The organism is Agromyces sp. NPDC056389, from assembly GCF_042262385.1.
In the GTDB taxonomy this organism is placed as follows: Bacteria; Actinomycetota; Actinomycetes; order Actinomycetales; family Microbacteriaceae; genus Agromyces.
This window is the reverse complement of sequence record NZ_JBHJPN010000001.1, coordinates 225,032-449,104: the sequence shown is the minus strand read 5'-3', so window position 1 is coordinate 449,104 and position 224,073 is coordinate 225,032. Positions and strand designations below refer to the sequence as shown.

The following is a 224,073-nucleotide window of genomic DNA, read 5'->3' as shown; positions in this document are numbered from 1 at the left end:
GAACTTCCAGAACCTGCGTGACGCGGGCGACCCCGTCGAACTCGCGGCCCGCTACGCCGAGCAGGGTGCCGACGAACTCACCTTCCTCGACGTCACCGCCACGGTCGACGACCGCTCCACCACGTACGACATGGTGCAGCGAGTCGCCGAGCAGGTGTTCATCCCGCTGACGGTGGGCGGCGGCATCCGCTCGGCCGACGATGTCGCGCGACTGCAGGGCCACGGCGCCGACAAGGTCGGCGTCAACAGCGCCGCCATCGCCCGACCGGCGCTCATCGGCGAGATCGCCGACCGGTTCGGCGCGCAGGTGCTCGTGCTCTCGCTCGACGTCAAGCGCTCCGACCGCACGCCGTCGGGCTTCGTCGTGACGACCCACGGCGGTCGCACCGAGACCGAGCTCGACGCGCTCGAATGGGCACGCCGCGGCATCGAACTCGGCGCCGGCGAGCTGCTCGTCAACTCGATCGACGCCGACGGCACGAAGGCGGGCTTCGACCTCGAGCTCACGGCGCTCATGCACGAGCTCTCGACCGTGCCCGTCATCGCCTCGGGCGGCGCCGGCGCGGTCGCCGACTTCCCGCCCGCGATCGCTGCAGGGGCCGACGCGGTGCTCGCCGCCTCCGTGTTCCACAACGGCGAGCTGACCATCGGCGAGGTGAAGGCCGCGCTCGCGGCCGACGGGAGGATCGTGCGATGACCACCGAGTCCACCGTCGACGAGGCACTCGAGCGCGCGGTCTTCAACGCCGACGGGCTGCTGCCCGCCGTCATCCAGCAGTGGGACACCGGCGAGATGCTGATGCTCGGCTGGATGGACCGCGAGGCACTGCGGCGCACCCTGACCGAGGGGCGCGTGACGTTCTGGTCGCGTTCCCGCCAGGAGTACTGGCGCAAGGGCGACACTTCGGGCCACGCTCAGTACGTGCGCTCTGCTGCGCTCGACTGCGACGCCGACACCCTGCTCGTGCGCGTCGAGCAGATCGGCGCCGCCTGCCACACGGGCACCCGCACCTGCTTCGACGGCGATCCGATCGGCGCGACCCCCGGATTCCCGCCCGCCGACTGACGACTGACGACGAGGAGCACACGTTGGCCGACGCCACGACCACCTTCGAGGAGTTCACCGCCCTGCTCTCGGGGCGCCGGGTCGTGCCCGTCGTGCGCGAGCTCTTCGCCGACGGCGAGACCCCGGTGGGCATCTACCGCAAGCTCGCCGGCGGCCGGCCCGGCACGTTCCTGCTGGAGTCGGCCGAGCAGGGCGGCATCTGGTCGCGCTACTCGTTCGTCGGCGTCTCGTCGTACGGCGTGCTCACCGAGGCATCCGATCGCGTCGAATGGCAGGACTACGGCCTGAGCGCCGAGCGCGCCCTCGGCGACGCGGCCGGACTCGCGCCGCTCGCCGCACTCGAGGCCCTCTTCGAACGCTGGCGCACCGAAGACGTGCCCGGCGCCCCGCCCCTCACCGGCGGTCTCGTCGGCTTCATCGGCTGGGAGGCGATCCGTCAGATCGAGCATCTGCCGAACCGGCCGCCGTCGGAGTTCCCGATGCCGGGCCAGGCGTTCGCGTTCGTCTCCGAGCTCGTCGTGATCGACCACCGCACGGGCACCGTGCAGCTCATCGCCTCGGTGCTGAACGACCGGGACGAAGCCCCCGAGCAGCTCTGGAGGGGCGCGCAGGTGCGCCTCGACGGCATGCAGCAGGGTCTCGGCCAGCCGACCGAGGCGTGGCTCGCCGAGATCGACCTGGCGCGCGCCGCCGACCCCGTGCACCGCACCGAGAAGGCCGACTTCCTCGCGGCGGTCGACCGGTCGAAGGAGTACATCCGCGAGGGAGACATCTTCCAGGTCGTCATCTCGCAGCGCTTCGAGCAGGAGGCGACTGCGCATCCGATCGACGTGTACCGGGTGCTCCGCAGCCTCAACCCGAGCCCGTACATGTACCTCCTGCACCTCGAGGACACTTCGGGGGAGCCGTACTGGATCGTCGGCTCCTCGCCCGAGGCGCTCGTGAAGGTGCAGCAGGGCCGCGTGTTCACGCATCCGATCGCCGGTTCGAAGCCGCGCGGCGCGACGCCCGAGGCCGACGCCGATCTCGAGGCCGAGCTCATCGCCGACCCGAAGGAGCAGGCCGAGCACCTCATGCTCGTCGACCTCGCCCGCAACGACCTCGCGAAGGTCTGCACCGCCGGTACCGTCGAGGTGACCGAGTTCATGCGGGTCGAACGGTTCAGCCACATCATGCACCTCGTCTCGTCGGTCGAGGGCGACCTCGTCGGCGATGCGAACGCCATCGACGTGTTCCGGGCGACGTTCCCGGCGGGCACCCTGTCGGGCGCGCCGAAGCCGCGTGCACTCGAGATCATCGACGAGCTCGAGCCCGCCCAGCGCGGCCTCTACGGCGGCGTCGTCGGCTACTTCGGATTCGGCGGCGACGCCGACCTCGCGATCGCGATCCGCACCGCGACGATCTCGGGCGGCGTCGCCCGGGTGCAGGCGGGCGGCGGCCTCGTCGCCGACTCCGACCCCGAGTCCGAGTTCCAGGAGTCCCGCAACAAGGCGGCAGCTCCCCTGCGCGCCGTCGCGGTCGCGAACGCCATGCGCCGGGTGGAGTCGTGAACCCGGCCCGCATGAAGCTGCCCGCGATCGTCGCCACGGTCGTGGGAGCCGGTCTCGTGCTGCTCTCGTGGAGCCAGACCTGGTTCGACCTGCTCATCGAGGCGAGCACGACCGGCGGCACGGGCGAGCCCATCGCCGTCGCCGGCAGCATCGCCTCCCCGGCCCTCGCGGCGCTCGGCCTCGCGGGCCTCGCGCTCGTGGCCGCGCTCGCGATCGCCGGGCCCGGCATCCGGTTCGTGCTCGGCGTGCTCGAGGTGCTCCTCGGCGGCTGCGTGCTGCTCGCAGCGAGCCTGTCGCTCGCCGACCCGGTCGCCTCGGTCTCGCCGGCAGTGACGGATGCCACGGGCGTCGCCGGCGCCGCACCGACCGCCGAGCTCGTGGCATCCGTCACCGCGACGGTCTGGCCGGTGCTCGCGATCGCGGGCGGCGCGCTGCTCGTGCTGGCGGGGATCGCGGTGCTCGTGACGGGCGGCCGCTGGCCCGCCTCCTCGCGCCGGTACAGCGATTCCCGCATGGCCGCAGACGGCACGGCCGGCGCGGCCGCCGAACGCCCCGCCTCCGATCGCGCCATCGACGACTGGGACGGGCTCAGCCGAGGTGACGACCCGACCGACGACGAACCCGATGCCGACGACGCCGACGACGCCGACGACGCCGACGCGCGTGACGACGAGAACCCCAGTGACGCGAACCGCTAGACTGGCCGACGAAAACCCCAGCACGAAGGAGCATCATGAGCATTGAGACCGCAGATCCCGGCCACGGACACTCGCCCGCGGCATGGACCGCCGTCACGATCATGCTCATCGCATTCGTGATCGGCACGGTCGCCTTCTTCTTCGAGGCGGCGTGGCTGGTCTGGGCGTCGGCAGGTCTCCTCGTCGTCGGCCTGATCGTCGGCTGGGTGCTCGCGCGCGCCGGCTACGGTGTCGGCGGCTCGAAGGTCGCCGAAAAGGCGCACTAGTGCTCGCCGAGCTGACGGCGAACGCTGTCGCCGACGCTCTGGCGCGCCGCGAGAGCGCGCCGTTCGCGGCCGTCGAGGCTGCGGCGCTCGCGCGCCCCGCGGCACTCGACGCGCTCGAGGCGCTGTGCCCGGCGGCTCACGTCAAGGTCATCGCCGAGATCAAGCGCTCGAGCCCTTCGCGGGGCTCGCTCGCGACGATCAGCGACCCGGCCGCCCTCGCTCGCCAGTACGAGCTCGGCGGGGCGAGCGCCATCAGCGTGCTCACCGAGGGCCGCAAGTTCGGCGGTTCGCTCGCCGACCTCGAGACCGTGCGTGCCGCCGTGTCGCTGCCGGTGCTGCGAAAGGACTTCATCGCGACGCCGTACCAGGTGCTCGAAGCCCGTGCGGCCGGCGCCGATCTCGTGCTCCTCATCGTGGCGGCGCTCGACGATCCGACGCTCCGCGAGCTCCACGACCTCATCGTCGACCTCGGCATGACGCCGCTCATCGAGACGCACTCGGCCGACGAGCTCGAGCGCGCAGCGGCACTCGGCGCGCGCCTCATCGGCGTGAACGCGCGCGACCTCTCGACGTTCGAACTCGATCGTGACCTCTTCGGGCGTCTCGCGCCGCGATTCCCCGACGGCGCGATCCGCGTCGCGGAGTCCGCAGTGCTGTCCGCTGCGGATGTCGCGCACTACCGCTCATCGGGCGCCGACGTCGTCCTCGTCGGCGAGGCGCTCGTCACGGGCGGCGACCCGATTGCCAACCTCTCAGCTTTCCTGGCGGTGTGACATGGCGCTCAGAGCGCAGACCGGTCCCTACTTCGGCGACTTCGGCGGGCGCTTCGTGCCCGAGTCCCTCGTCGCCGCCCTCGACGAGCTCGGCGAGGCCTACGATCTCGCCAAGCTCGACCCGGCCTTCGGCGAAGAGCTCGCCGAACTCGGCCGCAGCTACACGGGCCGCCCGTCGATCATCACCGAGGTGCCGCGCTTCGCCGCCCACGCCGGCGGTGCCAGGGTCATCCTGAAGCGTGAAGACCTGAACCACACGGGCTCGCACAAGATCAACAACGTGCTCGGCCAGGCCCTGCTCACGAAGCGCATCGGCAAGACCCGCGTGATCGCCGAGACCGGCGCCGGCCAGCACGGCGTCGCGACGGCGACGGCTGCCGCGCTCTTCGGGCTCGACTGCGTCATCTACATGGGCGAGGTCGACACCGAGCGCCAGGCCCTGAACGTCGCGCGCATGCGGCTGCTCGGCGCCGAGGTCATCGCGGTGAAGGCGGGTTCGCGCACCCTGAAGGACGCGATCAACGACGCCATGCGCGACTGGGTCACGAACGTCGAGACCACCAACTACATCTTCGGCACCGTCGCGGGCCCGCACCCGTTCCCCGAGATGGTCCGCGACTTCCAGAAGATCATCGGCGAAGAGGCCCGCCAGCAGGTCATCGACCTCACGGGCGGGTTGCCGACCGCGGTCGCGGCCTGCGTCGGCGGCGGCTCGAACGCGATCGGCATCTTCCACGCCTTCCTCGACGACGAGGACGTCGCCCTCTACGGCTTCGAGGCCGGCGGCGACGGGGTCGAGACCGAACGTCACGCCGCGACCATCACGAAGGGGCGCCCCGGCGTGCTCCACGGAGCGCGCAGCTACCTGCTGCAAGACGAAGACGGCCAGACCATCGAGTCGCACTCGATCTCGGCCGGGCTCGACTACCCGGGCGTCGGCCCCGAGCACTCGTGGCTCTCGGCCATCGGCCGCGCGAACTACCGCCCGGTGACCGACGATGCGGCGATGCAGGCCCTGCGCCTCCTCACCCGCACCGAGGGCATCATCCCGGCGATCGAGTCGGCCCACGCTCTCGCGGGCGCGCTCGAGCTCGGCCGCGAGCTCGGCCCCGAGGCGACGATCCTCGTGAACCTCTCGGGTCGCGGCGACAAGGACATGGACACGGCCGCTCGCTACTTCGAGCTCTACGACCAGGAGAACGCCGAATGAACACGGTCGGTTCCGTCATCCGCCGTCGGAACGACGAGGCCGCCGGCGCACTCATCGGCTACCTGCCCGTCGGCTTCCCGACGTTCGACGAGAGCGTCGATGCCGCTGTGGCGATGGTCGAGAACGGCGTCGACATCCTCGAGCTCGGCCTGCCGTACTCCGATCCCGTCATGGACGGCCCGGTGATCCAGGCCGCCACGCAGCAGGCCCTCGCGAACGGCTTCCGCCTGTCCGACGGCTTCGAGGCCGTGCGGCGCATCACCGAGCGGGTGGATGCCCCGGTGCTGATCATGACCTACTGGAACCCCGTCGTGCAGTACGGCGTCGATCGCTTCGCCGACGACCTGGCGGCGGCCGGGGGAGCCGGGCTCATCACGCCCGACCTCATCCCCGACGAGGGGGCCGCGTGGATCGCGGCATCCGAGCGCACCGGTCTCGATCGTGTCTTCCTCGCAGCGCCCACCTCGACGGATGCCCGCATCCGGCAGGTCGTCGAGGCGAGTCGCGGCTTCGTCTACGCCGTGTCGACGATGGGCATCACGGGCGCCCGCAGCGATGTCGACCGGGCGGCTCGCACGCTCGTCGATCGCCTGACCGCCGCAGAGGCGCCGGCGAGCTGCGTCGGCGTCGGCATCTCAACGGCCGCCCAGGTCGCCGAGGTGCTCGAGTACGCGCAGGGCGCGATCGTCGGCTCGGCACTGGTGAACGCACTCGCAACGGGCGGCGTCGCCGCGGTCGGCGAGCTCTCCGCGGAACTCGCGCGCGGCACTCGCCCCTGAGTGAAGTACGCTCAATGAGGCCGTCAGCGGCCGAAGAAACCGAGGAAAGGCAGCAGCCGGCGTGATCGCACCGTTCAGCATTCCGAGCCCCGACCCCGCTTGGCGCACCCTCGAGATCCCGGTGCCGTGGGGCACGTTGTCGATCCAGATGTACGCGCTCTGCATCCTCGCCGGCATCATCCTCGCCGTCATCATCACCTCGCGCCGCCTGACCAAGCGCGGAGCCGAGCCCGGCATCGTGCTCGACATCGCCTTGTGGGCCGTGCCGCTCGGCATCATCGGCGCACGCATCTACCACGTCCTCACGCACCCCGACGACTACTTCTACGCCGGTGCGAACATCTGGAACCCCTTCCAGCCCGGGTCCGTCTGGGCGATCTGGGAGGGCGGCAACGCCATCTACGGCGCGCTCATCGGTGGTGCCGTCGGCGTGATCATCGGCTGCCGCTTCACGGGCATCCGCTTCTGGTCGTTCGCCGATGCGCTCGCGCCCGGACTCCTCGTCGCGCAGGCCATCGGCCGCCTCGGCAACTGGTTCAACCACGAGCTCTTCGGTTCGCCCACCGACCTGCCATGGGGCCTCGAGATCTCCTCCGACAACGCGGCCTTCCCGGCCGGCCTCGCCGACGGCACGCTGTTCCACCCGACGTTCCTCTACGAACTCGTCTGGAACCTCCTGGGAGCCGCGGCCATCATCCTGCTCGAGCGCCGGTTCAACATGCGCTGGGGCAAGGCTTTCGGCGTCTACCTGATCTGGTACGGCGCGGGCCGGGCGTTCTTCGAATCGATCCGCCTCGACCCGAGCGAGATGTTCTTCGGCATCCGCGTGAACGTCTGGGCGTCGCTCGCGGCCGTCGTGCTCGGCATCGTGCTGATCCTCGTGCAGCGCCGCCGGCACACCGGCGACGAGCCGAGCCCGTACGTGCCGGGGCGTGAATGGAGCGCGCCCGATGCTGAGGTAGACTCCGAAGACATCGAGTCCGACTCCGACTCTCTCGACGATGGCGTCGAGGGTGAGAGCGAAACGGGCGTGACGGCGGCCACAAGCCCAAGCCGATCCACCTCAGCGTAAAACGCCCCCGTAGAACGCTTCTCCGCAGCGACGCCGCACCACGCGTCGCGACATCTCCCTTGATGGGCCGACGACGTCCCCCGCTGCACACTTAGTTGATGAGGACGGTTCACGTGTCGCTCACCCCACCCTTCTCGAGGTTCGGTACCGTTCCGGCTGCCCAGGGCATGTACGACCCTGCCGCCGAGAAGGACGCCTGCGGCCTCGCGATGGTCGCCACCCTCCGTGGCACCGCCGGACACGACATCATCACCGCGGCGCTCGACGCGCTCCGCAACCTCGAGCACCGCGGCGCGGTCGGCTCCGACGCCGGCACCGGTGACGGCGCGGGCATCGTCACCCAGGTGCCCGACGCCTTCCTCCGCGCGGTGACCACCTTCGGTCTTCCAGCGGCAGGCGCCTACGCGGTCGGCAACGCGTTCCTCCCCGTCGACCCCACCGCGCGCAGCAGGGTCAAGCAGGCACTGGTCGGGCTCGCGGCATCCGAGGGTCTGTCGGTCATCGGATGGCGCGAAGTGCCCGTCCGTCCCGACGAACTCGGTTCGCTCGCGCGGGCGGCGATGCCGGTCGTGCAGCAGCTCTTCGTGCAGGCCGTCGCCACCTCGTCGACTGGTGCGACCGTGTCGGGCATCGAGCTCGACCGGCTGACGTTCCGGCTGCGCAAGCGCGCCGAGCGCGAGCTCGAGCTCTACTTCGCCTCGCTGTCCTGCCGCACCATCGTCTACAAGGGCATGGTCACGACGCTGCAGCTCGAGCCGTTCTACCCCGACCTCTCCGACGAGCGGTTCGCGTCGAAGCTCGCGCTCGTGCACTCGCGGTACTCGACCAACACCTTCCCGTCGTGGCCCCTCGCCCAGCCGTTCCGCATGATCGCGCACAACGGCGAGATCAACACGATCCAGGGAAACCGCAACTGGATGCGGGCGCGCCAGTCGCAGCTCGAGTCCGAGGTGCTCGGCGATCTCGCGCCCCTTCGGCCGATCGTCACGCCCGGTGCCAGTGACTCCGCTTCGTTCGACGAGGTCGTCGAGCTGCTCACGCTCGCGGGCCGCAGCCTTCCGCACGCCGTCATGATGATGGTGCCCGAGGCCTGGGAGAACCAGACCGAGATCGCACCCGAGCGCCGCGCGTTCTACGAGTACCACTCGATGCTCATGGAGCCGTGGGACGGCCCTGCGGCGATCGTCTTCACCGACGGTTCGCTCGTGGGGGCGACGCTCGACCGCAACGGGCTGCGCCCCGGACGCTACGTCGTGACCGACGACGGCCTCGTCGTGCTCGCGAGCGAGATCGGCGTGCTCGACATCGAGCAGAGCCGCATCGTGCGCAAGGGACGGCTGCAGCCGGGCCGCATGTTCCTCGTCGACACCGAGGCCGGGCGCCTCATCGAGGACGACGAGATCAAGGCCGAGCTCGCAGCAGCCGAACCGTGGGGCGACTGGCTCGAGCAGGGTCGCATCCAGCTCGCCGATCTGCCCGAGCGCGAGCACATCGTGCACCCGCCGGCATCCGTGAACCGCCGCCAGCGCACCTTCGGCTACACCGAGGAAGAGGTGAAGATCCTGCTCGCGCCGATGGCGCGCACCGGGCAGGAGCCGCTCGGCGCCATGGGCTCCGACACCCCGATCGCGGTGCTGTCGAAGCGCCCGCGCCTGCTCTTCGACTACTTCACGCAGCAGTTCGCGCAGGTCACGAACCCGCCGCTCGACTCGATCCGCGAAGCGGTCGTGACCTCGCTCGGCACCTCGCTCGGGCCCGAGCGCAACCTCCTCGACGCCGGACCCGAGCACGCCCGCCAGGTCGCGCTCACGTTCCCGGTGATCGACAACGACGAGCTTGCGAAGATCGTGCACATCGACCCGACGCCGGGCGCCCGCACGACCGTCACCATCCGCGGCCTCTACCGCTTCGACGAGGGCCCCGAGGCGCTGCGCAACCGCCTCACCGCCATCTGCGGTGAGGTCGACGAGGCGATCGCGGCCGGTGCGGCGTTCGTCGTGCTGAGCGACCGCGACTCCAACAAGGACCTCGCGCCGATCCCATCGCTCCTCATGCTCTCCGCCGTGCACCACCACCTCATCCGCTCCGAGAACCGCATGAAGGTCGGGCTCGTGGTCGAGGCCGGCGATGTGCGCGAGGTGCACCAGGTCGCGCTGCTCATCGGCTACGGGGCATCCGCTGTGAACCCATACCTGGCGATGGAGACATGCGAAGACCTCGTGCGTTCCGGCGTCATCACGGGCGTCACGCCCGAAGACGCGGTGCACAACGTCATCAAGGCGCTCGGCAAGGGCGTGCTGAAGATCATGTCGAAGATGGGCATCTCGACGATCTCGTCGTACGCGGGGGCGCAGGCCTTCGAGGCGATCGGGCTCGACCAGGGTTTCATCGACGAGTTCTTCACCGGCACCACCTCGAAGCTCGGCGGCGTCGGCATCGACACGATCGCCTCGGAGAACCTCGACCGGCACACGCAGGCCTACCCGCAGGATGTCGCAGTGCGCGCCCACGAGCGCCTGTCGACCGGCGGCGAGTACCAGTGGCGCCGCGACGGCTCGCCCCACCTCTTCAACCCCGAGACGGTGTTCCGCCTGCAGCACGCGACGCGCAACCGCCGGTACGACGTGTTCCGCGAGTACACCTCGCTCGTCGACTCGCAGGCCGAAGACCTCATGACGCTCCGCGGCATGTTCGCCCTGCGCACGGGAACCCGACCCGCGGTGCCGATCGACGAGGTCGAGTCCGTCGAGTCGATCGTCAAGCGCTTCTCGACCGGGGCGATGAGCTACGGCTCGATCTCGAAGGAGGCGCACGAGTCGCTCGCGATCGCGATGAACCGGCTCGGTGCGAAGTCCAACACCGGTGAGGGCGGCGAAGACCTCGACCGCCTGCTCGACCCCGAGCGGCGCAGCGCGATCAAGCAGGTCGCATCGGGGCGCTTCGGCGTCACGAGCATGTACCTGACCCATGCCGAAGACATCCAGATCAAGCTCGCCCAGGGCGCGAAGCCCGGTGAGGGCGGCCAGCTGCCGCCGACGAAGGTGTACCCGTGGGTCGCGCGCACGCGGCACGCGACCGCCGGCGTCGGCCTCATCTCGCCGCCCCCGCACCACGACATCTACTCGATCGAAGACCTGAAGCAGCTCATCTTCGACCTGAAGCGCGCGAACCCCAAGGCCCGCGTGCACGTGAAGCTCGTGAGCCAGTCGGGCATCGGCGCCGTCGCCGCCGGCACGGCGAAGGCCCTCGCCGATGTCATCCTCGTCTCCGGTCACGACGGCGGCACCGGTGCGAGCCCCCTCAACTCGCTGAAGCACGCGGGCACCCCGTGGGAGCTCGGCCTTGCAGAGACCCAGCAGACGCTCATGCTGAACGGCATGCGCGACCGCGTGGTCGTGCAGGTCGACGGACAGCTGAAGACCGGCCGCGACGTCGTGATCGGTGCGCTGCTCGGTGCGGAGGAGTTCGGCTTCGCCACGGCGCCCCTCGTCGTGCAGGGCTGCGTCATGATGCGGGTCTGCCACCTCGACACCTGCCCGGTCGGCGTCGCGACGCAGAACCCTGAGCTGCGCAAGCGCTTCACCGGCAAGCCCGAGTTCGTCGTCAACTTCTTCGAATTCATCGCGCAGGAGGTGCGGGAGTACCTCGCCGAGCTCGGCTACCGCTCGATCGACGAGATCGTCGGCCGTCGCGAGCTGCTCGACGTCGATCGCGCCCTCGACCACTGGAAGGCCTCCGGCCTCGACCTCACCCCGATGCTCGTCGGACCCGACTTCTCCGAGTCGGAGGCACGTCGGAACGTGCGCGGTCAGGACCACGAGCTCGAGGAGCACTTCGACAACGAGCTCATCCGCCGCAGCCGTCTCGTCCTCGAGCAGGGCGGCAGCATCGAGATCGCGTTGCCGATCCGCAACACGGAGCGAGCCGTCGGCACCATGCTCGGCCACGAGGTCACCGTGCGGCGCGGCGAGCACGGCCTGCCGAGCGGATCGATCGACATCACGCTCACGGGCTCGGCCGGACAATCCCTCGGCGCGTTCCTCCCCGCGGGCATCACGCTCCGCCTCGAGGGCGACTCGAACGACTACGTCGGCAAGGGTCTCTCGGGCGGGCAGATCGTGGTGCGCCCGTCGCGCGACAGCGGCTTCGTCGCCGAGCGCAATGTGATCGCGGGCAACGTCATCGGCTACGGGGCCACCCAGGGCAGCATGTTCATCCGCGGCATCGTCGGCGAGCGCTTCCTGGTTCGGAACTCCGGTGCCACCGCTGTCGTCGAGGGCGTGGGCGACCACGCGCTCGAGTACATGACCGGTGGTCTCGCGCTCATCCTCGGCGAGACCGGCCGAAACCTCGGCGCAGGCATGTCGGGCGGCACCGCCTACGTGCTCGGCCTCCGCGAAGAACGCGTGAACCGCGAATCGCTGGCGACCGGCGAGCTCGAGCTCCACCCGCTCGGCAGTGCAGATCGAGAGATCGTGCGCGACCTGCTCGAACAGCATGTCGCGAACACCGACTCCGCGGTCGCCGCATCGCTCCTCGCCGCCGGCGACGACGCGTTCGACCGCTTCACCAAGGTGCTGCCGCGCGACTACGCCGCAGTGCTCCGAACCCGCCAGAGCGCGGTCGACGAGGGGCTCGACCCCGACGGCGACGTGGTCTGGACTCGCATCCTGGAGGTTACGAATGGCTGACCAGATCGAGACGATGGACTCGGCTGCGCCCATGAACACTCCGGAGGTTACGAATGGCTGACCCGAAGGGCTTTCTGAAGGTCACCGAGCGCGAGTTGCCCAAGCGGCGGCCCGTTCCGGTGCGGATCATGGACTTCAAGGAGGTCTACGAGCAGGGCGACCCCGCGCAGCTCCGCCGTCAGGCCGGTCGGTGCATGGACTGCGGCGTCCCGTTCTGTCATCAGGGCTGCCCGCTCGGCAACCTGATCCCCGAGTGGAACGACCTGATGTACCGCGGCGAAGGCCGTGCGGCATCCGAGCGGCTCCACGCGACGAACAACTTCCCCGAGTTCACGGGGCGGCTCTGCCCGGCGCCGTGCGAGTCGGCGTGCGTGCTCGGCATCAACCAGCCGGCCGTGACGATCAAGCAGGTCGAGGTCTCGATCATCGACGAGGCGTTCGGCAACGGCTGGGTCCAGCCGCAGCCTCCCGGTCGCCTCACCGGCAAGACCGTCGCCGTCGTCGGCTCCGGCCCGGCCGGCCTCGCCGCCGCCCAGCAACTCACGCGCGCCGGTCACACGGTCGCCGTCTTCGAACGCGACGACCGCATCGGCGGCCTGCTCCGATACGGCATCCCCGACTTCAAGATGGAGAAGAAGCACCTCGACCTGCGGCTCGCCCAGATGACCGCCGAGGGCACCCGGTTCCGTGCCGGCGTGAACATCGGCGTCGACATCACGTGGGCGCAGCTCCGCGAGCGCTACGACGCCGTCGTGGTGTCGACCGGCGCGATCGTGCCCCGCGATCTGCCCATCCCCGGGCGCGACCTGCCCGGGGTGCACTTCGCCATGGACTACCTCGTGCAGTCGAACCGCCACCTCGCCGGCGACCAGGTCTTCGACCAGATCACGGCCGAGGGCAAGCACGTCGTCGTGCTCGGCGGCGGCGACACGGGCGCCGACTGCATCGGCACGGCGCACCGCCAGGGCGCGCTGTCGGTCACGAACCTCGCGATCGGCAAGGAGCCGAGCGCGAGCCGGCCCGAGCACCAGCCGTGGCCGATGCACCCGACGCTGTTCGAGGTGCAGAGCGCGCACGAAGAGGGCGGCAACCGCCAGTTCCTCGCCTCGACGGTCGAGTTCCTCGCGAACGACGCCGGTGAGGTGCGCGCGATCCGCGTCGCCGAGACCGAGTACCTCGACGGGCGTCGTGTGCCGAAGGCCGGCACCGAACGCGAAATCCCAGCCGACCTCGTACTCCTCGCGCTCGGGTTCACCGGGCCCGAGACCGCCGCGCTCGACGAGCAGCTGGCGCTGCCCGTGACCGACCGCGGCAACCTCGCTCGCGAGGCCGACTATGCGACCGCGCAGCCGGGCGTCTTCGTGGCCGGCGATGCCGGTCGCGGGCAGTCGCTCATCGTCTGGGCGATCGCCGAAGGGCGTGCTGCGGCATCCGCCGTCGACCGCTACCTTGAAGGCGAGACCCTGCTGCCGTCGCCGATCGCCTCGACGGCGCACGCCTTCTCCATCTGACCATGGCGCGCCGCATGGCGCGCTTCGACCAACACCCGGCGCTTTGCGCGGAACATGGGAGCACAAAATAATGAGACGAGCGAAGATCGTCGCCACCCTCGGGCCGGCGACATCGAGCTATGAGCAGATCCGGGCGATTCTCGATGCGGGCGTCGACGTCGCGCGGATGAACCTCAGCCACGGCAGCTACGACGTGCACGAGGGCGTCTACCAGAACGTGCGGAAGGCGGCGAGCGACTCGGGTCGTGCCGTCGCAGTGCTCGTCGACCTCCAGGGGCCGAAGATCCGCCTCGGCAAGTTCGCCGACGGGCCGCACGAGCTCGCCGAGGGCGACATCTTCAAGATCACCACCGAAGACGTCGTGGGCACGAAGGAACTCGTCGGCACGACGTTCAAGGGGCTTCCCCAAGACGTCAAGCCCGGCGACTTCCTGCTGATCGACGACGGCAAGGTGCGCGTCGAGGTCGTCGAGACCGACGGCGTCGTCGTCACCACCAAGGTCATCGTGGCCGGCCCGGTGTCGAACAACAAGGGCATCAACCTGCCCGGCGTCGCCGTCAACGTGCCCGCGCTCTCCGACAAGGACGAGGCCGACCTCCGCTGGGGCCTCGAGCTCGGCGCCGACCTCATCGCGCTGTCGTTCGTGCGGAACGCCTCCGACATCACGCGCGTGCACGAGATCATGGACGAGGTGGGCCGCCGCGTGCCCGTCGTCGCGAAGATCGAGAAGCCGCAGGCCGTCGACGCCCTCGAGGAGATCACCGAGGCGTTCGACGCCATCATGGTCGCCCGCGGCGACCTCGGCGTCGAGCTTCCGCTCGAGGCCGTGCCGATCGTGCAGAAGCGCGCGGTCGAGATCGCCCGTCGTCTCGCGAAGCCCGTCATCGTGGCGACGCAGATGCTCGAGTCGATGATCCACAGCCCGGTGCCGACGCGCGCCGAGACCTCGGATGTCGCGAACGCCGTGCTCGACGGAGCCGACGCCGTCATGCTCTCGGGCGAGACGAGCGTGGGGGAGTACCCCGTCATCACGGTGCAGACCATGGCGCGCATCGTCGAGTCGACCGAACAGCACGGGCTCGACCGCATCGCGCCGCTCGGCACGAAGCCCCGCACCCAGTCGGGCGCGATCACGGCCGCCGCAGTCGAGGTCGCCGACTTCGTCGAGGCCAAGTACCTCTGCGTCTTCACCGAGTCGGGCGAGACCGTGCGCCGCATGACGCGCCTTCGCTCGAAGATCCCCATCCTCGCGTTCACGCCCGACCCCGCGATCCGTCGCCGTCTGGCACTCAACTGGGGCGTCGAGTCGTTCGTCGTCTCCCGGGTGACCCACACCGACCAGATGGTCGGCCAGGTCGACGAGGCGCTCGCGAAGACCGGCAAGGCCGTCAACGGCGAGAAGGTCGTCATCATCTCGGGTTCCCCTCCCGGAATCCCCGGCACCACGAACGACGTGCGCGTGCACGTCGTCGGCGAGGTGCTCTAAGCCGCACACGAGAGGAGTCGGTCCGCGAGGGCCGGCTCCTTTCGCATGCCGGCGGCGACGAGCAGCGGATGTCGCAGCCGCCGCCGCTGGCACGGCGAACGCCTCGGGGTTCGAGATGACAGACTCGGATCATGGTCGAGTTCGAGTGCCGCACCCGTCTGCCGCTGACGGTGCAGCAGTCGTTCGACCGTTCCCGGAGCATCGACCTGCATGTCGCATCGATGGCGGATTCGCGGGAGCGCGCCGTCGCCGGCGTCACGAGCGGCCTCATCGGCTCCGGCGAGGAGGTCACGTGGCGTGCGCGCCATTTCGGCGTGCCGATCCGCATGACGAGCAGGATCAGTGGGTTCGATCCACCGTCGTCGTTCGTCGACGAACAGGTTCGCGGTCCGTTTCGCTCGTTCCGGCACGAGCACGAGTTCGTCGAGGACGTTGCGGGTGGCACGCTCATGATCGACCGCGTGCGGTTCGTCGCGCCGTTCGGCCCGCTCGGACGCGCCGCGGAGCTCGTGCTCGGCCCCTACCTGCGGCGACTCATCGAGCACCGCAACCTCGTCCTCGCCGCCGTCGATTCCCCGCCGTTCACGAAATGAGGTCGATCATGCCGATTCCCACCCTGCCCGCCAGCGGGTCGCCCGCCCTCGACTGGGCCGCACGATCGATGCCGCTGCTCGCCTCGACCATGGAGGCCCACGCAGGGGACTTCGCCGGGCGCCACGTCGGCATCTGCTTGCACATCGAGCCGAAGACGGGGGTGCTCGTGCACTGGCTGCTGACGGTCGGAGCGAAGGTCACCATCACCGGCAATCTCGGCACGACCGATCAGGCGACGGTCGACACGCTGCGGGCACTCGGCGCGACGGTCGTCGGCGGACACGACGACGATGCGGCGCAGCATGCGCGAAACCTCGATGCGCTCGCTGCCGCCGAGCCCGATGTGCTCCTCGACAACGGAGCCGAGACGATCGAGCGGTTCCTGCGCGGCGGCCCCCGCAGCGCCGCCTTCCTCGGGGCGACCGAGGAGACCACGACGGGCGGACGACGCCTCCGCGAACTCGACGTCGCTGCCGACTTCCCGATCATCGTCATCAACGACAGCCCGCTGAAGCTGCTGATCGAGAACGAGTTCGGCGTCGGGCAGAGCATCGTGCAGGGGTTCATGAACGCCACCAACGCGATGCTGCCCGGAACCCGGGCGACCGTCATCGGCTACGGCCCGTGCGGCAAGGGCGTCGCAGAGACGCTCGCCCGCCTCGGAGCCCGGGTGGGCGTCGCGGACACCGATCCGTATCGCGCGCTCGAGGCGATCATGCACGGGCACCGCGTCGCCCCGGTCGAGGCGCTGCTGCCGGAGACGCAGCTCGTGTTCCTCGCGACCGGACATCCGGGCGTGATCTCGGGCGAGCAGCTCGACCTCCTCGGCGACGGAGTCATGCTCGTCGGCGTCGGCCACGAGGCGGACGAGATCGACCTCCCGGCGCTGCGGGCGCGCGCCGTCCGCACCACGTCGCTCTCGGTCCCGTCGGGAGACGCCGATGCCCGGATCGTCTACGAGCTGGAGGACGGGCGCGAGGTCGTGGTGCTGCACGGCACCAAGATGATCAATCTCGTCGCAGCCGGTGGCAACCCGATCCAGGCCATGGACCTCGGCCTCTCGCTGCAGGCGGCGAGCCTCGCCGCGATCGCCCGTGGCGGGGTCGAGTTCGCCGGGCCGCACGGTGTGCCAGCCGACATCGACCGCGAACTCGCGACCGCGCTCGTCGGACTCTGGAGCTAGTGCCCGCGCCCGATTCGGAACGTGGTGCCGGTGGTGGGGGTCGAACCCACACGCCCTTTCGGGCAAAGCATTTTGAGTGCTCCGCGTCTGCCATTCCGCCACACCGGCCAAAGGCCTCGCTCAGAATACCGTAGGCTTTCCCCCGTGACAGACACCGAACCAACTCAGTCGGCACCGCGCCGCGTGGTCGTGGCGGAAGATGAGTCGCTCATCCGCCTCGATATCGTCGAGATCCTGCGCGACAACGGCTTCGAGGTCGTCGGAGAGGCCGGTGACGGCGAAACGGCAGTGGCCCTCGCCACCGAGCTGCGGCCCGACCTCGTCATCATGGACGTCAAGATGCCCCAGCTCGACGGCATCTCCGCAGCCGAGCGCCTCTCGAAGGGCCACATCGCCCCGGTCGTGCTCCTCACGGCGTTCAGCCAGAAGGAGCTCGTGGAGCGCGCCAGCGAAGCCGGCGCTCTGGCCTACGTCGTGAAGCCGTTCACGCCCAACGACCTCCTGCCCGCGATCGAGATCGCGCTGGCCCGCTACGCGCAGATCATCGCGCTCGAGGCCGAGGTCGGCGACCTCGTCGAGCGCTTCGAGACCCGCAAGCTCGTCGATCGGGCCAAGGGCCTGCTCAACGAGAAGATGGGACTCTCGGAGCCCGAGGCGTTCCGCTGGATCCAGAAGGCCTCGATGGACCGACGCCTGACGATGAAAGACGTCTCGCAGGCCATCATCGAGCAGCTCGCGGCCAAGAAGTAGCACCACAGGTTTCCAATACAGCGGATGCCGCGGCGACACGTGTCGACGCGGCATCCGCTGTTCTCGTCTCGCCTCAGGACGCGGGGCGGTCCTTGATGAGGTTGGTGATGCGGATCGTGGAGCACCGGCGGCCCTGATCGTCGGTGACGGCGATCTCGTGCGTCGTGAGAGTGCGCCCGAGATGGATCGGCGTGCAGACCCCGGTGACCCATCCGCTCGTCGCCGAACGCGTGTGCGTCGCGTTGATCTCGATGCCGACGGCGAGCCGGCCGGTGCCGGCCCAGAGGTTCGCGGCCATGGAGCCGAGCGATTCGCCGAGCACCACGTAGGCGCCGCCGTGCAGGAGCATCGCCGGCTGCGTGTTGCCCTCGACCGGCATTCTCGCGACGGATCGATCGACCGAGAACTCGAGGAACTCGATGCCCATCTTCTCGGCCAGTGCACCCGTTCCGCGGGTGTGGAGATAGTCGATCGGATCGCTCGTCTGGGTCATGCTCGCCTTCGAGATGGGCCGTCGGGCAGTGTCGTCGGCCGCTTGTAGTCTTGGGGGGTGTCGGACGCAGAAAAGCCTACCCTCCTCGTCGTCGACGGCCATTCGTTGGCCTTCCGGGCCTTCTACGCCCTCCCAGTCGACAGCTTCACCACCCGCGACGGTCAGCACACGAACGCCATCCACGGCTTCCTGTCGATGCTGCTCCTGCTGCTGCAGAACGAGAAGCCGACGCATATCGCCGTCGCCTTCGACATCTCGCGCGCATCGTTCCGCACGCGGGAGTACCCCGAGTACAAGGGCACGCGCGGCGAGACGCCGGTCGAGTTCAAGGGGCAGGTGCCGCTGCTGCAGGACGCACTGAAGGCCATGGGCGTGCGCACCCTCGAGAAAGAGGACTACGAGGCCGACGACATCCTCGCGACGCTCGCGGCCCGCGGTCGCGAAGAGGGGTATCGCGTGCTCCTCGTCTCGGGCGACCGCGACACCATCCAGCTCGTCAACGACGACGTCACGCTGCTCTACCCGAACACGCAGGGCGTCTCGCAGCTGAAGCGCTACGACACCGACGCGGTCGTCGAGCGCTACGGCATCCGCCCCGAGCAGTACCCCGACGTCGCCGCACTCGTCGGCGAGTCCAGCGACAACCTCATCGGAATCACGAAGGTCGGCGAGAAGACCGCCGTCAAGTGGCTCGGCCTCTACGGTTCGCTCGACGGCATCCTCGAGCACGCCGACGAGATCAAGGGCGTCGTCGGGCAGAACCTGCGCGACGAGAAAGAGAACGCGATCCGCAACCGCCGCCTCAACCGGCTCGTCACCGACGTCGAACTCGACGTCGCGATCGACGAGCTCGAGGCGAAGCCGATCGACATCGAGGCGGTGCAGCCGCTCTTCGAGCGGCTCGAGTTCCGCACGCTGTTCGAGCGGATGAAGAAGATCGTCGCCGGCAACGGCAACGGCAACGGCAACGGCGCGGCCGTGACATCCGGTGCGCCGGCGACCCCGGCCGCAGACGCGCCCGCCGCCCCCGCTGCTCCGAGCCCGCGCCGACTCCTCGACGAAGAGCTCGCCGCCTGGATCGAACGCGCCGTCATCGCCGAACCCGCGGGTCTCGGCCTCAGCCTCGAGGTGCTCGACGGCGCCGTGATCGGCGCCGGCATCGCGACGGCCAGCGAGTCCGTGCACCTCCCGTGGCAACAGGGGCGCACCGACTACGCGCCGTTCGAAGCGTGGCTCGCGAGCGATGCGCCGAAGATCATGACCGACGCGAAACCCCAGCTGAAGGCGCTCATGCGCTCGGGCCTCGCCTTCGACGGGCTCGTCGTCGACACGCTCGTCGCCGGATGGCTCGTGCGGCCGATCCTCGCCGAGAAGACGCTCGCCGACCTCGTCGAGCGCTACCTCGGCGAGACCGTTCCGCAGGGCGACCCCGCGCAGCTCATGCCCGAAGAGGGCACCGACGCCGGCGCCCCCGAGTACGCGTGGTACTCGCTGCGGCTCGCGCCGGTCGTGCTGCGCGCCCTGCCCGAGAGTTCGCGGCAGTTGCTCGCCGACGTCGAGATGCCACTCGTGGCGGTGCTCGCGGCGATGGAGGTGCGCGGCGTCACCGTCGATCACGACGAACTCTCCTCGCTCTCGGCCGAACTCGGTGCCCGTGCGGCAGGTCTCGCAGAGGCCGCCTTCGCCGAGATCGGGCGCGAGGTCAACCTGGGTTCCCCCAAACAGCTCCAAGAGGTCCTCTTCGACCAGCTCGGCATGCCGAAGACGCGGGCGACGAAGACCGGGTACACGACCGACGCGAGCGCGCTGGCCGACCTGCAGGAGTCGAACCCGCACCCGTTCCTCGGCTACCTGCTCGAGCACCGCGACGCGACGAAGCTGCGCCAGATCGTCGAGTCGCTCGACAAGTCGATCGCCGCCGACGGGCGCATCCACACGAGCTACGGCCAGATCGGCGCGGCCACCGGCCGCATGTCGTCGAACGACCCGAACCTGCAGAACATCCCGATCCGCACCGAAGACGGCCGCCGCATCCGCAAGGCCTTCCGCCACGGCGCCGAGTACACCGAGCTGCTCACGGCCGACTACTCGCAGATCGAGATGCGCATCATGGCGCACCTGTCGGGAGACCCTGGACTCATCGAGGCGTTCAACGCCGGTGAAGACCTGCACCGCTTCGTCGGCGCACGCGTCTTCTCGGTCGACCCCGCCGACGTCACGCCCGTGATGCGCACGAAGGTCAAGGCGATGTCGTACGGTCTCGCCTACGGGCTCAGCGCCTTCGGCCTCTCGAAGCAGCTCCGCATCGACCGCGCAGAGGCGACGCAGCTCATGAAGGAGTACTTCGAGCGGTTCGGCGCCGTGCGCGACTACCTGCGCATGGTCGTCGAGCAGGCGAAGATCGACGGCTACACCGAGACGATCTTCGGTCGCCGTCGTCCGTTCCCCGACCTCAACAGCCCGAACCGCGTGCTCCGCGAGAACGCCGAGCGGGCTGCGCTGAACTCGCCGATCCAGGGTTCGGCGGCCGACATCATCAAGATCGCGATGTCCCGCATCGAGAACGACGTGACGGCGCAGGGCATGGCCAGCCGCATGCTGCTCACGGTGCACGACGAGCTCATCTTCGAGGTCGCCGACGGCGAGTCCGAGGCGCTCGAGACGCTCGTGCGCGACCGCATGGCGAGTGCTGCCGAGCTGCTCGTGCCGCTCGACGTGCAGATCGGCCGCGGGGCGAACTGGGAGGACGCGGCGCACTGATCACGGGCACCCCCGTGAGGTGCGGGACGTCGGTCGGCTGCCATAGGCTCGCACCATGGCATCGAGTGAGCGCACCCCGACCGACGTCGATCGCATCGCAGAGGGGTGGGTCGACACTCTCGTCGAATTGAACCCCGGCGTCGGCACCTACATCGGTCGCACGACCTTCGACGAGCGGCTCGCCGACTACTCTCCCGAGGGCCACGAGCGCGGGGTCGCCGCCACGCGCGAGGCGCTCGCCGCGCTTCGTGCGGCGACGCCGGCCGACGGCATCGACCGCATCACCGTCGCCGACCTCGGCAGCGAACTCGAACTGGAGCTCGAACGGCACGATGCCGGTCTCCACCTGCGCGACCTCAACGTGATCGCGAGCCCGGCCCAGGACATCCGCGAGGTCTTCGACCTCATGCCCACCGATGCTCCTGAAGAGTGGGAGCGCATCGCGACCCGTCTCGGGGCCGTTCCCGGTGCGATCGACGGCTACATCGAGACCCTGCGCGAGGGCATCGCCCGAGGCGTCGTGCCCGCGGCGCGACAGGTGCGCGAAGTCGCGGCGCAGGCACGTCGCATCGCGAAGCCCGACGGGTTCTTCGGCACGTTCGCCGGCTCGGCGAAGGCGGGTGACGCCGAGCTGCCCGCGTCGATCACGAGCAGCCTCGGCACCGGTGCCGCGGAGGCCGCCTCCTCGTACGGCCGCCTCGCCGAGTTCCTCGAGACCGAGCTGCACCCGGTGGCGGGCGAGCACGACGGCGTCGGGCGCGAGATCTACGCGCTGCAGTCGCGCCACTTCCTCGGCGCGGTCATCGACCTCGACGAGACCTACGAGTGGGGCATCGAAGAGCTCGCACGCATGGTCGCCGAGCAGGAGTCCATCGCGAACGAGATCCTGCCCGGGGCATCCGTTCACGAGGCGATCGCGTTCCTCGACGGCGATCCGTCGCGCAAGCTCCACGGCACCGACGCGCTGCAGCGCTGGATGCAGGAGACGAGCGACCGGGCCGTCGCCGAGCTCGCGGGTACGCAGTTCGACATCCCGGCCGAGATCCGCACGCTCGAGTGCATGATCGCACCGACGCAAGAGGGCGGCATCTACTACACCGGTCCGAGCGACGACTTCTCGCGACCGGGCCGCATGTGGTGGTCGGTGCCCGAGGGCGTCACCGAGTTCGACACGTGGCGCGAACTCACGACCGTGTACCACGAGGGTGTTCCCGGCCACCACCTGCAGATCGGCCAGGCCGTCGTGAATCGCGGCCAGCTGAACACCTGGCGGCGACAGCTCGCCGGCACCTCCGGCCACGCCGAGGGCTGGGCGCTCTACGCCGAGCGACTCATGCAGGGTCTCGGCTACCTCGACGACCCGGCCGACCGGCTCGGCATGCTCGACGGCCAGCGCATGCGGGCCGCCCGCGTCGTGCTCGACATCGGGGTGCACCTCGGCAAGCAGCGGCCCGACGGGCAGGGCGCATGGACGGGCGACTACGCGTTCGAGTTCCTCGGGCAGAACGTCAACATGAACGAGGGCTTCGTGCGCTTCGAGGTGAACCGCTACCTCGGCTGGCCGGGCCAGGCGCCGTCGTACAAGGTCGGCCAGCGCATCTGGGAGCAGCTGCGCGACGAGGTCGCCCGCCGCGAGGGGGAGTCCTTCGACATCAGGGAGTTCCACCGCAACGCGCTCGCGCTCGGCGGCGTCGGCCTCGACACCCTGCGCTCCGCGCTGCTCGGTTGATCGCGTCGGTGTCGAGGCGGCACCGACCCGGGGGGTCGGCATGACGCGGGTGGTGATCGCCGGGGCCTCGGGCTTCATCGGCGGATACCTCGTCGCGAGGTATCGCGCTGCCGGCCTCGAGGTCCGCACGATCGGTCGGGGTGCATCGGCCGACGCCTCGTGGGAGGACCAGGCGGCGGTCGCCGCCCTCGTCGACGGATGCGACGTGCTCGTGAACCTCGCTGGCCGAAGCGTGAACTGCAGGTACACCCCGGGCAACCGCGCCGAGATCGTGCGGTCGCGGGTGGAGACGACCGCGGCGCTGCGTTCGGCCGTAGAGTCCGCCGCGTCGCCGCCGCGCGTCTGGTTCAACTCCTCGACGGCGACGATCTACCGACATGCCGAGGATCGCCCGATGACCGAGCGCGACGGCGAGCTCGGGAGCGGATTCTCCGTCGACGTCGCACGCGCCTGGGAGGGGGAGTTCTTCTCCGGGCACCTGCCGGCGACGCGTCGGGTCGCGCTCCGCATCGCGATCGTGCTCGGCGACGGCAGCGTGATGCGCCCGCTCGTCAGACTCGCGCGCCTCGGCCTGGGCGGCCCGCAACGCGACGGTCGCTGGCCTGCGACGCGCGCACGGCGGGCCGCGGGCACGCACCACGAGTTCCGCGCGAGTCGCGGGCGGCAGCGCTTCAGCTGGGTGCACATCGCCGATGTCGCCGGCATCATCGACTTCCTCGCCGGCCGGCCCGATCTCGACGGAGTCGTCAACGTCAGCGCCCCGAATCCCACCGACAACCGCACGCTGATGCGCACGATCCGACAGCTGGTCGGCGCGCCGTTCGGGGTTCCGGCATGGCGGTGGGTGCTCGAGCCCGCCTCCGCGGTCATCCGCACCGAGACCGAATTGGTCCTGAAGAGCCGGTGGGTCGTGCCCGAGCGACTGCTCGACGCGGGCTACGAGTTCGAGTACCCCGACCTCGAGCCGGCGCTTCGCAGCATCCTGAAGCCCGAATCCGTGCGTACCGAGGCCGTCAGCACGCCGACTCCGGGGGAGTGACCCTGCCGTTTGCCAACGAGGGAGCGATTCCGTTAGGATTGAGCGTCACTCGTGTGACATCCCTGTCCGCATGCCCATCGCGGAATCAACATATCGCTCTCCCTCGCGATGGGCTCGATTTTGTCCTTTACGGAGCATTCACTACATGACAACCGCAACGACCAAGGCACCCAAGCAGGTCGCGATCAACGACATCGGATCTGCTGACGATTTCCTCGCCGCGGTCGAGAAGACTTTGAAGTTCTTCAACGACGGCGACCTCATCGAGGGTACCGTCGTGAAGATCGACCGCGACGAGGTTCTCCTCGACGTCGGCTACAAGACCGAGGGTGTCATCCCCTCGCGTGAGCTTTCCATCAAGCACGATGTCGACCCCAGCGAGGTCGTCGGCGTCGGCGACACCGTCGAGGCGCTCGTCCTTCAGAAGGAAGACAAAGAAGGCCGTCTCATCCTGTCGAAGAAGCGCGCTCAGTACGAGCGCGCATGGGGCGACGTGGAGAAGATCAAGGAAGCCGATGGCGTCGTGACCGGTTCGGTCATCGAGGTCGTCAAGGGCGGCCTGATCGTCGACATCGGCCTCCGTGGCTTCCTCCCGGCGTCGCTCATCGAGCTCCGCCGCGTGCGCGACCTCACGCCGTACCTCGGCCAGGAGATCGAGGCGAAGATCCTCGAGCTCGACAAGAACCGCAACAACGTCGTGCTCTCGCGCCGCGCGCTCCTCGAGCAGACGCAGTCCGAGTCGCGTTCGACGTTCCTCGCGAACCTCCACCCGGGACAGATCCGCAAGGGTGTCATCTCGTCGATCGTCAACTTCGGTGCGTTCGTCGACCTCGGTGGCGTCGACGGTCTCGTCCACGTCTCGGAGCTCTCGTGGAAGCACATCGAGCACGCCAGCGAGGTCGTCGAGGTCGGTCAGGAAGTCACCGTCGAGGTGCTCTCCGTCGAGCTCGACCGCGAGCGCGTCTCGCTGTCGCTCAAGGCGACGCAGGAGGACCCGTGGCAGGTCTTCGCCCGTACCCACGCGATCGGTCAGGTCGCCCCGGGTAAGGTCACGAAGCTCGTTCCGTTCGGTGCGTTCGTTCGCGTCGCAGACGGCATCGAGGGCCTCGTCCACATCTCCGAGCTGTCGGGCAAGCACGTCGAGCTCGCAGAGCAGGTCGTGTCTGTCGGCGAAGAGGTCTTCGTCAAGGTCATCGACATCGACCTCGAGCGTCGCCGCATCTCGCTCTCGCTGAAGCAGGCGAACGAGGGCGTCGACCCCGAGGGCACCGAGTTCGACCCGGCGCTCTACGGCATGCTCACCGAGTACGACGAGCAGGGCAACTACAAGTACCCCGAGGGCTTCGACCCCGAGACCAACGAGTGGCGCGAGGGCTTCGAGGCCCAGCGCGAGAAGTGGGAGCAGGACTACGCTGCAGCCCAGGCTCGCTGGGAGGCTCACAAGAAGCAGGTCGCCGCGGCGAACGCTGCTGCTGTGGCCGACGACTCGTTCGCCTCGGCTGGTGCTTCGTACTCGAGCGACTCGGCCGGCGCGGGCACCCTCGCCGACGACGCGTCGCTCGCGGCGCTGCGCGAGAAGCTCTCGAGCAACAACTAGTTCGCTCCCGCGACACAAGCGGACGCGAAACGGAAGGCCGGTCCCCTCGGGGGCCGGCCTTCCGGCATTTCATGGCGCGGTCGACGGATGTCGCGCGCTCCGCGCCCGGCGGCGGCGCACGGCGATGACCACGAGCGCTGCGATCAGCACGACGCCGAGCACGACGAGCACGGGTGCGAGGATCGCTGCGAAGGCGAGCGCGAACGCACCGGCATCCTCGGCGGCGCTCGCGATGGGAGCACCGACACCGGCGGTGGCGGCATTGACAACGGGCCGCGCCATCGCCTTGGCGAGATGCACGAGCAGGGCGAGCCCCACACCGATCGCGATCGGCACCCACTGCTGCGAGGTGAAGAAGGCCTCGGGGTCGGTGACGGCCACGGTCGTCGCGCTCACCCCCGACCCGAAGGCCAGGCCCCCGGCTGTGGGCCGCACGACCGTCTGCACGATGTCGTTCATCGAGTCGAGGCCCGGCACCTTGTCGGCGACGAACTCGACGATGAGCAGCACGACGAGGATGAGGAGCACCCACTCGTTCGACAGCCACGCCCACTGCGGCGGCAACTCGATGAGGCCGGTGAACCGGTCGAGTGCGCCGATCACCACCAGGGGGATCCAGGCGTTCAAGCCGGCCGCGAGCGCGAGTCCGGTTCCCGTCAGCAGTTCGAGCATCTTCGCCTCCTGAGCCGTCGCGTCGAGTGTCGCACGGTTAGAGTGAGAGCGTGTATCTGATCGGTCTCACGGGCGGCATCGCCTCAGGCAAGTCCACGGTCGCGCGTCGACTCTACGAACACGGCGCCGTGCACATCGACGCCGACCAGCTCGCACGGCGCGTCGTTGAGCCCGGGACGCCCGCACTCGCGGCGATCGTCGAGGAGTTCGGTGCCGACGTGCTGCACCGCGACGGAACGCTCGACCGCGCGAAGCTCGGTGAGCGGGTGTTCGGCGATGCGGAGCAGCTCGCGAAGCTCAACGCGATCGTGCACCCCGCGGTGCGCGAGCTCTCGGGCCGCCTGATCGCGAAGGCCGAGGCAGAAGACCCCGATGCCGTCGTCGTCTACGACGTTCCACTGCTCGTCGAGGCATCCGTCGACCACCCGTTCGACCTGATCGTCGTGACGAACGCGCCCCGACGCGCCCAGGTCGAGCGCCTCGTCGAGCACCGCGGACTCGACCGCGGCCAGGCAGAGGCCCGCGTCGATGCCCAGGTCGACAACACGGCTCGCCTCGCGATCGCCGACGTCGTGATCGACACGGATGGCTCGCTGGCGCACACCATGAGCCAGACCGACGACCTCTGGCACCGCATCGTCGAAGAGCGTCGCGCTCGCGCCTGACCACGACCCCGCGGGCTGACAGCGCGCTCACAGGGGGAGTGTCGGGGGGCGCTCCTAGACTGGGAAGCATGCAGGCCACACGTTCAGTTCGGCCGTTCGAGGTCATCAGCGAATACACGCCGAGCGGCGATCAGCCGGCGGCGATCGCCGAGCTCGCGGCACGCATCAACGCCGGTGAGACCGATGTCGTGCTGCTCGGCGCGACCGGCACCGGCAAGTCCGCGACGACCGCCTGGCTCATCGAGCAGGTGCAGCGACCGACACTCGTGCTCGCGCACAACAAGACGCTCGCAGCGCAGCTCGCCAACGAGTTCCGCGAACTCCTGCCGAACAACGCCGTCGAGTACTTCGTCTCGTACTACGACTACTACCAGCCCGAGGCGTACGTTCCGCAGACCGACACCTTCATCGAGAAAGACAGCTCGATCAACGCCGAGGTCGAGCGGCTGCGCCACTCGACGACGAACTCGCTGCTGAGCCGGCGCGACGTCGTGGTCGTGTCGTCGGTGTCGTGCATCTACGGCCTCGGCACGCCCGAAGAGTACCTCGGCGCGATGATGCCGCTGCAGGTCGGGCAGAAGGTCGATCGCGACTGGCTCATCCGCAAGTTCGTCTCGATGCAGTACCAGCGCAACGACGTCGACTTCTCGCGCGGCAACTTCCGCGTGCGCGGCGACACGATCGAGATCATCCCGATCTACGAAGAGCTCGCGATCCGCATCGAGATGTTCGGCGACGAGATCGAAGCGCTCTACAGCCTGCATCCGCTGACCGGCCAGGTCGTCGCGAAGCTCGACTCCGTCCCGGTGTTCCCGGGCTCGCACTACGTCGCGAGCACCGAGGTGATGCAGCGCGCGATCGGCACCATCCGCATCGAACTCGAAGAGCGACTCGCCGAGCTCGAGCGCGAGGGCAAGCTGCTCGAGGCGCAGCGACTGCGCATGCGCACCACGTTCGACCTCGAGATGATGGAGCAGATCGGCTTCTGCTCGGGCATCGAGAACTACTCCCGGCACATCGACGGCCGTCAGGCCGGTGAGGCGCCCCACTGCCTCCTCGACTACTTCGCCGACGACTTCCTCGTCGTCATCGACGAGTCCCACGTCACGGTGCCGCAGATCGGTGCGATGTACGAGGGCGACTCGTCGCGAAAGCGCACCCTCGTCGAGCACGGGTTCCGCCTTCCGAGCGCACTCGACAACCGGCCGCTCAAGTGGGACGAGTTCAAGGCGCGCGTGGGGCAGACGGTCTACCTCTCGGCGACGCCCGGGCGCTACGAGATGGGCATCGCCGACGGCGTCGTGCAGCAGATCATCCGCCCGACGGGTCTCGTCGATCCGCAGATCGTGGTGAAGCCCTCGAAGGGCCAGATCGACGACCTGCTCGAAGAGATCCGCACCCGCGCCGGCCGCGACGAGCGAGTGCTCGTGACGACGCTCACGAAGAAGATGGCCGAAGAGCTCACCGACTTCCTCACCGAGGCGGGGGTGCGGGTGCGCTACCTCCACTCCGACGTCGACACGCTGCGCCGCGTCGAGCTGCTCACCGAACTCCGAGCCGGTGTCTACGACGTGCTCGTGGGCATCAACCTCCTGCGAGAGGGGCTCGACCTGCCCGAGGTCTCGCTCGTCGCGATCCTCGACGCCGACAAAGAGGGCTTCCTCCGCTCGTCGACCTCGCTCATCCAGACCATCGGTCGCGCCGCTCGCAACGTCTCGGGCGAGGTGCACATGTACGCCGACGTGCTCACCGACTCGATGAAGTCGGCCATCGACGAGACGACGCGTCGACGCGACATGCAGCTCGAGTACAACAAGGTCAACGGCATCGATCCTCAGCCGCTCCGCAAGCGCATCGCCGACATCACCGATGTGCTCGCGAGAGAAGAGGCCGATACTGCGGCGCTCCTCGCCGGTCGCGACGCGAAGAAGAAGACCTCGGTTCCGAACCTCCGGCGAGAGGGCATCGCGGCGGCGGGCGCCAACGATCTCGAAGACATCATCCGCGACCTCAACGACCAGATGCTGGTCGCGGCGGGGGAGTTGAAGTTCGAGCTGGCGGCACGCCTGCGCGACGAGGTCTCCGACCTCAAGCGCGAGCTCCGCCAGATGGAGAAGGCCGGACACCTGGGGTGATCGTCGCGCGATTCGAACGTATGTTCGCTCAGAGCACGCGCGCTCGAGGCATCCGTGTCGGTGGTGCTCTCTAAACTCGAAGGGTGCCAGTTTCACGTCTCGATGCCCATTCGCACCTGAGTGTCCGCGGTGCTCGCGTGCACAACCTGCAGAACGTCGACGTCGAGATCCCGCGCGACGCGATGGTGGTCTTCACGGGGCTCTCGGGTTCCGGCAAGTCGTCGCTCGCGTTCGACACGATCTTCGCAGAGGGGCAGCGGCGGTACGTCGAATCGCTCTCGGCTTATGCGCGCCAGTTCCTCGGGCAGGTCGACCGCCCCGACGTCGACTTCATCGAGGGCCTCAGCCCCGCGGTCTCCATCGACCAGAAGTCGACCAACCGCAACCCGCGTTCGACCGTCGGCACGATCACCGAGATCTACGACTACATGCGCCTGCTCTGGGCTCGCATCGGTGTGCCGCACTGCCCGGTGTGCGGTGAGCGCATCCAGCGGCAGACGGTGCAGCAGATCGCCGACCAGCTCATGGAGCTGCCCGAGGGCATCCGCTATCAGGTCGTCAGCCCCGTGGTGTCGAAGAAGAAGGGCGAGTTCGTCGACCTCTTCCGCGATCTCGCCGCGCAGGGCTACTCGCGCGCCGTCGTCGACGGCGACGTGATCCGCCTCGACGACCCGCCGAAGCTCAAGAAGCAGATCAAGCACGACATCTCGGTCGTCATCGATCGTCTCGTCGCCGGGCCCGAGCTCCTCGGCCGGCTCACCGACTCCCTCGAGACGGCCCTGCGCCTGACCGACGGGCTCGTGCAGGTCAACTACGTCGACGAGACCGGCCCCGCCGCCTGGGCCACCTTCTCCGAGAAGCTCTCGTGCCCGAACCAGCACCCCATCCAGCTGACTGAGATCGAGCCGCGCACGTTCTCGTTCAACGCGCCCTTCGGCGCGTGTCCCGAATGCTCCGGCCTCGGCACCCGCATGTCCGTCGACGACGCGCTCCTGCTCGGCGACCAGAGCCTCAGCATCGCCGACGGCGTCATCCTGCCGTGGACCTCGCAGGGCAAGAGCCTCTACAACTACTACGAGAAGCTGCTGGGCGGGCTCGCCCGCGACCTCGACTTCTCGCTCGACACCCCGTGGGAGGAGCTCGACGAAGTCGCCCGCCAGGCGGTGCTCCGCGGCGACAACTTCGAGGTCAAGGTCAAGTGGCGCAACCGCTACGGCCGCGAGATGAGCTACACCTCCGGCTTCGAGGGCGTCGTGCCGTACATCGAGCGCCAGTACCTGCAGGCCGAGACCGACGTGCAGCGCGCCCGGTGGTCCGAGTACCTCCGCGAGGTGCCGTGCCCGGTCTGCGACGGCAAGCGCCTGAAGCCCGAAGTGCTCTCCGTGCTCATCCACGACCACAGCATCGCCGACGTCGGACTGCTCAGCCTCACCGATGCGCGTTCGTTCATGGACCGGCTCGCGCTGACCGACCGCGAGCAGGCGATCGCCGCGCAGGTGCTGCGCGAGATCAAGCTGCGACTCGACTTCCTCATCCGCGTCGGGCTCAGCTACCTCGACCTCTCGCGTGCGGCGGCCACCCTCTCGGGTGGTGAGGCGCAGCGCATCCGACTTGCGACGCAGATCGGCTCGGGCCTGACCGGCGTGCTCTACGTGCTCGACGAGCCGAGCATCGGCCTGCACCAGCGCGACAACCGTCGGCTCATCGACACACTCATCGCGCTCCGCGACCTCGGCAACACGCTGATCGTCGTCGAGCACGATGAAGACACGATCCGCACCGCCGACTGGATCGTCGACATCGGACCGGGTGCCGGCGTCAACGGTGGCACGGTCGTGCACTCGGGCAGCTACGCCGACCTCGTGAAGAACACGCGCTCCCTCACGGGCGACTACCTCTCGGGTCGCAAAGAGATCCCGATCCCCGAGCAGCGTCGAGCGATCGACGGCGAGCGCACGATCATGGTGCAGGGCGCCGAGGCGAACAACCTGCGCGGCGTCGACGTCGAGTTCCCGCTCGGCGTGCTGACCGCCGTCACCGGGGTGAGCGGCTCGGGCAAGTCGTCGCTCGTCAACGACATCCTCTACCGGGTGCTCGCCAACCGCTTGAACGGGGCCCGCAAGGTGCCCGGCAAGCACCGCAGGGTGACGGGCCTCGACCAGCTCGACAAGGTCGTGCACGTCGACCAGGCGCCGATCGGCCGCACGCCGCGGTCGAACCCGGCAACGTACACCGGCGTCTTCGACCGCATCCGCACGCTGTTCTCCGAGACGACCGAGGCGAAGGCGCGCGGCTACCTGCCGGGTCGATTCAGCTTCAACGTCAAGGGCGGGCGCTGCGAGGCGTGCTCGGGCGACGGCACCATCAAGATCGAGATGAACTTCCTGCCCGACGTGTACGTCGCGTGCGAGGTCTGCGGCGGCCAGCGCTACAACCGCGAGACCCTGCAGGTGCACTACAAGGGCAAGAACATCGCCGAGGTGCTCGAGATGCCGATCAGCGAGGCGGCCGAGTTCTTCGAACCGATCTCCGCGATCCACCGCTACCTCAAGACCCTCGTCGACGTCGGACTCGGCTACGTGCAGCTCGGCCAGAGCGCCACGACGCTCTCGGGCGGCGAGGCGCAGCGCGTGAAGCTCGCGACCGAGCTGCAACGTCGCTCCAACGGCCGCAGCGTCTACGTGCTCGACGAGCCCACCACTGGGCTCCACTTCGAAGACGTGCAGAAGCTCCTCAAGGTACTCGGCAAGCTCGTCGACAAGGGCAACACCGTGATCGTGATCGAGCACAGCCTCGACGTCATCAAGTCGGCCGACTGGATCATCGATCTGGGCCCCGAGGGCGGCTCTGGCGGTGGCCAGATCGTGGCCACCGGCACTCCCGAACAGGTCGCCGCGGTGACCGACAGTCACACCGGGTACTTCCTGCGCGAGATCCTCGACGCGGCGTCGGTGCGAGCCGCGGTCGCCAGCTGAGGCGATGAGCACCGCACCGTCGAACAGGGACACCGTCCCGTACCGTCCGAAGAAGGGCGAGATCCCGACCCAACCCGGGGTGTACCGGTTCCGCGACGCCGATCGACGGGTGCTCTACGTCGGCAAGGCGAAGAACCTCCGGGCCCGCCTCTCGAACTACTTCGCACCGCTCCGCACCCTGCACGAGCGCACCCGCCGCATGGTCACGACGGCAGCATCGGTCGAGTGGACGGTCGTCGCCAACGAGGTCGAGGCGCTGCAGCTCGAGTTCACGTGGATCAACGAGTTCGATCCACCGTTCAACGTGCAGTTCAAGGACGACAAGTCGTACCCGTACCTCGCGGTCACGCTGGCCGATGAGGCGCCGCGAGCCGTCGTCACCCGCAACCGCAACATCCGCGGCGCCAAGTACTTCGGGCCCTACCCCAAGGTGTGGGCGGTCAACGAGACGCTCGAGATCCTGCTCAAGCTCTTCCCGATCCGCACCTGCAAGGACTCCGACTACCGCCGGGCGATGGCCAGTGGCAAGCCGTGCTTCGCCGGACAGATCGGCCGCTGTTTCGGGCCGTGCTCGGGTCTCGTGACGATCGAGGAGCACCGCGAGAGCGTCGACCGCTTCGTCTCGTTCATGCAGAACCAAGACCGCCGCATCCTCGGCGAGCTCACCCAGCGCATGCGATCGGCCGCGGCCGTGCAGGACTACGAGTCCGCCGCACGTCTTCGCGACCGACTGCAGGCCGCCACCTCGTTCTTCGAGAAGAGTGCCGTCGTGCTCGGCGAGAAGGTCGACATCGACGTGTTCGGCATCGACCACGACGAACTCGCCGCCGCGGTGCAGCTCTTCATCGTGCGCGGCGGGCGCATTCGCGGCGTGCGCTCGTGGACGGTCGACAAGGAGCTCGACGTGCCGCTCGGCGAACTCGTCGACTCGGTCGTGCAGAACGCCTACGGCGACGGGGGAGTCCCCGCGGCCGAGGTCGTGGTGCCCGAGCTTCCCGACGACGCCGAGGCGCTCGAGACCTGGCTGGGCACGATCGCGGGTCGCAAGGTGCGACTACGGGCGGCGCAGCGCGGCGACAAGGCGGCACTCCTCGCGACCGCGACGCAGAACGCCAAGCAGACGCTGATGCTCTACAAGACGCGGCGCAGCGCCGACTTCACGACGCGGTCGCGGGCCCTCGAAGACATCCAAGAGGCGCTCGGCATGGCCGATGCACCGCTCCGCATCGAGTGCTACGACGTCTCCCACCTCAGCGGAACGAACATCGTCGCCTCGATGGTGGTCTTCGAAGACGGTCTGCCCCGCAAAGACGAGTACCGACGGTTCACCATCCCGCATTCGACCGACGACACCGATTCGCTCCACCAGGTGCTCACTCGTCGCCTCGCCTACCTGAAGACCCCAGACTCGATCGGCTCGCCGATCGAACCGAGCGTCGCCGACGGCGCGGACGTGCCTGAGGGCGAAACGGATGCCGCGGCAACCGAACGCCGCAAGAAGTTCGCCTATCGTCCGAACCTGCTGATCGTCGACGGCGGCCAGCCGCAGGTGGCGGCCGCGGCGCGCGCGCTCGAGGAATCGGGCGTCGAGGGCATCTACCTCTGCGGCATCGCGAAACGGCTCGAGGAGATCTGGACGCCCGACGGCGACTATCCCGTGATCCTGCCGCGCAACAGCGACGCGCTCTTCCTCTTCCAACGGGTGCGCGACGAGGCGCATCGCTTCGCGATCACCCACCAGCGGCAGCGTCGCAAGCGCGACATGGGCAGTGTCCTCTCCGAGATTCCCGGGCTCGGACCGTCGCGTGTGAAGGAGCTGCTGCGGCACTTCGGGTCGGTGAAACAGCTGCGCGCGGCATCCGAGACCGACATCGCCGAGGTGAAGGGCATCGGCCCATCGCTCGCGGCGACCGTGCACCGCACGCTGCACGCCGATGGCGCCCCCGCACCCAGATAGGCTTGGGTGTCGACACGCGGAAGGGGGCCTCGACACGATGACCGCAGATTCCGAGCAGCAGGAGATGCTGATCGTCACCGGCATGTCCGGTGCAGGACGCTCGACGGTCGGCAACGCGCTCGAAGACCTCGGCTGGTACGTCGTCGACAACCTCCCCCCGCAAATGCTGCGCCCTCTGGTCGAGCTCGTCGAGCGGGCCGGCACGTCCCTCCCGCGCATCGCGGCGATCGTCGACATCCGCGGCCGTGACTTCTTCTCCGAGCTCCGCGAGATCATCCAGGCGCTGCGTACCGGTGTCAGCGTGCGCGTCGTCTTCCTCGATGCCACCGACGCCGTGCTCGTGCGCCGATTCGAGTCGGTCCGCCGCCCGCACCCGCTGCAGGGCAACGGAACGCTGCTCGACGGCATCGGCGCGGAGCGCGCCCGGCTGGCGGAGCTCCGCGAGGCGAGCGACATCGTCGTCGACACCTCCGACCTGAACATCCACCAGCTCGCGACCCTCATCACCGAGACCTTCGCCGAGGTCGGCCACGCCGGCCTTCGCGTCACCATGCAGAGCTTCGGGTTCAAGTACGGCGTGCCCTCCGACGCCGACCTCGTGGCCGACGCGCGCTTCCTTCCGAATCCGTTCTGGATCCCCGAGCTCCGCCACCTCACGGGCGACGATGCCGTCGTCTCGGAGTACGTGCTGAGCCAGCCGGGCGCCATGGAGTTCGTCGAGGCGTACGTGAAGGCGCTCGAGCCCGTACTCGCCGGCTACCAGCGCGAGAACAAGCGGCACGCGACGATCGCGATCGGATGCACCGGCGGCAAGCACCGCTCGGTCGCCCTGGTGCGCGAGCTGGCGAAGCGCATCGCGGCGCTGCCCGGCGTCGCCGTGAGCGTGAAAGATCGGGACCTCGGCCGCGAGTGATCGCCGGCCGTGCAACACATGAGAGATGGGACGACAAGTGGCACTGACCGCTGACGTGAAAGAAGAACTGGCGCGCGTCGAAGTGTCGAAGACCGGGGTCAGGGTCGCTGAGCTCGCATCGATCCTCCGGTTCGCCGGAGGCCTGCACATCATCTCCAACCGCATCGCGATCGAGGCGGAGCTCGACTCCCCGACGCTCGTGCGTCGGGTGACGCGCGACCTCGGCGAGATCTACGGGGTGCGTCCCGATGTCTCGGTGATCTCGCCGACCGGCATGCGGCGCTCGAACCAGTACCTCGTGCGCGTGCTCGAGGGCGGCGAGACGCTCGCCCGTCAGACCGGCCTGCTCGACGCACGCCGGCGCCCGGTGCGCGGCCTGCCGAACAAGCTCACGACGGGCTCGCGCGACGAGGTCGCGGCCATCTGGCGAGGCGCGTTCCTCGCGAAAGGCAGCCTGACCGACCCCGGTCGTTCGGCTGCGCTCGAGGTCACCTGCCCCGGCAACGAGACCGCCATGGCGCTCGTCGGCGCCGCGGGTCGCCTCGGCATCTCGGCGAAGGCGCGCGAGGTGCGCGGCGTCCACCGCGTCGTCATCCGCGACGGCGAGGCGATCAGCGCGATGCTCGCGGTCATGGGCGCCACCGAGACGGTGCGCAACTGGGAAGAGCTGCGTCAGCGCCGCGAGGTGCGCGCAACGGCCAACCGCCTCGTCAACTTCGACGACGCGAACCTGCGACGTTCCGCACAGGCCGCCGTCGCGGCATGCGCCCGAGTCGAGCGCGCGATGGAGCTCCTCGGAGAGGGAATCCCCGACCATCTGAAGTACGCGGGCGAGCTGCGACTCGCTCACCGCGAGGCGAGTCTCGACGAGCTCGGCCACTATGCCGACCCGCCCATGACGAAGGACGCGGTCGCAGGACGCATCCGTCGTCTGCTCGCGATGGCCGACAAGAAGGCCGCCGACCTCGGCGTGCCGGGCACCGAGGCGAGCCTTCCCGCTGATCTCGACGAGGTCTGAGCGGATGCTCCGGCGGCCGTGCCGCCCGGAGCATGCACCATCGCCGAGCAGATCATCGGGGCATCCGTCATACGGTGTCAAGCCCGCAGCCGGTCAGGGGTGCCGATGCGGCGACGGGCATAGACTCGAGGAGCAGCCGCGGAATCCCGGGGATACGCCCGGAGGACCCGGCGCATCTGACAAGGAGAAGCAATGGCCGACTACACCCTCCCCGATCTGCCCTACGACTACTCGGCGCTCGAGCCGGCGATCAGCGGCACGATCATGGAGCTGCACCACTCGAAGCACCACCAGGCGTACGTGACGGGCGCCAACACCGCGCTCGCCCAGCTCGCAGAGGCTCGGGACTCGGGCAATCTCGCGAACGTCAACAAGCTCGAGAAGGACCTCGCCTTCAATCTCGGCGGCCACGTCAACCACTCGATCTTCTGGACCAACCTCTCGCCCGAGGGCGGCGACAAGCCGACCGGCGACCTCGCCGCTGCGATCGACGACCAGTTCGGGTCGTTCGACAAGTTCCAGGCGCACTTCACCGCGACGGCGCTCGGCGTGCAGGGCTCGGGCTGGGCGGTGCTCGCGTGGGATTCCCTCGGAGAACGCCTGATCATCGTGCAGTTCTTCGACCAGCAGGGCAACCTCCCCGCCGGCATCGTGCCGCTCCTGATGCTCGATGTCTGGGAGCACGCGTACTACCTCGACTACAAGAACGTGCGCGCCGATTACGTCAAGGCGTTCTGGAGCATCGCGAACTGGGAGAACGTCCAGAAGCGCTTCACGACCGCTGGTGAGAAGACCTCAGGGCTGCTGCTACTGTCGTAAAAAGGATGGTGTCCCCGGGCCCGTCCGGGGACACCGCCGTCCGACCAGTTCACCCAGTGAAAGTGCGCGTTCGCGCCATCGTCAATCAGGAGACATCTGTGTCTGTAAAGATCGGCATCAACGGCTTCGGCCGTATCGGCCGCAACTACCTCCGTGCCGCCCTCGCTCAGGGCGCCGACCTCGAGATCGTCGCCGTGAACGACCTCACCGACAACAAGACGCTCGCACACCTCCTGAAGTACGACTCCATCACGGGTCGCCTGGACGCGACGGTCGACTACGACGAGAACAACATCATCGTCGACGGCAAGGCCATCAAGGCGTTCTCCGAGCGCGACCCCGCGAACCTGCCCTGGGGCGAGCTCGGCGTGGACATCGTCATCGAGTCGACCGGTTTCTTCACCAAGGCCGCCGACGCGCGCAAGCACATCGATGCCGGTGCGAAGAAGGTCCTGATCTCGGCTCCCGCGACCGATGAAGATGCGACGTTCGTCATGGGCGTCAACGAGCACGAGTACGACCCCGAGCGACACAACATCATCTCGAACGCGTCGTGCACGACCAACTGCCTGGCCCCCCTCGCGAAGGTCTTCAACGACGCCTTCGGCATCGAGCGCGGCCTCATGACGACGGTGCACGCGTACACCGCCGACCAGAACCTCCAGGACGGTCCCCACAAGGACCTCCGTCGTGCGCGTGCCGCCGCGATCAACATCGTTCCGACGTCGACGGGTGCCGCGAAGGCGATCGGCCTCGTGCTGCCCGAGCTCGTCGGGAAGCTCGACGGCTTCGCGCTGCGCGTTCCGGTTCCCACCGGCTCGATCACCGACCTGACCGTCACCTCGTCGCGCCCCGTGACCGTCGACGAGGTCAAGGCCGCCTACAAGGCCGCCGCAGAGGGCCCCATGAAGGGCATCCTCAAGTACACCGAAGACGAGATCGTCTCGAGCGACATCGTCTCCGACCCGCACTCGTCGATCTTCGACGCCGGCCTGCTCCGGGTCCTCGGCGACCAGGTCAAGCTCTCGAGCTGGTACGACAACGAGTGGGGCTACTCCAACCGTCTCGTCGACCTGACCGAGTACGTCGCCGAACGTCTCTGAATCGAGCTCCTGTGACCCTGCGAACGATCGACTCCCTCGGTCCGCTCGCCGGCAAGCGCGTCGTCGTCCGTTGTGATCTGAACGTCCCCCTCCGGGACGGGGTCATCACGGACGACGGCCGCGTGCGGGCATCGGTCCCCACCCTGGCGGCACTCGTCGCCCAGGGCGCCCGCGTGATCGTGGTCTCCCACCTCGGTCGACCCGACGGCGCACCCGACCCCCAGTACAGCCTCGGTCCCGTCGCCGCCCGCCTCGGCGAGCTGCTCGACGCGCCGGTCGCCTTCGCGGCCGACACCGTCGGCCCCGATGCCGCGGCCAAGGTCGCGGCTCTCGCCGACGGCGAGGTGCTCGTGCTCGAGAACCTGCGGTTCAACCCGGGGGAGACCTCGAAGAACGAGGCCGAGCGCACCGCCTTCGCCGGCGAGCTCGCGGCGTTCGCCGACGCGGTCGTCTCCGACGGCTTCGGCGTCGTGCACCGCAAGCAGGCGAGCGTCTACGAACTCGAAGCGCTCCGTCCGAGCGCAGCGGGCCTGCTCATCGCGGCAGAGCTCGATGTGCTCGACCGTCTCACGGAGAACCCAGAGCGCCCCTACACGGTCGTGCTCGGCGGCTCGAAGGTCTCCGACAAGCTCGGCGTCATCGCGCACCTGCTGCCGCGGGTCGATGCGCTGCTCATCGGCGGCGGCATGCTGTTCACCTTCCTCGCCGCCCAGGGGCACAAGGTCGGGTCGAGCCTCCTCGAGGCCGACCAGATCGACACCGTGAAGGGTTACCTCGCAGAGGCGGCCGAGCGCGGCGTCGACATCGTGCTGCCGACGGACGTGGTCGTGGCCGCCTCGTTCTCGGGTGACGCCGAGCACGTCGTCGCGCCCGCCGATGCGATCGAGCAGACGCCGTTCGGCGCTTCCGGCCTCGGACTCGACATCGGTCCCGACACCGCCGCCGAGTTCGCGAACCGCATCCGCGGCTCGAAGACGGTGTTCTGGAACGGCCCGATGGGCGTGTTCGAGCTCGCACCGTTCGCGGCGGGAACCCGCGTGGTCGCGGCGGCGCTGACCCAGGTCGACGGCCTCAGCGTCGTGGGCGGCGGCGACTCAGCCGCCGCTGTACGTCAACTCGGCTTCGATGACGCTCAGTTCGGTCACATCTCGACCGGCGGAGGCGCGAGCCTCGAGTTCCTCGAAGGTAAGAAACTTCCCGGACTGGAGGTCCTCGGATGGCAGTGAAGCGCACCCCGTTCATCGCAGGCAACTGGAAGATGAACCTCGATCACCTGCAGTCGATCGCGTTCGTGCAGAAGCTCGCATGGGCCCTCGCCGATGCGAAGCACGACTTCGCCGACGCGGAGGTCGCGGTCTTCCCGCCGTTCACCGACCTGCGTTCGGTGCAGACGCTCGTGGCGGCCGACTCCCTGCCGATCGGCTACGGAGCGCAGGACCTCTCGGCGCACGACTCCGGCGCATACACCGGTGAGATCTCCGGAGCGTTCCTCAAGCAGCTCGACTGCCGTTACGTGATCATCGGCCACTCCGAGCGGCGCACGCTGCACGCGGAGTCCGACGCCGAGGTCAATGCCAAGGTCAAGGCCGCGCACCGTCACGGCCTCGTGCCGGTCGTCTGCGTCGGCGAGACCGCGGAAGACCTCGAGGCCCACGGACCGAGCGCCGTGCCGGTCGCACAGCTGCGCGCAGCCCTCGACGGCGTCGACGGCTCGAAGGGCCTCGTCGTCGCGTACGAGCCCGTCTGGGCGATCGGCTCCGGACAGGCGGCAACACCTGCTCAGGCCGAGCAGGTCGCTGCGGCTCTGCGGGCACTCCTCGTCGAACTCGTCGGCGAAGAGGTCGCCCAGTCGACCCGCGTGCTCTACGGCGGTTCGGTGAAGGCAGCGAACATCGCCTCCTTCCTGCGCGAGCCGAACGTCGACGGGGCCCTCGTCGGCGGCGCGAGCCTCGACATCCCCGAGTTCGCGAGCATCGTGCGGTTCAAGAAGCACGTCGGAGCCTGAATTCCCGTACCCGGGAGCGCGTGCGCTCCCGGGTACGGCCATGCTTCCGGCTATACTCGATTGTCGGCATCGACCCATCTGTCGTGCCCGGAAAGGTACACCCCGTGGAGATTCTCCAGGTCGTCCTGCAGGTGCTGCTCGGTCTCACCAGCCTGCTGCTGACGCTGCTCATCCTGCTGCACAAGGGGCGTGGCGGCGGCCTCTCCGACATGTTCGGCGGCGGTGTCACCTCCAGCCTCGGCGCATCCGGTGTCGCCGAGCGCAACCTGAACCGCATCACGGTCATCCTCGGACTCGTCTGGGTGACCTGCATCGTCGTGCTGGGCCTCATCACCAAGTTCGACTCCGGAATCTGACGGGAACATCATGGCATCAGGAAACAGCGCCATTCGCGGGTCGCGCGTCGGAGCGGGCCCCATGGGCGAACAGGATCGCGGCTTCCACGCCGATCGTGTCGCCATCAGCTACTGGGACGCCCACGGCAACGAGACCGTGCGCTACTTCTCGGCGACCCTCCCCGAAGAGGAGATCCCCGAGACCATCGACAGCCCGTCGACCGGTCTGCCGGCCGGCCGCGACCGCGAGAACCCGCCGTCGGTCTCGAAGCTCGAGCCGTACAAGACGCACCTCGCGTACGTGAAGGAACGCCGGACCGACGAAGAGGCCGCGGCCCTGCTCGACGACGCACTCACGCAGCTTCGCACCCGTCGCGGTCAGGCCCCGAAGGCCTGATCCGAGACGACGACGAGAAGGGGGCGGCCTGCTGGCCGCCCCCTTCTGCGTACGTGAACGTTCTGCGTACGTGAATGTCGCGTCGGCGACTCAGTAGTCGCGTGCGATCAGCGACTCGGGCACTTCGGATGCCGCGTCGGCGTCGACGAAGAACACCGTGCGCCGGCGACCCTTGATGCCCGCGACGGGAACCTCGTCGCGGCTGGCGCCCGCCAGGGCGAGACCGAGTGCCGATGCCTTGTCGGCACCCGCGAGCACCATCCACACGCGCTGCGACGCGTTGATGACCGGCCGAGTGAGGCTGAGCCGCTCGGGCGGAGGCTTCGGCGAGTTGCGCACGGCGATGACCGTGCGATCGGTCACCTGGATGCCGGAGCGATGCGGGAAGAGCGAGGCGACGTGCCCGTCGGGGCCGACGCCGAGGAAGGTGATGTCGAAGATCGGATGGGGCAGTCCGTCGACGCCATGTGCTGAGAGTTCTGCCGCATAGACCTCTGCCGCGGTGTCGAGGTCGAGCCCCGAATCGGAGGCGGGGAACGGGTGCAGGTTCTCGGCCGGCAGCTCGAGGTCGCCGAGGAAGGCGACGCGAGCCTGCTCGTCGTTGCGCTCGGAGTCGCCTGCCGGCAGCCAGCGCTCGTCGCCCCACCAGAAGTGCACGCGCGACCAGTCGATCGAGGTGTGCGCGGGCGATGAACCGACCGACTGCAGCACCGTGCCGCCCATCGAGCCGCCGGTGAGCACGATGTGCGCCACCGCCTGCGTGTCGAGGATGTCGAGGAGCTTCGTGATGAAGCGCGCGGCGACCGAACCCGCCAGCGAGGCCTTGTCGGGGTGCACGAGCACGCGTCGTTCGTTGGTCATGCGTTGCCTCCTTCGCCGTGGGGGTCGAGGAGCTCGAGTCCACGGGTGATGACCTCACCGTACAGCTCGTCGGGATCGAGGCGGCGGAGTTCGTCGGCGAGACAGTCGCGGAGATTTCGACGCGGCAGGGCGAGGTCGTGCCTTGGCTGGCCCGGCTGGCGGAGGGTCGCGATGCCCGGGACGTCGCGGATCAACTCGATCGCTCCGCCGTCGCGCTCGAGGCTCACGCCGTGGATTCCGTGGTAGCCGGCCTCGGGCCCGGCGAGTTCGTACTCGGTCGGTGCGTTGAGCTGCAGCCGCAGCCATGCCGCGAGGAGCGTGGTCGAGGGCGAGTCCACCGCGCCGCTCACGTGCACCCGCGTCACGGGCTCGTACGGCGGCTGGTCGAGCACCGCGGCGAGCTGTGCGCGCCAGAGGGTGAGCCGCGTCCATGCGAAGTCGGCGTCGCCCGGCGTGTAGTTGCCGGCGAGTGCGCGCAGCGCCGCCTGCGGGTCGGGCTGCGCCGAGGCATCCGTGATTCTGCGGTGCGCGATGCGCCCGAGCGGGGAGCGCCCAGGAACCGCGGGCGCTGCGCCGGGCCACCACGTGACGACCGGAGCGTCGGGGAGGAGGAGCGCCATGATGAGGCTCTCCTCATCGCGCGCGGCATCGCCGCAGGCGCGGAGCACGATGACCTCGCTCGCACCGGCGTCTCCGCCGACGCGGATCTCGGCGTCGAGCCGGGGCGGTACCGACGACGTCTCGGTGCCGGGCTCGGTCGAGACGACGATGACGCGCATCGGGTGCTCGCGGGAGGCGTCGTTCGCGGCTTCGATCGCCTCCTCCTCGACACCGGGCGAAGTGGCGATCACGAGGGTGAGCACGCGGCCGAGGGCGACGACGCCGCCCTCTTCGCGGATCTTCACGAGGGTCTTCGAGACCTGACTGGTCGTCGTGTCGGGCAGATCGACGATCATGGGCGTCTCCAGCTTCGTCCGTCGCGTTCGAGGAGCTCGTCGGCGGAGGTCGGTCCCCAGGTGCCGGGGCGGTACTGCTCGGGCTGGCCCTGCGTCGCCCAGAACTCCTCGATCGGGTCGAGGATCTTCCAGGAGAGCTCGACCTCCTCCTGGCGGGGGAACAGCGGCGGATCTCCGAGCAGCACGTCGAGGATCAGGCGCTCGTACGCCTCGGGGCTCGCCTCGGTGAAGGCGTGGCCGTAGCCGAAGTCCATCGTGACGTCGCGCACCTGCATGCCGGCGCCCGGCACCTTCGAGCCGAAGCGGATCGTGACGCCCTCATCGGGCTGCACCCGGATCACGAGGGCGTTCTGACCGAGCTGCGAGGTCTGGCTGTCGGCGAACACCTGCTGCGGTGCGCGCTTGAACACGACCGCGATCTCGGTGACGCGTCGGCCCAGGCGCTTGCCCGCCCGGAGGTAGAACGGCACGCCCGCCCAGCGGCGAGTGCCGATGGTGAGCTTCATCGCGGCGTAGGTCTCGGTCGTCGACTCGGGGTTCATGCCGTCTTCGTCGAGGAATCCGATGACCTTCTCGCCGCCCTGCCAACCGCCCGAGTACTGGCCGCGGGCGGTGCCGGTCGCGAGGTCCTCGGGCAGCCGCACGGCCGCGAGGATCTTCTCCTTCTCGGCGCGCAGGTCACCGGCCTCGAACGAGATCGGCTCCTCCATCGCCGTGAGGGCGAGGAGCTGCAGGAGGTGGTTCTGGATGACGTCGCGCGCGGCGCCGATGCCGTCGTAGTACCCGGCACGGCCGCCGACGCCGATGTCCTCGGCCATCGTGATCTGCACGTGGTCGACGTAGTTCGCGTTCCAGATGGGCTCGTAGAGCTGGTTGGCGAATCGGAGCGCCAGGATGTTCTGGACGGTCTCCTTGCCGAGGTAGTGGTCGATGCGGAACACCGAGTCGGGCGGGAAGACCGAGGCCACCACGTCGTTCAGCTCTCGCGCCGTCTTCAGATCGCTGCCGAACGGCTTCTCGATGACGACGCGACGCCACTGGTTATCGTGCTGCTCGGTGAGCCCCGACCGCTTCAACTGCTCGGTGACGAGTGGGAAGGATTTCGGCGGGATCGACAGGTAGAAGGCGTGGTTGCCCATCGTGCCGCGTTCACGGTCGAGGCTGTCGACGACCTCCCGGAGCCGGTCGAAGGCGGCGTCGTCGTCGAAGTCACCGGGAACGAAGCGGATGCCGCGAGCCAGCTGCTTCCAGACGTCCTCGCGGAACTCGGTGCGCGCGTACTCCTTGACCGAGTCGTGCACGACCTTCTCGAAGTCCTGATCGGCCCATTCGCGTCGCGCGAAGCCGACGAGCGCGAAGCCCGGGGGCAGGAGCCCCCGGTTCGCGAGATCGTAGACCGCCGGCATCAGCTTCTTGCGGGACAGGTCTCCCGTGACGCCGAAGATGATGAGGCTCGACGGACCCGCGATACGGTTGAGCCGGTAGTCCTTGGGAGAACGGAGCGGGTTGTGCTTCGCGGTGATCTCGGCCGGTTGCATCGTGTCTCCGGGTTCTCAGGCGACGACGTCGAACAGCGTCGCCGCGTCGGCCGAGGGGTCGGTGAGGGTGAGCGTCAGCACCGGTCGACCGTGTTCGGCGAGCACGCTCGCGTCACCGGAGGCCTGCGCGGCGATCAGCTGGCCGAAGCTGAACGGGCGATCGGGGATCGCGAGGTCTTCGGCCGGGGTCTGCGTGATCTGGAGGAACGCGCCGACCGCAGGACCTCCCTTGTGGAACTGGCCGGTCGAGTGGAGGAACCGCGGGCCCCAGCCGAACGTGACGGGCCGGCCGGCGCGGGCGGCGAGCAGGACGCGGAGCCGCTCGAGCTCGGGGTGGGCGACGCGATCGACATAGGCCTGGATCGAGAGGTAGCCGTCGGCGGGCAGCTCTTCGAGCAGCACGTCGATGGCGGAGGCGAGGTCGCTCGAAGCGCCGATGACCTCGGGAGTGCCGCGCACCTCGATGCCGCGCTCGACGAAGGCGGCGGGCGTGGGCTCGGGGCGGGCGTCGAGGAGGCCTCGCGCGGCGATCTTCGCGGACTCCACGTCGGGCTGGTCGAACGGGTTGATGCCGAGGATCCGACCGGCGACGGCGGTGGCGTACTCCCAGACGAGCAGCTGCGCGCCGAGCGTGCCCGAGACACGGATCTCTCCGGAATCGTCGCGGCCGAAGATCTCGTCGCCTGCGTCGTCGACGATGCGCACGATCTGCAGGTCGGAGAGGTTCTCGGTCAGCTCTGGTGCGTCGACGTCGAGCACGACGGGGAGGAGCCCGGTGCCGTTCTTGCCGGTCGACTCCGCGATGAGCTGCTCGGCCCAGTCGGGGAGCCCGACGATGTGGGTGCCGTCGGCGATGATGCCGAGCTTGTCGCGGAGGGGAACCGTCGCCGCGATCGCAGCCCCGAGCACGAGCCCCGGGTTCTCGGGGCTGTCGATGGCGAGCGAGAGCTCGATCGTCTCGGCCTCGTCGAGCACCTCGGAGATGTCGACACCGGCGAGGCCGGAGGGCACGAGGCCGAAGGCGGTGAGCGCCGAGTAGCGGCCGCCCACGTCGGGGTCGGCGTTGAACACGCGGTAGCCGGCGGCTCGCGCCGACTCGTCGAGCGGCGAGCCGGGGTCGGTCACGACGATGATGCGCGACGTGGGGTCGATGCCGGCATCGCGGAACGCCTGCTCGTAGACGCGGCGCTGGCTGTCGGTCTCGACCGTCGAACCCGACTTCGATGAGACGACCAGGGCCGAGGTCGAGAGCCGGTCGGCAAGCGCGGCGCGCACCTGTCCGGGCTCGGTCGAGTCGAGCACCGTGAGGTCGACCTTCGTCGTGCGCGTGATGACCTCGGGCGCGAGCGACGAACCGCCCATGCCCGCCAGCACGATGTGATCGACGCCGGCGGCCTCGAGCTCCTCGCGGAGCGCCTCGATCTCGGGGACGAGCGGGCGGGAGATCGCGACGGCCTCGGTCCAGCCGAGGCGCTTCGCAGCCTCGGCCTCTGCGTCGGCTCCCCAGAGCGAGGAGTCCTGAGCGGTGATGCCGCTCGCGACGAGGTCGGCCACGAGTGCGGGCACCGTGTTGCGCACGGCCTCGGCCGCGGGTCCGCTCACGGAGATGCGGAAGCTCATCGTGCCGCCTCCAGTGCGCCGCGGACGGTGTCGAGCAGTTCGTTCCAGGAGACGATGAACTTGTCGACGCCCTCGTTCTCGAGCAGCAGGGTCACGTCGTCGTAGTCGACGCCGACGCGTGCGAGCGCGTCGAGCACCTCGCCGGCTTGCGCGTAGGCGCCGGTGACGGTGTCGCCCGTGATGACACCGTGGTCGAACGTGGCCTCGAGCGTCTTCTCGGGCATCGTGTTCACGACGCCGGGCGCGACGAGCTCGGTCACGTAGAGGGTGTCGGGCAGCGCGGGATCCTTCACGCCGGTCGACGCCCAGAGCGGCCGCTGGCGGTTCGCACCCGACGCGAGGAGCGCTGCGGCACGCTCGCCGCCGAACTCCTGCTCGAAGAGCTCGTAGGCGAGGCGCGCGTTCGCGAGTCCGGCCTTGCTCTTCAGCGCGAGCGCCTCGTCGGTGCCGATCGCCTCGAGGCGCTTGTCGATCTCGGTGTCGACGCGCGAGACGAAGAACGAGGCGACGGAGTGGATGGTCGACAGGTCGATGCCGGCGGCCTTCGCCTGCTCGAGGCCGGCGAGGTAGGCCGCGATGACCTGGCGGTAGCGGTCGAGGCTGAAGATCAGGGTCACGTTGACGCTGATGCCGGCGCCGATCGCCGCGGTGATGGCGTCGAGGCCCTCGACGGTCGCGGGGATCTTGATCATGGCGTTCGGGCGGTCGACCTTGGCCCAGAGTGACTTGGCCTCGGCGATCGTGCCGGCGGTGTCGCGGGCGAGACCGGGGGAGACCTCGATCGAGACGCGGCCGTCGAAGCCGTTGGAACGGTCGTACACGGGGCGGAAGACGTCGGCGGCGTCGCGCACGTCGTCGGTCGTGATCTCGAAGACCGCGGTGTCGACGTCGGCGCCCGCGGCGGCGAGCTCGTGCACCTGCTCGGCGTACCGCTCGCCCTTGGCGAGGGCGCCGGCGAAGATCGTCGGGTTCGTGGTCACGCCGACGACGTCGCGCTCGGCGATGAGTCGGGCGAGGTCGCCGGAGGCGATGCGTTCACGCGAGAGGTCGTCGAGCCAGATGCTGACGCCCGCCTCGGAGAGTGCTGCAGTGGGGGAGCTGGTCATGGGAGTATCTCCTCTTCTGGCGCGCGTCAGGCCGACGCGAGCGATTCCTTCGCGGCGGCGACGACGGCCTCGGCCGTGATGCCGAACTCGCGGAACAGGGTCTTGTAGTCGGCGGACGCGCCGAAGTGCTCGATCGACACCGAGCGGCCGCGCGAACCGAGGTAGCGGTGCCATGAGAGCGCGAGTCCGGCCTCGACCGAGACACGGGCGGTGACGCCCGCGGGCAGCACCTGCTCGCGGTACTCGACGGGCTGCTCCTCGAACCACTCGAGCGACGGGGCCGAGACCACGCGAGCGCCGATGCCCTCTGCTGCGAGCGTCTCGCGGGCTGCGAGTGCGAGCTGCACCTCCGAGCCGGTGGCGATGAGGATCACGTCGGGCGTGCCCGACGCGGCCTCGGCGAGCACGTAGGCGCCCTTCGCCACGTGCGACGCGGCAGCGAGGGTGTCGCCGGATGCCTCGGCGTCGCCGCGCTCGAACACGGGGATGTTCTGCCGGGTGAGGGCGATGCCCGCCGGGGCATCCGTGCGCTTCAGGATCTCGAGCCAGGCGTGCGCCACCTCGTTGGCGTCGGCGGGACGCACGACCGTGAGACCCGGAATCGCGCGGAGCGTGGCCAGTTGCTCGATGGGCTGGTGGGTCGGACCGTCTTCGCCGAGGGCCACGGAGTCGTGGGTCCAGACGAAGATCGACGGCACCTGCATGAGGGCGGCGAGACGCACGGCGGGCCGCATGTAGTCGCTGAAGATGAGGAAGGTGCCGCCGAAGGCGCGGGTCTTGCCGTGCAGCACGATGCCGTTGACGATGGCGCCCATGGCGTGCTCGCGGATGCCGAAGTGCAGCACGCGGCCGTAGGGGTTGCCCGAGAACTCGTGCGTCGACCACTCGGTCGGGATGAACGAGGCCGCGCCGTTGATCGTGGTCAGGTTCGACTCCGCGAGGTCGGCCGAGCCGCCCCACAGTTCGGGCAGCACGCCCGCGAGGGCGTTGATGACCTTGCCGGACGCCGCACGGGTCGAGAGCTCGGTGCCTCCCTCGAAGACGGGCAGCACGGATTCGACGTCGGCGGGGAGCTCGCCGGCCTCGAGCCGGTCGAGGAGCGCCTTGCGGTCGGGGTTCGCCGCGGCCCACGCATCGAAGGAGACCTGCCACTCCGCGTGCTCGGCCGCGCCGCGCTCGACGGCGCCTCGCGTGTGGGCCAGCACCTCTTCGGCGACGACGAAGCTCAGCTCGGGGTCGAAGCCGAGCACCTCCTTCGTCGCGGCGAGCTCTGCCGCTCCGAGCGCCGACCCGTGGATCTTGCCGGAGTTCTGCTTGCCGGGCGACGGCCAGCCGATGATCGTCTTCAGGATGATGATCGAGGGCTTCGATGACTCGCCCTTGGCGGCCTCGATCGCGGCGTGCAGCTCGGCGACGTCTTCGACGTACTGGCCGGTCTTCTTCCAGTCGACCGTCTGCACGTGCCATCCGTATGACTCGTAGCGCTTCGCGACGTCTTCGGTGAAGGCGATGTTGGTGTCGTCCTCGATGGAGATCTGGTTGGAGTCGTAGATCACCACGAGGTTGCCGAGCTGCTGGTGGCCGGCGAGCGACGACGCCTCGCTCGTGATGCCCTCCTGCAGGTCGCCGTCACCCGCGACGACGTAGACGAAGTGGTCGAACGGGCTCGTGCCCGCCGCGGCGTCGGGGTCGAAGAGGCCGCGCTCGAAGCGGGAGGCGTAGGCGAAGCCGACGGCCGAGGCCAGGCCCTGGCCGAGCGGGCCGGTCGTGATCTCGACGCCCGCGGTGTGGCCGTACTCGGGGTGACCGGGCGTCTTCGAACCCCAGGTGCGCAGCGACTCGAGGTCGGAGAGCTCGAGTCCGTCGCCGGCGAGGAAGAGCTGCACGTACTGCGTCAGCGAGGAGTGGCCGGCGGAGAGGATGAAGCGGTCGCGGCCGAGCCATGCGTGGTCGGACGGATCGCGGCGCATGACCTTCTGGAACAGGAGATAGGCGGCGGGCGCGAGGCTCATCGCGGTGCCGGGATGCCCGTTTCCGACCTTCTCGACGGCGTCTGCCGCGAGTACGCGGGCCGTGTCGACCGCCTGGTCGTCGAGAGATTCCCACTGCAGATTTGCCACGATTGTGCTGTTCCTTCCGGTCGCTGGACGGTGACGGGAAACCGATGGCCCCGAGCACCGCTGGAATCGCTTCGGCGCGAGTTGCCCGGCGGACGACCCTTGGTCGTTTGCACCGGACGGCAATTCGAAACCGCGCCGTCGGGCGCGCTCTGCCAAGTATATGGACTCCTCACGTTTCATGACGGTGACGCGAAGCTCACCCGGCACCCGCTCCGCAGTGAGGCCGGAAGGGCGCGGGAGGGCGCCGACCGCACGGGCGACACACGATGTCATAGAATCGAGAGCGAGCGTGGCCGTACTTTGCGTGCTCGCGCGCCGGAAGAGGAACGATGCAGGCAGCCGTAGAGACCCGAGACGCCCGACCGGCGATGACCGCACGGCGCAAGCTCGCCGCCTACCTGGCCCTCACGAAGCCGCGCGTGATCGAGCTGCTGCTCGTCGTGACGGCTCCGACGATGATCCTCGCCCAGCAGGGCCTGCCGAGCCTCTGGCTCCTCATTGCGACGCTCATCGGCGGGGCGATGAGCGCAGGCTCGGCCGGGGCGTTCAACTGCTACATCGACCGCGACATCGACCGGGTCATGAAGCGCACGCAGGGGCGCCCGCTCGTAACCGGCGAGCTGAGCGATCGCGAGGCGCTCGTCTTCGCGTACGGACTCGGCATCGCCTCGATCGTCTGGCTCGGGGTCTTCACGAACTGGCTCGCCGCGGCGCTCTCGCTCGGCGCGATCCTGCTCTACGTCGTCTTCTACAGCCTGATCCTGAAGCGCCGCACGGCCCAGAACATCGTCTGGGGCGGCGTCGCGGGCTGCATGCCCGTGCTGATCGGCTGGGCCGCGGTCACCGGCGACCTCAGCTGGCCGCCGGTCATCCTCTTCCTCATCATCTTCCTCTGGACGCCGCCGCACTACTGGCCGCTCTCCATGAAGTACAAGGACGACTACGCGGCCGCCGGCGTTCCGATGCTCGCCGTCGTGCGCGGCCGCGCCCAGGTGGGGCTCCAGGTCATCCTCTACGCATGGGCGACCGTGGCGTGCTCGCTGCTGCTCATCCCGATCGCTGACATGGGGCTCGTCTACTCGACGGTCGCGGTCGTCACCGGTGTCTGGTTCATCTACGAGACCCACCGTCTGTACAACCTCGCGATCCGCCACCAGCAGGTCTCGCCGATGCGGGTCTTCCACGGCTCGATCGCGTACCTGTCACTGCTCTTCCTCGCGGTCGGCGTCGACCCGCTGCTGCCGTTCTGAACTGGGGCTCAGATCACCTCGGTCGGCGGGCCGTCGATCACGATGTCGTCGCCGTGAGCGGCGTAGAACGCCGACTGACGCGACATGATCTCGCGCATGCTCGCGGGTGACGGGTTGCCGTAGACCGTGCCGACGAAGTTCAACCCGCGCTGGATCGCCCAGATCTCGTCATGCCGCTCGGGTGGGAGGATCTCGGCGGGTGAGCCCACAGCCACCCAGGCGATCGGCACCATCGCGCCGGCGTCGAGCACCGTGTTCACCTGCACGACGCCATTGATGCGCACCTCCGCGCCCCGTCCGAGGACCGCGCCCGGGAAGATCGAGGCGCCCGTGGCGATGAAGACCTCGTCGTCGATCGTCGCGCCGTTGACGTGAGCGTGCGGACCGATGAGCACGTGATCGCCGATCGTGATCGGATGATCGGCGCGACCGCGCACGAGGGCGTGCTCCATCACGACGCACTCGGCGCCCACCCGGATCGAACCGTCCTCCGCGCTGAGCACGGCTCCGTGCAGGACGCGAGTTCCCGCGCCGACGGAGACATCGCCCGACAGCACGGCGGTGGGCGCGATCGTCGCCGTGGGGTGCACGACGGGCCGCCGGCCGCGATGCTCGATCAACATGGGAACCTCCGGGAACCCGATCGTAGCGTTTCGGTTCTCACGCGGCGTCTCGATGCGGATGCCGCAGGTGACGTCCGCTTCAGCGAGCGGATGCCTCGACGGGCGACGCCTCGGACGGGGCATCCGCGGTAACCGGGCGCTTCAGCCGCATGATGACGAGCGTCATCGCGGCCGCGGTGAGTGCGGCGAGCACCATGTGCACGCCGACCGCGAGTGCCGGCAGGCCGTTGCGCGCCTGGTACAGGCCGACGCCGACCTGCACGAGCTCGATGGCGAGCAGTGCGAGCGACCAGCGGAGCGTCGGCAGCTTCAGCCGCCAGGCGGTGACGACGAGCACGAGCGTCAGTGCGAGCAGCGCGTAGCCCGGCCAGGCGTGCACGTGCTCGAGGATCTCGGAGTCGAAGCCGGTGCGTCCGGCCTCTGCGTCACCCGAGTGCGGGCCCGAGCCGGTGGTCAGCACCCCGAAGACGATGGAGATGAGCAGCACCGCGCTCGTGACGTGGGTGAGGGTCGCATACCACGCGGGAACAGCGGACTCGCGCGGGCCTGCGGGGGAGTCCATGCGCGCGAGGAACGCCGCGGAGATGCAGACGAGCGCGAGCGACGAGACGTAGTGGAAGCCGACGATGAACGGGTTCAGTCCGGTCCACACGGTGATGCCGCCGACGATGGCCTGCGCGACGATGCCGATTCCGACGAGGAACGAGAGCACGAACAGGTCGCGGCGCTCGCGTCGGATGCGCCAGACGAGCAGGAACACGATGAGCGCGATGATCCCGACGACGCCGGTCATCATGCGGTTGCCGAACTCGATGAGCGAGTGGTAGGTCAGCTCGTCGGTCGGCACGAGCGACTCGGCCGTGCACGTGGGCCAGGTCGGGCAGCCGAGTCCGGAGCCCGTCAGGCGAACCGCGCCGCCCGTCGCGATGATCGTGACCTGGGCGATGAACGATGCCCAGGCGAAGGTGCGGAGAGTGCGGGTCACGCTGGTTCGTTCCTGATCCGGATCGCGCTGTGACGGCACTGGGAGTCCTGCCCGGCACCTGCCGCGACCCTATAGACTTGAGGGGTTGGTAGGCCCGCCGACCGCGCGAGATCGCGCGCCACGGGCCGCATACCATCTTAGGTTGGCACTAGCGCCACCGGGCACATCATCACCCACTCAACGAGCGCCTCGACTCACGAGGGGAATGAGCCGGCCTGATAGCCGGTTGCACGGGAGGAGAAGAGGGAGAGCATGACGGACGTACTGATCGACCGACCGGAACTCGAAGGGCTCGGCACCTACGAGTTCGGCTGGGCCGACTCCGACGCCGCGGGGGCTTCTGCCCGACGCGGCATCTCGCCGGAGGTGGTCGCCGACATCTCAGGGCTGAAGCAGGAGCCCGAATGGATGCTCCAGCGCCGCCAGCGCGCCTTGCAGCTCTTCGAGCGCAAGCCGATGCCCACCTGGGGCGCCGACCTGTCGGAGATCGACTTCGACAACATCAAGTACTTCGTGCGCTCGACCGAGAAGCAGGCCCAGACCTGGGAAGACCTGCCCGAGGACATCAAGAACACCTACGAGCGGCTCGGCATCCCCGAGGCCGAGCGCCAGCGCCTCGTCGCGGGCGTGGCGGCCCAGTACGAATCCGAGGTGGTCTACCACCAGATCAACGAAGAGCTCGAGCGCCAGGGCGTCATCTTCATGGACACCGACACCGCGCTGAAGGAGCACCCCGAGTTCTTCGAGGAGTACTTCGGCACTGTCATCCCCGCCGGCGACAACAAGTTCGCCGCGCTCAACACGGCCGTGTGGTCGGGCGGTTCGTTCGTCTACGTGCCGAAGGGCGTGCACGTCGAGATCCCGCTGCAGGCCTACTTCCGCATCAACACCGAGAACATGGGCCAGTTCGAGCGCACGCTGATCATCGCCGACGAAGGTAGCTACGTGCACTACATCGAGGGCTGCACGGCGCCGATCTACAAGAGCGACTCGCTGCACTCGGCCGTCGTCGAGATCATCGTGAAGAAAGACGCACGCGTCCGCTACACGACGATCCAGAACTGGTCGAACAACGTCTACAACCTCGTCACCAAGCGCGCCACGGCCGCCGAAGGCGCCACCATGGAGTGGGTCGACGGCAACATCGGCTCGAAGGTCACGATGAAGTACCCGTCGATCTTCCTCATGGGCGAGCACGCCAAGGGCGAGACGCTCTCGGTCGCCTTCGCTGGCCCCGGCCAGCACCAGGACGCGGGCGCGAAGATGATCCACATGGCGCCGTACACGCAGTCGTCGATCGTCTCGAAGTCGATCGCCCGCGGAGGCGGCCGCGCCGGCTATCGCGGCGAAGTGCGCATCGACGCGAACGCCCACCACTCGGCGAACAGCGTCGTCTGCGACGCACTGCTCGTCGACACGATCTCCCGCTCCGACACCTACCCGGCGATCGACATCCGCGTCGACGACGTGAAGCTCGGGCACGAGGCCACGGTCTCGAAGGTCAGCGAAGAGCAGCTCTTCTACCTGATGAGTCGTGGCATCGACGAGACCGAGGCCATGTCGATGATCGTGCGCGGCTTCATCGAGCCGATCGCGCGCGAGCTCCCCATGGAATACGCGATGGAACTCAACAAGCTCATCGAAATGGGCATGGAAGGATCGGTGGGCTAGTAGTGACCGCCCAGATGACCAGCACAGCCATGCCCACCGCGGAGCAGCACGGCCTCGTCGCGCACTCCGACGGCGCCTTCGTGCCCGTGCAGACCCGTTCCGAACGCTTCCGCTCGGTGAACGTCGACGAGTTCGCACCCGTCAACGGCCGCGAGCACGAGTGGAAGTTCTCCCCGGTCGCGGCCTTCGCCGACCTGATCAGCGGCGAGCTCGACGGCTCGCGACTCCCGATCGAGACCACGGATGCCTCGGGCATCGCGTTCTCGTACATCCCGCGCGACGACGCCCGCATCGGCTCGGCCGGCACGCCCGAAGAGCGCGCGAGCGCCAACGCGTGGTCGACGTTCGACGAGGCCCTCCTCGTCTCCGTCACCGGCGAAGACGAGAAGATCGCGTTCGTGACCCGCACCGGGCTCGGCGACGCGCCGCGCGCCGCGCACACCGTCATCGAGGCCGCACCCAACAGCCGCGGCTTCGTCGTGCTCGGCGGCGCGGGCACTGCCCGCCTCAGCGAGAACGTCGAGATCCTCGTCGGCGCCGGGGCATCCCTCACCGTCGTCTCGCTGCAGGAGTGGGACGACGAGGCCGTGCACCTCTCGAGCCAGTTCGCCCGCCTCGGCCGCGACTCGTTCCTGAAGCACATCGTGGTCTCGCTCGGCGGCAAGGTCGTCCGGGTGAACCCCTCGACCCACCTCGCCGAGCAGGGCTCCGACATCGAGGCCCTCGGCCTGTACTTCGCCGATGCCGGTCAGCACCTCGAGCAACAGGTCTTCGTGCACCACGACGCGCCGCACACCAAGAGCCGCGTGACCTACAAGGGCGCGCTGCAGGGCGCCGGGGCGCGCACCGTCTGGATCGGCGACGTGCTCATCGGCAACGCAGCGGTCGGCACCGACAGCTACGAGCAGAACCGCAACCTCGTGCTCACCGAGGGAACCCGTGCCGACTCCGTGCCGAACCTCGAGATCGAGACCGGCGACATCGAAGGCGCCGGGCACGCGAGTGCCACGGGCCGTTTCGACGACGAGCAGCTGTTCTACCTCATGGCACGCGGCATCCGCGAAGACGAGGCGCGTCGCCTCGTCGTGCGCGGCTTCCTCACCGACATCGTGCAGAAGATCGGCTCGGCCGACCTCGAAGCCCGCCTCACGGCGGCGATCGAGGCTGAACTGGAAGGTCGCTGACGTGACATCCGTGCGTGTGTGCGCCATCGACGACCTCGCCGTCAACGAAGCGTCGCGCTTCGTGCTCGAGGGCGTTCCCATCGCCGTCGTGAGAGATGCGGCTGGTGACGTCTTCGCCATTGGAGACACCTGCACGCATGGCGACATCTCGCTCGCCGAGGGGTTCGTGGAAGACGACACCCTCGAGTGCTGGGCGCACGGCTCCATGTTCTCCCTCAAGACGGGCAAGCCGCTCACGCTGCCCGCGTACGAGCCCGTCCCGGTCTACCAGGTCGAGCTCAAGGACGGCGACGTCCACATCGATCCCGCGGTCACCCTGACCGTCTGACACACCTTCTCCGGCCCGGAACGGCCGGCAACCGAAAGAGACCACTACGAACATGTCCGTTCTCGAGATCAAGAACCTCCACGTCAACGTCGAGACCGAGCAGGGCACGCGCGAGATCCTGCGCGGCGTCGACCTCGTCATCAACGAGGGCGAGATCCACGCGATCATGGGCCCCAACGGCTCGGGCAAGTCGACGCTCGCCTACACGATCGCCGGCCACCCCAAGTACCAGGTCGTCGAGGGCGAGATCCTCCTCGACGGTGAGAACGTGCTCGAGATGTCGGTCGACGAGCGCGCACGCGCGGGCCTCTTCCTCGCGATGCAGTACCCCGTCGAGATCCCCGGCGTGACCGTCACCAACTTCCTCCGCACCGCCAAGACGGCGATCGACGGCGAGGCGCCCTCGATCCGCGGCTGGATCAAGGACGTCCGCGAGTCGATGGGCAACCTCAAGATGGACTCGGCGTTCGCCGAGCGCAACGTCAACGAAGGCTTCTCGGGCGGCGAGAAGAAGCGCAACGAGATCCTCCAGCTCGAGCTGCTGAAGCCGAAGTTCGCCGTGCTCGACGAGACCGACTCCGGTCTCGACGTCGACGCACTGAAGATCGTCTCCGAGGGCGTCAACCGCGCCCACTCGAACACCGGCCTCGGTGTGCTGCTCATCACGCACTACACGCGCATCCTCCGCTACATCAAGCCCGACTTCGTGCACGTCTTCGTCGCGGGCAAGATCGCCGAGCAGGGCGGCGCCGAGCTCGCCGACCGTCTCGAAGAAGAGGGCTACGACCGCTACCAGGTCGCGGAATCCGCGGCCGAAGCGGTGCCGGCCGAATAGGCCGAGAGTAGGATCGCACCATGGTCACCTCCCTCGCACCAGAGCGCTACGACCAGGTCGAAGAAGCGCTGAAAGACGTCATGGACCCCGAGCTCGGGGTCAACATCGTCGACCTCGGCCTCATCTACGACCTCGGCTGGGACGACGAGAACGACGCGCTCGTCATCCACATGACGCTCACGAGCGCCGGATGCCCCCTCACCGATGTCATCGAGGAGCAGACCGCAGAGGCACTCGACGGCACGGTCGACGCGTTCCGCATCAACTGGGTGTGGATGCCGCCGTGGGGCCCCGAGCGCATCACCGACGACGGCCGCGACATGATGCGGGCGCTCGGCTTCGCGATCTGAGTCGTGTTGCCGAGCCGCCGCTCGGCGACATCGGATGCCCCGTGCAGCACGCTGCACGGGGCATCCGCCGTCTCAGGCGAGGCCGCGACGTTCGAGGAGTGCCGCGATGTCGGGTTCGCGCCCGAGCAGGCGTCGGATCGACTCCCGCGGATCGCGTGAACCGCCCGGAGCGAGGATCTCCGCGCGGTATCGATCGCCGTTCGCGCGGGTGGCGCCGCCGTTCGCCTCGAACCACGCCATGATGTCGGCGCCCGGCACCTCGCTCCAGATGTACGAGTAGTACCCGGCGTCGTACCCGCCCGCGAAGACGTGAGCGAAGTAGGTGCTCGAGTAGCGCGGCGGCACGAGCGGGTCGTCGAGTCCGGCCACGGCGAGTGCCCGGTGCTCGAAGTCCGCGACGTCGGTGACGGCCTCGGCTTCGGCGGGGGAGAGACGGTGCCATGCCTGGTCGAGCACTGCCGCTGCGAGGTACTCGGTGGTCGAGAAGCCCTCGTTGAACGTGCGCGAGGCCAGCAGGCGGTCGACGAGCTGTTGCGGCATCCGCTCGCCCGTCGCGTGATGCACGGCGTACTCGCCGAGCACCTCGGGTCGCAGCACCCAGAGCTCGTTGACCTGGCTCGGCAGCTCGACGAAGTCGCGGTAGACGTTCGTGCCCGACATCGACGGGTGCACGACATCGGAGAGCAGGCCGTGCAGCGCGTGGCCGAACTCATGGAAGAGCGTCTCGGTCTCGTCGAGCGTGAGCAGGGTCGGCTCGCCCGCCGCGGGGCGGGCGACGTTCATGTTGTTCACGACGACCGGGAGCGTGCCCTCGAGCGTCGACTGCTCGACGAGCGAGCTCATCCACGCGCCGCCGCGCTTCGAGTCCCGGGTGTAGAGGTCGAGCAGGTACAGGCCGACGGGCGTGCCGTTCTCCTCGAACACCTCGAACACGCGCGTCTCGGGGTGGTATCCGACGAGGTCGGTGCGTTCGGTGAACGTGAGCCCGTAGAGCAGCTGCGCCGCACGGAAGACGCCCCGCGTCAGGACACGATCGAACTCCAGGTACGGTCGCATCTCGTCGAGGTCGACCGCGTAGCGCTCTCGCCGCACCGCCTCGCTGAGGAACGCCCAGTCGGATGCCCCGACCGGTCGTCGCTCGCTCGATGCCGCCTGCTCTGCGAGGGCGAGCGCCTCGCGCCGGGCGTTCGCCGTGGCGGCGGGCGCGAGCCGGTCGAGCAGCTCGGCGACAGCCTCGGGCGTGCCCGCCGTCTCATCGACCGTGACGGCGGCGGCGTGACTGTCGAACCCGAGGAGTGCCGCTCGCTCGGCGCGGAGGCGCACGAGCTCGAGGAGGGTCGAACGGGTGTCATGGGCACCGCCGCGGCATCCGCGTGCGCGTGATGCGGCGAGCAGGCGATCGCGCACGGCATCGCGCTCGAGCGATGCGAGCGTCGGCTGACCGGTCGGCAGCACGAGCGTGATGAGCCAGCCGTCGAGACCGCGTGCGATCGCGGCCTCTCGCGCGGCCGAACGCCGTCCGTCGTCGAGACCAGCGAGGTCGTCGGTGTCGGTGAGGTGCAGCGCGAGATCGTTCGCGTCGGCGAGCAGGTGCTGCTGGAACGCCGTCGTGAGCTCGGAGATGCGGGTGTTCAGTGCCGTGAGGGCACTGCGCTGCGTCTCGTCGAGCGCGGCGCCGGCGAGCGTCGCGGTGCGGTGGTATTTGTCGAGCAACTCGACCGACTCCGCATCGAGGTCGAGCTCTGTGCGCGCGGCCTGAAGCTCGGAGAGTCGTGCGTAGAGCCGCGGATCGAGCCTGATCGCGTCGCGATGGGTCGAGAGCAGCGGTGCGAACTCGACCTCCACGGCGTCGATCGCGGCATCGCTGTCGGCCGAGCTCGCGTTCTCGAACACGGGGAGTACGCGGCGGAGCAACTCTCCCGAGCGTTCGAGGGCGACGACCGTGTTCTCGAACGTCGGCGCTGCGGCATCCGTGGCGATCACCTCGACCGCCTGCCGCTGCTCGCGCATCCCCGCCGTGATCGCCTCGGGGTAGTGCTCAGGGCGGATGAGGGCGAAGAGCGGAAGCCGGTAGGGCAGCGGGCTCGGCTCGAGGAACGGATTGGAGTGCTCGGTCATCCATCCACCGTAGTTCGCTGTCACACGGACAGGCATGAGCCTAGGCTCGGAACATGAGCACCGATCGCCCCGAACAGGTCCTCCGCGACACGTACACGCACGGCCACCATGCGAGCGTGCTGCGCACGCACTCCTGGCGCACGGTGGAGAACTCGGCCGCCTATCTCGTACCGCATCTGCGCGAAGGGTTCCGCGTCCTCGATGTGGGCAGCGGCCCCGGCACCATCACGATCGACCTGGCCCGCCGAGTGCGGCCCGGAACGGTCGTCGGCATCGACGCCTCGGCCGACGTCGTGGCCGCGGCAGCCGGGCTGGCCGAGAGCGAGGGCGTGGCGAACGTCGAATTCGCCGTGGGCGACGCGTACGCACTCGATTTCGACGACGACATGTTCGACGTCGTGCACGCCCACCAGGTGCTGCAGCACCTCGCTCGACCGGTCGACGCACTGCGCGAGTTCCACCGTGTCACGAAGCCGGGCGGAGTCGTCGCCGCGCGCGACGTCGACTACGGCGGCGTGATCTGGAACCCCGCCTCGCCCGGCCTCGCCCGGTGGCTCGAGCTCTATCGAGGCGTGCACGAGTGGAACGGCGGTGAGGCCGATGCCGGGCGCCACCTGAAGAGCTGGGCGCGTGAAGCCGGGTTCACCGAGATCGCCGCGACCGGTGCCGTGTGGGTCTTCTCCACCGCGCTCGAACGCGAGTGGTGGGGCGGCGCCTGGGCCGAGCGCGCCACCGAGTCGCAGTTCGCCGCGCACGCGATCGAGTCCGGGCACTCGAACCCCGACGAGCTCCGTCACATCTCCGATGCCTGGCGGGCGTGGGCGGCCGACGAAGACGGCTGGCTGCTCATGCCGCACGGCGAGATCATCGCGCGGGCCTAGCGTGCGCTCCGGGCGCGTGCGCTCGGCGAAGCTGCCGCTACCAGTCCTCGTCGGCGTCGTGCGCGTCGACGATCGTGTCGCGCACGACGGTACCGTCGTCGAGCTCGGCGATCGGCCGACCCTCGAGCCATGTGAGGGTCCAGTGGCGGTCGGCACCGTCGCCGGCGAACCCCGACTCGGCGGCGGCGATCCGCTCGCGCAGACCCGTCGGCACGGAGGCCGGCGGCACCGTGCCGAACGCCCAGCGGGTGCCGAGGCGCATCAGGCGTCCATCTCGTACGTGACCCAGCTGGTGCGCTTCGCGATCTGGTCGTACACCTGCTGCGCCGGCGCGTTGTCGGCCGCAGTGATCCAGCTGACGCCGCCGTGGCCGATCTCGGCCGCACGCGCATGCACGAACTCGATGAGCGCTCGCCCGATGCCCGACCCGCGCGCGCTCTCGTCGACGTAGAGGTCGTCGAGGTACATGCCGCGAGTCGCCGTCAGCGAGTTCGGCACGGCCCGGTAGTGGGCGAGCCCCACGGGGCGCCCTTCGTCGTCGACGGCGAGTGCGGCCTGCAGCGGCTCGGCCTCGTCACGGATCCAGTTCCAGACGATGAGCGCCTTGGCGTCGTCGAGTTCGGTCTCGTAGAAGCGGCAGTACGCCTCGAACAGCGGCAGCCATCCGAAGAAGTCGTCGTCACCGGCCGATCGGATCTCGTAGTTCATGGTTCCCCCTATTCCGACGGCGCCTCGAAGACGACGTCGCGGACTTCGAACGACTCGGCTTCGACGAAACCGAGCTCGGCGATGCGCCCCACCGCACGCAGATCTGATGCGACCGATTCCAGCAGCGCGATCGTCGCGGCAGGCGCTGCGATCACGGCACTCGCGACCGGCGTCTTCTGCGACGCCTTCGCATCGGTCTTGGCCCGTCGGATGCCGGTCAGCGCGAGACCCGCGAGCTCGAGGAGCTCGACGCCGGCGTCGCCACGGGCGGCGAGCTCGTCGACGTTCGGCCACGATGCCACGTGCACCGAACCGTCGTGCGACCAGCGCCACGCCTCTTCGGTCGCGAATGGGATGACGGGTGCGAAGAGTCGGAGCAGCACGTCGAGCGCGGTCTTCAGCGCCGCCACGGCCGAGGCCTGCTCCGGGCTCGGCTCGCCGTAGGCGCGCTCCTTCACGAGCTCGAGGTAGTCGTCGCAGAACGTCCAGAAGAACGTCTCGGCGAGCTCCAGCGCGCGCGCGTGGTCGTAGGCCTCGAGCGAACGGGTGGCGCGCTCGACGACTCCGGCGAGCTCGGCGAGCATGCTGCGGTCGACCGGCACGGTCACCGGGGCATCCGCTCGGCCGTCGAAGCCGAGGATGAACTTCGCCGCGTTCAGCACCTTGATGGCGAGGCGGCGGCCGATCTTGACCTGCGTCGGGTTCTGCGGGTCGAAGGCCGCGTCGGTGCCGAGGCGCGAGGATGCCGCCCAGTAGCGCACCGCGTCGGAGCCGTGCTGGTCGAGGAGGCCGGCGGGCGTTACGACGTTGCCCTTCGACTTGGACATCTTCTTGCGGTCGGGGTCGACGATGAATCCCGAGATCGAGGCGTTCGCCCACGGTGCGACTCCGTGCTCGAGCTCGGCGCGGAGGGTCGTCGAGAAGAGCCAGGTGCGGATGATGTCCTGACCCTGCGGGCGCAGCGAGTACGGGAAGACGAGGTCGAAGAGTTCGGGGTCGCGCTCCCAGCCGCCCGCGAGCTGCGGGGTCAGCGACGAGGTCGCCCAGGTGTCCATGACATCGTGCTCGCCGATGAAGCCGCCGGCTTCACCGCGCTGCGACTCCTCGAAGCCGGGTGCGGCCGCGGAGGACGGGTCGACCGGCAGCATCTCGCGCGTCGCGACGATCGGCTCGTCGAACTTCGGGTCACCGGCCGCGTCGAGCGGGTACCAGACGGGGATCGGCACGCCGAAGAAGCGCTGGCGCGAGACGAGCCAGTCGCCCGAGAGCCCGCCGACCCAGTTCTCGTAGCGGACGCGCATGAAGTCGGGGTGCCAGTCGATCTCACGGCCGTGCCAGAGCAGTCGCTCGCGCAGAGCCTCGTCGCGAGCGCCGTTGCGGATGTACCACTGGCGCGTCGAGACGATCTCGAGCGGCTTGTCGCCCTTCTCGAAGAACTTGACCGGGTGCGTGATCGACTTCGGGTCGGCGAGCAGGTCGCCCGAGTCGCGGAGCTGCTGCACCACGGCCTGCTTCGCCGAGAAGGTGGTCTTGCCGGCCAGCTCGGCGAACGCGGCCTTGCCGGCCTCGGAGGTGATGACGTCGGGGGCCTCTGCGATGACGCGGCCGTCGAAGCCGATGATCGCGCGGTTCGGCAGGTCGAGCTCGCGCCACCACACGACGTCGGTGATGTCGCCGAAGGTGCAGATCATGGCGATGCCCGTGCCCTTGTCCTTCTGAGCGAGGTGGTGGGCGACGACGGGCACCTCGACGCCGAACACGGGCGACGTGACGGTCGTGCCGAAGAGCGGCTGGTAGCGCTCGTCGTCGGGGTGCGCGACGAGGGCGACGCACGCGGGGATGAGTTCGGGCCGACTCGTCTCGATCTCGATGATGCCGCCGTCGGGGCGGTGGAACGAGACGCGGTGGTAGTGGCCCGGCTGCTCGCGGTCCTCGAGCTCGGCCTGCGCGACCGCGGTGCGGAAGGTGACATCCCAGAGGGTCGGCGCGAGCGCCTGGTAGGCCTCGCCGCGCTCGACGTTGCGCACGAAGGCGAGCTGCGAGGCGAAGAGCGACTCGTCGCCGATCGTGCGGTAGGTCTGGGTCCAGTCGACCGAGAGACCGAGCTGGCGCCAGAGCGCCTCGAACTGCTGCTCGTCTTCGACGGTCAGCCGCTCGCACAGCTCGATGAAGTTGCGGCGGCTGATCGGCACCTGGTCGGCCGCCTTCGTCGACTTGCCGTCGCCGCCCTCGAACGGCGGCACGAAGCCCTCGATGTAGGCGAGGGTCGGGTCGCAGCGCACGCCGTAGTAGTTCTGCACCCGGCGTTCGGTGGGCAGGCCGTTGTCGTCCCAGCCCATCGGGTAGAAGACGCTCTTGCCGCGCATGCGCTGGAATCGAGCGACGACGTCGGTGTGCGTGTACGAGAAGACGTGGCCGATGTGCAGCGAGCCGGAGGCGGTCGGCGGCGGGGTGTCGATCGAGTAGATGCACTCGCGCGTCGCCGACTTCCGGTCGAACCGATAGGTGCCCTCGCGCTCCCAGGCGCCTCCCCAAACCGATTCGAGGCCTTCGAGAGCGGGCTTGTCGGGAATGCGCGCGGTGTCGGTCATGATGCTCCGGTTCGATATCGGCGGCACCGTGTCGGTGGTGAGGTGCCTGAATGTGCGACGATCCAGCCTACCGGAGGCGAGCACGAACGCCGCGGCACCCGCCCTTCGAGGGTGGCGGATGCCGCGGCGTGCTGCCGATCAGACGGTCGCGGGCTCGGGCGCGGCGTCGTCGATCTCGCCGACTTCGGGCGCCTTCCGCATGCGAGCGGCGGCGTACGCCGCGACGAGCGTCAGCACCGAGAGCAGGGCGAGCACGATGCCCGGGTGCCACCAGGCGTAGCCGGTGGCCTCGCCGATCGCCACGGTGACGAGCGGCACGAAACCGGAGACGGTCGCGGCGATCGCGTACGACACCGAGAGCGCCGAGTACCGGAAGTGATCGGGGAACAGGTCGTTCATGAGGCCGCCGAGCGCCGCCCACGACATCGTGGGCAGGATGCCGCCGATGATCATGGTTCCGACGAGGATCGGGAAGGTCGCGAACTGCAGCAGGAAGTACATCGGGAACGTGATGAGGAGCGTGCCGAGCGCACCCCACGCCACGACCTGCGCCGAGCCGATGCGGCTCGCCCACGCGCCGAAGAGCGGGATGGTGATGAGCTGCAGGAGGCCGCCGATCGTGGTCGCGACGAGCAGGTCCTGGAAGCTGAATCCGAGCTGCACCGCCCCGTAGTTGATCGTGTACGTGTTCATGAGCGAGTAGGAGCCGATACCGAGGAGGGCGGCGCCGATCGCGACGACGATCGCGACGGGGCGACGAGCGAACATCGTGACGAAGGGCACTCGGTCGCGGCGGCCCTCGGCGACGACCTCGCGGAACACCGGAGTCTCGTCGATCGACCAGCGCAGGTAGAGCGAGACCAGCAGGAGCGGGAACGCGAGGAGGAACGGGATGCGCCAGCCCCACGCCACGATCTCCTCGGCCGGGAGCACGAGCGTCATGATGATGAACAGCACGGCCGAGAGGATCGAGCCGACGGGGGAGCCGAGCTGGGGGATCGCGGCGTAGAAGGCGCGCTTCACCGATCCGGAGTGCTCGGTCGCGAGGAGGATCGATCCGCCCCACTCGCCGCCGAGCGAGAGGCCCTGGATGACGCGCAGCAGCACGAGCAGGATGGCCCCGATCCATCCGGCCTGCGCATACGTGGGCAGGAGGCCGATGAGACCCGTCGCGACGCCCATGACCGCGACCGTCCAGAGGAGGGTCGCGCGTCGGCCGAGCCGGTCGCCCATGTGGCCGAAGACCACGGCGCCGATCGGCCGGACGATGAACGCGAGCGCGATCGTCGAGAACGAGGCGAGCGTCGCGCCGAACTCGCCGAGCGGTTCGAAGAACAGCGGTCCGGTGAAGAAGGCCGTGAAGTACGCGAACACGTAGAAGTCGAACGACTCGAGCGAGGTGCCGATCATCGACGCCCAGGCCACGCGGCGGGCGGGGCTGGCGGTGGGGGCCGGTTCGACGGCGGGAGTGGTGGTGGTCACAGTCATTCCTTGGGAGAGCGCCGGATGGAAGCGGCGGCGGGTGAGGCGGTCGCGAAGACCGCACACATCCTGACACCGCCGGGATGCTGCGACAAGCAAGTTGTTCGTATTTCACTAGAACAATAGACTTTGAACATGCTGATCCGCCTCGATCCGACCCTCGACGCACCGCTCTTCGAGCAGCTCGCCTCCGGGCTCCGGGCGTCGATCATCGACGGCCGGCTGTCGGGCGGCGAGCGCCTGCCGGCGGCCCGCGAGCTCGCCGATTCCCTCGGCGTCAACGTGCATACGGTGCTCCGCGCCTATCACCGGTTGCGCGACGAGCGCCTCATCGAGCTCCACCGCGGCCGGGGTGCGGTCGTCGCCGTGCGGATCGGCGGCCACGCCGCCCTCGCCGGTGCCGTCTACGATCTCGTCGACGAGGCGAAGGGCCACGAACTGCCCGAGGCAGCGCTCCTCGCCCTCGTGAGCGAGGCCTACCGCTCGGCGCCTCGCGCCTCGGGCGTGCTCCGTCCTATGCCGACGCGGTAGTCTTGACGGCAGCGACACCGGTCCGGCCACTGGCCGGCGCAGGGGTCGTGGAGACAATCGACATCGATCCGGCCATCACCGGGGAGTCTTCGGAAGAACCCGAACGGGCGCCCACGCGGCATCCGCTCGGCAGTAGAACCGAACGGGGCGGCCCGTCACAGCCGGCAATGAGGGGCGAGTCGGCCGTACGGAGCGACTCGCAAGCGAGGTGGTACCGCGGCGGCGCTCGATCGAGCACCGGCGTCCTCGTGAGAGCATCCGTCCCCGCAAGGAGCGAGCGTGTACCCCCGTACCCCAGACGACCACGGTGTCGCCCCCTCACCCGAGTTCCCCGCCGTCGAGCGCGACGTGCTGGCCTTCTGGAAGGCCGACGGCACGTTCCAGGCCTCGATCGACCAGCGCGAGGGCGCTCCCGAGTGGGTCTTCTACGACGGCCCGCCGTTCGCCAACGGCCTGCCGCACTACGGCCACCTGCTGACGGGCTATGCGAAGGACCTCTTCCCGCGGTTCCAGACCATGCGCGGCAAGCAGGTGCACCGCCGCTTCGGCTGGGACACCCACGGCCTCCCCGCCGAGCTCGAGGCCGAGCGCCAGCTCGGCATCACCGACAAGAGCGAGATCGAGGAGATGGGCATCGCGGCCTTCAACCAGGCCGCTCGCGACGCCGTGCTCCGCTACACCAAGGAGTGGCAGGAGTACGTCACCCGTCAGGCGCGCTGGGTCGACTTCGAGCACGACTACAAGACGCTCGACGTGACGTTCATGGAGAGCGTCATCTGGGCGTTCAAGACGCTGCACGAGAAGGGCCTCGCCTACGAGGGCTACCGCGTGCTGCCGTACTGCTGGCGGGACCAGACGCCGCTCTCGAACCACGAGCTGCGCATGGACGACGACGTCTACAAGATGCGTCAGGACCAGACCGTCACCGTCACGTTCCCGCTCGTCGGTGCCAAGGCCGAGTCGCTCGGACTCACGGCCGTGCGCGCCCTCGCGTGGACGACGACGCCGTGGACCCTGCCGACGAACTTCGCCCTCGCGGTCGGCCCCGACATCGAGTACGCCGTCGTGCCCGCCGGACCGAACGGCACGCCCGACGCGACGGTGCTGCGCGAAGAGGTCGGCTCGCCCGAGACGGGCGCTGCGGTATCCGACACCGAGGTGCTCGGCGGCGAGTACCTGCTCGCGATCGACCTCGTCGGCAACTACGCGAAGGAGCTCGGCTACGAGTCCGCCGACGACGCGCGCGCCGCCGTCTCGCGCACGGTGCGCGGCAGCGAGCTCGAGGGCGTGGCCTACGACCGGCTCTTCGACTACTACGCCGACGTCGAGGAGTACGGCCTGCAGAACGCCTGGCGCATCCTCGTCGCCGACTACGTCACGACCGAGGACGGCACCGGCATCGTGCACCAGGCCCCGGCCTACGGCGAGGAGGACCAGAAGATCTCCGAGGCCGCGGGCATCCCGGTCATCATCTCGCTCGACGAGGGCGGCCGGTTCCTGCCGGCGGTGACGGATGTCGCCGGGCTCCTGTGGAGCGACGCGAACAAGCCGCTCACCCAGCTGCTGAAGGCCGAGGGACGCCTGCTCCGCCAGGCGAGCTACGAGCACTCGTACCCGCACTGCTGGCGCTGCCGCAACCCGCTCATCTACAAGGCCGTCTCGAGCTGGTTCATCCGCGTGCCCGAGTTCCGCGACCGCATGGGCGAGCTGAACCAGGACATCAACTGGGTGCCCGACAACGTCAAGGACGGCCAGTTCGGCAAGTGGGTCGCCGGCGCCCGCGACTGGTCGATCAGCCGCAACCGCTACTGGGGCTCGCCGATCCCGGTCTGGAAGAGCGACGACCCCGAGTATCCGCGCGTCGACGTGTACGGCTCGCTCGAGGAGCTCCAGCGCGACTTCGGCCGCCTGCCGGTCAACCCCGACGGCGAACCCGACCTGCACCGCCCGTACATCGACGATCTCGTGCGCCCGAACCCCGACGACCCCACCGGTCGCTCGATGATGCGGCGCATCCCCGACATCTTCGACGTCTGGTTCGACTCGGGCTCGATGCCGTTCGCGCAGGTGCACTACCCGTTCGAGAACCAGGAGTGGTTCGACAGCCACAACCCCGCCGACTTCATCGTCGAGTACATCGGGCAGACGCGCGGCTGGTTCTACGTCATGCACGTGCTCTCGACGGCGCTGTTCGACCGGCGCGCGTTCTCGAACGTCGTGAGCCACGGCATCGTGCTCGGCAGCGACGGGCAGAAGATGTCGAAGTCGCTGCGCAACTACCCCGACGTCTCCGAGGTCTTCGAGCGCGACGGTTCCGACGCGATGCGCTGGTTCCTCATGTCGAGCTCGGTGCTGCGCGGCGGCAACCTCATCGTCACCGAGGAGGGCATCCGCGAGGGCGTGCGGCAGTTCATGCTGCCGCTGTGGAGCACGTGGTACTTCTTCTCGCTCTACGCCAACTCGGCGCGGGGCAGCGGCTACGAGGCATCCGCTCGCACCGATTCGACCGACGTGCTCGACCGGTACCTGCTCGCGAAGCTCGGCGAGCTCGTCACCGACGTCACGGCCGACTTCGAGGCGTTCGACTCCCCGCTCGCGGCGGCGAAGCTGCGCGACTTCGGCGACGTGCTGACGAACTGGTACGTGCGCCGCTCGCGCGACCGCTTCTGGGCCGGTGTCGGCGAAGACGGCTCGGGCGGCGAGGCGTTCGACACGCTGTACACGGTGCTCGAGACGCTCACGCGTCTCTCGGCGCCGCTGCTGCCGCTCGTCTCCGAGCAGATCTGGCGCGGGCTGACCGGCGGGCGCAGCGTGCACCTGGCCGACTGGCCCGACGCCGCGGTCTTCCCGGTCGACCACGAACTCGTCGCCGCGATGGACTCGGTGCGCGAGATCAGCTCCGCCGCGCTCTCGCTGCGCAAGCAGTCGGGTCGCCGGGTCCGGCTCCCGCTCGCGCGCCTCACGGTCGTGGCGACGGATGCCGCCGCGCTCGCGCCCTTCGAAGCGATCCTGCGCGACGAGCTGAACGTCAAGGCGGTCGACCTCGTGACGCTCGATGGCTCGAGCGCCGAGCGCTTCGGGGTGACGAAGCGACTGACCGTCAACGCGCGCGCCGCCGGACCGCGACTCGGCAAGACCGTGCAGCAGGCGATCCAGGCCGCCCGCTCGGGCGACTGGAGCGTCGATGGCGACCAGGTCGTCGCCGGCGGCATCGCACTCGAGGCGGGGGAGTACGACCTCGTGCTCGAAGCCGGCGGTGCGGGCGACGGATCGAGCGCGCTCGCGCTGCTCGCCGATGGCGGATTCGTGATCCTCGATACCGCGACGACCCCCGAGCTCGAGGCCGAGGGTCTCGCGCGCGACGTCGTTCGCGCCGTGCAGGAGGCGCGCAAGGCGGCGGGCCTCGAGGTCGGCGACCGCGTTCAGCTGACGCTCACGCTCGATGAGACCGGAGCAGCGGCAGCCGAGCGCCACCGCGAACTCATCGCAGGCGAGACGCTCGCGATCGAATTGACCGTGATCGCCGGAGCTCCCGGCGACGAGGCGAAGACGGTCGGCGAGTCCTCCCGACTGACCGTGGAGGTGGCGAAGGCATGACCGACGAACTCGACTTCGCGGACGCGGCGGACGCCGTCTACCGCAGCCTGCTCGAACGGGTCGGCGAGGCCGCCCCCGAACGACGGCTCGACGCCACGCGCCGGGCGGTGGAGATCCTCGGCGACCCGCATCGCGCCGCCCCGGTGATCCACATCACCGGCACGAACGGGAAGACCTCGACGAGTCGCATGATCGAGTCGATCCTGCGTGCCGGAGGCCTTCGAACGGGCCTCATGACGAGCCCGCACCTCGAGCGGTTCACCGAACGCATCCTCATCGACGGCGAGCCCGTCTCCGATGAGGCGGTCGCCCGCAACTGGGAGGAGATCGAGCCGTTCATCGCCATCGTCGACGCCGAGCTCGAAGCGGCCGGTGCACCCCGGCTGACCTTCTTCGAGGCGCTCACGGCGCTCGCGTTCGCGTGCTTCGCCGACGCCCCGGTCGACGTCGTCGTGCTCGAGGTCGGCATGGGCGGCGAGTGGGACTCGACGAACGTGGCCGACGGCCAGGTCGCCGTGTTCACGCCGATCGACCTCGACCACGAGTCGGCGCTCGGCACCACGATCGAGCGCATCGCCCGCACGAAGGCCGGCATCATCAAGCCCGAGGCCGCCGTCGTCACGGCGTTCCAGTCGCCCGAGGCGCTCACGGTGCTGCGCGACGTCACTGCCGAGCGGGGCGGCACGTTCGCCGTCGAGGGCGGCGCGTTCGCGGTGCTCGACTCCCGTGTCGCCGTCGGCGGCCAGCTCATCTCGGTGAAGGGCCTCGCGGGGGAGTACCGCGACCTCGCGCTCCCGCTCTTCGGGCGCCATCAGGCCGAGAACGCCGCCGTGGCGATCGCCGCCGTCGAGTCGTTCCTCGGGGCGGGCACGATGCGCATGGCCGACGAGGTGCTGCAGCAGGGCCTCGGCGCGGTGACCTCGCCCGGGCGCCTGCAGATGGTCGGCACCGAGCCCCCCGTGCTCGTCGACGCCGCGCACAACCCCCACGGCGCGCGCGCACTCGTCGCGGCACTCGACGAGTACTTCGACTTCGACGAGATCGTCGCGGTGGTCGGAGTGCTGCGCGACAAGGATGCGAAGGGGATCATCACGGCGCTCGACGGCGCCGTCGAGCGGTTCAACATCACGACCTCGTCGTCGGAGCGCTCGATCCCCGTCGACGAACTCGCCCTCGCCGCCGTCGGCTGGAGCAACGAGGACAAGGTGCACCAGTACGACGACTTGCTCGACGCACTCGACGACGCGCGGAAGTGGGCGACCGAGGCGCCGAAGCGCGCCGTCGTGGTCACGGGCTCGATCGTGCTCGTCGGCGAGGTCATCGCCATCGCCGCAGACCGTGAATGGGGGCGCTCGTGAGCGACTCGACGTCCATGCCCGAACCCGACGACACCGCGGCCGCGGCATCCGGGGACACCGCCGCCGACGCACCCGTCGCACCCCCGCGCTCGATCCGTCAGAGCCTCGCCGCCATCGTGCTCGGCTTCGAGGTCATCGTGGTGTTCCTCGCGGCGCTCGTCATCTGGGGGCTCTCCCAGGGCGGCGTCGAGGGCTCGTTGCCGTCGTGGGTCGCCCTCGCGGCCGGCGGCGTCATCATCCTCGCCCTGATCGCGACGATCGGGCTCCTGCGGTTCAACTGGGCGTACACGCTCGGCTGGGTCATCCAGGTGCTCATCCTCGCGTCGGGCTTCCTCAACCCTGCGATGTTCGTCGTGGGGGCGCTCTTCGGCGGCATGTGGTGGTACTGCATGGTGACCGGCGCACGTATCGACCGAGAACGAGCGGCAGCGGCCGCGCAATGGAAGGAACAGCAATGACCACCCCTATCGAAGAGACCCTCGTGCTCGTCAAGCCCGACGGCGTCGCGCGCAACCTCACGGGCGAGATCCTCCGCCGCATCGAGGCCAAGGGGTACTCGCTCGTCGACATCCGCTTCGTGCAGCCCGACCGCGAGCTGCTCGCCCGTCACTACGCCGAGCACGAGGGCAAGCCCTTCTACGAGCCGCTCATCGAGTTCATGGAGTCGGGCGCCATCGTGGCGATGCGCGTCGCCGGCAACCGCGTGATCGAGGGCTTCCGGGTGCTCGCGGGCACGACCGACCCCACGACGGCGGCTCCCGGCACGATCCGTGGCGACTTCGGTCGCGACTGGGGCCTCAAGGTGCAGCAGAACCTCGTGCACGGCTCCGACTCGGTCGAGTCGGCCGAGCGCGAGCTCGCCCTCTGGTTCTGAGGCTTCGCGCTTCGCAGCGCTGAACGGATGTCGCGGCGCCGGGTCACTCGGCGCAGCGACATCCGTGTCTCAGCTGAAGGCGTTCTGCAGGTCGAGGATGACCCGCGGGATCGCGTCCATCTGCGCCTGCGCGAGCAGCACGACCACGGCGTAGCAGATGACCGTGATGAGCGGCACCCACGAGAGCCAGCTGCCCGCGATGCGCCGGACACGTGCCGATGCCGGAATATGCCCCTCGCGGAGGTTGTACAGCGTCAGCGCCCAGAACGTGGGGATCGTGACCGCCCACGTGAGCATGCACCACGGGCACAGCACGTCGAGCACGTAGATGCTCTGGTAGATGAGCCAGCCGACGAACACGAGCGCGCCGGCGACGCCGACGTTGAAGGCCGCCCAGAACCAGCGCGAGAACGTCGCCCCGGCGAGGATCGCCACGGCGATCGTGATGACCACGGGCCAGGCCATCAGGCCGATGAACGGGTTCGGGAAGCCGAAGACCGCGCCCTGCCACGACGCCAGGTTGGTGCTGCAGCCGACCAGCACGCCCACATTGCACGAGGGGATGTGCGACGGATCGGTGAGCGAGAGCACCTTCTCGATGGAGAGCTCGAACGCCGCGAGGAGGCCGAGGCCCCCGGCGATCAGCAGGAAGACGGCGAGGCCGACGGGTCGGGAACGGGTGGGGGAGTCCGGCATGCTCGGATTATGGCATGCCGATTCCGCCCTCGGCTGCGAGAGCATGCGATAATCGAAGGAGTCGTCCGGGCCGCGCCCGGCACGACGCCAATGAGGGCTTTGAGGATGCAGCGCATCCAGTGGGCGGTGAACGCACCGCAAGACGTGGCGACACAGGCAACCTGCCGGTCGCAGTAATGAAGGATTCAGCGGCTCGGCGCAAGCGCGGAGCTGCTCCAGACGAGTACGGGACGACGGCGCGGCTGTCGGAACCGGCGTAGGAGTGCACCAGAGATGGTGGAAGGCAACGAGAAGAACACGAACGAACCCGAGGCCGGCAGCGGCTCGACCAGGCGTCGCGGCGGCCTCTTCGGAGCCCGGCGCGGTCGCGCGAAATCCGTCGAGGCGCAGGTGACGCCCGAGACCGAGGCGCCATCGACGCCGGCGGCCGAGATCCCGGCGACGGATGCCGCGGCGCAGGTCGCCCCCGAGCCGGTCGGCGCAACGAGCGCCGAGACCGCCCCGGCGACCACGCCCGCGACGCCCGACGTCGAGCCGGCCGAAGCGACGGGCGCCGAGGCATCCGTCGCGACCGCCGAGGTCGTCGTCGAAGCCGTGGTCGAGGCCGTCGAGGTCTCGCCGATCCCCGCGACGCTCACCACGACGTCGCTGATCTTCCACGCGCCGCCCGTGCTCGTGGGCTTCGACCGGCCCGAGCGCGACGAGCGCGGCGGCCGGGACGACCGCGGCGGTCGCGAGCAGGCCCGTGACGACCGCGCCGGTCGCGAGCGCGACGACGACGAGTCGTCGACGGTTCGCCGGCGCACGCGCCGTCGCAGCGGCGAAGAGGGCCGCGCGAACACCGACGAGCCCGCCAACACGGTCGTCAAGGTGCGCAAGCCTCGCGAGGTCGAGCTCATCACCGAGCCGCAGAAGGTCAAGGGCTCCACCCGGCTCGAGGCGAAGAAGCAGCGCCGGCGCGACGGCCGCGATGCGGGCCGCCGCCGCGCGGTGATCACCGAGGCCGAGTTCCTCGCCCGCCGCGAATCGGTCGACCGTTCGATGGTCGTGCGCGAGAAGGGCGGCCGCATCCAGATCGGCGTGCTCGAAGACGGCGTGCTCGTCGAGCACTACGTCGCGCGCAATCAGGACGCATCCCTCATCGGCAACGTCTATCTCGGCCGCGTGCAGAACGTGCTGCCGAGCATGGAGGCCGCCTTCGTCGACATCGGCCGCGGCCGAAACGCCGTGCTGTACTCGGGCGAGGTCGACTGGGAGGCAGCAGCCGAGAACGGTGAGAAGAACCAGCCCCGCCGCATCGAGCTCGCGCTGAAGCCGGGCGACCGGGTGCTCGTGCAGGTCACGAAGGACCCGGTGGGCCACAAGGGCGCTCGCCTCACAAGCCAGGTCTCGCTGCCCGGCCGCTACCTCGTGTATGTGCCCAATGGCTCGATGAACGGCATCAGCCGCAAGCTCCCCGACACCGAGCGCGCGCGTCTGAAGAAGATCCTCAAAGAGGTGCTGCCCGACAACCAGGGCGTCATCGTGCGCACCGCGGCCGAAGGGGCCACCGAAGAGCAGCTCACGCTCGACGTGAACCGCCTCATCGCGCAGTGGGCCGACATCTCGACCCAGCTCGAGAAGGTGCAGGCGCCCGCGCTCCTGCACTCCGAGCCCGACCTGCTCATCAAGATCGTCCGCGACGTCTTCAACGAGGACTTCCAGAGGATGGTCATCGAGGGCGACGAAGCGCGCCAGACGATCGAGCGGTACCTGCGCGCGGTCGCGCCCGACCTGCTCGAGCGCGTCGAGGCGTACACCGGTGAGCGCGACTCCTTCGACGAGTTCCGCATCAGCGAGCAGATCGAGAAGGCGCTCGACCGCAAGGTCTGGCTGCCCTCGGGCGGCTCGCTCGTCATCGACCGCACCGAGGCGATGACCGTCGTCGACGTCAACACGGGCAAGTTCGTCGGCTCGGGCGGCAACCTCGAAGAGACCGTCACGAAGAACAACCTCGAAGCAGCCGAAGAGATCGTGCGCCAGCTCCGCCTGCGCGACATCGGCGGCATCATCGTCGTCGACTTCATCGACATGGTGCTCGAGTCCAACCGCGACCTCGTGCTGCGCCGCCTCGTCGAGTGCCTCTCGCGCGACCGCACCAAGCACCAGGTCGCCGAGGTCACCTCGCTCGGCCTCGTGCAGATGACCCGCAAGAAGCTCGGCCTCGGCCTGCTCGAGTCGTTCAGCGAGCCCTGCGAGATCTGCGCCGGTCGCGGCATCATCGTGCACCACGAGCCCGTCGTGAAGCACCGCAGCGCCCAGCAGTCGCAGCCCGAGCGACGCGGACGCGGTCGCGGCGGCAACCAGCAGCAGCCTGCGCAGGCGCCCGCCGAGCCCAAGGCCCACACCGGCACCCACGCGATCACCGACGACGTGAAGAACGCACTCGCGCAGATCGCCGCGTCGACGATTCCGCACACCGAGCACAAGGCCGACGATCCGGCGACGGATGGCGCGGGGGAGCAGCCCGCGGCATCGACCGCCGACGCAGGACGTGCACCGAAGACCGACGCCGACGAGAAGCCGGCCGAGACCTCGGGCGGCCGTCGTCGCGGTCGTCACCGCCGCGTGTCACAGGATCAGGGTGCGGCGCCCGCCGCCTCAGAGCCCGTGGCCGCGCCAGCCGTTGCGCCGGTCGATGCCCCCACGGCGCCGGCCGCACCCGAGGTCGCCCCGATCCTCGACCTGCCCGTGCCGCCGGTGTCGCGCAAGCGCCCCGCACGGGTCGCCGAGACCGAGGTGCTCCTCGACTCGGTGCTCGATGCGCTTCCCGCTCCGAAGAAGGCGGGCGAGGGGCGCACGCGCAGCCGTCGCGTCTCCACCGCTGCACTCAGCACCACCGCCGGCGGTCAGCCCGTGATCACCCGGGCCGAGGGCTCGGGCGACGCAGGGGCATCCGACTCAGCCGAGTGACGACCGGGCTGCGCGCTCACGCCGTTCACGCGGTGTGACGCGCAGCCCGCTCTTGCGGAGTCGCTCGACGAGCTCCCTCGGCGAGACCGGCACGGCGCCCGCTGCCACGAGGTCGTCGTACCGTTCGACCGGCACGTCGTAGTGGTCGAGATCGAACGATCTCGGCGGCAGTCCGGTTCTCTCAGCGAACTCGCGGAGTTCGCTGATGGACTCGTCGCTGACGAGGTGAGCCCAGACGGTGCCGTGCTTCGGCCAGAGCGGCGTGTCGATGAGCACGGTCATGGGCCGATCCTACGCGTCGTGCCCGCGACGCGCCGGTGGGCGTGGTTTGACCGGCCCCCCGACATCCGGTAAACTCGACCGTTGGTGCCGCCGCTTATCACGGTGCGCCCATCCGCAGGTCTCCGGAACTCGGTCCGCCGAACTCCAGAACCGCCTGCACATCAGTTTTCTGCCAGTCACCACCCTTCTTCCCGCTGGGGCGACCGCGCAGTGACACCCCATCAGACAGTCGGGGCCTCCGGGCTCCCCAGAGATAGGTACGAGTAGTGGTTTACGCAGTAGTGCGCGCCGGCGGTCGGCAGGAGAAGGTCGAAGTCGGCACCATCGTGACGATGGACCGCATCAAGGCAGACAAGGACGGCAACGTCCAGCTCGCCGCGGTGCTCCTCGTCGACGGCGACAAGATCACCTCCGACGCCAAGGCGCTCGAGAAGGTCACGGTCACGGCCGAGGTCCTCAACGACCTCCGCGGTCCGAAGATCGTGATCCAGAAGTTCAAGAACAAGACCGGCTACAAGAAGCGCCAGGGGCACCGTCAGGACCTCACGCGCGTCAAGGTCACTGGAATCAAGTAAGGGCCCGGGAGAAGCGAAATGGCACACAAAAAGGGAGCAAGCTCCACTCGCAACGGTCGTGACTCCAACGCGCAGCGCCTCGGCGTGAAGCGCTTCGGCGGCCAGGTCGTCGGCGCAGGCGAGATCATCGTCCGCCAGCGCGGCACGCACTTCCACCCGGGCGCGGGCGTCGGTCGCGGTGGCGACGACACCCTGTTCGCGCTCGAGGCCGGTGCAGTGCAGTTCGGCAACAAGGGCGGCCGCAAGGTCGTCAACATCGTGGCGGTCGGCGAATAGTCGATCGACGTTCATCGTGAGGGCGGGCTTCGGCCCGCCCTCACGTGTTTTACTCGGTTTGGAGGATGCAGCATGGTCAGCTTCGTCGACGAGGTGACGCTGTTCCTGCGTGCCGGTCACGGCGGGAACGGCTGCGTCTCCGTCCGCCGTGAGAAGTTCAAGCCGCTCGCCGGCCCCGACGGCGGCAACGGCGGCACCGGCGGCGACATCGTGCTCATCGCCGACCCCCAGGTGACGACGCTGCTCGGCTACCACGGGCGTCCGCACCGCTCCTCCGCGAACGGTCAGCCCGGCATGGGCGACCACCGCGCCGGGGCCGTCGGCGAGACCCTCGAACTGCCCGTGCCCGTCGGCACCGTCGTGAAGAACACCGACGGCGACGAGCTCGCCGACCTCACCGAGCCCGGCTCGCGCTTCGTCGCGGCGGCCGGCGGTCTCGGAGGTCTCGGCAACGCGGCCCTCGCGACCACGAAGCGCAAGGCCCCGGGCTTCGCGCTGCTCGGCACCCTCGGCGACGAGGTCGAGATCACGCTCGAGCTCAAGTCCATCGCCGACGTCGCGCTCGTCGGCTACCCGTCGGCGGGCAAGTCGAGCCTGATCGCCGCCATGTCGGCCGCGCGACCGAAGATCGCCGACTACCCGTTCACGACGCTCCACCCGAACCTCGGGGTCGTCCAGGCGGGCGACCACCGCTTCACGGTGGCCGACGTTCCCGGCCTCATCGAGGGCGCCAGCGAGGGCAAGGGCCTCGGACTCGAGTTCCTCCGGCACGTCGAGCGGTGTTCCGCCCTGCTGCACGTGCTCGACTGCGCGACGCTCGAGCCCGGCCGCGACCCGATCTCCGACCTCGAGGTCATCCTCGCGGAGCTCGCCGCGTATCCCGTGCCCGAGGGGCAGCTCCCGCTCCTCGAGCGCCCGCAGATCATCGCGCTCAACAAGATCGACGTGCCCGAGGCGCGCGAGCTCGCCGAATTCGTGCGCCCCGATCTCGAGGCGCGCGGCTACCGCGTGTTCGAGATCTCGACGGTCAGCCACGAAGGCCTCCGCCAGCTCGGATTCGCGCTCGGCGAGCTCGTCGACACGGCTCGTGCAGAGGCCGAAGCCGCGACCCCGCCGGCGCCCGAGCGCATCGTCATGCGGCCGAAGGCCTCCAACGACCCCGGTTTCACCGTGCGCGCAGAAGGCGGCAGCTACGGCACCATGTACCGGGTGCTCGGCCAGAAGCCCGAGCGCTGGGTGCAGCAGACCGACTTCACGAACGACGAGGCCATCGGCTTCCTCGCCGACCGCCTCGCGAAGCTCGGCGTCGAAGACGCGCTCGTGCGCGCCGGCGCCGATGCCGGTTCGACCGTCGTGATCGGCAAGGGGGCGGGAGTCGTCTTCGACTGGGAGCCCACGCTCACCTCGACGGCCGAGCTCATCACGGCACCGCGCGGCACCGACGCGCGACTCGACGAGAACCGACGCGCCACGCGTGCCGAGCGACGCAGCGAGTACTACGAGCGCATGGACGCCAAGGCGGAGGCACGCGCCGAACTCGAGCGCGAGCGCACGGCGGGCATGTGGAACGAGCTCGACGAGCAGACCGACGCAGAGAGCGCTGCAGGCGCCGACGCGGCCCGCGACACGGGTGCCGGAGCCGGGAAGGACTCGAGCGGCGAGGACCGGGAATGACCCCGACCACCCGCGCAGAGATCCCTGCCGCTTCCCGCATCGTCGTCAAGGTCGGCTCCTCGTCGATCAGCGGCGAGAACTCCGAGCAGATCGGTCCGCTGGTCGATGCGCTGGCCGCCGCACACGCACGGGGCGCCGAGATCGTGCTCGTCTCCTCCGGCGCGATTGCGACGGCCATCCCGTTCCTCAGCCTCGACGGGCGACCGACCGACCTCGCGACCCAGCAGGCTGCGGCAGCGGTCGGCCAGAACGTGCTGATGTGGCGCTACCAGACGAGCCTCGACCGCTACGGCGTGCTCGCCGGGCAGGTGCTGCTCACCGCGGGAGACCTCGAGAACTCGACCCCCCGATCGAATGCGCAGCGTGCGATGGACCGGTTGCTCTCGCTCCGCATCCTTCCGATCGTCAACGAGAACGACACCGTCGCCACGCACGAGATCCGGTTCGGCGACAACGACCGGCTCGCGGCCCTCGTCGCCGAACTCATCGGTGCCGACCTGCTGGTGCTGCTCTCCGACGTCGACGCGCTGTACACGAAGCCGCCGCACCTCGACGGTGCACGTCGGATCGAGCACGTGCCCTACGGCGACGAGCTCGCCGGTGTCGAGATCGGCTCAGCCGGTCGCGCCGGGGTCGGCACCGGGGGAGCGGAGACCAAGGTCTCGGCGGCCCGCATCGCGGCCGACGCCGGCACGTCGGTGCTGATCACGGCGACGCCGCTCGTCGCCGAGGCGCTTGCGGGCCACGACATCGGCACCTGGTTCGACCCGGCGCCGTCGCGTCACACAGCGGAGCGCGACACCCTGCTCGCCTAGGCTGGGGGCATGGAGCAGCTCGACCTCGACGTCTCGGTGATCGACACCCGTCTCGCCGCCGCGAAGGACGCCTCACGGCGCCTCGCCCGCGCCTCGACCGCTGAGAAGGACGCGGCGCTCGAGCAGGTCGCCGTGCTGCTCGCCGAGCGTTCCGACGAGATCATCGAGGCGAACGCGCTCGATCTCGAAGCAGGTCGCACTGCCGGACTCGGCGCCGGGCTGCTCGATCGACTCACCCTCGACGCGCGGCGGGTCGCGGCGCTGTCCGACGCCGTGCGCGAGGTCATCGGACTCACCGACCCCGTCGGGGACACGGTCAGTGGTCGGTCGCTGCCGAACGGCGTGCGAATCGACCAGATCCGCGTGCCGCTCGGGGTCATCGGGGCGATCTACGAGGCGCGGCCCAACGTGACGATCGACATCGCCGTGCTCGCGCTGAAGAGCGGCAATACCGTCGTGCTCCGCGGCGGCACGGCCGCCGAGCAGACGAACCGGGTACTGCTCGGCGTGCTGCGCGACGCCCTCGCCGCAGCGGGCCTGCCCGCCGACGCGGTGCAGACCGTCGACGACTTCGGCCGCGCCGGTGCTCGTCACCTCATGCAGGCGCGCGACTACGTCGACGTGCTGATCCCTCGGGGCAGCGCCGGACTCATCCGCGCCGTCGTCGACGAGGCGAAGGTGCCGGTCATCGAGACCGGGGCAGGGGTCGTGCACATGTTCCTCGACGAGAGCGCTCGCGAAGACTGGGCGGTCGATCTCGTGCACAACGCGAAGACGCAGCGGCCGAGCGTCTGCAACGCGCTCGAGACGCTGCTCGTGCACGTCGACGCGGCCGAACGACTCCTGCCGCCGGTGATCGCGCGGCTCGAGGCATCCGGAGTCTCCGTGCACGGCGACGAGCGCGTTCGCGCGATCCGGCCCGAGGTGCAGCCCGTCACCGACGAGGACTGGGCCACCGAGCACATGTCGCTCGACATCTCCGTGGGCGTCGTCGACTCGATCGACGACGCGATGGCGCACATCCGCCGGTACTCGACGAAGCACACCGAGTCGATCGTGACGAACGATCTCGGCAACGCCGAACGCTTCCTCAACGAGGTCGACGCCGCCGCCGTCATGGTGAATGCATCGACCCGATTCACCGACGGGGCGGAGTTCGGCTTCGGCGCCGAGGTGGGCATCTCCACGCAGAAACTGCACGCTCGCGGGCCCATGGGCCTGCCCGAGCTCACGAGCACGAAGTGGATCGTGCGTGGTGCCGGACATGTGCGCGCCTGACCTCGCTAGACTGTCTGGAGCACGACCCGCAGGATTCGAAAGGAACGGCGAATGAGCCTTGTCACCGCAGTGCAGACCGCGACGGTGTTGACCGAGACGGTGCACGCGAGAGAGCTGCCGATGGAGTCCTGGGTCTACGGCCTCATCGCACTCGTCATCTTCGCCGCCCTCGGGTTCGTCGTCGCGTCCTATCGCGACGTGGCCAACCGCCACGCCGCCAAGGCCGCGGCGTACGCCGCACGCCACGCCGGAGACGAGCACGGCGGCCACTGAGGCGGGCGAGCACGCGATGACGGTCGCGGAGCGCCGGCCTCGTATCGGAGTGATGGGTGGAACGTTCGACCCGATTCACCACGGCCACCTGGTCGCGGCGAGCGAGGTGGCGCAGTCGCTCGACCTCGATGAGGTCGTGTTCGTGCCGACCGGGCAGCCGAGCTACAAGTCGAACGTCACGCAGGCCGAGCACCGCTACCTGATGACGGTCATCGCCACGGCGTCGAATCCGCGGTTCACGGTGAGCCGGGTCGACATCGACCGCGAGAAGCCGACGTTCACGATCGACACGCTGCGCGACATCCGCCGGGAACGCCCCGATGCCGATCTCTACTTCATCACCGGCGCCGACGCCATCGCCCAGATCCTCTCCTGGAAAGATGTGCAGGAACTCTGGGATCTCGCGCACTTCGTTGCTGTGAGTCGTCCGGGACATGTCCTGTCCGTTTCGGGTTTGCCGGAGCAAGACGTAAGCTTGCTGGAAGTTCCGGCACTTGCGATCTCGTCGACCGATTGCCGGAGCAGGGTGCGCCGGGGTTTCCCGGTGTGGTACTTGGTGCCCGATGGGGTCGTCCAGTACATCTCCAAGCACCATCTCTACCGGAGTGTCGAATGACGTCGTCGCAGGATCCGCCGCTGACGCGCCGCGAAATGCGCGAACGCGAGCGACTGCTGGAGCAGCAGGAGCCTTCGGCGACCCCGGATGCCGCTGGGCAGACGCTTCCCGTCCCCGACACCTTCCCGCCCGTTGCGCCGCAGCCACCTGTGCAGCCCGCCCCGGTGCAGTCGATGCCGGCGCCCGCTGCGCCCGTGCACTCGATGCCCGCGCAGCCCGTACCCGCGCAGTCGGTTCCTGCGCCCGCCTTGCCGGTTTCGGCGGCGAGTCCCGCATATGCGGCACCCCGCCCGGCCGGAGGCTTCGGCGAGCCCGGCGTCGCGTTCCCGGCGGCTCCGCCGATTACCACTCCGCAGCAGAGCCCCTTCGCGCCGCGTCCGGTCATTCCTGCGCCGGCACCCGCGGCGCCTGCCCCGGTTCAGTCGCCGGCCGACGCCGCGTCGTATCCGCGTGCGGCCGCTGCGCAGCCGCAGTCGGCTCCGGAGCGCGATTCGTCTGAGGCGACGACGCCAGAGCGCACACTCACCCGTCGCGAGCTTCGGGCCATGCTCGATGGCAACCAGCTCGACGAGTTCGACTTCGAAGACGACGAGATCGATGGTCCCGCTCCGCAGTCGCAGCAGCCGACTCCGGCCGCTGCGTCGTTCCCGGTGGCAGGGGGCCCGGTGCATCCGGTTCGCCCCGATGGAGACATCGCTTCACCGTCGCCCGCGGTGGGGCACTGGACCTCGCAGCTGAACGCACCGGTCGAGTCGGCCGAGCCGTTCGACCAGCTGTTGTCCCGTGGCGGTGTCAGCCACGGTGTCCCCACGACCACGAACGCGCTGATCCTGCCGACGCTGCCAGACCACGGATCGCTCGGCGGCACCCCGCTCGCGGCCAGCGGCGAGATCATCGCCACCGGGTCGATCGACCTTCCGCGTTCCTACGGCGCGACGGGCGTGCACCCGAGTCGCATCGACTCGTCCGATGTCGACCGCCTCTTCGACCAGATCGAAGAAGCCGGCACCGGCGCCGCGCCGGTCGCGGCTACGCGTGCCATCAGTACCCAGGGCGCAGCCCGCGCCATGATCGCCCCGCCGAAGAAGGAGGGCATGAACGTTCCGCTCGTGCTCGCCGTGACCGCCGGAGTGCTCGCACTCGGCGTCGTCGCCACCCTCGTCATCGGCGCCGTCGCGGGGCTGTTCTGATCCGAGACAACCACAACGCACCGGAAGTGAGCGCATGACTGCATCCGACCAGGCCCTCGAGACGCTCGCACTGGCAGCGCGTGCGGCTGATTCGAAGGGCGGCGACGACCTCGTCGCACTCGACGTGTCACGCCAGATTCCGTTCGCCGACGTGTTCCTCATCGTCACCGGCAACTCGGAGCGCAACGTCATCGCGATCGCCGATGAGATCGAAGACGTGCTCGGCCGTGCCGGCACGCCGACGAAGCGCCGCGAGGGGCACCAGATCGGGCGATGGATCCTGCTCGACTTCGGTGACCTCGTCGTGCACGTCTTCCACCAGGAGGAGCGTCTGTACTACGGTCTCGAGCGCCTCTGGGCCGACTGCCCGGCGCTTCCCGTGGCGCCGTTGCTCGCCGCGAGCAGCTGATCGGGGCGGGCTCCACCGGTCGAGGGTCCCTCGATTTCGTCTGCGGGCGGAGGCTGGTGTAAGCTCAATTCGTTGCCTCAAGCGAGGCAGAACGGGTCTGTGGCGCAGCTGGTAGCGCACCTGCATGGCATGCAGGGGGTCAGGGGTTCGAGTCCCCTCAGATCCACCAATTCCCCCGAAGAACTCAGGTTCTTCGGGGGTTTTTGCGTGCAAGCCCCGTGGGGGGGCCTCCTCAATCGCCCTGATGCACACAGCGATCCGCAACCGCGCAGGTCAGACGACGAATGCAGGATCGGTGGCCGCCTGTCGACAGGGTGGTGGCGAAGCCTCGACCTGCCGACGTGAGGCGGGTGATCGAACGCGGTCGACCCCGATGCTGCAGCCTGCGTCAGTTCGGTGCCGACCCTGATGCGAACGCCCGAGCAAGGGTGGAATATGAGCATTGCTCGGACTCAAGACTTTCACCTCCATCGTGAAGGGGACAGGCCATGGCGACGACGCAGGTTCTCGAGATCCGCATCCACGGCATTGCCAACGCGCCGCCGCAGGACATGCTGTCGACAACCGCCGACCACGTCGAGAAGAGCATCGGCGACCAGAATGGATCGTTCTGGATCCGCGCCGACGGCAAGCAGGACGACGGTACGGATGCCCCACACCGTATCGAGGCCTACTCGTGGGGGAACCAAGCCCGCAGCGGCGGCTCGGCGCTCGCCCTGATCGGCCGCGCGATCGTGCACCTGAGCTGGCTGTTCGTGCTGCCGTTCGGGCTCACGAACCTCGCGTACTGGACGCGGCGGAACATCCCCGGCGACGACCAGCGGCCGCCGAAGGAGGTGGCGGGCGAGGCGGCTCGCCCCGCTGTGGCTGGCACTGACGGCGCAACCGCAGCGCGTCCGCGCTGGAATGCCGGCATCGGCGCTGTGTGGATTCGTTGGTTCGGGCTGCTGCAGACGCTCTTCTACACGGCCGGGTTCATGTCGGTCTCGGTCGATCTCGTCGCCGTGCAGTGCTACCGCACCGGGAACCCCGAGCTCGTCTGCGCGGCGCTGCCCGAGTGGTTCGACGCATTCGTCGGCATGACACCGATCGGCCGGTCCGCGCTCTTCAGCATCCTGCCCGTGATCGTCATGCTGCTCATCTACCTGATCGGCCTGCGCGTGCGCGGCACCTTCGAACCGAACCGCCATGAGGTCGGCGTCGAGGACACGGTCCTGGCGAACTCCGACGAGCCCAAAGCCCACTCGGCTCGGACCGCCACGTCGAAGATCAGCAGGGCCGGAGCTGCGACGAAATCGTCGCCGAAGACCGCCTCTGCTGCGCCCGCCTCAGCGGTGCACACTGAACCCCCCGCGAAACCGCTCCTCGGCTCCCGCGGGTTCTGGCGCGTCGCGCGGATCGGCCCGACCTCGGAGCGCGCGCATTTCGCCGGCGCGCTTGCGCTCGTGCTCCTGCTGCTCGCCTTCGACGCCGTCGTGGAGGTGGCCCCGTTCACCGGCGTAGCGAACCCGTTCGACTGGCCGGGCTACGCGGTCGCGACGGCGCCCATCCAGGCGGCCGCCGTCTTTGTGGCGTTCGTACTCATCGCGGGTGCCTTCGTGCTGAGTGCACTCGGCGGGGTCGACCCCGAGAAGCCGCCGATCCTCGTCGTCCGCGGGCTCGCGCTCACCCTGCTCGTGGTCTCGATCCTCTCGTACGCCCTCTGGGTGTGGCTTGCGATCGGCACACCGGAGGGCTCCGCCGGAGCGGGTGACCGGGAGTACGCCAGCCTCACGATCACCCCGGGCGTCATCGCCACCGTCTGCGCGCTCATCGCTCTCTGGAGTCTCACCTGGGCGTACCCCCGTCGCCGCTTCTGGAGCGGTCTGGTGCTCATCCTGGCCTTCGGGTCGGTGCTCTACGGCGAGTTGATCGCCGTGGACGACAAGGTCGCTCACGCAGCGCTGTCCTACGTGGCCGCAGGACTGGCGGTCCTCGCACTGCTCATCGGCTACGCCTTCCATTCGAAGGCCGAGAGGCTCGAGCGACGATTCCTCGGCTGGCACGGCAATGGAGCCGCGGTCTCCATGCTCCTCTCGCTCTTCTCCTCGATGGTGATCACCAGCCTGCTCGTGATCGGAGCGCACGCGTGGCTGTCCACGTCGACGGTGTCAGCCGAGACAGACGATCGCATCTGGCGAATCCTGCCCGACGGCACCAACCAGTCGCTCGTGGCACCGGACTTCTACGAGCGCTTCTCCGTATCGCTCCTCTTCATCCTCGTCGCGCTGCTGGCGCTCGCGATCGTCGTGGCCTCGACGGCCTTTTCGAAGGTGCCCCGGCTGCTGGTGCCGACGCTGGCGTTCCCGACCGACACGCCGTCGCCTCGGCGGACAGCCGACGAGAACCGGGGCGGCATCGAGGATCTGGCGGCTGGCGATCCGTACCCCGCGATCGAGGGATCGCTGAACGACAAGGAGCGGGCCGTCGCGTCGGCACGCCGCCTCGCAGGCCTCGCGCACCGTGGCGAGCCCATCCTCTCCGCACTCGCGATCCTGACCGCCATCGCGCTCGTGCCGCTCACCGTCCCGTACTTCGCCGAGCTCGCCAAGGGCGCCGCAGAGACCGAGCAACGCATGTTCTGGATGTCCCTGACAGATGTGTCGGCATGGGCGCTCGGCTTCCTCGCGATCGCCGCCACCACCTGGGTGATCACGAACGCCGTGACGTCGACCGAGCGCCCGCTCGGTCTGGTCTGGGACATCATCTGCTTCTTCCCCCGAGCGGGACATCCGTTCACGCCGCCTTGCTACGCCGAACGCACCGTGCCGGAACTCGAGGAGCGAATCGAGGACTGGTTCGCCGGCGGCGCGCAGGGCGAGCGGGCCGTCCTCCTCTCGGCGCACTCCATGGGCGCACCGATCGCGGTCGCAGTCGCCTTCGCCGTGCTCTCCGGCGGCGCGCCGATCAGCGACGGTGGGGACGACCCGAAGAACGTCCGGGCCGAGGTGCCGACCGACCGCTTCGCCATGCTCACGTACGGTGTGCAGCTCCGGGCCTATTTCGGCCGGTTCTTCCCCGCGGTGTTCGGACCGCGGGTGATCGGCAACGAACCGACCTTCGAACCCTCCCTCGTCGCGCGGGATCCCTGGGCCGCAGAGATCCGCCGCGAGTACGGCATGTCGCGTCCCAAGCGGTGGTGGCGGCCCTGGTCGCGGGCGGATTCCGATGCCGGAACCCTCGCGGCCGCGGCCAAGCCATCGGAGACGCTCGTATCCGTGCTCTGCGGCGCCAGCGCGACGAAGCCTCATTGGCGCAACCTCTGGCGCCGAACCGACTATCTGGGTTTCCCTGCGAACCGCTACCGGCCCGGTGACGCGATCGACCGCGGCGCGAGCGAGCGCATGCCCCGCACGTACCTCTGGAGCGTGGCGCGCCACAACGGCTACCTCGGCACGCTGCAGTACGACGCGGCGCGATCGGAACTGCTCGAGGTCATCGCGCCGGTGGTCGACGTCGGTGAAGCGGCGCCGCTCGACGAAGGTACGCCGGCGCCGCTGACAGGACCGCCGATGGCGCCAGCGGCGAACCCTCCACCCGCGCCCGACGAGCGATCCGTGCGGTCCCAGCAACGCGGCAACCCGCCGCCCAGTCCGGCGGGCTTCACGTCCGGAGGATTGTGACACAAATGCAGCGGGCTACGTCGCCGTCGGGGTTCTGATGGATATTCTGGTCACGCTCACGCACCGTGGGCCGATTGGCGGGTGCGTTGACCTTCTCCTCAGCTCCTTCGGGTCGCATCGAGCACGCAGTCTCGGTGGCGGTCTTCGGCGGCTTGCGCCTGCTCCGCCCTGATGTCGATCTCATGAGTCGACCGCCTCGTGAGCGGCTCATCCTGGCGAGCCTCATCGCTGCCCGCGGCAGGACGGTCTCGATCGGCGAGTTCGTCGATCTGCTGTGGGGCGATGAGCCGCCGTCGACGGCGGTCAACCAGGTGCAACGGCATGTCGGCGAGTTGCGTCGCCTGCTGGAGCCGGAGCTACCGGCACGAACCACTGGAACGGCGGTGCTCGGCGCGGGGGAGGGATACCGTCTCGACCCCGCAGTCGTCGAGTCCGACCTCCAGAGAGTTTCCGAACTGTGGTCCGAGGCGCGGCGGTCTTCGGTCGAGCGCGCAGCGCTCGCGTACGTCGAGGCGCTCGAACTCGCCGCCGGAACGCCGTTCAGTGGGCTCGGCTGGGAAGCGCTGGCCCGACCGTCGTTCGCCGCGGTCGAACGGGACCGGATCGCACTTGCGCTCGATGCGGCCGAGTGCGCGCTCGAGTTGCGTGATCCGTCGTCACTCGCCGTCGCGATCGAGAGCGTCGCGGCCGACGCCCCCCTCGATGAACGCCTGCAGGCGAGACTGGTGACACTGCTCGCGCGCTGCGGTCGTCGAGCCGATGCGATCGCGGTCTACGACGCCGCCAGGCGACGCCTCTGGGAGGAACTCTCGATCGCGCCGGGCGCCGAGCTCCAGGCCGCGGTCGACGACGTCCTGAGCGATGACGAGCGCGCCGCGCCCGGCGCGGTAGCCCCGCAGAAGCTCCCACTCGCCCCCGCAGCGGTCGTGGAGCGGGAAGGTATCCGCGCCCTGCTCGAGGAGACAACGGCGAACGCCTTGCGAGGCGAGCCCGCCATACTCGCGATCAGCGGCATGGCCGGAATCGGCAAGACGACGCTCGCGGTGCAGTGGGCGCACTTCGTCGCCGAGCGATTCCCCGACGGCCAGCTGTTCGTCAACCTGCGCGGATACGCGCCGGCAGGCGAGGCGCTGTCGGACACGGAGGCTCTGGGTCAGTTGCTGGCAGACCTCGGCGGATCCGTTGCCGGGATCCAGGGCGGAGTCGACCCGTTGAGGGAGGCGTACCGCCGGGCGATCGGCGGACGGCGCATGATCGTGGTGATCGACAATGCCGCTGACGCCGACCAGGCGCGATCACTGCTGCCCGGCGTTCCGGGGAGCCTCGTGATCATCACGAGTCGATCGCACCTCCCGGGCCTGGTCGTTCACGACGGTGCCGTCCCTGTGCCGTTGCGCCGGCTGACCGATGAGGAGTCGAGGCGCCTCCTCATCAGGAGGCTGGGCGAGGCTCGAGTGCGATCGGATCCGGCATCCATCGATTCGATCGTCGCTTCCTGCTCCGGCCTTCCGCTCGCCCTGGCCCTGGCCGCGGCCTCCGCGGCCGGGTCTCGCGAGGCGATGCACGATGTCGCCGATGGACTGTCGGCCACGGCGTCGGCGCTCGACGTGCTCGCGCTCGACGCCGACAACGACCTGAGATCGACGTTCGAATGGTCGTATCGCGCGCTCTCGGCCGATGCCGCCCGCTTGTTCCGACTGGCATCCGTGCACCCGGGCGTCACCCACCCCCGTGCTGCACTCGCGAGCATCGCGGACTTCGATCTGGCGCGCATATCCGCGATTCTCGGCGAGCTCGTCGGCGCGAACATGTTCGTGACCGTCGCGAAGGGCGAGTTCGCGGTCCACGACCTGCTCCGTGCATACGCCCGGGAGTTGGCGGAGGGCACCGACGAACGCGCGGAGGCGCAACGACGACTCGTCGGCCACTACGTCCACATGACGCGTCGCGCGTATCTCGCCTTCGGCCGGCCTGCCGTCGTCGAAGTGGAGTCGCCGCCGCCCATCGCTGACGCGATCTCGAGTTTCGAGTCATCGGACGACGCCGTCAGGTGGTTCCTCGCAGAGCGGAAGGCCGTTCTCGAGACGTTCGGCATCGCACTCCTCCTGGGCCTCGACCGTGAAGCCGCGCTGATCGCACTCGACTGGCGGCCGATGCGGCAGGCGGTCGACGCGCCCTCGATCATGATCGAGGTGATCGCCCAGGCGACCGACGCTGCGAAGCGGTGCGGCGACGAACGTCTCGAGGTCGAGCTTCGACGAGACCTCGCCGTGAACCTCGGCATGAGCGGCTTCGAGGCGGAATCGGAGCGCCACTTCGAGCGTGTGCTCGAGACCTATCGCGCCTGGGGCGACCACGTGGGCGAATCGAACACCCTGCGCAACCTCGGACACATCCACGCGGCGGGTTCGAAACGCTTGGAGCTGACCGCTCAGTCGGTCGAGGCCGCCCGGAGATCGAAGCGATCCGACATCCTCGCGATCGCGCTCGTCACCCATGCTCACGCCGTCCTGATGTACGGCACCACCGACGAGCTCGACGTCGTCACGGCTGAAGCGGATCTGCACGTCGTCGCGTCCAAGTCCGAGTACCTGGCCCCCTATGCGGTGATGTATCGGGCGATGGTGCACGTCAGACGCGGGGAGTTCGTCGAGTGCCTCGATCTCGTCGAGACCACGCGTGGCTCGCTCGACGTGATGATCCAGGCGTACGGCGCGATGGCGACGACGATCGCCTCCGCTGGTGCGGGTCGCAGGGATCAGGCGTACGAGGCGCGGGAGCGGTTCGACCGCCTCGTGCGGGATCACGAGGACTTCATGACGAAGGAGAACGAGGGGGTGATCCTGCGCGCGTGGATCGAGGACGCCATGGGCGAGATGGAGCGTCAGCCGGCCGACTGAGTTCCATGCAATCGCATGCACTGAGCATGCACTGACCCTGCACTCGTCCTGCACGCCATCCCGGTTGTGTGTGATCCATGGGATCCACTGCACTCGCCCCCGCGCCGGACACGACCGTCGGTCTGACGGTCTTCATCGAGGGTCGACGCCGACTCTTCGGCATCGCGTACCGCATCCTCGGGAGCCCCGCCGAGGCCGAGGACGTCGTGCAGGAGGTCTGGCTGCGGTGGCAGCTGTGCGACCGGGCGAGCGTGCGCGAGCCGATGGCCTACCTCGCGACCGCCACGACGCGCGCCGCGATCAACGTTCTGCAGAGCGCGAGGGTCCGCCACGAGACATCCATCGAGCCGTTGCTCGAAAGCCCGGTGACGGCGTCGGACGACCCTGCCGCCGACGTCGAGCACGAGGAAGCACTCGAACACGCGACGTACCTGATGATGGAACGGCTCACGCCTGCCGAGCGGGCCGCCTTCGTGTTGCGCGTGGGGTTCGACTACCCGTACACGCACATCGCCGCCGTCATCGACACGACCGAGACGGCTGCACGGCAACTCGTCAGCCGTGCTCGCAAACACCTCGCGGTCGCCCGGGAGCGAGTCGTCGACCGGTCAGCCCATCAACGGCTCTTCCGCGCGTTCCGGAACGCCGCCCGCGAGGGCGACGCACGCGGGTTGGAGCTCGTGCTCGCCCAGGCGTCGGGTTGCCCCTGATGGCGATGCCGTAGCCGCCACGAGTGCGAGGTTCACAGGGCGGAAGGACTGAGGTGGTGGAACACCGTCCGGATGATCGACTCCTCGATGGTGTGGACGGCGAGACCCGGCATCGCCAGAGGATCTGCGATCGGGTCGGTCCTGCTCCCCAGGCGCATGGTCGAGACGATGCCCGGCGCCCCGATGAGCGGCACGCCGGCGAACCTCGTCGCCAACGCAGTGTGCACGTGCCCGGTGAAGACCCCGATGACGTTCTCGTTGCTGCGGATGAGCGACGCCAGGGCCTCGCCGTTGCCGAGACCGAAGCGGTCCATGACGTGATGCCCGACCGGAACGGGAGGGTGGTGCAGCGCGAGGACCGTCGGGACCGTCGAATCAGCGAGCTGCTCGCGGGCGAACTCGATCGCCTCCGGGCCGAGCTCGCCCTCGTCGCTGCGGTCGATGTGCGAATCCAGTCCGATCAGTCGTAGCCCCTGAAGGTCGACCACTCCGTTCAGCGATGCCGGCCGGCTGTGCTCCTGGAGCGATGCGAGCAGCGGGGCCGAGAGATCGTGGTTGCCCGGCACGACGAGCGTCGGCAGGGCATCGGGGAGCGCGCCGAAGAGCTCTGCGTACTCGGCCGGCTCGCCATGGTCGGCGAGGTCGCCACTGAGGACCAGCGCATCGACGCGGGGGAGTTCGTCCAGCTGGGCGAGCACGGCGTGAAAGCGGCGAAGTCGCAGTGGCGACCCGTCGAGGTGCATGTCGCTGAGGTGTGCGATGACCGTCAAAGTGGTCCTCCTCTGTTCGGCTGGCAGTAGCATCCGGATGCCACCGGCTCATGGTTCGAGTCGCCGGGCGCGGCCGGTCAAGTAGTCGCGTTCGGGGATCGAGAGGGTCCGCTGGGCAGCATCACGGTACTCCTCGATCGCCTCCGCGGTCCTGCCCGCGCGCTCGAGCAGGTGCGCGCGAACGGAGGCGATCCGTCGGCGATCCGTGATCCGCCCGAGGTCGACGAGCGCATCGATGGTTGACAACCCGGCCTCGGGACCATGCACCATCGCCTCTGCCACGGCACCGTTGAGGGTGGCGACCGGGTTCTGGGTCGTGTAGTCGAGAAGGCGGTAGAGGGCGAGGATCTGCGGCCAGTCGGTGGTCTCGGTGCTGGGAGCCTCGTCATGGAGCGCCGCGATGGCGGCCTGGATCGCGTAGGGTCCGGGCGTGCCTCTCGTCAACGACTCGTCGAGGATGTCCGTCGCCTCGGAGATCGCATCACGATCCCAGAGCGAGCGATCCTGTTCATCCAACGGGATGAGTGCGCCGCGAGCGTCGGTGCGTGCTGCGCGGCGGGCGTCGGTGAGGATCATCAACGCCAGCAGGCCGGCGGTCTCGACGTGGTCGGGCTGGACCTCGTGGACGAGCCGCCCCAGCCGTATCGCTTCGTCACTGAGCCGGATGTCGTTGGGATCGGCGCCGGAGCTGGACGTGTGCCCTTCGGTGAACATCACGTAGATGACGTCGAGGACCTGGTCGAGGCGGTCGCCGGGCCCGAGCGGCGGCGGAAAGCTCGTTCCAGCCGAACGGATGCCCGCCTTGGCTCGGCTGACCCGCTGGGCGATCGTCGATTCGGGGAGGAGGAACGCATGGGCGATCTGCGCCGTGGTGAGGCCGGCGACCGCGCGGAGCGTCAACGTCACCTGCGCTGTGCTGCTGAGAGCCGGATGGCAGCACAACCGGAGGAGCCAGATGCTCTCATCGGCGTGAACGGTCGGTGCATCGGCGAGAGGTTGCCACAGCTCGACGTACGCATGCTCCCGGTCACGCCGCTGATGGTCGCTCCGAATGTGGTCGATCATGCGTCGACGCGCGATCGTCAGCAACCAGGCGAACGCGTCGTCGGGCCTGCCGTCTCGTGGCCATTGCCGATGTGCGGCGAGCAGGGCCTCCTGCACGGCGTCCTCGCAGACGTCGAGCTGACCCGTGCCGTAGCGGCGCAGGAGCGCGGCGAGGACCTGCGGCGCGTGGGCGCGCAGCAGGTCCCCGTCGGATGCGTGCGTCAGACGTCTGCTCCGGCCGAGAACATCACGGGCCGGATCTCGAGGGCGAGACCGTCGATGCTCGCATCCGGGAGCTCGCTGGCGAGTTCGATCGCGCGCTCCTCCGACTCGACATCGAGCAGGTAGTACCCGCCCATGAACTCCTTGGTCTCCGCGAACGGTCCGTCGACGGTCTCCGGCCTGCCGTTTCGGGCGCGCACGACCTTGGTCTGGCTCGGGGCGCCGAGCGCATGCGTGCTGAGCATCTCTCCCGACTCGGTGGTCTTCGCCATGAAGGCCTCGTGGCCGGCGCCGATGTGCTGCTGCTGCTCGAGGCTCAGTGAGGCGATGACCTCGGGGTCCACGTGCATCAGGATCAGGTACTTCACGATTGGTTCTCCTTCGTCGTGTTTCGTCGCGGCACGGTGCCGCTTCCCGTGTTGGTCGGAGTCGTGTCGAGGTTCTCGACGCTAACGCCCGAATGGTTCGATGTGACGCAACCGCGCTGCGGTGACGACGGCGAGCATCGCCATGATCGCGGCGGCGATCAGCGCCGCGGTCTGAATGCCGGAGCTGAAGGCGGTCGCCGCCGCAGCATGCAATGCATCATCGCCCGACGACGACGCGAGCCCGACCGCTCGTGCGATGCTGTCCGCAGCGACGGCCTGGTCGGCCGGGCTCAGGCCCGGGACCGGCGGAAGGGCGAACCGGTATGCCGCCGTCACGATGCTCCCGATCACGGCGATGCCGAGTGCGTAGCCGAGCTGCCCGCTGGTCTCCGACGTGGACGCGGCCGATGACGCCTGTTCCACCGGCACGGACCCGATGATCAGGTTGGTACCGAGCGTCGGCAGCGGCGTGGCGCCGAAGCTCACGATGCTGAATCCGAGGACGAGTGGCCAGGGGCCGGTCGCCGGCGAGACCTGTGCCATGACGACCAGCCCGACGACGATCAGCGCCAGACCGGCGCTGATCACGAGTCCCGGGCGAATGCGCCGAGCGATCAACGGCATCAGGATGAATCCGGTGACACTCACGATCGCCGGCGGCACGGTGAGGACGCCTGCCGCGAGCACATCGACCCCGGCGACCAGTTGGAAGAACTGCGTGTTGAGCAGCATCAGGGGCCCCGTGAGCATCGTCATCGCGAACAGGCAGAAGAGCACCAGGCTGAAGCCCCGAGTCCGGAACATCGTCAGGTCGAGCAACGGTGCTCGCCGCGCGTCGCTGTCGAGCCGGCGCTGACGTCGAACGAACACCACCGCGAACACGACGCCGATCACGACCGCGAGGGACGGCACCCAGTCGACGCCGGCTCGGGCGAATTCCTTGAGGCCGTGCACGACGGGAAGGATCGACAGGAGGGAGAGCGGCACGCTCAGCCAGTCGATGCGGCGTCGCGGCAGCTGCCCCGACTCATCGCGGCCCTCCGGGACCAGGAACGGGAACATCGCGAGCACGAGCGCCATGACAGGTACGGCGAGCAGGAAGACCGACCCCCACCAGAACGAACTCAACAGGACGCCGCCGATGAGCGGCCCGATGATCATGCCGCCCATGAGGCAGGTCATGAACACGCCGAGAGCGGCCGAACGCTGCCGGTCATCTCGGAACAGCCCGGTCAGCAGTCCGTACAGCGATGGCGTGAGCGCCGCAGCACCGATGCCGGTGAGCCCACGTGCGGCGATCAGCACCTCGGGCGTCGGCGCGAACGCGGCCGCGGCGGAGGCGAGGCCGATCGTCGCAGCGCCGATCACCGCCATCCGGCGGCGTCCAAGGCGGTCGGCAAGGCTCCCGAATGCCACGAGGAATCCCGCGAGCGCGAAACCGTACGCGTCGACGATCCACAGTTGCTGGCTTGCGTCGACGTCCAGTTCCGCCGCGATGCTCGGCAACGCGAGCAGCACGACCGAGGTGTCGATGGCGACCAGCAACGCAGCGAGCGCGAGGATCGCCAGTCCCGACCACTCTCGTATTCCAGCCCGCTCGCGGACTCCCGATCGCATGGTCGTCATGGTGTTCCTCCTCTTCGCCGGCGTCTCCGACACGGTGTGGTCGGAGACGCAGCGCCATTCTCGACAGCGTCGGCGGGGATGGGATGCGCAGTGGTCGAGGCGATGGCCTCGAGCTACGCGGCGGGCCGCCGGGCCGCGAGTTCCGCAGCGTCGTGGATCGCTTCCACGAATTCTCGCGGTGCCTCCTGCGGGAGGTTGTGGCCGGCGTGCGGCACCTGTCGGTGCTCGTACCCGCCCACGAACCGAGCACCGGCGGTGGCGGCATCCCGCGCAGGGAAGTTGCCGTCGGCGAGTCCGTCGAGCGTGATCGTCGGCACGGTGATCGAGGGGAGTTGCGCCAATTGCGCCTCGAGCCGGGAGTACTCCGGTGCTCCGGGCACGTGGAAGAGGCGGTGCCGGTAGGAGTGGATCACGACGTCGACGAAGTCGGGGTTGTCGAATGCCGTGGCTGCCCGGTCGAGTTCGGCGTCGCTGAAATCCCAGTCGGGGGAGTTGCGACGCCAGATCACCTCCGCGATGCCGCGTCGGTTCTCGGTGAGTCCGGCGCGGCCGCGCTCGGTGAGGAAGTAGAAGAAGTACCAGAATCCCGCTTCGAGGTCCGGGCGAATCGGCTGCATCGAGGCGCTGATGTCCTGGATGAGATAGCCGTTGACGGACACGAGGGCTGTGACGCGCTCGGGCCGGAGTGCAGCGACGACGCAGGCGGCGCGACCGCCCCAGTCGTATCCCGCGAGGATCGCCTGCGGAATCCCGAGGGCGTCCATGAGTTCGATGACGTCCTGTCCCAGCGCGGCCTGCTGCCCGCTGCGGGGGATGGCGGTGTCGAGGAATCGGGTGTCGCCGTGCCCGCGCAGGGAGGGGACGATGACGCGGAAGCCCGCCTCGGCCAGTCTCGGTGCCACGTCGATGTAGCTGTGGATGTCGTACGGGAATCCATGCAGCAGCAGTACCGGCGGGCCGTCCTCCGGACCTGCTTCGAAGTAGGCGACATCGAGGTGCGTCGTTTCGACGTGTCGCAGCGGCTCGAGTCGACGTGTCGCGCTCATGGTGTGCTCCTTCTCATTGCACCGGGCTTCTGTGGCGTGGCGTTCCGGCGGGCTCAGACGGAACCCGTCAGAAGCTTCGACCGGACAGGGGGCGCGAGTGTGACGCTCGCGAGATGGAGATGGAGATGGAGATGGAGATGGAGATGGCGCTGATCGCTGCTGCGGGTGCGGACGTCACAGAACGGCGTGCCGCCCGGTCGTAGCGGGCAGGGCGCATCCGTCGGATGCGTCCATCCAGAGACCGACTCGATCCGGAAGGCACGATCATGAACAAGCACGTCCTCGACAGTGAGGCGCAGGCGATCGCCGACGCGACCTCGACACCTCCGTTCCTGTACCAGCTCGGCGCGGACGGCGCCAGGAAGGTCCTCGACGACCTGCAGGCCGCCCCGATCGCGAAGCCCGAGGTCGACGAGGAGTGGATCACCGTTCCTGCCGCGGTCGGCGACGTGCGAGTGCGGATCGTCAAGCCGGTCGGCTCGACCGGCCCGCTGCCGACGATCCTGTACATCCACGGCGGCGGCTGGGTCATCGGCAACGCCGCCACCCACGACCGGCTCGTGCGCGAGCTCGCGGTCGGTGTCGAAGCCGCCGTGGTGTTCGTCGAATACGACCGCTCGCCGGAGTCGAAGCATCCCGTCGCCATCGAACAGGCCTACGCCACTGCCCAATGGATCACCCGCTCGGGCGCCGAGAAGGGCCTCGATGCATCGCGTCTGGCCGTTGCCGGCGATTCCGTCGGCGGCAACATGACCGCGGTGGTCGCGCTCCTCGCGAAGGAACGAGGAGACGTGTCGTTCGTGCACCAGTCGCTCTACTACCCGGTCACCGATGCCGGGCAGGACACCGACAGCTATCGCGAGTTCGCCGACGGTCCGTACCTGACGGCGGCGGCGATGGCGTGGTTCTGGGACAGCTACCTGCCGGATGTCGCGAAGCGGAGCGAGATCACGGCCTCGCCGCTTCGTGCGACGATCGAGCAACTGACCGGGCTCCCCGAGGCCTTCCTGCTGACCGACGAGAACGATGTGCTCCGCGACGAGGGCGAAGCGTATGCGCGGCGTCTCTCGGAGGCCGGTGTGCGGACCACGAGCGTGCGCTACAACGACACCGTGCACGACTTCATGATGCTGAACCCGCTCCGCCCTTCGCCCGCCGTCACGGCAGCGGTCGAGCAGGCGGTGCACGTGCTCCGCAAGGCGCTCGGCCGCGCGTGAACTCCGAACGCATCGGGTTCGGGACGGCCCCCGAGGTGCCCTGGCACCCGGGGGCCTTCCCGGTTCGGGCCACCGGCAGCACTGACTCGAGGCGGCTCAGTCGGTGAGTGCGCGCTCGAGAGCGATCTCCTGTCGACGATGCCCGACGAGCTCGAAGCCGATCACGATGACGAAGGGCGAGCCCGCGGTGATCAGGATGCCGACGCCGAAGCTCGCCCCTGCAGCAACCGCGACGACCGCGAGCGAGAGTACGACGATGCTGCCGATGAAGAGCCCGAGGCGGAGCGCATCGTGCTGCCTGAGCAGGAGCGAATGGACGAGGAGCAGACCGACCTGCACCACGCCGACGGGAACGACGACCGTCAGCAATGCCTGAACGGTACTCACCTCGGCGGTGCCGTCGATCTCGGATGCGGCCACGTGAAGCCCTGCGCCGGTCGCAGCGAGGCCGAGGAAGATGACGTAGTGCACGTAGCCCCAGGTGAATCCGCGCTCACGGAATCGTGCCAGCATCGCGGCCGATGGCATCGTGAAGTACGCCCACCACAGACCGAATGCGAGCGCCGTGCCGCCGAAGGCGAGTGCCATGGCCTCGACGGACCATCCCTGCTGCTCGATGACGGCTGAGATCGCGAGAATGGTGCCGAGTACGATCTCGCCGAGCGTGATGATCACGAGCAACCCGTAGCGTTCGGCGATGTGGTGCGCATGCCACGGTGTGCCGCCACCCGTTCCGTGTTCCGCGATGTAGGGCCCGGCGAGTTCGAACACGATGACGCAGACCGTCAGAGCGAGCGTCGGTGCGAGCGGCATGTTCAGGACGATCAGGACGATCCAGCACAGTTGGGCACCCGAGACGCACGCAGCGTACGTGAGCGCGGTGCGTCGATGCGTCGGGTCGTGCCTCGCAGCGCGCAGCCACAACGCCACCGTCGCGAGTCGCATGATGACATACCCTGCGGCGACCACGGTGGTGTCGACGTGCGCGCCGGCATCGAGCGAGTGGAAGAGCGGCGGAATGCCGAGCGCCAGGACGAGCACGCCGATCATCTCCGCCAACGTGGCCAGCCGGAAGAAGACGTCGTCGTTGTCGTAGGCGGACGCCAACCACGAATAGTTGATCCATGCCCACCAGATCGCGAACACGGCGAAGCAGAACCCGCCGATCGCGGGACCCCAGTGCCCGACTTCCAGCAGGTGCGCGGTCTGACTGCCTGCCAGGCTGAACGAGACCACGACCGTGAGGTCGAAGAGCAACTCGAGCGGCGTTGCGGTGCGGTGCGGCTCGTCCGGATCTCGGCCGGTCATGTGCCGGAGCCCATGGAGCATCGCCTACGCGCCCTCCCACTCCGGTGCGATCAGATCCGCGTACTGCCGATTCTCGGCGATGAAGGCTGCGACGAACGGGCACCGCACCGTGATGCGAAGCCCACGTTCGCGGATGTCGTCGAGCGCATCGGCGACGAGGTCGGCGGCGATGCCCCTCCCGCGGAACTCGGGCGCCACGGTCGTCGTGAGCACGATGATCCGGCCGTCGACGACGTCGTAGCGAAAACTCGCGATCTGCCTGCCGTCGATGGTGGCGGCGTAGACCCGTTCATCGGAGCGGTGGAGCAACTGGATCTCGGACTCGGCGTCCGCCGAGGGTCGGTCGACCTCGCGAACGGTGCGGGTCGCGACCTCGTCGAGGAGGGCCACGGTGCCCTCGTCGAGAAGGCCCGCGCCGTCGGGGTACCCGGCTGAATCGGGATACTCGATCGGCCTGAAGCCGTTGCCTGCACTCATCGCGTTCTCCTTCTGTCCGAACCGCTGATCGCGACAGGATCCCGGCGGCGGGTGGGACCAGCCGTGGTCTGCTTGGCGCTACCTCCGGAGAAGCCGCCTGAAACCCAGTGCTCCCGCTCTTCTCTCACGACTCGGCCGAGCCTGTCATCAGCGAAGACCGGGTGGATGGCCGAGTTGTGACGGATCGGCCGAGGTCGTCACAACTCGATGCTCCGCTCGGTCTGAGCTGATACCGACCCGCACGCTGCGGGAACGATTCGAGAAGGGGAACAGTCATGTCAGATCAGAAGCCGACCGTCGTGCTCGTGCACGGCGCATTCGCCGAGTCCGCCAGCTGGAACGGTGTCATCGCGGCGCTCTACGCCGAGGGCGTCACCTCGGTCGCGGTCGCCAACCCGCTCCGCAGCCTCGCCGGCGACGCCGCTTACGTGCGCGACGTCGTCGCCTCGATCGACGGGCCCGTCGTGCTCGTCGGCCACTCGTACGGCGGACTCGTGATCAGCGAGGCATCCGCCGGCAACGACCAGGTCGTCGGCCTCGTCTACGCCTCGGCGTTCGTGTCGGAGCCCGGCGACAGCGCCTTCTCGCTCTCGGCGAGCGAGCCGGGATCGACCCTCGGTGACGCGCTCGACGCGCACCCGATCTCGACCGGCGGGGTCGAGTTCGTGATCCGTCGTCCGCTGTTCCGCGACCAGTTCGCCGCCGACGTCCCCGTGCAGGTCGCCGGGCTGATGGGCGCGACCCAGCGGCCGGTCACCGAGGCAGCGTTGAGGGATGCCGCCGAGGCGCCGGTTCCCGGGTGGAAGGATCGCCCGTCCTGGCACGTGTTCGGCAGTGAGGATCGGAACATCCCCGCAGCGGTGCTCCGTGCCGGTGCCGAGCGCGCCGGCTCGCGCGGCACCACCGAGATCGCAGGCGCTTCGCACGCGGTGAGCGTCTCGCAGCCCGAGGCGGTCGCCTCGACGATCCTCGACGCGGTGCGCGGCGCCGTCGAGGCCCGCGAGGCCGCGTAGCCGGACGACATCGGCGCCGACGCAACGCCGGAACGACCAGCCGCGGGCGCGCGAGACCTCGACCGGCACCTCGCGCGCCTGCGGCATCCGGAATATCATCCGAGGGTCGGGGAACTGATTTCCCGGAATCCGTCACATTCGTGCGACGTGTCCGGTCTCAGCTGGAAGGGGCGTTCTGCTCCCTCCGCCGACCGAGGGGAACACGACATGGATGGCAACCTCGACGACGCGCTTGCCGTCTACGAGAGTGTGCGTGGGCGACTCTTCGGCATCGCCTACCGCATGCTCGGCAGCGCCGGCGAGGCGGAGGACGTCGTGCAGGAGACGTGGTTGCGTTGGCAGGGCACCGACCGCTCCGTCGTCGAGGAACCGGCGGCGTTCCTCGCCACCACCACGACCCGACTCGCGATCAACGCGCTGCAGTCGGCGCGCGCCCGACGTGAGACCTACATCGGCCCGTGGCTGCCGGAGCCGGTCGACACGAGCGACGACCCCACCCTCGGGGCCGAGCGTGCCGAGGCACTCGGCTTCGCGGTGCTCGTCATGCTCGAGCGTCTGACTCCGACGGAGCGGGCCGCCTATGTGCTGCGCGAAGCCTTCGCGTACCCGTACGAGCAGATCTGCGAGATCGTGCAAGTCTCCGAAGCCGCGGCCCGGCAACTCGTCAGCCGTGCCCGTCGGCACCTCTCCGGTGAGCGCAAGCGCGAGGCGTCGAAGCAGGAGCAACGGCGCCTGCTGACTGCGTTCCTGGCAGCGGCGAAGACGGGCGACCTCGTCGAGCTGGAGCGCCTGTTCGCCGAAGACGTCGTGTCGTACTCGGACGGCGGCGGCCGAGTTCGCGCTTCGAAGTTCCCGGTCGTCGGCCGCATGCGCGTGGCGAAGTTCGTGCGCGCATTCCGCACCCATTTCTGGGACGGCGTGCAGATCACCGAGGCCGACACGAACGGCCAGCCGGCCGTGCTGCTCTCGAAGGACGGTGCGACGTTCGCGGTCCTCACCGTGATCACCGGTGCCCGGGGCATCGACCAGGTGCTCTGGATGATGAACCCCGACAAGCTCGGCGCAGTGGCATCCCGTGTCGCAGCATGACCTCGCCGCTCGTCTCCTCGTCGCATGGGAGAACTGGGACGAGGTTGCGTTGTCGAGCGTGCTGCACCGCGATGTCGCGCTGATCGTCGACAGCGGCGATGAGACCGGCGGCGAGCTGTGCGGCCGTGTTCGGGTGATCCGCGAGCTCGGCTCGCAGCTGACCCGGTTCGCGGATGTCTCGCTGCGCGCGGTGCACGTGAGCGGGCGCTCCGGTATCGCACTCCGCCGCGAGGGCGGCGAAGTGGTGGGCGTGCTGAGCCTCGACGGTGCAGCGTCGATCGACGAGCTCTGGCTCTCGACGGCACCGGCGAAGCTCGCTCATTGGAACCGTCGACGCCCCGACATCTCCTGAAGCGCGGCGACGCCTCGCGTGTCAGTCGCGCGCGTTCCTCCCGGCGCGCCCAGTCGACCGGGGCGGCTGGGCGCGCATGACCGTCGAGACGAGTCCGAGCAGTCGGGTCAGTTCCTCGCGGTCCGCCGGATCCAGCGCATCGACGAGCACCGCACGGACGACCTCGATGTGCCCGGGAAGCACGCGTTCGAGCCGGGCGGCGCCCTCCAGCGTGAGCATGACGTTGACGCTTCGCTCGTCGTCGGAGGATGACTCGCGCACCACGAGCCCGGCCTGCTCGAGCCGATCGACCTGATAGGTCAGTCCGCTGCGGCTGTGCACCAGCCGGTCGGCGAGGGCCGTCATCGTGCTCCGCCTCGAGGTGTCTTCGCCGAGGATCGCGAGGATCTGGAACTGCGTGAAGCTCAGGCCGCCGTCGGTGCGCAATTGTCGCGCAACGCCGTGCTGCACGAGGGAGCTCACCTCGAGGAGCGAGAAGTAGACGCCGAACTCGGGAGGCAGCGCAGGCGGCACGGCTGGGACGGACATACCGCGATCCTACGAAGAAAATCGTTCGAATTGGAAATAATCGGTCGAGCATCACTGTTTCGAATTCGTAGTAAGTAGTTCGAATTCGAAGGAGTATCATGACGAACACGGAAATCGAGACCACCCAGGCGCTGTGGGCGCCGACACGACTCGGCCGCATCCCGCTCGCCCACCGCCTCGCGATGGCGCCGATGACCCGAAGCCGGGCCACGGCAGACGGGCTCGTGACCGGGCTCACGCAGACCTACTACGCCCAGCGGGGGTCGCTCGCGATGCTCATCACCGAGGGGACCCAGCCGTCGGAGGACGGACAGGGTTACCTGGCGACACCCGGCATCCACAACGAGGCCCAGGCGGCGGCCTGGCGCGACGTCGCCGACGCGGTCCACGAGGCCGGATCGACGCTCGTCATCCAGCTCATGCACGTCGGCCGGGTCGCCCACCCCTCCAACACCGTGCACGGCCGGGTTCCACTCGCCCCGTCGGCGATCGCCGCCAAGGGCGACATGTTCACCGCCGCCGGACCGCAGCCCATGGCCGTTCCGCGTGAGATGAGCGGAGCCGACCTCGCGCAGACGATCGCCGATTTCCGGCACGCCGCGCGTCTCGCGGTCGACGCGGGGGCCGACGGCGTCGAGATCCATGGGGCGAACGGCTACCTCCTGCAGCAGTTCGTGAGCACCAACGCCAACCGCCGCACCGACGGGTACGGCGGAGACATTCCCGGCCGCGTCCGCTTCCCGGTCGAGGTCGCGGCCGCGGTCGCCGAGGAGATCGGCGCCGACCGGGTCGGCTATCGGATCAGCCCCGGCAGCCCGCTCGGCGACATCGTCGAGGAGGATGTCGCCGAGGTCTACGGCGCGCTCGTCGACGCGCTCGCTCCGCTCGGGCTCGCCTACCTGCACGTCGTGCACCTCGGCGATGAGGGATTGCTCCGCGACATCCGCGATCGCTGGGAGGGAGGGCTCGTGCTCAACCGTGCCGGCGCCGACATCGACCGCCGCGCGCAGGACGTGCGCGACGGACTCGCCGATGTCGTGAGCGTCGGTGCCCTCGCGCTCGCGAATCCCGACCTGCCCGCTCGCATCCGGGCCGGGGCGTCGATGAACGCGCCCGACCTGTCGGCGCTCTACGGCGGCGGTGAGCGCGGGTACACCGACTACCCGCGGCTCGCAGCCTGATCATCCACGAACCATCAACACGACACGAACCATCAACACGAAAGGAACCGCATCATGCGCGCCATCCGATACTCCGCCTTCGGAGACCCGACCGTGCTCGAAACCGTCGAGGCACCCCGCCCCATCGCCGGCCCCGGCGAGGCTCTCGTGCGAGTCGCAGGTACCACGTTCAACCAAGTCGATGCGACGATCCGTGCCGGCGCCCTGACGAAGGCCTTCCCGATCGAGCTGCCGCACACGCCCGGCATCGATCTCAGCGGCACCGTCGTCGACATCGGTGCGGGCGTGGCCGACGACCTCGTCGGCCGGAACGTCATCGCGTTCCTGGCGATGACCGCCCCTGGTGCGGCGGCCGAGTACGTCACCGTGCCGGCCGAATCGCTCGCCCCTGCTCCGGAGTCCGTTCCCCTGCCGGAGGCGGCATCGCTCGCGTCGAGCGGGCTCACCGCATGGCAGGCAGTCGAGTCGGCCGGTGTGCGCCCCGGCCAGTCGGTGCTCGTGAACGGTGCCGGCGGCGGGGTCGGCGCGTTCGTCGTGCAGCTCGCCGCACGGGCCGGTGCGACGGTGATCGCCACGGCCGGTGCGCGCAGCCGCGACGCCGTGCTCGCACACGGTGCGAGCGAGGTGATCGACTACACCGAACGCTCCGTGGTGGACACGCTGAATCGACCGGTCGACATCGTCGTGAATCTCGTGCGCACGACGCCCGAAGAGACCGCGGCGCTCGTCGCGTTCGTCGCGCCGGGCGGTGCGTTCGTCTCGACGACGACACTGGGCGTGGCGCCCGCGGGCACGGGGATCCGCACCGTGAGCGTCTTCGCACGCAGCGACGCCGCCCAGCTCGCTCGACTCTCGAACCTGGTCGATGCCGGGGAACTGCACCTCGATGTGAGCGCCCGATACCCGCTGAAGGACCTCGCCCGGGTGCACGCGCTGGCCCAGTCCGGGGCGCTGCGCGGGAAGGTGGTCCTCACGCCGACCGAGTGGTGACCGAGGGGCGGCGACGGCGAATTCACTCCCACCCGTCACAGATCGGGTGGGAGTCCGGTCAGAGTTCGTGACGGCAGCGGAATCACCGCTGCCCCGACGGAAGGCACCAGTCATGAAGATCGTCGTCATCGGAGGCACCGGCCTCATCGGCTCGAAGGTCGTCGAACACCTCCTCGAGCACGGCCACGAAGCCGTCGCCGCCTCTCCGAACTCGGGCGTGAACACCATCACCGGTGAAGGCCTCGCCGAAGTGCTCGTGGGCGCGGACGTCGTCGTCGACGTGTCGAATTCGCCGTCGTTCGCCGACGACGACGTGCTCGCGTTCTTCAGCACCTCCACCACGAACCTGCTCGCTGCCGAGCGCGAGGCCGGCGCGACCCACCACGTGGCACTCTCGATCGTCGGCGCCGAACTCCTGCCGAACAGCGGGTACCTTCGCGCCAAGGTCGCCCAGGAGAAGATCATCGAGGAGTCGGGGCAGCCGTACTCGATCGTGCGCGCGACGCAGTTCTTCGAGTTCGTCGGGCGCATCGCCGACGAGGCGACCGTCGACGGCGTGGCGCGACTCAGCACGGGCCTCATGCAGCCGATCGCCGCAGCGGATGTCTCGGCCGCCGTCGCCCGTGTCGCCGCCGGCGACCCGATCAACGGCACCCTCGAGATCGGCGGGCCCCAGCGCTTCGGCCAAGACGAGTTCGTGCGCGTCGGCATGGCCGCGAAGGGCGACCCCCGCACCGTCATCGGCGACGCGGAGGCGCCGTACTTCGGCACCAAGCTGACCGGCACCGAGCTGGTGCCCCTCAGCGACGATGCCCAGCTGTCGACGACGACGTTCTCCGACTGGCTCGCCGCACAGTCGGCGCCGGTGAAGTAGCCCGCCATGCGGATCTCGGTCATCGGCGGCACCGGCCTCATCGGCACACGACTCGTGGCGCGACTCGTCGCCGACGGCCACGATGTCGTCGTCGCCTCACGCGCGACGGGCGTCAACTCCTACACCGGCGAGGGTCTCGCGGAGGCCCTCGTCGGGGCGGAGGCGCTCATCGACGTCTCGAACTCCGACTACCTCGACGAGGCGGCGGCGAACGAGTTCTTCTACGGCTCGACGCTCAACCTGCTCACCTACGGCGCCGCAGCGGGCGTGCCTCATCACGTCGCGCTCTCGGTCGTCGGAACCGATCGACTCGCTCGCTCCGAGGGCGGCTATTTCGCCGCGAAGGCGGCGCAGGAGCGGCTCATACGACAGTCGGGCCGGCCGTACTCGATCGTGCACGCCACCCAGTTCTTCGAGTTCATCGCGAACATCGCCGATGCGGGCACGAGCGAGAACGTCGTGCGGCTCTCCCGGGCGTTGTTCCAGCCGATGGCGGCCGACGACGTCGCCGCCGCGGTGGCGGCGACCGCGAACGGGGCACCGGTGAACCGCGTCGTCGAGTTCGCCGGGCCCGAGCAGTTCCGGCTCGAAGAGCTCGTGCGCCGCCAGTTGCGCGACCGCAACGACCTGCGCGACGTGAAGGTCGACCCCCTCGCCCGGTACTTCGGCACCGACCTCGAGGAGCGCGAGCTGCTGCCCGGCCCCGACGCGACGATCATGCCGACCCGTTACGAGGAGTGGATCGCGGCCGGCGGTCGGCCGAACGTCGAGCTCGAAGGGTCGGCGAGTTGAACGCCGCCGACCGTTCCGACGCGCACCCCGCCCTCGACGGCAAGGTCGTCCTCGTCACCGGGGCGTCCTCGGGCATCGGCCGCGCGACGGCGCTCGCGTTGTCGACCGCCGGCGCGCGCGTCGCCGTCGGAGCGCGCCGCGTCGATCGGCTCGACTCGCTCGTCGACGCCGCGCCGGGTGAGGCCATCGCCCTGCAGCTCGATGTCACCGATCCGGCATCGGTGGAGCGCGCGGTCGGCGAGACCGTCGAGCGGTTCGGGCGACTCGACGCGCTCGTGAACAATGCAGGACTCATGCAGAGCGGAATGATCCTCGACGCCGATGTACGCGAGTGGCGGCGCATGGTCGACACCAACCTGCTCGGCTCGATGTACGCCGTGCACGCCGCCCTGCCGCACCTCCTCGAGGCGAAGGGCGCGGTCGTGCAGGTGTCGTCGACCGCTGCGCGTTCAGCCTCGCTCGGCAGCGGGGTCTATGCCGCCACGAAGTTCGGAATCAGCGCCTTCTCGGAGTCGCTGCGTCAGGAGGTCACCAACCGAGGCGTCCGCGTGATCGTGATTCAGCCGGGCTTCGTGGACACGGAGCTCACGAGCCACATCACGGACCCTCGGATGCAGGCCGCGGCGGCCGAGCTCTCCTCGTCGATGCGCACGCTGCATGCCGACGACATCGCCGAGGCGATCGTCTACGCGCTCGGTCAGCCCGAACACGTCTCGATCAACGAGATCCTGGTGCGTCCGACCGACCAGGTGCGCTAGCACGCTCGAGGAGTGCACGAACTCGAAGAACTCGCGGTCGACCAGGAGGACCTTCGTGTCGCGGAGCCGGGCATGCCACCGATCGACGAAGCCGACGAGCGGGCGATCGTCATCTCGGAAGTGAACGGTGTCGGCGTCGCGCACCCGGATGGCAGGCTTGCGACGGTGCTGGAGCGTTTCGAGCGCCAGAAGACGGATTCGAGTGGAAGGGCATGAGCATGCGCGACGGGGAGCAGGAGATCGAGGGGCAGCCGACGCCCGAACCCGTGGGGTCGGTGCGCATCACAGTGACGGAGGCGGATCGGCAGGCGATGCGGCGTGCGCTCGTCGATGCGGCGCTCTCTCGTCGCCTGCGCGTGATCGCCGCGGCCGTCCTGCTCATCGCCTTCGCCGTGGGCGTCTTCGGCCTGATGCAAGGCGATCCGGCCGGGCTCGTGCTGTTCGGGGTGGTGACGACGCTGGCCTTGATATCCGTCATCGTGGTGGTGCTTCTTCGGCGTGCGGCGTCGAAGGCGGTCGACCAGAGGATGCCGCTCGACTCGCGGTTCCGCATCAGCATCGACGCAGATGGCGTGGAGGTCGAGAGCGCTGGAGGAACCTCTCTGCTCCCGTGGAGCTCGCTCTCCGGTGCTGAGCATGCTGTGGACGTGATCGTGTTTCGGGGCGTCGACAGGAAGCCGGTGTTCTTCGCACCCGGTCGGACGGTCGACGACCGCGCGTTGGCGCTGATCGAGAGCGGTACTCGGCAGTCGAGCGCGCTTCGGGGCTCGGATGGATGAGCGGTGCCCGCACGCGGCCGACTCGGATACTCTACGCAGCTGGGTGCGGATGCTGCCACGCTGATCATCTGGGCCGCGAATTCGCTGCTCCTCGTGGCCGTGGTCATCGGCATGCGCCGGCTGCTCACCCCGGGACATCCGGTGGTCGCGGACGGACCGCCTGCGGGAGGGACGTCGGCAGGCAGATCGTGATCGGCTTTGCCGGTCCTGCGGAGTGGACCGTTCATCAGAGCGGTGGAGCAAGTGTTCGAGCGTCTGGGCAGAATTCTCTATACTGCGATGGCAGCGCAAACATTTGCGCCCCCGTTCCGCTTCGACCCGTTGAGATCGCATGGCAAGAAATCTGACCACCGGCGCCCCGTGGCGGGTCATCCTCGTATTCTCGGTCCCGTTGCTCATCGGCAACGTGGTGCAGCAGCTCTACCAGGTCGTCGACGCGATCGTCGTCGGCAGGCAGCTCGGCATCGACTCGCTCGCTGCCGTCGGTGCGACCGGATCCCTGCTGTTCCTGCTGTTGGGATTCGCCTGGGGTGTCACCTCGGGGTTCGCGATCCCCACGGCTCATGCGTTCGGCTCCGGCGACCTCGACGCCGTGCGCCGTTCGGTCGCAGCCGGCACGCTCCTGACCGGAGCCATGAGCGTCGTGCTCACGATCGGGGCGCCGCTCATCGCCGGGCCGGCCCTGCAGCTGCTGCAGACCCCCGAAGAGTTGCTGAGCGAGGCGACGGTGTTCGCGCAGATCAGCTTCCTCGGGGCATCCGCGGTGATGTTCTTCAACTACCTGTCCGCGGTGATCCGCGCGATCGGCGACTCGCGCACGCCGCTCGTCTTCCTGACGCTCTCGTGCCTCCTGAACATCGGCCTCGTGGTGCTCATGGTCGGCCCCCTCGACTGGGGAGTCGCCGGAGCCGCCCTCGCGACGGTCGTCTCGCAGGCCGTTTCGGTCGTGCTGTGCCTCGAATTCATCCGCCGCCGGATCCCCGTGCTGCACGTGCGCCGCGCCGACTGGCGGGTGTCGCGGTCCGAGGTCGTCGAGCACCTGCGGCTCGGCATGCCGATGGGCTTCCAGACCTCGATCATCGCGATCGGCACGCTCACCGTGCAGGTGGCCCTGAACGAGCTCGGTGCCGATGCGGTGGCGGCCTACACGACGGCATCCCGGGTGGACTCGATCGCCGTGGCGCTCCTGTCGTCGTTGGGCCTCGCGGCGTCGATGTTCGCCGCACAGAACCTCGGCGGCCACCGCCCCGACCGGATCCGGCGAGGCGTCGTGCAGGCGACGTGGATGTCGATCGGTGCGGCCATCGTCATCGGCGCCCCCCTGATCATCTTCAGCGAACAACTGGTGCGGGTGTTCGTCGGCGACGGCTCGGAGGCGGTCGTGGATGCCGCGGCGTACATGCTCGTCGTCGACGGCTTCACGTATTCGGCGCTCGGCGTGCTGTTCGTGCTTCGCGGTGTGCTGCAGGGGCTCGGGCGCACGGTCGCGCCGACCGTGACCGGGGTGGTCGAGCTCGTCATGCGGGTCGGCGCGGCGATCGTGCTCGGCTCGGCGTTCGGGTTCGTCGGGGTGGTGTGGAGCAACCCGCTCGCGTGGCTCGGCGCGATCGCGCTGCTCGTGCCCGCCTATGTCATCGAGCACCGGCGTCTCGGACGCATGCGGGTCGAACCGCTGGCCCCGACGCCGACCACGCCGATTCCGATCGTCGGACCCGTCGACGGGTCGATGAACGTCGATGCGGTCGTGACCGGGTCGATCCCCGCGCAGGAACCGAGCGAGACGGCATCGCGCCGTCGCGCTCGTGACACCGACTCCGCAGCTTCGATCTGAGCCGCGGCGCTCGGAGGGTCGGACCCGCACGTGTCAGGGGGCGACGGTCCACGCGTACGTCCCGCCGCTCTGCCCGGCGACGATGACGTCGCCGCAGTCGAGACCGTCGGATGGCTCCGCCCCGAGCCGGACGACGGCCTCGGCGAAGGCCGGAGGCACCGGATCCACAACTGCCTCGCATCCCTCGGGCTGCGCGGCACCTGCGGGGCTGTTCCATGCTGCCGCGGCGGCATCCGTGCCGGGATTCCAGATGATCCGGATGTCGCGTGCCGACTCCGGGATGCGGCTGACGATCGGCAGCCGACGAACCTCGGCATCGAGATCGGACGGTCGGTACGCGTACACCATGCGGTCATCCGCCGGGAGCGACGCGAATGCGGCATTCGCCGCGATGAGCAGTCCACCGAACGAACCCACCACGATGACGAGCCACAGGATGCCGCTCTGCACGCGGCTCAGCCGCGGCGTCGCGTCGATCATGCTGCTCGACCGGGGAGGTGCGTCCATGTGTCCATCTCACGTCACCGAGGGTGAAGAAGGGTCAGGGCCGACCCTGACCTTCTCGATGCCGGGCGGGTGACTCACGATCGGCTGCTTCCAGCGTCACCCGATGGCCGTGTGATCGGTATGCCACGAAGGTGACATTCCGGCGGCGCCGCCATCGCCGCCGTGTCGCGCTCGAGGCTCGCACGATCGGCGGGCTGCGATCAACGCGAGCGGATGATCACGGCCGGGGATCTGCGAGCTCGCCCAGGGTCCAGGCGCGCCGCACCGCATCCGTGCGGGAGCTCGCGCCGAGCTTCGCGAAGATGTGCGTGTTGTGACGCTTCACCGTCCCGATCGAGATGGAGAGCCGCTGGCCGATCATCTGGTTGGAGAGCCCGTCGCCGATCAGCTTCAGCACCTCGCGCTCCCGATGCGAGAGCACCGAGAGCACCGCTGGTGCAGGGGGAGGGCCGACCCGAAGGGTGATGCCGCCTGCGGCGCGACGAACGGCGTCCACCAGCTCGGCCGAGGTCGCCGACTTCGAGACGAAACCGCTCGCCCCAGCGGCGAGCAGGTGGCCCGCGAGCACGCGGTCACGGTGCATCGTGACGATGACGATGCGAGTGCGAGGCGATTCGGCGAGTACGCGCGTGATCGTCGACAGCACCGGCACCCCGGGCATCTCCACATCGAGCAGGAGCACGTCGGGGCCCATGGCGATGGTCGTGGCCCGCGCCCCGTCGCCGTCGGATGCCTCGCCGACGACGGTGATGCCTGCAGCGGCCCCGAGCATCGCCCGCATGCCGTCGCGGAACAGGTCGTGGTCGTCGGCGATGACGATCCGTATCTGCGTCTCGATGCTCATGCGTGGCGCGATGCGACGAAGGGGAGCGAGAGCTTCAGGCCCGTTGCGCCGGCTCGGCGGAGGAACTCGATCGAGGCGCCGAGCAGCGCGGCCCGCTCGGCGATGCCGCGGAGGCCGAGCGACGTGTCGTTGAGGTCGTCGTCGTCGTAGCCGTCACCGTCGTCGGTCACGGTGAGGTCCACCTTCGTGGGAGACCAGGCGAGGTGCACCGAGACCGCTGTCGCGTTCGCCGAGTGGGCTCGGGCGTTCCGGGTCGCCTCCATCACGATCGTGAAGAGCTCCTCGTTCGCGAGCACGGTCAGCGGGCGAGGAGTCCCGGTTTCGGAGGCGTGGACGGGAAGCGCACCGCTGCCGCCCGTCGCGTATGCGTACTCGTCGACCGCGTCGAGCAGCGGGCGGTCGCCGACGAGCGAGCGCAGGTCGAGCGCGAGGTCCTGGGTGTCGGAGAGAGCGACGCGCAGGATCCGCATGGCCGCCGTCACCGATTCATCCGCCCTCGTTGAAGCGGCGATCTCGAGACGCTGGAGTCCGGCGGCGATGCCGTGGGCGATGCGGTCGTGGAGCTCTCGGGAGATGCGCTGCCTGGTTTCGTACTGCGATTGCTGCAACCGTGCTCGGAGCACTTCGACGTACGCGATCGCTCCTGGCGGGAATCGACGCCAGATCGCGTGGTGCAGGGCGCCGGCGATGTCGAGCTCGCGGCCCGGGTGCTCGGCGCTCATACGCTCGACGATCGCTGGCAGGGCGATCGCGAACAGCACCTCCGCGGCCATCAACGGCTCGGCGGGATCCATCTCCATCGCGGCGGAGCGCCGGCCGTGCGAGCTGAGCTCGGGCTGGTCGTCGTGATACTCCACCGAGACGGCGGGGTGATCGACGTCGCCCTCGACGGCGGCGAGCGTCTCGGCGACGATCGCACGCACCTGGAACTCGAGGCCGCCGTCGACCGAGCGCTCGTTCGCGAGCGAGCTTCCCCGAGCGAGGAGTCGGCTGCGGAGCTCCTCGAGGATCTCGTCGGCGATCGACCGCACGTCGTCGGGTCGTGTCGTCTCGATCACGCGCGGCCTCCTCTGCACCTCGCCCAACGTTAACGGCATGCGACGACGTCGAACAACGAGGCGATGGGCCGCCGGTGGAAGATACGACCAAAGGGGCACCCCGACGGGTGTGCCCACCTCGCCCGTGCGGAATGCGACTTTCGGCGAATCGAACCGGGTGGCCGGTTCCTCGTAACGTCGGCGATGGGCGTGGATCGCGCCGCACGATCACGACGGCGCGTGGCTGCCGCATCGACGAGAGCAGGGGAGCGATGAAACCTCAACAGATCGGCAGGGCGATGGTCGCGATCGACCGCGCCGGGGAGTCCGGATTCACGGTCTGGGTCGAGTACTTCGCTCTGAACCGGCTTCGCCGGCGGGAGATCGAATCGGAGATCGAATGGCACGCGCCATGCCGTCTTCCCGATGCGACCCGACGTGCGTTCATCCGTTCGTTCCAACGATTCCAGCTCGGCGAAGGCGGCGACGGCGTGCACCTTCTCGCAAGCGCGGCCCGGGCCGGCGATACCGCCTACTCCGATGCACTCGCGCTGCTGGTAGAGGAGGAGCAGGAGCACTCGCGACTCTTCGCCCGCGGGCTCGAGCATCTGGACGGGCCGACGCTGTCGAGCCACTGGTCCGACACCGCGTTCACAGGGTTTCGGCGGATGCTCGGCCTGCGGACGGAGATCGCGCTGTTCCTCATCGCCGAGGCGACGGCGATGGAGTACTTCCGGGCGCTCTCGGCGTCCGCTCCCGACCCGGTGCTCCGTGGCATCGGGCGGCGGATCTGCACGGACGAGGTCGAGCACCTGCGATTCCAGGTGGACCGGCTCGGCGCAGGGTTCGTCGGTACCTCTGCGGTGGGCCGCGTGCTGCTGGGATTCGTCTGGGGCGTCATCGCGGCCGGCGCTGCGACCGTGCTCGCTCTCGACCATCGCGGCGCGCTGCTGGCGTGCGGACTCACGCCGGCGACGTACTGGGGACGGGCGATGCGGCAGTTCCGCCGCTCGGCGACCGAGGCGCTCGGGGCATCCGGAAGAGCGATCCAAGGCCCGAGCACGCGGCCGTGACGTCGATCAGAAGAGGCCGAGCAGGTCGATGCCGAACCAGCGAAGCGTCTCGTGACCGACTCCGACGAACACGTAGAGCGCGAGAACCGTGCCCAAGGCGACCTCTCGTACAGACCCGGTATCTCCGAGCACGGGCAGGGCGACGTGGCCGCTCGGCCGCCAGACGCGGCTGATGATCGGCGCCCTCCTCATGAACTTCGGCGGGCGCGGCATGATCGGCCAGAGCAGTCCGGGCAGCCCGCCCGTGGTGAGGAAGTCGCCGGCGAGATGCGCGACGAAGCCGACGACGACGGCGAGCGGGAACCAGTGGACGCTCTCGGGCGCGAGCAGCACGAGCAGCAGCCCGAACAGCGCACCGAGCGCCCACGCGGTCAGCCACGAGTTCACCATGTCGCGCGCCTTCACAGCGAAGCACATCAGTGCCGCGGAACCGACCATCATGCCGACGGAGAAGGTGCCGAGCCGGTCGGTCGTCAGCGTCAGGAGGGTCAGCGCCCATGCGCTGAGGCCGACCGCGACCGCGGCGATCAGCGAATGGGCTCCGTATCGGTGGCCGCCGGCGATCGACCCGATCGCCCCTGCGGTGAGACGTCCGAAGATCGGCACCGAGTGCGCGATGGTGGCACTGTGGTGGTCGGCGTCGGGCAGCAACGCCGCTCCGGCGCAGATGAAGGAGCCCGCGACGACGCCGACTGGGTCGAGCGGGTACGCGCCGCTCGTGAGGTACGGCATCGCCCCGGTGACGGCGATCCAGGCGGCAGCGCCGCTGGTGGCATGGTTGACGCCCAGCATTCGCGGTGGGTCGGTCCTTTCGGTGGGCGTGCATCGTCACCCGATGCGGGTACTCGACGTGCGCACACCGCTCGTCACCTCACGGCTTCGCGCCGTGCCGTTCGACCGTATCGCGCAGCGCCGACACCGGCCCCCACGAGCAACCCGGTGATGCTGGAATCAGGGTGCCGACGCCGCGCCGACGATCAGCGCCCGGAGTTCGTCGGCGAATCGCTCGACCGGACCGTCGACGACGAGGTCGGGCGCGACCGCCGTGATCGGGAGCGCGGCGACCGGCGAGGGCGCCATGCCGACCTCGGCGCGCCACCGGCCGATCTGCGCCGCCGACGCCGCGTAGACGATTCGTCCGAGCCCCACCCACGCATGCGCCGCAGAGCACATCGGGCAGTGTTCGCCGGAGGTGTACACGGTGGCGTCGGCACGTTCGGCTGCCGTCAGGTTCGTCGCCGCCCAGCGGGCGATCTCGAACTCGGGATGCCGCGTCTCGTCGCCGAGGGTCGTCTCGCGATTGCGGTCGGCGAAGCGTTCGACACCGGTCGCGTCGACGAGCACCGACCCGAACGCGCCGTCGCCGTCGGCTGCGGCCTCACGAGCGAGAGCGACGGCGCGCTCGAGGAAAGCCAGGTCGTCGTCGGTGATGCTCACGGAACGAGTCTGCCGCGCTTCGAGGCGACGCGAAACCGTGACTTCGCATTCCATGTGAAAGCACCATCGGATGCCGCGGTCGACATAGGCTCGGATCGTGGACATCCGAGACATCTCCCTCACGACCATCGACGGCGATCCGACCTCCCTCGCCGAGTACGCCGATCAGGTCGTGATGATCGTCAACGTCGCATCGAAATGCGGCCTCACGCCCCAGTACGAGAAGCTCGAGGCGCTGCAGCGCGAGTACGGCGACCGCGGGTTCACCGTGCTCGGGTTCCCGTGCAACCAGTTCGCCGGTCAGGAGCCCGGCTCGGGCGACGACATCAAGGAGTTCTGCTCGATGACCTACGGCGTGAGCTTCCCGCTCATGGAGAAGGTCAAGGTCAACGGTCGCCACCGGCATCCGCTGTACGCCGAACTCACCTCGGTCGCCGACGGCAACGGCAAGGCCGGCCGGGTGAAGTGGAACTTCGAGAAGTTCCTGGTGCAGCCCGGCGGTGCGGTGCAGCGCTTCCGCCCGACGACGCAGCCAGACGATCCGGCCGTGATCGCCGCGATCGAGGCCGGGCTCGCCGAGGCGCAAGCCGCCTGAGCCTCGTTCCGACCGGCATCAGCGCGCGCCGCGCGGCGCCTTGACCCGTCGCCGGACCCGGCCCACAATTGGGGGGTTGATCCGAATGCCTAGGGGAGCGGAGCACGAATGTCCGACGCGTACACACGTCCGACCAACGACGAGACGGCCATGACCGCGGCCATGCCGAACTTCGCGCCGGCGCCTGATGACGAGCCGTCGTCGGCACCCGCACCGAAGGATCCGGCCGAGCGACGCAAATGGAGCAGTGATCTGCGCTTCATGCTCGTCGTGCTCGCTGCCATCGTCGCGCTCTTCCTCGCGTTCGCACTCCTGATCGCGTTCAGCCCCACCGGGGCGGCGATCAGTGCACTCGCGATCATCGCGGCGCCGATCGCGACCATGGTCGCGGCGTACTACGGCATCTCGCTCGCACTCCGGCAGGTGAAGGACGCCCGCGACGCCGCCGAGGCGAGCGAGGCGCGCGCCCGTGCCGCCGAGCAGACCGCTCGCGAGTCCGACGCGTGGGCGGCCCAGATGGAATCGGGGCTGCGCGTCGCGGTCGCGAAGCTCAAGGCGGGCGCGCAGGACACCCGCGATGTCGAGCGCGCCGCGGGCACGCCCGTCGACTTCTTCTGAGCGACTTCTCGTATCGGTGCAGTGCTCTGACGCGCCGGCGTTTCCGAGGAGATCGACGATTTCGAGGACCTGACCGCGCGCGCCCGTCCTCGGATTCGTCGATCTCCTCGCGAACGGGCGCGCGAACGTGGGGCTCCGCGTCAGAGTTCGGCGAGCACCGAGACTGGTCGCTCGATGCACCGCGCCACGAAGGTGAGGAAGGCCGCAGCCTCGGCACCGTCGCAGACCCGGTGGTCGAACGAGATCGTCAGCTCCGTCACGGTGCGCACCGCGAGGGCACCCTCGACGACCCACGGCCGCTCGACGAACCGGCCGACGCCGAGCATCGCCGCCTCGGGATGATTGATGATCGCCGCCGAGCCGTCGACGCCGAGCGTGCCGTAGTTGTTGAGCGTGAAGGTGCCGCCGGTCAGCGCCGACGGCGGGAACACGCCGGTGGCCGCTTCCTCGGTGCGTGACGTGATCGCGTCGCGCAGCGCACGCAGCGACATCCGCTCGGCGCCGTGCACCACGGGCACGAGAAGTCCCCTCGGGGTCTGCGCGGCGAGGCCGAGGTTCACGGCCGAGTGGTAGACGAGCTCTTCGCGTTCCGCGTCGAAGCTCGCGTTCAGCGCGGGGTGCTTCGCGAGGCCGGCGATGACGAATCGTGCGATGAGGGCGGTGATGCCGAATCGCTCGCCCGTGGCCTCCTGCAGTTGCCGGCGGGCGGCCAGGAGGCCGGTCGCGTCGACATCCATCCAGACGGTCGCCTCGGGGATCTCCCGCCGCGATCGTGAGAAGTGGGCGGCCGCTGCTCGCGCCATGCGGTCGAGCGGCACGCGCCGGTCGCCTTCGCGGTCCGCAGCAGGCGCGGCGACGGCCTCCGGCGACGGTGTCCGCATCGACGAGGCGGGGGATGCCGCAGCCTCGGCTCCCATCGTCGGCGTCTCGTGTTCGGCGATGTACGACTCCACATCGCGTCGCATCACGAGGTGGTCGTGACCGGAGCCGAGCAGTTGGCTCGCGTCGAAGCCGTGCTCGCGGGCGAGGCGGCGCACGATCGGGGAGACGACGGGGGAGCGGCGTGCTGCGTCGAGTCGGGCCGTGCCGTTCGAGCGCGGCCCGGTCGATGCGGCAATCCCGCCGCCGGCGGTCGCACTGCTTCGCCGACCGAAGCGCGCGGGCGCCGAGGCCGCTCGCTTCGTCACGGTCGACTGCCGGGTGCCGTATCCGATCAGCACGGCGCCGGATTCCTCGGCGAGCGCGGTCTCGTTCGTGACGATGCCGGGTTCGGCGGGCTCCGCGACATCCGGAACCTGTGCGTCGACGCCGAGCGTCAGGAGCACGGTGCCGGCGTGCAGCACTTCGCCGACCTCGCCGCCGAGCGACTCGACGACACCGGCGAACGGCGTCGGCAGCTGCACGACCGACTTGGCCGATTCGAGCTCGACGACGACCTGGTCGATCGTCACCTCGTCGCCGGGTGCGACGAGCCAGGCGACGATCTCGGCTTCGGTGAGCCCTTCGCCGAGGTCGGGCAGGATGAACTCGCGGCTCATGCGTCCCACTCCCAGGTGTCGAGCGCGGCGAGCACGCGGTCGGCGGTCGGCAGGTGGTACTCCTCGAGTTTCGGCGAGGGGAACGGGATGTCGAAGCCCGCGATGCGCAGCACCGGCGCTGCCAGGTGGTGGAAGTTGCGCTCGGTCACCCGGGCTGCGACCTCGGCGCCGTAGCCGCCGAACTGCGCGGCCTCGTGGATGACGGCCGCACGCGAGGTCTTGCGCACGGACGCGCCGACGGTCGCGTCGTCGAACGGGGAGAGGCTCCGCAGGTCGACGACCTCGATCGAGAGGCCTTCGGCGGCGGCGGCCTCGGCGGCCTCGAGCGCCGTGCGCACGGTCGGCCCGTAGCCGATGAGCGTCACGTCGGTGCCCTCGCGCACGACCTCGGCGCGGTCCATCGGCGCGGTCGTGACCGGCAGGGCGAGCGGCGCCTTCGACCAGTACCGGCTCTTCGGCTCCATGAAGACGACGGGGTCGTCGCTCTCGATCGCCTCGCGCAGCATCGAGTAGGCGTCGGCGGGGTTCGACGGCATCACCACGGTGAGGCCGGGGGTCGACGCCCAGTACGACTCGGACGAGTCGGAGTGGTGCTCGACACCGCCGATCGCGCCGGCGCAGGGGATGCGCACGACCATGGGCAGCGTCACCCGCCCCTTCGTGCGGTTCCGCATCTTCGCGACGTGCGAGACCATCTGCTCGAACGCCGGATAGCTGAACGCGTCGAACTGCATCTCCACGACCGGGCGCATGCCGTACATCGCCATGCCCACCGCAGTGCCGATGATGCCGGACTCGGCGAGCGGCGAGTCCCAGATGCGCTGATCGCCGAACTCGGCCTGCAGTCCGTCGGTGACACGGAACACCCCGCCGAGCGGGCCGACGTCCTCGCCGTAGACGATCACGCGGTCGTCGGCGGCCATGGCGTCGCGGAGCGCGGCGTTCAGGGCGCCGGCCATCGTCAGCTGCGTCGGGGCGGATGCCTCGGCGGCCGGGGTGCTCGTCGCGGTCGCGGTCATCGTGCGGCTCCTGCGTGGCTCGCGAACGCACCGGCGGCGATCTCGGCCTCGAGCGCGGCGCGCTGCTCGAGGAGTGCTGCCCGCTCGCGCCCGTACACGTGGTCGAAGAGTTCGAGCGGGTCGAGCTCGGCCTCGATCGTCATGACCTCGCGCGTGCGGGCGGCGAGGGCCTCGGCGGCATCCGTGATCTCGGTGCGCACGGCTTCGGTGAGCGCGCCCTCTGAGACGAGGAACTTTTCGAGGCGTTCGATCGGGTCGCGGCGCTTCCAGTGCTCGACGTCGCGCGCGGCGCGGTAGCGGGTGGGGTCGTCGGAGTTCGTGTGCGCCTCGATGCGATAGGTCACGCCCTCGATGAGGGTCGGACCGCCGCCGCCCCGGGCTCGTTCGACGGCGGCACTGGTGACGGCGTACATCGCCGCGATGTCGTTGCCGTCGACGTGGTAGCCGGGCATGCCGTAGCCGACCGCCTTGTCGGCGAGCGTCGCCGCGCGCGTCTGCCGCTCGAGCGGCACGCTGATCGCGAACTGGTTGTTCTGCACGACGAAGACGGTCGGCGTCTGCCAGACGGCCGCGAAGTTGAAGGCCTCGTGCGCATCGCCCTCGCTCGTGGCGCCGTCGCCCAGGAAGGTCAGCGCGACGATCGGATCGTGGCGCAGGCGAGCGGCATGCGAGAGTCCGACGGCGTGCAGCGCCTGCGTCGCGAGCGGTGTGGCCTGCGCGGCGGTGCGGTGGGCGTGCTGGTCGTAGCCGTTGTGCCAGTCGCCGCGGAACGACTGGAGGATGTCGGCCGGCTCGATGCCGCGAGTGAGGAGGGCGATGCTGTCGCGGTACGTCGGGAAGAGCCAGTCCTGCGCGGTGAGGGCAGCCACGGCGCCGATCTCGCACGCCTCCTGACCGTATGCGGAGGGATAGGTGGCGAGTCGGCCCTGCTTCGTGAGCGCAGTGACCTGCACGTCGAAACGGCGGGCGACGACCATCTTGCGGTAGAGCTCGAGCAGCGTCGCGGTGGCCGGCAGGCCGAAGCCGCCGGTCGCTGCGCCCGTGACCGCGTGGCCGGCGTTGTCGAGCAACCGCAGGGGTTTTTCGCTCGGCAGGGTGCGGACGGATGCGTGCTCGACATTGAGGCTCATGACCTCATCGTCGGACACTCTCGCGGGCCGCGACGGGGGTCTCGATCAACCGTGAACGAACGGCTCGACGAACTCGAAAGCGCGGCCGTTCGTCCGCTGGAACTGCAGTCAGGTGCGCCAGATGTCCAGGGTCTGCGCCGGGGGATGCCCCTCGATCTCGGCGAGGATCAGATGCGACCGCGTCGAGACGACGCCCGGCATGTCGTGGATGTCGCGGAGGATGGCCTGGCTGAGCTGCTCGTGGTCGGGCGCGCTCACCGTGAGGATGATGTCGATGTCGCCCGAGACGGCCTGCACCTTCTCGACGAACGGCAGGGTCGCGAGCTTGGCCGCGATCTCCTCCCATGACACCTCGCCGATGCGCACCACGACGAGCGCCGAGATGTTCAGCCCGATCGCCTTGCGGTCGATGTGGGCGCCGAACCCGGTGATGACGCCGCGCTGCTGCAACTGCTGCACGCGGTTGTGGGCGGCGGTGCGGGAGATGTGCACGCGCTCGGCGAGGGTTCGCACCGAGAGTCGGCCGTCGCGGCTCAGCTCGGCGACGATGCTGCGGTCGATACTGTCGAGCGCATCGTTGCGGTGCGGTACTGACTGGGTCATCCTCGTCCTCGTTGCTCGGTTCCAGCGTACCGGCTGCGACGCTTCGCGCGTCGAAGGGATGCCCGCATCGGCGCGTGCCTGATCACCCTGGGCAGCACCGGCCAGACGGCCGCGAACGCGTCGAGCCATCCGTTCGCGACGCGCTCGACCCGTGGCGTCCAGCGGAACCCGTACGCGGCTCGGATCGGCGCCGGGAGCAGCGCCGCCGTCATGAGGCGCACGAGCGGCAGCAGCAGCCCCGCGCCGAACGGCAGTGCGGATGTTTCGGTCAGCAGGCTCCGCGCGACGGCGCGGGCCTCGTCGCCGACCTCGAGTGCGGCGAGCTGCTCGGCCCACCACGCGTCGAACTCGGCGCGTGTCTCGGGCCACCCCTCGCCGGCGGCCTGCAGCCGCGTGCCGAGCGGAGCGTACCCGCGCACGATGACGTCGGCGGTCGATGCCGGCAGCGGGCCCTCGAGACGCTCGAGCAGCTCGAGGGCGACGGCGAGCAGCGTCGAGGCGACCCACCGCTGGGCGTCGGCGTCGAACGCGTTGTAGGCGGGTCGCCCGCCCTCCGCGTCGCCGCGAACGGGCGCGTGACGCCGGTTCACCGTGCGCACGGCCTCGGCGGCGAGCTGGTCGTCGCCGAAGCCGATCGCGTAGACGTAGTCGAGCGTGCCGATCAGGCGGTCGAGGGGGCGTTCGCGGAACCCGCTGTGCTGGGCGACGCCGCGAGCGACGCGAGGGTCGGCGAGCTGCAGCAGGATCGCGGCGCCGCCGCCGAGAAGCAGCACGCCCTCGGCGCCGTGGCGCCGGAAGACCTCGAGTTCGTCGTCGTTCGTCTCTGCATGCATCACTACCAGTTGTAGCGCTAGTACCAGTTGAATCGCTCCGAGTGCGCCCACGCACCGCACGGGGCGCCGTAGCGGTCGGCGATGTACGAGAGGCCCCATTCGATCTGCGTCGCGGCGTTGGTTCGCCAGTCCGCTCCGGCGCTGGCCATCTTGCTGCCCGGCAGCGACTGCGGAATGCCGTAGGCGCCGCTCGAGGCGTTGTAGGCGTCGGCGCGCCAGCTCGACTCGCGCGTCCAGAGCTTCACGAGGCACTGGTACTCGCCCGAGCCCCAGCCGTAGCGCGCGACTGCGTCGGCCGCGTAGGCCTTGGCGCCGGCGGTGTCGACGACGACGCCGGGCGGTGGCGCGCTGCCGACGTCGACCGTGTTTCCGCTGGCCGCCTCGGCGGCGCGCTGCCGTTCCGCCTCCGCCTGCCGGAGTGCTTCGCCCGCCTGGTACTGGCGTTCGAGCGCCGCGGTGCTGTCGCGCAGGCTCGCGAGCTGCGCGTACAGCGTGTCGACCACGACCCGCTGCTCGGCGAGTTCGGCCTCGGCCGCCGCGTGCGCGGATTCGGCTTCGGCGGCGGCGTCCGCCGCGGCATCCGCCAGGCGTGATCGCTCCCGTTCGGCGACGTCGGCCTGCGCCGAGAGCGAGGCCGACTCCGCCTTCGCCGCTTCGGCCCGGTCGGCGATCCCTCCGTAGATGCTCGTGAGCTGGGCGGCGCGGGAGAGTCCCTGCAGGAGGTCGGTCGAGGCGTCGTCGGTGAGGAGCAGTCGCAACGTGACATCCGCCCCGCCCGACCTGGCGAGCATCGCACCGACCCGCCCGAGGCGCGCGGCGGAGGCCTCGGCTTCGGCCTCGGCCGCTGCCGCCCGAGAGGAGAGGGCCGCTGCCCGCTGCTCTGCCGTTGCAAGTGCCGCGGCCGCTGCGGCGGACACCCCGGCCGCGGCCACCGCGGCGTCGCCCAGTGCCGCGGCGGTCGTTTCGAGCGAGGCGACGAGCCCGCGGATGCGCGACGCCTCGGCTTCGCGGGTCGCGACGTCCTGCTTGGCCGCGGCGACCTCGTCCCAGCTGGGGTAGTCCTCGCCGAATGCGCGAGCGACGGGCACCATCAGCGTCGCGGCGACGAGCGCCGCCGCAACTGCCGCGTACCTCGGTCGAGCTCGCACAGGACCCCCTTCGAGGCCGCGAGTCTACCCACGGCCGCTCTCGGCGCTCGTTCGGACACGCACCGTAGAGTCGTTCGAATGCGCATCATCCGAAGAGCACGACTGCCACTCGTCCTGACGGCGGCGCTGTTCGCGATGACGGCGTGCGCGCCCGCGAGCGGCGACTCCGCGCCTTCCGGCGATGCGGCAACGTCGCCCAGCCCGACGCCCGCGCCGGTCGATCCGATCGGCGACTGGGTCGATGAGCGGATGTCGCAGCTCACCATCGAGCAGAAGGCGGCAGCCCTGCTCATGGTGCACGCGCCCGGCACCGACCCTGCCCCGCTGCGCGCGTACGTCGACGCGGGAGTGTCGGGCCTCATCCTGATGGGCGACAACGTCCCGGCGGGCCCGGCCGAGCTCGGCGCGCTCACCGCCGCCGTGCAGGCCGACCCCGAAGCCCCCGTGCTGATCGGCATCGACCAGGAGGGCGGCGAGGTGCAGCGGCTGCCCTGGGACGGCGCGGCGGGCGCGGAAGCCCTGCGCGCCGAGGCGCCGGCCGCCGCAGAGGCCGCATTCGCGGCTCGGGCAACGACGCTCGCCGAGAGCGGCGTCAACGTGAACTTCGGGATCGTCGCCGATGTCACCGCCGATCCCGATTCGTTCATCTTCGGACGCGTGCTCGGCACCGACCCGGCCGGCTCGGCCGAGCGTGTCGCGGGCTCGGTCGCGGGGGAGCAGGGGCTCGTGGCGAGCACGCTCAAGCATTTCCCCGGTCATGGGGCGGCACCAGGCGACTCGCACTCGAGCGTGCCGTCCGCGCCACTGACCATCGACGAATGGCGCGCCGGCCCTGCGCTGCCCTTCGCGAGCGGCATCGACGCCGGAGCCGAACTGGTGATGACCGGGCACCTGAGCTACCCCGCCGTCGATGCCGCTCCGGCATCGCTCTCGCCCGAGTGGCATCGCGTGCTGCGCGACGAACTCGGGTTCGACGGAGTCGTCGTGACCGACGACATGCTGATGCTGCAGCACAACGGCCTGCCCGAGTTCGCAGATCCCGGCGAGAACGCGGTACGCGCGGTTGCCGCGGGGGCCGACCTGCTGCTCTACGTGCTCCCGGCCGATCCCGCATCGATGGGCATCTCGGTCGACGGGCTGGTCGGATCCCTCGTCGGCGCCGTGCAGTCGGGGCGCATCACCGAGGAACAGCTCGATGACGCCGCCGAGCGGGTGCTGACCCTGCGCCGCTCGCTCACGGGCTGACCCGGGAGTCTCCTGAAACTTCTCGATCGGTCGGGAATACCTCCCAGCTCCATGCGTTTGCATATGCGTGGCCGTTCGGCCGCCATGACATCGAACACGGGAGACCACCCAATATGACGACCACCGCCTCGACGATCGAGATCCCCGGATACCGTGCAGGCAACTGGAAGATCGACCCCACGCACAGCGAGGTCGGCTTCAGCATCCGCCACATCATGATCAGCAAGGTCAAGGGCAAGTTCGAGCGCTTCGACGCGACCTTCGTCACGGCCGAGAACCCGCTCGACTCGACCGTCACCGCGTCGGCCGAGGTCGCCTCGATCACCACGAACGAGCCGAACCGCGACGCGCACCTGCGCACCGGCGACTTCTTCGAGGCCGAGGCCTACCCGACGATCGACTTCGTCTCGACCGGCGTGCGCGTCGAGAAGGGCGACTTCAAGGTCGATGGCGACCTCACGATCCGCGGCATCACGAAGCCGGTCACCTTCGACTTCGACTTCGGCGGCTTCGGCGGCGACCCCTACGGCAACTACAAGGGCGGCGCCACCGCGAAGACCGTCATCAACCGCGAGGACTTCGGCCTGCACTACAACGCAGCGCTCGAGACCGGCGGCGTGCTGCTCGGCGACCAGGTGACGATCACGCTCGAGCTGCAGGCTGCGCTCGAGCAGTAAGCACCGAACGTACATTCACGAAGGGTCGGATGCCGCGGCATCCGGCCCTTCGTCGTCAGCTCACGCCGCCGTGATCTCACCGAGTCCGGTCGACCAGAACGCGGCCCAGCGCTGGAACGCGGGGTGGAACCTGCTCACCGCCGGCCGGCCGCGGAACCGCGTCACCTCGATCGACGTCGTGCCCTTGCGCTCGGGGGCACGGCGCCAGGTGCCGACGACCTCGCCGCCCGCCACGAGGATCGGCAGGAACAGGCCGTTCTTGCCGGGCACGACGCGCAGGGCGTCGGCGTCGGAGCAGAACGCCGTGCGGTCGCCGTAGCCGAGGAAGTACTCGTCGAACGGCGCGAGCACGTGGTGGCCCGACGGCGGGGTCGACGTCGAGGGAGCGTCGGCCGCGACGAACCGCTCGGCATCGAACGGGACCACGGCCGCGCGTGCGGCGGCCTGCGCGACGCGCGCCTGCGTGAGCGTGAGGCCCGTCCACCAGGCGAAGTCGCGCACCGTGACCGGTCCGTGGCCGCGAGCGTACCCGGCGAACAGGCGGCCGAGGATCTCGTCGGAGTCTTGGGGTTCGTCGGAGCGTCTCGGCGACCACTCGTCGAGCAGCACGAAGCGCTGCCGTGCGCGGGTCTCGACCGGGCCGCAGCAGAGCAGCCCCTCGTTCGCGAGGCGCCAGATGAGGTGATAGCCGCGCTGGCCCGCGGTGTCGATGCCCGCTGCCGTCCAGGCGGCCTGCAACTCGTCGCGCGTCGCCGCCCGCCCGCCCTCGAGCTCGTGCACCGCGACCCTGCGGGCGACGGCGTGCACCTCGTCGTCGATGCCCTCGTCGCGGTGGGTCTTCGCCGCTCGCTGCATGAGTCGCGCCGCAGTGAGGCGGAGGATCGGCCGGAGCATCTCGGGGGCGACGAAGTGCAGCGTGCCGCGCATCGGCCATGAGCGCACCAGCACTCGCTCGTGGATGGCCGCGTCGATCGTCGCCTCGGTCGTGCCGGCGACCCGCGCCCCGAGCACCCACTTCGCGGCGGCGAGATCTTGCGCCTGCAGGCAGACCATCCGGTCGACGGCCTCGGCGGGGGAGTCGAAGCCGCCGTCGAGACCTTGAGCGGCCAGCCGGGCGGCACGCACCGCCGAGATCGAGGCGTGCGGGGCATCCGTCGTCATGGTGCGAGTCTGCCGGATGCCTGTGACAACTGCGCGACGGCGTCACCTGACGCTCGCCGCCCCGCTCGGCGGGATAGACTGGGAGGCTGTGCCGCTCGGCACGCCATCCCACCCCTGTCGTTTCGGAGGAACCCCGTGCTCGCCGTCCATGATCTCGAGATCCGCGTCGGTGCACGCGTGCTGATGGAGCACGTGAACTTCCGCGTCTCCGACGGCGACAAGATCGGCCTCGTCGGCCGGAACGGCGCCGGAAAGACCACCCTCACGAAGACGCTCGCGGGCGAGACGCTGCCGACCGGCGGCCGCATCGACCGCGGCGGCGAGATCGGCTACCTCCCGCAGGATCCGCGCTCCGGCGACCCCGAGATGCTCGCTCGCACGCGCATCCTCGACGCTCGCGGGCTCGGCTCGCTCGTGCTCGGCATGCACGAGGCGTCCATGAACATGGGCAGCGACGACCCCGAGGTCGCCGAACGCGCGATGAAGAAGTACGGCAACCTCACCGACCGCTTCACCGCCCTCGGCGGCTATGCGGCTGAAGCCGAGGCCGCCTCGATCGCCTCGAACCTGAACCTGCCCGATCGCATCCTCGACCAGCCGCTGAAGACCCTCTCGGGTGGCCAGCGCCGCCGCATCGAGCTCGCGCGCATCCTGTTCTCCGACGCCGAGACGATGATCCTCGACGAGCCGACGAACCACCTCGACGCCGACTCCGTCGTGTGGCTCCGGGAGTTCCTGAAGGGCTACAAGGGCGGCGTCATCGTGATCAGCCACGACGTCGAACTCGTCGGCGAGGTCGTGAACCGCGTGTTCTACCTCGACGCGAACCGTTCGGCGATCGACATCTACAACATGGGCTGGAAGCACTACCAGCGCCAGCGCGCCGCCGACGAGGAGCGCCGCAAGAAGGAGCGCGCGAACGCCGAGAAGAAGGCCGACGTGCTGAAGCTCCAGGCCGCGAAGTTCGGCGCCAAGGCCTCGAAGGCCGCCGCCGCCCACCAGATGGTCGCCCGCGCCGAGAAGCTGCTCGCCGGCCTCGAAGAGGTGCGCGCCGTCGACCGCGTCGCGAAGCTCCGCTTCCCGACGCCCGCGCCCTGCGGCCGCACGCCCATCACGGCGTCGGACCTCTCGAAGAGCTACGGCTCGCTCGAGATCTTCACCGCCGTCGACCTCGCGATCGACCGCGGCTCGAAGGTCGTCATCATCGGCCTGAACGGTGCCGGAAAGACGACCCTCCTCCGCATCCTCGCGGGTGTCGACAAGCCCGACACGGGTGTCGTCGAAGCCGGGCACGGCCTGCGCGTCGGCTACTACGCGCAGGAGCACGAGACGATCGACGTCAAGCGCTCGGTGCTCGAGAACATGGTCAGCGCCTCGCCCAACCTCACCGAGACCGAGGCGCGCAAGGTGCTCGGCTCGTTCCTCTTCACTGGCGACGACGTGCACAAGGCCGCCGGCGTGCTCTCGGGCGGTGAGAAGACGCGCCTCGCGCTCGCGATGATCGTCGTCTCGGGCGCGAACGTGCTGCTCCTCGACGAACCGACCAACAACCTCGACCCCGCGAGCCGCGCCGAGATCCTCGACGCGCTCGCGCACTACGAGGGCTCGGTCGTGCTCGTCTCGCACGACCCGGGCGCCGTCGAGGCGCTGAACCCCGAGCGAGTGCTCATCATGCCCGACGGCACCGAAGACCACTGGAGCCGCGAGTACCAGGAGCTCATCGAGCTCGCGTGAGGTCGAGCGTGCTCGGCTCCGCTACCGCCGGTCGAGCACGCCGTCCTCGAGGTCGGCGTCGGCGTCGCGCCGCTTCGTCTTCGGCTTCCGGGCCGCGCGAGTCGCGGCATCCGTCGAGCCGGATGTCTCGGCGAGCGCCTTGCGCTCCTGGTTCGCCGCCCACGCGAGGCCGACGAATCCCATGAGGGCGAAGACGTACCACTGCAGCGCGTACGAGAGGTGCGGCCCCTCGTCGCGTTCGGGGCGCGCGGCCGCCAGCGGCGGTTCGTCGGCGTCGGCCCCCCGCTGCACGAGCACGCCGTAGGCGGCCGTGTAGCTCGGTTCGCCGACCCGCTCGGAGAGCTCTTCGAGGTCGATCGTCGCGAACTCCTGGCCCGTCGATGTGCGACCGTCGATGCGCCCTTCACCGGCCTTCAGGCGCGCCTCCGCCTCGACGTGGCCGCTCGGCGGCGGTGGCACCTCGCTCGGCCGCCCCTCGGAGTTCTGCGCGATCCATCCGCGATCGACCATGAACACGGTGCCGTCGTCGAGTCGGAAGGGCGTGATGACCTGGAAGCCCGAGCTGCCCTCGAACGGCCTGTTGCGCACGACGATCTCCTGATCGGTCAGGTACTCGCCCGAGAGGGCGACCACCTGCCAGCGCTGATCGATCTCGAAGGCATCGGGGTCGGGCAGCGCCTCGGCGACAGGCACGGCCGTCGCGTCGTAGTTCGCGTCGATGCGCGCGACCTCGGCGAGCGCCTCGGTGCGCCGGTTGAACTGCCAGGAGCCGAGCGCCGAGCAGACGATCGCGAAGACGACCGTGAGCAGCAGGTAGCCCGCCCATCGTCGATGCAACAGGAATCGCCAGTCGTTCACTCGTCGTCTCCGTCTGCGGCGTCGGGCCGCGGCTCGTTGATGTCTGCGAACGCGGCGACCACGACCGGGAACGACCGCGCCTCGAGGAAGCCCCGCAGATACTCGACGTGCTCGTCGCACGCGAGCCAGGTCTTGCTGCGGTCGCCCGTGTGGATGCGCGGGTTGCGCCAGTCGATGCGCCAGGTCGCGGACTCCCGGCATTGCGCGCGCGAGCAGGTGCCGTGGTCGGGCGACGCGCCCAGTCCACCGATCATGCTGCGCCGCGTTCGTCGTGGCGGGTCGCATCGTCGTTCTGCGGCGCCGCGTTCGTCGAACCCTCGGGACCGGCCGTCGGCGAGGCCGTCGGCGGTGCGGCCGGCGGGGGAGTGCGACGCAGGAGCCCGCCCGGGCGGAGCACCGCGCGCTGCCGGCCGGAGCCCTGGACGTTCGCGAGCACCACGGCGATGTACGGGAGGAAGATCGCTCCCGCCGCGAACACCGCGAGCCACCAGCCCCGGGCGAAGAGCAGGCCGATCACGCAGAGCACACGGATCGACATCGCGATCGTGTACTTGATCATGCGCGCCCGCCGCTCCGCTTCGGGCGAGGGGGGCAGCGTGGTGATCGACTGCTGCTGCTTCATGGTGGTCGCCGGGGTCCTGCGGCACTCCTCTTGCTTCAAGCCTACGTCCGACAGCGGGCGACGGATGCCTCGAATACATGAGCCTCTAAGCTGAAACGGGCCGATCGGCCCGACGCCAGAAGGAGAAGTACGCATGACGACGAGCCGCACCGTTCTCGTGACCGGTGGCAACCGGGGCATCGGGTTCGCGATCGCCCGCGAGTTCATCGCCCAGGGCCACCGCGTTGCAGTGACCGCCCGTTCGGGCGAAGGGCCCGAGGGGTCGCTGACCGTTCGAGCCGACGTCACCGACGCGGCATCCGTCGACGCCGCCTTCACCGAGATCGAAGCGGCCCTCGGCCCGGTCGAGGTCGTCGTCGCGAACGCCGGCATCACGCGCGACACGCTGCTGCTCCGCATGAGCGAAGACGACTTCACGAGCGTCATCGACACCAACCTGACGGGCGCCTTCCGCGTCGTGAAGCGTGCCTCGAAGGGCATGCTGAAGGCGCGGTTCGGCCGCATCGTGCTGATCTCGAGCGTCGTCGGCCTGTTCGGTTCGGCCGGCCAGGTCAACTACTCGGCGTCGAAGGCGGGGCTCGTCGGCATGGCCCGTTCGCTCACCCGCGAGCTCGGCGCTCGCAACATCACGGCCAACGTCGTCGCCCCCGGATTCATCGAGACGGACATGACCGGCGAACTGCCGGAGGCGCAGCAGGCGGAGTACAAGAAGAGCATTCCGCTCGGCCGCTTCGCGGCACCCGAAGAGGTCGCGAATGTCGTCACGTGGCTCGCAGGCGATGACGCCGGATACATCTCGGGCGCTGTCATCCCCGTCGACGGCGGACTCGGCATGGGGCACTAGTCGGCGCCGCTCCGCGCGACGCCTGCGATTGACCTCCGCGAGCGACCGAGGGCAGACTGGGGCTCACTCGGGGCGAGGGGGAGCCATGTCGGAGCAGGGTGAACAGGCGCAGCCATCCGGGCCGCAGCAGGCCGCCGGGCCGCAGCTCGCGGCGAAGCCCGGTCGGGGGTGGATCTGGATCGCCGTCGTGATCGCCGTCGTTCTCGGGCTGATCGCCGGCTTCCTGGGCGGGCTGCTCGGGCGGAACCTGGTGGCGACTCCGGTGCCTTCCGCTGCGCCTGAGGCGTCCACGTCGGCCGCGGTCGCCGACGGCAGCGTCTGCGACGCGTCGCGGGTCTCGAGCGACGTACTGCCCGCGGTCGTGACGATCTCTGCGCGCAGCGGCTCCGGCGGCGGTGTCGGGACGGGCGAGATCATCCGCGACGACGGGTACATCGTCACCAACAACCACGTGATCGCGGTCGCCGCGGAGGGCGGTGAGATCGCGGTGCTCTACAGCAGCGGTGAGACCGCACCCGCGACGCTCGTCGGTCGGGACCCGAGAGCCGACATCGCGGTGCTGAAGGTCGAACACCCGACCGCGTTGCCGACGATCGAGGTCGGCAGTTCGGCGAACGTCGTCGTGGGGCAGCCGGTCGTCGCGCTCGGTGCTCCGCTCGGACTCTCGGGATCGGTGACCGCCGGCATCGTCAGCGCGCTCGGGCGCGACGTGACGGTGCCGAGCGACGGTGATGCGACGACCGTCCTCACCGGCGCGATCCAGACGGATGCCGCCATCAACCCCGGCAACTCGGGCGGCCCGCTCGTCGACTGCGACGGCCGGCTGATCGGCATCAACACGGCGATCGCCACGGTGCCGAACGCCGCTGGCGAGGCCGGCGGTGGAAGCGTCGGCATCGGCTTCGCCGTTCCCGTGGATCGGGCGATGTCGATCGTGGACCAGCTCATCTCGACCGGGAGCGCGAGCTACCCGTACTTCGGAGTCTCGGTCGTCGCGATCCCCGAGAACGCCGCCGCCGACTTCGGCGTGGAAGGCGGCCTGTACGTGGCGTCGGTCGTCGCCGGCGGGCCGGCCGACGAGGCGGGCATCACTGCTGGCGACATCATCCTCACGGTGAACGGCGAACCCGCCGTCAGCCCCGAGGCGTTGACGTCCGTCACGCTCGAGGCGCAGGTCGGCGACGAGGTCGAGATCGGGTATCTCCGCGACGGAACCCCGTCGACGACCACGGTGACCCTGCAGGAAGCACCGCAGGACTGAGTCGGGGCCGGGCCCGCGGGAGGGTCAGAACGCGCTGCCGAGCCAGAGCCCGCCGGCCGCGGCCGCGAGCGAGAACACGAGCATCAGCACCCCGCTGATGAACGACGAGGCGAATCGTCGCTGGCGGATGAGCTGCACCGTCTCGTAGCTCGCGGTACTGAAGGTCGTGTAGCCGCCGAGGAACCCTGTTCCGAGCACGAGTGCGAGTTCGGGGGGCAACAGGTTCGCGAGGGTGGCGCCGATGATGACGCCGAGCGCGAAGGAACCCGAGACGTTGATGACCGTGGTCGCCCACGGGAACCCGGTGCGTACTCGCGATCGGATGAGGCCGTCGAGGACGAAGCGCACGCCGGCACCGAGCCCGCCGCCGACGACGACGAGGAGGAAGAGCGGAAGCGTCATGACGGCCCGCCGCCCCGAGCGGTGCCTCGACGGTCTCCGCCGAGTCCGATTCCGACGACGATGCCCGCCCAGGTGGCGAGTCCGCCGAGCAACAGGGTGCCGAGGGCGTACAGCATCGACGCTCCGATCGCGCCGTTCACCGCGAGCACGACGGTGTCGTTCGCGAGCGCGCTGTAGGTCGTGAACCCTCCGCAGAACCCGGTGCCGAGGAGCAGGCGGAGCCGCACGGCCGATGCATCCGCGGGGCTCCGGTGCGCGAGCGCCGAGTACAGGCAACCGAGCACGAACGCTCCGACGATGTTGACGATCGCGATGGCGATCGGCACCTCCGCGACCGCTGGGATCGTGAGGGAGAGCCCGGCTCGGGCTGCGGATCCGGCCATGCCTCCCGCCACGACGAGTGCGATGGCGCTCCACCGGAGGTGGAGCGGCCGTGCATCCGTCACGAGTCGGTTCCGCGGTCGGGTTCGGACGCCGCGCGCTGCGCGGCAGGAATGACGACGACCGGTCGCGGTTGGCGGTGCGCCAGCTGCGCGCCGATCGAACGACTGAAGAACTCGCGCAGGCTCCCGCCGAGCGAGCGGTCGCGGGCACCCACGACGATCATGGCGGCATCGAGGGTGTCGGCGAGGTGCCCGAGGGCGCCGGCGACATCTCCGGCGAGCGCGAGCGTGCGCCAGGGCACTGCGGTCGTCGCGAGGAGGTCGCGCAGGGAGCGCGCCAGTGCTTCGTCGAACGCCGTCTCGTGGTCATCGGCGAAGTCGGGATCGATCGAGGCGCTCTCGACCGATCCGTCGTCGGCCTCGTCGACCGGATAGCGTGCGGGGTTGACGTACACGCACACCAGCTCGCCTCCGAACCGGGTCGCGAAGACGGCGGCCCGCTGCACCACGTGGGCCGGCTGACCGGGTACCACCCCGACGATCACCGGCCGCGCCGAGCGCGCACCCCCGACCTCAGCCATGCCGCGATGCTACGCCGCGGCGCGGGCGAGGGCCAACGAGCGACACCCGGGCCTCAGCCGCGGAGGCCGAGCACGGTGAGCACCGGCGACAGGTCGGGGCGGTCGATCACGAGGTCGGCCTGCGCCCGCACGATCGGCTTCGCGCAGAAGGCGATGCCGAGTGCGGCGCGGCCGAGCATCTGCAGGTCGTTCGCACCGTCGCCGACTGCGACCGTGCGAGCGAGCGGGATGCCGCCGGCATCCGCCCACTCGGCGAGCGCGACGGCCTTCGCGGCAGCATCGATGATCGGGCCGTCGACTCGGCCCGTGAGCCGGCCGCCTGCGACCTCGAGCCGGTTCGCACGGCAGAAGTCGAGCCCGAGGCGCTCGGCGAGCGGGTCGAGCAGTTCGTGGAAGCCGCCCGACACCACGCCGACGCGCCCACCGGCCGCGTGCACGCCGTCGATGAGCTCCTGCACGCCGGGGGTGGGGGTCATCCGTTCGCGCGCGGCGGCGAGCACTGCGATGTCGAGGCCGGCGAGGGTCGCGACCCGTTCGCGCAGGCTCTCGGCGAAGTCGAGCTCACCGCGCATGGCTCGTTCGGTCACGGCGGCGACGTGGTCGAGCGTGCCCGCGGCTTCGGCGAGCAGCTCGATGGCCTCTTCGCGGATGAGGGTCGAGTCGGCGTCGAGCACGACGAGGGGGCCGCTCGCGCGGCCGACGGTGCCGGCGCTCACGCGGTGGCCCGGACGCGCGAGCCCTTGCCCACGACGGTGATGCCGCTGTCGGTCACGATGAACCCTCGGGCGATGTCTTCGGCCCGGTCGACGCCGATGCGCGCCCCTGCCTCGACGATGACCTCCTTGTCGAGGATCGCCCGTTGCACCGTTGCGCGGGCGTCGATGCGCGCGCGGTCGAAGAGGATCGAATCGGAGACGTACGCGCCCGACCCGACCTTCGCCCATGGCCCGATGACGCTGCGTTCGACGTGCGCGCCCGAGATGACCGAGCCGAGCGAGACGATCGAGTCGATGACCGTGCCGAGGGTGCCGCGGGCGTCTCGGGTGAACTTCGCCGGCGGCGAGTTCAACTGCTGGCTGAAGATCGGCCACTCCCGGTTGTAGAGGTTGAAGACGGGCAGCACCGAGATGAGGTCTTGGTGCGCCTCGAAGAACGAGTCGATGGTACCGACGTCGCGCCAGTAGTACCGGTCGCGGTCCGTCGACCCGGGCACGTCGTTGCGCTGCAGGTCGTAGACGCCGGCCGCGCCCTGAGCGACGAACGCCGGGATGATGTCGCCGCCCATGTCGTGACTCGAGTCCGTGCGTTCGCCGTCGCGCAGCACGGCGTCGATGAGCGCGTCGGCATCGAACACGTAATTGCCCATCGATGCGAGCACTTCGCCGGGGGAGTCGGGAAGCCCGACCGGATCGGCGGGCTTCTCGAGGAACCGGTGGATCCGGCCGGGGTTCGCCGGATCGACCTCGATGACACCGAACTGGTCGGCGAGTCCGATCGGCTGCCGGATGGCGGCGACGGTCGCGGCGGCGCCGGACTCGATGTGCGCGTCGATCATCTGGCTGAAGTCCATGCGATAGACGTGGTCGGCGCCGACGACGACGATGATGTCGGGCTGCTCGTCGTAGATGAGGTTCAGGCTCTGCAGGATGGCGTCGGCCGAGCCCGAGAACCAGCGCTTGCCGAGACGCTGCTGTGCGGGCACCGAGGCGACGTAGGAGTTCAGGAGCCCGCTCATGCGCCAGGTCTGCGACACGTGCCGGTCGAGGCTGTGCGACTTGTACTGCGTGAGCACGACGATCTGCCTGAGCCCCGAGTTCAGCAGGTTCGAGAGCGCGAAGTCGATCAATCGGTACTGGCCGCCGAAGGGCACCGCCGGCTTCGCGCGGTCTTCCGTCAGGGGCATGAGTCGCTTGCCCTCGCCGCCGGCGAGGACGATGCCGAATACCTTGCGCGTCGCCATGCCCACAACTGTAGTCAGCGCGAAGCGTCCGCGGGCCGTGAAGTCGGGGCGTGACGGATGCCGCTGCGCTACGTTTGCAGCATGCGCGTCGACCTGCTCACCCGCGAGTACCCACCCGAGGTCTACGGGGGTGCCGGCGTGCACGTCGCAGAGCTCGTCAGAGCGCTGCGCTCGAGCATCGACGTGCAGGTGCGGTGCTTCGGAGCGCCGCGCGACGAGCCGGGCACATTCGGGTATCCGACCCCGCCCGAGTTCGCCGCGGCGAACCCGGCGCTCGGCACGATGGCCGTCGACCTGCTCATCGCCGGCGACACGGTCGGGGCCGACCTCGTGCATTCGCACACCTGGTACGCGAACTTCGCCGGATTCACGGCCAAGCGCCTGCACGGGGTGCCGCACGTCGTGACCGCCCACAGCCTCGAGCCGCTCCGACCGTGGAAGGCCGAGCAACTCGGTGGCGGCTACCGCCTCTCGTCGTGGGTCGAGCGCACCGCCTTCGAAGACGCCGATGCGGTCATCGCGGTGAGCGAGGGCATGCGCCGCGACATCCTTCGTTCGTATCCCTCGATCGACCCGAGCCGGGTCGAGGTCGTCTACAACGGCATCGACCTCGAGGACTGGGCTCCGCACCACGCCCCCGACGTCGTGCGATCGCTCGGCGTCGACCCCGATCGGCCTTCGGTGATCTTCGTCGGCCGCATCACGCGGCAGAAGGGGTTGCCCTACTTGCTCAGGGCCGCACGGTTGCTGCCCGACGACGTGCAGCTCGTGCTGTGCGCCGGCGCGCCCGACACCGACGAGATCATGGCGGAGGTCACGTCGCTCGTCGACGAGTTGCGCACCGAACGCGACGGCGTCGTGTGGATCGATCGGCACCTGCCGCGCGCCGAGCTCTCTGCGCTCCTCACGGCGGCGACGACCTTCGTCTGCCCGTCGGTGTACGAACCCCTCGGCATCGTGAACCTCGAGGCGATGGCCTGTGGTGCTCCCGTGGTCGGCACGGCGACGGGGGGCATCCCCGAAGTGGTCGCCGACGGCGTCACCGGGGTGCTCGTGCCGATCGAGCAGCTCGACGACGGCACCGGCACGCCCGTCGACCCCGATCGATTCGTCGCCGATCTCGCTGCGGCGCTCACGGCCGTCGTGAGCGATCCTGCACGCGCGGCGGAGATGGGTGCTGCCGGGCGACGCCGCGCCGAGACGGATTTCGGCTGGGCTGCGATCGCCGAACGCACGCTCGAGCTCTACGGCCGAGTCCTCGCCCGGTGACCGCGGTCGACGAGCTCGGCGTGCCGAGCGACCCCCGCGCTGCCGATAGCATGGGACGCATGGCGAGCACGGTTCTGCAGTTCCACGATGTGTCGGTGGTCCGCGATGGCAACACGATCCTCGACTCCGTCGGCTGGAGCGTCGCCTCCGACGAACGCTGGGTCATCCTCGGACCGAACGGTGCGGGCAAGACCACGCTGCTGCAGATCGCAGCCGCAGCGATGCACCCGACCTCGGGCAAGGCCGACGTGCTCCAGGAGTCGCTCGGCAAGGTCGACGTGTTCGAACTGCGTCCCATGATCGGCTTCGCCTCGACCGCGATGGCCCGCAAGATCCCGCGCAACGAGACCGTGATCGACGTCGTGCTCACCGCGGCGTACTCGGTCACCGGCCGCTGGAACGAGGAGTACGAGGCGATCGACCTGCGTCGTGCGCAGCGCGTGCTCTCGGAGTGGGGCCTCGAGGGCTTCGCCGACCGCCGCTTCGGCAGCCTCTCCGACGGCGAGCAGAAGCGTGTGCAGATCGCCCGATCGGTCATGACCGACCCCGAGCTGCTGCTCCTCGACGAGCCGGCCGCGAGCCTCGACCTCGGTGCTCGCGAAGAGCTCGTCGCGCTGCTCGGCGGCTATGCCGCATCGTCGGCCTCGCCCGCGATCGTGATGGTCACCCACCACGTCGAAGAGATCCCCGTCGGCTTCACGCACGCCCTGCTGCTGCAGAAGGGCGGCATCGTCACCGCCGGCCCGCTCGCTGAGTCGCTCACCGCCGAGAACCTCTCCAAGACGTTCGGCATGACGATCGAACTCACCGAGACCGACGGGCGGTACGCGGCTCGCGCCGTGTGACCGCGCGGCCCTGTCGATTCTGCTAAGATCGATAGCTGGCCCGTGGGCCACTCTTTCTTCCCTGCGTGCGCGCAGGCTCCGTATCCACTGTCCGAATGCTTCACCAGCTGAAATCCAAGGAAGTCTCCATGAAGACCGACATCCACCCCGAGTACAACGCGATCGTCTTCCGCGACCTCGCTTCGGGCGCCACGTTCCTCACCCGCTCGACGGCGACGAGCGACAAGACGATCGAGCTCGACGGTGAGACCTACCCGGTCATCGACGTCGAGATCTCGTCGGAGTCCCACCCGTTCTACACGGGCAAGCAGCGCATCATGGACTCGGCCGGTCGCGTCGAGAAGTTCAACCAGCGCTTCAAGGGCTTCGGCGCGTAAAGCACTGTCGTACCACGAAGGCCCCGCCATCGGCGGGGCCTTCGTCGTGCGCGTGACGTCTGCTAGCGTCACCGGATGCCGGGACCATCGAAAAGCCGGAGCAGCCGATCGGCTCAGATCGACCTGCCGACGGTCTCCGGCAACGGCGTCGTGCTCCGCGCGTTCCGCGACGATGACGTCGAGGCGGTCCGGGAGGCCTCGCGGGACCCGCTGATACCCGACCTCACGACGGTTCCGCGCAACGCCGATCGGCGCGGCGCACTCGCCTACCTCGCGCGCCAGCATCGACGCCTGCGCACGGGCGCGGGCTACTCGTTCGCCATCGCCGACTCGGCCGACCGCGCCATCGGCCAGATCGGCCTCTGGCCCATTCGCGACGATCCCGGGCGCGCCAGCGTCGGCTACTGGATCGTCGAGTCGGCGCGTGGCCACGGCCATGCGTCCGCGGCGCTGCGGGCGCTCAGCGAATGGGCGTGGAGCCTGCCGTCGCTCGAGCGCCTCGAGCTGTTCGTCGAGCCCTGGAACACCGGCTCCTGGAAAGCGGCCGAAGCGGCCGGGTTCGAGCGCGAAGGGCTGCTCCGATCGTGGCGAGTGATCCGCTCGGAACGACGTGACCTGTTCGTCTACTCGAGCCTTCGCGAACCGAGGGAGTCCAACGCGGGCTCAGCGCACCGGCCAGACGCCTGACGTCGTGAACTCGGGCTCGCCGTTCTTGCGGCGCCATGCCTGGTAGCTCTCGGCCTGCTCGCGGCTCCAGTCGACCTGCCGGGCGTGCAGCTCGGCGACGGCGGTCGCGGCGAGCTCGGGGAAGGTGCGCGCGATGGCCTGGGCCACGCGTCCGGCCGCCACGGCGTCGGCACCGGCGTCGTGGGCGTCGTTGAGCACGACGCCGTAGTGCTCGGCGGTCGCGGAGAGCGTGCGCTTGCCTCGGCGGTACTTGTCGACGGCCTTGTCGATGACGAGGGGGTCGATCACGGCACCGGGCGCGGGCAGGGGAGCGATGCCGTAGCGGGCGGCCTCGCGGTCGAGGATCGTGAGGTCGTAGGCGGCGTTGTACGCCACGATCGGCAGCCCGCGCGCCGCGGCATCCGTCAGCGCGCCGACGATCTCGGCGACCGCGACCGGAGCCTGCTGGCCCTCGAGGCGGGCGCGCTCGGTGCTGACACCGTGGATGAGCGTGGCCGCGGTGGGGATCTCGACCCCCGGGTCGACGAGCCACTCGCGCTGCTCGAGCACCTCGCCCGAGGCGCCGATGACGCCGACGTGAGCGGTCACGATGCGACACGTGTCGACGTCGATTCCCGTCGTCTCGAGGTCGAAGACGGTGAGCGTGTCGGCCCAGTGGCCACCCAGAAGATCCATGCCGTCAGGCTATGTTCGGCCACCGTCATCGAGGCCGTGCGGGGTCGCGTGTCGGCGGCATCCGCCGGAATCCGGCTCTCCACGGCGATCAGCGGGCACCCCGAGTCGAACCATAGAATGGCAGGGATGATCCCCTCTCCCTACGCCGAGCAGCTCGCTCGCATCCCCGTGCGAGCGCACCGCGTCGACGTCGACGGCACCGAGACGGCGTGGTGGGAGTACGGCGAATCGGATGCCCCGGTGCTCGTGCTCGTGCACGGCTTCCGCGGCGACCACCACGGCCTCGAACCCGTCGTCGCCCAGTTGCCCGGATTCCGCATCATCTCGCCCGACCTCCCGGGGTTCGGCGAATCGGCGACCTTCTCGGGGCGCCCGCACGACATCGAGGCGTACGCCGCCTGGCTCGGCGCGTTCATCGACGCCGTCGGCATCACCGGCCCGTACGCCCTGCTCGGCCACTCGTTCGGATCGATCGTCTCGTCGGCCGCGGTGGCGGGCGGCCTCTCGCCCGAGCGACTCGTCCTCGTCAACCCGATCGGCGCCCCCGCCCTCGAAGGCCCGCGCGGCGTCATGACGCGCCTCGCGGTCCTCTACTACCGCACCGCTGCGGCGCTGCCCGAGCGCGCCGGCTTCGCGCTGCTGCGCAACGGCGCCGTCGTGCGCGTCATGAGCGTCACGATGGCCAAGACCCGGTCGAAGTCGCTCCGGCGGTTCATCCACGACCAGCACGACCGGTACTTCTCGGCATTCGGCGACCGCGACGCCGTGCTCGAGGCGTTCCAGGCCTCCGTCAGCAACGACGTGAGCCAGTTCGCCGCCGACATCCCGGTGCCGACGCTCCTCGTCGCCGCCGAACGCGACGATGTCACGCCGCTCCCGGCGCAGCACCGACTCGTCACGCTCTTCCCCGATGCCACGCTCGAGGTGATCCCCGAGGTGGGCCACTTGATCCACTACGAGACGCCCGGCGATGCCGCGTCGCGCATCCTGACGTTCCTCGGCGCCGGGGCGCGCGCGTGAGGATCGTCGTCGACTGCCGCTACACCCGCATCGGGCAGCACGACGGCATCAGCCGGTTCACGGCGGGCATCGTGACCGAGCTCGGCAAGCGGCATCCGCTCACCATGCTCGTGAGCGACCACCGTCAGCTCGACATGCTGCCCGAACTGCCGTGGCAGCTCGTGAGCTCGCCGACGAGCATCCGCGAACCGCTCGTCGCCCTGCAGGTCAAGAAGCTGCGACCCGATGTCGTCTTCACGCCGATGCAGACGATGGGCTCGTGGGGGCGCGACTACAAGCTGCTGCTGACCCTGCACGACCTGATCTACTACGAGAACCGCACGCCCCCGCGCGACCTGCCGGCTCCCGTGCGGCTGCTCTGGCGGCTCTACCACCTCGCGTGGTGGCCGCAGCGCATGCTGTTGAACCGCGCCGACCAGGTGGTCACGGTCTCCGAGACCACGGCCGGGCTCATCCACGAGCACCACCTCACCGATCGGCCCGTCACCGTCGTGCCGAACGCGGCCGACGACCTCGGCGCGCCGGCCCTGCCGCGCACCCGGCCCGAGGGACACCGGCTCGTCTACATGGGCTCGTACATGCCCTACAAGAACGTCGACACGCTCGTGCGCGCCGTCGCGGCCCTTCCCGATCACGAACTGCACCTGCTCAGCCGCATCAGCGACGCAGAGCGGTCGCGCCTGACGCGCCTCGCCCCGCAGGCTCGACTCGTCTTCCACGACGGCGTGACCGATTCCGCGTACGCCGAGCTGCTCTCGAACGCGACCGCGCTCGTACACGCGTCGAAGGCCGAGGGCTTCGGCATCCCGCTCGTCGAGTCGATGCGACTCGGCACGCCCGTGGTCGTCAGCGACATCCCGATCTTCCGCGAGATCGGCGGCGACGCAGCGGTCTACTTCGACCCCGAGAACCCCGAGTCGCTCGTTGCGGCGCTGTGGTCGCTCGAACGCGCAGGGGAGTGGGAGCGACGCTCGGAGGCCTCCGTCGGCGTCGCGGCCCGCTACAACTGGGCGGCGTCGGCCGAACGCCTGCTCGCGCTCATGCAGTCGACGGTCGTCGGCAATGGGCGGCGTCGTCGTCGTCGCGTCGGCTGAGCCCCCTACGCGTCGGTGCCCGTGAGCGCCTCGGGTTCGACGAGCGTCAGTTCGCCCGCCTCGAAGCGCACGAGGTGCACCGAGCCGTTGCCGACCACGTAGCCGGCGCCCGGCAGCGTCCATTCGCTGAGGTGCAGCATGAGCGAGTGGATCACGCCGCCGTGGGAGACGACGACGACCGAGCCGCCCGGGTGCGCCGCGGCGATCCCGGCGAGCGCCGCGGTCGCTCGTGCGATCACGGCCGAGCGCGGTTCGAGGCCCTCGATGGTCGCCGCCTGCGCCTCAACCGCCGCTCGGCCTGCGTGGTCGAGTCCTTCGAGCACGCCGTGGGCGCGCTCGGCGAGATCGGCGAGCAGTGCGGGCTCGGGCAGCTCGAGCGTGCGAGCGATGATCTGCGCGGTCTCCGCCGCGCGTGAGAGCGGCGTGCCGTAGACGGCGTCCCACTGCTCGCCCGCGAGTCGCTCGCCGGTCTGCGCGGCCTGCTGTCGCCCGGTGTCGTTCAGCGGGATGTCGGTGGTGCCCTGGATTCGTCGCTGGCGGTTCCACTCGGTCTCACCGTGACGCACGAGGGCGATGAGCACCGAGTCGGTGCGGGCGTCGGTCGCGGCATCCGTCATTGCAGAACTCTCGCAGAAAAGCCGAATGGTCACGAATCGAGCGCCGCGGCGATCGCGACGAGGGTCTCGCTCGCGCCCGCCTCGACCTTGACGGCGGCGCGGCCGTCGCCCTTGGTGACGCCGCGGTTGATGATCACGATCGGGAGGCGCTTGCGCCGGGCCTGTTCGATGAGTCGCATGCCCGAGTTCACGACGAGCGAGGAGCCGGCGACGAGCAGCACGTCGGCGCCCTGCACGAGGGAGGCTGCGGCCTGGAAGCGGTCGGCTGGCACGAACTCGCCGAAGAAGACCACATCGGGCTTCAGGATGCCGCCGCACACGGTGCACGCCGGGATCACCATCGCGTCGACGTCGTCGACCTCGACGTCGCCGTCGGGAGCCGGGCGGATCGCAGTCGCGAGGTCGATCTCGGGATTCAGCGCCTCGAGCCGTGCTGCCATGGCCTGACGGGCGTAGTGCTGACCGCACGTGAGGCACAGCACCCGGTCCATGCTGCCGTGCAGCTCGATGACGTGCCGGCTGCCGGCGCGGCGGTGCAGGCCGTCGACGTTCTGCGTGATCACGCCGCTGACGATGCCGCGCGCTTCGAGGTCGGCGAGGGCGAGGTGGCCGCGATTCGGCACCGCGCTGCTGAAGCTGCGCCAGCCGAGGTGGCTGCCCGCCCAGTAGCGCTTGCGGGCACGTTCGGAGGCGAGGAAGGTCTGCACCGTCATGGGCGTGCGCACGGGAGCGCCCTCGCCGCGATAGTCGGGGATGCCGGAATCGGTGCTGACACCCGCCCCGGTGAGCACCGCGACGCGCGCGCCGCGGAGCAGTTCGATCGCCTCGGCGACCTTCGCCTCGGCGGCGACCGGTGCCTCGATTCCAGTGCTCACGCGACTCTCCCTTCGGCGATGATCCCGAGTCTAGACGCGTCCGTTTTCCGGAATGTTTCGTGCACTGGCAGGCTGGAGGGTGAGGAGACCCATGCACATCGAACGAGTCCGCGACGCGGCATCCGATGCGGTGGCCGATTACGCCCGGCTCACCGACGTCGCGCTGCGCAGCGCCCACGAGCCCGAACAGGGTCTCTACATCGCCGAGTCCGCGAAGGTGATCCGCAGGGCGATCGCCGCGGGCCACCGACCCCGCTCGGTGCTCATGGAGGAGAAGTGGCTCGCGGGCCTCGAACCGGTGCTCGCGCCGTTCGACATCCCCGTGCACCTCGCCGACCCCGACCAGCTCGAGGCGATCACCGGGTACCGCGTGCATCGCGGGGCCCTCGCGGCGTTCGAACGTCCGGTGCTCGTCGACCCCGCCGAGCTCCTCGCCGGTGCCCGCCGCGTCGTCGTGCTCGAGGACATCGTCGACCACACGAACGTCGGTGCGATCTTCCGCAGCGTCGCAGCCCTGGGCGCCGATGCGGTGCTCGTGAGCCCGCGCTGCGCGGACCCGCTCTACCGACGGAGCGTGCGCGTGAGCATGGGCACCGTGTTCCAGGTGCCGTGGACCCGTCTGCCCGAGTGGCCCGAGGCCGCCGAACTGCTGCACGCCGCCGGCTTCACGATCGCGGCCCTCGCCCTGGCTGACGACGCGGTCTCGTTGCCCGAGCTCGCCGCCGATGCGCCCGAGCGTCTCGCGCTCGTGTTCGGCGCTGAGGGCGACGGGCTCAGCCGCATCGCGCTCGAGGCCGCGGATTCGGTCGTGACGATCCCGATGCGCCACGGAGTCGACTCCCTGAACGTCGCCGCGGCCGCCGCCGTCGTGCTGTACGCGGTCGCACTGCCCGAGGTGGCACCGTGACCGGCATCCATGTGGAGGAGTCGAAGGCGGCGAAGGCGCGGGTGTACCGCCGGCGCCGCATCGTGGTGTTCAGCGCCCTCGCGGTCGTCGTCGCGCTCGTCACGACGGGGGGCGTCTACACGGCGAGCACGCTGGGCGCGGCCGTGCCCGCCGCCGCCCCGCAGATCACCGACCCCGAGCCCGTCGCCGCGGCCGCGCAGCCGATCGCATTGCCCGGTTTCGGCAGCTACGCCGTCGGGGCGGTCGGGTTCGACGGACTCATGGCCATGGGCAACGAGTCGACGCCCATGGCGATGGCGAGCATCACGAAGGTCATCACCGCGCTCACGGTGCTCGCCGAGTACCCGATCGCGGCCGGCGAGAGCGGCCCCGACATCGAGTACACCGACGCCGACGTCGACATCTACTGGGACATGATCGCCCAGAACGGCTCGGTCGCCCCCGTCGAGGCGGGCGCGACCCTGAGCCTCAAGGAGAGCCTCGAGGCGCTCCTGATCCCATCGGGCAACAACTACGGCATCTCGATCGCCAACTGGGCGTTCGGCTCCGAGCAGGCGCTCGTCGAGAAGGCCAACGCATGGCTCGCCGCCAACGGCCTCGTGAATACGCACGTCGTCGACTCGAGCGGCATCTCCGACGACAACGTCGGCACCGCGACCGACATGGTGCTCCTCGGCGAGATCGCGTTGCGCGACCCCACGATCGCGGCCATCGTCGCGTCGAAGAGCGTCGAGATCCCCGAGATCGGCACCCTCGAGAACTCGAACAAGCTGCTCGGCACGCACGGCGTCGACGGCATGAAGACGGGGACGACCGACGACGCCGCGAATCTGCTCTTCACGGCCGACTACGCCGTCGGATCCTCGACGGTGACCGTCGTCGGGGTGCTGCTCGGGGGCGAGAGCCACTCCGTGCTCGACGAGGCCATCGCGGCGCTGCTCGATTCCGTCGCCCCGGGCTTCCACGAGGTCGCGCCGCTCGAGGCGAATCAGGTGTTCGCCGAGTACACGACGCCCTGGGGCGAGTCGGCGCGGGCCCGCGCCACCGAGGGCGCCACGCTCGTCGTCTGGAGCGACACGCCCGTCGACGTCGAGGTGCAGGTCGACCCGGTGACGCTCGCCGAACGCGGCGAACAGGTCGGCACCGCGATCGTGCGCGCCGGCTCGCAGGAGATCAGCGTGCCGCTCGTGCTCGATGCTGCGATCGAGGACCCGGGGGCGTGGTGGCGCCTCTCGAATCCGGGTGCGCTCGGCTGACCATCGCCCGTCGAGCGGTCTCGTGACCTATTCGGGCTGCGCGTACGGCGCGGCATCCGGTCGCTTGGCGCTGATGAGATCGCCCGACGACTGGTGGCGGATGCGGCGCACCACCCATGGCACGAGGTACTCGCGTGCCCAGGAGAGGTCTTCGACGCGCGCCTGACGCCAGGTGCTCGACGGAAGGGGTTCGGGTCGCAGCGGTTCGAGATCGTTCTCGACGTTCAGGGCGTCGAGCACCATGCGTGCGACGGTGTGATGGCCGAGCGAGTTCAGGTGCAGTCGGTCGGGCGCCCACATGCGCTGGTCCTGGATGGCGGTGAGCGCCCACTGGTCGGCGACGATGCAGTCGTACTTCGCGGCGATCGTGCGCAGGTTCTCGTTGTAGATCGCGACCTTGCCGCGGATACCTCGGAACACGGGGGAGAAGCCCACATCGACGCCCGTGAAGATGACGATGGTCGCGTGGTCGCGCGAGAGCCGCTCGATCGCGTACTCGAAGCGCGCCGCGATCTCGTCTGGGTCGGTGCGGGGCCGGATCACGTCGTTGCCGCCGGCCGAGATCGTGATGAGGTCGGGTCGCAGCGCGAGGGCGGGCTCGATCTGCTCGTCGATGATCTGCTGGATGAGCTTGCCGCGCACGGCGAGGTTCGCGTAGGCGAAGTCCTCGGTGCCCTGCGCCAGCTGTTCGGCGACACGATCGGCCCAGCCGCGGTGTCCGCCGGGGGCGTTCGGCTCGGGGTCGCCGATGCCTTCGGTGAAGGAGTCGCCGAGGGCGACGTAGCGCGACCAGGGATGCTGCTGCGAGACCATTCCTCCATCATGCCAACTCGATCCCGGTTCGGGGATGTCAGGTGCCTCCGCTACGCTCGGATCCAGTGAGTACCGCGATCCCTTTCGGCCCCCAACCGGGCACGTCGGCCGCCGAGCACCTCTCACCCTCGTTCCCCGAACGCGCTGCGTGGGGCACCGCCTCGAAGCTCCGGGCCTGGCAGGCCGAGGCGCTCGAGCAGTACCTCGCCGAGCTGCCGCGCGACTTCCTCGCCGCTGCGACACCGGGCGCCGGCAAGACGACGTTCGCCCTTCGGCTCGCGGCCGAACTGCGAGCCCGGCGCATCATCGACCGCATCACCGTGGTGGCGCCGACCGATCACCTGAAACGGCAGTGGGCGGATGCCGCGGCGCGCGCCGGGATCCGGCTCGACCCCGACTTCCGCAACGCCCACGGTCGCACCGCCCGCCACTACCACGGGGTCGCCGTCACCTACGCGCAGGTCGCGATGCGACCGGGCCTGCATCGAGAGGTGACGATGTCGGGCAAGACGCTCGTGATCCTCGACGAGGTGCATCACGGCGGCGACACGCTCTCGTGGGGCGATGCGATCCGCGAGGCCTTCGAACGCGCCGAGAAGCGGCTGTCGCTGACCGGCACGCCGTTCCGCTCCGACACCGCTCCGATTCCGTTCGTGGACTACGTTCCCGACGCCCAGGGCGTACGCCTCTCGAGGTCCGACTACAACTACGGCTACGGGCGCGCCCTCGCCGACGGCGTCGTGCGCCCGGTGCTCTTCATGGTCTACGCCGGCCACATGCGCTGGCGCACCAAGGCCGGCGACGAGATGGAGGCGAAGCTCGGCGAGGACAACACCAAGGACATCACCTCGTCGGCGTGGCGCACGGCGCTCGAACCGAGCGGCGAGTGGATCCCCGCGGTGCTCGCCGCCGCCGACCGACGCCTCACCGAGGTGCGGCACGGCATCCCCGACGCCGGCGGGCTCGTCATCGCGACCGATCAGACCGTCGCTCGTGCCTACGCGCAGATCCTCGAGCAGATCAGCGGCGAGAAGGTGACGGTCGTGCTCTCCGACGAGAAGGAGGCGAGCTCGCGCATCGAGGAGTTCTCGGCGAACACGAGCCGATGGATGGTCGCGGTGCGCATGGTGTCCGAAGGGGTCGACGTGCCGCGGCTCGCGGTCGGCGTGTACGCCACGAGCGCCTCGACACCGCTCTTCTTCGCCCAGGCCATCGGTCGCTTCGTGCGGGCGCGGCGGCGCGGCGAGACGGCCTCGGTGTTCCTGCCCAACGTGCCCGGCCTCATGGCACTCGCCTCGCAGCTCGAACTCGAGCGCGATCACGCGCTCGATCGCCGTGGGGGCGACGACGACGATGACGGCCTCGACGACAGCCTGCTCGAATCGGCCAACCGCGAGGAGCGCGCCTCCGAAGAGGAGATGGGGCTCGGCACGTGGGAGGCGCTCGGCTCGGATGCCTCGTTCGATCGCGTGCTGTTCGACGGCACCGAGTTCGGCACTCTCGCCGAGCCCGGCAGCGACGAGGAGTACGACTTCATCGGCATCCCCGGCATCCTCGAGCCCGAGCAGGTCTCCGAGCTGCTCAGGCACCGCCAGGCCCGTCAGGCCCGCCGTGCGGGGGAGCGGCGCAAACACGCCGTGGCCGTCGAACGCGACGGTGAAGAGGGATCCGGAGCCTCGGCGGAGCCCGTGGCGTTGTTCCGCACGCTCAAGGAGCAGCGCTCGCTGCTGAACAGCATCGTCGGTCTGTATGCGAGGCAGTCAGGGCAATCGCATTCGCTCGTGCACGCCGAGCTGCGGCGGGCGTGCGGCGGGCCCGAGGTCGCGCAGGCGACCGTGACCCAGTTGCAGTCGCGCATCGAGCTCGTGCGACGACGCCTGTCGGGGCGCTGATGGATGCGACTCGGGGCGCCGTCGGGAGCGTGGCGGGCATGCCCGGCAAGATGGCCGAGTGAGGATCAACGGGTTCGCCGACGTCTGCCTCCGCACGCTCATGCTGCTCGGAGCGCAGGCGGGTGAACGGCTCACGAGCCGCGAGATCTCCGAGCGCATCGGGGTGCCCTACAACCACGTGAGCAAGGCGGTGCTCGAGCTGCGGCGGCGCGGCGCGCTCGACGTCGCCCGTGGTCGCACGGGCGGGGCCAGCATCACCGACGCGGGTCTGTCGCTCAGCGTGGGCGCACTGCTGCGCTCGCTCGACGGTCATCAGGATCCGGTGGAATGCATCACGAGCGACGGCACGAGCTGCCCGCTGATCGCCGGCTGTCGTCTTCGATCGGCGCTCCACGTCGCCCGCGAGGCGTTCTACGCGACGCTCGACGGGTTGACGGTCGAGGCACTGAACTCGAGGCCCTCGCACGTGTCGCTGCCGTTGCCGGGGCACCGCGGGGCATCCGTCGAGGGCTGATTTGCACCCGCTTTTCTACAAGGTGTAGAAATATCTCGGAATCTGGCATACCCGAATGCCGGATATGAAGTTCCGAGGAGAACCATGCTTTCCGAGAAGTCCCGCCCCGTGATCGAAGCGACACTGCCCGTGATCGGCGAGCGGATCGGCGAGATCACGCCGAAGTTCTACCGCCGCCTGTTCGCCGCGCACCCCGAACTTCTCGACGGTACGTTCAGCCGTGCGAACCAGGGCAACGGCACGCAACAGCAGGCGCTCGCGGGGAGCATCGCGGCCTTCGCCACGCACCTCCTCGCCAACCCCGAGACGCTTCCCGAGGCCGTGCTCTCGCGCATCGCCCACAAGCACGCTGCGCTCGGAATCCCCGAATCGGGCTACCCGATCGTCTACGAGCACCTCTTCGCCGCCATCGCGGAAGACCTCGGCGAGGCCGTCACCCCCGAGGTCGCCGAGGCGTGGACCGAGGTCTACTGGCTCATGGCCGACGCCCTCATCAAGATCGAGCGCGGCCTCTACGCGCGGCAGGCGAACGAGGTGATGTGGGCCGAGTGGCGCGTCACCGCGAAGGACGCCGCCGGCGCGGGCTCCGTCACCTTCCGCCTCGAGCCCGCCGACGCCACCGCAGTCACCGCGGCCACGCCCGGTCAGTACGTCTCGGTGCGGGTGCGGCTCGCGGATGGGCTCCGCCAAGCGCGCCAGTACTCGCTCTCCGACGCGGTCGAATCCTTGACCGAGCGCGTATTCACGACCAAGCTCGACGAGAGCGGCGAGGTCTCGCCGTTCCTGCACGGACACGTGAACGTCGGCGATGTCGTGGAGCTCTCGAATCCCTACGGCGACATCGAACTCGACGAGACGGATGCCCCGATCGTGCTCGCGACCGCGGGCATCGGCTGCACGCCGAGCGCGTCCATCCTGCGGTCGCTCGCGAACCAGGCGTCCGGCCGCCGGGTGCTCGTGCTGCACGCCGAGCGAAGCGCCGAGAACTGGGCGCTCGAGGCCCAGATGCGCGAGGCCGTCGCCGCGCTTCCGAATGCCGAGCTGCGACTCTGGCTCGAGGAGCCGACCGCCGAGGCGGGCGCGTTCCACGGCTTCATGAGCCTCGACGGCGTCGACCTGCCGACCGGTGCGAAGCTCTACCTGTGCGGCCCCCTGCCGTTCATGCGGTCGATCCGCTCGCAGGCGATCTCCGCCGGCGTTCCCGCCACCGACATCCACTACGAGGTCTTCGGACCCGACGTCTGGCTCGCCGCCTAGGCGATCGGCGGGTGACGGGCGTCGGCGGTTCGCACCGCCGGCGCCCTTCCGCACGCGCGCCACGGCGCTCGAGCCGGATGCAGCAGGGCCGCCGCAACCGAGACGGCCGAGGTGACCGGGGCGGGTCTAGCATGACCGTATGGACCGTCGTTCGCGGGTGCTCGTCGTCGCCATCGTCGTCTCCTTCATCGCGTTCCTCGACGGTGCGGTCATCAATGTCGCGCTGCCCGCGATCGAGGCGGAGCTCGGCGGCGGCCTCGCGCTCCAGCAGTGGGCGGTCGACGCCTATCTCCTGACGCTCGGCTCGCTCATCCTGCTCGCCGGGTCGCTGTCCGACTCGTACGGGCGACTGCGGATCATCCGCATCGGGCTCTACGGCTTCGCCGCCACGTCGGTGCTCTGCGCCATGGCGCCCGACGGACTGGTCTTCGTCATCGGCCGAGCGTTGCAGGGCGCTGCCGGCGCCCTCCTCGTGCCGAGTTCGCTCGCGCTCATCATCGCGACGTTCCCCGCCGCAGCGCAGGGCAAGGCGATCGGGCGGTGGACGGCGTGGACGACGGTCGCGTTCCTCGTCGGGCCGCTGCTCGGCGGTGTGCTCGTCGACCTCGTCTCGTGGCGGCTCGTGTTCTGGATCAACCTGCTGCCGATCGCCTTCTCGCTCGTGTTCATGCACGCGCTCGGCCGCGACACCGCGAACCCGGCGAAGGAGCGCATCGACTGGCCCGGGGCGGCGCTCGGCGTCGTCGGCCTCGGCGGCACGGTCTTCGCGCTCATCGAGCAGGGCCGGTTCGGCTGGTCGTCTCCGGTGGTCTACGTACCGCTCGTCGTCGGCCTCGCCGCGCTCGTCGTGTTCGTGTGGTGGGAGCACCGCACACCGCAGCCGATGCTGCCGCTCAGCCTCTTCCGCGCACGAAACTTCGCGGTGGGCAACCTCTCGACGCTCTTCATCTACGCCGCGTTCTCGCTCGGCCCGTTCGCGATCACGATCTTCCTGCAGGAGTACGCAGGCTTCTCGGCGACGCTCGCGGGTCTCGCGACCCTGCCGCCGACGATCATGATCGTCTTCCTCGGCTCGTGGTTCGGCAGCCTCTCGTCGCGATTCGGTCCTCGCATCTTCATGACCCTCGGCCCCCTCACGGTCGCGATCGGGTACCTGCTCACCCTCACGGTCACGACCGAGGTCTCGTACTGGACCCAGCTGCTGCCGGGCATCATCGTGATGGGGCTCGGCATGGCGATGACCGTCGCGCCGCTCACGGCGGCGATCCTCGGCGCGGTCGATCCGGCACGCGCCGGCATCGGATCGGCCGTCAACAATGCCGTCGCTCGCATCGCCGGTCTCGTCGCGATCGCTTCGATCGGCGTCATCGTCGGCACCCAGCTCGATGTCACGGGGTTCCACCGCGCCGCGATCGCGACCGCGGCCTTCCTCGTGGTCGGCGGCATCGTGTCGTGGATCGGCATCAGGAATCCCGTGCACGCCGCCACGACGCCGGCGCCCGAGCCGGCGCGCGACTGAGCCGGGACTCGCTCAGCGCACGCCGGAACGGGGGTCGCTCAGCGCACGTCCAGCGGTTCCCGGTCGGCGGTGGTGTCGCCGGTGACCGCATCGTCGAGTCCGCCGAGTTCCGCAGCCTTGTCGAGCGCCGCCATGAGGTCGTCGGTGAGGTCGTCGACGTGCTCGAGGCCGATCGCGAGTCGCACGATGCCCGCTCCGGGCTTCGCCTCGCCTGCGACGGGCCGGTGGGTCAGCGACGCGGGATGCTGCACCAGCGAGTCGACGCCGCCGAGCGACACGGCGTGCGTCACGAGCTCGCAGGACTCGGTGAATCTCGCTGCGGCGTCGTATCCGCCGACGAGTTCGAGCGCGATGATCGATCCCGGTCCCTCCATCTGGCGGCCGATGAGGCCCGAGGGGTCCTGACCGGGCAGTCCGGGGTAGTGCACGCTCGCGACGGCGGGGTGGCTGAGCAGGCGCTCGGCAAGCACGGCCGCCGTCGCCTGCTGCGCGCGGACTCGGAGCGGGAGCGTTCGGAGCCCGCGATGCAGGAGGTAGGCGCCCATCGGGTGCAGCAGGCCGCCGGTGAGCGCGCGGACCTGTCGCAGCCGCTCGACCCAGGCCCCGTCGGCGGCCACGACGCCCCCCATGACATCGCCATGGCCGCCGAGGTACTTGGTCGCGCTGTGCAGCACGAGCGTCGCGCCGTGCTCGACCGGGCGCTGCAGCACGGGAGTCGCGAAGGTGTTGTCGACGAGCACCGGCACGTCGCCCGCGGCATCCGACACCGCCCTGATGTCGAGGAGTTCGAGTGTCGGGTTCGCGGGCGTCTCGATGACGACGAGGCCGGTGTCGGGGCGGAGGGCGCTCGCGATGCCCGACGCATCCGTCCAGGTGACCTCTGTACCGAGCAGGCCGCTCGCGAGCACGTGGTCGGTGCCGCCGTAGAGCGGTCGCACCGCGACGATGTGGGGGCGTCCGGCGGACGCCGTGGCGATGAGGGCGGCGGCGAGTGCCGCCATGCCGCTCGCGAATGCGACGGCGCCCTCGGTGCCCTCGAGTCCGGCGAGCGACTCCTCGAATCGTGCGACGCCCGGCTGCCAGAGCCGCTGGTACACCGCCGACCGGCCTTCGCCGAGGTCGTGGCCCGTCGCGAGCTCCTCGTAGGAGGCGCCTCCGGTCTCGACGTCGCCGAGCGGGTTCGTGGTGGAGAAGTCGATCACTGGCACGTGGGATCCGCTCTCTCGAACGCCCGTCATTCCGCCGTGGACGGCGCGGGTCTCGAGGTGCGACGACGATGTCTGCATGGCTCGAATCAAGCAGAATCTGTGACATTCAGCAAACGAGCGTGAAGGTTCGATGCGATACGATCGAAATCTCGAATGTTCTGCTATTTCGACCCCTGAGGAGACCACCGTGGCGCAGAAGCCGGAACTCGACCGCGTCGACCGTGCACTGCTCCAGGCGCTGTCGACCAACGCTCGTGCGTCGGGTGCCGCCCTCGCCGCCGAGGTCGGGGTCGCCGAGTCCACCGTATCGCTCCGGCTCCGACGGCTGCAGAGCCTCGGCACCGTGCGCGGCTACCGCGTCGACGTCGACCTCGCCTCGCTCGGCGTCTCGCTGCAGGCGCTCATCGCGATCCGTCTCGTCAAGCACGACCGCAGCGAGATCGACGCGTTCCGCCAGGCCGTGCCGCACCTGCCCGGCGTGATCGGCGTCTTCCACATGGCCGGCGCCGAGGACTACCTGATCCACGTCGCGGCGCGCGACGCGGAAGAGCTGCGGGAGTTCGTGCTCGCCTACCTGACGGGCCACCCCGCCGTCGCCCACACCGAGACGAACCTGATCTTCGAGCACGCCGACGGCGACGGCTGGAACAAGCTCGTCGGCTGACGGTTCGGCGATCCGAAAACCTGCCAATCCGGGCGAATCCGGCGATCGCGCCGACCCCGCCCGATAGCGTGGCTGAGGCCGTTCGAACGGCCGCATGCGATGGCGCGGGACGAGCTCGGTCGCAGGCAACCCGGCGCCCGCGATGGACGGGAGCACGATGAACGACGTACAGCCGGCGGGCACCTCCGCCGACCGGGCGAGATGGCGGCGCTACCTCGCCGACGAACGGGCGGAAGCCGCCGTCTACCGTGAGCTCGCAGCGCGACGCGACGGCGAGGAGCGCGACATCCTGCTCGCGCTGGCCGCCGCCGAGGGGCGCCACGAGGCACACTGGCTCGCGCTGCTCGGCGGCGACGACAGCGGCGTGCCCCGAGCCGACGTGCGCACGCGCATGCTCGGAACCCTCGCGCGCCGATTCGGCTCGATCTTCGTGCTCGCGCTCGCGCAGCGCGCAGAGGCGCGATCGCCGTACGCGAGCGACCCCGATGCCACCGCTGCCATGGCCGCCGACGAACGCATCCACGGCGAAGTGGTGCGCGGGCTCGCCTCGCGCGGCCGCCGACGCCTCGCCGGCACCTTCCGCGCCGCGGTGTTCGGCGCCAACGACGGACTCGTCTCGAACCTCGCGCTCGTGCTCGGCATCGGTGCTACCGGAGTGCCCGCCGCGGTCGTGCTCTTCACCGGCATCGCGGGGCTGCTCGCCGGCGCGCTGTCGATGGGGGCAGGGGAGTACGTCTCGGTGCGATCGCAGCGTGAGCTGCTGGAGGCATCCGCCCCCGACCCCTCTGCGCGCGAGGCGCTGCCCGACCTCGACATCGGCGCCAACGAACTCGCACTCGTCTACCGGGCGCGTGGCATGGAGGAGCAGGAGGCCGTCGACCACGCAGCACTCGTCGTCGCACGCGTGCACGCCGCCGAACAGGTGCAGGCGCCGACCGACGCGCTCAGTGTCGTCGAGCACGACGACGAGGCCGTCGGCACCGGCCTCTCGGCCGCGATCTCGAGCTTCTGCTTCTTCGCGTCGGGCGCGCTCATCCCAGTGCTGCCGTACCTGTTCGGCATGACGGGGCTCCCGGCGATCCTGACGGCGACGGTGCTCGTGGGCATCGCCCTGCTCGCGACCGGCGCGATCGTCGGCCTGCTCTCCGGAGCCTCCCCGCTGAAGCGCGCCCTGCGCCAGCTCGGCATCGGCATCGGGGCCGCGGCGGTCACCTACGTCCTCGGCCTCGCCTTCGGCACCACGATCGCCTAGGAGCACGATGACCCGACCCGTCGCACTGCTCACCGGCGCCGGCCGCAGCAACGGCATCGCCTGGGCGATCGCCACCACCCTCGCCGCCGACGGCTGGGATGTCGCGTTCAGCCACTTCGGCGACTACGACCGTCGGATGCCGCTGGGCGGCGACCCCGATCGGGATCCCGCGGCCCTCGCCGCCGAACTCCGCGCGCTCGGTGCCCGCGCGATCGCCCTCGACGCCGACCTCGCCGACCCGTCGGTGCAGGGCAGGCTCGTGGCCGAGGCATCCGCTGAGCTCGGACCGATCAGCGCACTCGTGCTCTCGCATGCCGAGAGCGTCGACTCCGGCATCCTCGACACGACGATCGAGAGCTTCGACCGGCACTTCACGGTCAACACGCGTGCATCGTGGCTGCTGCTGCAGGCCTTCGCCGCGCAGGTGCCGGCAGCGGGCGGCCGGGTCGTCGCGCTCACGAGCGACCACGTCGTCGGCAACGTGCCCTACGGAGCGAGCAAGGGCGCCCTCGATCGCATCGTCATCGCTGCTGCCCGCGAGCTCGCGCCGCTCGGCATCACCGCGAACCTCGTGAACCCGGGGCCCGTCGACACCGGCTGGATGGACGACGAGACCCGCGCGGCGCTCACGGCGGCGCAGCCGAGTGGCAGGCTCGGCACGCCCGACGACGCGGCCCGCCTCGTGCGCTTCCTCGTCTCCGACGATGCCCGCTGGGTCACGGGCCAGCTGATCATGAGCGACGGCGGCATCTCGATCTGATCCGTGCCGACCGGCCGCCGTCGTCAGCCGGCGGGTGCGGTCACGAAGTCGATGAGCTCCTCGACCCGGCCGAGCAGCGCCGGTTCGAGGTCGCCGTAGCCGCGCACCCGGCCGAGGATGTGCTGCCAGGCCCGCGCGATGTCGGCCTGCTCGTCGTGCGGCCAGCCGAACGCGTCGCAGACGCCGTGCTTCCACTCGATGCCCCGCGGAATGACGGGCCACGCCTCCTTGCCGAGGCGAGCCGGCTTCACGCCCTGCCAGATGTCGATGAACGGATGTCCGACGACGAGCACGTTCGCCCCGTGCGGGCCGTGCATGACGGCATCCGCGATGCGCTGCTCCTTCGAGCCGGGCACGAGGTGGTCGACGAGCACGCCGGCCTTGCGCCCCGGCCCTGGGCGGAACTCGGCGAGCACGTCGGCCAGCACGTCGACACCCTCGAGGTACTCGACGACGACGCCCTCGATGCGGAGGTCGGAGCCCCAGACCTTCTCGACGAGCTCGGCGTCGTGGCGCCCCTCGACGAAGATGCGGCTGGGCAGGGCGACGCGGGCGGGCGCGGACTCCACGGCGAACGAACCCGATGCCGTGCGCAGTCGCCCTGCCGGTGCCTTCGGCTTCGGGGCGACCAGCTGCACCGCCTCGCCGTCGACGAGGAAGCCGTGACCGAGCGGGAACATGCGCTTGGCGCCGAAGCGGTCCTCGAGCACGACGATGTTCTTCTCGATGCCGATCACGGCGCCGCAGAACCCGTTCTCGGCGAGCTCGACGACGAGGTCGCGTTCGGCCTCGACCGTCGGGATCACCTTTCGCCCGCGCGCTTTCCAGTCGCCGGCGAGCACGTCGCCGCCGTACCGGTCGTGGGGGTCGGCGGAGAGGGATCCAGGGGGCGTTGCAGGCACCGGTCGAGGCTAGCGGATGCCGCGGGGGGAGCTCGGCGTCGACACACGGCGTCGCTGCGAACCGGGCTTCGGCCCGTCGAGCGAATCGGCGACGACGTCAGGATGATTCCACTCGAACCGACTCGGCTCCGCGACGCCGGAGGGCGAGCGTCCAGAACGCCCCGGCGACGGCGACGACCGCTCCGACGCCGAACGCCCACGGGATTCCGACCGCGTCGGCGACGAGCCCTAGCGCGATCGGTCCGATCCCGAGTCCCAGGTCGATCGCCGCACTCGCGGTACCGGATGCCACGCCGCGCTGCGTTGGCGACGCCGTCGCGAAGATCGCCGCGAAGAACGCCGGAGTACTGAACGCGACCCCGACCGCCACGACTCCCGCGCCCGCGATGAGTCCTGTCGGCGACGGCCACGAGGCCACGAGGACGAGACCGAGACCGATCGTGACGAGCGCCGCCGCACCGAGTGCGAGCGGTGGCAGCCGATCAGGGACCCGTGCGAAGGCGATGCGGCACACCACCACGACGCCGCCGTAGCTGAACAACGCGAGACTCGGGTTCTCGAGACCCACCTGCACGGCGTGGAGGGAGGCGAAGGCCAGGAAGCCGCCCATCGCGACGAGCGAGGCGAGGAAGCCGAGCGCGATCGGCAGGGCGGGACGATGGATCAGCCGACGGTCGGATTCTGCGGGCGCAGCGCCCTCCCTGGTCTCGCCCACGAGCAGCGAGAGCCCGGCCGCGAGCCCGGCGAGCGCTGCGCCGCCCGCCCACGCGAACGGGTAGCCGCCGAACGAGACGAGTGCCTGCCCGAGCGGCGGTCCGAGCGCGATGCCGAGGTAGAGTCCGAGCGAGTTGTACGACAGCGCCTCGCCGAGGCGTTCCTCGGGCGCGAGGTCGGCGAGTGCGGCGAACCCCGCCACGAAGAATGCCGCCTCTGCGACACCCGCGAGGAGTCGCAGGGCGATGACCGTGACCAGGTCGTCGGCCAGGGCGATCAGCCCGAGGCTCATCGCAGCGATCAGCGCGCCGCCCACGAGCAGCGGGAGTCGCCCGAGGACGTCCGCGAGCCGGCCGGCGAGCGGCCGCAAGATGAGCGCCGTCAGAGCGAAAGCGCCGAATGCCAACCCCGCCCATGCCTCGTCGCCGCCGATCGGGCCGGTGACGTAGAGCGGAAGCGCGAAGATCGCGATGCCTGCGGCCGTGAAGTAGCAGAGCTCCGCGATCCCCAACGCGATGAATGCGCGGGAGAACAGTCGCTTCCGTGCCGGCCGGCGGGTCATCTGCCGCTGCCTCGCGTCGAATCTCGTGGATCGCGTCTGTCCACGACCTCAGGGTATTCCTGCCGGGGCCCGTGTCGACGGGATCAGCGGAAGTCGCGTGATCGGTGCGGTGCCGACACGGTGAGGGGCTCGAATCGATCGGCGACGAGATTGGTGACGCCCTCCTGCGAGCGCTCGAGCATGCCGCGCACGATCATCGCCGGCGCCTCGCGGGCGATGCGGCGGTAGCGGTTCCACACACCGACGCCCGCGATGACGTTCAGCGTGCCCGACTCGTCTTCGAGGTTGAGGAAGGTGATGCCGCTCGCCGTCGCAGGTCGCTGCCGGTGCGTGACGACCCCGCCCACCTCGATGCGCCGGCCCGACTCCGCCTGCTGCAGCAGGTCGATGCGCACCACCCCGCGCTCGTCGAGCCGCTCGCGCACGTGCCGGATCGGGTGATCGTCGGGCGAGATGCCCGTCGCCCAGAGGTCGTAGACGACCTGCTCGGCCGGGCTCAGCATCGGCAGCAGCGGCGGCTGCACGACGACCACGGAGCCAGCAAGGTACTCCTCGCGGTCGAGGGCGGCTTCGCCCGCCATCCAGAGCGCCTCGCGCCGCTCGAGCCCGAAGCCGTCGAACGCGCCCGCCGCGGCGAGCGCCTCGAGCTGCGCAGCATCGAGCGCTCCTCGCCGCGACACGTCGGCCATGTCCCGGTATGGTCCGCGGGCCTCGCGTTCGGCGACGAGCCGTTCGGCGACGGTCTGGCCGATCGAGGAGACGTCGGCGAGGCCGAGTCTCACCGCGAACGCGCCGTCGCGGCGGTGCTCCGCCCCGCGGTCGGGCGTGCGGCGATCGAAGCCTCCGACCGGAGCCTGCACGGGCTCGGCGCACGCGTCGAGACCAGTGGGCGCGCGGCATCCGTCATCGGGGCCCGCGACCGCACCGTCTGCGGCCTCGAGCCCCGCGTGCACCCCCGAGCGCAGGATGTCGGGGCGCAGCACCTCCACCCCGTGGCGGCGTGCGTCGGCGGTGAGCGTCTGGGGCGAGTAGAAGCCCATGGGCTGGGCGCGGAGCAGCGCCGCGAGGAACGCCGCCGGGTAGTGCAGCTTCAGCCACGAGCTCGCGTACACGAGCAGCCCGAAGCTCAGGGCGTGGCTCTCGGCGAAGCCGAAGTTCGCGAAGGCCTCGATCTTCTCGTAGATCGAGTCGGCGACCTCGCCCTCGATGCCGTTCTGGGCCATGCCGGCGTAGAGCTTCGCCTTCAGCCGCTCGATCTTCTCGACGCCGCGCTTGGAACCCATGGCCCGCCGCAGCAGGTCGGCGTCGGCGGCGCTGCAGTTGCCGACCGCGACCGCCATCTGCATGAGCTGTTCCTGGAAGAGCGGCACGCCGAGCGTGCGCTCGAGCACGGGCTCGAGCTTCGGGTGCAGGTAGCTGACGGCCTCTTCGCCGGTGCGCCGCCTGATGTACGGATGCACCGCGCCGCCCTGCACCGGACCCGGGCGGATGAGCGCGATCTCGACGACGAGATCGTAGAAGCATCGGGGCTTCAGGCGGGGGAGCGTGCCCATCTGCGCTCGGCTCTCGACCTGGAACACGCCGATCGAGTCGGCGCGGCAGAGCATGTCGTAGACCGCCCCCTCTTCCTTCGGCAGGCTCGCGAGCTCCCACACCTCGCCCGTCGACTCCCGAATGAGGTCGAAGGTGTACTGCAGCGCCGCGAGCATGCCGAGGCCGAGCAGGTCGAACTTCACGAGGCCCATCCACGCGCAGTCGTCCTTGTCCCACTGCACCACGGTGCGATTCTCTTTGCGGGCGTGCTCGATCGGCACGACCTCGCCGACGGGACGGTCGGTGAGCACCATGCCGCCCGAGTGGATGCCGAGATGGCGCGGGAAGGTGAGCACCTGCCCGGCGAGGTCGACGACCGCGTCGGGGATGTCGTGGTCGTCGGTCTCGACCACGGCGCCCCAGCGCTCGACCTGCCGCGACCACGCATCCTGCTGGCCCGTGGAGTACCCGAGCGCCTTCGCCATGTCGCGCACCGCGGCCTTCGGCCGGTAGCTGATCACGTTCGCCACCTGCGCCGCGTTCTGCCGGCCGTACTTCGCGTAGACGTACTGGATGATCTCCTCGCGACGGTCGGAGTCGAAGTCGACGTCGATGTCGGGCTCCTCGTCGCGGAGCGCGGAGAGGAACCGCTCGAAGGGCAGTCGGTATCCGATCGAGTCGACCGCGGTGATGCGCAGCGCATAGCAGACCGCCGAGTTGGCAGCCGAGCCGCGACCCTGGCAGAGGATGCCGCGGCGACGAGCCTCGGCCACGATGTCGTGCACGATGAGGAAGTAGCCCGAGAAGTCCTTCAGCTCGATGACGTCGAGCTCTCGTTCGAGTCGCTCGCGCACGTGCTGCGGCACGCCGGGGTAGAGCTCTTCGGCGCCGCGCCAGACGAGCACCCGCAGCCAGCTCATGGGCGTGTGCCCCGCCGGCACCTCTTGCTTCGGCAGCTTCGGGCGGGCGCTGCGCAGGGTGAAGGCGAGGTCGTCTGCGAGTGTCACCGAGCGCGCGACGGCGCCGGGGTAGCGGGCGAACCGGGCGGCCATCTCGGCGCCGCTGCGCAGGTGCAGTTGATCGGAGGCGGGCAGCCACCCGTCGAGCTCGTCGAGGCTGCGGCGGGCTCGCACCGCGGCGAGGGCGGCCGCGAGGCGATGCTCGGGCGGCGTCGCGTAGTGCACGGCGTTCGTCGCGAGGAGCGGAAGGCCCGCCCGCTCGGCGAGGCCGGCGAGGGCGTCGTTCGCCTCCTGGTCGAAGGGATGCCCGTGGTCGAAGAGCTCGACGACGACGTTGTCGCGCCCGAAGAGCGCGGTGAGGCGATCGAGCTCGCGCGCGGCCGCAGGCGCCCCGCCCTCGGCGAGCGCGCGGCGCACGGCGCCCTTGCGGCATCCGGTCGGCACGACCCACTCACCGCCCGCCCGCTCGGCGAGCTCTTCGAGCGAGTACACCGGTCGCCCCTTCTCGCCGCCCGCGAGCTGGGCGTCGGTGATCGCACCTGCGAGTCGGTGGTAACCGGCCTCACGTCGTGCGAGCACGAGCAGGTGCTCGCCCTCGGGGTCGGCGAAGCCGTTCTGCGGCCCCTGCAGCCCGAGCGAGAGCTCGGCGCCGAAGACCGTCTGCAACTCGGGAAAGCTCTCGGCGGCCTCGGCGAAGTGCACGATGCCGTAGAAGCCGTCGTGGTCGGTCATGGCGAGCCCGCTGAGCCCGAGGCGCTGCGCCTCCTCGACGAGCTGCTCTGGCGAGGACGCACCGTCGAGGAAGCTGAAGTTCGAGTGCGCGTGCAGCTCTGCGTAGGGCACGACCGGCCCGGTCGGGGCTGCGAGTCCCTCCGAGGGGCGATACGGATGGCGTTTGCGGCTCCACGCCGGCGAGTCGCCGCCGTCGCCGATGGTCTTCGGCGCGCCGGGCGCGCCGGGTCGGCGCTCGTCGGAGAGCTTGCGCTCGAGCTCCGACCACGGAATACCCGGATTGTTCCACCCCATCGGTCACCGCCCCCTTTCCACCCGTTCACTCCAGATCGTCGTCGGGCTCAGTCGTACCTCGCCTCGGCCCACCAGCCCTCGTCATCTCGCACGAGGAGCCAGGCGCAGCCGTCGTCGTCGACGATCTGGAAGCGGTGCACGCGCCGCGCGTGCTCGGCGTCCCACCAGCGTTCGACGACGGGCCAGGGGCCGGCCCAGGCCCGCACGGGTGCGGGTTCGGCGCCGGCGAGCGCGAATCGCTCGGGCTTGGCCGAGATCACTCCGCGGGCGTCGATCCCGACGACGGCGCCCCCGCCGTCGAGCAGCCCGATCGGCAGCCGTTCACGGAACACGCTCGCCGGGGCGAGCGCGGGCAGGCTGCCGGGCCACGGCGCACCCGCGCTGCCGTGTTCGGGTGCCCGGTCGCCCCAGGGAACGAGCACCTGCCGGTCGGCGAGCATGCGACCGCCGCCGATCGCCGCCGTGACGACCGCGTCATGGCCGAGCATGCTCTGCACGCGGGTGAGCCCGTGGTGCACGCGCTCGTCGGGCCCGCCGCCCCAGAGCCCCTCTTCGTGGTTGCCGGTCGAGTCGATGCGCTCGGGCACGACGCGAAGGCGCACGATCGGGCGGGTGAGCGCGCTGTCGGCGGTGCCGGCGCCCTGCAGCTGCCAGCGCACACGGTCGACGACGTCGGCGGGGGTGAACCAGCGCGGGTGCAGCCAGCTGCGGCTGGAGTGCCCGCCGGCCTCGTCGTCGATCTCGACGCGGATGCCGGTGCACACGAGTCGTTTCGCCCGCATGCGGTCGATGAACTCGTCGGCTTGCAGCCGGAAGGCGAAGGCGAGCTGGTCGATGCGGTCGAGCGGCGGCTCGAACTCCTGCGCGACCTCGAACTCGGGCGGCGGGGTGCGTGCGAGCACCCGGGCCTGCTCACGCCCGGCGGCACGATCGTGCGCGAAGGCTCCGGCAGCGCCGAACCTGCGACGCACGTCGGCCGCGGGCAGGGCGGCGAACTCGCCGAGGGTGCGCACCCCGAGGCGGTTCAGCAGTGTGCCGATGCGGGCGTCGACGACGAGACGCACCGGCAGCGGCGCGATGAAGGCAGCGGATGCCCCGGGCGGGACGATGCCCACGGGCGGCTCGCCTGCGGCTCCCGTGGCACCCGCTGCCCGTGCCGCCTGCTCGGCCGCGAACGGCCCGTCGGCGACTCCCACCCGTGCGCTTGCCACGTCGAGTGCGGCGACCGTGTCGAGCAGTGCCCGCGCCGCGGCCATTTCACTGCCGTAGTAGCGCGCGGGGCCGCGGGCCCGCATGGCGAGCGTGCCGGGGCGGATGAGCTGCACCCCGGGCACCGTCTCTTCGACCCGCCGAACGATCGGCTCGAAGACGCGCACGTCGAGCGAGGCGTCGTAGTCGAGGAGGGTGAGCCCGGGGGAGCGGTACTGCGCCTCGCGGAGCTTCAGGCCCCGCACCACGCCGTCTCGACGCGCTGCGGCCGAGCAGGCGAAGATCTGCCCGCCCTCGGTGAGGGCGACGGGTGCATCGGGATCGAGCCCCGACTCACGGCAGGCGGCGAACACGGGCCAGTCGGGGCACCAGAGCACGATCGTGCGGGTGGGGTCGGAATGCACGAGGTCGACCGGCATCAGACGGCCCGCCGAACGTATTCGTCGAGGCGAACCGGCTCGCCCAGCGGCACCGGTGCGCCCTGAGGAGCCTGCTCGGCGGCAGCGACCCGGAACTCGAGGGAGCGGCCCGGCAGCTGAAGCCGGGAACGGCCACGACGCCCGAACTCACCGCGACCGCCGGCCGAGACGACGACGTCGCGGTCGCTGAGATGCCCGTGCCCGAGCTCGAGCCCGTGCCACCGGCTCGTCTCGACGCCGAGGCTCGCGTCGCTGCCCGGCCACTGGCCGGCGACGAGCAGCACGGTGCCGCGCTGCCGGAGCCTGGCCGTCAACCGCGACGCCTCGGCGGAGGAGACCCGGCCGACCGGCCGAACGGCGACCACGGGGATGACGTCGGCGAGCGCCGCGACCACGGCGAGCCACTGCCGCCCGGGGTCGGGCACGAGCGCGAGCCGCTCGAGGTCGATGCCGAACCGCGAGGCCGCCTCGACGCCGAACTCGGGCATGCCCGCGACCGCGACCCAGCGGCCGCTCGCCGAGGGGCCGGCGAGCAGCGCCATGAGCAGGGTCGTCGACCCCTCGACCGAGACGACCGTGCCTTCGCGAAGGCTGCCGCCGGGCAGCACCTGTTCGAAGGCCGGATGCGTGGGCACCGTCTTCGAATCGAGCCGCGTCGCCTGCATGCCCCTGATGCGCGCCTGCAGCTCCTCGACGCGCGACGGCACCTCTGCCGGGGCGAGGGGAGCGGTCATGGTCACCATCACAGTTTCGAACACATGTTCGAATACGGCAAGTCGGCAGTGCCGACCGTCCAGAACGTCGGACGACCTGGCGGCAGACATCCGATGAGAGCAGGAAAACGTGAAAAGAAAATTCCACCGGTTCCGGAAACATGGCCGAGAAATGCGAAAAGGCCGGATCAGAAAACTGATCCGGCCTTCTCGACACAAGCGTGCGCGAGGGGGGACTTGAACCCCCACGCCCGTTAGGGCACTAGCACCTCAAGCTAGCGCGTCTGCCATTTCCGCCACCCGCGCTCGTGTCAGGCCGTTCCGATCACTCGGTGGCCCGAGAGAAGACATTAGCACGGTTTCAGAGGTGCCTTCGACCACGGTGGCCAACCACGGATGCCCCGGCTACCGTGAAGGGCATGGCCCCGTCTCCCACTGGCACTCCTTCCGACGCAGAACTCGACGAGACGGCGATCGTCGCACGCGACCTGATCCGCTTCGACACCTCGAACTACGGCGAGGGCCGGGCCAACGGCGAGCGCGAGGCCGCCGAGTACGTCGAGGCGCGCCTGGCCGCGCTCGGGCTCGCGCCGCAGCTCTTCGAACCCGAACCGCGCCGCACGAGCGTCGTGGCACGCGTGCCCGGCCGTGACTCGTCGAAGCCGGCCCTCGTCGTGCACGGGCACCTCGACGTCGTGCCCGCCGACGCCCGCAACTGGAGCGTCGACCCCTTCGCGGGCGAGGTGCGCGACGGCATGCTGTGGGGCCGCGGAGCGGTCGACATGAAGGACATGGACGCGATGATGCTGACCGCCCTCGGCGACATCATCGGCTCGGGTTCGCAGCCCGCCCGCGACCTCGTCTTCGCCTTCTTCGCCGACGAGGAGGCCGGGGGAGGCGCGGGCTCCGGCTGGCTCGTCGACCACCACCCCGAGCTCTTCGACGGCGCCACCGAGGCGATCAGCGAGGTCGGCGGGTACTCGATCTCGGTCGGCGGCCGCCGCGCCTACCTGCTGCAGACCGGCGAGAAGTCACTGCTCTGGGTGCGTCTCGTCGCGAAGGGCACCGCCGCCCATGGTTCGCGGCTCATCCGCGACAACGCCATCACGAAGCTCGCAGAGGCGATCGCGACGCTCGGCCGCACCGAGTGGCCGGTGCGACTCACCGACACCACCCGCGAGCTGCTCGGCGAGATCGCGGGCGTGCTCGGCGTCGACCCCGAGCAGGTTTCGCCCGACGAGCTCGCACTCGCCACGGGCTCTGCGTCGGGGTTCATCACGGCGACCCTCCGCACGACGACGAACCCGACGCTCCTCACTGCCGGCTACAAGCACAACGTCATCCCCGATCGCGCCGAAGCGCTCGTCGACATCCGCACCCTGCCCGGCGAGGAGGAGGCGGTGCTCGCCGAGGTGCGTGCGCTCGTCGGCGACGAGGTCGAGGTCGAGATCGTGCACCGCGACGTCGGGCTCGAGGCCGCGACATCCGGCGCCCTCGTCGACGCCGTCAAGCACACGCTCGGGGTGCACGATCCCGGCGCCCCCGTCTTCCCGTACCTGCTCTCGGGCGGCACCGACAACAAGGCGCTCAGCCGGCTCGGCATCGCAGGGTACGGCTTCGCTCCACTGAAGCTGCCAGAAGGCTTGGACTTCCCGGCGATGTTCCACGGTGTGGACGAGCGGGTGCCGCTCGACGCATTAGTCTTCGGTAGGCAGGTCCTGCGCGACCTCCTCCTCGACTACTGACCGAACTCAGTCCTCCTGCTTCCGCGGAGGCGGAAGGCGGATGCACCACGTGATCGAAGCGCTCATCCTCGGCCTCGTCCAGGGCCTCACCGAGTTCTTGCCGATCTCCTCGAGCGCTCATCTGCGCATCCTGGGGGAGTTCCTGCCCGGCGCTCAAGACCCCGGCGCCGCGTTCACCGCGATCACGCAGCTCGGCACCGAGGCCGCGGTCGTGGTGTTCTTCTGGCGCGACATCGTGCGCATCGTCTCGCACTGGTTCGGGTCGTTCACCGGGCGGGTGCCCCGCAACGATCCCGACGCGCGCATGGGCTGGCTCATCATCATCGGCTCCGTGCCGATCGTCGTGCTCGGTCTCGTGTTCCAAGACCAGATCGAGACGAGCCTGCGCTCGCTCTGGATCGTCGCGACGATGCTCATCGTCTTCGGCCTGATCCTCGGCCTCGCCGACTGGGCGGGTGCCAAGCGCCGAAAGCTCGAGGACCTCACGGTGCCGCACGGCATCTTCTTCGGCCTCGCGCAGTCGCTCGCGCTGATCCCGGGCGTCTCCCGCTCGGGCGGCACGATCACGATGGGGCTCTTCCTCGGCTACGAGCGGGCGGCGGCAGCGCGCTACGCCTTCCTGCTCGCGATTCCGGCCGTCTTCGGCAGCGGGTTCTTCCAGCTCGTGAAGAGCCTCGACGAGCCCAGCGTGTACAGCCCGATCGAGACGGCGGCGGCGACGCTCGTCGCCTTCGTCGTCGCGCTGCTCGTGATCGCGTTCTTCATGAGCTACATCTCGAAGCGCAGCTTCCTGCCGTTCGTGATCTACCGGGTGCTGCTCGGCACGACGATCTTCGTGCTCCTCGGCACGGGAGTGCTCAGCGCCTGATCGATCGGCGCCAACGAGCGGATGCCGCGTGGCGGCAGCGACCCGCTGCGGTGCGTGCGATCAGCGACGTTCGTGCGGTCAGCGCGGCCCGTCGCCGCGGCCGTCGGCGCGGCCACCGGGCTCTTCGCCGCGACGGCGGAGGTAGCGCTCGAACTCCTGCGCGATGGCCTCGCCGCTCGCCTCGGGCGCATCGACCGCGTCGCGCGCCTGCTCGAGCTGGGTGATGTAGCCCGCCATCTCGTCGTCATCGGCGGCGAGGGCGTCGACGCCCGCCTCCCAGGCCTTCGCGTCGACCTCGAGGCTGCCGCGGGGGATGGAGAGCCCGGTGAGCTCCTCGACCTTGCCGAGGAGGGCGAGCACCGCCTTCGGCGACGGGGCGTTGTGCACGTAGTGCGGCACCGAGGCCCAGAGCGAGACGGTCGGGATGCCGACGCGTTCGGCCTGGTCGGCGATGACGCTGAGGATCCCGACGGGGCCCTCGTACGTCGAGCGCTCGACGCCGAGCGCCGACCGCACCTCGGGGTTCTCGCTCGAGGCGAAGACCGAGAGCGGTCTCGTGTGCGGCGCATCGGCGAGCATCGCGCCGAGCAGCACGATGCCCTCGATATCGGCGGCCAGGGCGGCGTCGACGAGCTCGGCGGCGAATCCCTTCCAGCTGCGGGCGGGCTCCGCACCGAGCAGCACGTGCAGCGCTTCGGCGCCGGGCCCGGTCACCCGGTCGTCGTCATCGTCGGATGCCGGCAGGCCGCCGGGGCCCATGATCGCCGCGCCCGGCCATTCGAGGCGTCGCGCGCCGTCGTCGCCGAGCACGATCGTGGGCCGCGTGAACTGGTAGTCGAAGTAGAGCTCGGGGTCGACCGCGGCGATCTCGACGAGGCCGAGGCGCTCGACGAGCAGCTTGGCCGCCCCGGTCGCCGCCTCTCCGGCGTCGTTCCATCCTTCGAATGCGACGACGAGCAGCCTTCCGCCCTCGAAACCGGCCGGCTGATTCACTCCTGGTGCCCCGCTTCCCGCCCCGGATCTCCGGGTTCACCTCCACAATAGGCCGTGCCCCGTAGACTTGACGGTTGTGACCACTCGCCTCCCCGCCGCAGTCCTCTGGGACATGGACGGCACCCTTGTCGACACCGAGCAGTACTGGATGGCCGCCGAGACGGAGCTGATGGAGTCCTTCAGCCTTCCGTGGAGCCACGACGACGCCCTCGAGCTCGTCGGCAGCGGCCTCTGGGAGGCGGCGACGTTCTTCCAGGAGAAGGGCGTCGAGCTCGACGCCGACACGATCGTCAGCCGGCTGACCGAGCGCGTGCGCGAACAGCTCGAGGCCCACGGCGTTCCGTGGCGGCCGGGCGCGCGCGAACTGCTGCAGTCGCTGCGCGAGGCATCCGTGCCCACCGCCCTCGTGACCATGTCGATCCGCTCGATGGCCGACGACATCGTCGCCGCCATCCCGTTCGAGGCGTTCGACGTCATCGTCTCGGGCGACAGCGTCGACAACGCCAAGCCGCACCCCGAGCCCTACCTGACCGCCGCGGCCGAGCTCGGCGTCGACATCGCCGACTGCATCGCCATCGAGGACTCGCCCACGGGGCTCGCCTCGGCGCACGCGTCGGGCGCCATCGCCGTCGCCGTACCGAACTTCATCCCGCTCGACGGTCTTCCCGCCGCCGCGCTCTGGCCGACGCTCGACGGCACGACCGTCGACGACGTCGCGGCGCTCCTGACGACTCGCGAGGTCACGGCATGATCGAGAGCAGAGGCGAGCAGAGCGGTCCGTTCCGGGTCGGCGACCGCGTGCAGCTGACCGGTCCGAAGGGGCGGCTCCACACGATCACGCTCCAGCCGGGCGCGCACTTCCACTCGCACAAGGGCCTGCTCGCGCACGACGACCTGATCGGCCGTCCCGACGGATCGGTCGTCGCCAACCAGGCGGGCGTCGAGTACCTCGCGCTGCGTCCGCTGCTCACCGACTTCGTCATGTCGATGCCGCGTGGTGCCGCGATCGTCTACCCCAAGGACGCCGCGCAGATCCTCGCGCAGGCCGACATCTTCCCGGGTGCCCGCGTGGTCGAGGCCGGTGTCGGTTCCGGCGCGCTCTCGCTCTGGCTCCTCCGCGCGATCGGCTCGGCCGGCCACCTCTACTCCTTCGAGCGACGCGACGACTTCGCGAGTGTGGCGCGCTCCAACGTCGCCACCTTCCACGGCGCCGACCCCGAGAACTGGTCGATCACGCTGGGCGACCTGGCCGAGGTGCTGCCCGAGACGGTCGACGAGGCATCCGTCGACCGCGTCGTGCTCGACATGCTCGCGCCGTGGGAGTGCCTCGAATCGGTCTCCGCCGCACTGAAGCCCGGCGGCGTGCTGCTCTGCTACATCGCCACCGCGACCCAGCTCTCGCGCGTCGCCGAGGCGATCCGCGCCACGGGGGAGTACACCGAGCCGCAGTCCTCCGAGACGATGGTGCGCGGCTGGCATGTGCAGGGTCTCGCGGTGCGTCCCGACCACCGCATGATCGCGCACACCGGCTTCCTCATCACGGCCCGACGCCTCGCGCCCGACACGATCCTGCCCGAGCTGAAGCGTCGCCCGTCGAAGACGGAGTTCAGCGACGAAGACGTCGAGGCCTGGACCCCCGGCGCGCTCGGCGAGCGCAACGTGAGCGACAAGAGCCTGCGCAAGCGCGTCAGGCAGGCGGATGCCGCGGCCACCCGCTCGCGTGCGGGCGACGAGTCCGCCGTTGCCGATGCGTCCGATGTCGCCGAGGCATCCGACCTCGAATCGCCCGAGACGAACCCCGCCGGTCAGGGCGGGTAGGCTTTCATCGCCCCTCACCGATCACCCAAGAATCGAGGATCAGTGCGCTCGTCATTCGCGCTCATCGCCACGGCCGGCATCATCGCCCTGACCCTGTCGGGGTGCGCTTCGGCGCCCGCCCCCGAGGCCGGGTCCGGTGATTCCTCGAACGCGGTCACGGTGACGGGCGACTTCGGTGAGAAGCCCAAGGTGCGGTTCCCAACGCCGCTGGCCCCCGAAGAGACGCAGTGCACCGAGATCATCGCCGGAGACGGCGAGCGCCTTCAAGAGGGTCAGGTCGTACTGCTCGGCGCCTCGATCTTCAATGGCACAACCGGTGAATTGGTGCAGTCCATCGGCTATGACGATGATCCAGCGTCGCTTCCGATCGGCGGCAACACTTTGATCGCGTTCACCAAGGGACTGAGTTGCGCCCGCGAGGGATCGCGAGTTGTCGTGGTTGCGCCGTCCGAGGAGGCTATCAAGCCCGCCGACAACCCCAGCGGCACCGAGGGGGGCGACAGTCTCGTAGCCGTCTTCGATGTGCAGCGTGCCTTCCCCGCCCGCGCCGACGGCGCGGTACGCCTCAGCCGTGACGGTTTCCCGGCCGTCGTGCTCGCACCCGACGGCCGCCCCGGCATCACGGTGCCGAATGCCGATCCGTTCGAGACCACCGAGGTCGAGGTCCTGAAAGAGGGATCTGGCCAGGTCGTCGAATCTGGCGACACAGTCGTCGTGCACTACACGGGCGTGACTTGGGCGGAGAGCGACATGCTGGAAGACTCCACCTGGCCGAAGGGATCCCCGACCATCGTGACCGTCACCGACGGTGAAGGCGGCCAGATGCCCGCGGGCTTCTCGGAAGCGGTCATCGGACAGAAGGTCGGCTCGCAGGTCGCAGTCGTCGTGCCGCCGAGTGCCGGCTTCGGCGACCAGGGGAACGCCACGGTCCCTCCGGGTGCCACCCTGTTCTACGTGATCGACATCCTGGGCGTGATCTGAGCCCGTCGAGGCGGCCCTCGCCGTCACCGCGGTTCAGTAAGATCGCACCTGTGGCAAGCGGCGGAGTGACCAAGGGCGAGTCGAAGATCCCGGTCGAGGATCGCCTGTTCAGCCTCGTGCTGGCCTTGCTCGCGACCGAGACGGGGCTCCTGAAGTCCGAAATCCTCTCGACGGTGCGCGGCTACGCCGAGCGATTCGATTCGGCCGGTCAGAATGCGAATCTCGAGCGTCAGTTCGAGCGCGACAAAGACGACATCCGCGAGCTCGGCATCCCGCTCGAGACGGTCGAGTCTCCTGACCGCCCTGGCGACAACCAGGCACTGCGCTATCGCATCCCGAAGGGGCAGTACGACCTGCCGACCGACGTGCGGTTCACGCCCGACGAACTCGCGCTGCTCGGCCTCGCCGCCGAGGTCTGGCGCGAGGCGTCGCTCTCGGCCGACTCGCAGCGCGCACTCACGAAGCTCCGCTCGCTCGGCATCGAGCCGCGCGAACCGGTGATCGGGTACGCCCCGCGCCTGCGCGTGCGCGACACGGCGTTCGAGCCGCTGCGACAGGCGCTCGACCGTCGCCAGTCCGTTCGATTCCGCTACTTCAAGCCGGGTGAGCCCGAGCCGCGCCGGCGCACGGTCGATCCGCTCGCGGTGGTGCTGCACGACGGTCGCTGGCACCTGCACGCCTACGACCACGATGCAGCGGATTCGCGCACCTTCCTGCTCTCCCGCATCATCGGCGAGGTCGTGCCCGTGCCCGGGTCGAGCTTCGAGGCACCGCCGCTCGGCGTGCAGGACCGCATCATCGCCGAGCTTCAGGCACTGCACCAGAGCAACGTGGCCGATCTCGCGATCACCGGAGGCAGCGACGCCGAGGTGCGACTCGGCAAGCGGGCGATCGAGGGCGACGAAGACGCCGGGGTCATCCGCCTGCACTACACGGATGCCGCGGTGTTCGCCGACGAGCTCGCCGCATACGGTCCGGAGGTCCGAGTGCTGTCGCCGGCATCACTGCGCGACGCGGTTCGCGACCGGCTGCGTTCCGTCGCCGCTGCGCATCGAGATGCCGCTTCCGGAGCCCGCCAGGCAGAGGAGGGGAAGTGATGGCCAAGCGGTCGAAGCCCTTGAAGGCGCCCGACAAGCTCGTCTTCCTGCTCTCGTTCGTGCCGTACCTGCTCGAGCAGCGAGTGGTCGACGTGGCCGAGGCCGCGACGCACTTCGGACTCTCCGAAGACGAGATCCGGCACGCCGTGCGACTCATCGCGACCTCGGGGCTGCCCGGCGAGACCGGCACCTATCAGCCGAACGACCTCTTCGACATCGACTGGGACTCCTTCGAAGAAGAAGACGTGATCGTCATCGTGCACCACGTCGCCATCGACGATGCGCCGCGACTCTCGGCGCGTGAGGCGGCGGCGCTCATCGCCGGGCTGCAGTACCTGTCGGCCTCGCCCGAGAACGCCGGCAGGGCATCACTCGCGTCGCTCATGGCCAAGCTCACGGCCGGGGCATCCGCTGCGCCCAGTCGACTCGCCGTCGCCGAATCCGTTGCGGATGCCTCGCTGGCCCGTATTCGCGAGGCGGTCACCGGCGGTCGCCAGCTCGAGTTCGACTACCGCAACGCGCTCGGGGTCGCGGGCCGCCGCCGTGTCGACCCCCTCCGCATCCTGTCGCAGGACGCCGACTGGTACCTGCAGGCCTACTGTCACACGCGTGAAGACGTGCGCAACTTCCGGGTCGACCGCATGAGCGAGCTGCTCGTCTCCGATGCCCCGATCGAGGACCACTCCGACCGCACGGTGCCCGACACGCTCTTCCAGGGCTCCGACTCCGATCTCGACGTGGTCGTCGACGTCGCGCCCGAGACGCTGCCGCTGCTCGCCGACTACCTCGCCGACTCGCGCACCGAGCAGGTCGACGGGCGACTGCGGGTGACGCTGCGCCTCGCGCACGTGCACGGGCTGAAGCGCCTCGTCGCCGGACTGCCGGGTCTGGTGACCGTCGTCGCACCCGCGGAGGCGCGCGCCGTCGTCGCGGAATGGGCGGCGGCGGGCCTCGCAGGCTACGCTGAACCAGATCCTTCCGATGTCGGGCGGCACGAGCCTGACATCGACGACAGGTAGACTGTCGTCACCCTCACCGACGAAACGGACGAACCCCCATGTGGCAAGGCTTCACTGGTTGGCACGCGCTGATCATCCTCGTGGTCATCCTGTTGCTCTTCGGAGCTCCCAAGCTTCCCGCGCTCGCCCGTAGCCTCGGCCAGTCGATGAAGATCCTGAAGAGCGAGGTCCGCTCCGACAAGACCGATCCCGACGCGAGCGGCGAAGAGACGCCCAAGGCCGACGGCCCGGATTCCGGCAAGAACTCCTGACCACGGTGACCGCGGTGAAAGATCGCGGCGAGAAGGACCGCGAAAAGCGGATGTCGCTCGGTCAGCATCTGATCGAGCTCCGCAAACGCCTCTTCATCTCGGCGATCGCAATCGTCGTCGGCACCGCCCTCGGGTGGTGGCTGACCGACGCGTTCATCTGGGACGCGCTCCAGGAGCCGGTGGCTCGTGTGGCCGAGGCTCGCGGCGACGACACCGCGATCATCTTCCAGACGATCTCGAGCTCGTTCGACCTGATGCTCCAGATCGCGTTCACGATGGGCATCGTGATCTCGAGCCCCGTCTGGCTGTACCAGATCTTCGCGTTCCTCGTACCGGGTCTGAACAAGAAGGAACGCCGTTTCACGCTCGCGTTCTTCGCGAGCGCGATTCCGCTGTTCTTCGCGGGCTGCGCCGCCGGATGGTTCGTGCTGCCGAACATCGTGAAGCTCATGACGAGCTTCGTGCCCGAGGGCGGCGAGACGCTGCTGACGGCCAAGGAGTACATCGACTTCGTGCTGAAGCTCGTGGTCGCGATCGGCATCGCCTTCGTGGTTCCGGTGTTCATCGTGCTGCTGAACTTCGCCGGAGTGATCAGTGCGGCCGCGATCATCAAGTCGTGGCGGGTGGCGATCCTCGTGATCGTGCTCTTCACCGCGATCGCGACCCCGTCGGCCGACGTCGTCTCGATGTTCATGCTCGCGATCCCGATAATCCTGCTCTACTTCCTGGCCTGGTTCATCGCGAACATGCACGATCGTCGTGTCGCGCGCCGCAACGCGCTCGAATTCGGGGAGCCTGTCTAGGCTGGAGTGGTGATGAGCCTCTCGCCGGCCGAGCGTTACGCGCTCTCCCGCCAGCAACGCCGCCAGCCGCGTCTCGCCGATTTCGTGTCGGGTCAGCGATTCGACCTCGACCCGTTCCAGCTCGCCGCGTGCGGCGCGCTCGACGAGGGGCGCAGCGTGCTCGTCGCCGCCCCGACGGGTGCCGGCAAGACGGTGGTCGCCGAGTTCGCGGTGTTCCTCGCGATGCAGGAACAGGGCGCGAAGGTCTTCTACACGACCCCGATCAAGGCGCTCTCGAACCAGAAGTACCAGGAGTTCGTTGACGCCTGGGGTGCCGAGTCCGTGGGCCTCCTCACCGGCGACACCAACGTCAACTCGGGCGCACGGATCGTCGTGATGACGACCGAGGTGCTGCGCAACATGCTCTACGCCGACTCGCCGCTGCTCGACCGGCTCGCGTACGTCGTCATGGACGAGGTGCACTACCTCGCCGATCGCTTCCGCGGCGCCGTGTGGGAGGAGGTCATCATCCACCTCCCCGAGGAGGTGCGACTCGTCTCGCTGTCGGCCACCGTCTCGAACGCCGAGGAGTTCGGCGACTGGCTGCAGGCGGTGCGCGGCGACACCGACGTCATCGTCTCCGAAGAGCGGCCGGTGCCCCTCGAGCAGCACGTCATCGTGAAGTCGAAGATGCTCGACCTCTTCGACTCGTCAGGGCAGGCGTCGACGAACCGGGTCAATCCCGAGCTCAAGCAGCTCGCCAGAGCCGGCGGCCGCTCGATCTCCGGCCGGTCGACCCGTGGGCAACGCGGCGGCGACCGCGGCCGGTACCACCGCGATGCGCGCAGCGGCAACGGCCGTGCCGACCGCCCCGAGGTCGTCGCGATGCTGCAGGGCAAGAACCTGCTGCCCGCGATCGTGTTCATCTTCTCGCGCGCCGGGTGCGATCAGGCGGTGCGGCAAGTGCTGCGCAGCGGCATCCGACTCACCGAATCTGCCGAACGCGCCGAGATCCGGCAGATCGTCGAATCGCGCGCCCGGATGCTGCGCGATGAGGATCTCGCAGTTCTCGGCTATTGGGAATGGCTCGAGGGACTCGAGCGCGGCGTCGCCGCGCACCACGCCGGCATGCTCCCGGCGTTCAAGGAGATCGTCGAGGAGCTCTTCCAGCTGAAGCTGTTGAAGGTCGTCTTCGCGACCGAGACGCTCGCCCTCGGCGTCAACATGCCCGCGCGCTCCGTGGTGCTCGAGAAGCTCGAGAAGTTCAACGGCGAGGCGCGGGTGCCGATCACGCCGGGGGAGTACACCCAGCTCACCGGCCGCGCCGGCCGACGCGGCATCGACGTCGAGGGCCACTCGGTCATCCAGTGGGTCGACGGGCTCGACCCCGAGGCCGTGGCGTCACTCGCCTCCCGGCGCAGCTACCCGCTGAACTCGAGCTTCCGGCCCACCTACAACATGGCCGTCAACCTCATCGACCAGTTCGGACGCGAGCGCACCCGTCAGATCCTCGAGCTGTCGTTCGCGCAGTTCCAGGCCGACCGGGCGGTCGTCGACCTCGCCCGCACCCTGCGCAAGCAGGAGGAGTCGATGGCCGGATTCGAACAGGCGATGCGGTGCCACCTCGGCGACTTCGGCGAGTACGCCGCGCTGCGCCGCCGCATCGGCGAGATCGAGCGGCAGTCGTCGAAGGGCAACCCGACGCATGCGCAGCGCGATCGGATGCAGCGTGAGCTGACGTCCGCTCGCAAGGCGATGCGCGCGCACCCCTGCCACGGCTGCGCCGAACGCGAGTCGCACGCACGCTGGGCCGAACGCTGGTGGCGGTTGAAGACGGAGCACGAACAGCTGTCCCGGCAGATCCGCACCCGCACCGGCCAGGTCGCGAAGCGATTCGATCGCGTCACCGAGGTGCTCGAGTCCCTCGGGTACCTCGACCGCGACGCATCCGGCGCCCTCGTCTCCACCTCGTCGGGGCGCATCCTGAAGCGCATCTACGGCGAACGCGACCTGCTCGTCGCGGAGTGCCTGCGGCGCGGCCTCTGGGACGGACTCGACGAGGCCGGCATCGCCGCGATGGCGGCGTCCCTCGTCTACGAGCCGCGTCGTGACGACAGCAACGTCGAGTACCGACTGCCGCGGGGCCGGTTCCGTGAGGCGTTCGAACGCACGACCGACACCTGGGCGGTGCTCGACGACGTCGAGCGCGACCATCGGCTGCCCGGGAGCGAGGTGCCGTCACCCGCGCTGGCATCGGCGATGCACGCCTGGGCCCGCGGCACGAGCCTCGGCACGGTGCTCGCCGACACCGAGCTCGCCGCCGGCGACTTCGTGCGGCTCTCGAAGCAGGTGGTCGACCTGCTCGACCAGGTCTCGATCGTCGCCGATGCCGAACTCGGCGCGACGGCGCGATCGGCGATCGACGCCGTGCGGCGCGGGGTCGTGGCCTACGGCGCTCCCGCGTGAGCGACCCCCGTGGTCGCCTAGGCTGATCTGGTGCCCGAGAAGTCCTATCGCCCCCTCCTGCCGCTCTGGGGTGCGGTGCTGGCCGCCGCAGCCGGCGGGTTCGCGTACGATCTCGGCTTCCCGGGCGCGAGCATCTGGCCGCTCGCGTTCGTCGGCATCGCGCTCGCACTGATCAGCCTCATCGGGCGATCGTCGTGGGGCGCTGCGCTCGTCGGCCTCGTCTTCGGGCTCTCGTTCTACCTGCTGCAGGTCTCGTGGACCTCGCTCTATCTCGGCCCGGTGCCGTGGCTCGCCCTCTCGATCCTCGAGTCGCTCTTCGTGGCGGCGGGCGGCGTACTGATCGCGCTCGCGTACCGTTGGCTGCCGAAGGTGAGCGGCTCGCGGTGGATCAGGCTCGTCGCGTTGCCGCTGCTCGTCGCCGGCCTCTGGTGCGTGCGCGAGGCGGCGACCGGCAGCATTCCCTATGGCGGGTTCCCCTGGGGCAGGGCGGCGCTCAGCCAGTCGGAGAGCCCGTTCGCCGACGTCGTCTCGTGGGTGGGGTCGACCGGTCTGAGCTTCGTGATGGTCGCGATCGTCGCCGGCGTCATCGAGTGGGTGCGGCTGGCGGGGTGGCGCCGGCCGGTCACCGTACTGCCCGTCACGGCGTTGCTCGCCGTCTCGATGCTCGTGCCCGCGTGGCGGACGACGCCCGCGGGCGAGCTGCGGGTCGCGAGCGTGCAGGGCAACGGCCCCTCGGGATACTTCGACGAGCGGGACCCGGGCGACGTGCTCGCCGCGCAGCTCGCGGCGACCGAACCGATCCTCGACGAGCCCGGCATCGACGTTCTGCTCTGGCCCGAAGGCGGTTCCGACATCGACCCGACGCGCAGCGAGTCGGTCGCTCGGGTCTTCGATCGACTGAGCGAAGAGCTCGATGCTCCGCTCGTGCTCAACACGGTGACGATGCGCGACGACGAGTACTTCAACACGTCCATGCTGTGGCGCGCAGGGGAGGGGGCCGTCGACCTCTACGACAAGCGCCACCCCGTGCCGTTCGGCGAGTACATCCCCGATCGGGACTTCTGGTACGCGCTCGCGCCCGACCTGATCGGACTCGTGCAGCGCGGGTACACGCCCGGCACCAACGCGCCCGTGTTCGACCTCGGCGAGGCGATCACAGGGCTCGCGATCTGCTTCGACGTCATCTACGACGACGTCATCTGGGAGGGCGCGCGCGATGGCGCGCAGCTCTACATGTTCCAGACGAACAACGCCGACTTCCGCGGCACCGACGAGAACGAGCAGCAGCTCGCGATCGCGCGCCTTCGGGCGATCGAGACCGGTCGCTCGGTCGTGAACATCTCGACCGTCGGCACCAGCCAGGTGATCGACCCGTCAGGTCGCACGATCGATTCGCTGCCGGCCTACGAGCCCGGTGCGATGGTCACCGACGTCGAGCTGCGCGACGGATTGACGCCGTCGGTCATGCTCGGCTCGAGCGTGCCGAACGTGATCGTGATCGGCTCCCTGGCAGCACTCATCGCCGCCGGATTCATCGCTCGCCGCCGGTCTCGCGACCGGCGCGGCGATGACACCGTCGGAACGGATGCGGCCTAGGCGCCGATCTTCTGCTGGCCGCGACGAGCCCGCAGGTAGCTGAGACGCTCTTCGAGCAGCTCCTCGAGCTCGGCGCGCGTGCGCCGCTCGAGCAGCATGTCCCAGTGGGTGCGGGCGACCTTCTCGCCCGAGCGGTCGATCTCGACCGGCTTCGAGTCCACGAGCAGCACAGCGGATGCACCGCAGTGCTTGCACTCCCAGGACTCGGGCAGTTCGGCCTCGGTCGAGAACGTCATCACGGTCTCGCGTCCGCAGGTCTCGCAGCGATAGGCGTACTCCGCACGGTCTGCGAACACCACGCCGTCTTCACTCTGCAGGCTCTGTGCGCCGATGCGCATGCCTCGAAGGCTCCTGTCCGCCATGGCGTACTCCTCTCGCTCGTCTCTATGTCTAAACGATCAAGCTGGGCGTTCCCTTTCCGGACCCTGAGGTTTACCGGGGAATTCTCAGTTTCGAGCGGCAATGAGGGGGAGAGCGAGGTCGGCGCGGTCGGTCACGAGGCCGTCGACGCCGAGGTCGAGCAGCCGCGTCATGTCGGCGGGGTCGTTGACGGTCCAGACGTGCACCTCGGCGCCCGCGCGATGCACGGCAGCGACGAAGCGCTCGGTCACGAGCGGCAGCACGCCGACGCGCTCGGGCACCTGCAGGGCGCGCGCGCCGCGGAGCGCTCGGGCAACGGCTCGCGTCGACCCCGTGAGCGATGCGAGGCGGGTGCGGATGACACCGGCGCCGCCGGCCGAGGTGACCGCATCGGGCACGAGCCTGGCGAGCCGCCGGCGCCGGCCCTCGGAGAAGCTCGTGAGCAGCACGCGCGAACCGGCGCGCGCCTTCGTCACCGAGGCGACGGTCGCCTCGACCGAGCTCTCGACCTTCACGTCGATGTTGAACCGTGTCTCGGGGAACGCGTCGAGCGCCTCTTCGAGCGAGCAGAACCCCTGGCCGTGCCCGAGGTCGATGCGCCGGAGCTCGGCCATCGTGAGCTTCGAGACCTCGACATCGCGGTCGGCCACACGGGCGAGCGTCGGGTCGTGCGCGACGACCGCCACTCCGTCGGCGCTGAGATGCACGTCGGTCTCGACGTACTCGGCACCGATCGCCACGGCCTTCGCGAACGCGAGGAGGGTGTTCTCGGGTGCTTCACGGGCGAGGCCGCGGTGCGCGAGCACTCGCGGCCTCGTCGGCTCGAAGTAGGTGGTGACCACTGGCCTGCCGTCAGAAACGCTGGCCGGTCGCGCCGGGGGCATCCGGTGCCTGCGCCGGGGCGGTGGGGGTGAACGCCTTGCCGATGCCCTTCAGCGCCTCGGTGAGCTCGCTCGGCACGATCCAGAGCTTGTTCGACTCGCCCTGCGCGATCTGGGGGAGCATCTGCAGGTACTGGTAGCCGAGCAGCTTGGGGTCGGCATCGCCCTTGTGGATGGCGTCGAAGACCGTGAGGATCGCCTCGGCCTCGCCCTGGGCGCGCAACACCGCGGCCTTCGCATCACCCTCGGCCTCGAGGATGGCGGCCTGCCTGGCGCCCTCCGCCGTGAGGATCGCGGACTGCTTGGTTCCCTCGGCGGTGAGGATGAGAGCACGACGGTCACGCTCGGCACGCATCTGCTTCTCCATCGAGTCCTGGATGGAGTGGGGCGGGTCGATCGCCTTGAGCTCGACGCGTCCGACGCGGATGCCCCACTTGCCGGTCGCCTCGTCGAGCACGATGCGGAGCTGCCCGTTGATGTTGTCGCGTGAGGTGAGCGCCTCTTCGAGGTTCAGGCCGCCGACGACGTTTCGCAGCGTCGTGGTCGTCAACTGCTCGACGGCGCCGAGGTAGTTCGCGATCTCGTAGGTCGCAGCGCGAGCGTCGGTCACCTGGAAGTAGACGACCGTGTCGATCGAGACGACGAGGTTGTCTTCGGTGATGACCGGCTGCGGCGGGAACGAGACGACCGTCTCGCGCATGTCGACGAGCGGCCGCAGGCGATCGATGAACGGCACCAGGATGTTCAGACCGGGGCTGAGGGTCTTGTGGTAGCGGCCGAGCCGCTCGACCACTCCCGAGTACGCCTGGGGGATGATTCGGATCGACTTCGCCAACACGACGATGACGAAGATGACGATCGCGACGACGACGACCGTCGCGATGATTCCGGAAACGTCCATCAAGCCCCAGTGCTCCTCTCCACCGGAACGACGACCGCCGTCGCTCCGTCGATACCGGTCACGAGCACACGCTCGCCGACCGCGACATCCGCCTGCTCGGTGATGGGCGACAGTCGAGCCGTCCACACGTCGCCGTTCTGCAGCCGCACCTGACCGCCCGCAGGGGTCACCGTTCGCACGACCTGGCCGTCGGCGCCGATCAGTGCGTCGATGTTGCTGCGCGTCGGATCGCCGCCGCGCCGCAGCATCCGCAGGAGCGGTGGCCGCAGCAGCAGGATCAACGCGACCGCGACGAGGGCGGCGATGATGAACTGCGCCCACCACGGAATGCCGAACAGACCCGACAGCAGACCGGCGACGCTGCCGAGCGCGAGCATGAGGAACGTCATCTCGAGTGTGAAGACCTCGATGGTCGCGAACGCCAGGATCAACACGAGCCACACGATCCACGCGTACTGGGTCAGCACATCCAATTCGTTCTCCTTCGCACGGCCTCTACTGAAACTATCAGGGCGGTCGACCCAGTGGGTCGCGCCTGTGGACTTGATAGTCTCGGTTCGCCTGTTCTGTGCGGACGACGTCCGTCAAGCCTCGAGGAGTTCCACTGTGACCAACCCGCTCGCCCCCGGTTCGCTCGACGGCCGCGTCGCTCTCGTCACCGGCTCCTCGCGAGGAATCGGTGCCGACACCGCCCGCTACCTCGCGGCCGCCGGGGCATCCGTCGTCATCAACTACCGCAGCAAGGCGCCTCGCGCCGAGAAGGTCGTCGCCGAGATCACCGAGGCGGGCGGCACCGCCATCGCCGTCGGCGCAGACCTCACCGACGCGGCATCCGTCGCCTCGATGTTCGAGCGCGCCGTCGCAGAGCTCGGGCCGATCGACATCCTCGTGCTCAATGCCTCCGGCGGCATGGAGACCGGCATGGGCGACGACTACGCGATGCGCCTGAACCGCGACGCGCAGGTCAACGTCGTCGAGGGCGCGCTGCCGCACCTCGCACCGGGTGCCCGCATCGTGTTCGTCACGAGCCACCAGGCGCACTTCATCCGCACGACGCCGACGATGCCCGAGTACGAGGCCGTCGCCCTCTCGAAGCGCGCCGGCGAAGACGCACTCCGCGCGAAGCTGCCCGAGCTCGAGGCCGCAGGGTTCGAGCTCGTGGTCGTCTCGGGAGACATGATCGAGGGCACCATCACGGCGACCCTGCTCGAGCGCGCGAACCCCGGTGCGATCGAGGCCCGCAAGCAGGACGCAGGCCGGCTGTTCAACGTCGCCGAGTTCGCCGCAGAGGTCGCGTCGGCCGCGGTCGAGCCGGTGCCGGCCGAGAACACGCGCTACGTCGGCGACACTTCGGGCTTCTCGCGCGAGGGCGGTGCCTGACCTGGTGAGTCTTCGTCTCATCCACTCCACCTGAGACGGCGAAAGCCCGCCGAAGCGATTGCTTCGGCGGGCTTTCTCGGTCGTTCGGGCTAGGACGCAGCAGGCGTGACGCCGCGTCCGAAGGTGAACGCGCGCACGATCTGCACGATGCCGAGCACGATGAGGGCGATGCCCGCGACGATGAAGAGCACGACGGCGCCCCACAGCGGCGAGAAGAGCAGCACGATGCCGGCGAGGATGCTCAGGATGCCGAAGAAGATCGCCCAGCCCCTCGATCCCGCGTCGCTCGACTGGGCCAGCGCCACGATGCCCTCGACGATCCACAGGATGCCCACGAGGATTCCGAGGAAGATGCCGAGGAAGACGGCCGACTCGCTCGGGTTGGCGAGCACGATGATGCCGCCGACCACGAACAGCAGTCCGAGGATGATGTCGAGCGTTCGCGCGCCACCCGAGATGCCCTTCGAGAAGATGCCGAGGCCGAGGTAGGCGATGCCGGCGATCAGGAAGTAGATGCCGAACAGCACCGTGATCACGACGGCGGAGTTCTTCGGCCAGAACGTGATGAGGAGGCCGAAGATGAGCGCGACGGCGCCGCTGATGCCGAGCGTCGCGCGGATGGTGTTGATCGCCGACTTCGTGAGTGACGATGCGTCGAGCGAGAATGACGCGAAGACCCCGGTGGGCTGCGACGTAGACATGATGGGTCCCTTCCGGCGGCGGGTGCCGCGCAAGGGTCAGGCTATGGCCGCCGGTCGCCTGAGCGTCGGATGTGAATCCGCGAGTCTTCGGATGTCGCGGAGTGACCGTGTGGTCGCCTTGATGCCCCGATCCGGCGGGAAAAGGGTCGAGATGCGGCGGGAATGCCAGTATCGGAGCATGGCGGAGGAGCTGCTGAGTGGCGGAAACATGGACGCCGTCGTGCGCGTCGGTGACACGGTACGCAGGGTGGCAGGCGATTGGACGCCGTCGGTGCATGCATGGCTGCGGGCGGTCCGGGCGAGCGGCGTCGTGGAGGTGCCCGTGCCGCGGGGGAGCGACGCCGAGGGTCGCGAGGTGCTCAGCTACCTCCCAGGTTCCACGCTCGATCGCGCCGAACCCGCCGTGCTGTGGTCACCCGACGTGCTCGAGCAGGCCGGCCGGCTGTTGCGACGGATCCACGATGCCGAGCTGGCGCCCGACACGCAATCCGGTGTCTGGCGGACGAAGCAGCACGACCCGGTCGAGGTGATCTGCCACAACGACTTCGCACCGTACAACCTGCTGGTCGAGGGCGGACGCCTGGTCGGCGTCATCGACTTCGACATGGCCTCGCCCGGTCCGCGTATCTGGGATCTCGCGTACCTCGCGTATCGTCTCGTCCCCTTCGCCGAGGACGCCGAGGGGTTCGACGATCTCGAGGCGAACGGCGGCGAATCGCGGATGACGCGGCTGAACCGCGTGATCGCTGCGTACGGCACGCCGTACGCAGCGTCCGCTGTGCTGGCGATCGCTGCGGAACGACTGGACGAACTCGCCGCGTTCACTGACGCTCGCGCGGCCGCGACCGGTCGAGCCGACCTCCGGGCGCATGTCGCGATGTATCGTCGCGATGCCGAGCGCCTCCGTCGCCTGCTCACCGGTCAAGAGGGATGATGGCGGCGACCGTGCTCGCGCTGCCGTTCAGCGGAACGTGGATGGCGCAGAACAGCCCGGCCCGACGGGTGCCGAGCCACGGCGTCGACCTCTTCGGCGAGCGATATGCGATCGACTTCGTCGCGGTCGATCGGCAGCGCCGTACGGCCGATCGACGCGACTGGCGGAGCATCTTCGCGACCGAACCGCCTGAGCGGTTCCGCGGATTCGGGCTCCCCATCCTCGCGCCGGCCGATGGAGTCGTCGTCGCCGTCCACGACGGCGAACCCGACCACGACGGCCGGCGATCGCAGCTCGCGCTGGTGCCGTACGCGCTCGGCCAGGCCGGTCGGCTGCGGAATGGCGTGCACGCGATCGCGGGCAACACCGTGACCATCGAATTGCGAGACGGTGGCGCATTCGTCTCGCTCGCGCACCTGCGTCGCGGTTCGATCCGCGTCGCTGCGGGCGATGTGATCAAGGTGGGGCAGCCGATCGCCGAGTGCGGCAACTCCGGCAACTCGACCGAGCCGCACGTGCACCTGCAGGTGATGGACCGGGCCGACCCGTTGCACGCCGAAGGGCTGCCGCTGGCGTTCCGGTCGTTCACGGAGTGGCGACCGGGCTCGGCCCTGCCGTCGACGGTTGAAACAGGCATCCCTGGCGAGCGTTCGATCGTGGAAACGATCGACTGATCCGCGCAGGAATCGAGAAGCGGCGGCGCGGACGGGCGGCTAGCGTGACGCCATGGACATCACGATTCACTCGAGTTTCCTGCCGCACACCGACCCGGATGCATCCGTGGCCTTCTATCGCGACGCCCTCGGGTTCGAGGTCCGCAGCGACGTCGAGTTCGAGGGCATGCGCTGGATCACGGTCGGCGCCCACGATCAACCCGAGACCTCCATCGTGCTGGAACCGCCGGCGGCCGACCCCGGTGTCACCGACACCGAGCGCGACCTCATCATCGAGATGATGGCGAAGGGCACGTACTCCGGGATCCTGCTCGCGACGAAGGATCTCGACGCCGCGTTCGCACGACTCCGTGCCGTCGGCGCCGAGATCGTCCAGGAGCCCATCGAACAGGGGTGGGGTGTTCGCGATTGCGCGGTGCGCGACCCCGCGGGCAACATGATCCGCATCCAGGAGACGCGCTGAACGGCGCGTGCGTCGGCTACTTCGACGCGGCGACGGCGCGATCGAGCGCGGCGCGGATGTCGTCGGGCGAGGTCAGGGGAACCAACTCGTCGTCGATGAAGATCGTCGGGGTGCCCTCCGCACCGAGTGCCACGGCGGCATCGAAGTCGAACTGCACGCGGGCCTCGGTCGCGGGGTCGGCGACGGCCTCGTCGTAGGCCGCCATGTCGAGGCCGAGGTCGGCGGCGTACTGGCGGAAGACGTCGGCCTTCGAGACCTGCTGCTCGCCCCACTCGGCCTGCGTCTCGAACATGCGGTAGTACATCTCCTCGAACTTGCCCTGCTGGGCCGCGGCTTCGACGGCGATCGCGGCCGTGCGCGAGTTCACGTGCCCCGGCATCGGGAAGTACCGGGTCACGAACGTCACCTCGCCGGCGTAGTCGGCACGGAGCTCTTCGACGAACGGGTAGACGGCTCCGCACACCTCGCACTCGAAATCGAGGAACTCGGTGAACGTGACCGTGCTGCCCTCGGCGACGTCGAGCCGGTGGCTGTTCTCGGCGACGACCGGCGTGGTCGAGGCGGCGGTGCCGGGCGCCGCAGCGGGCGGCTGATTCGCCGTGACGGCGAAGACGATCCCCACGGCGGCGATCACGAGCCCCCCGATCACGGCGAGCTGGATCTTCGTGCTGTTCTTCATCGCCACGGGGGGAGCGCCTCTCGAGCCGTGCAGGGCGGATGCCTCGGGGAGTGGTCGTCTCCGAGGCATCCGTTGGTCTCGATACAGCGTACGGGAGGGGTGGTCTACGCCGCCCAGCGCTCTCTCAGCCACTCCATTCCGGCGAGCGCCTCGCGTCGCTGGAACGCGCGGAGCGTCGGCATGTTCTCGGGTGCGGGGAGCCGGGCCCGGTTGAAGAACGCACCGGTCGTCGCCGCGAGCGCGGCGTCGAGATCGCCCGGGGAGACGCCGTCGAACATCCGGTGGGTTGCGAGTATCGAGTCGGCATCGATCGTCTCGCCGCGGAGTCGCGCGTCGAGCAGGTAGGTCATGCCGTCGAACCAGGGAGCCCCGATTGCGACCCACGGCCAATCGATGAGCCAGACACGTCCGTCTCCGTCGACGAGCATGTTGTCGGCGCGGCAATCGAAGTGCACGAGGTGATCACCCGCAACGGCAGCACCTGCTCGCCGAGACACCGTCGCAAGTCGGTCGAGGTTTGCACGAGCCCACTCGGGTAGTCCGTTGACAGCGTCGTCGGCGAGCATCTCGTCCCAGCTCTCACCATCGGCCGCGACCTCGTCGGCGACGTCCGGCAACGCGATCGGGAGGCTGCCGCGCACCGTCGGCAGGCCATGAAGCGCATCCAGCACGTTGCCCGCGTCCGATCCGTCCAGACCAGCACCAGGGTGGGTTCCTTCGACGTCGGCGAAGAGAAGCGCCACCCAACCGTCGCGCTCGATTCCGCCGAGCAGCTCGGGTGCGGGCAACGCGGTGGGAGCGACGCGCATGAACGCGAGCTCTTTCTGGTGCAGCGCCGTCGTTCCTGCATTGTGATCGACGTGCGCCGCCTTCACGAAGGCACGAAACCCGTCGCCGGTCCGGATGCGATCCGCGCTGCCGCAGGAGAAGCCGCTCGCCTGACTTCGTGCCTCGACGACCGGCGCTCCGAGCATCCTCTCCACCTCGCCGGTGAGTTCGGGTGGCAGCGCCGCCCATTCGAGGCGCGTCTGCCCGTACTGGCTCATCGCATCATCGTAGGGGCGACTGGCGCGTCGTCGATGCGTTGGTGCTGATCGAGCCCGGCTGCGCTAACGGCGCGATGCACGCGGTGCTACGACGCACCTCCACGAGCTCGCGGACGAACGCAGATCAGTCTTCGGGGATGGCACGTCCGAACGTCTCGAGGGTGATGGCCTCAGGCTCGGGGCCGCCGCGCACACCGGTGTCGAGTGCGTCGATCGCGGCGAGCTCGTCGCTCGTCAACTCGAAGTCGAAGACATCGAAATTCTCGGCGATGCGCTCGGGTCGCACGGACTTCGGGATCGCGGAGCGGCCCTGCTGCAGGTGCCAGCGCAGCATCACCTGGGCCGCCGTCTTGCCGTGCTGCTCGCCGATGCCGACGATGACCGGGTCGTTGAAGGTGCTGCGGCTCGCGTCTCCGCGGTACGAGGTGATGCCGCCGATCGGCGACCACGCCTGCGTGAGGATGCCGTGCTCGGCGTCGGCAGCCCGCACACCCGGCTGGCTGAAGTACGGGTGCACCTCGACCTGGTTCACGGCCGGCACGACCTCGGTGCGCTCGAGCAGGGTCGCGAGGTGGTCGGGCATGAAGTTGCTGACGCCGATGGCGCGCACCCGCCCGTCGGCGAGCAGACGCTCGAGCGCGCGGTAGGCCTCGACCGTCGCGTTGAACGAGCTCGGCAACGCCTGGTGGAGGATGAGCAGATCGATCGTCTCGACGCCGAGCTTCCGTGTGCTCTTCTCGAAGGCGTGCAGGGTCTCGTCGTAGCCGTAGTCGCTGATCCAGACCTTGGTCTCGATGAAGACGTCGTCGCGTGCGAGTCCGGAGGCTCGGATGGCGTCGCCGACCCCGCGTTCGTTCCCGTAGGCGGCCGCCGTGTCGATGAGGCGATAGCCCGTCTCGAGGGCGGCCTCGACGGCCTGCGTCGTGACCTCGGGAGGGGTCTGGAAGACGCCGAAGCCGAGCGCCGGCATCGTGACGCCGTTGTTGAGGGTGAAGGTCGTGAGAGTCATGACTCCATCCGATCGCATCCAGCGCTGCTGCGGGAGTCTCCGACGAGACGAGTACTGGCAGTACCTCTCTTGCTGCGACGCACCGGCCTACCCTCGAGACATGGACAATCGCAGCGAGGTGCGCGAGTTCCTTCGCACGCGACGCGCCCGCATCACTCCGGAACAAGCCGGTCTGCCCGCGTACGGCGGCAACCGCCGGGTGCCGGGACTGCGCCGCGAAGAGGTGGCGATGCTCGCCGGTGTGAGTGTCGACTACTACACGCGTCTCGAGCGCGGCACGCTGACCGGGGCATCCGACACCGTGCTCGATGCCCTCGCCAGGGCGCTGCAGCTCGACGACGCCGAGTCCGCTCACCTGTTCGACCTCGCTCGCGCCGCCAACGCATCGCCGACTGCCAGGCGCCCGCGTATCAAGACGGGCGAGGTTCGCCCGACCCTGCAGCGCGTGCTGGATGCGATCACCGAGGCGCCCGCGATCATCAGCACCACCCGCACCGACTACCTCGCTGCGAATCCGCTCGGCCGGGCCCTCTACTCCGTGGTCTTCGCGGCGCCGCAGCCGAACGGCGCGAGATTCGCCTTCCTCGATCCGGCCGCCGCGGACTTCTATCCCGACTGGGATCGCGTCACTCAGGACGTCGTCGCGGCGCTGCGCGGCGAGGCAGGTCGCAACCCCTACGACAAGCGACTCACCGATCTCGTGGGGGAGCTCTCGACGCGCAGCGAACGGTTCCGCACGCTCTGGGCGGCCCACAACGTGCGCCACCATCGCACCGGTGTCAAACGTCTCCGCCATCCCGTCGTCGGCGCCATCGAGTTGAGCTTCGAGGCGATGGAGCTGCCTGCGGACCCCGGGTTGAAGCTCTCGGTCTTCACCGCCGAGCCGGGCTCGGCGTCGGCCGATGCGCTGAAGCTGTTGTCGAGTTGGGCTGCGACAACGGATGCCTCGGCGGAGGCCGCTCGGGTCGACGACGTCTGAGGGAGGGGCCGCGAGAACCTTCGATGGAAGATCTCGTCGCGACCCGTGTCGATCTCCGCCGGTCCCGTTCGACGACTCAGTGAAGGCTGCACCGAGCGGCCGCTGAGGAGAGGAACCATCATGCAGTACTTCCTGACCGTCCCGCATGACACCGCAGACGAGCCGACGATGGCGTCGATGCAGGCATTCGACCCGGCCGAGTTCGAGGCGATGATGGCGGCTGTCGGCGCGTTCAACGCTGCCCTCGAGGAGGCGGGCGCGCTCCGCTTCGCAGGCGGCTTGCAGCCGCCCTCGACGGCGAAGACAGTGGATGTCTCGGAAGGCGAGACGACCGTCGTCGACGGCCCGTTCGTCCAGGCGGAATCCTACGTGGGCGGATTCTGGGTGATCGAAGCCGGCGATGAAGACGATGCGGTTCGGTGGGCGTCCTTGGCGGCGACGGCACTGGGAGGTCGCATCGAGGTGCGCGCCTTGCAGGAGGCACCGGGGGAGTGACCCACGGTCGGCCCGCGCCTTCGACGACGGCGAGCGGCTATCGTGTTGCGTATGCGAGACGAGGATGACTCAGCACAATCTGCCGAGCGGATCACGAGGGAGTCGGAGCCGCCCTACCAGGCGCTGCTTCCCAACCTCGACCGCGTGTCGCGTTCATCCTTCGCCGCGGGCACGGTGAGCCGTCGACGGATCGATCGAGCCTTGCTCGTCCTCGCACTGGTCGCGCTGGCGATCACGGCCGCGGTTCTCGCACCGCTACTCGTTGGTCGTTGACACCGCCGGCGACGTCGCTGCGTTTTCGAGAGGTTCGCCGATGGACTCGCGTTTCGTTGTTCGGCAGGCCCGAGTCGAGGACGTGCCCGCCATGGCTCGCATGCTCGTCGCGTCGTGGCGCGAGACGTACCGCGGCGCGATGCCCGATCGCGTGCTCGACGATCCAGGGCTCGTCGAGGCTCGCGAACGCTTCTGGACCGCCGCCCTCGTCGATGAGCGCTACCGAGCGAACCGTGTCGCGTTGGCCGAACGGGAGGGAATCGTCATCGGGGTCGCGATGGCCGGCCCGCCCGAAGTCCCGACGCCTGAATGGAGTACGCACCTCTACGTCCTGTACGTCCTCGCGTCCGAACACGGCACAGGCGCCGGCGCGGCGCTGCTCGACGCCGTCATCGAGAACGACGACGAGTCGGTCGCCCTGTGGGTCTCCGACCCCAATCCGCGGGCGCAGGCGTTTTATCGGAAGCACGGGTTCCGTGCCGACGGCGCGGTGCAGAGCGTGGAGGGCGTCCGGACGATCCGAATGGTGCGAATCCGGTCGAGGGAGTCGGACTGACGCGCCGCCGGCCTGAAAGAAGCGACGCAACTACTGAAGGGTCGAGCTCTGCATCGAATGGACGAGGTCTAGTAGCGCTCCCGAGGGTTGCGCGTGAGTCGTTCTGCCTCATCGATCGCGCGCTGGCGAGCGACCTCGGCATCCGTCTGCGCCGGTGTGGTGCTCGAAGTCCTGCTGCGTCGCCGCTTCAGCCGGCTTGCGATGAATCCGCCTGCGACGAGCACGACGGCGATGAAGCCGAGCGTCAGCCAGCCGCTCGCATCCATGTCCGGAGGAAGGTCGCTCATCGGGGCAGTCTAGGCCCCCAACGGCCATCCCGTTCGGCGACGTCTCGATCTCTTCTACGCGGACGGTTCGTCGTGCGGGTCGGGTAGGTACGCGGTGATGTCGATCGGTTCGGTCGGCGGTGGCGGCGGGTCGATCGCAGGGTCGGTCATCGCAGACTCCTTACTGAACAAGGCGATGGCTGTGCGCATGGGCGACGAGCTGCAGCCGCGATGCGAGCTCGAGCTTCGCAAGGATGCTCGAGATGTGCGACTTGACTGTCGTCTCGCCGATGAAGGCCGACTCGGCGATATCGGCGTTCGAGAGCCCTCGAGCCGCGAGGAGGTAGACCTCGCGTTCTCGTGCCGTCAGCGCGGCGATCGCCAGTTGATCCGGCTCCTCGCGTGCCGTCGGCGTCAGGTCGCGGATGAGCGCCAGCGTGGTGGAGGGCGCGTAGACGGAGTTCCCTTCGTGAACGGTACGTATCGCGGCCAGGAGCAGTTCGGGGCGGGCGTCCTTCATGAGGAAGCCGTGTGCGCCGGCGTCGATCGCATGCGCAACCGCCTCCTGCCGCTGGTGGGTGGTGAGCACGATGACCCGGGAAACGGGGGAGGAGGACAGTACCTTGCGCGTGGCCGTGATGCCGTCGGATTTCGGCATGCGGATGTCCATGAGGATGACGTCGGGATGCAACTCTGCGGCAAGTGTGACGATGTCGTCGCCGTCGTGCGCGGTACCGACGAAGTCGAGATCCGGTTGCGACCGGACGATCATCTCGATTCCCGCGCAGAACAGCACATGATCGTCCGCGATGACGACGCGGATGCGGTCGCTCATGCCATGGCCTCGGCCGTCACGACGTCTTCAGTGGAGATCTCGCTGGTGGGAATGAAGGCGTTGATCATGAAGGCGCCGCTCTCGTCGGCGCTCGCAGTGAGCCATCCGCCGGCGAGTCGGGCACGTTCCTGCATACCGCGGATGCCGCGTCCGGGCGCCGTCGGTTCGGTCATCGAAGGAGCCGTCGCGATCAGGATCGCGAGCCCGGGGCCGCGCCAGTCGAGGGCGGCTCGCGTGGCACCGGTGGTGCCGGCGTGCTTGAGTGCGTTCGTGAGGGCTTCCTGCATGATCCGATAGACGCTGAGCTGTTGTGCCGACGTGAGCGGCTTCGCTTCGCCGAACACCACGAACTCGCATTCGTGCCCAGCCGCGCGAACGCGCTCGAAGAGTGCCGCGAGGTCGACCGCCTCGATGCCCTCGTCGAGAGGAGCCGCGTCGAGGAGCTGGCGCAGCTCCCTCAGACCGTCGCGAGCCACCTCGGCGATCGTCGCCAGCGCGTCGTTGGTGCCGGGCGCCAAGGTCCGATCCGTCATTCGCGTGCCGTCGGCTTGCGCGGCGATCACGGCCAGCGAGTGGGCCATGACGTCGTGAACGTCCTGTGCCAGCCTGTCTCGTTCCGACAATTCGACGAGCTCCGCTTCGGCTGCGTGCAGTTCGCGCTCGAGCTCCTGCGCGCGAAGTCGTTCGTCGTAGGCGCGGCGGACGGCGCGCATCGCGAGACCGGCGCACCAGGCTCCGACGGCAAGGCCGACGGCGACGATGCACGCCGCCATCACCGTCGAACTCGGGTCGATGTCTGCCGATGAGCGAAGCCCCTCGGATTCGACCGAGTAGAAGACGGGCCAACCTTGCTGTCCGAACAACGGCAGCGTCAACAGCAGTGCGACCGCGACGGCGCCGATGGCACCGATCGGGAGTGCGAGACGGTGCACCGGCGGGCGACCGAAGGCACTGACGTTGAACACCGCGTAGAGCAGCGGAACGTACGCAGGCCAGCTCGTGTCGCCGAACCTCGCGCTCTCCATGAGAAGCTGCAGCGAGAGCACAGCGGCGATCACCGCCAGTGCCACGGCCGGCCATCTCTGCGAGATCGCGAGGGCGACACCGAACGCGATGATCGGCACCACGGCGACCGCGGCACCCAACGGCGCGTTGCCGAGGCGGCCGGCCTCCGCGATCCACCACAGGACGATGTAGGCCGCGCCGGCAGCAGGTGCGAGGAGAAGTTGCCAGCTCGGTCGAGACAGATTCAGGTCCACATGGCAAACGTATGACGCGGAAGTGGCTCCAGTGTCAACCACGACACGATCTCCTCCAGACGAACCGGCAATGTCGTCCCGAAGGAGGACAACCCGCGGGGGAGTGCATGCGTGATCACCCCAAGGCGATGCGCTTCCGCAACGTGCCCGCCAACGACGGCACATCTACCGCTGCCGTTTTCGACGCCACGCGGTGCGCCCAGCGCGTTGTAGCCGCTGCGAAAGAATGAGTCGTCGCGACCTGCTGCCCAGAAGGACTCGACGATGACCGTTCCGCTGAGCATCCCAGCTGTCGCCCAGGCGCTCTCAGCGGCGACCGCTCCGAGCTGCGACGTCGGCAAAGGGACGTTGATCGCCTCGCTCAGCGCCTCTTTGATCGCATCCTTCGCGACCAAGGGAACTGCGAGTTCTCGTGCCAGGGGACCGGTCAGTGTCGTCTTGCCCGCGCCCGGGATGCCGTTCACCACGATCAGGAAGTCGATCACGATCTGAGACTAGATGCTGCGCAATCGCTGCCGCGCAGTTCGCCGCAGGCTTGCGGGGGACTTGCTCGAGGCAGCTCGGACCTCAGCTTATGCAGTAAACAATTCTGAGAGATTTCCTCAGTGGCGTTCGTGCGGCACAATCCAGAGATGAGCGAAAAGCCGGTACTCGCGCCGCAGACACTGAACCTGCCAGCGAGTCTCTTCCTGCTGACGGCTCGTGGAATCCTGCTCTGGGTGGCCGTGCCGATCGCATTCGCGACGTGGCTGATCGTATTCGCGTGGCGGATACCGGCCGGAGTCAGCCTTGGCGAGTGTGTTGGATGGTTCGATCTGAATCTCTCTGCGGGCCTGATTCTCGCGGTGACGACAAAGTCCTCTGTGCGTTTCGTTCCATGGCGCGACATGCCTGGGCAGCTGCATCGCGTGAAACTCATCTGAGATCTGTTCTCGAGGACAGTTCACATACGAAAGTCCTGTTCAAGCCTTCAATCCAGTATTGTCCGATAATGCACATTATGTCGGAATACCTATCCCCTCTCTGCAGAGAATGCAGATAGAACTACTCGACAACGACGACGTAGGCCTCGTGCGATTCAGCCCAGTCGGTTGCCGCGGCGACCATCGTGTCTCGGTCGCTGGTGCCTGCCAGCTCGGTCCCGCCGGTTTCGTCGACGGAAGAGATTGCGCCCCAGACACCGAAGCCCCAGTAGACGATCACGAGGGTGCGACCGAGCTCGTTCGCGTATGAGCTTGCGACCTCGCGGATGCTTCTTACGCCCGCCATGGGCGCGAACTCGTCGTCGGTCTGGGCCTGGGCCGCGCCGGGCGCCGCGTCGGCGGCTATCTGGTCGATGACGGGCTGCGGGAGGGGCTGTCCGGGTGTCACGGCGACGACGGTGCCATCGTGAAGAGTGATGTCGCGGGGGGCGTTCCTCTCGAGCACCTGCTTCTCGAACTCGGAGAGCTCACCGTCCCCGTCCGAGTCTCCTTCGATGGGCGCGGAGGCCGTGGAAGTCGTGTCGGTGTCGGGCAGGAACGAGGCTTCCAGGGTGGTACAGCCGGTGAGCATGGCGAGCGCGAGCAGGCCTATGGCGGCTGCTGTGGCGGTGCGGATGGTGGTCAAGCGATTGTCCCCTCTGGTGGTCCTGCTCTGGATCGTTGGTTACGTGTGCCACGGGGCTTGCCTCCGAGCGATTGTGGCGTCTGGGTCTACGGTCGCTTCAGCGATCGCGACCGTCAGCTCTGGAATGCTGGGGCGAACTCAAGAATTCCGGGGTAGCTGGCGTAGAAGAGCATGCCGTCGCGCCAGGCGAACCCTCGTGTGGGGTAGCTTTCGTCCTCGCTGTCGGGGCCGTCGATGAACTCATCGACACCGTAGGAGTCATCCCGCTGATAGCCGGCCGCCTCGAGCGCGGCGCGCGTGGCTTCCCAGGTCGTCTCGTCCATCGGCAATTGGCCGACGACGACGTGCACATCCCCGCCGCCGGCCCATTTGCACACCACGCCGTCCGCGACAAAGTCCGAGAGCAGCGGATAGTCCCAGGTCTGGACCTCGAAGTCGACGGCGTCGAGATTGTCCGCGGCGAGATCTGCGTTGCCCGTGTCATCGAGCACCTTGTCGCAGCCGGCGGGTTCGATGGAGGTCGCTGTGCTCGGCTCGGGCGTTGCAGTGACCGGAATGCTGGGAGCTGCTGCGGGTTGCGAGGGGGCTGGCTCCGGTTGCGGCGCGCAGCTGGCCAGCGCGAGGACGACGACCATGGCGCCGATCCCAGCAACGGTAAGCCTAGCGAGAGTACTCATCCGGTCAGCGTATTGGCTCGCAAACGCTCGAAGGTCCGAGATAGCTCTGTTGTGGAATAGCCGTCAGGTCGACTGTGCAGTATGGGCACGCCGATCATCCAGATCGAGGTAGAGAACGCGGCCCCCGTCGGCGTGACCATGCAGGCTGCGGACGCATTCGACCGTGCAACGACACCGGTCACCGTTACCCCGGGTGGTACCGGATTCGTCTGGTCCTCGATCGTCGACCGACGGAACAGCGGTGAAGAATGTGTCGCTCCGATCGCGATAGCCGGCCTCGTGATCCAGCTACCTGGAGCCTCGAACCAGACCGTGGCAGCTGTAGACCTGGAGCAATGTGAGCTGAGAATCGGTTAAGAGACTTCACCATCACGAGAGCGACAGAATGCAGATCTTGACCCTGTTGAAAGCTGGATACCTATCCCCTCCCCCGCTGTCCGGTATCCGAGCACCGTGATAGAAAGCCGGGATGCACAACATCCTCACGTTCCATGATCAGCTGCGACTGATCAACGAACGGTCGGCCGCTTTCCGCGCTGCGGTCGCCGCGGCACCCAGCCTCAACATTCGGATGCGGACCCATCCCGAGCGGACGCTGTTCGAACATGTGCAACACGTGGGCATGGGTCGCCGCAAGGCGGCCGCCATCGTCACCGCCGGACCCGCGGACGCTCCCCCGGATGAGTCCGCGTGGGGAGGCGGCACGGATACGCCTCGGGAGCACGAGGCTCTCCTGTCCTGGTGGGTCGAGTCCGTCGAACATCTGGAGGGCGTGCTGCGCGAGGCGGGCCCGGATCGCGACTGCTGGACGTGGTGGGCGGACTCGCCGTCGCCGCAGACCTCCGGAGCCTGGGCGCGACGCCAGCTCCACGAGATCGCGGTGCACACCTACGACGTCCAGCTCACCGTGGGTTCCCCGCAGCCGATACCGGAGAGGATCGCCCTCGACGGTTTCGACGACTGCCAGTTCACCCTCTGCGCGACGACGGTCGCCTGGCCACACGACCCCGCCGTGGTCGACTACCACGCCACCGAGGGCCACTCCTGGCGCCTCCGGCTGTCCAACGACGGCGCACAGGTCGCCCACCTCACGCCCGCTGCCGGCGACGGCCCCGACACGACCGACGCCTCCGCCCGGGGCACGGCCAGTGACCTGGTCCTGTTCTTCTACGGCCGCATACCGCTGGATTCGCTGACGTTCGAAGGCGACCGTCGCATCTTCGATCAGCTCGCAGCATGGGACCCGTCCGTGTGACAACCGATGACATGCGATTTCGCGCAGAATGAGCGGACCCTACGTATCGAGTGGGCTCCTTTGAGTGCGGGTCATAACGTGGCGGGCACCAACGGCCTGAAGTCGGTGGGGTCGAGGTCCGGATCGCTGTCGCGTTCTCGAATCCATTCGATCGCCTCGTACAGGTTGCAGCCGATATTGGCCAGCGAGTTGAAGCGAGAGGTGTGGTAGATCGGCAGTTCGTCGTTGTCGTCGCGGGCGCCGGTGTCCCAGGCGAGGTAGTCGCCGTTCTCGCTCATTGCGAAGACCGCCAGCCGCTGCGCGGTATCCCAGGAGCCATCTGGTTCGATCTTCCAGTCGTAGCCCTCGATCCGGCCCTCGCTGAAATCCTCATGCAGCTTTTCGGTCAGGTATCCGCCTCGGCCCACAACCCCGTCGGCGAATCCTGACGGGACCGGCGTGTAGATGAGCCAGAGTCCGAACAGGCGACCCCAGCCGAAAGCGCGGACGAACGAGACGTAGGACGGCGGAAGCCCGGCGCCGTCGGGCAGCCTGTGATTCTCGACGGCGTGTTCATCGAGGATCGGATCGGGTGGCTGGCTGACGGACAGGCTCCAGAGACCTTCGTTTTCCACCTCTGAAGGATACTGACCCGGGCCTACTCAGCAAGCGTCACACGAGGCGCACAGATGAGAGTGTTGTCAAGGTCAAGAAGTACCGGCACGGATGGATCCGATGAGACCGTCCGGCTCCGAATTCGCTGGCTCTGCTCGTCACAGTGCCCCCTCCCCCGGGCGCTTCGAGCCTGCGGCAGTTCATCACCGACAGTAGTTTGAGTACGGTCCGGTGAAGACGCGCTGCTCGCATCAAGGGAGAGAACGAGATGAGACCACTTCGATACTCGATCAACGTCACGCTCGACGGCTGCTGCCATCACGAGGCAGGGCTGCCCCCCGACGAGGAGTCGATGCGTTACTGGGCCGCTGAGATGGAGCGAGCCGATGCCCTGCTGTTCGGCCGGGTGACCTACGAGATGATGGAGTCGGCGTGGCGGCTGCCGGCTACGGGCACGTGGCCCGACTGGATGGATGAGTGGCAGCTCCCGTTCGCCGAGACCATCGACCGGGCGAAGAAGCACGTCGTGTCGACCACGCTGAGTGGGGTCGATTGGAATGCCGAGCTGCTGCGCGGCGACTTGCGGCAGGCGGTCGAGCAACTCAAGCAGGAGCCTGGCGAGGGCCTGTTCGTGGGTGGCGTGACGCTCCCCTTGGCATTGGCAGACCTGGGACTGATCGACGAGTACGTGTTCGTCGTGCAGCCGGTCCTTGCCGGACACGGGCCGACGTTGCTCGCTGGTCTGCGCGAGCGCATCCAGCTCGAGCTCGTCGATCGCCAGGAGTTCCGGTCGGGGGTGACCGCGCTGCGATACCGGCCCACACGAGCGACGGTGTGACGGGATCGGTCCTGACTCGACCACGCTTCACCGATTCTGCGTGAGATTCTCGATCTCCGCCGCATCGGCCGTCACGGGAGAACGCGAAACCTGCGTCCGTCGAAGCTGACGATGTCACCCTCCTGCAGCTGGCGTCCGCGTCGGCGATCGACTTCGCCGTTCACTGCCACGTTGCCGTCGATGATGGCCTCTTTCACGCTTCCGCCAGAGTCGAGAAGCCCGGCGAACTTGAGGAACTGCCCGAGGCGGATGACCTCGCCACCGATCGGGATGTCGTCGATCGGAGCCGGATTCGTCATCCCTGAATGCTAGTCGACCAGGTGCGCGCCATCCGCTCTTCCAGATGCGCGTGGAAGTCAGCGCGGAATCCGTTCGATACGCTCCCGAAGCACGGTCTGTCATGGCTCGGGCGAACAGGCAAGGGGTGGCCGCGTGCCCTTCGTCGGGCTAAGGTGGGCGGCCATTGACCATCGAGAAGCCGGGGGGGCTTCCATGTGCACAGGACTGAGCTACACCACGCGGGATCACTATTTCGGTCGCAATCTCGACCTCGAGTTCTCATACAACGAGACCGTCACCATCACACCCCGGAACTTCGTGTTCGAGTTCCGCAAGGCGCCGGCACTCGCAACGCATCACGCGATCATCGGTATCGCGACCATCGAGGACGGCTATCCGCTCTACTACGACGCGACGAACGAGAAGGGCCTCAGCATGGCGGGGCTCAACTTCCCGGAGAACGCCGACTACAAGCCCGAAGCGGACGGCAAGACGAACATCACCCCGTTCGAATTCATCCCCTGGATCCTCGGGCAGTTCGAGACCGTGGACGAGGTCAAGACGGCCCTCGAGACGCTGAACCTCGTGAAGATCAATTTCAGCGAAGCCTTCCCACTCTCGCCGCTGCACTGGATCATCTCCGACAGAACGACATCCATCACGGTCGAGAGCGTGAAAGACGGGCTGAAGGTCTACGACAACCCGGTCGGGGTGCTCACGAACAACCCGACCTTCGATATCCAGTCGTTCAACCTGAACAACTTCATGCACCTGTCGAAGCACCCTCCGGAGAAGAACTTCTCCGACGAACTGCAGTTCGACGTCTACAGCCGGGGAATGGGTGCGATCGGCCTTCCGGGAGACCTGTCCTCGGCATCTCGCTTCGTCAAGGTCGCGTTCACCAAGATGAATTCGGTCGCTGGTGACTCCGAATCGGAGTCGATCAGCCAGTTCCTCCAGATCCTGGGATCGGTCGCGCAGCAGCGGGGATGCGTCGAGGTCTCCCCCGGAAAGTTCGAGATCACGATCTACTCGTCGTGCTGCAACACCGACAAGGGCATCTATTACTACACGACTTACGAGAACAGCCAGGTGACCGGGGTCGACATGCACAAGGAAGACCTCGATGGGAACGCGCTGGCCGCATACCCGCTGATCAAAGGCCAGCAGGTGCACATGCAGAACTGAGATCGGCGCAGCCCGAGACCTGCCGATACGCACGGTGGCGTGGAGCGCGTGGCGATGATACCTTGCACTTCTAGGTATCTAGATGCTCAAGGTATCACGGTCGCGATTGGAGCACGCATGCGCATCGGCAAGGACCTGGTGGCCGCCGCAGCCACCCCGGTGGTCCTCGGCATCCTCGCAGAGGGCGAGTCGTACGGCTATGCGATCCTGCAACGGATCACGGAGCTTTCTGACGGTGAGCTCGAGTGGAGCGACGGCATGCTCTACCCGCTGCTGCACCGGCTCGAGCGGCTCGGTCATATCGACTCCGAATGGCGTCAGTCCCCCGGCGGTCGGCCGCGCAAGCACTATCGACTGAGCGCGCAGGGTGCGTCGACGTTGGCCGACCATCGCCGGCAGTGGTCGATCATCGGCGGTGTGCTCGACCAGGTCTGGCCCGGTGACGGTGGCAACCGACAGCCACGCCTCGCACTCGGAATGGGCTGACCGATGACGACCGAACATGCACCGGCCCTCGACACGCTGATCGCGTCATGGCGCGACTGGATGGAGCGCCGCGACGCCCTGAGCATCCCCGATATCGACGAACTCGAATCGCACCTGCGAGATCGTATCGACGCCCTCACGGCTGCGGGCCTCACCGACGACGAGGCGTTCCTCATCGCGGTGAAGCGCCTCGGCAGCATGGACGACCTCTCCCGCGAGTACGCCACCGAGCACTCGGGCCGGCTCTGGAAGCAGCTCGTGCTCCATGACTCGTCGGATACTGCGGGCACGGATGCCTCGGACGGCACGACGCCGTTCGCGCGTCGCGCCAACGGGCTCGCGGTAGCCCTGCTGCTCGGGGTCGGCGCCGGCATCGCGGTGAAGACCACCGAGTTGCTCACCGACGAGCCCGGACTCGTCTTCCGCAACATCGCCGTCCTCGTGCTGCCATTCCTGGCCGCCTGGTTCGCCTGGCGGCGGCGACCGCCTGTCGGCACGCTTCTCGGCGTCGCCGCAGCCTTCGCAGTCGCTGCGCTCGCGCTGAACCTCTACCCGTTCGACGGGGAATCATCGACAGTCACCGTCGCGATGCAGGACTCCGCAACCGCCGTGCTCGCGACCATCGGCTCGATCGCCGCACTCTGGCTCGTCGCAGGCATCGTCGACGCCGGCGGCGACTGGCGGAGCGACCGCGCCCGGATGGACTTCCTGCGCTTCAGCGGCGAGTGGCTCGTCTACTACGTGCTCATCGCGATCGTCGGCGGCGCCCTGAGCGGGCTCACACTCGCAGTGTTCGCTTCGATCCAGGTCGACATCACTCCGTTCATCGTCGAGTGGGTACTGCCGTGCGGGGCGGCGGGCGCGGTCCTCATCTCAGCCTGGCTCGTGAGCGCGAAGCAGCGCGTCATCGAGAACATCGCCCCGGTGCTCACGAAGGTGTTCACGCCGCTCTTCACCCTCATGATGCTCGCCCTCATCGTGGCCTCCGTCATCCAATGGAACCTCGTCGATGGCAGCCGTGAACTGCTCATCGCCTTCGACCTCGTGCTCGTCGTGGTCGTCGCGCTTCTCGTGTACGCGATCTCGGCGCGCGACCCCGAGCTCGCCCCCGGATGGTTCGATCGACTGCAGGTGCTCATGCTCGCTGCCGCAATGGTCGTCGACGTCATCGTGCTCGTCGCAATGATCGCGCGAACCGGCGAGTTCGGGTTCAGCGCGAACAAGACGGCCTCCCTCGGACTGAACCTCATCCTCCTCGTGAACCTCGCATGGGCCACGTGGCTCCAGATCGGCTTCCTGCGTCGGCGCGTGCCGTTCGCCGGCATCGAACGGTGGCAGACGGGCTACCTGCCCGTCTACCTCGGCTGGGCTGCGATTCTCGTGCTGCTCTTCCCGCCGATCTTCGGCTTCGCGTGACCAAGCGATTCGCAACCGACTCTGCGGCGGGTTCGCAACGGGAGTAGCCTGTGCGCCAGTTCTCCCGACGACACAGGTGGAGGGGATCATGGCCGGGAAACCGCTGCGGTGCCGAATGGGCCTGCACAAATGGGTGATCCAGCACCAGGTCGAGACCGGCGAGGGCTTCTACGTCTGCGCCCGATGCGGAACTGACCGGGCGCCTGACGGGCCGTCGGTGCCACACGGCTTGTCGGGCTGACCCGCACGATCGGAGGCGCCACCCGTCGATCGGAAGCGGACCCGGTTGCGGCCGGTACGCCGACCCTGATCCGCCCTGGGCGAGATCAGTCCCGATACGCCGCGAGGAACACGCGGACACCTGACTCCAGCCCGGACTCGACCTCGGCTTCGGTGATCGCGTCGAACCGACCGGTCATCATGATGCGGTTGCTCGGAATCCAGAGCAGCAGCCCGGCGAGCTGGTTCGCGGCGATTCGCGGCTCATCCACACGCAGCCAGCCACGCTCGCTCGCGCTGGCGATCAGGTCGGCCATGTGCCCGATCGTGAGCTCGAACGCCCCCTCGTAGTAGGCGCGACCGATATCGGGGAACCGCGCCGCCTCAGCGATGACGAGCCGGCGGAATCGTTGCACACGTCGGTCGAGTACCGAGTCGGTCAACAGCCGAGCCAGTGCCCGCACCACCGCTTCCCCGTCGTCGTAGGCATCGATGTCGAGGCGAACGATGGAGTCGTGCACGCGGTCGACCATGTCGGCGATGAGCGCACGGAAGAGCCCCTCCTTATCCCCGAAGTACTTGTACACGGTCTGCTTCGAAGCCGCTGCAGCCGCTGCGATCACGTCGGTGCTCGCGCCCGTGTATCCGTCGAGCACGAATGCGTCCAGCGCGGCGTTCAGGATTCGTGCTCGTGTCGCCTCGACACGTGGGTTGGTGTTCATGCCTTGACTCCTCCGGTACCTGTCAGTACTGTACCATTCAGTACCGTACTGAACGGTACCGTTCAGATTGAGGAGCATTCCCATGACCCGGTTCATCCACTCCGCCGATGGCACGTCGATCGGTTTCGACGATCTCGGCCCCGCAGACGCCCCCGCGGTGATCCTCGTGCACGGTGCGACCGCGTACCGCGCCATCTCCCCCAGTGCTGCAGCGCTCGCCGCCGCCGGCGGTCTCCGCGTCGTCACCTACGACCGCCGCGGTCGCGGCGAGAGCAGTGACGCCGCACAGTATGCCGTCGAGCGCGAGATCGAGGACATCGCCGCGCTCGTCGAACACGTCGGCGGCACCGCGATCCTGCTCGGCGAGTCCTCGGGTGCCGTCCTCGCACTCGAGGCCGCGCTCGCCGGAGTGACGGCCACTGCGGTCGCCGCCTTCGAGCCGCCGTTCATCGTCGACGACACGCGTCCGCCGATCCCTGCGGACTACGTCGCTCGGCTCGACGCATTCGCCGCCGACGGCGATCGACTCGGAGCGCTTCGGTACTTCTCGTTGGAGGCGGTCGGACTGCCCGAGGAGATGGTCGACCAGATGATGGCATCACCGTTCATCGCCGCGGTGGAGCCCTTCGCCGGCACCCTCCGGTACGACGCACGCATCATGGGCGACGCCATGGCCGGAGACGTCGCCGCGCTCGAGCGTTTCGCGCCGATCCCCGTCCCCATCACGGTCCTGGTCGGCGAGTCGACGTTCCCGTCGATCCGTTCCGGCGCCGAGGCATTCGCTGAGGTCGTTCCGGGCAGCGAACTGGTCGTCGTGCCCGGCGGCGACCACCAGCTTCCCGCAGATGCCGTCGCTCCCCTCCTCCGTTCGATCGCCGTGGGCGTCTGAAATGGCCCGGATCATCACCGCCGAACTCTTCGCGAGTCTCGATCTCGTCGTCGAAGCGCCCGAGACATGGCACTTCCCCTGGGTCGGCCAGGAGATGGTCGCCGAGGTCGCACGGGAGCAGGGCGAAGCATCCGCTCTGCTCCTGGGTCGCCGCACCTACGAGGTGTTCGCCGACTCGTGGCCAGACCGTGGCGACGAGGTACCGCTCGCCCGCCGACTCAATGCGATGCCGAAACTCGTCGTCACGAGCACGCTCGAGGCGCCGGCCTGGCACAACACCGAGCTGGTCGGGTTCGAGGACCTCGCGGAGCTGAAGGCTCACGGAGAAGGTCGCATCACCGTGGCCGGGAGCATCCGGCTCGTCGAATCGCTGATCGCCGGCGGTTTGCTCGACGAGCTCCGCATCCTCACCCACCCGGTGGTCCTCGGCGAGGGTCGCCGCCTGTTCGACACCTATGACGGGCACCGTGTCGACCTCGAGCTCGTCGAGTCCCGCACGCTCGAGCAGGGCGTCCAGCTCACCGTCCACCACCCGAGCACGCAGCACTGAAGCGCTGAGAAGGAGCACGAACATGTCCCAAGGACAGTCATACCTCGACAACGTCGAGACCTCGACCGGACTCACCCCTCGCCGATTCATCGAACTCGCCGATGAACGCGGACTCGGAGCCGCCGGCACCAAGACCGGCCAGGTCGTCGCGTGGTTGAAGAACGACTACGGACTCGGGCACGGGCACGCGATGGCGATCGCCCAGGTCATCAAGCACCGCGAGACCGTCGACATCAAGAACGCCGAGACGACGGCCGAACCGCCGATCAGCATCGGCAGGCTCTGGCTCGACGGCAAGGACACCAGGCCCTGGTGACGACGGCCGCAGTGCAGATCAGGCGCCGTGCCGTCGCCTCGACCCCGCCATGCCGCCCTTCGCGAGGTTCATGTACCAGTTGTAGAGGTCCGATCGCTCCGACTCGAGTGCCGCATACAGCTGTCGTGCCTCGGCATCGTCCGAGAGCAGGAGGTAACGCTCGTCTGCCATGAGGGCCCCGACACCGCGGGAGAACTCCTCGTGGTGATTCTGGTCCTCCTCGTCGACCTTCGAGCGGGCATGATCGAGGTACGACCGCATGATCGGCAGATACGCACCGCCCGACAGTCGTTCGCGCGCCAACACCTTCGACGTCCGGAAGAAGATGGCGAGCCCGCGGGCGAAGTCTCGAGCGAATCGTTCCGTTCGGGGATCACCGGGCTCGACACCCGCGGAGAACGCGAGCGCGAACCACCCCCCGAATCCTTTCGGCGAAATGTCGAATCGCAGCAACTCACGTTCGGGGCCGGGAACCGCCAGCGAATAGCCTGACCGGTACTTCTCGGCGACCGGAGCCAGCGCGACGCCCCGATGCGTCGGCTGCCACGAACGCCCGGCCATCCACCCCGACACGATCGCGGCCACGCTGTCCTGGTCGATGACCTGGCACTCCGCGTGTGCCAGGTTCGTGCGGATGTCGGAGAGGAGCTCCAAGAGCACCTGACCGTCGTGCAGGATCGAGATGTTGATGCTGTGCGGTACGACTCGTGACGTCACCTCGTCAGCGTAGATGACGGAGCGGATGCCACCGCGTGCACCTACTCGTTCGCGTGGCGTTCGGCGTACTTCTCGAGTCGGCGACCCGTCGCCGGCATGCCGAGCTCGTTGTAGGGCCCGCCGACCTCGTGCTCGGGCAACCGCACGTCGGTCGGGCAGACCAGCACCGTGTTGGCCGTCGAGTGGTCGATGAAGTGCTCGAACATGGGATGCCCGCAGATCGGACACGCCTTGCCGTCGGTCGGCTCGAGCGGCGCCTCGTCCGTTGGAGCCGGCGGGTTGCTGAACACGGGTTCCAGCACCCGATCGACCTTGTCGAAGAAGTGGGTGAATGCGTTGCCGTCATCTCGGCTCGCGTCGTCACGTGCCATCATGCGCCTGATGGTACGCCCGCTGCGCACCACGCCGCCACTGCTCTCCCGGACGCCGGGTGCCCGGCCTCCGCGCGGCACCACCCGCGAATAGGCTTGGCACATGACGGATGCCTCAGACACACGCCAAGTCACGATCATCACCGGTGCGAGCCGCGGCATCGGAGCTGCGATCGCCGAACGTCTCGCCGTCGACGGCCACGACCTCGTGCTCACCTATCGTGAGCGACGCGACGAGGCCGATGCGATCGCACGTCGCTGCGCGGCATCCGGTGCCCGGGTGCTGTTGCTGCAGGTCGATCTCGCCGACCTCGATGCGGCGGCCACCGTCGTTCCCGCGGCGCTCGCCGAGTTCGGGCGGGTGACCGGCCTCGTCAACAACGCCGGCATCACGGGGCTCATCGGGGGCTTCCTCGATGCGTCGATCGAAGAGAGCGACGAGCTCTTCCGCGTGAACGTGCTCGCACCCATCGTGCTGACGCGGGCCGCGATCGCCCACATGGCCACCGACCGGGGCGGGGCAGGCGGCAGCGTCGTGAACATCTCCTCGGGGGCGGCCCGCAGCGGTTCGCCGAACACGTACATCCCCTATGCCATGAGCAAGGCGGCGCTGAACGCGCTCACCACGGGCGCGTCGAAGGAGTTCGGCCCCGCCGGCGTGCGGGTCAACACGGTCTCCCCCGGCACGACGCACACCGAGATCCACGCGGCGGCCGGTCGGCCGAACGCCCCCGAAGAGCGCGCACCGAACATCCCGATGCGTCGCGCAGGCGAGCCGCACGAGATCGCGGGTGCCGTCGCGTACCTCTTCTCGGCGGATGCCTCGTACACCACGGGCGCCGACATCCGCGTCGCCGGCGGCAACTGACGAGACGGGTTCAGGCTTCGCCGAAGCCCGATTCCGCGAGTGCCGCCAATGCGTCGACCGCTTCGCGGCCGCTCAGATCCCTCGTCGTGATGTCGACCTGCGCCCCCTTCGTGAGGCCGAGCGACATGATGCCGAGCAGGCTCTTGGCATCGGTGCCGTTCACGGTGACCTTCTGCGGGAAGGTGCTCGCGAGCTTGACGAGCTCGGCCGCCGGTCGTGCGTGCAGCCCGTCGGAGTTCACCAGACGGATGCTCCGCGTGTAGCCGGGTGTCGCGGGGGCGACCGTCGCGGCATCCGCGGTGGTGGGACTCGCGCTCTCGCCTTCGCTCGCAGCTGTCGCCGGCCCGCGCGCCGATTCGGCGGCGGCCACCACGACGTCGAGCGGATCACCGGCTTCCGCGGCCACCGCGGCGGCGACCCCGCCCTCGACGAGCGGTGCATCGACGATGCGCACGCGCTCGCGCACCTCGTCGTCGAGGAAGTCGAGGGCCGTCTCAGCCGTGAGGATCGCGGATCCGAGATCGCACAGCACGACCACGCCGACCCCCGAGTCCGCCTCGGCGATGCCGGCCGTCACGAGGTCGAAGCTCGTGCCGATGCGACCGTCGTCGGTGCCGCCCGCGGCGACGAGCGCAGCGGTCGGCGCCATCTGGCGCGCCAATTCGACGAGCCCCGAAGCGATCGCCGCCGAGTGCGAGACGAAGAGCACGCCCACCTTCTCCGGAGTGCCCATGTCAGGCACCTGCTGATGCCGCCGCCGCATCCGCGGCCGCTCGGAGCAGCAGCGCACTCGACTCGGCCCCGGGGTCGCGGTGTCCGGCGGATCGCTCGCCGAGGTAGCTCGCACGGCCCTTCCGTGCCACGAGCGGCTCGGTGGCGACGGCGCCGGCTTCGGCGGCGTCGGCCGCTGCCGCGAAGACTCCGGCTGCATCGACCCCCGCCTCGGCCGCGGCATCCGCTGCCTCGACGGCGGGGCTCCACGCGTCGATCATCGTCTTGTCGCCGGACTCCGCCTTGCCGCGGGCGACCACACCGTCGCGAGCAGCAGTGAGGATGGCCGCGATCGCCGGGCCGTCGAGCGACACCGCGCTGCCGGCCGCCGCGGCGGCCTTCAGGTAGGCGGTGCCGTAGAGCGGACCGGCCGCGCCGCCGACCGTCGAGATGAGCGTCGTCGCGACGAGCTTCAGCACATCACCGGGCGTCGAGCCGGCGGCGAGGTCGTCGAGCTTCGGGAGCACCGCCTGAAAACCCCGATCCATGTTCTCGCCATGGTCGCCGTCGCCGATCTCGCGGTCGAGCGTGATCAACTCGACTCGGTGATCCGAGATCACCTGCGCGCTTCGTCTGACCCAGTCCACTGCCCAGGTGATGTCCAATCCCACCGAGATTCCCCCTTCGATCCTTCTCTAGCGACCCCACCGCAGTGCAGCCGTCTGCACCGGGGCATCCCACAATTCGACCATCTCGTCATCGAGTTTCAGCAACGTGATCGACATCCCCTGCATCTCGAGTGCGGTGATGTAGTTGCCCACCAGCGATCGCGCGATCTCGATGCCCCGCTCTTCGAGCACCTCTGCCGCCCGACGGTAGGCGAGGTACAGCTCGACCTGCGGCGTGCCGCCCATGCCGTTGACGAAGAGCAGGGCGCGCTCACCGCGCTCGTACGGGAGGTCGTCGAGGATCGGCTCGAGCAACCGGTCGACGAGGCGATCGGCGGGTTCGAGCTTGACGCGTTCGCGCCCCGGCTCGCCGTGGATGCCGATGCCGATCTCTATCTCGTCTTCGGCGAGGGTGAAGCTCGGTTCGCCCGCATGCGGCACGATGCACGGCGTCAGGGCGAGTCCCATCGAGCGCGCACCGGCGTTCACCCGCTCCGCGATGGCGACGACCTCGTCGAGCGAATCCCGGCGCTCTGCGGCGGCGCCGGCGATCTTCTCGACGAGCACCGTTCCTGCGACGCCGCGTCGGCCCGCGGTGTACAGCGAGTCCTTGACGGCGACGTCGTCGTTGGTGACGACCGATCGCACCTCGATGCCGTCGGCGGCGGCCAGGTCGGCGGCCGTCTCGAAGTTCAGCACGTCGCCCGTGTAGTTCTTCACGATGTGGAGCACGCCCGCCCCGCCGTCGACCGCCTTCGTGGCGGCGAGGATCGGATTGGGTGTCGGGGAGGTGAACACCGCACCCGGCACGGCGGCGTCGAGCATGCCGAAGCCGACGTACCCCGCGTGCAGCGGCTCGTGCCCGCTGCCACCGCCGCTCACGATGCCGACCTTGCCAGCGATCGGCGCATCGGCCCGCACGACATGGATCGGATCGAACTCGACGCGCACGAGATCGGCATGAGCGAGGCCGAATCCGGCGACCGACTCGTCGACGACCCGCTTGGGATCGTTGATGATCTTCTTCACGACATCCCCTTCCCTCAACTGCCGGGCGCCGTGCAGCCGTGCAGCGACGTCGACGCAGCATTCCCCCGCCAACCTACGCCCGACGAGCTCTCGACCGTAAGGGGGCAGTGCGAAATCTCGCGCGCCCCATTCCCCGCCGTTGCCGTGCTGAGTATCGTGGGCAGTGTTCCGCCCCTGGGCGAAGCCCTCGGGCTAGCGAAAAGGATGGATGGTCAACGTGGACAATCTCGGAGTGTTGTTCCTCAGCGAGCTCGTCGGTACCGCGATGCTCGTGCTCCTCGGCTGTGGTGTCGTGGCCAACGTGGCCCTCGCCAAGACGAAGGGCTTCAACGGCGGATTCCTCATGGTGACGATCGGCTGGGGCCTCGCGGTCTTCGCCGGCGTCATCGTCGCGTACGCGTCGGGCGCGCACATCAACCCGGCCGTCACACTCGGTCTCGTCGCCAACGGTGCGACCGAGTTCGGCAACGCGGCACTCGGCATCACGGTGCCGGTCGACTTCCTGTCGGTGAGCGCCTACATCGGCGCCCAGCTGATCGGAGCGATCATCGGCGCGGTGTTCGTCTGGCTCGCCTACAAGCAGCACTTCGATGAGGAGCCCCAGGCGGCCTCGAAGCTCGGTGTCTTCTCGACGGGCCCCGGCATCCGCAACTACGCCTGGAACCTCGTGACCGAGATCATCGGCACCTTCGTGCTGGTGTTCGTCGTGATCGGCTTCGGCGGCGGCCGTCAGGGCGACGGCGGACTCGCGGCGCTCGGTGCGCTGCCCGTCGCGCTCCTCGTGATCGGCATCGGCGTCTCGCTCGGTGGCCCGACCGGCTACGCGATCAACCCGGCCCGTGACCTCGGCCCGCGCATCGCGCACGCCATCCTGCCGATCCACGGCAAGGGCGGCAGCGACTGGTCGTACTCGTGGGTGCCCGTGATCGGCCCGATCATCGGCGGCCTGCTCGCCGGGTGGCTGGCGATCCCGCTGCTGCCCATCATCACCTGATGAGGGCGGGGCCGGTCCGTCGGACCGGCCCCGCTTCATCCGCGGCACGAACGCCGGTCTCGACCGGCTGATCAGATTGAGAGAGAAACCGAATGGCCGACTACATCCTCGCGATCGACCAGGGCACGACCTCGTCGCGCGCGATCATCTTCGACAAGGCCGGATCGATCATCTCGACCGGGCAGCTCGAGCACGAGCAGATCTTCCCGCAGGCCGGCTGGGTCGAGCACAACGCCACCCAGATCTGGGACAACACGCGCGAGGTGATCGGCCAGGCCCTGAGCAAGGCCAACCTGACCCGGCACGACATCGCCGCCGTGGGCATCACGAACCAGCGCGAGACCGCGGTGGTGTGGGACAAGACCACCGGCCGCCCCGTCTACAACGCGATCGTCTGGCAGGACACGCGTACGCAGCCGATCGTCGACCGGCTCGCGGCCGACGGCGGCGTGGAGCGGTTCAAGCAGCAGGTCGGCCTGCCGCTGGCGACCTACTTCTCGGGCACGAAGATCGTCTGGATCCTCGAGAACGTGCCCGGTGCACGTGAGAAGGCCGAGGCCGGCGATCTGCTGTTCGGCACGACCGACACCTGGGTGCTGTGGAACCTCACGGGCGGCGTCGACGGGGGCGTGCACGCGACCGACGTCACGAACGCCAGCCGCACGATGTTCATGGACCTCGAGACCCTCGCCTGGGACGACGACATCCTCGCCGCGTTCGGCGTGCCGAAGTCGATGCTCCCCGAGATCAAGTCCTCCTCCGAGGTCTACGGCCACGCGCACACCTCGAGCCTGCTGCGAGAGGTGCCGGTCGCCGGCATCCTCGGCGACCAGCAGGCCGCGACGTTCGGCCAGGCCGCGTTCGACGCCGGCGAGTCGAAGAACACCTACGGCACGGGCAACTTCCTGATCTTCAACACGGGCGAGGAGATCGTCCACTCGAAGAACGGGCTGCTCACCACGCTCGGGTACAAGCTCGGAGACGCCGCGCCTCACTACGCACTCGAAGGATCGATCGCGGTCACCGGTTCACTCATCCAGTGGCTCCGCGACAACCTCGGCCTGTTCTCGAGCGCCCCAGAAGTCGAGGCCCTCGCGAAGACGGTGGAGGACAACGGCGGCGCGTACTTCGTGCCCGCGTTCTCGGGCCTGTTCGCACCGTACTGGCGTCCCGACGCCCGCGGCGCGCTCGTCGGCCTCACGAGGTTCGTGAACAAGGGCCACATCGCCCGCGCGGCCCTCGAGGCGACGGCGTTCCAGACGCGCGAGGTGCTCGAGGCGGTGAACGCCGACTCGGGCGTCGACCTGACCGAGCTGAAGGTCGACGGCGGCATGATCGCCAACAACACCCTCATGCAGTTCCAGGCCGACATCCTCGGGGTGCCGGTCGTGCGTCCCGTCGTCGCGGAGACCACTGCGCTCGGCGCGGCCTACGCGGCCGGCCTCGCGGTCGGCTTCTGGTCGAGCCTCGACGAGCTGCGGGCCAACTGGCAGGAGGACTCGCGCTGGGAGCCGGCGATGGATCCGGCCGAGCGCGACCGTCAGATCCGGCTCTGGAAGAAGGCCGTCACGAAGACCTTCGACTGGGTCGACGACGACGTGAAGTGACGGATGCGGCGGTGGGACCGGTCCGGTTCCACCGCCGCATCCCGTGCGAGGTCAGGCCGACATGCGCCTGCTCAGGATCGTGTCGCCGCGATCCACTCCTCGAGCTTGCGAGCGGCGGCACCGCTGTCGATAGCCGCCTCGGCGGCGGCGATCTTCTCCGTGAAGCGGTCGAGGATGGCGCGCTGGAACTGGCTCGGATCCTTCGCGAGCTCGAAGGCGACGAGACCCGCTGCAGCGTTCAGCACGACGATGTCGCGCACCGGGCCGCGGGCTCCGGCGAGCACGTCGCGCACGACGCCCGCGTTGTGCTGGGCATCGCCGCCGGCGAGCTGGTCGATCGTGGCACGGGCGATGCCGAGGTCGCGCGGGTCGAGGTCGTGCTCCTTGACGGTGCCGAGCGACACCTCCCAGACATGGCTGTGGCCGGTCGTCGTGAGTTCGTCGAGGCCGTCGTCGCCGCGGAACACCAACGCGGTCGCACCTCGGGTCTGGAAGACGCCGACGATGAGCGGCACGCGGTCGAGCTGGGCGACGCCGACAGCGGATGCCTCGGGGCGAGCCGGGTTGACGAGCGGGCCGAGGAAGTTGAAGACGGTCGGCACGCCGAGCTCGGCGCGAACCCGCCCGGCATGGCGGAAGCCGGGGTGGAACGCCGCCGCATAGGCGAAGGTGATGCCGGCCTTCCCGAGCACGTCGGCGACCCGCTCGGCTGGCAGTTCGAGGTCGAGTCCGAGCGCAGCGAGCACATCGGAGGAACCCGACGACGAGCTCGCAGCGCGATTGCCGTGCTTGATCACCGGCACACCGGATGCCGCGGCGACGATCGATGCCATCGTCGAGACGTTGACGGTGCCGAAGCGGTCGCCGCCCGTACCCACGATGTCGAGCGCCATCGGATCGACCGGAAGCGCCACAGCGTGGTCGAGGATCGCGTCGCGGAAGCCGACGATCTCGTCGACCGTCTCGCCCTTCACCCGCAATGCGATGAGGAATCCGGCCAGCTGGGCCTCGCTGATCGCGCCCGTCATGACCTGCTCCATGCACCACGCGGCATCCGAAACACTGAGATCGGACCCTTCGAGAAGGGAATTCAAGATGTCTGGCCAGTTCTGTCCTGCGGGCATGCGTCGATCCTATCTGCGCGATTCACGGCGGATTCGCGGCCTTCGCACAGCCCAACTTAGGTTTGCCTTACCCGATGGGAGCGACACGACTCCCCGGGATGACGAAAACTCAGGCCTCGTTTCAGCCATAATGGGATGGTGACGAGCACCTCAATCACTTATCAGGCGAGCGCGCCCCTGATCAAACGACCGAACACCGTAGCGGTGGGAACGATCGTCTGGCTCGGCAGCGAGGTCATGTTCTTCGCGGGACTCTTCGCGATCTACTTCACGCTGCGGTCGACATCACCCGAGCTGTGGACCTTCGAGGCCGGCAGGCTGAACGTGCCGTTCGCGGCGGTGAACACGCTGATCCTGGTGTTGTCATCGGTCACGTGCCAGTTCGGCGTCTTCGCCGCGGAGCGCCTGCAGCCGTACGCGACCGGATGGAAGCCGACCCAGTGGGGCGTGGTGGAGTGGTTCTTCCTCACCTACGCCATGGGCAGCGTCTTCGTGGCAGGTCAGGTCTGGGAGTACGCGACGCTGGTCTCCGAGGGCATCGCCCTCGACTCGAACGCGTACGGCTCCGCCTTCTACCTCACGACGGGCTTCCACGCCCTGCACGTGACCGGTGGTCTGATCGCGTTCCTGTTCGTCATCGGCCGCGTCTTCGCGGTCAAGAACTTCGGTCACCGCGAGGCGACCAGCGCGATCGCCATCTCGTACTACTGGCACTTCGTCGACGTGGTCTGGATCGGACTGTTCTTCGTCATCTACGTCCTCAAGTAAGTCGCATCAGGAGCGTCACCACAGCATGACCGTGAACAGGAAGATACCCATGACTCGCCAGAAGCGACGCACCGGACGCCGGCACCCGCTCGCCACCGTCGCGCTCCTCGCGCTCGGCCTCGTCTTCACAGGTGGTGCATACGCAGCGTTGAGCAGCGGCACCATCGCGCAGGCCGAAGTGGACCCGAGCTCGCAGCAGACCATCGAAGAGGGCAAGAAGCTCTTCCAGGCCAACTGCGCCACGTGCCACGGGCTCTCCGCCCAGGGCACCGGCGAGGGCCCCAGCCTCATCGGCGTCGGCGCAGCAGCGGTCGACTTCCAGGTCGGCACCGGCCGCATGCCGATGCAGATGCAGGGCCCCCAGGCGCAGCAGAAGCCCGTGCAGTTCACCGACGAGCAGATCCAGCAGCTGGCCTACTACGTCGCGTCGCTCGGCCCCGGCCCCGACATCCCCAGCGACCACCTCGTCAACGGCGGCGGAGACGCAGCCAACGGCGCAGAGCTCTTCCGCATCAACTGCGCGATGTGCCACAACGTGGCCGGCGCCGGTGGCGCGCTCACCGAAGGCAAGTTCGCTCCCCCGCTGACCGACGTCTCGGGCGTGCACATCTACGAGGCCATGGTCACCGGCCCGCAGAACATGCCCGTCTTCAACGACCTCAACATCTCGCCCGAAGACAAGCGCGACGTCATCACGTACCTCAAGTACCTGCAGGACAACCGCTCACCGGGCGGCATCGAACTCGGCTCCCTCGGGCCGGTCGCAGAGGGTCTGTTCATCTGGATCTTCGGTCTCGGCGCGATCGTCGCGATCACCGTGTGGATCACGGCGAAGTCCAACTAGCGCACGCCCCGGCACAGAAGTAGCTGAAGAAGGAGAACCATGGCACAGGACGACCACAGCGGCGCAGAGCTCGCCGCTGCCGACTCGTCGCACGCCGCGCACGACACTGCCGTCTCGCCGGGTACCGCGGTCATCACCGCTGACTCGTTCGAGAACCCCGGCTTCCCGCCGCACCGGCCCCGGGTCACCGACGAGAACCCCAAGCGAGAGAAGCGTGCCCAGCGCACCGTCTACACGCTGTTCTACCTGTCGATCCTCGGAAGCGTCTGGGCGATCGCTGCGTACATGCTGTTCCCGATCGAGTCCAACGACGTGGGCGCGGTCCGTCTGAACAACATGTTCTTCGGCCTCGGCGCGACGCTCGCCCTGCTCGCCATCGGCTTCGGCGTGGTGCACTGGGGCAAGGCGATCATGGCCGACGTCGAACTCGTCGACGAGCGCCACCCCATCGGCGGCTCCCCCGAGACGCAGGCGGCAGCCGTCAAGGTGTTCGCCGACGCCGACCGGGAGTCCGGCTTCACCCGCCGGGCCGCGATCCGCAACAGCCTCATCGGTGCGCTGCTCGTCTTCCCGCTGCCGGCCGTCGTGCTCTTCCGCGGCTTCGCTCCGCAAGACCAGATTCCCGTCGAGCTGCTCAGCCACACGATGTGGAAGAAGGGCACGCGCCTCGCGCTCGACCCCTCGGGCGTGCCGATCAAGGCCGCCGACGTCACCATCGGCAGCGCCTTCCACGTCATCCCCGAAGGTCTCCAGGACCTCGAGCACGGCAGGCTCGAAGAGAAGGCCAAGGCAGCGGTGCTGCTCATGCGCCTCGAGCCCGGCGATCTCAACCACGCGCCCGGTCGCGAGAACTGGGCCTACGAGGGCATCGTCGCGTACTCCAAGATCTGCACGCACGTCGGATGCCCCGTCGCCCTGTACGAGCAGCACACGCACCACCTGCTGTGCCCGTGCCACCAGTCGCAGTTCGACGTCGCGAACGCCTGCGAGGTCATCTTCGGCCCGGCGGCTCGCCCCCTGCCGCAACTTGCGATCGAGGTTGACGACGAGGGCTACCTCGTCGCGCAGCACGACTTCACCGAACCCGTCGGCCCGAGCTTCTGGGAGCGCAATTGACCACCGCACCGTCCGCAACCGCGCCGCAGAAGCGGTCGTTCACGTCAGCTGCGTCCGTGTACGTCAACGAGCGCACCAGCATCGCGGGATTCGTCAAGGAGCTCGGACGCAAGGCGTTCCCCGACCACTGGTCGTTCCTGCTCGGCGAGGTCGCGCTCTTCAGCTTCGTCGTCGTGCTCATCTCGGGCACCTTCCTGACGTTCTTCTTCCAGGCCTCCATGGTCGAGGTGCACTACGACGGCTCGTACGTGCCCTTGAAGGGCGTCGAGATGTCGGTCGCCATGGCGTCGACGCTTGACATCTCCTTCGACATCCGCGGCGGCCTCTTCGTGCGCCAGATGCACCACTGGGCGGCTCTGCTCTTCGTGGCGGCCATCGGCCTGCACATGCTGCGCATCTTCTTCACGGGTGCGTTCCGTAAGCCCCGCGAGCTGAACTGGGTGATCGGCTTCACGCTCTTCATCCTCGCGATGGCCGAAGGCTTCACGGGCTACTCGCTTCCCGACGACCTGCTCTCGGGCAACGGCCTCCGCATCATCGACGGCATGGTCAAGGGCATCCCCCTGATCGGCACCTGGACCTCGTTCCTGCTCTTCGGCGGCGAGTTCCCCGGTACCCAGATCGTGGGGCGTCTCTACACGCTGCACATCCTGCTGCTGCCGGCGCTCGTCGTCGCCCTCGTCGCGCTCCACTTGGTGTTCGTCGTCGTGCACAAGCACACGCAGTACGCCGGCCCGGGCAAGACGCAGCAGAATGCGGTCGGCCCGCCCATCCTCCCGATCTACGCGGCCAAGGCCGGCGGGTTCTTCTTCATCGTGTTCGGTGTGCTCGCGCTCATCGCCTCGATGTTCACGATCAACCCGATCTGGAACTACGGACCGTACGACCCCTCCCCCGTCTCGGCCGGTACCCAGCCCGACTGGTACATCGGCTTCGCCGACGGCGCGCTGCGACTGATCCCGCCGGGCTGGGAGTTCGTCTGGCTCGACCGCACGTGGTCGTTCAACATCCTCGTGCCGCTGATCGTGATCGGCATCTTCATCGTGACCGTGCTGATCTACCCGTTCATCGAGGCCTGGGTCACGGGCGACAAGCGAGAGCACCACATCGCCGACCGTCCGCGCAACTCCCCGACCCGCACGGCGATCGGTGCTGCGGGTGTCACGTTCTACGCCGGCCTCTGGGCGGCGGCGAGCTCCGACATCCTCGCGACGCACTTCTCGCTCACCATGGAGGGCGTGATCCACGCACTCCAGGCGGTCGTCATCATCGGCCCGTTCATCGCCTACTTCATCGCCAAGCGCGTCTGCATCGCATTGCAGAAGAAGGACCGCGAGATCGTGCTGCACGGCTACGAGTCCGGACGCATCGTGAAGCTGCCCGGCGGCGAGTTCATCGAGGTGCACCAGCCCCTCGACGAGTACGACCGCTGGAGGCTCGTGAGCCAGGAGTCGTACGCACCGCTCATGATCCGCCCCAACGCGCGTGGCAAGATCACGGCCGGTCAGCACGTTCGTGCGGCACTCTCGCGGTGGTTCTTCGAAGACCGCATCGCGCCGGTCACGAAGGGCGAACTCGAGTCCGGCCACGACACCCACCACTGACGATCCCGTCAGAGAGATTCGGGCACCGCGCCATGTCGATCGATTCGACCTGGCTGCGGTGCCCGAACTGTTTTCACGACCTCGAACCCGTCACTGATCGAGTGCTGGGATGCGAACTCGGCCACCGGTTCGACCTGGCCAAGCATCGGAGCGTGACGCTCCTGCCACCGCGCGCCCCGCGCACGATCGGCGATGATCGTCAGATGCTCGAGGCTCGAACCGGACTGCTCGAGTCCGGCGCCTATGCGCCGATCGCCGACGCGCTCGTTGCGGCCATGCGCGAAGCGAGTCGGGCCACCTCCGCGAGCACGGGCGACGCCGAACCCGATGATATGGCGCCCGGCGCGGCGACGGCGACGCGCATCGTCGATCTCGGGTGCGGCACGGGATACTACGCAGGCGCCCTCGAGCGTGCAACGCCGAGTGCCTCCGTCCTGCTCACCGATCGCTCCCCCGCCGCCGTCCGCATGGCCATGCGCGCCGTGCCCGGCGCGACCGGCGTCGTGCTCGATCTCTGGCGACCGCTGCCGATCCGCGACGCCAGCGCCGACGTCGCCCTCAACGTCTTCGCGCCTCGCAACCATCCCGAGTTCGCACGCATCGTGCGGCCGCGAGGACTGCTGCTCGTCGTCGTGCCGACGTCGGCGCACTTCGTCGAGCTGCGGCGTCTCGGTGCCGCACTCGACATCCCCGAGGGCAAGGCCGATCTCGTCACCGAGCAGTTCGGTGGTGCAGGCTTCCACGCGCTCCGGACGACAAGGGTCGAGTACGAACTCACGACAGACGAGCGAATGCGCGAGCTCCTGGTCGACATGGGTCCGGCCGCTCATCATCGCAGCGATGGCGAGACACCCCGAGGCGACCTCGCCGTCACGGTCTCCGTCGACGTCGTCGCGTTCACGCGGGACTCGTCGGCGTCCTGAGCGAGAACTCCGGGTACCTGAGGGATGCCCACTCGTGACTGTACCCCCGAGCACGCCTCATCGATCTGCTGGGACGCGGCGGGAGAGCACCGGTCCCCGTTGCCGGTGAACACCCACCTGCAGCGACGATGGAGTCACCGGCAGCGGTGCCCACACACGAAACGGCCCCGTACGCATCGCGCACGGGGCCGTTCAGTCAGCCGGCTGAGATCAGCGGGCGAAGTTGCCGCGGTAGTACTCGTACACCCAGCCGACGAGGGCGATCACGCCGATGCCGACCGCGATGAACGAGATCCAGAAGCCGACTGCGAGACCGAGGAACATGAGCGCTGCTGCGCCGGCGAGCACGATCGGCCACCAGCTCCAGGGGCTGAAGAATCCGAGCTCGGCGTCACCATCGTCGATGTTCGCGTCGAGACGGTCTTCGGGCAGTTCAGCACCCTGGGCCTTGTGCACGCGGCCGAGGTAGAACGCGATGAACGCGCTCAGCACGGCCGTCAGCGTGATCGCGACGGACCCGGCCCACTCGGGGTGGTTGAGGCCATGCGACACGTTGTCGGCCCAGCTCCACCCGACGTAGACACCCGCGACGATCAGCAGGAAGACCGTCAGGATCCAGAAGAGGTTGACGTTCGCGCGCATTACTTGATCTCCTCCGAAGCAGCGTCATACGTGGGCGACTGCGGTGCGTCCTTCGCCGGACCGATGCCGACCGGGATGCCCGCCTCGGGGTGGTTGAGGTCGAACGCAGGACGCTCCGAACGGATACGCGGAATCGACGTGAAGTTGTGACGCGGCGGCGGGCAGCTGGTCGCCCACTCGAGCGAGCCTCCGTAGCCCCAGGGGTCGTTGACCGTCACCTTGGGCGCCCGACGAGCCGTGATGTACACGTTCAGGAAGAACGGGATCATCGAGACGGCCAGGATGCCGGCGCCGATCGTCGACAGCTGGTTCATCCAGGTGATGTTGTCTTCGGGCAGGTACGAGTAGTACCGGCGGGGCATCGCCACGACTCCGAGCCAGTGCTGGATGAGGAACGTGGTGTGGAAGCCGATGAAGAGCAGCCAGAAGTGCCACTTGCCGAGCGTCTCGTTCAGCATCTTGCCGGTCCACTTCGGCCACCAGAAGTAGAAGCCGGCGAACATCGCGAAGACGACGGTGCCGAACACCACGTAGTGGAAGTGCGCGACGACGAAGTACGTGTCGGACACGTGGAAGTCGAGCGGCGGCGACGCGAGGATGACGCCGGTGAGACCACCGAAGACGAAGGTGATGAGGAAGCCGAGCGACCAGATGAGCGGCGTCTCGAAGGTGATCGAGCCGCGCCACATCGTGCCGATCCAGTTGAAGATCTTCACACCCGTCGGCACTGCGATGAGCATCGTCATGAGGGCGAAGAACGGCAGCAGGACGGAGCCGGTGACGTACATGTGGTGCGCCCACACCGTGACCGAGAGCGCCGCGATCGCGATGGTCGCGTAGATCAGGGTCTTGTATCCGAAGATCGGCTTGCGGCTGAACACCGGGAAGATCTCGGAGACGATGCCGAAGAACGGCAGCGCGATGATGTAGACCTCGGGGTGGCCGAAGAACCAGAAGAGGTGCTGCCACAGGATGACACCGCCGTTGGCGGGGTCGAACACGTGGGCGCCGAAGATGCGGTCGGCACCGGCTGCCAGGATCGCCGCCGCGAGCACCGGGAAGGCCATGAGCACGAGGATCGAGGTCACGAGGGTGTTCCACGTGAAGATCGGCATGCGGAACATGGTCATGCCGGGCGCGCGCATCGTGATGATCGTGGTGATGAAGTTCACAGCACCGAGGATCGTGCCGAAGCCGGAGAGGCCGAGGCCGAGCATCCAGAGGTTTCCGCCGACACCTGGCGAGAACGTCGTCGATGCGAGTGGCTGATAGGCGAACCATCCGAAGGACGCGGCACCCTGCGGGGTGAAGAAGCCGGCGACCGCGATCAGCGAGCCGAAGTTGAAGAGCCAGTAGGCGAAGGCGTTCAGACGCGGGAACGCCACGTCGGGAGCGCCGATCTGCAGCGGCATGAGCACGTTGGCGAACCCGGCGAACAGCGGGGTCGCGAACATGAGCAGCATGATCGTGCCGTGCATCGTGAAGAGCTGGTTGTACTGCTCACGCGTCTGGATGATCTCGAGGCCCGGCTCGAAGAGCTGCGCCCTGATGATCAGCGCCATGACGCCGCCGATGCAGAAGTAGATGAACGCGGTGATCAGGTACATGTACCCGATGACCTTGTGGTCGGTGGACGTGATCCACTTGACGAGGATGTTGCCCTTGCGTTCGACCTTGGAAGCGCCGAACGGAAGCGTGCTCGCAGAGGGGCGAGCCGGTGCGGTCGTGGTGCTCATCGCGGCTTAGTGCTCCTCTTTCAATTCGGGCGCGCCCGTACCGGGCAGGTTCTGGTTGCGGTCGTACTCGTTCGACAACTGGCCTTCCTGGCCGGCGTCGCGGAGCGACTCGATGTAGTCGTCGTACTCGGCCTGCGAGACGACTTCGACGTTGAAGAGCATGAGCGAGTGGTACTCGCCGCAGAGCTCGGCGCACTTGCCCGCGTACGTGCCTTCGCGCTCGGGCACGAACGACATGTAGTTGGTCTTACCCGGGTACATGTCCTTCTTGTAGAGGAAGTCCACGACCCAGAACGAGTGGATGACGTCGCGCGACTCGAGTTCGATCTCGACGTTCGCACCGACGGGCAGGTACAGGGTCGGCAGCTCTTCCTGCACGAGCGAGCCCTTGGGGCCCTCTTCGGAGAGCTGGCCCTGGATGCCGGGCGAGTACACGTCTTCCTTGACGTAGTTGAAGTCCCATGCCCACTGCTTGGCGATGACCTCGACCTTGACGTCGATCTGGTCTTCGGCGAAGCGCTGCTCGATCGCCGCCTGATCGCGTGCGGTGAAGGCGAAGAAGCCCAGCACGAGGATCAGCGGGATGATCGTGTAGAAGACCTCGATCGGCATGTTGTAGCGCAGCTGCACCGGAAGGCCGGTCTGGCCCTTGCGGCGACGGTAGGCGACGACGGCCCAGATCGTGAGACCCCAGGTGATGACACCCACGATCAACAGCACGATCCACGAGGTGACCCAGAGGCCTGAGACACGCTCGGTGTGGTTCGTTACCGGCGCCTCACCCTCGACGAATCCGGGGAGGAATCCGTTCAACTGGGCCTGCGTGCACCCTGCGAGGACGAGACTGAGCGACGCTGCGATCGGGATTGCAGCCCATCGGAGACGGCGGTTGTTGCGCACCGGTGACCTTTCGGGAGACTCGAAGGCGCTTCACAGTGAAGCGCGGTGATCGTTGTCTAGCCTACTCCGACTCGACCCCCGGGGTGTGCACTCAGGCGCGGTGTCGGGCGCGTCGGAGTGCTGATTTCCCGCCCTATCGGCGAAAACACAGAAGGGAGGTCGCTTTCGCGACCTCCCTTCGGAGCTGATCAGGGTGCGTCAGTGGAACGAGTCACCGCAGGCGCAGCTGCCTTCCGCGTTCGGGTTGTCGATCGTGAAGCCCTGCTTCTGGATCGTGTCCTCGAAGTCGATCGACGCGCCATCGAGGTACGGCACGCTCATCTTGTCGACGACGACCTCGACGCCCTCGAAGTCGACGACGGCGTCGCCGTCGAGCAGGCGCTCGTCGAAGTAGAGCTGGTAGATGAGGCCCGAGCAGCCGCCCGGCTGCACCGCCACGCGCAGACGCAGATCGTCGCGGCCCTCCTGCTCGAGGAGGCTGCGCACCTTGTCGGCGGCGGGGTCGCTCAGCTTCACGCCGTGCGCGGTCTCGATGATCGTGTCGCTCATGTCTCTCCTCGGTGCGTCAGGGAACGCGGAACCTTCTTCCATGGTAACGGCAGGAATGGCGGTCGCACCCTGCACGCTCTCAGGAATCCTCGCTCCGTGCGTCGAGACGGGCGAGGAAGAGGGCCTCGCTCAGCAGCGCACGCTGGAACACCCCGAGGTGCAGCGACTCGTTGGGGCTGTGCGCACGCGAGTCGGGATCCTCGACACCGGTCACGAGGATCTGGGCGGCGGGGAACTCCGCGACGAGTTCTGCGATGAACGGGATGGACCCGCCGACGCCGATCTCGACGGGCTCCTTGCCCCAGGCCTCGGCCATCGCCGCGTTCGACTCCGCCACGGCCCAGCCCGACGTGTCGACGAGGAACGGGTTGCCGAGCTCCACGGCGTCGAATTCGAGCTTCGCGCCGAACGGCGCACGCTCCTCGAGGTGCGAGCGGATCGCGGCGAGGGCGTCGACATCGCGCTGACCGGGTGCCACACGAGCGCTCACGCGCACGGCCACGCTCGGCACGAGCGTGTTGGAGGCATTGGCCACCGAGGGTGCGTCGATGCCCGTGACCGTGATCGCCGGTTGCGCCCAGATACGCGAGAGGATCTCGCCGCGCCCGATCGGCGAGACGCCGTCGAGCAGACCGGTCTCCGCGCGGAGCTGCGCCTCGTCGTAGGCGGGAGTCTCGAGGTCGGCCGAGGTGAGTCCCGCGACCGCGACGGAGCCGTCTGCGTCGTGGAGGGTGGCGAGCAGCTGGATCGCCGCGAGCATGGCATCGGGCACCGCTCCCCCGAACATCCCGGAGTGCGAGGCGTGCGCGAGCGTGGTCACCCGCATGCGGAAGGCCACCGCGCCGCGAAGCGCGACGGTGAGGGCCGGAGTCTCGAGGTCCCAGTTGCCGGAGTCGGCGACGACGATCGCATCCGCCTCGAGCAGTTCGCGGTTCTCGTGCAGGAAGTTGGCGAACGAGAGCGAACCCGACTCCTCCTCCCCTTCGATGAAGAGAGCGATGCCGAGGTCGAAGTCCCTGCCGAGCACCTCCGTGAGCGCGCGGATGGCACCGATGTGCGCCATCACGCCGGCCTTGTCGTCAGCCGCGCCGCGCCCGTACAGGCGGTCGCCACGGAGCGTCGGCTCGAACGGCGCCGACTCCCAGTCGGCGTCCTCCCCGGGCGGCTGCACGTCGTGGTGGGCGTAGAGGAGGACCGTGGGTCGCCCGTTGCGCGCGGCACGGCGCGCGACGACGGCCGGCTTGCCGAGCGCGGCATCCGTGCCCGCGCCCGCGCCGTAGCCCTCACCGATCGCGGCGCGGCGGATCTCGACGAGGTCGAAGACCCCGAGACCGCGCACGAGCTCGGCGACGGCCTCGGCGCTCGCCTCGACATGGGCCTCGTCGAAGGCCGCCCACGACACCGAGGGGATCCTCACGAGTCGCGTGAGATCGGCGATCGTGGCTGGGAAGGCGGTTTCGACGGCACTGCGCAGCGCGTCGCTCGTGGAGGTGGGGTCGGAAGTTCCGCCGACGGCGGGATGAGACTCGGTCATGCCGGTAATCTTAAGGGGAACCGATTCGAGGAATCCCGTGGCCAAGAACCCGAACAACACCGAAGAACCGAGCGCCGAGACGCTCGAAGAGACCCAGGCTCGCCTGAAGGCCGGCAAGGGTGCGCCCACGCCGAGCCGGGCGCAGCAGGAGGCGGCGCGCAAGCGTCCGCTCGTGCCGAACGACCGCAAAGAGGCGGCCAAGCAGGCCCGTGCCAAGGCGGCGGAGTCGCGCGAGCGCGCGCGCGTCGGCATGGCCGTCGGCGACGAGCGCTACCTGCCCGCCCGCGACCGCGGCCCCCAGAAGAAGTACGTGCGCGACTACGTCGACGCGCGGTTCAGCATCGGCGAGGTGCTCATCCCCGTGATGTTCGCCGTGATCCTGCTGACGTTCGTGCCGAGCCCCGAGGTGCAGTCCATCGGCATCCTCTCGCTCTGGGCGTTCTTCCTCGTCGCGGTGATCGACTCGGTCGTGCTCGGCTTCATCGTCACGAAGAAGCTCGCGGCGAAGTTCGGCGCCGACAAGGTCGAGCGCGTGCGCTGGTACGCCGCGATGCGCGCACTGCAGCTGCGCCCGCTGCGCCTGCCGAAGCCGCAGGTCAAGCGCTGGAACTACCCCGAGTGATCCCGGATGCCTCGGGGCGGCGCATCGCTCGCCTCGAGGCGCCCGAGCACGTGTCTCGGCGACCCCTCGTCAGTTGCGGCTGAAGGCCCCAGCGCGAACGAGCGGCACGCGTGTCTCCTCATCGCTCAGCGATCCGTGCTGGCCGATCATGGCCTCCGCCTGGCGGTTCGGCTCCCTGCGGTCGTAGTAGGCGATGCCAGCACGCGGCGCGATGATGATGTCGCCGATGCGATCGCGCACCTCGTCGGCGACCTCGCCGTAGAGTCCCGCCTCGATCGCCTCGTCGCGGCTCAGCACCCATGAGCGATGCCCCTCGGCGGCGCGCCATCCTTCGACGAGCGCGGTGCGAGCGGATGCCTCGAGCCCGGGCTCGAAGTACAGCGCCACGCACCGCGGCTCTCCCCCGACGTGACGCACCCCGACGAGCAGCTCGGGCCGGTCGTCGATGAAGACGTGTCGATGCATCGGCACGTCGACCACGCCGTGATCGGCCGTGACGAGCAGGCCCGCGCCACGCGGCATCCGTCGTTCGAAGGCCGCGAGTTCGCCGTCGAGCGTCTCGAGCTGGCCGAGCCACCTGTCGGACTCCCAGCCGTGCGCGTGCGCAGCCTGGTCGAGTTCGGGCACGTAGAGGTAGACCACGGCGGGCTCACCGGTCGCGAGGATGCGATCGGCTTCGGCGAAGCGGTCGGCGACGGATCCCCCGGGGCGGTACTCCGCCCCGCGGAGCACGGCGCGCGTGAAGCCCGAGTCGGAGTACCTGGCGGCGCCGATGGCGTAGCCGGCGACACCCGCCTCGCGCATCGTCTCGAAGAGCGTCGGGAGCCGTTGCCAGGTCTCCGGCGGCATGCCGGCATCCCATCCGCTCAGCTGGTTGACGACGCGGTCGTGGGCGGCATCCAGCACGCGGTAGCCCACGAGGCCGTGCTCGCCAGGGGGTCGACCGGTCGCGAAGGTCGCGATCGCGGCCGCAGTGGTCGAGGGGAACACGGTGCGGAGCACGTCGCGCTTCGCCATGCGGGAGGCGAGGAACCTCGCGTGCCCGGCTCTCGCCTGGAGGTTCGAGGCGCCGAGCCCGTCGACGAGCACGACGACGACGGCCGATGCCCGGGGAAGGCCCAGTTCGTTCGGGAGGCCCAGGACGGCCGACATCGAACTGCCGAGGACCCCGGCAAGGCGCGGGGCGGTGTCGGCCGGCACCGGTAGCATTGCAGACATCGCGCCCAGTCTGGCACAGGCCGGGCGCGCCCCTGTTCCCTGCGTGCATGCCACGCCCGCCCCAGAGACGACGGATGACCCGAGCAAAGAACCAGCCCGCCGAAGACCCGATCGTCGAGCGCATCGAAGATGTCGACGTCGCCAACGAGATGCAGGGCTCGTTCCTCGAGTACGCGTACTCCGTCATCTACTCGCGAGCGCTGCCCGACGCCCGCGACGGTCTCAAGCCCGTGCAACGACGCATCCTGTACCAGATGACCGAGATGGGGCTGCGGCCCGATCGCGGTCACGTGAAGTCGGCGCGCGTCGTCGGCGAGGTCATGGGAAAGCTCCACCCGCACGGTGACACGGCGATCTACGACACCCTCGTGCGCATGGCCCAGGCCTTCACCCTGCGCGTGCCGCTCATCGACGGCCACGGCAACTTCGGCTCGCTCGACGACGGCCCCGCCGCATCGCGCTACACCGAAGCCCGCCTCGCCTCCCCCGCGCTCGCGATGACCGAGGGACTCGACGAGAACGTCGTCGACTTCGTGCCGAACTACGACAATCAGCTCACCCAGCCCGAGGTGCTGCCAGCGGCCTACCCGAATCTGCTCGTCAACGGCGCGAGCGGCATCGCCGTCGGTATGGCGACCAACATGGCGCCGCACAACCTCATCGAGGTCGTGGGCGCCGCGCGGCACCTCATCGCGCACCCGAACGCCACGCTCGACGAGCTCATGGAGTACGTGCCCGGACCCGACCTGCCCACCGGCGGCACGATCGTCGGCCTCTCGGGCATCAAAGACGCCTACGCCACCGGGCGCGGCAGCTTCAAGACGCGCGCAAAGGTGAGCGTCGAGTCGATCACGGCCCGCAAGACCGGACTCGTCGTCACGGAGCTGCCCTACCTCGTCGGCCCCGAGAAGGTCATCGAGAAGATCAAGGACGGCGTCAACGCCAAGAAGATCAACGGCATCTCCGACGTCACCGACCTCACAGACCGCACGAACGGCCTGCGGCTCGTCATCGGCATCAAGACGGGGTTCAGCCCCGACGCCGTACTCGAACAGCTCTACCGGCTGACGCCCCTCGAGGACTCGTTCAACATCAACAACGTCGCACTGGTCGACGGCGGCCCGCAGACCCTCGGCCTGCGCGAGCTCCTCCAGGTCTACGTGGCGCACCGCATCTCGGTCGTCACCCGTCGCTCCGAGTACCGCCTGGCTCGCCGACGCGAGCGCCTGCACCTCGTCGACGGCCTGCTCATCGCGATCCTCGACATCGACGAGGTCATCCAGCTCATCCGCGGCAGCGATGACACCGCCGCCGCCCGTGCCCGACTGATCGAGGTGTTCGATCTCAGCCAGGTGCAGGCCGACTACATCCTCGAGCTGCAGCTGCGGCGACTCACGAAGTTCTCGCGCATCGAGCTCGAGGCCGAGCGCGACAAGCTCCGCGCAGAGATCGCCGAGCTCGAGGCGCTGCTCTCGAGCCGGCACCGCATCGAGGCACTCGTCTCCGACGAACTCGCCGAGATCGCCGAGCGCTTCGGCACTCCGCGGCGTACCCTGCTCACCGATGCCCGGCCGAGCATCGCCGGTGCCGCCGCGAAGCGCGCCGCTGCGATCCTCGAGGTCGCCGACGTGCCCTGCCGAGTCTTCCTCTCGGCCACCGGTCGCATCGCGCGCGTCGACCTGCCCGTCGGCGACGAGGGCGCACCCGCCATCACCGTGCCCGCTCGTCGCAGCAAGCACGACGCGATCCGCTCGACGCTCGACACGACGAGCCGGGCCGAGATCGGCGCCGTGACGAGCCTCGGCCGGCTCATCCGCTTCACGCCAGTCGACCTGCCGATGCTGCCGCCGACTTCGGTGCAGCTCGGCGCGGGCGTCAAGATCGGCGACTACCTCGCACTGCCGAACCGCGACGAGAAGGTGCTCGCGATCGTCTCCCTCGACGCCGATCGATCGATCGCGCTCGGAACGAAGCAGGGTGTCGTCAAGCGGGTGTCGACCGGCGCCTACCCGAACAAGCCCGAGTTCGAGGTGATCGGCCTGAAGGCCGGCGACGAGGTCGTCGGCGCAGTTCAGGGCGACGAGAGCGACGAACTCGTGTTCGTCGCGAGCGATGCGCAGTTGCTCCGGTTCCCGGCTGCGACGGTGCGGCCGCAGGGGTGCCCCGCGGGTGGAATGGCCGGCATCAACCTCGGCAACGGCGCACACGTCGTGCACTTCACGAGCATCGCCGCAGGCGACGTGCCCGAGACGGTCGTGGTCACGATCGCGGCGACGACCGACACGCTGCTCGGCACCGACCCCGGCAGCGCCAAGGTCAGCGAGTTCGCGGAGTTCCCGGCCAAGGGCCGCGCGACCGGCGGCGTGCGTGCACAGCGCTTCCTGAAGGGCGAAGATGCACTGCACCTCGCCTGGGTCGGCCGCTCCCCCGCCCTCGCCGTCGGGCCTGATGGCACGGCTCGCACGCTGCCCGACAGCGGCGCCAAGCGCGACGCCTCCGGCCAGGCGCTCGAGGCGGTCGTCGGCGCGGTCGGCACGCGCATCGGCTGACGCCCGTCGCCCGGGGTTGACGCGGGCGCGCCGGAGGGGCATATTCGGCCGTGCCCGTCGATGAGCGCCCGCACGCGTTCGCGCGCCGGCTCGCGGGCGAACGGGAGGGCCATCCATGGTGCACGCCACCTTGCGCGATCTCGCCGGAACCACCGTGCTGGAGCCCGGCGACGACGGCTACGACGAAGCCCGCACGGTCTGGAACGGCATGATCGACCGGCGGCCGCGATACATCGCGCGCTGCGCCGATGCCGACGACGTCGCCGCCGCCATCCGGTTCGCCGCCGGGCACGACCTCGAGATCGGCGTGCGCTGCGGCGGGCACGGCATCGTCGGCCACGCCGTGCCCGACGATGGGCTCATGATCGATCTCCGCCCCATGGGCGACGTGCAGGTCGACGCGGCCGAGCGGCGTGCGCGGGTGCAGGGCGGCGCGCTCCTCGGCGCCCTCGATCGAGCAACGCAGCAGCACGGCCTCGCCACGACGGCGGGCAACGTCTCGCACACGGGCGTCGGCGGACTCACCCTCGGCGGCGGCATGGGGTGGCTTGCGAGGCGACACGGGCTCGCCTGCGACAACGTGATCGCGTTCGAGCTCGTCACGGCGGACGGTGAGCGGCTGCGGGTCGACCGAGACTCCCACAGCGATCTCGACTGGGCGCTGCGCGGCGGCGGGGGCAACTTCGGCATCGTCACCGCGTTCGAGTTCGCGCTGCACCCCGAACCCGGTGATGCGATCTCCGTCGAGTTCCACTATTCGATCGACGACGACGCGACTGCGGCCGCGATGCGCGTCTGGCGAGACCTCGCTGCCGACGCGCCGAGGGAGGCCACCTTCACCACCACGATCTCAGGAGCGACGGTCGCGCTCGGGTTCGTGTGGGTCGGCGATCCGGTCGCCGCTCGTCCGCGGATCGACGAGCTCGAGCGACGCCTCGCCGAAGTGGCGGCGCCCGCCCGTTCCTCGATCGATCCGCTCAGCTACCTGCAGCTGCAGACCCGTGAAGACGACATCGAGGGCCACGAATGGCGTCGGTACTGGAAGGGACACTACTTCCGTGAGCTCGGTGACGACCTGATCGATGCGCTGCTCGCTCGCGATGGCGGGTTGTCGCCCGACGTGAGCCTGCAGGCGTACGGCGGCGCCATCGCCGAGGTGCCCGGCGATGCGACCGCCTTCTCGAGGCGGGACACGGCGTTCGAGTTCGTCGCCGCATCGCGCTGGCGCTCACCCGACGACGACGCGCTGAGGATGGCGGCCGCACGACGCTACGCGAGCACGATGGACGGGTTCTCCAGCGGAGCGTACGTCAACGTGCTCGGCGATGACGGCGACGCCGGGATCCGCCGCGCCTATTCCGCCGACCAGCTGGCGCGACTGACCGCGGTCAAGGACGCGTACGACCCCGGCAACGTCTTCCACCTGAACCAGAACATACGGCCGAGCGCCGGCTGAACGTCAGGCGTCGATGCGGTCGCGTTCGAGCGAGTCGGAGCTCTCGATGATGAACTCCTTGCGCGGCGCGACATCCGTGCCCATGAGCAGTTCGAACACCCGCCCGGCGTTCTCGGCGTCGCCGATGCCCACGCGACGGAGCGTGCGGTGCCGACGATCCATCGTGGTCGTCGCGAGCTGATCGGCGTCCATCTCGCCGAGTCCCTTGTATCGCTGGATCGGGTCTTGATACCGCTTCTTCTGCCGATCGAGCGTCGCGAGCACGCCCTTGAGCTCGGCTTCGGAGTACGTGTAGATCGTCTCGTTCGGCTTCGAACCCGGGTTCATCACGACCACGCGGTGCAGGGGCGGCACCGCTGCGAACACCCTGCCGTTCTCGATCATCGGTCGCATGTAGCGGAAGAAGAGCGTGAGCAGCAGCGTGCGGATGTGCGCGCCGTCGACATCGGCATCGGCCATCAGGATGACCTTGCCATAGCGGGCGGCCTCGAGATCGAAGCTGCGGCCCGACCCGGCGCCGATCACCTGGATGATCGAGGCGCACTCGGCGTTCGCCAGCATGTCGGCGACGCTCGCCTTCTGCACGTTCAGGATCTTGCCGCGGATCGGCAGCAGCGCCTGGTGCTCGCTGTCGCGCGCGAGCTTGGCGGTGCCGAGGGCGGAGTCGCCCTCGACGATGAACAGCTCGCTGTGCGAGACGTCGTTCGATCGGCAGTCGACGAGCTTCGCGGGAAGCGACGAGCTCTCGAGCGCGTTCTTGCGGCGCTGCGTCTCTTTGTGTGCGCGCGCTGAGATGCGCGACTTCATCTCGGCGACGACCTTGTCGAGCAGCAGGGCCGCCTGGTTCTTGTCGTCGCGCTTCGTGGAGGCGAAGCGCGCGCCGAGCTCCTTCGTCAACACGCTCGAGACGATGGAGCGCGCGGCGGGCGTGCCGAGCACCTCCTTCGTCTGGCCCTCGAACTGCGGCTCGGGCAGGCGCACCGTCACGACGGCCGTGAGGCCGGCGAGCACGTCGTCCTTCTCGAGCTTGTCGTTGCCGGCCTTCAGCCGTCGAGCGTTCTGCTCGACCTGCTGGCGCAGGAACTTCAGGAGTCCCTGGTCGAAGCCCGCCTGGTGCGTGCCGCCCTTGGGCGTCGCGATGATGTTGACGAACGAGCGGATGACCGTGTCGTAGCCGGTGCCCCAACGCAGCGCGATGTCGACGACGCACTCGCGCTTCAGTTCGGTCGGCACCATGGCGCCGCCTTCGGTGAGCACGGGCACGGTCTCGGTGAAATGACCGGAGCCGGTCAGTCGCCAGACATCGGTGAGCGGGGCATCGGTCGCCAGGTGCTCGACGAACTCGGAGATGCCGCCCTCGAACTGGAACGAGGTGGTGTGCGGGGCCTCGCCGCGCTCGTCGGTGACGTCGATCGCGAGCCCGGGAACGAGGAACGCGGTCTGCCGTGCGCGACCGAGGAGCTCCTCGGTCTGGAACTCGGCGCCCTTCGTGAAGATCTGCCGGTCGGCCCAGTAGCGGATGCGCGTGCCGGTGACGCCCTTCGCCACCTTGCCGACGACCCGCAGCTCGCTGCGCTGCTCGAACGGCGTGAAGGGCGCATCGGGCGACGGCGCACCGGAGTCGGCGAAGTTGCCGGGCTCGCCGCGGTGGAACGACATGGCCCAGGTCTTGCCGTCGCGGTCGACCTCGACATCGAGTCGCTCGGAGAGCGCGTTGACGACAGACGCACCGACACCGTGCAGGCCACCGGAGGCGGCGTAGGAGCCCGAGCCGAACTTGCCACCGGCGTGCAGCTTCGTGAACACGACCTCGACGCCCGACAGCCCCGTCTTGGGCTCGATGTCGACCGGGATGCCGCGTGCGCGGTCGCGCACCTCGACGCTGCCGTCGGGGTGCAGGGTCACGCCGATCTCGTTGCCGTGACCCGCGAGCGACTCGTCGACCGAGTTGTCGATGATCTCCCAGAGGCAGTGCATGAGGCCGCGGGAGTCGGTCGAACCGATGTACATGCCGGGTCGCTTGCGCACGGCCTCGAGGCCCTCGAGCACGGAGAGATGGCGGGCGGAATAGTCGGAGCTCACGTCAAGCAAGCCTACTGAGCTGCACCGACACATCCACTCAGCCACTACGCGCTGAGCGAAATGCCCGGCCCAACGGAAGGAACCGGCCCGTACTCGTGTTTTCATTGATGAACGGAACACCACGCATGAGCGACGAAGGAGGAGCCATGACCCAGTACACCGAGACCACCGGTGCGGTCGATGAACTCGAGACCCCTTACGAGCTCACCGCGCTCGATCGATGCGATGCCTGCGGCGCGCAGGCGTACATCCGCGTCGTCGTCGCGAGCGGCGAACTGCTGTTCTGCGCCCACCACGGTCGCAAGCACCAGGAGAAGCTCTCGCAGATCGCGCACAGCTGGCACGACGAGTCGAGCAAGCTGCTCGCCGATCGCAGCTGACCGACCGACTCCACGAACGCCCCGGCTCGTCCGGGGCGTTCGTCGTTTCAGGACTCGGCCGGTCTCAGGACTCGGAGATCGAAACGCCGGCCGCAGCCAGCTGCGCAGCACGTGCGGCCGACGCATAGGCGTCGACGGCCTTCGCGCGCGCCCCTGCGACGTACTCGAGCCCGGCGCGGGATGCCATCGTCTCGAGCAGGCGATCGGCGAACACCGGGTTCTTGGCGAGCACCGGGCCATGCAGGTGGGTGCCGTAGACGTCGCCCATGACCGCGCCCTCCTGGCCGGAGTCGCGGCCGTTGCCGTGGCCTGCACGGAGACGGCCGAGCGGCGAGGCCTCGGCCCCCACGTAATCGCGGGCGTGGTTCTCGAAGCCAACGAGCATGCCGAAGCGCGGGCTCTTCACGACGACGTCGCCGGTCACGCGGTTGGCACGCGGCACCGAACGGCCGGGCAGGATGCCGAGGCCCTCGACGCTCCGCCCGCTGGCGAGTTCGATGCCCCAGCTGAGGAGCTCCCAGCCGGTGCCGATGGAGAGGATCGGAACCCCTTCGGTGCCCCAGCGGCGGAACTCGTCATGCATCGTGAGCAGCAGCTCGCGACTCTCGTCGAGTGACGAGTCGCTGCCCGAGCCGAGCACGATCGCGTCGACCCGCGGCGGCAGCTGCGCAGCCGACTCGACGTCGACG

At 69.1% G+C, this 224,073-nt stretch carries 218 protein-coding genes and 3 tRNA genes (2 of these 221 only partly in view); 132 read left to right on the top strand and 89 right to left on the bottom strand.

The genetic code is table 11. From position 1 onward, the window contains the following. From hisF to ACFCVM_RS02115, 14 genes are all read left to right on the top strand, one after another. A protein-coding gene (gene hisF / locus ACFCVM_RS02180) for an imidazole glycerol phosphate synthase subunit HisF (RefSeq protein WP_375833308.1) crosses the window boundary here: on the top strand, nucleotides 1-697 show its 3' portion. It extends 65 nt beyond the left edge of the window; the window shows 697 of its 762 coding nt (coding positions 66-762); the start codon falls outside the window, past its left edge; the stop codon is at nucleotides 695-697. Continuing rightward, nucleotides 694-1,065 (top strand): phosphoribosyl-AMP cyclohydrolase, encoded by a 372-nt coding sequence (gene hisI / locus ACFCVM_RS02175; protein ID WP_375833305.1) that lies wholly within the window; start codon nucleotides 694-696, stop codon nucleotides 1,063-1,065. The genes hisF and hisI overlap by 4 nt, the downstream gene beginning before the upstream one ends. A 23-nt stretch (nucleotides 1,066-1,088) precedes the next feature. Further along, nucleotides 1,089-2,615: an anthranilate synthase component I gene (locus ACFCVM_RS02170; protein ID WP_375833303.1), complete on the top strand. Its 1,527-nt coding sequence runs from the start codon at nucleotides 1,089-1,091 to the stop codon at nucleotides 2,613-2,615. Further along, nucleotides 2,612-3,313, top strand: coding sequence for a Trp biosynthesis-associated membrane protein (locus tag ACFCVM_RS02165; protein ID WP_375833300.1), 702 nt, complete (start codon nucleotides 2,612-2,614; stop codon nucleotides 3,311-3,313). Before ACFCVM_RS02170 ends, ACFCVM_RS02165 begins: the two co-directional genes overlap by 4 nt. 35 nt (nucleotides 3,314-3,348) lie before the next feature. After that, the gene (locus ACFCVM_RS02160; protein ID WP_375833297.1) at nucleotides 3,349-3,579 is read left to right on the top strand and encodes a DUF6704 family protein; all 231 of its coding nucleotides are present in this window, start codon (nucleotides 3,349-3,351) and stop codon (nucleotides 3,577-3,579) included. Next, nucleotides 3,579-4,352 (top strand): indole-3-glycerol phosphate synthase TrpC, encoded by a 774-nt coding sequence (trpC, locus tag ACFCVM_RS02155; protein ID WP_375833294.1) that lies wholly within the window; start codon nucleotides 3,579-3,581, stop codon nucleotides 4,350-4,352. Before ACFCVM_RS02160 ends, trpC begins: the two co-directional genes overlap by 1 nt. 1 nt (nucleotide 4,353) lies before the next feature. Beyond that, a complete protein-coding gene (gene trpB, locus ACFCVM_RS02150) occupies nucleotides 4,354-5,562 on the top strand; it encodes a tryptophan synthase subunit beta (protein ID WP_375833292.1) in 1,209 nt (402 codons plus the stop codon). Beyond that, entirely contained in the window at nucleotides 5,559-6,341 is a 783-nt protein-coding gene (gene trpA, locus ACFCVM_RS02145; RefSeq protein WP_375833290.1) for a tryptophan synthase subunit alpha, read from the top strand. Before trpB ends, trpA begins: the two co-directional genes overlap by 4 nt. 61 nt (nucleotides 6,342-6,402) lie before the next feature. Further along, nucleotides 6,403-7,413: a prolipoprotein diacylglyceryl transferase gene (gene lgt / locus ACFCVM_RS02140; RefSeq protein ID WP_375833287.1), complete on the top strand. Its 1,011-nt coding sequence runs from the start codon at nucleotides 6,403-6,405 to the stop codon at nucleotides 7,411-7,413. 98 nt (nucleotides 7,414-7,511) lie between these two features. Beyond that, the gene (gene gltB / locus ACFCVM_RS02135) at nucleotides 7,512-12,104 is read left to right on the top strand and encodes a glutamate synthase large subunit (protein WP_375833285.1); all 4,593 of its coding nucleotides are present in this window, start codon (nucleotides 7,512-7,514) and stop codon (nucleotides 12,102-12,104) included. 53 nt (nucleotides 12,105-12,157) lie between these two features. Beyond that, nucleotides 12,158-13,615 (top strand): glutamate synthase subunit beta, encoded by a 1,458-nt coding sequence (locus ACFCVM_RS02130; RefSeq protein WP_375833283.1) that lies wholly within the window; start codon nucleotides 12,158-12,160, stop codon nucleotides 13,613-13,615. Nucleotides 13,616-13,685: 70 nt separating this feature from the next. Beyond that, nucleotides 13,686-15,101, top strand: coding sequence for a pyruvate kinase (gene pyk, locus ACFCVM_RS02125; RefSeq protein WP_375833280.1), 1,416 nt, complete (start codon nucleotides 13,686-13,688; stop codon nucleotides 15,099-15,101). Nucleotides 15,102-15,229: 128 nt separating this feature from the next. Beyond that, entirely contained in the window at nucleotides 15,230-15,694 is a 465-nt protein-coding gene (locus ACFCVM_RS02120; RefSeq protein ID WP_375836624.1) for a cyclase, read from the top strand. Between the two features lie 8 nt (nucleotides 15,695-15,702). Further along, on the top strand, nucleotides 15,703-16,878 hold the full coding sequence (locus ACFCVM_RS02115) for an NAD(P)-dependent oxidoreductase (RefSeq protein ID WP_375833278.1): 1,176 nt from the start codon (nucleotides 15,703-15,705) through the stop codon (nucleotides 16,876-16,878). A gap of 22 nt (nucleotides 16,879-16,900) precedes the next feature. On the opposite strand, the gene ACFCVM_RS02110 is transcribed toward ACFCVM_RS02115, so the two are convergent. After that, a tRNA-Leu gene (locus tag ACFCVM_RS02110) sits at nucleotides 16,901-16,986 on the bottom strand. A 36-nt stretch (nucleotides 16,987-17,022) separates the two neighbouring features. Between ACFCVM_RS02110 and ACFCVM_RS02105 the strand changes: the two genes are divergently transcribed. Then, nucleotides 17,023-17,628: an ANTAR domain-containing response regulator gene (locus ACFCVM_RS02105; protein ID WP_056009246.1), complete on the top strand. Its 606-nt coding sequence runs from the start codon at nucleotides 17,023-17,025 to the stop codon at nucleotides 17,626-17,628. Nucleotides 17,629-17,701: 73 nt separating this feature from the next. On the opposite strand, the gene ACFCVM_RS02100 is transcribed toward ACFCVM_RS02105, so the two are convergent. Next, entirely contained in the window at nucleotides 17,702-18,121 is a 420-nt protein-coding gene (locus ACFCVM_RS02100; RefSeq protein ID WP_375833275.1) for a hotdog fold thioesterase, read from the bottom strand. Nucleotides 18,122-18,178: 57 nt separating this feature from the next. On the opposite strand from ACFCVM_RS02100, the gene polA reads away from it, so the two are divergent. From polA to rpsA, 4 genes are all read left to right on the top strand, one after another. Further along, the gene (gene polA, locus ACFCVM_RS02095) at nucleotides 18,179-20,881 is read left to right on the top strand and encodes a DNA polymerase I (protein WP_375833272.1); all 2,703 of its coding nucleotides are present in this window, start codon (nucleotides 18,179-18,181) and stop codon (nucleotides 20,879-20,881) included. Nucleotides 20,882-20,936: 55 nt separating this feature from the next. Then, entirely contained in the window at nucleotides 20,937-22,610 is a 1,674-nt protein-coding gene (locus ACFCVM_RS02090) for a DUF885 domain-containing protein (protein WP_375833270.1), read from the top strand. Nucleotides 22,611-22,650: 40 nt separating this feature from the next. Then, nucleotides 22,651-23,649, top strand: a complete 999-nt coding sequence (locus ACFCVM_RS02085; protein ID WP_375833267.1) for an epimerase — start codon at nucleotides 22,651-22,653, stop codon at nucleotides 23,647-23,649. A gap of 145 nt (nucleotides 23,650-23,794) precedes the next feature. Beyond that, nucleotides 23,795-25,246 (top strand): 30S ribosomal protein S1, encoded by a 1,452-nt coding sequence (rpsA, locus tag ACFCVM_RS02080; protein ID WP_074258955.1) that lies wholly within the window; start codon nucleotides 23,795-23,797, stop codon nucleotides 25,244-25,246. A gap of 69 nt (nucleotides 25,247-25,315) precedes the next feature. On the opposite strand, the gene ACFCVM_RS02075 is transcribed toward rpsA, so the two are convergent. Next, entirely contained in the window at nucleotides 25,316-25,918 is a 603-nt protein-coding gene (locus ACFCVM_RS02075) for a DUF4126 domain-containing protein (protein WP_375833264.1), read from the bottom strand. 50 nt (nucleotides 25,919-25,968) lie between these two features. On the opposite strand from ACFCVM_RS02075, the gene coaE reads away from it, so the two are divergent. The 12 genes from coaE (at nucleotide 25,969) to ACFCVM_RS02015 (ending at nucleotide 40,240) form a co-directional block, all read left to right on the top strand. Then, complete coding sequence (gene coaE, locus ACFCVM_RS02070) at nucleotides 25,969-26,583, top strand: dephospho-CoA kinase (RefSeq protein ID WP_375833262.1); 615 nt, start codon at nucleotides 25,969-25,971, stop codon at nucleotides 26,581-26,583. A gap of 68 nt (nucleotides 26,584-26,651) precedes the next feature. After that, a complete protein-coding gene (uvrB, locus tag ACFCVM_RS02065; protein WP_375833259.1) occupies nucleotides 26,652-28,718 on the top strand; it encodes an excinuclease ABC subunit UvrB in 2,067 nt (688 codons plus the stop codon). Nucleotides 28,719-28,801: 83 nt separating this feature from the next. Continuing rightward, entirely contained in the window at nucleotides 28,802-31,693 is a 2,892-nt protein-coding gene (uvrA, locus tag ACFCVM_RS02060) for an excinuclease ABC subunit UvrA (RefSeq protein ID WP_375833256.1), read from the top strand. A gap of 4 nt (nucleotides 31,694-31,697) precedes the next feature. Beyond that, on the top strand, nucleotides 31,698-33,650 hold the full coding sequence (gene uvrC / locus ACFCVM_RS02055; RefSeq protein WP_375833254.1) for an excinuclease ABC subunit UvrC: 1,953 nt from the start codon (nucleotides 31,698-31,700) through the stop codon (nucleotides 33,648-33,650). Nucleotides 33,651-33,687: 37 nt separating this feature from the next. Further along, nucleotides 33,688-34,563 (top strand): RNase adapter RapZ, encoded by an 876-nt coding sequence (gene rapZ / locus ACFCVM_RS02050; protein ID WP_375833252.1) that lies wholly within the window; start codon nucleotides 33,688-33,690, stop codon nucleotides 34,561-34,563. Nucleotides 34,564-34,600: 37 nt separating this feature from the next. Then, entirely contained in the window at nucleotides 34,601-35,581 is a 981-nt protein-coding gene (gene whiA / locus ACFCVM_RS02045; RefSeq protein ID WP_375836622.1) for a DNA-binding protein WhiA, read from the top strand. Between the two features lie 192 nt (nucleotides 35,582-35,773). Beyond that, entirely contained in the window at nucleotides 35,774-36,400 is a 627-nt protein-coding gene (locus tag ACFCVM_RS02040) for a superoxide dismutase (RefSeq protein ID WP_375833250.1), read from the top strand. A gap of 98 nt (nucleotides 36,401-36,498) precedes the next feature. Beyond that, nucleotides 36,499-37,503 (top strand): type I glyceraldehyde-3-phosphate dehydrogenase, encoded by a 1,005-nt coding sequence (gene gap / locus ACFCVM_RS02035; protein ID WP_375833248.1) that lies wholly within the window; start codon nucleotides 36,499-36,501, stop codon nucleotides 37,501-37,503. 11 nt (nucleotides 37,504-37,514) lie between these two features. Beyond that, the gene (locus ACFCVM_RS02030) at nucleotides 37,515-38,729 is read left to right on the top strand and encodes a phosphoglycerate kinase (RefSeq protein ID WP_375833245.1); all 1,215 of its coding nucleotides are present in this window, start codon (nucleotides 37,515-37,517) and stop codon (nucleotides 38,727-38,729) included. Next, the gene (tpiA, locus tag ACFCVM_RS02025; RefSeq protein WP_375833242.1) at nucleotides 38,720-39,508 is read left to right on the top strand and encodes a triose-phosphate isomerase; all 789 of its coding nucleotides are present in this window, start codon (nucleotides 38,720-38,722) and stop codon (nucleotides 39,506-39,508) included. The genes ACFCVM_RS02030 and tpiA overlap by 10 nt, the downstream gene beginning before the upstream one ends. A gap of 104 nt (nucleotides 39,509-39,612) precedes the next feature. Beyond that, nucleotides 39,613-39,864, top strand: coding sequence for a preprotein translocase subunit SecG (gene secG / locus ACFCVM_RS02020; protein ID WP_179550277.1), 252 nt, complete (start codon nucleotides 39,613-39,615; stop codon nucleotides 39,862-39,864). 10 nt (nucleotides 39,865-39,874) lie between these two features. Beyond that, nucleotides 39,875-40,240, top strand: coding sequence for an RNA polymerase-binding protein RbpA (locus ACFCVM_RS02015; protein WP_056009211.1), 366 nt, complete (start codon nucleotides 39,875-39,877; stop codon nucleotides 40,238-40,240). A gap of 90 nt (nucleotides 40,241-40,330) precedes the next feature. Here the strand turns inward: ACFCVM_RS02015 and pgl are convergent, their stop codons facing one another. From pgl to tkt, 6 genes are read right to left on the bottom strand one after another with little or no spacing between them, the layout of a single operon-like run. Further along, complete coding sequence (gene pgl, locus ACFCVM_RS02010; RefSeq protein WP_375833238.1) at nucleotides 40,331-41,101, bottom strand: 6-phosphogluconolactonase; 771 nt, start codon at nucleotides 41,099-41,101, stop codon at nucleotides 40,331-40,333. Beyond that, a complete protein-coding gene (locus tag ACFCVM_RS02005) occupies nucleotides 41,098-42,057 on the bottom strand; it encodes a glucose-6-phosphate dehydrogenase assembly protein OpcA (RefSeq protein WP_375833236.1) in 960 nt (319 codons plus the stop codon). Before ACFCVM_RS02005 ends, pgl begins: the two co-directional genes overlap by 4 nt. Beyond that, the gene (gene zwf, locus ACFCVM_RS02000) at nucleotides 42,054-43,595 is read right to left on the bottom strand and encodes a glucose-6-phosphate dehydrogenase (RefSeq protein ID WP_375833234.1); all 1,542 of its coding nucleotides are present in this window, start codon (nucleotides 43,593-43,595) and stop codon (nucleotides 42,054-42,056) included. Before zwf ends, ACFCVM_RS02005 begins: the two co-directional genes overlap by 4 nt. A gap of 15 nt (nucleotides 43,596-43,610) precedes the next feature. Beyond that, nucleotides 43,611-45,215, bottom strand: a complete 1,605-nt coding sequence (locus ACFCVM_RS01995; protein ID WP_375833231.1) for a glucose-6-phosphate isomerase — start codon at nucleotides 45,213-45,215, stop codon at nucleotides 43,611-43,613. After that, nucleotides 45,212-46,321 carry a transaldolase gene (tal, locus tag ACFCVM_RS01990; RefSeq protein ID WP_375833225.1) on the bottom strand — a complete coding sequence of 370 codons (1,110 nt, stop codon included), beginning with the start codon at nucleotides 46,319-46,321 and terminating at the stop codon, nucleotides 45,212-45,214. The genes ACFCVM_RS01995 and tal overlap by 4 nt, the downstream gene beginning before the upstream one ends. Nucleotides 46,322-46,347: 26 nt before the next feature. Next, nucleotides 46,348-48,441 (bottom strand): transketolase, encoded by a 2,094-nt coding sequence (tkt, locus tag ACFCVM_RS01985; protein WP_375833223.1) that lies wholly within the window; start codon nucleotides 48,439-48,441, stop codon nucleotides 46,348-46,350. Nucleotides 48,442-48,770: 329 nt separating this feature from the next. On the opposite strand from tkt, the gene ACFCVM_RS01980 reads away from it, so the two are divergent. Continuing rightward, nucleotides 48,771-49,691 (top strand): heme o synthase, encoded by a 921-nt coding sequence (locus ACFCVM_RS01980; protein WP_375833220.1) that lies wholly within the window; start codon nucleotides 48,771-48,773, stop codon nucleotides 49,689-49,691. A gap of 8 nt (nucleotides 49,692-49,699) precedes the next feature. On the opposite strand, the gene ACFCVM_RS01975 is transcribed toward ACFCVM_RS01980, so the two are convergent. Beyond that, nucleotides 49,700-50,314, bottom strand: a complete 615-nt coding sequence (locus tag ACFCVM_RS01975; RefSeq protein ID WP_375833218.1) for a gamma carbonic anhydrase family protein — start codon at nucleotides 50,312-50,314, stop codon at nucleotides 49,700-49,702. A gap of 79 nt (nucleotides 50,315-50,393) precedes the next feature. Then, complete coding sequence (locus ACFCVM_RS01970; protein WP_375833215.1) at nucleotides 50,394-51,299, bottom strand: heme A synthase; 906 nt, start codon at nucleotides 51,297-51,299, stop codon at nucleotides 50,394-50,396. 252 nt (nucleotides 51,300-51,551) lie between these two features. Between ACFCVM_RS01970 and sufB the strand changes: the two genes are divergently transcribed. The 5 genes from sufB to ACFCVM_RS01945 are packed head-to-tail and all read left to right on the top strand — an operon-like array spanning nucleotide 51,552 to nucleotide 55,667. Then, nucleotides 51,552-52,970, top strand: coding sequence for a Fe-S cluster assembly protein SufB (sufB, locus tag ACFCVM_RS01965; protein WP_375833213.1), 1,419 nt, complete (start codon nucleotides 51,552-51,554; stop codon nucleotides 52,968-52,970). A 14-nt stretch (nucleotides 52,971-52,984) separates the two neighbouring features. After that, nucleotides 52,985-54,154 carry a SufD family Fe-S cluster assembly protein gene (locus ACFCVM_RS01960; RefSeq protein ID WP_375833211.1) on the top strand — a complete coding sequence of 390 codons (1,170 nt, stop codon included), beginning with the start codon at nucleotides 52,985-52,987 and terminating at the stop codon, nucleotides 54,152-54,154. A gap of 1 nt (nucleotide 54,155) precedes the next feature. Then, a complete protein-coding gene (locus ACFCVM_RS01955) occupies nucleotides 54,156-54,482 on the top strand; it encodes a non-heme iron oxygenase ferredoxin subunit (RefSeq protein ID WP_375833209.1) in 327 nt (108 codons plus the stop codon). A 52-nt stretch (nucleotides 54,483-54,534) separates the two neighbouring features. After that, complete coding sequence (gene sufC, locus ACFCVM_RS01950) at nucleotides 54,535-55,317, top strand: Fe-S cluster assembly ATPase SufC (RefSeq protein ID WP_375833206.1); 783 nt, start codon at nucleotides 54,535-54,537, stop codon at nucleotides 55,315-55,317. Nucleotides 55,318-55,337: 20 nt separating this feature from the next. Next, on the top strand, nucleotides 55,338-55,667 hold the full coding sequence (locus tag ACFCVM_RS01945) for a metal-sulfur cluster assembly factor (RefSeq protein ID WP_074258975.1): 330 nt from the start codon (nucleotides 55,338-55,340) through the stop codon (nucleotides 55,665-55,667). A 72-nt stretch (nucleotides 55,668-55,739) separates the two neighbouring features. On the opposite strand, the gene ACFCVM_RS01940 is transcribed toward ACFCVM_RS01945, so the two are convergent. Then, nucleotides 55,740-57,785: a M3 family metallopeptidase gene (locus ACFCVM_RS01940; RefSeq protein ID WP_375833204.1), complete on the bottom strand. Its 2,046-nt coding sequence runs from the start codon at nucleotides 57,783-57,785 to the stop codon at nucleotides 55,740-55,742. A 53-nt stretch (nucleotides 57,786-57,838) separates the two neighbouring features. Here ACFCVM_RS01940 and ACFCVM_RS01935 point away from each other — a divergent pair, with 53 nt between their 5' ends. After that, a complete protein-coding gene (locus tag ACFCVM_RS01935) occupies nucleotides 57,839-58,666 on the top strand; it encodes a methyltransferase domain-containing protein (protein WP_375833202.1) in 828 nt (275 codons plus the stop codon). Between the two features lie 37 nt (nucleotides 58,667-58,703). Here the strand turns inward: ACFCVM_RS01935 and ACFCVM_RS01930 are convergent, their stop codons facing one another. The 4 genes from ACFCVM_RS01930 to ACFCVM_RS01915 form a co-directional block, all read right to left on the bottom strand. Then, entirely contained in the window at nucleotides 58,704-58,928 is a 225-nt protein-coding gene (locus ACFCVM_RS01930; RefSeq protein WP_375833199.1) for a hypothetical protein, read from the bottom strand. Next, a complete protein-coding gene (locus ACFCVM_RS01925; RefSeq protein ID WP_375833197.1) occupies nucleotides 58,928-59,374 on the bottom strand; it encodes a GNAT family N-acetyltransferase in 447 nt (148 codons plus the stop codon). The genes ACFCVM_RS01930 and ACFCVM_RS01925 overlap by 1 nt, the downstream gene beginning before the upstream one ends. Before the next feature lie 8 nt (nucleotides 59,375-59,382). Continuing rightward, on the bottom strand, nucleotides 59,383-61,965 hold the full coding sequence (valS, locus tag ACFCVM_RS01920; RefSeq protein WP_375833194.1) for a valine--tRNA ligase: 2,583 nt from the start codon (nucleotides 61,963-61,965) through the stop codon (nucleotides 59,383-59,385). Between the two features lie 138 nt (nucleotides 61,966-62,103). Then, nucleotides 62,104-63,453, bottom strand: a complete 1,350-nt coding sequence (locus ACFCVM_RS01915) for an MFS transporter (protein ID WP_375833191.1) — start codon at nucleotides 63,451-63,453, stop codon at nucleotides 62,104-62,106. A gap of 129 nt (nucleotides 63,454-63,582) precedes the next feature. Here ACFCVM_RS01915 and ACFCVM_RS01910 point away from each other — a divergent pair, with 129 nt between their 5' ends. The 5 genes from ACFCVM_RS01910 (at nucleotide 63,583) to ndk (ending at nucleotide 69,807) form a co-directional block, all read left to right on the top strand. Then, the gene (locus ACFCVM_RS01910) at nucleotides 63,583-63,978 is read left to right on the top strand and encodes a GntR family transcriptional regulator (protein ID WP_375833188.1); all 396 of its coding nucleotides are present in this window, start codon (nucleotides 63,583-63,585) and stop codon (nucleotides 63,976-63,978) included. A gap of 279 nt (nucleotides 63,979-64,257) precedes the next feature. Further along, nucleotides 64,258-67,575, top strand: a complete 3,318-nt coding sequence (gene ileS, locus ACFCVM_RS01905; protein ID WP_375833186.1) for an isoleucine--tRNA ligase — start codon at nucleotides 64,258-64,260, stop codon at nucleotides 67,573-67,575. Further along, nucleotides 67,572-68,933, top strand: coding sequence for a bifunctional folylpolyglutamate synthase/dihydrofolate synthase (locus tag ACFCVM_RS01900; protein WP_375833183.1), 1,362 nt, complete (start codon nucleotides 67,572-67,574; stop codon nucleotides 68,931-68,933). The genes ileS and ACFCVM_RS01900 overlap by 4 nt, the downstream gene beginning before the upstream one ends. Beyond that, a complete protein-coding gene (locus ACFCVM_RS01895; protein ID WP_375833181.1) occupies nucleotides 68,930-69,391 on the top strand; it encodes a DUF4233 domain-containing protein in 462 nt (153 codons plus the stop codon). The genes ACFCVM_RS01900 and ACFCVM_RS01895 overlap by 4 nt, the downstream gene beginning before the upstream one ends. After that, nucleotides 69,388-69,807 carry a nucleoside-diphosphate kinase gene (gene ndk / locus ACFCVM_RS01890; RefSeq protein WP_375833178.1) on the top strand — a complete coding sequence of 140 codons (420 nt, stop codon included), beginning with the start codon at nucleotides 69,388-69,390 and terminating at the stop codon, nucleotides 69,805-69,807. Before ACFCVM_RS01895 ends, ndk begins: the two co-directional genes overlap by 4 nt. A 69-nt stretch (nucleotides 69,808-69,876) precedes the next feature. Here ndk and ACFCVM_RS01885 read toward each other — a convergent pair whose 3' ends face one another. Next, on the bottom strand, nucleotides 69,877-70,503 hold the full coding sequence (locus tag ACFCVM_RS01885) for a vitamin K epoxide reductase family protein (protein ID WP_375833176.1): 627 nt from the start codon (nucleotides 70,501-70,503) through the stop codon (nucleotides 69,877-69,879). A 273-nt stretch (nucleotides 70,504-70,776) separates the two neighbouring features. On the opposite strand from ACFCVM_RS01885, the gene ACFCVM_RS01880 reads away from it, so the two are divergent. After that, nucleotides 70,777-73,455 carry an Rne/Rng family ribonuclease gene (locus tag ACFCVM_RS01880; protein WP_375833173.1) on the top strand — a complete coding sequence of 893 codons (2,679 nt, stop codon included), beginning with the start codon at nucleotides 70,777-70,779 and terminating at the stop codon, nucleotides 73,453-73,455. Here ACFCVM_RS01880 and ACFCVM_RS01875 read toward each other — a convergent pair. Further along, nucleotides 73,444-73,737 carry a DUF4031 domain-containing protein gene (locus ACFCVM_RS01875; RefSeq protein ID WP_375833170.1) on the bottom strand — a complete coding sequence of 98 codons (294 nt, stop codon included), beginning with the start codon at nucleotides 73,735-73,737 and terminating at the stop codon, nucleotides 73,444-73,446. The two genes, ACFCVM_RS01880 and ACFCVM_RS01875, sit on opposite strands and share 12 nt — an antisense overlap. A 266-nt stretch (nucleotides 73,738-74,003) precedes the next feature. Between ACFCVM_RS01875 and rplU the strand changes: the two genes are divergently transcribed. The 13 genes from rplU (at nucleotide 74,004) to ACFCVM_RS01810 (ending at nucleotide 88,115) form a co-directional block, all read left to right on the top strand. Continuing rightward, nucleotides 74,004-74,312, top strand: coding sequence for a 50S ribosomal protein L21 (gene rplU / locus ACFCVM_RS01870; RefSeq protein WP_375833167.1), 309 nt, complete (start codon nucleotides 74,004-74,006; stop codon nucleotides 74,310-74,312). Between the two features lie 18 nt (nucleotides 74,313-74,330). Then, nucleotides 74,331-74,588, top strand: a complete 258-nt coding sequence (gene rpmA, locus ACFCVM_RS01865; RefSeq protein ID WP_056009138.1) for a 50S ribosomal protein L27 — start codon at nucleotides 74,331-74,333, stop codon at nucleotides 74,586-74,588. 72 nt (nucleotides 74,589-74,660) lie between these two features. Next, nucleotides 74,661-76,262: a GTPase ObgE gene (obgE, locus tag ACFCVM_RS01860; RefSeq protein ID WP_375833163.1), complete on the top strand. Its 1,602-nt coding sequence runs from the start codon at nucleotides 74,661-74,663 to the stop codon at nucleotides 76,260-76,262. Continuing rightward, a complete protein-coding gene (gene proB, locus ACFCVM_RS01855; protein ID WP_375833161.1) occupies nucleotides 76,259-77,077 on the top strand; it encodes a glutamate 5-kinase in 819 nt (272 codons plus the stop codon). Before obgE ends, proB begins: the two co-directional genes overlap by 4 nt. Before the next feature lie 9 nt (nucleotides 77,078-77,086). Next, entirely contained in the window at nucleotides 77,087-78,355 is a 1,269-nt protein-coding gene (locus tag ACFCVM_RS01850; protein ID WP_375833159.1) for a glutamate-5-semialdehyde dehydrogenase, read from the top strand. Nucleotides 78,356-78,406: 51 nt separating this feature from the next. After that, complete coding sequence (locus ACFCVM_RS01845) at nucleotides 78,407-78,628, top strand: hypothetical protein (RefSeq protein ID WP_375833156.1); 222 nt, start codon at nucleotides 78,407-78,409, stop codon at nucleotides 78,626-78,628. A gap of 16 nt (nucleotides 78,629-78,644) precedes the next feature. Beyond that, nucleotides 78,645-79,244 (top strand): nicotinate-nucleotide adenylyltransferase, encoded by a 600-nt coding sequence (nadD, locus tag ACFCVM_RS01840; protein ID WP_375833153.1) that lies wholly within the window; start codon nucleotides 78,645-78,647, stop codon nucleotides 79,242-79,244. Nucleotides 79,245-79,789: 545 nt separating this feature from the next. Then, complete coding sequence (locus ACFCVM_RS01835) at nucleotides 79,790-80,434, top strand: hypothetical protein (RefSeq protein ID WP_375833151.1); 645 nt, start codon at nucleotides 79,790-79,792, stop codon at nucleotides 80,432-80,434. A 34-nt stretch (nucleotides 80,435-80,468) separates the two neighbouring features. After that, on the top strand, nucleotides 80,469-80,843 hold the full coding sequence (gene rsfS / locus ACFCVM_RS01830; protein ID WP_375833149.1) for a ribosome silencing factor: 375 nt from the start codon (nucleotides 80,469-80,471) through the stop codon (nucleotides 80,841-80,843). Between the two features lie 93 nt (nucleotides 80,844-80,936). Continuing rightward, nucleotides 80,937-81,012: transfer RNA gene (locus ACFCVM_RS01825), tRNA-Ala, on the top strand. 319 nt (nucleotides 81,013-81,331) lie between these two features. Next, entirely contained in the window at nucleotides 81,332-84,505 is a 3,174-nt protein-coding gene (locus ACFCVM_RS01820; RefSeq protein ID WP_375833146.1) for a hypothetical protein, read from the top strand. An 86-nt stretch (nucleotides 84,506-84,591) separates the two neighbouring features. Next, a complete protein-coding gene (locus ACFCVM_RS01815; RefSeq protein ID WP_375833143.1) occupies nucleotides 84,592-87,405 on the top strand; it encodes a BTAD domain-containing putative transcriptional regulator in 2,814 nt (937 codons plus the stop codon). A gap of 77 nt (nucleotides 87,406-87,482) precedes the next feature. Next, complete coding sequence (locus ACFCVM_RS01810) at nucleotides 87,483-88,115, top strand: sigma-70 family RNA polymerase sigma factor (protein WP_375833140.1); 633 nt, start codon at nucleotides 87,483-87,485, stop codon at nucleotides 88,113-88,115. A gap of 32 nt (nucleotides 88,116-88,147) precedes the next feature. Here ACFCVM_RS01810 and ACFCVM_RS01805 read toward each other — a convergent pair whose 3' ends face one another. The 5 genes from ACFCVM_RS01805 to ACFCVM_RS01785 form a co-directional block, all read right to left on the bottom strand. Continuing rightward, on the bottom strand, nucleotides 88,148-88,885 hold the full coding sequence (locus tag ACFCVM_RS01805) for a metallophosphoesterase (RefSeq protein ID WP_375833138.1): 738 nt from the start codon (nucleotides 88,883-88,885) through the stop codon (nucleotides 88,148-88,150). 48 nt (nucleotides 88,886-88,933) lie between these two features. Then, nucleotides 88,934-90,127, bottom strand: a complete 1,194-nt coding sequence (locus tag ACFCVM_RS01800; RefSeq protein WP_375836620.1) for an RNA polymerase sigma factor — start codon at nucleotides 90,125-90,127, stop codon at nucleotides 88,934-88,936. Between the two features lie 23 nt (nucleotides 90,128-90,150). Next, nucleotides 90,151-90,519, bottom strand: coding sequence for a YciI family protein (locus tag ACFCVM_RS01795; RefSeq protein WP_375833135.1), 369 nt, complete (start codon nucleotides 90,517-90,519; stop codon nucleotides 90,151-90,153). Between the two features lie 81 nt (nucleotides 90,520-90,600). Beyond that, on the bottom strand, nucleotides 90,601-92,145 hold the full coding sequence (locus ACFCVM_RS01790) for an MFS transporter (RefSeq protein ID WP_375833132.1): 1,545 nt from the start codon (nucleotides 92,143-92,145) through the stop codon (nucleotides 90,601-90,603). 113 nt (nucleotides 92,146-92,258) lie between these two features. Beyond that, the gene (locus ACFCVM_RS01785; protein ID WP_375833129.1) at nucleotides 92,259-93,191 is read right to left on the bottom strand and encodes an alpha/beta fold hydrolase; all 933 of its coding nucleotides are present in this window, start codon (nucleotides 93,189-93,191) and stop codon (nucleotides 92,259-92,261) included. Between the two features lie 266 nt (nucleotides 93,192-93,457). Here ACFCVM_RS01785 and ACFCVM_RS01780 point away from each other — a divergent pair, with 266 nt between their 5' ends. Further along, nucleotides 93,458-94,408 carry an alpha/beta hydrolase gene (locus ACFCVM_RS01780; RefSeq protein WP_375833126.1) on the top strand — a complete coding sequence of 317 codons (951 nt, stop codon included), beginning with the start codon at nucleotides 93,458-93,460 and terminating at the stop codon, nucleotides 94,406-94,408. A 96-nt stretch (nucleotides 94,409-94,504) separates the two neighbouring features. Here the strand turns inward: ACFCVM_RS01780 and ACFCVM_RS01775 are convergent, their stop codons facing one another. Then, nucleotides 94,505-95,716 carry a low temperature requirement protein A gene (locus tag ACFCVM_RS01775; RefSeq protein ID WP_375833124.1) on the bottom strand — a complete coding sequence of 404 codons (1,212 nt, stop codon included), beginning with the start codon at nucleotides 95,714-95,716 and terminating at the stop codon, nucleotides 94,505-94,507. A 24-nt stretch (nucleotides 95,717-95,740) separates the two neighbouring features. Then, nucleotides 95,741-96,193 (bottom strand): GNAT family N-acetyltransferase, encoded by a 453-nt coding sequence (locus tag ACFCVM_RS01770; RefSeq protein WP_375833121.1) that lies wholly within the window; start codon nucleotides 96,191-96,193, stop codon nucleotides 95,741-95,743. Nucleotides 96,194-96,468: 275 nt separating this feature from the next. Here ACFCVM_RS01770 and ACFCVM_RS01765 point away from each other — a divergent pair, with 275 nt between their 5' ends. The 3 genes from ACFCVM_RS01765 to ACFCVM_RS01755 all read left to right on the top strand — a co-directional run bounded on the left by ACFCVM_RS01765 (nucleotide 96,469) and on the right by ACFCVM_RS01755 (nucleotide 98,647). Next, complete coding sequence (locus tag ACFCVM_RS01765) at nucleotides 96,469-97,206, top strand: alpha/beta fold hydrolase (protein WP_375833119.1); 738 nt, start codon at nucleotides 96,469-96,471, stop codon at nucleotides 97,204-97,206. A 207-nt stretch (nucleotides 97,207-97,413) separates the two neighbouring features. Next, the gene (locus ACFCVM_RS01760; protein WP_375833116.1) at nucleotides 97,414-98,295 is read left to right on the top strand and encodes an RNA polymerase sigma-70 factor; all 882 of its coding nucleotides are present in this window, start codon (nucleotides 97,414-97,416) and stop codon (nucleotides 98,293-98,295) included. After that, nucleotides 98,282-98,647: a hypothetical protein gene (locus tag ACFCVM_RS01755; RefSeq protein ID WP_375833113.1), complete on the top strand. Its 366-nt coding sequence runs from the start codon at nucleotides 98,282-98,284 to the stop codon at nucleotides 98,645-98,647. Before ACFCVM_RS01760 ends, ACFCVM_RS01755 begins: the two co-directional genes overlap by 14 nt. 21 nt (nucleotides 98,648-98,668) lie before the next feature. On the opposite strand, the gene ACFCVM_RS01750 is transcribed toward ACFCVM_RS01755, so the two are convergent. Further along, complete coding sequence (locus tag ACFCVM_RS01750; RefSeq protein ID WP_375833111.1) at nucleotides 98,669-99,175, bottom strand: MarR family winged helix-turn-helix transcriptional regulator; 507 nt, start codon at nucleotides 99,173-99,175, stop codon at nucleotides 98,669-98,671. 98 nt (nucleotides 99,176-99,273) lie between these two features. On the opposite strand from ACFCVM_RS01750, the gene ACFCVM_RS01745 reads away from it, so the two are divergent. The 8 genes from ACFCVM_RS01745 to ACFCVM_RS01710 all read left to right on the top strand — a co-directional run bounded on the left by ACFCVM_RS01745 (nucleotide 99,274) and on the right by ACFCVM_RS01710 (nucleotide 106,380). After that, nucleotides 99,274-100,356, top strand: a complete 1,083-nt coding sequence (locus ACFCVM_RS01745; RefSeq protein WP_375833108.1) for an alkene reductase — start codon at nucleotides 99,274-99,276, stop codon at nucleotides 100,354-100,356. 54 nt (nucleotides 100,357-100,410) lie between these two features. Beyond that, entirely contained in the window at nucleotides 100,411-101,346 is a 936-nt protein-coding gene (locus tag ACFCVM_RS01740; RefSeq protein WP_375833105.1) for an NADP-dependent oxidoreductase, read from the top strand. Between the two features lie 112 nt (nucleotides 101,347-101,458). Beyond that, nucleotides 101,459-102,220 carry an SDR family oxidoreductase gene (locus ACFCVM_RS01735; RefSeq protein ID WP_375833102.1) on the top strand — a complete coding sequence of 254 codons (762 nt, stop codon included), beginning with the start codon at nucleotides 101,459-101,461 and terminating at the stop codon, nucleotides 102,218-102,220. Between the two features lie 6 nt (nucleotides 102,221-102,226). Then, complete coding sequence (locus ACFCVM_RS01730) at nucleotides 102,227-103,012, top strand: SDR family oxidoreductase (RefSeq protein WP_375833099.1); 786 nt, start codon at nucleotides 102,227-102,229, stop codon at nucleotides 103,010-103,012. Beyond that, on the top strand, nucleotides 103,009-103,770 hold the full coding sequence (locus ACFCVM_RS01725) for an SDR family oxidoreductase (RefSeq protein ID WP_375833096.1): 762 nt from the start codon (nucleotides 103,009-103,011) through the stop codon (nucleotides 103,768-103,770). Before ACFCVM_RS01730 ends, ACFCVM_RS01725 begins: the two co-directional genes overlap by 4 nt. A gap of 72 nt (nucleotides 103,771-103,842) precedes the next feature. Next, on the top strand, nucleotides 103,843-103,986 hold the full coding sequence (locus tag ACFCVM_RS01720) for a hypothetical protein (RefSeq protein WP_375833094.1): 144 nt from the start codon (nucleotides 103,843-103,845) through the stop codon (nucleotides 103,984-103,986). Further along, nucleotides 103,983-104,549, top strand: coding sequence for a hypothetical protein (locus ACFCVM_RS01715; RefSeq protein ID WP_375833092.1), 567 nt, complete (start codon nucleotides 103,983-103,985; stop codon nucleotides 104,547-104,549). Before ACFCVM_RS01720 ends, ACFCVM_RS01715 begins: the two co-directional genes overlap by 4 nt. Before the next feature lie 331 nt (nucleotides 104,550-104,880). Beyond that, nucleotides 104,881-106,380, top strand: coding sequence for an MATE family efflux transporter (locus ACFCVM_RS01710; RefSeq protein ID WP_375833090.1), 1,500 nt, complete (start codon nucleotides 104,881-104,883; stop codon nucleotides 106,378-106,380). 33 nt (nucleotides 106,381-106,413) lie between these two features. On the opposite strand, the gene ACFCVM_RS01705 is transcribed toward ACFCVM_RS01710, so the two are convergent. The 3 genes from ACFCVM_RS01705 to ACFCVM_RS01695 all read right to left on the bottom strand — a co-directional run bounded on the left by ACFCVM_RS01705 (nucleotide 106,414) and on the right by ACFCVM_RS01695 (nucleotide 108,789). Then, nucleotides 106,414-106,887: a hypothetical protein gene (locus ACFCVM_RS01705; RefSeq protein WP_375833089.1), complete on the bottom strand. Its 474-nt coding sequence runs from the start codon at nucleotides 106,885-106,887 to the stop codon at nucleotides 106,414-106,416. A 217-nt stretch (nucleotides 106,888-107,104) separates the two neighbouring features. Next, a complete protein-coding gene (locus tag ACFCVM_RS01700) occupies nucleotides 107,105-107,731 on the bottom strand; it encodes a response regulator (RefSeq protein ID WP_375833086.1) in 627 nt (208 codons plus the stop codon). After that, entirely contained in the window at nucleotides 107,728-108,789 is a 1,062-nt protein-coding gene (locus tag ACFCVM_RS01695) for a sensor histidine kinase (RefSeq protein WP_375833083.1), read from the bottom strand. Before ACFCVM_RS01695 ends, ACFCVM_RS01700 begins: the two co-directional genes overlap by 4 nt. Nucleotides 108,790-109,040: 251 nt before the next feature. Between ACFCVM_RS01695 and ACFCVM_RS01690 the strand changes: the two genes are divergently transcribed. Further along, nucleotides 109,041-109,841, top strand: a complete 801-nt coding sequence (locus tag ACFCVM_RS01690; protein WP_375833080.1) for a ferritin-like domain-containing protein — start codon at nucleotides 109,041-109,043, stop codon at nucleotides 109,839-109,841. Between the two features lie 6 nt (nucleotides 109,842-109,847). Here ACFCVM_RS01690 and ACFCVM_RS01685 read toward each other — a convergent pair whose 3' ends face one another. Both ACFCVM_RS01685 and ACFCVM_RS01680 read right to left on the bottom strand, forming a co-directional pair. Continuing rightward, nucleotides 109,848-110,633 (bottom strand): metal-dependent hydrolase, encoded by a 786-nt coding sequence (locus tag ACFCVM_RS01685; RefSeq protein WP_375833077.1) that lies wholly within the window; start codon nucleotides 110,631-110,633, stop codon nucleotides 109,848-109,850. A 159-nt stretch (nucleotides 110,634-110,792) separates the two neighbouring features. Further along, on the bottom strand, nucleotides 110,793-111,278 hold the full coding sequence (locus ACFCVM_RS01680; protein WP_375833074.1) for a deaminase: 486 nt from the start codon (nucleotides 111,276-111,278) through the stop codon (nucleotides 110,793-110,795). A 97-nt stretch (nucleotides 111,279-111,375) separates the two neighbouring features. Here ACFCVM_RS01680 and ACFCVM_RS01675 point away from each other — a divergent pair, with 97 nt between their 5' ends. Together ACFCVM_RS01675 and ACFCVM_RS01670 are read left to right on the top strand one after the other, a co-directional pair. Then, nucleotides 111,376-111,873, top strand: a complete 498-nt coding sequence (locus ACFCVM_RS01675) for a glutathione peroxidase (protein WP_375833071.1) — start codon at nucleotides 111,376-111,378, stop codon at nucleotides 111,871-111,873. Between the two features lie 150 nt (nucleotides 111,874-112,023). Next, nucleotides 112,024-112,491: a hypothetical protein gene (locus ACFCVM_RS01670; RefSeq protein WP_375833068.1), complete on the top strand. Its 468-nt coding sequence runs from the start codon at nucleotides 112,024-112,026 to the stop codon at nucleotides 112,489-112,491. A gap of 140 nt (nucleotides 112,492-112,631) precedes the next feature. Here the strand turns inward: ACFCVM_RS01670 and ACFCVM_RS01665 are convergent, their stop codons facing one another. The 6 genes from ACFCVM_RS01665 to ACFCVM_RS01640 form a co-directional block, all read right to left on the bottom strand. Next, on the bottom strand, nucleotides 112,632-114,029 hold the full coding sequence (locus ACFCVM_RS01665; protein ID WP_375833065.1) for a dihydrolipoamide acetyltransferase family protein: 1,398 nt from the start codon (nucleotides 114,027-114,029) through the stop codon (nucleotides 112,632-112,634). After that, complete coding sequence (locus ACFCVM_RS01660) at nucleotides 114,026-115,048, bottom strand: alpha-ketoacid dehydrogenase subunit beta (RefSeq protein ID WP_375833062.1); 1,023 nt, start codon at nucleotides 115,046-115,048, stop codon at nucleotides 114,026-114,028. Before ACFCVM_RS01660 ends, ACFCVM_RS01665 begins: the two co-directional genes overlap by 4 nt. Then, a complete protein-coding gene (locus ACFCVM_RS01655) occupies nucleotides 115,045-116,178 on the bottom strand; it encodes a thiamine pyrophosphate-dependent enzyme (RefSeq protein ID WP_375833059.1) in 1,134 nt (377 codons plus the stop codon). Before ACFCVM_RS01655 ends, ACFCVM_RS01660 begins: the two co-directional genes overlap by 4 nt. 108 nt (nucleotides 116,179-116,286) lie before the next feature. Further along, a complete protein-coding gene (locus ACFCVM_RS01650) occupies nucleotides 116,287-116,781 on the bottom strand; it encodes an Lrp/AsnC family transcriptional regulator (RefSeq protein WP_056008950.1) in 495 nt (164 codons plus the stop codon). After that, on the bottom strand, nucleotides 116,778-117,614 hold the full coding sequence (locus ACFCVM_RS01645; RefSeq protein ID WP_375833056.1) for an oxygenase MpaB family protein: 837 nt from the start codon (nucleotides 117,612-117,614) through the stop codon (nucleotides 116,778-116,780). The genes ACFCVM_RS01650 and ACFCVM_RS01645 overlap by 4 nt, the downstream gene beginning before the upstream one ends. Before the next feature lie 17 nt (nucleotides 117,615-117,631). Next, the gene (locus ACFCVM_RS01640; protein ID WP_375833054.1) at nucleotides 117,632-118,762 is read right to left on the bottom strand and encodes a hypothetical protein; all 1,131 of its coding nucleotides are present in this window, start codon (nucleotides 118,760-118,762) and stop codon (nucleotides 117,632-117,634) included. Between the two features lie 78 nt (nucleotides 118,763-118,840). Here ACFCVM_RS01640 and ACFCVM_RS01635 point away from each other — a divergent pair, with 78 nt between their 5' ends. After that, nucleotides 118,841-120,007, top strand: a complete 1,167-nt coding sequence (locus ACFCVM_RS01635) for a glycoside hydrolase family 3 N-terminal domain-containing protein (RefSeq protein ID WP_375833052.1) — start codon at nucleotides 118,841-118,843, stop codon at nucleotides 120,005-120,007. Between the two features lie 113 nt (nucleotides 120,008-120,120). Continuing rightward, on the top strand, nucleotides 120,121-120,684 hold the full coding sequence (locus ACFCVM_RS01630) for a YceI family protein (protein ID WP_375833050.1): 564 nt from the start codon (nucleotides 120,121-120,123) through the stop codon (nucleotides 120,682-120,684). A gap of 60 nt (nucleotides 120,685-120,744) precedes the next feature. Here ACFCVM_RS01630 and ACFCVM_RS01625 read toward each other — a convergent pair whose 3' ends face one another. Next, complete coding sequence (locus ACFCVM_RS01625; RefSeq protein WP_375833047.1) at nucleotides 120,745-121,845, bottom strand: winged helix DNA-binding domain-containing protein; 1,101 nt, start codon at nucleotides 121,843-121,845, stop codon at nucleotides 120,745-120,747. Nucleotides 121,846-121,980: 135 nt separating this feature from the next. On the opposite strand from ACFCVM_RS01625, the gene ACFCVM_RS01620 reads away from it, so the two are divergent. Next, nucleotides 121,981-123,579, top strand: a complete 1,599-nt coding sequence (locus ACFCVM_RS01620) for an ABC-F family ATP-binding cassette domain-containing protein (protein ID WP_375833045.1) — start codon at nucleotides 121,981-121,983, stop codon at nucleotides 123,577-123,579. Nucleotides 123,580-123,600: 21 nt separating this feature from the next. Here ACFCVM_RS01620 and ACFCVM_RS01615 read toward each other — a convergent pair whose 3' ends face one another. From ACFCVM_RS01615 to ACFCVM_RS01605, 3 genes are read right to left on the bottom strand one after another with little or no spacing between them, the layout of a single operon-like run. Next, nucleotides 123,601-124,437, bottom strand: a complete 837-nt coding sequence (locus ACFCVM_RS01615) for an SURF1 family protein (RefSeq protein WP_375833042.1) — start codon at nucleotides 124,435-124,437, stop codon at nucleotides 123,601-123,603. Beyond that, a complete protein-coding gene (locus ACFCVM_RS01610; RefSeq protein WP_375833039.1) occupies nucleotides 124,434-124,691 on the bottom strand; it encodes a hypothetical protein in 258 nt (85 codons plus the stop codon). Before ACFCVM_RS01610 ends, ACFCVM_RS01615 begins: the two co-directional genes overlap by 4 nt. Beyond that, a complete protein-coding gene (locus ACFCVM_RS01605) occupies nucleotides 124,688-125,059 on the bottom strand; it encodes a DUF3099 domain-containing protein (protein ID WP_375833036.1) in 372 nt (123 codons plus the stop codon). The genes ACFCVM_RS01610 and ACFCVM_RS01605 overlap by 4 nt, the downstream gene beginning before the upstream one ends. 133 nt (nucleotides 125,060-125,192) lie before the next feature. Here ACFCVM_RS01605 and ACFCVM_RS01600 point away from each other — a divergent pair, with 133 nt between their 5' ends. Further along, on the top strand, nucleotides 125,193-125,903 hold the full coding sequence (locus ACFCVM_RS01600; RefSeq protein WP_375833033.1) for a beta-ketoacyl-ACP reductase: 711 nt from the start codon (nucleotides 125,193-125,195) through the stop codon (nucleotides 125,901-125,903). 85 nt (nucleotides 125,904-125,988) lie between these two features. Beyond that, nucleotides 125,989-127,164 (top strand): S1C family serine protease, encoded by a 1,176-nt coding sequence (locus tag ACFCVM_RS01595; protein WP_375833031.1) that lies wholly within the window; start codon nucleotides 125,989-125,991, stop codon nucleotides 127,162-127,164. A 24-nt stretch (nucleotides 127,165-127,188) separates the two neighbouring features. On the opposite strand, the gene crcB is transcribed toward ACFCVM_RS01595, so the two are convergent. The 5 genes from crcB to ACFCVM_RS01570 are packed head-to-tail and all read right to left on the bottom strand — an operon-like array spanning nucleotide 127,189 to nucleotide 130,490. Next, a complete protein-coding gene (gene crcB / locus ACFCVM_RS01590; RefSeq protein ID WP_375833028.1) occupies nucleotides 127,189-127,566 on the bottom strand; it encodes a fluoride efflux transporter CrcB in 378 nt (125 codons plus the stop codon). Beyond that, nucleotides 127,563-128,012, bottom strand: a complete 450-nt coding sequence (locus tag ACFCVM_RS01585) for a fluoride efflux transporter FluC (RefSeq protein WP_375833025.1) — start codon at nucleotides 128,010-128,012, stop codon at nucleotides 127,563-127,565. Before ACFCVM_RS01585 ends, crcB begins: the two co-directional genes overlap by 4 nt. Beyond that, nucleotides 128,009-128,530 (bottom strand): universal stress protein, encoded by a 522-nt coding sequence (locus tag ACFCVM_RS01580; protein ID WP_375833022.1) that lies wholly within the window; start codon nucleotides 128,528-128,530, stop codon nucleotides 128,009-128,011. Before ACFCVM_RS01580 ends, ACFCVM_RS01585 begins: the two co-directional genes overlap by 4 nt. 53 nt (nucleotides 128,531-128,583) lie before the next feature. Next, on the bottom strand, nucleotides 128,584-129,246 hold the full coding sequence (gene serB / locus ACFCVM_RS01575) for a phosphoserine phosphatase SerB (protein WP_375833020.1): 663 nt from the start codon (nucleotides 129,244-129,246) through the stop codon (nucleotides 128,584-128,586). Then, entirely contained in the window at nucleotides 129,243-130,490 is a 1,248-nt protein-coding gene (locus ACFCVM_RS01570) for a glucose-1-phosphate adenylyltransferase (RefSeq protein ID WP_375833018.1), read from the bottom strand. The genes serB and ACFCVM_RS01570 overlap by 4 nt, the downstream gene beginning before the upstream one ends. Nucleotides 130,491-130,571: 81 nt before the next feature. On the opposite strand from ACFCVM_RS01570, the gene glgA reads away from it, so the two are divergent. The 4 genes from glgA (at nucleotide 130,572) to ACFCVM_RS01550 (ending at nucleotide 133,668) form a co-directional block, all read left to right on the top strand. Continuing rightward, nucleotides 130,572-131,759, top strand: a complete 1,188-nt coding sequence (gene glgA, locus ACFCVM_RS01565; RefSeq protein WP_375833016.1) for a glycogen synthase — start codon at nucleotides 130,572-130,574, stop codon at nucleotides 131,757-131,759. 59 nt (nucleotides 131,760-131,818) lie between these two features. Then, the gene (locus ACFCVM_RS01560) at nucleotides 131,819-132,604 is read left to right on the top strand and encodes an ABC transporter ATP-binding protein (protein WP_375833014.1); all 786 of its coding nucleotides are present in this window, start codon (nucleotides 131,819-131,821) and stop codon (nucleotides 132,602-132,604) included. Nucleotides 132,605-132,732: 128 nt separating this feature from the next. Then, on the top strand, nucleotides 132,733-132,981 hold the full coding sequence (locus ACFCVM_RS01555; RefSeq protein WP_375833012.1) for a type B 50S ribosomal protein L31: 249 nt from the start codon (nucleotides 132,733-132,735) through the stop codon (nucleotides 132,979-132,981). A gap of 75 nt (nucleotides 132,982-133,056) precedes the next feature. Continuing rightward, the gene (locus tag ACFCVM_RS01550) at nucleotides 133,057-133,668 is read left to right on the top strand and encodes a GNAT family N-acetyltransferase (RefSeq protein ID WP_375833010.1); all 612 of its coding nucleotides are present in this window, start codon (nucleotides 133,057-133,059) and stop codon (nucleotides 133,666-133,668) included. Here ACFCVM_RS01550 and ACFCVM_RS01545 read toward each other — a convergent pair. Continuing rightward, nucleotides 133,645-134,343, bottom strand: coding sequence for an exonuclease domain-containing protein (locus ACFCVM_RS01545; RefSeq protein ID WP_375833008.1), 699 nt, complete (start codon nucleotides 134,341-134,343; stop codon nucleotides 133,645-133,647). The genes ACFCVM_RS01550 and ACFCVM_RS01545 overlap by 24 nt on opposite strands. A gap of 126 nt (nucleotides 134,344-134,469) precedes the next feature. Between ACFCVM_RS01545 and ACFCVM_RS01540 the strand changes: the two genes are divergently transcribed. Together ACFCVM_RS01540 and ACFCVM_RS01535 are read left to right on the top strand one after the other, a co-directional pair. After that, nucleotides 134,470-135,363 carry an alpha/beta fold hydrolase gene (locus ACFCVM_RS01540; RefSeq protein ID WP_375836618.1) on the top strand — a complete coding sequence of 298 codons (894 nt, stop codon included), beginning with the start codon at nucleotides 134,470-134,472 and terminating at the stop codon, nucleotides 135,361-135,363. Continuing rightward, nucleotides 135,360-136,457 carry a glycosyltransferase family 4 protein gene (locus tag ACFCVM_RS01535; RefSeq protein ID WP_375833006.1) on the top strand — a complete coding sequence of 366 codons (1,098 nt, stop codon included), beginning with the start codon at nucleotides 135,360-135,362 and terminating at the stop codon, nucleotides 136,455-136,457. Before ACFCVM_RS01540 ends, ACFCVM_RS01535 begins: the two co-directional genes overlap by 4 nt. 5 nt (nucleotides 136,458-136,462) lie before the next feature. Here the strand turns inward: ACFCVM_RS01535 and ACFCVM_RS01530 are convergent, their stop codons facing one another. After that, on the bottom strand, nucleotides 136,463-137,074 hold the full coding sequence (locus ACFCVM_RS01530; protein ID WP_375833004.1) for a histidine phosphatase family protein: 612 nt from the start codon (nucleotides 137,072-137,074) through the stop codon (nucleotides 136,463-136,465). Between the two features lie 29 nt (nucleotides 137,075-137,103). After that, nucleotides 137,104-137,949, bottom strand: coding sequence for an NAD-dependent protein deacetylase (locus ACFCVM_RS01525; RefSeq protein WP_375833002.1), 846 nt, complete (start codon nucleotides 137,947-137,949; stop codon nucleotides 137,104-137,106). Between the two features lie 91 nt (nucleotides 137,950-138,040). Between ACFCVM_RS01525 and ACFCVM_RS01520 the strand changes: the two genes are divergently transcribed. Both ACFCVM_RS01520 and ACFCVM_RS01515 read left to right on the top strand, forming a co-directional pair. Continuing rightward, nucleotides 138,041-138,856: a TrmH family RNA methyltransferase gene (locus ACFCVM_RS01520; protein ID WP_375833000.1), complete on the top strand. Its 816-nt coding sequence runs from the start codon at nucleotides 138,041-138,043 to the stop codon at nucleotides 138,854-138,856. Then, on the top strand, nucleotides 138,853-140,112 hold the full coding sequence (locus tag ACFCVM_RS01515; RefSeq protein WP_375832998.1) for a D-alanyl-D-alanine carboxypeptidase family protein: 1,260 nt from the start codon (nucleotides 138,853-138,855) through the stop codon (nucleotides 140,110-140,112). The genes ACFCVM_RS01520 and ACFCVM_RS01515 overlap by 4 nt, the downstream gene beginning before the upstream one ends. Before the next feature lie 27 nt (nucleotides 140,113-140,139). On the opposite strand, the gene ACFCVM_RS01510 is transcribed toward ACFCVM_RS01515, so the two are convergent. Next, on the bottom strand, nucleotides 140,140-140,925 hold the full coding sequence (locus ACFCVM_RS01510; protein WP_375832996.1) for an SGNH/GDSL hydrolase family protein: 786 nt from the start codon (nucleotides 140,923-140,925) through the stop codon (nucleotides 140,140-140,142). A 65-nt stretch (nucleotides 140,926-140,990) separates the two neighbouring features. Here ACFCVM_RS01510 and ACFCVM_RS01505 point away from each other — a divergent pair, with 65 nt between their 5' ends. The 4 genes from ACFCVM_RS01505 (at nucleotide 140,991) to ACFCVM_RS01490 (ending at nucleotide 146,107) form a co-directional block, all read left to right on the top strand. Then, nucleotides 140,991-142,817 carry a DEAD/DEAH box helicase gene (locus tag ACFCVM_RS01505; protein WP_375832994.1) on the top strand — a complete coding sequence of 609 codons (1,827 nt, stop codon included), beginning with the start codon at nucleotides 140,991-140,993 and terminating at the stop codon, nucleotides 142,815-142,817. A 58-nt stretch (nucleotides 142,818-142,875) separates the two neighbouring features. Then, nucleotides 142,876-143,331 carry an RrF2 family transcriptional regulator gene (locus ACFCVM_RS01500; protein WP_375832992.1) on the top strand — a complete coding sequence of 152 codons (456 nt, stop codon included), beginning with the start codon at nucleotides 142,876-142,878 and terminating at the stop codon, nucleotides 143,329-143,331. An 84-nt stretch (nucleotides 143,332-143,415) separates the two neighbouring features. Then, on the top strand, nucleotides 143,416-144,588 hold the full coding sequence (locus tag ACFCVM_RS01495; RefSeq protein ID WP_375832990.1) for a globin domain-containing protein: 1,173 nt from the start codon (nucleotides 143,416-143,418) through the stop codon (nucleotides 144,586-144,588). Between the two features lie 139 nt (nucleotides 144,589-144,727). Beyond that, nucleotides 144,728-146,107, top strand: a complete 1,380-nt coding sequence (locus ACFCVM_RS01490; RefSeq protein WP_375832988.1) for an MFS transporter — start codon at nucleotides 144,728-144,730, stop codon at nucleotides 146,105-146,107. Nucleotides 146,108-146,145: 38 nt separating this feature from the next. Here ACFCVM_RS01490 and ACFCVM_RS01485 read toward each other — a convergent pair whose 3' ends face one another. Further along, nucleotides 146,146-147,393, bottom strand: coding sequence for a trans-sulfuration enzyme family protein (locus ACFCVM_RS01485; protein WP_375832986.1), 1,248 nt, complete (start codon nucleotides 147,391-147,393; stop codon nucleotides 146,146-146,148). Nucleotides 147,394-147,502: 109 nt separating this feature from the next. Here ACFCVM_RS01485 and ACFCVM_RS01480 point away from each other — a divergent pair, with 109 nt between their 5' ends. The 3 genes from ACFCVM_RS01480 (at nucleotide 147,503) to ACFCVM_RS01470 (ending at nucleotide 149,991) form a co-directional block, all read left to right on the top strand. Next, nucleotides 147,503-147,979, top strand: a complete 477-nt coding sequence (locus tag ACFCVM_RS01480) for an Lrp/AsnC family transcriptional regulator (RefSeq protein ID WP_375832984.1) — start codon at nucleotides 147,503-147,505, stop codon at nucleotides 147,977-147,979. 157 nt (nucleotides 147,980-148,136) lie between these two features. Next, nucleotides 148,137-149,231, top strand: a complete 1,095-nt coding sequence (locus tag ACFCVM_RS01475) for a VIT1/CCC1 transporter family protein (protein ID WP_375832982.1) — start codon at nucleotides 148,137-148,139, stop codon at nucleotides 149,229-149,231. Nucleotides 149,232-149,238: 7 nt separating this feature from the next. After that, nucleotides 149,239-149,991 carry an SDR family oxidoreductase gene (locus tag ACFCVM_RS01470; RefSeq protein WP_375832980.1) on the top strand — a complete coding sequence of 251 codons (753 nt, stop codon included), beginning with the start codon at nucleotides 149,239-149,241 and terminating at the stop codon, nucleotides 149,989-149,991. A gap of 23 nt (nucleotides 149,992-150,014) precedes the next feature. On the opposite strand, the gene ACFCVM_RS01465 is transcribed toward ACFCVM_RS01470, so the two are convergent. From ACFCVM_RS01465 to ACFCVM_RS01440, 6 genes are all read right to left on the bottom strand, one after another. Beyond that, nucleotides 150,015-150,893, bottom strand: coding sequence for a DUF3097 domain-containing protein (locus ACFCVM_RS01465; RefSeq protein WP_375832978.1), 879 nt, complete (start codon nucleotides 150,891-150,893; stop codon nucleotides 150,015-150,017). A gap of 97 nt (nucleotides 150,894-150,990) precedes the next feature. Further along, on the bottom strand, nucleotides 150,991-152,169 hold the full coding sequence (locus ACFCVM_RS01460; protein WP_375832976.1) for an MFS transporter: 1,179 nt from the start codon (nucleotides 152,167-152,169) through the stop codon (nucleotides 150,991-150,993). 83 nt (nucleotides 152,170-152,252) lie between these two features. Then, the gene (locus ACFCVM_RS01455; RefSeq protein WP_375832974.1) at nucleotides 152,253-155,687 is read right to left on the bottom strand and encodes an error-prone DNA polymerase; all 3,435 of its coding nucleotides are present in this window, start codon (nucleotides 155,685-155,687) and stop codon (nucleotides 152,253-152,255) included. Between the two features lie 47 nt (nucleotides 155,688-155,734). Further along, complete coding sequence (locus tag ACFCVM_RS01450; protein WP_375832972.1) at nucleotides 155,735-157,315, bottom strand: DNA polymerase Y family protein; 1,581 nt, start codon at nucleotides 157,313-157,315, stop codon at nucleotides 155,735-155,737. Further along, nucleotides 157,315-158,049, bottom strand: a complete 735-nt coding sequence (locus tag ACFCVM_RS01445) for a hypothetical protein (protein ID WP_375832970.1) — start codon at nucleotides 158,047-158,049, stop codon at nucleotides 157,315-157,317. Before ACFCVM_RS01445 ends, ACFCVM_RS01450 begins: the two co-directional genes overlap by 1 nt. 201 nt (nucleotides 158,050-158,250) lie before the next feature. Beyond that, nucleotides 158,251-158,334, bottom strand: a tRNA-Leu gene (locus ACFCVM_RS01440). Nucleotides 158,335-158,447: 113 nt separating this feature from the next. Between ACFCVM_RS01440 and ACFCVM_RS01435 the strand changes: the two genes are divergently transcribed. Both ACFCVM_RS01435 and ACFCVM_RS01430 read left to right on the top strand, forming a co-directional pair. Further along, nucleotides 158,448-159,773 carry a M20/M25/M40 family metallo-hydrolase gene (locus ACFCVM_RS01435; protein WP_375832968.1) on the top strand — a complete coding sequence of 442 codons (1,326 nt, stop codon included), beginning with the start codon at nucleotides 158,448-158,450 and terminating at the stop codon, nucleotides 159,771-159,773. Nucleotides 159,774-159,813: 40 nt separating this feature from the next. Beyond that, on the top strand, nucleotides 159,814-160,641 hold the full coding sequence (locus tag ACFCVM_RS01430) for an undecaprenyl-diphosphate phosphatase (RefSeq protein ID WP_375832966.1): 828 nt from the start codon (nucleotides 159,814-159,816) through the stop codon (nucleotides 160,639-160,641). 78 nt (nucleotides 160,642-160,719) lie between these two features. Here the strand turns inward: ACFCVM_RS01430 and ACFCVM_RS01425 are convergent, their stop codons facing one another. Further along, nucleotides 160,720-161,634, bottom strand: coding sequence for a PAC2 family protein (locus ACFCVM_RS01425; protein ID WP_375832964.1), 915 nt, complete (start codon nucleotides 161,632-161,634; stop codon nucleotides 160,720-160,722). 76 nt (nucleotides 161,635-161,710) lie between these two features. Between ACFCVM_RS01425 and ACFCVM_RS01420 the strand changes: the two genes are divergently transcribed. The 9 genes from ACFCVM_RS01420 (at nucleotide 161,711) to lnt (ending at nucleotide 171,644) form a co-directional block, all read left to right on the top strand. Next, entirely contained in the window at nucleotides 161,711-162,385 is a 675-nt protein-coding gene (locus ACFCVM_RS01420; protein WP_375832962.1) for an HAD family hydrolase, read from the top strand. Continuing rightward, complete coding sequence (locus ACFCVM_RS01415) at nucleotides 162,382-163,452, top strand: tRNA (adenine-N1)-methyltransferase (RefSeq protein WP_375832960.1); 1,071 nt, start codon at nucleotides 162,382-162,384, stop codon at nucleotides 163,450-163,452. The genes ACFCVM_RS01420 and ACFCVM_RS01415 overlap by 4 nt, the downstream gene beginning before the upstream one ends. A gap of 159 nt (nucleotides 163,453-163,611) precedes the next feature. Beyond that, nucleotides 163,612-164,433 (top strand): FKBP-type peptidyl-prolyl cis-trans isomerase, encoded by an 822-nt coding sequence (locus tag ACFCVM_RS01410; protein WP_375832958.1) that lies wholly within the window; start codon nucleotides 163,612-163,614, stop codon nucleotides 164,431-164,433. Between the two features lie 50 nt (nucleotides 164,434-164,483). Beyond that, complete coding sequence (locus ACFCVM_RS01405) at nucleotides 164,484-165,530, top strand: helix-turn-helix transcriptional regulator (protein WP_375832956.1); 1,047 nt, start codon at nucleotides 164,484-164,486, stop codon at nucleotides 165,528-165,530. Then, a complete protein-coding gene (locus ACFCVM_RS01400; protein ID WP_375832954.1) occupies nucleotides 165,530-166,549 on the top strand; it encodes a helix-turn-helix transcriptional regulator in 1,020 nt (339 codons plus the stop codon). Before ACFCVM_RS01405 ends, ACFCVM_RS01400 begins: the two co-directional genes overlap by 1 nt. A 38-nt stretch (nucleotides 166,550-166,587) precedes the next feature. After that, on the top strand, nucleotides 166,588-166,800 hold the full coding sequence (gene tatA, locus ACFCVM_RS01395; RefSeq protein WP_375832952.1) for a twin-arginine translocase TatA/TatE family subunit: 213 nt from the start codon (nucleotides 166,588-166,590) through the stop codon (nucleotides 166,798-166,800). A gap of 5 nt (nucleotides 166,801-166,805) precedes the next feature. After that, entirely contained in the window at nucleotides 166,806-167,603 is a 798-nt protein-coding gene (gene tatC, locus ACFCVM_RS01390) for a twin-arginine translocase subunit TatC (protein ID WP_375832950.1), read from the top strand. A gap of 12 nt (nucleotides 167,604-167,615) precedes the next feature. Further along, a complete protein-coding gene (locus ACFCVM_RS01385) occupies nucleotides 167,616-170,048 on the top strand; it encodes a DEAD/DEAH box helicase (RefSeq protein WP_375832948.1) in 2,433 nt (810 codons plus the stop codon). A 30-nt stretch (nucleotides 170,049-170,078) separates the two neighbouring features. After that, nucleotides 170,079-171,644 carry an apolipoprotein N-acyltransferase gene (lnt, locus tag ACFCVM_RS01380; protein ID WP_375832946.1) on the top strand — a complete coding sequence of 522 codons (1,566 nt, stop codon included), beginning with the start codon at nucleotides 170,079-170,081 and terminating at the stop codon, nucleotides 171,642-171,644. Here lnt and ACFCVM_RS01375 read toward each other — a convergent pair. From ACFCVM_RS01375 to ACFCVM_RS01360, 4 genes are all read right to left on the bottom strand, one after another. Then, nucleotides 171,641-172,006, bottom strand: coding sequence for an RNA polymerase-binding protein RbpA (locus ACFCVM_RS01375; protein WP_022892121.1), 366 nt, complete (start codon nucleotides 172,004-172,006; stop codon nucleotides 171,641-171,643). The two genes, lnt and ACFCVM_RS01375, sit on opposite strands and share 4 nt — an antisense overlap. 84 nt (nucleotides 172,007-172,090) lie before the next feature. After that, on the bottom strand, nucleotides 172,091-172,846 hold the full coding sequence (locus tag ACFCVM_RS01370; protein WP_375832943.1) for a glycerophosphodiester phosphodiesterase: 756 nt from the start codon (nucleotides 172,844-172,846) through the stop codon (nucleotides 172,091-172,093). Between the two features lie 10 nt (nucleotides 172,847-172,856). Then, on the bottom strand, nucleotides 172,857-173,786 hold the full coding sequence (locus ACFCVM_RS01365; RefSeq protein ID WP_375832941.1) for an SPFH domain-containing protein: 930 nt from the start codon (nucleotides 173,784-173,786) through the stop codon (nucleotides 172,857-172,859). Further along, on the bottom strand, nucleotides 173,786-174,253 hold the full coding sequence (locus ACFCVM_RS01360) for an NfeD family protein (protein ID WP_234980758.1): 468 nt from the start codon (nucleotides 174,251-174,253) through the stop codon (nucleotides 173,786-173,788). The genes ACFCVM_RS01365 and ACFCVM_RS01360 overlap by 1 nt, the downstream gene beginning before the upstream one ends. 139 nt (nucleotides 174,254-174,392) lie before the next feature. Between ACFCVM_RS01360 and ACFCVM_RS01355 the strand changes: the two genes are divergently transcribed. Next, complete coding sequence (locus ACFCVM_RS01355; RefSeq protein ID WP_375832939.1) at nucleotides 174,393-175,166, top strand: SDR family oxidoreductase; 774 nt, start codon at nucleotides 174,393-174,395, stop codon at nucleotides 175,164-175,166. Between the two features lie 89 nt (nucleotides 175,167-175,255). On the opposite strand, the gene ACFCVM_RS01350 is transcribed toward ACFCVM_RS01355, so the two are convergent. Then, a complete protein-coding gene (locus tag ACFCVM_RS01350; protein WP_375832937.1) occupies nucleotides 175,256-175,867 on the bottom strand; it encodes an HdeD family acid-resistance protein in 612 nt (203 codons plus the stop codon). Between the two features lie 178 nt (nucleotides 175,868-176,045). On the opposite strand from ACFCVM_RS01350, the gene ACFCVM_RS01345 reads away from it, so the two are divergent. The 3 genes from ACFCVM_RS01345 to ACFCVM_RS01335 are packed head-to-tail and all read left to right on the top strand — an operon-like array spanning nucleotide 176,046 to nucleotide 177,938. After that, nucleotides 176,046-176,801, top strand: a complete 756-nt coding sequence (locus ACFCVM_RS01345) for an aminoglycoside phosphotransferase family protein (protein ID WP_375832935.1) — start codon at nucleotides 176,046-176,048, stop codon at nucleotides 176,799-176,801. Then, nucleotides 176,801-177,475, top strand: a complete 675-nt coding sequence (locus tag ACFCVM_RS01340) for a M23 family metallopeptidase (protein ID WP_375832933.1) — start codon at nucleotides 176,801-176,803, stop codon at nucleotides 177,473-177,475. Before ACFCVM_RS01345 ends, ACFCVM_RS01340 begins: the two co-directional genes overlap by 1 nt. Nucleotides 177,476-177,527: 52 nt before the next feature. After that, complete coding sequence (locus ACFCVM_RS01335) at nucleotides 177,528-177,938, top strand: VOC family protein (RefSeq protein WP_375832931.1); 411 nt, start codon at nucleotides 177,528-177,530, stop codon at nucleotides 177,936-177,938. A gap of 16 nt (nucleotides 177,939-177,954) precedes the next feature. Here ACFCVM_RS01335 and ACFCVM_RS01330 read toward each other — a convergent pair whose 3' ends face one another. The 3 genes from ACFCVM_RS01330 to ACFCVM_RS01320 all read right to left on the bottom strand — a co-directional run bounded on the left by ACFCVM_RS01330 (nucleotide 177,955) and on the right by ACFCVM_RS01320 (nucleotide 180,672). Then, nucleotides 177,955-178,617 carry a DsbA family protein gene (locus ACFCVM_RS01330; RefSeq protein WP_375836617.1) on the bottom strand — a complete coding sequence of 221 codons (663 nt, stop codon included), beginning with the start codon at nucleotides 178,615-178,617 and terminating at the stop codon, nucleotides 177,955-177,957. A 104-nt stretch (nucleotides 178,618-178,721) separates the two neighbouring features. Next, nucleotides 178,722-179,663 carry a phosphotransferase family protein gene (locus ACFCVM_RS01325; RefSeq protein WP_375832929.1) on the bottom strand — a complete coding sequence of 314 codons (942 nt, stop codon included), beginning with the start codon at nucleotides 179,661-179,663 and terminating at the stop codon, nucleotides 178,722-178,724. Between the two features lie 124 nt (nucleotides 179,664-179,787). Beyond that, a complete protein-coding gene (locus ACFCVM_RS01320; protein WP_375832927.1) occupies nucleotides 179,788-180,672 on the bottom strand; it encodes an aldo/keto reductase in 885 nt (294 codons plus the stop codon). A gap of 100 nt (nucleotides 180,673-180,772) precedes the next feature. Between ACFCVM_RS01320 and ACFCVM_RS01315 the strand changes: the two genes are divergently transcribed. The 3 genes from ACFCVM_RS01315 (at nucleotide 180,773) to ACFCVM_RS01305 (ending at nucleotide 182,975) form a co-directional block, all read left to right on the top strand. After that, complete coding sequence (locus ACFCVM_RS01315; protein WP_375832925.1) at nucleotides 180,773-181,651, top strand: helix-turn-helix domain-containing protein; 879 nt, start codon at nucleotides 180,773-180,775, stop codon at nucleotides 181,649-181,651. Nucleotides 181,652-181,771: 120 nt separating this feature from the next. Then, nucleotides 181,772-182,146, top strand: a complete 375-nt coding sequence (locus ACFCVM_RS01310) for a YciI family protein (RefSeq protein ID WP_375832922.1) — start codon at nucleotides 181,772-181,774, stop codon at nucleotides 182,144-182,146. Between the two features lie 364 nt (nucleotides 182,147-182,510). Next, on the top strand, nucleotides 182,511-182,975 hold the full coding sequence (locus tag ACFCVM_RS01305; protein WP_375832920.1) for a GNAT family N-acetyltransferase: 465 nt from the start codon (nucleotides 182,511-182,513) through the stop codon (nucleotides 182,973-182,975). A gap of 68 nt (nucleotides 182,976-183,043) precedes the next feature. Here ACFCVM_RS01305 and ACFCVM_RS01300 read toward each other — a convergent pair whose 3' ends face one another. The 4 genes from ACFCVM_RS01300 to ACFCVM_RS01285 form a co-directional block, all read right to left on the bottom strand. Next, the gene (locus ACFCVM_RS01300) at nucleotides 183,044-183,262 is read right to left on the bottom strand and encodes a hypothetical protein (RefSeq protein WP_375832918.1); all 219 of its coding nucleotides are present in this window, start codon (nucleotides 183,260-183,262) and stop codon (nucleotides 183,044-183,046) included. A 160-nt stretch (nucleotides 183,263-183,422) separates the two neighbouring features. Next, nucleotides 183,423-184,076: a response regulator gene (locus ACFCVM_RS01295; RefSeq protein ID WP_375832916.1), complete on the bottom strand. Its 654-nt coding sequence runs from the start codon at nucleotides 184,074-184,076 to the stop codon at nucleotides 183,423-183,425. Continuing rightward, entirely contained in the window at nucleotides 184,073-185,335 is a 1,263-nt protein-coding gene (locus ACFCVM_RS01290; protein ID WP_375832914.1) for a sensor histidine kinase, read from the bottom strand. Before ACFCVM_RS01290 ends, ACFCVM_RS01295 begins: the two co-directional genes overlap by 4 nt. Further along, nucleotides 185,326-185,820, bottom strand: coding sequence for a hypothetical protein (locus tag ACFCVM_RS01285; protein ID WP_375832912.1), 495 nt, complete (start codon nucleotides 185,818-185,820; stop codon nucleotides 185,326-185,328). The genes ACFCVM_RS01290 and ACFCVM_RS01285 overlap by 10 nt, the downstream gene beginning before the upstream one ends. A gap of 147 nt (nucleotides 185,821-185,967) precedes the next feature. Here ACFCVM_RS01285 and ACFCVM_RS01280 point away from each other — a divergent pair, with 147 nt between their 5' ends. Further along, nucleotides 185,968-186,258, top strand: coding sequence for a hypothetical protein (locus ACFCVM_RS01280; protein WP_375832910.1), 291 nt, complete (start codon nucleotides 185,968-185,970; stop codon nucleotides 186,256-186,258). Between the two features lie 121 nt (nucleotides 186,259-186,379). On the opposite strand, the gene ACFCVM_RS01275 is transcribed toward ACFCVM_RS01280, so the two are convergent. Further along, complete coding sequence (locus ACFCVM_RS01275) at nucleotides 186,380-186,943, bottom strand: hypothetical protein (protein WP_375832908.1); 564 nt, start codon at nucleotides 186,941-186,943, stop codon at nucleotides 186,380-186,382. Between the two features lie 113 nt (nucleotides 186,944-187,056). Then, nucleotides 187,057-187,578, bottom strand: a complete 522-nt coding sequence (locus ACFCVM_RS01270; RefSeq protein ID WP_375832906.1) for a hypothetical protein — start codon at nucleotides 187,576-187,578, stop codon at nucleotides 187,057-187,059. Nucleotides 187,579-187,701: 123 nt separating this feature from the next. On the opposite strand from ACFCVM_RS01270, the gene ACFCVM_RS01265 reads away from it, so the two are divergent. Together ACFCVM_RS01265 and ACFCVM_RS01260 are read left to right on the top strand one after the other, a co-directional pair. Beyond that, complete coding sequence (locus tag ACFCVM_RS01265; protein WP_375832904.1) at nucleotides 187,702-187,977, top strand: hypothetical protein; 276 nt, start codon at nucleotides 187,702-187,704, stop codon at nucleotides 187,975-187,977. Between the two features lie 112 nt (nucleotides 187,978-188,089). Then, nucleotides 188,090-188,875 (top strand): maleylpyruvate isomerase N-terminal domain-containing protein, encoded by a 786-nt coding sequence (locus ACFCVM_RS01260; protein WP_375832902.1) that lies wholly within the window; start codon nucleotides 188,090-188,092, stop codon nucleotides 188,873-188,875. Between the two features lie 71 nt (nucleotides 188,876-188,946). On the opposite strand, the gene ACFCVM_RS01255 is transcribed toward ACFCVM_RS01260, so the two are convergent. After that, nucleotides 188,947-189,489 carry a hypothetical protein gene (locus ACFCVM_RS01255; RefSeq protein WP_375832900.1) on the bottom strand — a complete coding sequence of 181 codons (543 nt, stop codon included), beginning with the start codon at nucleotides 189,487-189,489 and terminating at the stop codon, nucleotides 188,947-188,949. Nucleotides 189,490-189,737: 248 nt separating this feature from the next. Between ACFCVM_RS01255 and ACFCVM_RS01250 the strand changes: the two genes are divergently transcribed. Continuing rightward, nucleotides 189,738-190,307 carry a dihydrofolate reductase family protein gene (locus ACFCVM_RS01250; RefSeq protein ID WP_375832898.1) on the top strand — a complete coding sequence of 190 codons (570 nt, stop codon included), beginning with the start codon at nucleotides 189,738-189,740 and terminating at the stop codon, nucleotides 190,305-190,307. Nucleotides 190,308-190,378: 71 nt separating this feature from the next. On the opposite strand, the gene ACFCVM_RS01245 is transcribed toward ACFCVM_RS01250, so the two are convergent. Beyond that, complete coding sequence (locus ACFCVM_RS01245) at nucleotides 190,379-190,606, bottom strand: RNA-binding S4 domain-containing protein (protein ID WP_375832896.1); 228 nt, start codon at nucleotides 190,604-190,606, stop codon at nucleotides 190,379-190,381. A gap of 193 nt (nucleotides 190,607-190,799) precedes the next feature. On the opposite strand from ACFCVM_RS01245, the gene bsh reads away from it, so the two are divergent. The 3 genes from bsh to ACFCVM_RS01230 all read left to right on the top strand — a co-directional run bounded on the left by bsh (nucleotide 190,800) and on the right by ACFCVM_RS01230 (nucleotide 193,676). Continuing rightward, nucleotides 190,800-191,774, top strand: coding sequence for a choloylglycine hydrolase (gene bsh, locus ACFCVM_RS01240; protein WP_375836615.1), 975 nt, complete (start codon nucleotides 190,800-190,802; stop codon nucleotides 191,772-191,774). A gap of 117 nt (nucleotides 191,775-191,891) precedes the next feature. Then, entirely contained in the window at nucleotides 191,892-192,260 is a 369-nt protein-coding gene (locus ACFCVM_RS01235) for a PadR family transcriptional regulator (RefSeq protein WP_375832894.1), read from the top strand. Nucleotides 192,261-192,263: 3 nt separating this feature from the next. Next, nucleotides 192,264-193,676, top strand: a complete 1,413-nt coding sequence (locus tag ACFCVM_RS01230; protein WP_375832892.1) for a permease prefix domain 1-containing protein — start codon at nucleotides 192,264-192,266, stop codon at nucleotides 193,674-193,676. Nucleotides 193,677-194,002: 326 nt separating this feature from the next. Here the strand turns inward: ACFCVM_RS01230 and ACFCVM_RS01225 are convergent, their stop codons facing one another. Beyond that, nucleotides 194,003-194,701 carry a TetR/AcrR family transcriptional regulator C-terminal domain-containing protein gene (locus ACFCVM_RS01225; RefSeq protein WP_375832890.1) on the bottom strand — a complete coding sequence of 233 codons (699 nt, stop codon included), beginning with the start codon at nucleotides 194,699-194,701 and terminating at the stop codon, nucleotides 194,003-194,005. Between ACFCVM_RS01225 and ACFCVM_RS01220 the strand changes: the two genes are divergently transcribed. The 3 genes from ACFCVM_RS01220 to ACFCVM_RS01210 are packed head-to-tail and all read left to right on the top strand — an operon-like array spanning nucleotide 194,700 to nucleotide 196,372. Continuing rightward, nucleotides 194,700-195,506: an alpha/beta fold hydrolase gene (locus tag ACFCVM_RS01220; protein WP_375832888.1), complete on the top strand. Its 807-nt coding sequence runs from the start codon at nucleotides 194,700-194,702 to the stop codon at nucleotides 195,504-195,506. The two genes, ACFCVM_RS01225 and ACFCVM_RS01220, sit on opposite strands and share 2 nt — an antisense overlap. Before the next feature lies 1 nt (nucleotide 195,507). Continuing rightward, complete coding sequence (locus ACFCVM_RS01215) at nucleotides 195,508-196,056, top strand: dihydrofolate reductase family protein (protein ID WP_375832886.1); 549 nt, start codon at nucleotides 195,508-195,510, stop codon at nucleotides 196,054-196,056. 22 nt (nucleotides 196,057-196,078) lie between these two features. After that, a complete protein-coding gene (locus ACFCVM_RS01210; RefSeq protein ID WP_375832884.1) occupies nucleotides 196,079-196,372 on the top strand; it encodes a DUF4287 domain-containing protein in 294 nt (97 codons plus the stop codon). A gap of 18 nt (nucleotides 196,373-196,390) precedes the next feature. On the opposite strand, the gene ACFCVM_RS01205 is transcribed toward ACFCVM_RS01210, so the two are convergent. Together ACFCVM_RS01205 and ACFCVM_RS01200 are read right to left on the bottom strand one after the other, a co-directional pair. After that, a complete protein-coding gene (locus ACFCVM_RS01205) occupies nucleotides 196,391-197,089 on the bottom strand; it encodes a hypothetical protein (protein ID WP_375832882.1) in 699 nt (232 codons plus the stop codon). A gap of 41 nt (nucleotides 197,090-197,130) precedes the next feature. Beyond that, nucleotides 197,131-197,463 (bottom strand): hypothetical protein, encoded by a 333-nt coding sequence (locus tag ACFCVM_RS01200; protein ID WP_375832880.1) that lies wholly within the window; start codon nucleotides 197,461-197,463, stop codon nucleotides 197,131-197,133. 100 nt (nucleotides 197,464-197,563) lie between these two features. On the opposite strand from ACFCVM_RS01200, the gene ACFCVM_RS01195 reads away from it, so the two are divergent. After that, nucleotides 197,564-198,328 (top strand): SDR family NAD(P)-dependent oxidoreductase, encoded by a 765-nt coding sequence (locus ACFCVM_RS01195; RefSeq protein WP_375832878.1) that lies wholly within the window; start codon nucleotides 197,564-197,566, stop codon nucleotides 198,326-198,328. A 10-nt stretch (nucleotides 198,329-198,338) separates the two neighbouring features. Here ACFCVM_RS01195 and dhaM read toward each other — a convergent pair whose 3' ends face one another. Genes dhaM through dhaK form a run of 3 tightly spaced genes read right to left on the bottom strand, consistent with a single transcriptional unit; the run spans nucleotide 198,339 to nucleotide 200,736 of the window. Further along, nucleotides 198,339-199,061 (bottom strand): dihydroxyacetone kinase phosphoryl donor subunit DhaM, encoded by a 723-nt coding sequence (gene dhaM / locus ACFCVM_RS01190; protein ID WP_375832876.1) that lies wholly within the window; start codon nucleotides 199,059-199,061, stop codon nucleotides 198,339-198,341. A 1-nt stretch (nucleotide 199,062) separates the two neighbouring features. Next, entirely contained in the window at nucleotides 199,063-199,710 is a 648-nt protein-coding gene (dhaL, locus tag ACFCVM_RS01185; RefSeq protein WP_375832874.1) for a dihydroxyacetone kinase subunit DhaL, read from the bottom strand. Between the two features lie 24 nt (nucleotides 199,711-199,734). Continuing rightward, nucleotides 199,735-200,736: a dihydroxyacetone kinase subunit DhaK gene (gene dhaK / locus ACFCVM_RS01180; protein WP_375832872.1), complete on the bottom strand. Its 1,002-nt coding sequence runs from the start codon at nucleotides 200,734-200,736 to the stop codon at nucleotides 199,735-199,737. A 217-nt stretch (nucleotides 200,737-200,953) separates the two neighbouring features. Between dhaK and ACFCVM_RS01175 the strand changes: the two genes are divergently transcribed. Beyond that, nucleotides 200,954-201,730, top strand: coding sequence for an MIP/aquaporin family protein (locus tag ACFCVM_RS01175; RefSeq protein WP_375832870.1), 777 nt, complete (start codon nucleotides 200,954-200,956; stop codon nucleotides 201,728-201,730). 92 nt (nucleotides 201,731-201,822) lie between these two features. Further along, a complete protein-coding gene (glpK, locus tag ACFCVM_RS01170; protein WP_375832868.1) occupies nucleotides 201,823-203,337 on the top strand; it encodes a glycerol kinase GlpK in 1,515 nt (504 codons plus the stop codon). Between the two features lie 71 nt (nucleotides 203,338-203,408). Here glpK and trpD read toward each other — a convergent pair whose 3' ends face one another. Next, nucleotides 203,409-204,461, bottom strand: coding sequence for an anthranilate phosphoribosyltransferase (trpD, locus tag ACFCVM_RS01165; RefSeq protein WP_375832866.1), 1,053 nt, complete (start codon nucleotides 204,459-204,461; stop codon nucleotides 203,409-203,411). Between the two features lie 135 nt (nucleotides 204,462-204,596). Here trpD and ACFCVM_RS01160 point away from each other — a divergent pair, with 135 nt between their 5' ends. The 5 genes from ACFCVM_RS01160 to ACFCVM_RS01140 all read left to right on the top strand — a co-directional run bounded on the left by ACFCVM_RS01160 (nucleotide 204,597) and on the right by ACFCVM_RS01140 (nucleotide 209,716). Then, a complete protein-coding gene (locus tag ACFCVM_RS01160) occupies nucleotides 204,597-205,229 on the top strand; it encodes a heme-copper oxidase subunit III (protein ID WP_375832864.1) in 633 nt (210 codons plus the stop codon). A gap of 49 nt (nucleotides 205,230-205,278) precedes the next feature. Continuing rightward, on the top strand, nucleotides 205,279-206,073 hold the full coding sequence (locus ACFCVM_RS01155) for a c-type cytochrome (RefSeq protein WP_375832862.1): 795 nt from the start codon (nucleotides 205,279-205,281) through the stop codon (nucleotides 206,071-206,073). A gap of 39 nt (nucleotides 206,074-206,112) precedes the next feature. Next, nucleotides 206,113-207,189 carry a Rieske 2Fe-2S domain-containing protein gene (locus tag ACFCVM_RS01150; RefSeq protein ID WP_375832860.1) on the top strand — a complete coding sequence of 359 codons (1,077 nt, stop codon included), beginning with the start codon at nucleotides 206,113-206,115 and terminating at the stop codon, nucleotides 207,187-207,189. Continuing rightward, nucleotides 207,186-208,793 (top strand): cytochrome bc complex cytochrome b subunit, encoded by a 1,608-nt coding sequence (locus tag ACFCVM_RS01145; RefSeq protein ID WP_375832858.1) that lies wholly within the window; start codon nucleotides 207,186-207,188, stop codon nucleotides 208,791-208,793. Before ACFCVM_RS01150 ends, ACFCVM_RS01145 begins: the two co-directional genes overlap by 4 nt. Before the next feature lie 152 nt (nucleotides 208,794-208,945). Continuing rightward, nucleotides 208,946-209,716, top strand: a complete 771-nt coding sequence (locus tag ACFCVM_RS01140; RefSeq protein ID WP_375832856.1) for a methyltransferase domain-containing protein — start codon at nucleotides 208,946-208,948, stop codon at nucleotides 209,714-209,716. Between the two features lie 210 nt (nucleotides 209,717-209,926). Here the strand turns inward: ACFCVM_RS01140 and ACFCVM_RS01135 are convergent, their stop codons facing one another. From ACFCVM_RS01135 to ACFCVM_RS01115, 5 genes are all read right to left on the bottom strand, one after another. Next, the gene (locus tag ACFCVM_RS01135) at nucleotides 209,927-210,358 is read right to left on the bottom strand and encodes a cytochrome c oxidase subunit 4 (protein WP_375832854.1); all 432 of its coding nucleotides are present in this window, start codon (nucleotides 210,356-210,358) and stop codon (nucleotides 209,927-209,929) included. Then, nucleotides 210,358-212,094: a cytochrome c oxidase subunit I gene (ctaD, locus tag ACFCVM_RS01130; protein ID WP_204459475.1), complete on the bottom strand. Its 1,737-nt coding sequence runs from the start codon at nucleotides 212,092-212,094 to the stop codon at nucleotides 210,358-210,360. Before ctaD ends, ACFCVM_RS01135 begins: the two co-directional genes overlap by 1 nt. Nucleotides 212,095-212,100: 6 nt before the next feature. Beyond that, on the bottom strand, nucleotides 212,101-212,994 hold the full coding sequence (gene coxB, locus ACFCVM_RS01125; protein ID WP_115958034.1) for a cytochrome c oxidase subunit II: 894 nt from the start codon (nucleotides 212,992-212,994) through the stop codon (nucleotides 212,101-212,103). Between the two features lie 198 nt (nucleotides 212,995-213,192). After that, nucleotides 213,193-213,543 carry an iron-sulfur cluster insertion protein ErpA gene (erpA, locus tag ACFCVM_RS01120; protein WP_022894430.1) on the bottom strand — a complete coding sequence of 117 codons (351 nt, stop codon included), beginning with the start codon at nucleotides 213,541-213,543 and terminating at the stop codon, nucleotides 213,193-213,195. Nucleotides 213,544-213,622: 79 nt separating this feature from the next. Next, nucleotides 213,623-215,077 (bottom strand): dipeptidase, encoded by a 1,455-nt coding sequence (locus ACFCVM_RS01115; protein ID WP_375832851.1) that lies wholly within the window; start codon nucleotides 215,075-215,077, stop codon nucleotides 213,623-213,625. A gap of 37 nt (nucleotides 215,078-215,114) precedes the next feature. Here ACFCVM_RS01115 and ACFCVM_RS01110 point away from each other — a divergent pair, with 37 nt between their 5' ends. Continuing rightward, nucleotides 215,115-215,699: a DUF3043 domain-containing protein gene (locus ACFCVM_RS01110; RefSeq protein ID WP_375832849.1), complete on the top strand. Its 585-nt coding sequence runs from the start codon at nucleotides 215,115-215,117 to the stop codon at nucleotides 215,697-215,699. A gap of 69 nt (nucleotides 215,700-215,768) precedes the next feature. Here ACFCVM_RS01110 and ACFCVM_RS01105 read toward each other — a convergent pair whose 3' ends face one another. Then, nucleotides 215,769-216,917, bottom strand: a complete 1,149-nt coding sequence (locus ACFCVM_RS01105) for an alkaline phosphatase family protein (RefSeq protein WP_375832847.1) — start codon at nucleotides 216,915-216,917, stop codon at nucleotides 215,769-215,771. Nucleotides 216,918-216,991: 74 nt separating this feature from the next. Between ACFCVM_RS01105 and ACFCVM_RS01100 the strand changes: the two genes are divergently transcribed. Together ACFCVM_RS01100 and ACFCVM_RS01095 are read left to right on the top strand one after the other, a co-directional pair. Next, entirely contained in the window at nucleotides 216,992-219,466 is a 2,475-nt protein-coding gene (locus ACFCVM_RS01100) for a DNA topoisomerase (ATP-hydrolyzing) subunit A (RefSeq protein ID WP_375832845.1), read from the top strand. 115 nt (nucleotides 219,467-219,581) lie between these two features. Next, on the top strand, nucleotides 219,582-220,922 hold the full coding sequence (locus tag ACFCVM_RS01095) for an FAD-binding oxidoreductase (RefSeq protein ID WP_375832843.1): 1,341 nt from the start codon (nucleotides 219,582-219,584) through the stop codon (nucleotides 220,920-220,922). A 3-nt stretch (nucleotides 220,923-220,925) separates the two neighbouring features. On the opposite strand, the gene ACFCVM_RS01090 is transcribed toward ACFCVM_RS01095, so the two are convergent. After that, a complete protein-coding gene (locus ACFCVM_RS01090) occupies nucleotides 220,926-223,037 on the bottom strand; it encodes a type IIA DNA topoisomerase subunit B (protein ID WP_375832841.1) in 2,112 nt (703 codons plus the stop codon). A gap of 113 nt (nucleotides 223,038-223,150) precedes the next feature. Here ACFCVM_RS01090 and ACFCVM_RS01085 point away from each other — a divergent pair, with 113 nt between their 5' ends. Beyond that, nucleotides 223,151-223,384 carry a hypothetical protein gene (locus ACFCVM_RS01085; protein ID WP_056008697.1) on the top strand — a complete coding sequence of 78 codons (234 nt, stop codon included), beginning with the start codon at nucleotides 223,151-223,153 and terminating at the stop codon, nucleotides 223,382-223,384. 64 nt (nucleotides 223,385-223,448) lie between these two features. Here the strand turns inward: ACFCVM_RS01085 and ACFCVM_RS01080 are convergent, their stop codons facing one another. After that, on the bottom strand, nucleotides 223,449-224,073 hold the 3' portion of the coding sequence (locus ACFCVM_RS01080; protein WP_375832839.1) for a type 1 glutamine amidotransferase. Its footprint extends 113 nt past the window's final position; only the last 625 of its 738 coding nucleotides appear in the window; its start codon lies beyond the right edge, outside the window — the gene reads right to left on this strand; the stop codon is at nucleotides 223,449-223,451.

Bases quoted from the DNA above. Each gene is read 5' to 3' on its own strand.
- ACFCVM_RS01730 (WP_375833099.1), top strand. From the start codon at position 102,227: ATGCGGATCTCGGTCATCGGCGGCACCGGCCTCATCGGCACACGACTC.
- ACFCVM_RS01415 (WP_375832960.1), top strand. From the start codon at position 162,382: ATGATCGAGAGCAGAGGCGAGCAGAGCGGTCCGTTCCGGGTCGGCGAC.
- ACFCVM_RS01430 (WP_375832966.1), top strand. From the start codon at position 159,814: ATGCACCACGTGATCGAAGCGCTCATCCTCGGCCTCGTCCAGGGCCTC.
- ACFCVM_RS01650 (WP_056008950.1), bottom strand. From the start codon at position 116,781: ATGACCCAGTCAGTACCGCACCGCAACGATGCGCTCGACAGTATCGAC.
- crcB (WP_375833028.1), bottom strand. From the start codon at position 127,566: ATGACGCTTCCGCTCTTCCTCCTCGTCGTCGTCGGCGGCGGGCTCGGT.
- ACFCVM_RS01850 (WP_375833159.1), top strand. From the start codon at position 77,087: ATGGAGCAGCTCGACCTCGACGTCTCGGTGATCGACACCCGTCTCGCC.
- trpB (WP_375833292.1), top strand. From the start codon at position 4,354: ATGGCGCTCAGAGCGCAGACCGGTCCCTACTTCGGCGACTTCGGCGGG.
- ACFCVM_RS01485 (WP_375832986.1), bottom strand. From the start codon at position 147,393: ATGCAGACATCGTCGTCGCACCTCGAGACCCGCGCCGTCCACGGCGGA.
- ACFCVM_RS01160 (WP_375832864.1), top strand. From the start codon at position 204,597: ATGGTGACGAGCACCTCAATCACTTATCAGGCGAGCGCGCCCCTGATC.
- ACFCVM_RS01690 (WP_375833080.1), top strand. From the start codon at position 109,041: ATGAAACCTCAACAGATCGGCAGGGCGATGGTCGCGATCGACCGCGCC.
- ACFCVM_RS01545 (WP_375833008.1), bottom strand. From the start codon at position 134,343: ATGGATCTTCTGGGTGGCCACTGGGCCGACACGCTCACCGTCTTCGAC.
- ACFCVM_RS01105 (WP_375832847.1), bottom strand. From the start codon at position 216,917: ATGTCTGCAATGCTACCGGTGCCGGCCGACACCGCCCCGCGCCTTGCC.
- ACFCVM_RS01520 (WP_375833000.1), top strand. From the start codon at position 138,041: ATGCACATCGAACGAGTCCGCGACGCGGCATCCGATGCGGTGGCCGAT.
- ACFCVM_RS01450 (WP_375832972.1), bottom strand. From the start codon at position 157,315: ATGCCGGTCGACCTCGTGCATTCCGACCCCACCCGCACGATCGTGCTC.
- ACFCVM_RS01610 (WP_375833039.1), bottom strand. From the start codon at position 124,691: ATGATCGGTGGACTGGGCGCGTCGCCCGACCACGGCACCTGCTCGCGC.
- ACFCVM_RS01915 (WP_375833191.1), bottom strand. From the start codon at position 63,453: ATGACTGTGACCACCACCACTCCCGCCGTCGAACCGGCCCCCACCGCC.
- ACFCVM_RS01540 (WP_375836618.1), top strand. From the start codon at position 134,470: ATGATCCCCTCTCCCTACGCCGAGCAGCTCGCTCGCATCCCCGTGCGA.
- ACFCVM_RS01210 (WP_375832884.1), top strand. From the start codon at position 196,079: ATGTCCCAAGGACAGTCATACCTCGACAACGTCGAGACCTCGACCGGA.
- ACFCVM_RS02115 (WP_375833278.1), top strand. From the start codon at position 15,703: ATGCCGATTCCCACCCTGCCCGCCAGCGGGTCGCCCGCCCTCGACTGG.
- ACFCVM_RS02100 (WP_375833275.1), bottom strand. From the start codon at position 18,121: ATGACCCAGACGAGCGATCCGATCGACTATCTCCACACCCGCGGAACG.
- ACFCVM_RS01760 (WP_375833116.1), top strand. From the start codon at position 97,414: ATGGATGGCAACCTCGACGACGCGCTTGCCGTCTACGAGAGTGTGCGT.
- pgl (WP_375833238.1), bottom strand. From the start codon at position 41,101: ATGACCAACGAACGACGCGTGCTCGTGCACCCCGACAAGGCCTCGCTG.
- ACFCVM_RS01660 (WP_375833062.1), bottom strand. From the start codon at position 115,048: ATGACCGCGACCGCGACGAGCACCCCGGCCGCCGAGGCATCCGCCCCG.
- hisI (WP_375833305.1), top strand. From the start codon at position 694: ATGACCACCGAGTCCACCGTCGACGAGGCACTCGAGCGCGCGGTCTTC.
- ACFCVM_RS01555 (WP_375833012.1), top strand. From the start codon at position 132,733: ATGAAGACCGACATCCACCCCGAGTACAACGCGATCGTCTTCCGCGAC.
- ACFCVM_RS01215 (WP_375832886.1), top strand. From the start codon at position 195,508: ATGGCCCGGATCATCACCGCCGAACTCTTCGCGAGTCTCGATCTCGTC.
- ACFCVM_RS01750 (WP_375833111.1), bottom strand. From the start codon at position 99,175: ATGTCCGTCCCAGCCGTGCCGCCTGCGCTGCCTCCCGAGTTCGGCGTC.
- rapZ (WP_375833252.1), top strand. From the start codon at position 33,688: ATGACCGCAGATTCCGAGCAGCAGGAGATGCTGATCGTCACCGGCATG.
- ACFCVM_RS01775 (WP_375833124.1), bottom strand. From the start codon at position 95,716: ATGACCGGCCGAGATCCGGACGAGCCGCACCGCACCGCAACGCCGCTC.
- ACFCVM_RS01570 (WP_375833018.1), bottom strand. From the start codon at position 130,490: ATGGCGACGCGCAAGGTATTCGGCATCGTCCTCGCCGGCGGCGAGGGC.
- ACFCVM_RS01315 (WP_375832925.1), top strand. From the start codon at position 180,773: ATGGACAATCGCAGCGAGGTGCGCGAGTTCCTTCGCACGCGACGCGCC.
- ACFCVM_RS01445 (WP_375832970.1), bottom strand. From the start codon at position 158,049: ATGACCGCTCCCCTCGCCCCGGCAGAGGTGCCGTCGCGCGTCGAGGAG.
- ACFCVM_RS01385 (WP_375832948.1), top strand. From the start codon at position 167,616: ATGAGCCTCTCGCCGGCCGAGCGTTACGCGCTCTCCCGCCAGCAACGC.
- ACFCVM_RS02040 (WP_375833250.1), top strand. From the start codon at position 35,774: ATGGCCGACTACACCCTCCCCGATCTGCCCTACGACTACTCGGCGCTC.
- ACFCVM_RS01115 (WP_375832851.1), bottom strand. From the start codon at position 215,077: ATGACCGAGTCTCATCCCGCCGTCGGCGGAACTTCCGACCCCACCTCC.
- ACFCVM_RS01330 (WP_375836617.1), bottom strand. From the start codon at position 178,617: ATGAAGAACAGCACGAAGATCCAGCTCGCCGTGATCGGGGGGCTCGTG.
- ACFCVM_RS01300 (WP_375832918.1), bottom strand. From the start codon at position 183,262: ATGAGCGACCTTCCTCCGGACATGGATGCGAGCGGCTGGCTGACGCTC.
- sufB (WP_375833213.1), top strand. From the start codon at position 51,552: ATGACGGACGTACTGATCGACCGACCGGAACTCGAAGGGCTCGGCACC.
- ACFCVM_RS01090 (WP_375832841.1), bottom strand. From the start codon at position 223,037: ATGTGTCGGTGCAGCTCAGTAGGCTTGCTTGACGTGAGCTCCGACTAT.
- ACFCVM_RS01715 (WP_375833092.1), top strand. From the start codon at position 103,983: ATGAGCATGCGCGACGGGGAGCAGGAGATCGAGGGGCAGCCGACGCCC.
- ACFCVM_RS01780 (WP_375833126.1), top strand. From the start codon at position 93,458: ATGAACAAGCACGTCCTCGACAGTGAGGCGCAGGCGATCGCCGACGCG.
- ACFCVM_RS01745 (WP_375833108.1), top strand. From the start codon at position 99,274: ATGACGAACACGGAAATCGAGACCACCCAGGCGCTGTGGGCGCCGACA.
- ACFCVM_RS01250 (WP_375832898.1), top strand. From the start codon at position 189,738: ATGAGACCACTTCGATACTCGATCAACGTCACGCTCGACGGCTGCTGC.
- valS (WP_375833194.1), bottom strand. From the start codon at position 61,965: ATGACCGACACCGCGCGCATTCCCGACAAGCCCGCTCTCGAAGGCCTC.
- gltB (WP_375833285.1), top strand. From the start codon at position 7,512: ATGAGGACGGTTCACGTGTCGCTCACCCCACCCTTCTCGAGGTTCGGT.
- trpD (WP_375832866.1), bottom strand. From the start codon at position 204,461: ATGCCCGCAGGACAGAACTGGCCAGACATCTTGAATTCCCTTCTCGAA.
- ACFCVM_RS01435 (WP_375832968.1), top strand. From the start codon at position 158,448: ATGGCCCCGTCTCCCACTGGCACTCCTTCCGACGCAGAACTCGACGAG.
- ACFCVM_RS01785 (WP_375833129.1), bottom strand. From the start codon at position 93,191: ATGAGCGCGACACGTCGACTCGAGCCGCTGCGACACGTCGAAACGACG.
- ACFCVM_RS01100 (WP_375832845.1), top strand. From the start codon at position 216,992: ATGACCCGAGCAAAGAACCAGCCCGCCGAAGACCCGATCGTCGAGCGC.
- ACFCVM_RS01365 (WP_375832941.1), bottom strand. From the start codon at position 173,786: ATGGACGTTTCCGGAATCATCGCGACGGTCGTCGTCGTCGCGATCGTC.
- ACFCVM_RS01095 (WP_375832843.1), top strand. From the start codon at position 219,582: ATGGTGCACGCCACCTTGCGCGATCTCGCCGGAACCACCGTGCTGGAG.
- ACFCVM_RS01835 (WP_375833151.1), top strand. From the start codon at position 79,790: ATGCTCGATGGCAACCAGCTCGACGAGTTCGACTTCGAAGACGACGAG.
- ACFCVM_RS01875 (WP_375833170.1), bottom strand. From the start codon at position 73,737: ATGACCGTGCTCATCGACACGCCGCTCTGGCCGAAGCACGGCACCGTC.
- ACFCVM_RS01765 (WP_375833119.1), top strand. From the start codon at position 96,469: ATGTCAGATCAGAAGCCGACCGTCGTGCTCGTGCACGGCGCATTCGCC.
- ACFCVM_RS01325 (WP_375832929.1), bottom strand. From the start codon at position 179,663: ATGAGCCAGTACGGGCAGACGCGCCTCGAATGGGCGGCGCTGCCACCC.
- ACFCVM_RS01740 (WP_375833105.1), top strand. From the start codon at position 100,411: ATGCGCGCCATCCGATACTCCGCCTTCGGAGACCCGACCGTGCTCGAA.
- ACFCVM_RS01155 (WP_375832862.1), top strand. From the start codon at position 205,279: ATGACTCGCCAGAAGCGACGCACCGGACGCCGGCACCCGCTCGCCACC.
- dhaM (WP_375832876.1), bottom strand. From the start codon at position 199,061: ATGGGCACTCCGGAGAAGGTGGGCGTGCTCTTCGTCTCGCACTCGGCG.
- bsh (WP_375836615.1), top strand. From the start codon at position 190,800: ATGTGCACAGGACTGAGCTACACCACGCGGGATCACTATTTCGGTCGC.
- ACFCVM_RS01845 (WP_375833156.1), top strand. From the start codon at position 78,407: ATGAGCCTTGTCACCGCAGTGCAGACCGCGACGGTGTTGACCGAGACG.
- ACFCVM_RS01235 (WP_375832894.1), top strand. From the start codon at position 191,892: ATGCGCATCGGCAAGGACCTGGTGGCCGCCGCAGCCACCCCGGTGGTC.
- ACFCVM_RS02130 (WP_375833283.1), top strand. From the start codon at position 12,158: ATGGCTGACCCGAAGGGCTTTCTGAAGGTCACCGAGCGCGAGTTGCCC.
- proB (WP_375833161.1), top strand. From the start codon at position 76,259: ATGACCCCGACCACCCGCGCAGAGATCCCTGCCGCTTCCCGCATCGTC.
- ACFCVM_RS01995 (WP_375833231.1), bottom strand. From the start codon at position 45,215: ATGAGCTTCCGCATCTCCGTGAGCGGACCCGCGGCCGAGGCCGTGCGC.
- rsfS (WP_375833149.1), top strand. From the start codon at position 80,469: ATGACTGCATCCGACCAGGCCCTCGAGACGCTCGCACTGGCAGCGCGT.
- ACFCVM_RS01265 (WP_375832904.1), top strand. From the start codon at position 187,702: ATGGGCACGCCGATCATCCAGATCGAGGTAGAGAACGCGGCCCCCGTC.
- tpiA (WP_375833242.1), top strand. From the start codon at position 38,720: ATGGCAGTGAAGCGCACCCCGTTCATCGCAGGCAACTGGAAGATGAAC.
- ACFCVM_RS01305 (WP_375832920.1), top strand. From the start codon at position 182,511: ATGGCTCGCATGCTCGTCGCGTCGTGGCGCGAGACGTACCGCGGCGCG.
- ACFCVM_RS01635 (WP_375833052.1), top strand. From the start codon at position 118,841: ATGCGCATCATCCGAAGAGCACGACTGCCACTCGTCCTGACGGCGGCG.
- ACFCVM_RS01790 (WP_375833132.1), bottom strand. From the start codon at position 92,145: ATGACGACCATGCGATCGGGAGTCCGCGAGCGGGCTGGAATACGAGAG.
- ACFCVM_RS01935 (WP_375833202.1), top strand. From the start codon at position 57,839: ATGAGCACCGATCGCCCCGAACAGGTCCTCCGCGACACGTACACGCAC.
- ACFCVM_RS01770 (WP_375833121.1), bottom strand. From the start codon at position 96,193: ATGAGTGCAGGCAACGGCTTCAGGCCGATCGAGTATCCCGATTCAGCC.
- glgA (WP_375833016.1), top strand. From the start codon at position 130,572: ATGCGCGTCGACCTGCTCACCCGCGAGTACCCACCCGAGGTCTACGGG.
- ACFCVM_RS01200 (WP_375832880.1), bottom strand. From the start codon at position 197,463: ATGATGGCACGTGACGACGCGAGCCGAGATGACGGCAACGCATTCACC.
- ACFCVM_RS01980 (WP_375833220.1), top strand. From the start codon at position 48,771: ATGCAGGCAGCCGTAGAGACCCGAGACGCCCGACCGGCGATGACCGCA.
- ACFCVM_RS01530 (WP_375833004.1), bottom strand. From the start codon at position 137,074: ATGACGGATGCCGCGACCGACGCCCGCACCGACTCGGTGCTCATCGCC.
- ACFCVM_RS01720 (WP_375833094.1), top strand. From the start codon at position 103,843: ATGCCACCGATCGACGAAGCCGACGAGCGGGCGATCGTCATCTCGGAA.
- erpA (WP_022894430.1), bottom strand. From the start codon at position 213,543: ATGAGCGACACGATCATCGAGACCGCGCACGGCGTGAAGCTGAGCGAC.
- ctaD (WP_204459475.1), bottom strand. From the start codon at position 212,094: ATGAGCACCACGACCGCACCGGCTCGCCCCTCTGCGAGCACGCTTCCG.
- trpA (WP_375833290.1), top strand. From the start codon at position 5,559: ATGAACACGGTCGGTTCCGTCATCCGCCGTCGGAACGACGAGGCCGCC.
- ACFCVM_RS01630 (WP_375833050.1), top strand. From the start codon at position 120,121: ATGACGACCACCGCCTCGACGATCGAGATCCCCGGATACCGTGCAGGC.
- ACFCVM_RS01230 (WP_375832892.1), top strand. From the start codon at position 192,264: ATGACGACCGAACATGCACCGGCCCTCGACACGCTGATCGCGTCATGG.
- ACFCVM_RS02085 (WP_375833267.1), top strand. From the start codon at position 22,651: ATGACGCGGGTGGTGATCGCCGGGGCCTCGGGCTTCATCGGCGGATAC.
- ACFCVM_RS01400 (WP_375832954.1), top strand. From the start codon at position 165,530: ATGGCCAAGCGGTCGAAGCCCTTGAAGGCGCCCGACAAGCTCGTCTTC.
- ACFCVM_RS01475 (WP_375832982.1), top strand. From the start codon at position 148,137: ATGAACGACGTACAGCCGGCGGGCACCTCCGCCGACCGGGCGAGATGG.
- ndk (WP_375833178.1), top strand. From the start codon at position 69,388: ATGACCACCCCTATCGAAGAGACCCTCGTGCTCGTCAAGCCCGACGGC.
- sufC (WP_375833206.1), top strand. From the start codon at position 54,535: ATGTCCGTTCTCGAGATCAAGAACCTCCACGTCAACGTCGAGACCGAG.
- ACFCVM_RS01560 (WP_375833014.1), top strand. From the start codon at position 131,819: ATGGCGAGCACGGTTCTGCAGTTCCACGATGTGTCGGTGGTCCGCGAT.
- ACFCVM_RS01135 (WP_375832854.1), bottom strand. From the start codon at position 210,358: ATGCGCGCGAACGTCAACCTCTTCTGGATCCTGACGGTCTTCCTGCTG.
- ACFCVM_RS01910 (WP_375833188.1), top strand. From the start codon at position 63,583: ATGCTGATCCGCCTCGATCCGACCCTCGACGCACCGCTCTTCGAGCAG.
- glpK (WP_375832868.1), top strand. From the start codon at position 201,823: ATGGCCGACTACATCCTCGCGATCGACCAGGGCACGACCTCGTCGCGC.
- ACFCVM_RS02075 (WP_375833264.1), bottom strand. From the start codon at position 25,918: ATGCTCGAACTGCTGACGGGAACCGGACTCGCGCTCGCGGCCGGCTTG.
- ACFCVM_RS01880 (WP_375833173.1), top strand. From the start codon at position 70,777: ATGGTGGAAGGCAACGAGAAGAACACGAACGAACCCGAGGCCGGCAGC.
- ACFCVM_RS01580 (WP_375833022.1), bottom strand. From the start codon at position 128,530: ATGGCTGAGGTCGGGGGTGCGCGCTCGGCGCGGCCGGTGATCGTCGGG.
- ACFCVM_RS01350 (WP_375832937.1), bottom strand. From the start codon at position 175,867: ATGTCTACGTCGCAGCCCACCGGGGTCTTCGCGTCATTCTCGCTCGAC.
- ACFCVM_RS01930 (WP_375833199.1), bottom strand. From the start codon at position 58,928: ATGCGCCTCGGCACCCGCTGGGCGTTCGGCACGGTGCCGCCGGCCTCC.
- tal (WP_375833225.1), bottom strand. From the start codon at position 46,321: ATGACCAGCTCCCCCACTGCAGCACTCTCCGAGGCGGGCGTCAGCATC.
- obgE (WP_375833163.1), top strand. From the start codon at position 74,661: ATGGTCAGCTTCGTCGACGAGGTGACGCTGTTCCTGCGTGCCGGTCAC.
- ACFCVM_RS01345 (WP_375832935.1), top strand. From the start codon at position 176,046: ATGGCGGAGGAGCTGCTGAGTGGCGGAAACATGGACGCCGTCGTGCGC.
- ACFCVM_RS01455 (WP_375832974.1), bottom strand. From the start codon at position 155,687: ATGGGGTGGAACAATCCGGGTATTCCGTGGTCGGAGCTCGAGCGCAAG.
- ACFCVM_RS01225 (WP_375832890.1), bottom strand. From the start codon at position 194,701: ATGGGAATGCTCCTCAATCTGAACGGTACCGTTCAGTACGGTACTGAA.
- ACFCVM_RS01085 (WP_056008697.1), top strand. From the start codon at position 223,151: ATGACCCAGTACACCGAGACCACCGGTGCGGTCGATGAACTCGAGACC.
- ACFCVM_RS01710 (WP_375833090.1), top strand. From the start codon at position 104,881: ATGGCAAGAAATCTGACCACCGGCGCCCCGTGGCGGGTCATCCTCGTA.
- rpmA (WP_056009138.1), top strand. From the start codon at position 74,331: ATGGCACACAAAAAGGGAGCAAGCTCCACTCGCAACGGTCGTGACTCC.
- ACFCVM_RS01600 (WP_375833033.1), top strand. From the start codon at position 125,193: ATGACGACGAGCCGCACCGTTCTCGTGACCGGTGGCAACCGGGGCATC.
- ACFCVM_RS01510 (WP_375832996.1), bottom strand. From the start codon at position 140,925: ATGGTCTCGCAGCAGCATCCCTGGTCGCGCTACGTCGCCCTCGGCGAC.
- ACFCVM_RS01460 (WP_375832976.1), bottom strand. From the start codon at position 152,169: ATGACCCGCCGGCCGGCACGGAAGCGACTGTTCTCCCGCGCATTCATC.
- zwf (WP_375833234.1), bottom strand. From the start codon at position 43,595: ATGCAACCGGCCGAGATCACCGCGAAGCACAACCCGCTCCGTTCTCCC.
- ACFCVM_RS01645 (WP_375833056.1), bottom strand. From the start codon at position 117,614: ATGCATGCAGAGACGAACGACGACGAACTCGAGGTCTTCCGGCGCCAC.
- nadD (WP_375833153.1), top strand. From the start codon at position 78,645: ATGACGGTCGCGGAGCGCCGGCCTCGTATCGGAGTGATGGGTGGAACG.
- ACFCVM_RS01340 (WP_375832933.1), top strand. From the start codon at position 176,801: ATGGCGGCGACCGTGCTCGCGCTGCCGTTCAGCGGAACGTGGATGGCG.
- ACFCVM_RS01470 (WP_375832980.1), top strand. From the start codon at position 149,239: ATGACCCGACCCGTCGCACTGCTCACCGGCGCCGGCCGCAGCAACGGC.
- uvrC (WP_375833254.1), top strand. From the start codon at position 31,698: ATGAGCACCGCACCGTCGAACAGGGACACCGTCCCGTACCGTCCGAAG.
- uvrB (WP_375833259.1), top strand. From the start codon at position 26,652: ATGCAGGCCACACGTTCAGTTCGGCCGTTCGAGGTCATCAGCGAATAC.
- ACFCVM_RS01375 (WP_022892121.1), bottom strand. From the start codon at position 172,006: ATGGCGGACAGGAGCCTTCGAGGCATGCGCATCGGCGCACAGAGCCTG.
- ACFCVM_RS01220 (WP_375832888.1), top strand. From the start codon at position 194,700: ATGACCCGGTTCATCCACTCCGCCGATGGCACGTCGATCGGTTTCGAC.
- ACFCVM_RS01885 (WP_375833176.1), bottom strand. From the start codon at position 70,503: ATGCCGGACTCCCCCACCCGTTCCCGACCCGTCGGCCTCGCCGTCTTC.
- ACFCVM_RS01495 (WP_375832990.1), top strand. From the start codon at position 143,416: ATGCTTTCCGAGAAGTCCCGCCCCGTGATCGAAGCGACACTGCCCGTG.
- ACFCVM_RS01735 (WP_375833102.1), top strand. From the start codon at position 101,459: ATGAAGATCGTCGTCATCGGAGGCACCGGCCTCATCGGCTCGAAGGTC.
- ACFCVM_RS01245 (WP_375832896.1), bottom strand. From the start codon at position 190,606: ATGACGAATCCGGCTCCGATCGACGACATCCCGATCGGTGGCGAGGTC.
- ACFCVM_RS01260 (WP_375832902.1), top strand. From the start codon at position 188,090: ATGCACAACATCCTCACGTTCCATGATCAGCTGCGACTGATCAACGAA.
- ACFCVM_RS01655 (WP_375833059.1), bottom strand. From the start codon at position 116,178: ATGAGCCTCAATGTCGAGCACGCATCCGTCCGCACCCTGCCGAGCGAA.
- ACFCVM_RS01900 (WP_375833183.1), top strand. From the start codon at position 67,572: ATGACCGACGAACTCGACTTCGCGGACGCGGCGGACGCCGTCTACCGC.
- ACFCVM_RS01925 (WP_375833197.1), bottom strand. From the start codon at position 59,374: ATGAACTACGAGATCCGATCGGCCGGTGACGACGACTTCTTCGGATGG.
- ACFCVM_RS01625 (WP_375833047.1), bottom strand. From the start codon at position 121,845: ATGACGACGGATGCCCCGCACGCCTCGATCTCGGCGGTGCGTGCCGCC.
- ACFCVM_RS01310 (WP_375832922.1), top strand. From the start codon at position 181,772: ATGCAGTACTTCCTGACCGTCCCGCATGACACCGCAGACGAGCCGACG.
- ACFCVM_RS01295 (WP_375832916.1), bottom strand. From the start codon at position 184,076: ATGAGCGACCGCATCCGCGTCGTCATCGCGGACGATCATGTGCTGTTC.
- ACFCVM_RS01335 (WP_375832931.1), top strand. From the start codon at position 177,528: ATGGACATCACGATTCACTCGAGTTTCCTGCCGCACACCGACCCGGAT.
- ACFCVM_RS01665 (WP_375833065.1), bottom strand. From the start codon at position 114,029: ATGAGCCGCGAGTTCATCCTGCCCGACCTCGGCGAAGGGCTCACCGAA.
- ACFCVM_RS01670 (WP_375833068.1), top strand. From the start codon at position 112,024: ATGACCGCGGCCATGCCGAACTTCGCGCCGGCGCCTGATGACGAGCCG.
- ACFCVM_RS01280 (WP_375832910.1), top strand. From the start codon at position 185,968: ATGAGCGAAAAGCCGGTACTCGCGCCGCAGACACTGAACCTGCCAGCG.
- ACFCVM_RS01820 (WP_375833146.1), top strand. From the start codon at position 81,332: ATGGCGACGACGCAGGTTCTCGAGATCCGCATCCACGGCATTGCCAAC.
- ACFCVM_RS01685 (WP_375833077.1), bottom strand. From the start codon at position 110,633: ATGCTGGGCGTCAACCATGCCACCAGCGGCGCTGCCGCCTGGATCGCC.
- ACFCVM_RS01195 (WP_375832878.1), top strand. From the start codon at position 197,564: ATGACGGATGCCTCAGACACACGCCAAGTCACGATCATCACCGGTGCG.
- ACFCVM_RS02090 (WP_375833270.1), top strand. From the start codon at position 20,937: ATGGCATCGAGTGAGCGCACCCCGACCGACGTCGATCGCATCGCAGAG.
- ACFCVM_RS02005 (WP_375833236.1), bottom strand. From the start codon at position 42,057: ATGATCGTCGATCTGCCCGACACGACGACCAGTCAGGTCTCGAAGACC.
- ACFCVM_RS02160 (WP_375833297.1), top strand. From the start codon at position 3,349: ATGAGCATTGAGACCGCAGATCCCGGCCACGGACACTCGCCCGCGGCA.
- ACFCVM_RS01150 (WP_375832860.1), top strand. From the start codon at position 206,113: ATGGCACAGGACGACCACAGCGGCGCAGAGCTCGCCGCTGCCGACTCG.
- ACFCVM_RS01490 (WP_375832988.1), top strand. From the start codon at position 144,728: ATGGACCGTCGTTCGCGGGTGCTCGTCGTCGCCATCGTCGTCTCCTTC.
- ACFCVM_RS01595 (WP_375833031.1), top strand. From the start codon at position 125,989: ATGTCGGAGCAGGGTGAACAGGCGCAGCCATCCGGGCCGCAGCAGGCC.
- ACFCVM_RS02015 (WP_056009211.1), top strand. From the start codon at position 39,875: ATGGCATCAGGAAACAGCGCCATTCGCGGGTCGCGCGTCGGAGCGGGC.
- ACFCVM_RS01605 (WP_375833036.1), bottom strand. From the start codon at position 125,059: ATGAAGCAGCAGCAGTCGATCACCACGCTGCCCCCCTCGCCCGAAGCG.
- ACFCVM_RS01270 (WP_375832906.1), bottom strand. From the start codon at position 187,578: ATGGTCGTCGTCCTCGCGCTGGCCAGCTGCGCGCCGCAACCGGAGCCA.
- ACFCVM_RS01960 (WP_375833211.1), top strand. From the start codon at position 52,985: ATGACCAGCACAGCCATGCCCACCGCGGAGCAGCACGGCCTCGTCGCG.
- ACFCVM_RS01945 (WP_074258975.1), top strand. From the start codon at position 55,338: ATGGTCACCTCCCTCGCACCAGAGCGCTACGACCAGGTCGAAGAAGCG.
- pyk (WP_375833280.1), top strand. From the start codon at position 13,686: ATGAGACGAGCGAAGATCGTCGCCACCCTCGGGCCGGCGACATCGAGC.
- ACFCVM_RS01320 (WP_375832927.1), bottom strand. From the start codon at position 180,672: ATGACTCTCACGACCTTCACCCTCAACAACGGCGTCACGATGCCGGCG.
- ACFCVM_RS01975 (WP_375833218.1), bottom strand. From the start codon at position 50,314: ATGTTGATCGAGCATCGCGGCCGGCGGCCCGTCGTGCACCCCACGGCG.
- ACFCVM_RS01700 (WP_375833086.1), bottom strand. From the start codon at position 107,731: ATGAGCATCGAGACGCAGATACGGATCGTCATCGCCGACGACCACGAC.
- rpsA (WP_074258955.1), top strand. From the start codon at position 23,795: ATGACAACCGCAACGACCAAGGCACCCAAGCAGGTCGCGATCAACGAC.
- ACFCVM_RS01705 (WP_375833089.1), bottom strand. From the start codon at position 106,887: ATGGACGCACCTCCCCGGTCGAGCAGCATGATCGACGCGACGCCGCGG.
- ACFCVM_RS01940 (WP_375833204.1), bottom strand. From the start codon at position 57,785: ATGACCGAGCACTCCAATCCGTTCCTCGAGCCGAGCCCGCTGCCCTAC.
- ACFCVM_RS01810 (WP_375833140.1), top strand. From the start codon at position 87,483: ATGGGATCCACTGCACTCGCCCCCGCGCCGGACACGACCGTCGGTCTG.
- ACFCVM_RS01550 (WP_375833010.1), top strand. From the start codon at position 133,057: ATGCCGGGACCATCGAAAAGCCGGAGCAGCCGATCGGCTCAGATCGAC.
- tatA (WP_375832952.1), top strand. From the start codon at position 166,588: ATGTGGCAAGGCTTCACTGGTTGGCACGCGCTGATCATCCTCGTGGTC.